This window comes from Bacillus ndiopicus (assembly GCF_000612805.1).
GTDB lineage: Bacteria > Bacillota > Bacilli > Bacillales_A > Planococcaceae > Metasolibacillus > Metasolibacillus ndiopicus.
The window spans coordinates 57,133-287,818 of record NZ_HG964406.1; the positions used below are offsets into that span (position 1 = coordinate 57,133).

Consider the following 230,686-nt stretch of genomic DNA (forward strand, 5'->3'; position numbering starts at 1 on the left):
CATAAATACCTATTGCAATTAAATTGTTTACCCTCAAATTTCAGCAGACGGCAAAAAGCTATATCAAAATAATTTTGATATAGCTTTTCTAGCATAATACTACTGCCATTCATCCAATGAACGTAAGCAATAAGTAGGCTGGTCTTTTTGCAATAGTACTTGCTCTGTAGAAGTAACTCCTGTATTTACATGAATCGTATCGCAACCAAAACGGATACCACATAAAATATCCGTTTGATAATTATCGCCAATCATCACCATATCATTTTTACAATAATGATGTGCCGAAGCAATAGCTTCTAAAATAATTGGAGAGGGCTTCCCAATAAATACAGGCTCTACGCCAGCAACACTTGCAACAAGCTTAACAAAGGAGCCATTCCCAGGTACAAAACCTTGCTCTGATGGAAATTTGATATCTTCATTGGTGCCAATTAAATGTGCACCCTTTTGTACCGCTAAGCAAGCATTCGCTAGCTTTGAATAATTTACTTCTCGGTCAATGCCCATCACAAAAACCTTGGCATCTGCTTCGTCTGTAATATGTATTCCTTGCGATTCTAATGCTTCTTGAATACCGTCAGAGCCAATTAGCTGCACCTTTTGCTGTGGAAATTTTTCACTAATATATGTTGCGGTAACAGATGCGCTCGAGTAAATATGGTCGGTAGGAGCGTCTATACCTAAAGTAGCTAACTTTTGTTGCAATTGTATAGGTGTTTTTGAAGAATTATTTGTTACGTAAAATGGTTCAATACCTTCTCGTTGCAATTTATGAATAAATGCTATTGCACTTTCAATTCCTTGATTTCCACGATAAACTGTCCCATCTAAATCAAAACAATAGGCTTTGTAACGTTTCATTATTTATCCTCTGGTAAAAAAGCTGATACTGGGCCAAGCTCATTTGTTAAATAATTTTGCACTTTGCCTGAAAACTGCTTTAAAGCTTCTTGTGAGCCCGAAAGAACTTTTACGACTTCTTCATCATCTACTTGAATAAACTCGCGTACAAGCATTTTACGTAAGCCTACAACAGCTTTTAAAGGAGCATCCATATCTGGAGTTATTACTTTCTCATCTACCAATATATCAATAATGTCTTCATAGCTACCCGGGTCGCGCATAATAAAGCCATCAATCATTAAATTTCCAACATCCATCATCGATTCCATCACATTATGACCAATACGCTCAAGTGCTAGCTTTGTTATATCATTTTCAAGCCAATTTTCTTGCCCTTCGAAAATAGCAAGCAATGTATCTAAATGTTGTAAGTTTAATGAAATTTTATTTCGATCTACGAAATACATTCAAAACGCCTCCTAGTTACTAAAAAGTTGATAGTGTTTTCTTATCTATAGTAACATATTCTAGAGATACGGAAGGAGATAGAATTTCAAATGGAAAGATTTTTCTTATATGATGATGTAGAAGATACAAAAACACGCTTCGTAAGCTTTGCAGGAAAAACACAGCGTTATGATTTAGCGATATTACAAAGCAGCCGATTTTTTGGCAAAGTGCTTGTATTAGATATTCAATTTGGTCGCTTTGCAATAATTGGCCCTGACGATGTCGAGGAGCCAGGCTATTTAGAGCATGTCTATAATCGTAGCGAGGAAGAAACGGTTGATTTACGCGCTTATTTGACAGAGCTGCTCAGCTAAAAGACTTGGGATTTTGCTATAACAATGATATCACCGCTGTAATTAGTAAAATAAAATAAGGTATAGGCAGTTGGACGCAAGTTTGCGCAACTGCCTATACCTTTTTATAGCTCTTCCGCTAATTCTTCTATTTGTTCATCATTAACCGTAATCTCTTGCTGTGGTACTCGCCCTATTTTTTGGACGATAAAGTAAGCACAGCCAAAATTGCAATACTCGAATAAATAATCTTCAAATGTGCTAATTTTTGTATCAAAGGTAGATTTGTGATTTTTATCATCAAAAAATCCTTTTAAACGAAGCTGACCATATCCCCAATCACCTGCGATGTAGTCATATTTCGTCAAAATATCCGAGAAGCGCTCCAAAAATACATCTTCATTAAAGCCATCTCTCACATTCTCGATTACCTCATACATGTAACCTTCCGCAACAATCATTGAAATACCACCTATCTATTGCACATTTCCTATGCCTTAGCCTGCTCTTGACGTTCTTTAGTTGCTGCATTTACTTGCTCATCTGCATGATAACTACTTCGCACTAATGGGCCTGCCTCACAATGGCTAAAGCCTTTTTCCATTGCAATTTTACGAAGCTTCCCAAATTCAATTGGAGAATAATATTTCTTAACAGTCAAATGCTTTTTAGTCGGCTGTAAATATTGACCAATTGTCATAATATCAACATTGTTTGCGCGTAAGTCGTCCATTACCTCTAAAATCTCATCCCATGTTTCGCCAAGACCAATCATTAATGAAGATTTTGTCGGAATGTCTGGTTGCATTTCCTTTGAGCGACGTAAAAATTCTAGAGAGCGATCGTATTTTGCACGCGCACGAACTCTTGGTGTTAAACGGCGTACTGTTTCGATATTATGGTTTAAAATATCTGGCTTTGCATCCATCACTATTTGTAAATTTTCTTCTAAACCACCTAAATCAGATGGCAATACTTCTACAGATGTCGCTGGACTTTTGCGACGGATTGCACGAATTGTTTCTGCCAATACTTCCGCGCCACCATCCTTTAAATCATCGCGTGCCACCATCGTAATAACAACATGCTTTAAATCCATAATTTTCACTGAATCTGCTACGCGCTCTGGCTCTGCTAAATCAAGCTCTGTTGGTAAGCCTGTTTTTACAGCACAGAAACGGCATGCACGCGTACATACTGAACCTAAAATCATCATCGTTGCAGTGCGGCGCTCTCCCCAACACTCATGAATATTTGGACAACGCGCTTCTTCACAAACTGTATGTAAATTATTGTCGCGCATTAACTTTTTTAAGCCTTTATATTGTTCATTTGTATTTAATTTAATTTTTAACCACTCTGGCTTACGTAAATGCTCTTCCTTTGCTGTAGGTTTACAAGATGTCATTAAATTTCGCCCCAATCATTAAATCAATTACGCCTTGGCTAACTCAAATCCAGTTTTTTTGAGCACGCATTAGAGATTCTCTCAAAATCCGCAATATTCGCCAAAGGCTTTATCTTGATTCAGCATTGCATTAAGTACAAAAAGCATCTACTGAATCAAGATAAAACTATAGTACTTTTAGTCAATGTACCATATTCCATGCGCCACAACAACTTTATTTACAGTTTTCATCATATATTAGTCATAAGGCACTGGTACTTCTAGTGATGGCTGTACCCCATCTCCACCATTCGTATAAATATGTGGAACGGAGCCTTGCACTAGACCAATTGCTACTGGAATATCCTGTTCTACTGTTGACGATTTACTTGCAAACGGGACAATAATTTGTACATTCACTTCCAAGTGAATACTTACCTCCACGTAAGCATTGTTAATGCCAAACTCTCGTATCGTTGATCGGACATCGCTAGAAACGCTACCAACAATATGAAAGCGAATCGGTATTTTCGGTCCTAAATTCCCAAGTAAAGGTAGGTTAGCAGCCTGCCCAAGTGGTACAAAAAAAACGATACCATCACCGGCTTCCATTTTCCCTACATTGTATTCGACATTTTCCAAGTTCGGTAAATGAGTTAAATCCCCATTTTCCGCTTGTTCTAAATATTCCTTCACCAAAGCCTGTGTTTCTGAACGAACTCGGTTAATAATCTCTGTGTTAAACTTTGTTGTAATCATATCGCCTGAGCCTGATGGCAAATTTTCAATTATATCATTAACATCTAACACGCCAGAGGTACGTGCATTAATCGCTTTATTCACAACAAAAGAGGCTACCTTCTTCGTTTGTACCTCCGCATATTGTAAATATGTTGGCATTAAGCGAGAATTCATCCAATATAAAAATAAAATAATAACAATGATTAGTGTCAAAATCACAAAAAAGGCTATATTTCCTCGTTTTTTAGATTGCCTAAAACGCATTTTTCTTCTTTGTAAAAACAGAAAAATCCCCCTTGCTCTATTCGTATGAGCAAGAAGGGGCAACTATTCAGAAGGAATAAATTCTGTCTCGATTTTTTCAATTCTAATATTTTGTACGCTTGCCAAATTAATTTCATATGTAGCTAAAAGCATTTCATCGTTTTCTTCAAAAACCCTTAAGTATGGTAGTGCTGGCTGTAGTTCATTTTGTCGTGAAACAATGCCACGACGCTTGTCGGATAAAGTGAGTACTGTTCCATTCGGGTAGTGAACAATACATTTTTTCAACGCATCGACAACTTTCGCATCATACAATTTTCCTGCATCTTTTTCAAGAATGGCAATACCTTCTGAAGGCAACGCCTTTTGTCGATAAACACGATTTGATGTGACTGCATCAAAGACATCTGCAACACCGATAATTTTAGCAAATGGATGAATTTCAAATTCAACTAAACCTCTAGGATAACCGCTACCGTCTAAGCGTTCATGATGTTGGAACGCACAGTGTGCTACCAAGAGTGAGATGGAATGTAGATTACGTAGCAAATCGAAGCCATAGCGAGCATGTAATTTCATTTCATTATATTCTTCCTCTGTAAGAGTGCCTGGTTTTTTTAAAATATCAGCTGGTACTAATAATTTACCAATATCGTGCAATATTGCACCGATTCCGATTAAACGCAGTTCCTCATAGGAATATCCTAATTCCTTTGCAATGGCAATTGAATATAATGTAACTTGGAAAGAGTGTTGATATAAATATTCGTCATATAAATATGCATCTGATAAAATAGTTAAAAACTCATGGCTACTTAAAATCGTGTCAAGTAACCCCTCTACAATACCGCTAATTGCTTTTGACTGTTGTTCTATCATATAGGATGCTTGTGCACCTTTAAGCGTTCTAACAGTTTCAAATGTTTTAGTAATTTCTTTAACTATTCTATGGCGAACAATTGGGTCGACTGTTTCTTCGATTTGAATTCCGTCTGATATTAAATCATCTATATAAATATATCGAATGTTTAGTTGTCGCAATCTTTCGATGATTCGGTGATTGATGACTACGCCTTGGTGCAAAAGTGGATGACCTGCTTCATTCCATATCGTCTTCCCTATGACCATGCCTTCTTTTACAACATTTAATGATATTAGTCGCATATTTATAATTTAACCCCAATTCTTCTATATACATTATTTTTTATTATATAAGCAATAAACAAAATAAGATAGATGTGCAAAAAAAAAATCACGCATATTGATTCAACTAATTACGCTTCGGCTAACCTCCAATTGGATTCATACAGGAAAGCCTCTACAATCCGCCAGAAACTGAACTTTTCCTAGCAGAGAGCTTGAATCCAAACTAAACAATACTCGCAAATTAGAAAGAAATCAACATACATGACAATTTAATTCATTATTTAAATTTATTTTGTCCATAAAGTTTTAATATATCTCGTAAAAATAAAGGGAGATCATAATGCTTTTTGGCATATTTAAAGCTAGGGAAAAAATAACCGAATGTAAATAGATCAAGTGTCACTAGTTTATAAGTACGTTGTAAGTCTGCAATTTCTCCATTAATTATAAGCTCGCGTTGAGCATTTAAATTAAAATGATACGTGAGCAGCTTGCCAAATACGATACCCCTGAAGCCCAACCCTTTAAATTGTAATTGTGGCCACTCTTCATTCATTGATTGCATATATATTTCCTTAAGCTCAGTACCAGTAAGTTCAATCGTACATAAATTGATTGGGTGTGGTAATATGCGATGAAGATCATATGCTGATACGTAGCCTCTTTGTAAATCCTCTAAAAAAATACCCGCATTAAACAAGGCGCAATCCGCATCTGTATAATTTATAATTGCCTCCGCAAATAAATGCGAAAGCTGCGAATAATGAAACCACTCTTTATGATATGTTTTCGGTACTGTAAAAGAAGGTTTATCTAGTTTTTGCTGGGCTTCGTTAACTAAGCTTTGCAAAAATGCTGGCTCTTCTTTTGGGCTAGGAAGCAATGCGCATTCAATCACTTTTTCTTGCTTCGCAATCTTTTTCGTTTGATGGTCAAATTCAATTGTTAAATGCCCTAAATATTGACCAAATTTTCCACAGCCAGTTAGTAGTACATCACCAATAAGTTTTCCTGTTTCAAATAAATGATGTGTATGCGATCCGAAAATCACATCGATTTCAGGGCATTCCTCAGCTAATAACTCGTCCTCCGTCTTACCTAAATGCGACAAGCATACGATAATATCGACCTGTTCCTTCAACTGCTCTACAACTTGTATAATCGCAATTCTCGGCTCTGTTACTTGCCAATTTAATACACGATAAAATGCTTCAAATTGTGCTGTTGCACCAACAACCCCAATTTTAGTACCGTATTTTGTCGTTAAAATAGTATACGGCCTAAGCCATGTAGGCTGTTTACCTTCCAATGTGTGCAAATTAGCGACAATAACTTCAAATTGCGCGTCATTATATAATGCCTTTAAGTCTTCATGAGCGAATGTAATTCCTTCATTATTACCTATCGTAACAACATCATATTTCGCTTCGTTTAGTAGCTGAACATTCCCTTTCCCTTTCATGGCCTCCGTATAAATATTTGAGCGATCTATATGATCACCGATATCTATTAAAAAGCTGGGCTCACCTTGTTCAGCTAATAGTGTACGTTGTGCATGAATATAATTTTGCGTACGCAACCAAAATTCAAAATGACTATGTAAATCGTTTGTATGGAAAAAATGAATTTTTTCTTGCACAATGCACACCAACTTTCTTTAAAATAATCCCTCAATAATTGAGCGAATACCTAACAGCAATAAAATAATTCGCAATGCTAACACAAGCGTTTCTGATTTTAATTTTTTATTTAATTGTGCTCCGAATTTTGCCCCTAAATAGGCCCCTGGAATGACTGGTAATGTATACAGCCATGGTACATTGCCTAAATAAATATGTGAGGCAGAATTGACGATGGATGTTAAAAACACCAAAAACATCGATGTAGCAATCGCCACGTGTGGCGGGAATAAAAATAAAATTAGCATTGCTGGTACAATCATCGAGCCGCCACCGATGCCAAAAAGACCGGACATACAACCAACAAAAAATGTTAATAAAAAAGCAAACCAAACGGGATAGCCATACACATATTCTTTTCCTTCGTTATCTATATATGTATGCTTCGTTCCATGCTCTACGAACCATCGAACAGGCTTTAATTTATCACGCACTAATAAAATAATTGATAAAATAATTAATAAAATACCAAAATACAAATTAAATGATGGCAAATCTAAGCCTTTATTAATCCATGCCCCTAGCAATGAGCCAGGCACACTACCAATGAAGAAAATGAAACCAGTTTTATAATCTACTGTTTTCGATTTCATCTGTGTTAATGTTGAGGCAAGCCCTGTAAAAATCATCATAACAACAGATAAACCAACAACCGTTTGTGGTGTAATATCTGGAATAAGACCTAAGTTTATACCTATAAATAGTGTAGCAGGTACTAATATAACGCCGCCACCTAATCCTACAAGTGCCCCTATAATACCTGAAGCGATTGCAATAATAAATAGCAATACAAATTCCATTAGAACTCTCCTTCAAAAATATTTAATTGTTTTGGTGATAAATTTTCAAAATGCAAGCCTAAAATTTCCTTTAAGCGCTGTGCATTTGGAGCTGCATGATAATCAGAGTTATTATTAAATAACACATAAACGTCCTGTGCCTGTTGCCGCAATTGTTTTACATAAGATGATAATGATTGTAGCTCTTCTTCATTATAATCGTATAGAAAACGAACTTTGCGCCAATTATGTGCATTACCACTGTTGCGCCAACCATGCACATTGCGACCATGAATACGAAATAGCACCTTATTTGCTGTAGCAACCGGTACTAGTGGCACAGAGCCTACCCCCGCTTGCGGTTCATCGCAAACCGTGTGAATAAAACTTTGCTCCTGTAAAAACTGCAATGTTTTCTCTCGCATTTGCGGAGCATACCAAGTTTGATTACGGAACTCAATAGCTAGTGGCAAATCTGGTAATTGCTCTTTAACATAACGAATATAGTTCACATTTTTAGCAGTACAATCAAACCATGGCGGAAATTGCACAAGCACCATAGCAAGCTTACCAAAGCGCTGAAATGTATTAGCACATTGTAAAAATGCTTGAAACATATCATTGCGCGTCTCATATGGTAAATCATCGCGCAAATGCCCTGTAATTCCTTGATAAGCCTTTACTATAAATTGAAAATTAGCAGGTGTATCATGACACCACTTCTCGATATTTTGATTATTCGGAATTGAATAAAAGGACGTATCTACTTCAACAATAGGAAAATGCCCACTATAATCAAATAATTTATCGCGAGCAGTCGTTACTGTTGAATATAGAGTAGGGTGATCTCCCCAGCCAGTTAGCCCAATCGAAATCACTTCCTCTCCCCCTTCACTTGCTGTATGTATTCTTTATAATAACATAAAGTGAAGATTTACTTCACCCTCGCCGATTATGACAAAGGCATACAAGCTATTTACCTAAGGAAACACCCCTGTGACCGAATCGTGTTGGCCTCAAGCGGGCTTTTACAGCCATTTAAGCTACATCTTCAATTTTAGCTTTTCATCTGTGCAAAAAAGCTATTACGTGAGTTCAAAACTTACATAATAGCCCTTTATATTACTTATTAACTTGCTGAGCTGTACGTAAACACACATCGGTTAAAATATCGATGCCATTTAAAATTGATTCGTGATTAAATTGCATGTATGGATCATGTAGCCCCGGTGTTACATCTGCTCCTAAGCCGAGCATCGTTGCCTTTAAGCCCGGTCGTTCAATCGTGTAAAAATGAAAATCATCCGCACCTGGCGTAATAATAATTGGCAGGGCAGGTCGTCCTAACACATGCTCAATTGATTGTGCCATAAATGCGGCTGCTTCCTCATTAACTGCTGCCGCTGGAACATAATCAAAAAACTCTATATGAATAGGTACATCATGCATAACACTTAATTGCTCACAAATTGTCTTTACTTTATGCTGCAATTCATCCATTATTGCATTTGTTTGTGCGCGTAAATCTAAGCCAAACGTCGCCTTCCCAGGAATAATATTAAAGTTGTCAGTACCAGCATGTAAATTCGTCATTTTCACTGTCGCAGCAATATGTGGATCTGTATATGTCAGCCCTAAATGATGAATGATAGAAGCGGCTATCTCAATTGCGTTAACCCCTTTATGTGGTCTCGCTCCATGGTGATCTAGCCCATCAATTATGCCTTTGACAAATATGCATGATCCATGCTGAATACCTGCAGCACAGTTTGGAAAAGCAATTTCATCTAACGGGCGCAAATGCACGCCGTAAAAATAATCTAAATCATCTATAACGCCTTCTTTGATTACACTTAAAGAACCGTTTCCAAGCTCTTCCGCTGGCTGAAAAATAGCTCGCACTGTCCCCTTGAAATCACCTATTTCCTTTAGTCGATGCATAACACCAGTTACGATTGTCATATGTGCATCATGTCCACATGAATGGTTTGCTTTCATTTCCCCATTCACTTCTTGCCATAAAGCATCCATATCCGCTCGCAAGCCTATTTTCGGTGAGCCAGAGCCAATTTCTACAGAAAAGCCTGGGATGTCTTTGAATCTTTTCGGCTGAAAACCCGCCTCCTCAAACAACGTAACGAGGTAATTTGTCGTTTCAACCTCTTTCCAGCTTACCTCACCATGTGTATGCAAATGCTCAAAAACTTTTAACATTTTTTCTTTCATTTTAAGAAACTCCTAACATAACAGCAGCAATTAATGCAATTGCCGCAATAATTAACCAAAATGCGATTAACTTCCAGATAAATTTCACCCAGCGCTCATATGGAATACCTGCAATTGCTAAATAGCCCATCAATGCTGCAGATGTTGGAATAATAGAGTTTGTAATCGCATCCCCGTATTGGAATGCTAAAACCGCAACTTGACGCTCCATACCAAGCAAATCTGCAATCGGCACCATAATTGGCATTGTCGTCGCAGCTTGTCCACTACCTGAAGGGATAAAGAAGTTAATAATAACTTGTACAGCGAACATACCAACAGCGTTTAATGTTTGTGGTAAATGCGAAATAAGTTGAACTAAACTATAAACAATTGTATCAATAATAACACCTGACTCAAGCACGACTAAAATAGCACGGGCAAAACCTACTATTAATGCCCCAAAAGCTACTATTTTCATACCATCTACTAAGGAATCAAATATTTTATTAATCTTTAAACCACCTAAAATACCTGCCACAAAGCCTACAATTATAAAGTTAGCTGCTAGTTCATCTAAAAACCATCCTTGCTTAAACACGCCGTACATATTCACGAAAATTCCTACAACAAGTGTTAGCAACACAAGAATATGACGAATTGTAAATTTATCAAATGTATCAATATCAGACACTTTTACTAACTTTATCTTCTGTTCAATATCATACATAATGCTTTTTGTTGGATCTGCTTGGATTTTCTTTGCGTAGCGCATAACATAGGTAATCGCTACAAGTAAAACAAATACGTAAACAACGGAACGGAATCCAATGCCAGAAAATAATTTTACCTCAGCAATCTCCTGAGCTACCCCCACTGTAAACGGATTTAACATTCCTCCAATAAAGCCGCTGGCAGCACCTGTTGATACCATCGCAGTTCCTACGAGTGCATCATAGCCTAATGCCCTTGCAATCGCTATACCAATCGGCACAAAAATGATTGTTTCCTCACTCATCCCTGTAGAGAAACCTAATATAGAAAAGACAGTCATCGAAATTGGGATAAGCAATATTCCTGAGCCTTGCATCTTTTGTACAAGTGCGTTGACTCCTGATTCAATTGCACCTGTTGCACGAATAATTCCAAATGCTCCCCCTACTAGAAATATGTAGAAAATAATACGTGCCCCTGCTTGCATACCAAGTGGAATTGCTGTAAACATTTCAAAAATAGATACTGGGTTTTGTTCTACTTGAGCGTAGCTATTTTCTACAACAACCGTTCGTCCCGCTTCTTCTATTCTTTCATATTGTCCAGCTGGTAAGAAATAAGTTGCTAACGTTGCAAGAATAACAATGGAAAAAATAATTGCATATGTATGCGGAATGGTAAACCTCTTTTTCTTCTCTGTTGTTTGCTCCATGTTGACACTCCTATAATTATTTAGTTTGTCCTTGACTTCATCGCTTTTGCTTTGTACGATACAATTAACGACTACTTAGCGACATGTTTATTGTAAAAAAGATTTGTGACAGATGCAAGAAATTTTCTGAAAATAAAGAACGTGTCTGAAAAAAATTTTTCAGACACGTTCTCCGAATGGGAAATGGTGGTATTTTATTGTGACTACTGTATTACTTATGTTAGCAATAACAGCTTTTTAGCAAGAAGCTTTTGTTATTGTATTAAAGTAGGCAGCTTTAAGCGATAAAGTGCAGAAGGGCGACCTTTTTGATAGATAGATTGCTCCCCGATAATACTTGCATAGTTAGCATCGTGCAGCTTTTTCAGCATTCGCTCGGCCGTCCTTCTCGTTACTTGTAAAAATTTTGCTAACTGTGCGGCTGTAAAGGGCTCATTATTTTGTAATGCAGCATACGCAAAAATACGTGACATATTTTGCGGGCTTAAATGGACCTCTTGTGATAGCTCTACTAATTGTGGGTGCTTTACTGAAAGTGTCGACTGCTTTTCTATAGTAGGATAAGGTCCATGTAATGTTTGTCTAGCATCCATAAAATAAAACTGCTTGGATTGTGTAAAGGAGCTTGCTACAAGCGCATTATTATAAGCAGCTTCTGTTGAATGCCCACTGCCAAAAGCAATTCGTACCCTTGAATCTAATGTGCTATGCCACTTTTTGAACATAGGGTGAGATATAACGGATTTAATTTTTCCAACAGTCGAATAAACAACAATGCCATGCTCTTTTTTATTTAATGTCGCTTCCATTAACTGAGCAAAGTTAGCTAGCTCCTCAGGTAAACAATGCTGCTCTTGAATGAGTCCTACAGCTACTTGAGCTGCTTCAGCCTTGGCTAATACCGCCTGCTCCTTAGCTTTAGCTAACGTATGTAGTATGTCGTTATCTGTATCAACAATGTGGGTAGCTGGGTATCCTTCCTCACGTAATTGATCGTATACAGCATGGATACTCGTAATCGCAAAATCTACTTGACCGCTTTCTAGTGCCCTACGATGAAATGCTAGTACTGGCTGTGATGGCTGAGCACTTTGCAAACATAATGTATGCGTAGTAGGCGGATAGTGTAAATCATTACATAAGCTTTGCCATTCTTCCTCATGGCGATAATCAAGGGAAATACGCGTTAAAGTATAGCCTAGTTGAACAACCTTTAATAAGGTAATCGCTAAAGCTTGTACATCTTGACGTAAACAAACAACAGGTATTTGTAATTGTTCTACTTGTTGCTTTGAAAATTCATATGGCAATGAGCCTGAAAACATTAATACATCGCAGTGTCCAATCAGTTTCATTAGCTGTGGTGCATCAGCAGGTTCTTTATATTCATAGCATTTGAGATGATAAGAAGAATCCAAATCAGCAAGTGCTCGTGCCTTCTGGCAAAAGCTTACTGAACCTATTAAAGCAATTGTAATCATTAAATGAAAACCTCCAAATATGAAAGGATGTACTATATGAAAATTGAAAAAATTGAACTATTTGCTATTGAACTTCCATTAAAGGAACCATTTATTATTAGCTATGCTACTTATTATACGATGCCTTCCTTAATCGTCAAAGTCACTTTAGATAACGGTGTTGTTGGCTATGGGGAAGGTATTGCAGATGAGCATGTAACAGGGGAAAGCATGTACGGGGCATTTGAAATTATTGAGAAAATTTTAGCGCCGCGCTTAATCGGTATGAATCCACTTAATATGGAGGCTATTCATGATGTGATGGACCGCTCGATTTTGGCAGCACCAACTGCTAAAGCAGCATTAGACATCGCCTGCTACGATGCCGCTGCAAAAACATTAAATGTCCCTGTTTATGATTTACTTGGTGGTCGTTTCCATGAGGAGTTTCCTATTACACATGTTTTAAGTATTCAAGACCCTGCTGTGATGGCACAGGAAGCACTTGATAAAGTTGAAGAAGGCTATCGCTCATTCAAGCTAAAAGTAGGCGCAAAAATGTTAGACGATGTGAAGCGTATTCGAGCTGTTCGTGAAGCAGTCGGTCCAGAAATCGCCATCCGTGTAGATGTAAATCAAGGCTGGAAAAATAGTGCGACAGCATTACAAGCTTTAGCATTGCTTGAAGATTGCCATCTTGACTGGATCGAACAGCCAATTGTTGCACATGATATCGATGGTATGGTGGAAATTAAGCAAAAAACTTCAATGCCTGTGATGATTGACGAAGGACTTGTCGGCATGACAGAAATGCGTACAATTATTCAAAAGCAAGCTGCACACAAAGTGAATATTAAACTAATGAAATGTGGCGGAATTTATAAAGCGAATAAACTTGCAATTATGGCTGAAATGGCGAATATCGAATGTCAAGTAGGCTCAATGGTTGAATCGTCAGTCGGCTCAGCAGCAGGCTACCATGTGGCTTTCTCCAAAAAATCGATGACAAGCGTTGAGCTAACTGGCCCATTAAAATACAGCGAAGACGTAGGCAATCTTCAATTCGAAATTCCTTTTATTCGCTTAAATGGTAAACCAGGTCTTGGTATCGATGTTGACGAAGCAACACTTGCAAAATTAACAGTTAAACAAACTGTTATCAGCTAATTCCTAATTTAAATAAAAGACGTAATTAAAAGGGGTATGGACCTATTTAATTACGTCTTTTTACGTATTACAAAATACCTGAAATTCCTTCTGACCGTCCTTCTCCTTAGCTAACCAAGTAATTTTTTATTATACTAGTTATAATTAATCTTTAGTTCAAAAACACAATTGATTTATAAGTAAAGATCAGTAATACAGATACATTTTTCTATCTAGGAGGAGATTTTACAATGAAAAAGTTTTTTAGTTTGTTTCTTTGTGTTAGTTTACTTGCCGCTTGTAGCAATACGGACGAAACAAAAATTGAACCACCTAGCAATAACGGGGGAGAAACAAATAATACTGCTAACCAAGCGAAAGCCCAACACGCTGATTTCCAATCGGCTATACCAGCAGATTGGCAAGTTCAATTGCCTACAGACTTTCCTATTAAAAAAGATACATTTTTAACAGCAAAAACAACTGTTACTGAAGATAAAATAACATATGATTTTTATCAATTTGATGACGAAGTTGAGTTGGATGCCGCTAATGTAACGGATGGCTACTATATCGGGCAATTAACGGTTACTCGCTATGAAGATGAATTAAAGGCAGATGATGAATTATTAGTACAGCTTACTTTACATGATGATTATATTGCTGATATAGGTCCTGAATTAATTTATCCGTTTACAGAAGGCGATGAAAGCATTGTTAATTGGAGCAGCAATGGGTGGAATATTTTTGCTTATTCAAGAGAAAAATCTGAACAAGAATTAGTTGATTGGATTAAAGAAAAAGATTTAGTCAACGAAATATCAAATGGCATTGAAAATGGCTATTACCCTAGACCACAAATCGTGGGGCAAATGCACTTTTATGCAGACGACGAAACAAGAAATTTTGCTACTTGGGCAAAAAAGGAAATCGTCTTTACATTAAAGGATTTTAACGAAAATACTTTAGATTGGCTTCATGTATTTAATAAATAGTTTAAAGGAGCGGCTCAAAAGAAGAGCCGCTCTTATTTTCATGTTATTCAGTTTGAGTAGCACTTATTTTTACAAATCGCTCAATATGCAGAATCGCTTCAATTAAAATGGCTGTTCTATCAAATAACGACTGGATATTTGCTTTTTCCTTTACAGTATGTAAATTCTCTCCCCACGGTCCAATCCCACAAATTGTTGGTATCCCCTCATTCGCATAAAGTGAAGAGTCTGCTCCACCGCCTACGTGTAAATAGTCCGTAAATGCCACATTATTCGCTTCAGCAATCTCTTTCATATAGTCGAATAGTGCGATATTGCTAGCAAGCATCTCCATTGGTGGATAGCCTTTTCGTAAATTTAAGGAAACCGTAGTAGCTGTAATTTTCGCTTGTATTGCTTCGCTCAATTCATGCCACCATTCGTTGAAATGCTCATTATTTTTATAGCGAATATCAAAAATAACTTTTGCATAATCTGGTACGATATTCGTGGCTCCTCCCCCTGTTACAAGTCCAGCGCTCACTTTTACAGTGGGATATCGCTCAGTAATCGCATACACTTCAGCAATGCTTAATGCGAGCTGCTTAATAGCATTACCTGTGTCAGAGGTTATATAGCCAGCATGACCTGACTGCCCACTTACTTGCATTTCTAATTCTGCGACACCATCACGCCCAACAATTAATGCTTGGTCACTTCTTCCTGATTCACAGCAAAAACAAACAATTGCATCATTTTTCGTTGCCTTCATGATTGTCGAAATATCGGAATATTTATGGCCTACTTCCTCATCTCCAAACAGCACGACACGAATTGTATAGCCTTTATACTGTATTTCATGAAGGTGTTTCAAGGCAAGTATAATTTGCACAATGCCGCCCTTCATATCATAAACACCAGGTCCTGAAACAAATGCTCCGTCTTTTGTAAACTTCCAATCATTCGTTTGGCTTTCGGTAAACACCGTATCCATATGACCAATTAATAAAATTGTTCCTTGTAAATCGCCTTTTCTCTCTAGTATTAATGTTTGTGTTTCATTTTGTATAATTTGATGACTTGTAATATATGGCTGTGTCGCCTTTAAAACTATATTTACCACTTGCTCAATACCCGCAAAATTATCAGAGCCACTGGCAGTGTTCACCAGCTCCTCCCATAATGAGATACTTTGCTGCTGCTCTTCCTGTAACTTAGCAATTAACAATAGAAGCCCTCCCCTTCTTTTAATATCGATATGATATCATTTAAACAAACCACCATATTTTCTGTCAATTCCAAAAAGTTTGATTCCTTGGCTGTTTAATAATTTTATCTTTCTCTGCATCATACTAAAAATCTCCTTCAACACATTAGAAAATTCAGCTTTACTTATTCATTTTAAACTTTGTTAAAAATTAGCCAAACATCAAAAAGCTGCTCGAAAAGCGGCGTGCTAGCCTGCTTTTCGGGCAACTCTACTGGTTATTTATATTCTTGAAGTGCTGGCGTGAATAGCTTCTCTTCGCCTAATTGCTGATAATCTCTTACAACATAGCTTTGCTTCAATTTATTATAATATTTTTGACCTTTTTCTTTTAATTCTTCAAGGTTAATACCTGGAATTTGGCGATCCTTCATCACAACTCGCCCATTAATAATTGACATTTTAATATCTGAGCCTGATGCTGTTAAGCACATTGTGCGAAACGGATCATCAATATTGCCGATATGGAATTGCGAAAGATCCACAACAATCATATCTGCCTTAGCGCCCGGCTTAATTCTTCCTAAATCCTCACGTCCTAGGAAGTTCGCTCCACCAATCGTTGCTGCTCTAAATAAATCAGCATATGTTGAGCCCTCTACTTTTTTAGATAAAAGGCGTGATAAAATTGTTGCTGTACGAATGTTTTGGAAGAAATCCGGTGGGAAAGTATCTGTTCCCATTGCCATATTAATTCCTTTTTCTCGGTAGCGTGCAAATGAATTAATCGCCTCGCCGTGTCTTCCTATAACTAACGGACAGTGAATAACTGTAGCTCCAGTTTCCTTAATAAGCTCTAAATCGCTCCCGTACTTCTCCAAGTCTCCCATTGACTCAGCAGTGCAGCATACGTGAGGGATAGCCGTTGTTTTATCTAAAAAGCCAATGTCGTATAAATAGCGAATCGGTGTTTTATTATAGAGACGCTTGATTTCATTGTATTCAAAAGCTCCTTGTGCTGCATGTAGTCGAATAAGACAGTTAAGTTCCTCACTATATTTTTTCGTTTGAATAAGGCTTTCTTCTGTCTGCGTCTCAATGCGCTCCGGTGCAAGCATTCCTTTGACAAGTCCATCATAGGCGTTATCGTATTTTTTCACGAAATCAACAGCTCGTTGTAAGCCGGCTTCACCTTGTTCAATTTTGAATGTAACTCTCGTATCGCCTTCTGGTGTAACCTCTCTTATGCCATATTGATAACTAGGGCCTAAATAGACACGCAAGCCTAGCTTCCCTGCATTATGTACGGCAGCCTCTAATTCTTCATACGTTTCTGCCCATTTTTTATAAAATACCGATGTAATCGGCATCGCAGTAGTAACACCATTTAAAATTAATTGAGAATATGCATATAACGATTTGAATGCCTCTTCTTCTTCTGTGAAAAACTCCTGCGGTCCAGCTTCAACATACTCCTGTGACCAAAGTAGATTTTTTGATTTTGTTGCAGGCTGTTCAACATGAATAGCATCATGGTCAATATCACCCAAAGCATCTAAATCAATAAAGCCCGGGCTAATAATAGATTCACCAACATCCATCACTTCATCTACTTGCCCATCATAGCCTTTACCAACGTAAATAATCGTATCGTTTTCATAAACGACTTCCCCATCTTCCAATAAACGATGATTGTCATTATCACAGTAAATAACGTATTTTCCTTTAAGTTTTACTTTCATCCAATTCCAACCTCCATTTTTTGCAAAGTAATTTTCCAGCTACCATAAATTATATATAGAATATTCTAATAATTTTTACACTTTCTTAGCCATTTTTTATAGTTTTATTACCAATTAATTTGTTTAGTTTTAGTGAAAATGTGGCTTAGCACTTGATTGCATCTATAATTTTTGATGGGAAGACCATCCAGAAGGTGGTGATTTCAATCCATTCTCTCTATGAAGAGAGAAACTTATTGTCTAATTTGATATTCCCAAGCGCTTGGATTTCAATCCATTCTCTCTATGAAGAGAGAAACGATTGCATTCGAGTCTATGAGTGGCAACACTATGATTTCAATCCATTCTCTCTATGAAGAGAGAAACCGGGATGATACAAGTTTTAAAACCGAAATATCCGATTTCAATCCATTCTCTCTATGAAGAGAGAAACGATAGTATCACCGAGCCACAAGCCGCTGCATTGCTAATTTCAATCCATTCTCTCTATGAAGAGAGAAACGGAGATAGTAGGACATTGTTAAATACATCTGCAATTTCAATCCATTCTCTCTATGAAGAGAGAAACGTAATGCGATACAGATTATAAAAGTATTTATTTTCATTTCAATCCATTCTCTCTATGAAGAGAGAAACTCTTTTTGCTTTTTTAACCATCTTTTCAAGCGGCATTTCAATCCATTCTCTCTATGAAGAGAGAAACAACTTCTAACATCTCAAGATTTAGAGAGGGTCATGATTTCAATCCATTCTCTCTATGAAGAGAGAAACATGGGCTATAAATTAGCAGGGTATGACGTAATCGATTTCAATCCATTCTCTCTATGAAGAGAGAAACTTGAAGCAAGGTTTCCTACCTGGAACGTTAGAAATTTCAATCCATTCTCTCTATGAAGAGAGAAACTGTGAAAAATCATATAAAAATAATATTTATCACTCTTTTTCACTAAAAAATAAATCTTCAGGGTTATATTTACCTAAAACCCTCCCCATTTTAATGGAAAATCACTTTCATTTCTGGTGCGAATCCCCCTAGTAAATCATGTTTGCTTCACATTCGCACTTGCCGTTAATTGTTCATATTTAGGTGATTGTTTTTTTAGTTAATCCCCCGCCCTTTTTTTACTTCACTAAAATTTAATTCATGGCTACTTTCGAATCCATACAAAAACAGCGTATTTTAATCTCCCTCTCTATACAGAGAGCAACGCAAAATCGCCCAATGCTTATAAGCCTCTGCACCATTTCAATCCACTCTCTCCATACAGAGAGAGACCTGATACAATGCAAGCATTTGGTATGGGGGCAGATATTTCAATCCACTCTCTCCATACAGAGAGAGACGGGATTTAGCAAAAGAAAAAGGTTGTAAATGTGATTTCAATCCACTCTCTCCATACAGAGAGAGACATTACATTTAGGTTCTTCTTTATAACCTGAACAGTAATTTCAATCCACTCTCTCCATACAGAGAGAGACGTTTTGAAAGAGTGTTGTCGGTATCTGGTTTAATTTCAATCCACTCTCTCCATACAGAGAGAGACTGTTTGGAGTATATCTTTCTTTATTTCTGGATTATTTCAATCCACTCTCTCCATACAGAGAGAGACGCAACTTTGTGCATCGATGCGATCCTTCCTTGAAATTTCAATCCACTCTCTCCATACAGAGAGAGACATTAAAGGTGATATTACCAACGAGGATTTAGAGGATTTCAATCCACTCTCTCCATACAGAGAGAGACCGCAATATATAGATTATCATCTATTATAATATCTATATATAGATATTAACAAATATCCCAATTCAAATAGAAGTAAAAACTTCCATAATAACGATAAAACATATTCTGTTTTTTACGCGAACCTCCTAGCAAATTTATGGACACTTGAGGTTCGCGCAGTTTGATACTCTTAATTATTATCTGGTATATGTCATCTTTCTTAAACATTTAAATTATGATATTCATGCAATAGATGTTTAATAAATTCCTTTTGCGCAAGGGAAAAGTGCTTATGCTCCGAGATTGCCCAGCCGAGTGTAATGTGCTTCGGCTCATGGTCGACTAATGGCACAATAGCAATATCACCATTTTGTACGAACGGATCATTTAGCATGCTGTATTCAATAAAAATACCAATCGCCATATCCTCCGCTATGGTCCGCTTTAATAGCTCGATATTATTTGATTTGAAAATCAATTGAACAGGACCATATTTATTTTTAAAATCCTCTAAATACCAATTAGAAAACTTTCCATCGATATTAACAAAACTATAAGATAGTAGTTCTTGTGGTGTCACACTTTTTTTAGAGGCTAAAGGTGTCCCCTTCCCAGTGCATACAACCATTCTCGAATCCATAATCTTATGTATAAGCAGCTCTTTCATTAACTCTTCGTTCTGCTCATACAAATAAATTAGCCCTAAATCAGCACGATCTTCATTTAAATCCTCTAGCACCTCCTCAGTGCTTTTACTCATAATCGTAAGATCCACATTCGGATGGGCCTGTTTAAAGGCAATAACGGATTTCGTCAAAACAGCCATAAAATTCGGTCCAATCGAAAAGCGCACCTCCCCATCAAGCATTTGCTTTTCAATTTGTGCCTCTTCCTTAATTTCTTCTATTGTCGATAAAATGCGATAAGCCTTTTCAATGACAATAGCGCCTCTTGGTGTTACCTCTGTTCCAGTTCGTGAGCGCTTAAAAAGCTTAAACCCTAGTTCATCCTCCAGTCGCGCTACTGATTTACTAATAGCAGCTTGACTAACGTGTAATTGTTCAGCCGCAGCTGAAATTGAGCCTGTTTTGGTAATAGCGTTAATATATTCAAATTGTTCAATGTTCATGCAAATCCCTCCATCCATAACCTACAGTTATATTAACATAAATCATAGTATCTTTACTAATTTACTATGAAATAATAAACTACCTAATATAGTTTCACATTCGCTTTACAATAAAGAAGAATTCGCTGACTGTTAAAAAGCAAATGCCAGCAACTAATTCCCTTCTTTATTGCAAAAATAAATTCATTAGAGGAGTTGGAGATTCGTATGAACAAAGTATTTAAAAAATTTAAGATTAGCTTCTTATTACTTACTGCTGTTGTTTTACTATTAGCAGCATGTGGCAAAGAGGAAAAAAGCGGTGGTAAGGAAGAAGAAGTAACTGTGAATATCGCCTTAAATGGTGGGCTTACTTTATTAGCTATTGCAAAAGAAAAAGGTTGGTTTGAGGAAGAGTTTGCGAAACACAACGCCAAGGTAGAATGGCATGATTTCCAAAGTAGTGTCCCGTTACTAGAAGGTCTTGTATCAAACCGTGTGGACTTTTCGTTTATCGGAGACGGAACAGTTGTAACAGGTAAATCAGCAAATATGCCATTTACAGTAATTTCAACAATTGGCTTACAAGGAAATCAAAATAGTATTATCGTCAAAAAAGATAGCCCGATTCAATCGATTGCTGATTTAAAAGGAAAAACAATTGCCATTGCTAAAGGCTCATCTGCACATATTTTCTTAATTAAAGCATTAGAAGCAAATAATTTAACATTAGAAGATGTCAAACTTGTCGAACTTCAGCCAGATGAAGCATACTCTGCTTTTACAACAGATAAAGTAGATGCTTGGGGCATTTGGGATCCATATGTGACGACAGAGGTACAGGCGGATCGTGCACGTATTGTAGAAAGTGTGGAAACAATGGGCATAACTGCACCAGCAGTTATGATTGGACGCGATAAATTCATTAAAGAGCACCCTGAGTTAACTGAAGCCTACTTACGTGTTTACCAAAAAACAGTGGACTGGGTAAATGCAAATAAAGAAGAGGCTGCCGCTACATTAGCAGAGCTAAAACAAATGGATGGCGATTTAGTTAAAACATTAGTGGACTACACACAGTACATTAATACACCAGTAACAGATGAAGTAGAAAAATCAATGCAAGCAACTGCTGATATTTTACTGGAAACAGGCACAATTAAAGATGCAGTCGACATTAGTAAAGCATATGACAACACATATATCGACAAGGCGCTAAAATAATAAAAAAAGAGGGACATGTGCCCTCTTTCTATTTATCTCAATAATGAATAGGAGTGGTTGAAAATGACTAACAATCGACAACAATCAATTGAAAATTATAAACAAACTGCATTAAAAATCCGTCAGGCTGCTGAATCTGTATCGGAGGAGCTATTGACATGGAAGCCGAATGAGCAAGCATGGAGCATCCAAGAAATTATTGGACACTTACTTGACTCTAATATTATTAATTCTTATCGCATCCGCAAAATTATTGCAGAGCCTGTTACTCAAATTGTGACATTTGCCCATGAAGATTGGGTGGCTGTTCAGCAATTTTCAGACAGCAATATAGCTGATATTTTAACGACGTATGATGTCCTTACAAATTATAATGCAACATTACTTGAAAAATTATCTGAGGAGCAATGGCTAAGATACGGCTTAAAGCAAGAGGAGCCTATTTCAGTAGCACATATTATTGATAACTTTATTTGCAAGCATGTAGAAAAACATTTAACACAAATTGAACGCAATCGATTGCAGTTTAACGACAAATAATTAAGGGGGGCTTTACATTATGCTAGTCGAACGTTTACTTACAGAGGCTACAGCGATTGAGCAGGAGGTTGTTGCATGGCGTCGCTATTTACATCAACATCCTGAACTTTCTTTTCATGAGCATAAAACAGCTGACTATATTGAAAAGGTGCTGCACTCCTTCCCCCATTTACAAATTAGTCGACCAACACCTACAAGTGTCATGGCACGTTTAGTTGGTGCACAATCTGGCAAAGTATTAGCGATTCGTGCTGATATTGATGCACTACCGATTGAAGAAGAGACGGATTTACAGTTTACTTCTCAAGCAACGGGTGCGATGCATGCTTGCGGGCATGATGGACATACGGCAACTGTACTTGGTGTTGCCAAGGTGTTATCGGCTCATCAGGCAGAGCTTGCGGGAGAAGTTCGCTTTATTTTCCAACATGCTGAGGAGCTACCGCCAGGTGGTGCGAGGGAAATGATTGCTGCTGGCGTTATGGAAAATGTCGATGCGATTATCGGTGCCCATTTACAATCCCCTATTGAAGTAGGTAAAGTAGGCGTTGTTGCTGGTCCGATGTTAGCTTCACCAGATATTTTCAATATTACGATTCATGGAAAAGGTGGACATGCTGCAGAGCCACATACTTTTATCGATAGCATTGCGATTGGTTCACAAGTCGTTACCAATTTACAGCATTTAGTATCACGCTATGTCAAGCCAACAGAGCCGCTCGTGCTCTCTGTTACACAATTTAATGCTGGTTTTACACATAATGTGATTCCTGAAAGTGCAACGCTTGGAGGCACAGTACGTTGTCTACAACCAGCGCTGCGCGAGGATATACGTAAACAAATGGAACAAGTTGTAAAAGGAATTACAGAGGCACACGGTGCAACATATGAATTTTCTTATCAATATGGCTATGCCCCACTCATTAATGATGCGTCCATTACTGCTGTTGTTGCTGAAGCCATTACAGACTTGTATGGGGCGGATGCCCTCTACACAATTAAGCCGAATATGGCAGCAGATGATTTTTCTGCTTTCCTAAATTGTGTACCAGGTACTTACTTCAACATTGGGGCTGGTAATAAGGAAAAAGGCATCGTTTACCCTCATCACCATCCAAAGTTTACGATTGATGAAGGAGCACTGCTTATTGGCATGAATGTATTCCTTGCTACTACAGTGAAGTTTTTACAAAATACAAACTAATGAAAGGAGAGGTTATTCATGACAGAAGCTGCATTAGAAATTCAACAGCTTAATAAAATTTTTCGTTCAAACAATCAAGAAAACCATGTCTTAAAAAATATTGATTTTACCTTAAAAAATCAAGAATTTGTATCTATTATCGGGCCGAGTGGCTGTGGAAAAAGTACGCTTTTAAAAATTGTCGCTGGTCTTGATACTGCCTATGAGGGTCATGTATCGCTCAACGGTCAAAAAGTAACAGGACCAAGCAAGGAAAAAGGCTTTATCTTTCAAGAACATCGCCTTTTCCCGTGGGCAACAGTGGAAGGAAATATTGCAGCAGACCTCTCCTTAAAGGATAAAGAAGTTCAACAGCGTGTGGCAGATATGATAAAGCTTGTGCGACTAACAGGCTTTGAAAAAGCTTATCCAAAACAAATCTCAGGTGGGATGTCACAGCGTGTTGCTATTGCTCGAGCATTACTGCGCAAGCCTGATATTTTACTATTAGATGAACCATTCGGAGCGCTCGATGCCTTTACACGTAATCATTTACAAGAATCTTTACTCGATATTTGGCGCGAAAATAAAACATCTATGTTGCTCGTTACACATGATATTGATGAGGCCATTTTTTTATCCAATCGCGTCATTGTAATGGATGCTAAGCCAGGACGTATTAAACAAATTATTTCAATCGATTTACCCTTCCCTAGAAATCGCATAAGCCCCTCCTTTCAGGAGCTGCGAACATTGGTCATTAATGCGTTGAATCATGATGATCAAATTGAGGATGATTGGTCAATTTAACATCGCAAGAAAGGATTGTATTCTTATGTTTTCAAGTAAATCTTTTATTCGCACTGCACAAGGGGCCATCATTCCTATTATCGTCCTAATTTTATGGCAAACCGCCTCGTCTCTTGAGTGGATTTCGGCACAGCTTTTTCCACCTCCCCTTACAATTCTTCAAAGCTTCTATGAAGTTGTTGTGTCAGGAGAGCTGTGGCACCATTTACAAATTAGCGTAATACGGGCTATGTCAGGCTTTGTTATCGGTGGTGGGCTTGGTTTGTTGTTCGGTCTAATCGTTGGATTATACAAACGCTCTGAGCAACTATTAGATCCTACAATTCAAATGCTGCGAACAGTACCGCTACTGGCAATCACACCTTTATTTATTTTATGGTTTGGCTTTGGTGAGCTATCTAAAATACTTTTAATTTCGATGGGTTCTTTTTTCCCTATGTATGTCAATGCCTTTTTAGGTGTGCGCAATGTTGACTCTAAACTATTTGATGTAGCACGTATTTTAGAGTTTAGCCGCTTTAAGCAAATTTCAAAGGTTATTTTACCAGGAGCAATGCCCAATGTGCTATCAGGTGTGCGCCTTTCATTAAGCGCCTCTTGGCTATGCTTAGTTGTCGCAGAATTAATGGGCGCTGATAAAGGAATTGGCTATTTAATTCAAGATGCACGTGCTTATATGCGAACAGATATCGTCTTTGTAGGCATCTGTGTATTTGCTATCGCTGGAAAGCTAACAGACTCCTTTGTGCGTCTACTTGAACGCAAGCTACTAGCATGGCAAGACAGCTATCGTGGCTAATCAAAAAAGAGAGGGCAATGCTGAAAAGACAAAAAATCACAATAAAAACGCAAATGGCTGTCAGGAAATTAGGTATAATCCTACTTTCTCGACAACCATTTTATTTTGTATTTATACTATCCATTCTCTCTATGAAGAGAGAAACGTCATTAGCAGCATCTCCTTTCCCTCCACAGAATGTATTTCAATCCATACTCTCTATGAAGAGAGAAACGTGATAAAATGCTGTACCGCATGATGCATGAGATATTTCAATCCATTCTCTCTATGAAGAGAGAAACGAACTGACCTTCATAAGTATCTGGGAGCTAAAGATTTCAATCCATTCTTTCTATGAAGAGAGAAACCGAAGTATGGCAGGGTAGTTACACCTTCAACAAATTTCAATCCATTCTTTCTATGAAGAGAGAAACGTTAATAAAAGTTCAACTTCAACTACGGCAAATAAATTTCAATCCATTCTTTCTATGAAGAGAGAAACTGTGAAAAATCATATAAAAATAATATTTATCACTCTTTTTCACTAAAAAATAAATCTTCAAGGTTATATTTACCTAAAATCATCCCCATTTTAATGAGAAATCACTTTAAATTCTGGTGCGAATCCCCTTAGTAAATCATGTTTGCTTCACATTCGCACTAACCATTAATCATACATGTAAATATGGTTTTACACTACCTGTCTTTTTTACTTTTCCAAAGCCCGATTCACTCTCCATACAGAAAGAGACACAATTTGTGTCTGAAATGGTTCAAATCATTGAATTTCAATCCACTCTCTCCATACAGAGAGAGACAAAAATCAACAATTGCTTTATCGCGAAAGTTAGATTTCAATCCACTCTCTCCATACAGAGAGAGACTATTATGGGGTTATACAACTAATGGTCGAATCCCCATTTCAATCCACTCTCTCCATGCAGAGAGAGACCTAATGTGTCTATCATATAACCTTTACCTAAAGATTTCAATCCACTCTCTCCATACAGAGAGAGACGTTTTCCGCATCATTATCTAGCTCACGCAACTGGTATTTCAATCCACTCTCTCCATGCAGAGAGAGACAACGAAGTGACTCGCGGCGCAAGTAACCTGATGATTTCAATCCACTCTCTCCATGCAGAGAGAGACGAATGGATGAATCAATTGTAAGGGGAGAAACTTATGCCATTTCAATCCACTCTCTCCATGCAGAGAGAGACGTCACGTGTATATTTTGCTGAGGCAGCCGGGCGTATTTCAATCCACTCTCTCCATGCAGAGAGAGACAAGTTCTAAATAATACAAACACTAGTGTAACATTGATTTCAATCCACTCTCTCCATGCAGAGAGAGACACAAGAAACCGTTAACCCATACCCTATTAACGGAATTTCAATCCACTCTCTCCATGCAGAGAGAGACAAATTCCATGCATGGCCAATAGATTGACCATTTTATTTCAATCCACTCTCTCCATGCAGAGAGAGACAGATTTTGTACAACTTCTGCGTATGTGTAGCATAATTTCAATCCACTCTCTCCATGCAGAGAGAGACACATGCATTTTTTTATGTTGGATTGCAGCGGAAAAATTTCAATCCACTCTCTCCATACAGAGAGAGACGCAACATATAGATTGTTTTTTATTTTACCGCCTATATATAGTTCAATATTTATAATACGAGCTAGCTACAAGTAAATTATTACATAAAAATGGATGGAATCCTATTGTTTTTTACGCGAACCTCCCTGCATATTTATGGGCACTAGAGGTTCGCGCAGCTACGATTGTGATTAGCATAAATTTTTTTAGCAAATCATTTATATGTGACATGAAAATTGTCTTTTTGGCTTGCTAAGTTTTTGTTAGTGATTATTTCTTCCTTCTTCTCCTAACATTTGTACACGTTCTTCAAAGCTGACTACTCTGTGCAGCTCATGTAGCATCCAAAGATAGCCGAATTGATCGCTAAACATGGCATTTGATATACCGAAGTCAGACATTTCTGTTACTGCTTGTACTTCTTTACAGCCAGCTTTCATTGCTTTTTCATAGGTTTCTGCGATGTTTGGTACTAAAATATTAAACCAAATTGGCTTTGGATCATCTGGTTTAGGCGCAATCATTTTATATTCAGGATTTTCATCTAACAGATGGAACCTTACGTCATATAACTTAAAAACTGCTTCATTCTTGCCAGGAGGAAAATCTGTCACTTCTACACGTTCAATATCAAAAATTTTCTCATATAATACTAATGCCTTTAAACTATCTGTTACGACCATATCAATTTCAACGCCAACCATCATCAACACTCCTTTAAATTTATTAGGATATAGTAGTTAGAGTACCACAATCAGTAGCTTATTATTACATAAAAAACCCCGCCACATACTGTGACGGGGTAAATTGTATATTAACCGATAGAACCTTCCATTTCATAATTGATAAGGCGGTTCATTTCTACTGCATATTCCATTGGTAATTCTTTCGTGAATGGCTCGATGAAGCCCATTACGATCATTTCTGTCGCTTCAAGCTCAGAAATACCACGGCTCATAAGGTAGAATAATTGCTCTTCTGATACTTTTGAAACTTTTGCTTCGTGCTCTAATGACACGTTATCGTTTAAAATTTCGTTGTATGGAATTGTATCTGAAGTAGATTCATTATCCATAATTAAAGTATCACACTCGATATTTGCACGTGCGCCAGTCGCTTTAGGACCGAAGCGAACGATACCACGGTATGAAACTTTACCGCCGTGGTGTGCAATTGATTTCGATACGATTGTTGAAGATGTGTTTGGTGCAAGGTGAATCATTTTTGCACCTGCGTCTTGGTGTTGACCTTTACCTGCTAATGCAATTGATAAAGTCATACCGCGCGCACCTTCACCACGTAAAATACATGCAGGGTATTTCATCGTTAATTTTGAACCGATGTTACCATCAATCCATTCCATTGTACCGTTTGCGTCAACTACTGTACGCTTCGTTACTAGGTTATAAACGTTATTTGCCCAGTTTTGAATTGTTGTATAGCGGCAGTAAGCGTCTTTTTTCACGATAATTTCTACGACTGCTGAGTGTAAAGAGTTTGTTGTGTAAACAGGTGCTGTACAGCCTTCTACGTAGTGTACGTGTGCGCCTTCGTCTACGATAATTAAAGTACGCTCGAATTGACCCATGTTTTCAGAGTTAATACGGAAGTACGCTTGTAATGGTGTTTCTACTTTTACACCTGGTGGCACGTAAATGAATGAGCCACCTGACCAAACCGCTGAGTTTAAAGCAGCGAATTTATTGTCTGCGTAAGGAATTACTGTACCCCAGTATTGCTTGAAAATATCTTCATTTTCTTTTAATGCTGAGTCCGTATCTTTGAAGACAATACCTAAGTCTTCTAAATCTTTTTTCATGTTGTGGTAAACTACTTCAGATTCGTACTGAGCAGATACACCAGCAAGGTATTTTTGCTCTGCTTCAGGAATACCTAATTTATCAAAAGTTGCTTTGATTTCTTCAGGTACTTCATCCCATGAGCGTTGTGTTGCTTCAGACGGCTTTACGTAATACGTAATTTCATCGAAGTTTAATGCTGAAAGGTCGCCACCCCATTGAGGCATTGGCATTTTATAAAATTGCTCAAGAGCTTTTAAGCGGTAGTCAAGCATCCACTGTGGCTCTTCTTTCATATTTGAGATTTCACGAACGATTTCTTCTGTTAAACCACGTTTTGAACGGAAAACTGATACGTCCTTATCGTGGAAGCCATATTTGTAATCGCCGATATCAGGCATCTTTTTAGCCATTATTTCTCCTCCGTTCAATTGTAATTATTGCGCTTCACTTTTCACGCCTTTTTCCATCGCTTTCCAAGCTAATGTCGCGCATTTAATACGAGCTGGGAATTGCGATACACCTTGTAACGCTTCTACATCACCTAAATCGTATTTATCTAGGTCGTATTCTTCACCAAGCATCATTTTTGAGAAAATATCTGCTAATTCTAGCGCTTCTTCAAGCTTTTTCCCTTTGACAATTTGCGTCATCATCGACGCAGAAGACATTGAAATTGAACAGCCTTCACCATCAAATTTCGCATCCTCCACAATACCGTCAGTCAATTTTAAAGTTAAATGAATGCGGTCGCCACAAGTAGGGTTGTTCATGTCGATTGTGACGTTATTTTCTTCTAAAATCCCTTTGTTACGAGGGTTTTTATAATGTTCCATAATAACGGAACGATATAGTTGATCTAAATTATTAAAAGACATCGCTGAAATACTCCTTCGCTGAGCGCAGTCCTGCAACTAAACGGTCGATATCCGCTTCATCATTGTACATATAGAAGCTTGCACGCGCTGTTGCAGTAACTTGAAGCCATTTCATTAACGGTTGAGCACAGTGGTGACCAGCTCGTACTGCGATTCCGTTCATATCTAACACTGTCGCAACATCATGTGGATGTACATCATCTAAGTTAAATGTCACAAGTCCACAGCGTTGCATTGGATCGCGAGGGCCGAAAATTTGTAAGCCTTCGATTTTCTCTAGCTCATCCATTGCGTATGCGGCTAATTTATGCTCATGTGCAGCGATATTGTCTAAGCCAATCTCGTTTAGAAAGTCGATTGCTGCGCCTAAACCAATTGCTCCCGCAATGATTGGTGTACCACCTTCAAATTTCCACGGTAACTCTTTCCATGTTGATTCTTGCAAACCTACGAAATCAATCATTTCTCCGCCAAATTCAATTGGCTCCATTTTGTCTAAAAGCGCCTCTTTTCCATATAGTACACCAATACCTGTTGGCGCACACATTTTATGCCCAGAAAACGCTAAAAAGTCACAATCCAAATCTTGGACATCTACTTTTACATGCGGTGCTGCTTGCGCTGCATCAACGACCATAATTGCTCCATTGTCATGTGCAATTTTAGCAATATCCTTAATTGGATTAATCGTACCTAAAACGTTTGACACATACATTATAGAAACGATTTTCGTTTTGTTTGTAATCGCTGCACGTACTGCGTCTAAAGAAAGAGTGCCGTCTTGTTGTAAATCAACATATTTCAGAACAGCACCTTTTTCCTTTGCAAGCTGTTGCCAAGGGATAATATTTGAGTGATGTTCCATATATGTGATGACAATTTCGTCACCTTCTTGCAGCGTTTGACGACCATAGCCTGCTGCCACTGTATTTAAAGCAGTTGTTGTACCACGAGTAAAAATAATTTCCTTAGTAGAACGGGCATTAATAAATTTACGTACTTTTTCACGAGCACCCTCGTAAGAATCCGTAGCGCGGTTTCCTAAAGTATGCACACCGCGATGCACGTTTGAATTATCAAATTCATAATATTTTTTTAATGCTTCAATCACCTGAATGGGTTTTTGCGACGTCGCTGCGCTATCAAGGTAAACGAGCGGGTGCCCGTTTACTTCTTGATTTAACACAGGAAAATAACTTTTAATGTCTTTTATATTCATTATCGAACTTTCCTTTCGATAACCTCCGTCAGTTGCTTTTTAACGCCTTCGATTGGCAAGTTTGTAACAACTGGCGCAAGGAATCCGTGAATTACAAGACGCTCTGCCTCTGCTTTTGAGATACCACGACTCATTAAGTAGTACAATTGAATCGGGTCAACACGACCTACAGATGCCGCGTGTCCTGCTGTTACATCGTCTTCATCAATTAAAAGAATTGGGTTAGCATCGCCACGTGCTTTATCAGAAAGCATTAAAACGCGAGATTCTTGCTCTGCATTTGCTTTCGTTGCACCGTGCTCAATTTTACCGATACCGTTGAAAATAGATTGTGCACCGTCTTTCATTACACCGTGCTTTAAAATTTGTCCATCAGAGTTTTTACCCCAATGACGTACTTCTGTCGTGAAGTTTTGCTTTTGCGTTCCGCGACCTACAACAACTGTTTTCGTATCAGCAACTGAGCCATCACCGATTAAGTGTGAAATGTTTTCAGAAATTGTATCTGAATCATTCATTAAGCCTAGCGCCCACTCGATTTTACCATCACGCGCAATATTTGCACGGCGGTTTACGTATGTTGTAAAGCCTTTTGCAAGTACATCTACTGCACCAAATACTACTTGGGCATTATCTTTAACAACAACTTCAGCGATAATATTCGCTAGCCCTTTTGATTCTTCAATCGTTGATACGTATGTTTCAACGTATGTTACACTTGAAGACTCTTCAGCTACAACTAGTACATGGTTGAATAATGAAGCTTCTGTATCATCGTTAACAAAAACAACTTGTAATGGCTCTTCTACAATAACATTGCGTGGCACGTAAACAAATACGCCACCATTTACAAGTGCTGCATGATAAGCTGCTAATTTATGCTCATCTACTTTAACGGCTGTTGTCATGAAATATTTTTGTACTAAATCGCTATGTTCACGAACCGCTGTTTGAATATCTGTGAAAATAACACCTTTTGCTTTTAGCTCTTCTGAAACTTTGCTAAATGCTGGTGTGTTATTGCGTTGGATGTAAAGGTTTTGTTGACCTTCTACATCGATTAAAGCTGCCACTTCTGCTGGTAGGCTATCTAATGATGCATACGCTGCGCTTTCTACTGTATGTTTAGGGAATTCAGTGAAATTCCACTTTGTAATATTTGTTTTATCAGGCGTTGGTAATGCTAGTTCAGCTGCTTTTGCAAGTGCATCTGCACGGAAATCAGCAAACCACGCTGGCTCATTGTTGCTTTGTGAGAACGAGCGTACTTCTTCTGCTGATAACGCCAATTTTGTCTCTACCGTCATCTTGTTCGTCCTCCTCTATTATGCTTCTGCTTCTACAGTTTCTTCTTCGATACCTAATTCTTGCTTAATCCAGTCGTAACCATCAGCCTCTAAACGTTGTGCAAGCTCTGCACCACCAGATTTTACAACTTTACCTTGCATCATTACGTGTACATGGTCTGGTGTGATGTAGTTTAATAGACGTTGGTAGTGCGTGATCATTAAGCAGCCGAAGCCTTCACCGCGCATTTCGTTAATACCTTTCGATACAACTTTTAATGCATCAATATCAAGACCTGAGTCGATTTCATCAAGAATAGCGAATGTTGGCTTAATCATCATTAATTGTAAAATTTCGTTACGCTTTTTCTCACCACCAGAGAAGCCTTCGTTTAAGTAACGTTGACCCATTTCCTCCGGCATTTCTAAAAATTCCATTGTTTTATCTAATTCACGAATGAATTTCATTAAAGAAATTTCATCGCCTTCTTCACGACGAGCGTTAATAGCTGAACGTAAGAAGTCTGCATTTGTAACACCAGCAATTTCTGATGGATATTGCATTGCAAGGAATAAACCAGCTTTTGCGCGCTCGTCTACTTCCATTTCTAATACGTTCTCACCATCTAGTAATACTTCACCTTGTGTTACTTCATATTTAGGATGACCCATAATTGCAGATGCTAACGTAGATTTACCAGTACCGTTAGGACCCATAATTGCGTGTACTTCGTTTGTGCTGATTGATAAGTTTACACCTTTTAAAATCTCTTTTCCGTCGATTTCAACGTGAAGATCTTTAATTTCTAAAGTTGCCATTAAATTACCTCCATAATGTTCATTGCATGGGTGTCCCATTGCATAATTATTATCATGTACAATCTTAACTGAAAAGGAGTATCGTTGCAAATAGTTTAGAATAATTTTAATTAAATACTACAAGAAAATTTATTAAGAGCTACTATACTACGCATAATTTCCTAAGAATGACTTGAAATACTTATCAATTAGGAGATTTTCAATAAGAACACCATGAATGAGAATGGATTTCAATTAATATTCTTGTTTACTTATGTGACTTGCATCCTAAATTTGATATAATTTAATTAAGAAACGAGGTGACAATATTGGAGTTACGTCAATTACGCTATTTTGTTGCAGTCGCTGAACGCGAGCATATTTCAGAGGCAGCAGAATTTTTACATGTCGCTCAGTCCGCTGTTAGTAGGCAAATAGCTAACTTGGAAGAAGAGCTAGGTACGCCGCTTTTTGAACGCGTCGGTCGTAACGTCAAGCTTACACCTGTCGGTAAAATCTTCCTAGAACATAGTTTAACTGCATTAAAAGCAATAGATTTCGCAACAAAGCAAGTGGAAGAATATTTAGATCCTAAAAAAGGCGTTATTAAAGTAGGTTTCCCAACGAGCTTAGCAAGCTATGTGCTACCAACTGTTATCTCCGCTTTTAAGCGAGAGTATCCAGATGTTGCTTTTCAATTGCGTCAAGGCTCTTATAAATATTTAATCGAAGCTGTCAAAAACCGTGAGCTGAATTTAGCATTGTTAGGTCCTATTCCACCGAAGGACGATTCAATCAATGTTAACGTGCTATTTAGCGAAAATATGTATGCCCTACTACCTATATCACATCCGCTACACAAAAAAGAAACAATTAATTTAACTGATTTGCGTAATGACGATTTTGTGATGTTCCCTGAAGGCTATATTTTACATAAGGTCGTTATGGATGCTTGCCGTTCATCTGGCTTTGCGCCAAAAATCACCTCTGTAGGAGAGGATATGGATGCATTAAAGGGACTTGTTGCAGCAGGTATTGGCGTTACTTTATTACCTGAAAGCTCACTCTATGATTCTACACCGCGCTTAACAGTAAAAATACCAATTGTCATGCCTGTTATTCGCCGCACAGTAGGCATTATTTATCCAACAACGAGAGAGCTAGCGCCATCTGAGCAAATTTTTCTCTCATTCGTTAGCGACTTTTTTTCAAGGCTTACACAGTTTCAATAATGCTGAATATTAACATCAAAATATTTCGTCAGTTTTATTAAAAATGCACAAAGGCTGTAAGGAAAAGCAGATAGACATCTGTTTTCCCTACAGCCTTTTATAAGAGAGACCTTCAGCAATTGTTGTAAGCGATTTAGAAGGTTTTCTATTATTTATTTCTCAACTGGTACGACAGCGCCGTCCCATTCTTTTAAAATAAAGTCTTGAATTTCTTGTGAATGTAATACATCAATTAATTTTTTAATTGCATCGCTATTTTCATCGCCTGCACGTGTAGCAATTACGTTTACATATGGAGATTCTGAACCTTCGATAGCAATTGAATCTTTAATTGGATCTAATTTGAAGTCGATTGCGAAGTTTGAGTTAATTACAACTGCATCGCCTTCGCCATTTTTATAATAAGTTGTTAGCATTTCTGGTGCTGAGCTTGCATCGATTACTAAGTTTTTCGGATTTTCTATAATATCATCGATTGTTGCAGCTGTTTTATCAATACCTTCTGCTAATTTAATAAGATTTAAGTTTTCGAGCAATGTTAAAATACGACCTTGGTCCGTAATTGAGTTTGAAATAATAATTGTTGCACCATTTGGTAGCTCATCGATTGATTTATATTTTTGAGAATAAATAGCGATTGGCTCGATATGAATACCACCCGCGTTAACAAAATCATAGCCTTTTTCTTTAATTTCATTTTCTAAATACGGAATGTGTTGGAAGTAGTTTGCATCTAAATCACCAGATTCTAAATCTTGGTTTGGCATTACATAATCTTGATACTGACGAACTTCTAATTCTACACCTTGCTCAGCTAAAATTGGCTTTGCTTGCTCTAAAATAATATCATGTAGGCCGTATGATGCACCTACTACTAATTTTGTTGGCTCCGTTGTTTCTGTTGTACCATTATCACTTTCTGTGTTACTGCCTGTATTTGCTTCTTCTTTATTATCTTCCTTTGTACCACAAGCTACTAATACTAGTGCAAGGACAGATAATAATAAGATGGATAACCATTTTTTCATGTTTCTTTCTTCCTCTCTTTTTTAACTTTCTATATGTGAACAGGTTGCCCTATAAACATCTAACGTTTATCTACTTTTGTAGTAATTACATCGCCAATCCATTGAATAATAAAGACGATAACTAAAATGATAATTGTTGCCACTTGTGTGACATCGCTACGATCACGTTGGAAGCCATCGATATATGCTAACTGACCTAAACCACCTGCGCCGATAATACCTGACATCGCTGTATAACCAACAAGCGCAATAGCCGTCACAGTAATACCAGAAATTAATGCTGGCAATGATTCAGGGATTAGCACTTTAAAAATAATTGTCGATGTTTTTGCACCCATCGAACGAGCCGCCTCGATTACACCTTTATCAATTTCACGTAGCGCAATAAGTACCATACGTGCATAAAATGGTGCCGCTCCTATAATAAGCGCAGGCAGTGCTGCATTCGTCCCGCGAATCGTCCCAACCAGCAAATTGGTAAGGGGAATTAATAAAATAATTAAAACGATAAATGGAATTGAACGAAAAATATTAACAAGTGACCCTGTAATAAAGTTGGCAATTTTATTTGCCCAAAGCTGATGTGGACTTGTTAAAAATAGTAAAATACCAATCACTAGTCCTAAAATAAATGTAATAACAGTAGAAACAGCTGTCATATAAATCGTTTCATATGCTGCCTGCCACATTCTATCCCAGTTAACGTTCGGAAATAATTGTTCAACCACGAGCAATCACCTCCGTTTGAATATTGTTTGTCGCTAGTAAATGAAGAGCTTCTTCTATATTTCCCTGTGCTCCGTCAATGTGCACGATTAATGTACCGTAAGGACCGTTTGCTGTATGCGAAATTGCCCCGTGTAAAATATTAATTTCTACATCAAATCGTTTAATTAACTGTGACATAATTGGCTCTTTCGTTGATTGCCCAACAAAGGTAACGCGGACAATTTTCCCAGTTGGATAATTTGCAATAATCTGCTCGATTGATTCCTTCGTTTCACTCGAATCAGATACTTGCGATACAAAGTTTTTCGTAATAGTTGCCTGTGGGTTTTGAAATACGTTAAGCACTTGTCCTTGTTCTACGACTTGTCCAGCCTCCATAACGGCCACTCGGTGACAAATTTTGCGAATAACGTTCATTTCATGTGTAATCAAGACGATTGTTAGACCAAGCTTTTTATTAATATCGAGTAAAAGCTCTAAAATAGCCTCTGTCGTTTCTGGATCAAGTGCTGACGTTGCCTCATCACAAAGCAATACTTCCGGATTGTTTGCTAATGCTCGTGCGATACCAACACGCTGCTTTTGCCCGCCAGATAATTGTGATGGATAGGCCTTCTCTCTTCCTTGTAAACCTACAAGCTCGATTAATTCCTGCACACGAGCAGCTCGCTCACCTTTACTTACACCTGCAATCTCTAAAGGAAATGCAATATTTTCCTCAACTGTGCGGGACCAAAGTAAATTAAAATGCTGGAAAATCATACTAATTTTTTGGCGCGCTTGGCGAAGCTTTCCACCAGAAATACGTGCAATATCCTCACCGCTGACGATCACTTCACCAGATGTTGGCTTTTCTAAACCGTTTAGTAAGCGTATCAAGGTACTTTTACCAGCACCACTATAGCCGATAATGCCAAATATTTCGCCCTGCTCTATTGATAAATTAACATCGCGGACAGCAGTCAAGTCTCCGTTTTTCGTTTTATAAATCTTGGTTATATTAGATAATTGAATCATCGTTCTACTCCCTTAAAAATCTGTGACATCCATCTTGCTTCAAAAAGCATTGGCTTAAGTAAGACAAAAAAGCCTTCCTACTTTGAACAAGCAGAAAGGCTTTACATAACAAAATATATGTTGAACCGTTCTCTCATCTTTCAAAGTGTATACTTTGTGTGACTTGGCACCTTTTCACAATTGTGATGGTTGCCGGGCTTCATAGGGCACTTCCCTCCACCGCTCTTTATAAGAGGACTTTATTTAATTGATAGTTTTAGTATGAATGTACTTTATCATGATATAAAAAGTGAGTCAACTACTTTTTAATATTTCATATAAATTTAGTACGGATTGAAATGCATAAATCTTTTCAAAAACGCCTTCACCCCTTGATATAACTAGACAAGGAACACTTTCTACTTGCAAATCAATCGCTAATTTTTCAGAATAATTTAAATTCATTTTCCCAATAGGCATAGTAGGCAATAGCTGTTCTACTACATCCATCATTTTTGATGCTACGGCACAAGTTCCACAAATTGGTGTATATAAATAAAGAGTGACTACATCGTCCTTATTTAGTTGCTGTTGCCACTGTTCAATTGTCCATTCTTCCATGATTGTTGTCCTACTTTGTTCGTATATTTACCTTTTTTAGTAGCGCAGTTAATACAGATGTTGGGGTTTTCGCCACTTCCTTATATTGTGCAGGTATTTCAAGCTGCACAGCCTCCGAATAAATTCGCCTCATCAGCTTGCGCATTTTTTGCCCTGATAAATCTGCGTCAAAAAGTGTATAAAGACTAAGATACTCATATGGTGCTAAAAGTTCAAGCAAATTGTCTTCACTCATCGTTCCGTTAGTACATAAAATAATCGCATCTTCAGCAAGCACTTGCTCAAGTTTTAATTTATCCGAACGCCCTTCCACAACCATACAAATCATTAGAATTCCCCTTTCATATGCTAAAACACCAAAATCCGACATGGATTTTGGTGTTTTTATGTTTTATTCTGCAGTCATTTCGTCATATTGCTCAGCAGTCATTAACTCATCTACTTCAGATGGGTTTGAAAGCTCAACAACTACCATCCATGCTTGCTCATATGGAGATTCGTTCACGAATTCTGGGCTATCACCTAGCTCTTCGTTTACTTCTACTACTTTACCAGATACTGGTGCATATAGTTCTGAAACCGTTTTAACTGATTCAACGCTACCAAATGGCTCGTTGATTGTTAGTTCATCGCCAACTTCTGGTAGTTCAACGAATACGATATCTCCTAGTTCGTTTTGTGCAAAATGCGTAATACCAATACGCGCCTTGCCGTCTTCAACTTTTACCCATTCGTGTTCTTTAGAATAACGTAATTCTGTTGGTGTGCTCATGAAAACCCCTCCAAATATGTAATACATTCATTTTCAGTTTGCCATATTTCTTACTTAAAAACAAGTTACTATTCACGTTATTTCCACGATTCTAAGAAGTCAGACTCCTTGAAGCCTAACGTTACTTTTTTGCCATCTGTTACGAGCGGTCTTTTTATAAGCATTCCATCAGATGCAAGTAGCTCTAATTGCTCTTCCTCCGTCATCTCCTGGAGCTTATCCTTCAAACCTAACTCTTTATATTTCATACCTGATGTGTTGAAAAATTTCTTTAAAGGAAACCCACTTGTTTCATAAATTGAGTGCAGTTGCTCCTTTGTTGGTGTTTGCTCCACAATATGTATCGATTCATATGCTATATTATGATCGTCTAGCCATTTTTGTGCTTTTTTACATGTTGAACAATTTGGATATTGGTAAATTTGAATTGTCATTTATAGTCGCTCCTTTTTAATCGCTTATTGAAAATAATATCATATATCAGGTGAAATTCTTTTAAAAGAGCTTGAAAAACATTTTATAGCATATTACCTTATCCATGAAAGGTGGATGAAAATATGAAAATAACCATTGAAGTATTACCTAAATCACGAATTGCCTATTTCCGAAATGTTGGGGAATATGGTGGAGAAATAAATCAAGCATTAATGGCATCTTGTAAAGAATGGGCAAAATTGAATAATGTTTTTGAGCATTCTACAATTTTAGGTATACCACAGGATAATCCAGCAGTTACTCCTAAAGAGGCATGTCGTTATGATGTTTGCGTTATTGTAAACGAAGACTTCCATGTGGCAGAACCCGCTCAGGTTGGGCAATTTTCAGGTGGGAAATACGCCGTTTTCTTGCTTGACCATACTAAAGAAGCCGTTAGTGAATTTTGGGGCAATATTTTTTCTGAGATAGAAAAGAATAACTTGTTAATAAGAGAAACGCCAATTATTGAGAGATATACTGCACAAATGATCAAGAATCATTTATGTGAAATACTAGTTCCTATTCAGTAAAGAGAGAGTTAAATAAATGTTGTCAGGAAAGACCTAATTGTTACTGGTCTTTCCTAACACACTCACTATTGCATAAAGCTTGCAACAATTTATCAAGCTGCTGTGCCTTATGATAAAAATAATCAATAGCTTGCTTCATTGCTTGCGCATCCTTTTGCACTAACATTAAAATCCCTTTCAAATACCACAGACCAATAGTTCGGCTAAACATAGGAAAATCTATTTCTCCCTCATAAAGCGTAAAAAATTCATCTACATAATTCTGTAATATTTCATCTTCTGGTAAATAAGACGTGAAAAGTGCCACTAAATCAAAATATTTTGTGCCTTGACGAGCTTCGCTAAAATCTATAAATAGTGCCTGCCCGTTTAATTGACATAAAACATTCCAGCGCCCTAAATCTCCATGAATCCAAGCATCCTTCTGTTCGTCTAATTGTATGAAACTGTCTATATTCGTGTTGAATGCTTGAAATATATGTGGATAATATTGCTTTAAAAGCTGCTTATTTTGATTCCATAATTTCGCTAATAAAAAGCGATTTTCATTGATATGGTCTGTCTGAAAATACTGCATACTTTTTTGTAAACCTTGATAAGCTGTTAGTAGTTTATACAATGGTATCGGTTGTTGATGACTTTCTATATATAGCTGTACTTGATAGATGCTTTCTTCAATTTGGATAAAGGGCTTATTTGATGTGGTACGTAAAATTTCTGCTACAATTGAGGGTTCTGTCCGTCTAATATGTGTAAGTAAATCATATTCAAACTGTGCCTTTGAAGCGGATTTTATCGTTTTCACGATATATTTGCGCTGGGTTTCTGTCTTTATTAAATATGTTGTTGCAGATTGTCCCTTTGTTAGTTTTTCGCTATGGATAATGGAAGCAATCCCGTATTCCTCCATTAACTTTGTTAAAAAATCCATCATTATCGCCTCCTTTAGATTGAAAAAGCACCTGATTCATTTATAATCAGGTGCTTTTATAGTAAATATTAAACGATATACTTCTCTGCTTCAATTAACTTGTCAGCAGCTTCACGTTTTTTCGTAATTAAGTTATATGGGTTGTTACGTGTTAATTTACGTAGTGCTGATAAAGTCATGCGGCCTGCGTCGCCTTCAACTGAAGCAAGTAGCGTGTCTTTTGCCTCTTTTTCGATTTCAGCAAATGCTTCTTGGCAGAAGATTTGCGTGTATAGCAGTTTTTGTGCAGCTTTTTCTGCACCGTCGCGCTCGATTGCTTTTTGTGTACGAATAACAGCCGATTCCATTGCATAAAGCTGGTTCGCAATGTTGGCAATGTTCACTAAAACTTCTTGCTCTGCTTCCAATTTTACACCAAAGCGTTGAGCTGCTGCGCCAGCTGCTAATACGGCAATTTTCTTCGCATTTTTCACTAAGTATAGCTCTTGTGCTAACGGCTCGTCGCCTACTTCTTCAGGCATCATCATTAATAGCTCTGATTGTAGGTTTTGCGCTACTTGTAATAGCGGTAATTCACCTTTTAATGCTTTCTTCATAAATGTACCTGGCACAATCATGCGATTAATTTCATTTGTCCCCTCAAAAATACGGTTAATACGAGAATCGCGGTAAATGCGTTCCACTTCATATTCAGCCATAAAGCCATAGCCACCGTGTAATTGAACCGCCTCATCTGCAACATAGTCTAATGTTTCAGAACCGAATACTTTAGCAATTGAGCACTCGATTGCATATTCTGCAACAGCACCAGCAATCGCTTTGCCATCCTTTTGCTCTTCAGCCGACAATTGGCTTAAACGATCCTCGAAATAGCCTACTGTACGGTAGTTTAATGATTCAGATGCGTAAATATGAGAAGCCATTGTTGCAAGCTTTTCCTTTGTTAAGTTAAAGCTTGAAATTGGCGTATTAAATTGCTTACGTTGATTTGCATATTGCACAGCTAGCTCAAACGCACGCTTCGAACCACCAACTGTACCTACACCTAATTTATAGCGACCGATATTTAAAATATTGAAGGCGATAATATGACCGCGTCCAACTTCACCTAATAAATTTTCTACAGGAACTTCTGCATCTTCTAAAATTAATGTACGTGTTGAAGAAGATTTAATCCCCATTTTCTTCTCCTCTGGACCTACAGAAACGCCTGGATATGAGCGTTCTACGATGAATGCAGAGAATTTATCGCCATCAATTTTTGCATACACTACAAATACATCTGCGAAACCAGCGTTTGTAATCCATTGCTTTTCACCATTTAATACATAGTGTGTACCAGCAGCATTTAATTTTGCTGTTGTTTTTGCACCTAATGCATCAGAACCTGAGCCTGGCTCTGTTAATGCATAAGCCGCAATTAATTCACCTGAAGCAAGCTTTGGTAAGTATTTTGATTTTTGCTCATGATTACCGAATAACACGATTGGTAATGAACCGATACCAACATGTGCACCGTGTGTGATTGAGAAGCCACCTGCTACTGACATTTTTTCTGCGATTAAGGCAGAAGAAATTTTATCCAACTCCAAACCTTCATATTCTTCTGGTACGTCAGCTGCTAAAAGCCCTAGCTCACCAGCAGTTTTAAGTAAACGAACAGAATGCTCAAACTCATGATTTTCTAAATTTTCTACAACTGGTAGTACTTCGTTCGCTACATACTCCTCTGTTGTTTTTGCAATCATTTTTTGCTCATCAGTGAAATCCTCTGGTGTAATTACACGATTAATATCTACTTCTTCTACTAAAAAGCTTCCGCCTTTAATAATATTTGTCATAACAAGTTCCCCCTTGAAATATATATGAACATTCATTCAGTAAAAAGTTATATAGTAGCTAGATGACTACTGCATTTCATCATCTAGCCTTAAAGTTTACAATACTTCAAACACACCAGCAGCACCCATACCGCCACCGATACACATTGTCACAACGCCGTATTTGCCACCACGACGCTTTAATTCATGAATTAATTTCAATGTTAAAATTGTTCCTGTTGCACCAAGTGGGTGACCTAATGCAATTGCACCACCGTTTACATTCACTTTATTTTCATCAATACCTAAGTGGCGTACTACTTGCAACGATTGTGATGCGAACGCTTCATTGATTTCCCATAAATCAATTTGCTCCTGTGTTAGCCCTGCAATTTCTAACGCTTTCGGTACGGCTACAATCGGTCCTATACCCATTACTTCTGGTGCCACCCCACCAACTGCAAAGCCTAAAAACTTTGCAAGTGGCTTTAAGCCTTGTGCCTCAGCTTGTTCTTTATCCATTACAAGAACAGCCGCTGCCCCGTCAGAAGTTTGTGACGCATTCCCCGCTGTTACAGACCCTTTGACGTTAAATGCTGGACGTAGCTTTGCTAAACCTTCTACTGAAGTGCCAGGACGTACACCTTCATCTGTATCAAAAATAAACTTCTTTTCCTGTAGCTTGTTATTTGCATCTACATAATGTTGAATAACTTCAACAGGTACGATTTCATCTTTAAATTTACCATCTTTAATTGCTTTCTCTGCCAATTCATGCGAACGAACTGCAAATTTATCTTGATCCTCACGGCTGACTTCATAACGCTGTGCTACTTCCTCTGCCGTATGCCCCATGCTCATATAGTATTGCGGCGCTTCCTCTGCAAGCTTCGGGTTCAAACGAATCGTATTTCCTGTCATCGGAATCATACTCATTGACTCTACGCCACCTGCAATGATTGCCTTCGAATGACCAAGCATAATGCGCTCGGCAGCATAGGCAATCGTTTGTAAGCCTGACGAGCAAAAACGATTAACTGTTAATGCTGGCGTCGTATCTGGTAAACCTGCTAACGCTCCAATATTACGGGCTACGTTCATGCCCTGCTCTGCTTCTGGCATCGCACAGCCTATAATTAAATCATCGATTGGCCCTTCGTAACCTGCTCGATTCAATGTTTCTTTTACTACAAGTGCACCGAAATCATCCGGTCGAACTGTTGCAAGTGACCCCTTTTTCGCTTTCCCAATCGGTGTACGAGCACCTGCTACAATGACAGCTTCACGCATCATTCATATCCCCCTTCTAAACTAGTTACGTAATGGCTTTCCTTTTACAAGCATGTGCTGCATACGCATTTGTGATTTTGGATCAGCAACCAATTGTAAAAATGCCTCTTTTTCTAAGTTTAATAAGTATTCCTCTGTCACTTCTGTTCCGTATGGTACTAAACCGCCTGCGATAACATAAGCTAGCTTTTTCGCAATTTTTAAATCATGCTCGCTAATATAGCCTGATTGGAACATGCCCTGTGCGCCAAGAAGTAATGTCGCATAACCAGGTGCGCCGACAACTTTTACTTTCTTTTTCAGTGGTGCTGTATAGCCTGCCTCGTATAACGCCAGTGCTGCTTGCTTTGCATCATATAATTGGTGATCTGCATTAACAGAAATACCATCTGCGAAGTTTAAGAAGTTGTTTTCGCGCGCTTCTTCACCAGAAGTAGATACTTTTGCAAGTGCGACTGTTTCAAATACTTTCGTTGCGATTGCTTGGTAATCGATTTCTACGCCATTTGGTAGCCCTTTTAATAGCTTTTCATAAAGACCGATATTACCGCCACCACCTGGAATTAAGCCAACGCCAACTTCTACAAGGCCCATATATGTTTCAGCTGATGCTTGAATATGTGCGGCTGGCAAGCAAACTTCTGAGCCACCACCTAATGTCATTTGGAAAGGTGCTGCGACTACTGGCTTGTTACAATATTTAATACGGCGCATTGCGCTTTGGAATGCACGAATCACATAATCTAGTTCGAAGATATTGTCATCTTGTGCTTCCATTAAAATCATGCCAAGATTTGCCCCTACACAGAAGTTTTTACCTTGGTTACCGATAACCAAGCCTTTATATTTTGCTTCCACTTCGTCGATTGCAAAGTTAAGCATTTGAATAATATCTAAGCCAATCGCATTTGATTGCGAGTGAAATTCTAATAATGCAATACCATCTCCTAAATCAATTAGGCTAGCACCCGTATTTGATTTAATGACACCATGTTTTTTCTTATAGCGTTTTAAATCAATTACTTTTGGGTTAGTTGGTATCTTCTCATACTCTGTACCATTATAAAATGCTAAGTCACCGTCGATTTCTGAATAGAATGTTTCAAAGCCCTTTTCTAATAAGCCTTTTACAAACTTAGGTACCTCACGACCTTCTGCCTCCATTTTTGCAACAGAGTCTTTAACGCCAATCGCATCCCATATTTCAAATGGCCCTTGTGTCCAGCCGAAGCCCCACTTCATTGCATTATCAATTGCTACGACATCGTCAGCAATTTCGCCATGTAGCTGCGCTGAATAAATTAATGTTGGTGCGAATACATTCCATAGCAATTCGCCTACGCGGTCATTTGCATAAACAAGTGTTTTTACTTTATTCGCTAAGCCCTTTACTTGCTTTGCCATTTCCATTGATGGCGTTTTAAGTTTTTTCACAGACTCATATTCGAATGTTTGTAGGTTTAACTCTAAGATTTCTTTACCTTGCTTTAAGAAGAAGCCTTGACCAGATTTCGCACCTAACCAGCCATTGTCTATCATCTTTTTCACAACTGCGGACTCAGCGAATACTTGCTGCTCCTCACCTGTTGTATTGTCGTAAACATTTTTGGCTACATGCGCAAATGTGTCTAAGCCTACAACATCGAGCGTACGGAATGTCGCAGATTTCGGACGACCGATTAAAGGACCTGTTACAGAATCTACTTCGCCGATTGAATAGCCACGTTCCTGCATTTCATGCATCGTCACAAGTAGACCATATGTACCGATGCGATTTGCGATAAAGTTCGGTGTATCCTTTGCAATGACAACCCCTTTACCGAGCACATCTTCGCCAAATTCACGCATAAATGCTACAACCTCTGGTGCAGTTGAGTTTGCTGGGATTACTTCTAAAAGCTTTAAGTAACGTGGTGGATTGAAGAAATGCGTTCCTAAGAAATGCTTTTTAAAATCCTCTGAGCGCCCCTCTGCCATTGCATTAATGCTAATACCAGATGTATTTGACGTAATAATTGTGCCTGGCTTTCTAACAGCATCAATTTTTTCATATAAGCTCTTTTTAATATCTAAATTTTCAACTACTACTTCAATAATCCAGTCCACATCTTTAAGCTTTTCTAAGTCATCCTCAAAATTTCCCGGTGTAATTAAAGCTAAGTTTTGCTTTGAAGAAAGCGGTGCTGGTTTTTGTTTTAATAATTTTTGCATTGCCCCTTGTGCAAAGCGATTTCGCACTGCTGGATGTTCAAGCGTTAACCCCTTCGCTTGTTCGTCCGTCGTTAATTCCTTCGGCGCAATATCCAATAATAATGTTGGAATACCGATATTCGCTAAATGCGCTGCAATGCCTGAACCCATAACCCCTGAGCCTAAAACGGCTGCTTTTTTAATGCTGTATGCCACGAGCAATTCCCCCTTGTGCAATCTTTTGAATGAACAGTCATTCATTTTGTAGCGAAAAAAAATAGCTCACTACTACATTATTATTTAAAAACATATTTTCTGTCTTTAGTGTAGTTTATTTCTTTTATTAAAGCAATATTTTTTTCACAGTATTTTCAAAAAATAATTTTCTTGGCTCTTTAGGTAAAGTCAAATTTCTTTCGTTACCTTCTGAAAATGTGTACACTACTTATAAAGGAGTGATATTCAAATGGAACAAGTAACAACATTAGAACAATTTAACGAGCTAATCTCTACAGATCAAGCAATCATTATGAAATTCTTCGCTGGTTGGTGCCCAGACTGCACACGTATGGATATGTTTATCGATCCGATTATTGAAGAATACAACCAATATAAATGGTACTCCATTAACCGTGATGATTTCCCAGAGCTAGCTGAAAAATATCAAGTAATGGGGATTCCATCATTATTAATTTTCAAAAATGGTGAAAAACTAGCTCACTTACATAGTGCAAACGCCAAATCACCAGCACAAGTAACTGAGTTTTTAGACGCACAAGCATAAAAAACAAGCTCCCATTCGATCGGGAGCTTGTTTTTTATTCGATGGACGAATCACCACTTTTAAACTAAAAAACCGCGCACAATGCCTTATTTTTTTATTTCTCGAAAATACTTATATGGCTCTTTATAGATAAATGTCGTATTAGGGATGATTTCAGCCTTTCGATTATATCCACTTAATTTATTTATGATTGAAGCTAACCTATTTTCAACATTGATATTTGTAATAAAGCGGATACCATAACCAAACACATCCCCCATTTTCTCTTCCCACCATCGTAGCTCTCCCGCAATCTCAAATTGCTCCCCCATAATATTAAATGTGACATTAAATTTCATATCCTGATTAACTGGTAGCTTTAAGTTAGATAATATTTTGATACCACCTAAGCTTATATTTTCAATTAAAATTGGTGTTTTTCCAACAGTTATAGCGTGTCCGTTAAACTCTGCAATTGTTAAAGATCCAATTATTGTATATGGAAAACGATAACGGTAATATTGTCGTCTTTCTACCGTTACAGCTTTTTTATATTTGTTTTTTGGTATAACATAGCCTGTTTTTAAAATTGCTTTGAATGTGGATTCTTTTGCAGGCTTTGAAAAAATATAGCCTTGTACATAATCGCATTCTATCTGCTTTAAAAATTCAAGTTGTTCTGCGGTTTCTACACCTTCTGCAATCACTTCCATACCGAGTGATTTCGCTAAATAGATGGTCGATTTAATAATTGCATCATCAATGCTATTTTCTTCAAATAAATTTTGAACAAATACTTTATTTATTTTCAAAATATTCGGTCTTATTTTTCGAATATAATCCAATGGGGAATAGCCTTTTCCAAAATCGTCAACAACAACTCGTATACCAAGCTGTTTAAAATCTTCAATAGACTTACTAATTCTTATTTCCTCGTGTAAAAACGTACTCTGGCTAATTTCAAAACGCAATAAGGCAGGATCAATTTGGTACTGCTCTATTAAATTAGCGACTATATTATAGAAGCCCTTTTTCAATAGACGGAGCGCGGGGATGCTGATTGTAATCGGCTTTAATGGAATTTGCTCATTTTGCCATGCTTGCATGGATTGAAGCACCTTTTCCATTAGCCAATCTGTAATTGGATTAATTAAATGATTCTCTTCAGCTAGAGGAATAAATTCATCTGGCATAACAAGTCCCCAGTCTGGATGATGCCAACGAATAAAGGCCCTTGCACCCGTTAATAAACCCTTTCTTGTATCGACTTGAGGCTGATAAAATACAGCAAATTGCTGCTCAATAATAGCTTTTCTCATATCCTGCTCTAAGATGTATTGTTTTAAAGTAGAAATATTTGCAACATGAGATGAAAGTTGATAATTATTTTTTCCTTTTTTCTTTGCTACTTGTAGGGCATTATGTGCTTTTTCAAGCAATATTCTTTCATCTGATGCCTCCTCAGGATAAAATGAAATGCCTATACTTGCTGTCATACTTAATTCAAATTCTTCAATCGTAAACGGTTGCTGAATATTCATTAAAATCTTTTCAGCTAACGCCAGTATATCGCTTTTATTAACATCATGACGTATGAGCATTAAAAAGTTATTATTACTCATGCGAGCAATTTCACCATGATTTGGTGTCATATTTTTTAGTCTTTGTGATAATATTTTTAAAGCCTTATTTCCAATTGTGTAGCCTAATGAATTATTTATAATATGGAAGCGGTCAATATCAATATTTAAAATAACAAAAGGTTCCTTACTTTTCGTATATTTCTCTAAGGATTTTCTCATTTTTGCTTGATTCGGCAGACCAGTTAATGCATCATATTGCGCTAAATATAACAGCTCCTGCTCCATTTCAATTTCTTTTGTAATATCAAGCACAATTCCAAAGACATTGGTTACGGCACCATTTTGATTAAAACGCGGTATGATTTGTTCAAGCAGCCACTTTTTAGCGCCATCGTAACAAGTGATTGCATATATTTCTTGTACCTTTTCCCCTGCAACAACACGTGCTTTCGCTTTATTCATAGCATCTTTATATTCTTCATTCACAAGATTAAACCAAGCATTATCATTTAAATAAAGCGTTTTTGTAGAAATGCCTAGTATTTCTTCTAATCCTTTTGAAGTATAAATAAAGGGGCCGTCCATCGACTCACGCATCCAAATACCTGAGGTCAAATGGTCAAAAATATACTGATATTCGTCTCGATTTTCTTTTAAGGCAAATTCAAGTTGTCGTTCAATTGTTTTATCCTTTACAACGCCCATTAGTTTATAAGGTATTCCATCTTTATGGATGATTTCTACTTGTGCCTGTATAAAACGCTCCTCGTCATTGCGTAAAATTCGAAATTCTGTTTTATAATTATCCATATACTCTAAAATTGGCAACGTCATTGCAATATCATCCAATTGCACGTTTTGGAACAAACCTTCCAACGAATAATCGTCATCCTCTTGTAAACCCAAAATGTGACTAAGATTATCGGAGCAAATAAGTAAGTTCTCTTTCATCAAGTATTCCCAGCTACCTACTTGGGTAAGGTGCTGTGCGTAATTCAAATGTTTGTCACTTAATATAAGTTGCTGTTCAAGCAAATGTTTTTCTAGATTGCTGCTTACTTTCACATAGACGCTCGTTATTTGCTCTCCTTCTGTAATAGGCACAAACGATAAGGTAAGAGGCAATTCTTCATGCTGCTTATTGCGAACGGTTACATCGACATGTTCTGTTTTTCCTTTTAATGCATTAATAAAGCTTATTTTTAATTTTTTCAGTGTCTCGGGGGAAGTAAATTTGCGAAAATCATCTGTTGATGTGATTTCTGTGCCGAAAAATGCTTCCATTTTCTCTCGGCTAGCCACATATAATTCTCCTTGGCGTGAGAAGACAAATACAATTTCTGGGTCATTTGTGACAAGTGAAGTATAAAACTGAAGTAAATCATCATGAGTGGTTTCCATTACATACGACAAGCTGTTATGATCACTTTTTCTTTTAGAAAATACATGGAAAAAACGGTTTTTATGGTTCGTTGTTTTCATACTATATCCCTCCCTATGAAAAAGTACACTCCATTCATCATCAATTATAGTATAAAAGAACTCTGACTTTAATGGGTATTTAGAATTAAAAAGAGTTATAGTTATTAAAAAGCATAAAAATTTACAAACATAGAAGTATTAAGATGCTATTTATTGAGTTATTTTTCACCTAGTGTTTTTAAGAGCAAAATAAAAGGGTACTAGGAAAACCATCTCTCCTAGCACCCTATTTTTAAACTTTCACTCTATTTCCTAACGTTAAAACAATAATCCCTGCAAAGATCATGACGATGCCTAGCCAAGATGTCCACGCTAAATACTCGTTTAGGAAAAATGCACCAAGTAGCGCAGCAGTCAATGGCTCTGCTAAGCTTAACGTTACTGCAGCGGAAGATGGAATCGCACGCAAGCCACTTAAAAATAATATATAAGCAACGCTCGTCGCCATAATCCCCATATAAACCATCGCTAAAGTATTTGATGTCGCACCCAACCAGCTTATTCCATCAGACCATGCAAGTGGAATTAAAAATATCGCACATAATGTAAATGTCATCGCTACTGCTGGCAATGTCGCTACGCGCTCTGTTAAACGCTTGCTGACATTCGTGTATAAAGCAAACATACAGCCACCTAGCAGTGCTAGCATTACACCAAAGCTATTCACTGTCGTGTCTCCACCAATTGCAAATAGTAAAATACAGCCTGCAATCGCAAAGCTCGTTGATAATGCCCATACTCTAGACGGCTTTACTTTCCAAAAAAGCCATTCAATAATCCCTGCGAAAATGGGTGCACTACCGATTGTTACAACTGTCCCTATCGCTACGCCTGTGTATCGAATTGATGAGAAAAACAAGCATTGAAAAAGTGCAATGGAAACTGCCGCTAGTATATTCCATTTCCACGGCCATGTTTTCCATTGAATTGCTCGTGCAAAAAGTACGAAAATTAGTAGCGTTCCTCCGCCAATTGCGGAACGTATACAAGCAACAGCGAATGGCGATACGCCCCCTTGTAAAAATGTTTGCGTTGTACCTGTTGTCCCCCATAAAACTGCTGCTAGCAACACTGCTATATATGGTAAAAGATTCATTGTCATATCCTCCGTTTAATTAAAATTTTAGTAACGAAGGTTTGCTGGTACGTCCTGCTCAAATAATGGTTTCCAAAACATTGCTTTTCCCCCCTTCACTGAATAACTGCCTTCTCTAAAGATTGGAGCCGATAAGTAAACGACTTCACTACATCCTCTTCTTGATATTGTAAATAAAAGCTTCTACTATCTATCATAGACACCGTTAAAAAATCTGCAAGCCATTCAGGACCAATTATTGCATCTGTTATATCAACATACATTAACTGCCCTTCTTGAAGATATGCCATATTCATCTAAACCCCGTCAAAAAGATGTAAAGCTTCCTCTGTAAATTCTGTTTGATGTGTAGTTGTTCCATTTAATTTACTAAGCGTCCCTTTTATATATTGGAAATTATTAGTTTGCTTATTATAGTAAATTATATCATAATACGCACCTTCTTCATTTTCTTCTGCAACATGAATTAATTGTCCTTCTTCTATAAGATGGTATGTCACTTCTAGTTAATCATTAAAAACATCAATCTCATAGTATTTTCCGTCTTTCTCTAAAAGAAGATAATTCTTTTAATAGTATGTCCTGTACGATATCCTCTGCTACTTCCTTGCTTTTCACATATGTAAAGGCGAGCCGCAACAATTTTTCACCATGCTCACGAATAAATTGTTTTAGCTGCGACAATAGCTATCCCTCCTTTTTTGTTTCACGTTAGACGGAGCATTTGTTCATTTGGTTTCAAATTTGAAACTAACTTTTATTTATAACGTATAATAAATGAGGAGGGGTGACAATGCGTGTGATATTAAATAATATAGAAGGAAAATCGCAATACGACATTAGCGTCCATCCAAACTTTCAAAACTCTGCATGTGGACCAACGACAATGCACGTTATTTTGCGTTATTTTAATATAGAAAAAAATATTAATGATTTATATAAGCAGCTTGGCACAACGAAAATTGGTTTATTTAAATGGCGTTTAATTAAAAGGCTACGCAACTTGGTAGGTTCACACTTTACAATAAGTAGCTGCTCGCTTGCCGAGGCATTAACACAGCTTGAGCGTGGCAACCCTGTTGCTTTGAAGTTTGACCAATATTTTAGCTTGCAATGGCACTCGAAAAAGAAGCCTCTCTTTAAATACCATTGGGTTCCACTAATTGGCTACGAACAAAAAAAGGGGAAGCTTTATTTAATTATTCATGACAACGGTGGTCGAGGACGTAGTAGTCAAATTCGTACATTTTGTTATGAGGATAATCAACATGTGCTAAGCTTTGTTAAGATTGAACGAAAATAAAAAAGTTATGTCTTGCCTCTTTTAAACAGGTACAAAGTAATGATTCGCCCGATTGATAGCGAATTTCGCCCAAAAACGACTTCAATTCGCCCGCAAATCAAAAATGCGCAAGAAATCAACCTTTTAAAGTAGATTTCTTGCGCTTTTTTAGATTTTAATCTGTTTTGTCGCTATATCGTTTGAAAATGCTTGGCAAATACCGTGTTGCGTAAACTTACAGCAATAATAACACCTAGCACTGCACCGATTGCACTTGATACTAAAAAGGCTGGCATGAAAGCTAATGCTGTAACAGATGTACCCATTAATATTTTGGCGTAAGGAACAGCTACTAATGATGCAATAATGCCTGTACCAACCACTTCACCAACACCAGCTAACCATGCTTTATGACTATATTTATAGGCAATTGCTGCTAAAAAAGCACCAATAACACTACCTGGAATCGCTAACAAGGAGCCTGTGCCTGTAAATATGCGTACTAATGCTGTAACAAAAGCAATAACGACCGCTGGTACAGGTCCTAGCAATATTGCGCTCACAACATTAACCGCATGCTGAATAGGGTAGGCACGCGCAATCCCTGTAGGAATGGCTACAAACATAGAGCCTGCTACTGCAATTGCTACAAATAGCGCCATAATTGTTAGTTTACGAACTGACATGAATAACACCTCTTTGTAATTATTAATTATTTTAGCTAACTCATGGACAATTTCTCTTAAGATAATTGTGACTTGTCATAACTTATCTGCGAATTTCTCGAGTTATCTGCGCTTTTTCGCGACTTATCTGCGAATTTCTCAAATTATCTGCATTTCCTTATAATTGATTCGTGGCTTTCTCAATCCTTCCTTAAAATTTTTTAATAAAAAAATGCCGCACCCACTAAAATAAAGGGGGACGGCATGAAATGAGCATACATCATTTAATGTCGCCACTTCCCTACGCTAGTGTGAGCTAGATCAGGTTCAAAGGGTCCGTATATTACATATACATCTCAGCCTTTTGAAAGGCTCCCCTAGTGGTGCAAGCAATTTTATTTTATTATTACGCTTATTTGCTTATTCGTCAATGCCTATAATCCTAAAGAACGTGCATGGCGGGTAATTAAGCGAAAGCCTCTATTCTCTAATTGCGAAACAACTTCATCAGTAAAAGCAGGTATAGCCAACTCATTTAGCTCTGCCTCAATTGCCGCGTCACAATTTATTGTCGCAAGCTGATGCGATAGCTTCAGCATTTCAACATTATCGTTAATTTTAGTACGTTGTGCTGGCTTTAATTGATCAATCGCTGATAATACGCCTTCAATTGAATGATATGTTTGAATTAACTGAAGCGCTGTTTTAGGACCAATTCCTTTGACACCTGGATAACCATCACTTGTATCGCCCATAAATGCCTTCACCTCAGCAAATTGCTTTGGTGTTATGCCATATTCTTCATGAAAACGCTGCTCTGTGTACGTATCGTATTCTGTATAGCCTTTTTTCGTAAAAGCGATTGTTGTCGTAGGATTCAATAATTGAAGTAAATCTTTATCACCACTAATTACGGTAATTTGTGCATCATCTTTCCACTTTTCAATCATTGAGCCGATTAAATCATCCGCTTCTAAACCACTAATGCCGAAGTTTTTCCAACCAATCATTTCTGATACGTCCTTCGCCATATCGAATTGCGGTAGCATTTCCTCTGGTGGTGCAGGACGGTTTGCTTTATAGCCATCAAATAAATCATTGCGAAATGTATGCATGCCCATATCCCAGCAAACAGCCAAATGCGTTGGCTTCATTAAATTTTGTGCTGTTAAAACGTGGCGTGCAAAGCCTTGTACACCGTTTGTTGGCGTACCATCATCTAAGCGTATATATTGGTTCATTGCAGCAGAGGCAAAAAATGAGCGAAATAATAGCGCCATACCATCTACTATCAATAAATGTGGTTTTTCCATATGTATTCCTCCATTCAATAATGCTATTATAGCAAAAAAGCTGCTTGCTTACTTATCACATTGGATTTTCAGCAAACAGCTTCTTCTATTTTAAGGCATTAAATATTGTGCGATTTTCTCTACATCTTTATTGAATACGCGGTCCTCTGTAATGCCTGCCGCGATTTGACGAATTTCCTGCCACTTTTCATGTAATTTTGGTGCCATTTTCTCTACATCGCGATATTCAACAGCTGTTGCTGCACAAAATGCTTCAATCGCTAAAACTCGGCGTGTGTTTGCAATGATATTGTAAGCGTGACGCGCGCCAGTCGTTCCCATACTTACATGGTCTTCTTGGTTTGCAGAAGATGGAATTGAATCAACAGACGCTGGATGTGCCAATGTTTTATTTTCTGATACTAAGCTCGCTGCTGCGTATTGTAAAATCATTGCGCCTGATTGTAAGCCTTGATGTGCACTTAAAAATGCTGGTAGCCCCTCGCTTAATGCTGGGTTAACTAAACGTTCGATACGACGCTCCGAAACGTTCGCTAATTCAGACACGCCAATTTTTAAGAAATCCATCGCGAAAGCAATTGGTTGACCGTGGAAGTTACCACCTGAAATAACGATATCTTCTTCATCGAAAATTAACGGATTATCTGTCGCAGCATTCATTTCGATTTCTAGCTTTTCTTTCACATAATTTAAAACTTGCCAGCTTGCACCATGAATTTGTGGAATACAGCGTAATGAATATGGATCTTGTACGCGCAATTCACCTTGTGCTGTCATTAGCTCACTACCTTCAAACCAATCGCGCATACGAGCTGCAACATCGCTTTGTTCTTTAAAGCCACGTACCTCATGCACAGCTGGGTGGAATGCATCTTTAATACCACGTAAGCTTTCTAACGTTAAACCGCTAATCCATTCACTTGCATATGCTAATTTTTCCGCCTCAATATAGTTAACAACGCCTTGTGCTGTCATTGCTTGTGTACCATTAATTAGCGCAAGTCCTTCTTTCGCTTGTAGTACGATTGGTTCAACATCATATTTGCCCCATACATCGCTTGCTGCAAGGACTTCACCATCGCGTAAAACTTCTCCTTCACCAATTAATGTTAATACTAAATGCGATAATGGTGCTAAATCACCTGATGCGCCAAGTGAGCCCTGTTGTGGAATAGCTGGATGGATTTTCTCATTGACCATCATTGTTAGGCGCTCTAATACTTCATAGCGAATGCCTGAAAAGCCTTTTAATAAAGCATTCAAACGTAATACTGTCATTGCACGTGTGACAACCTCTGGGAATAATTCACCGAAGCCACAAGCATGCGAACGAATTAAATTTATTTGAAGTGCGCCTACTTCAGCATCTTCAATTTTAACATCACAAAACTTACCAAAGCCTGTATTAATACCATAAACTGTTTTATCATCGCGTACGATGCGCTCTACATGCTCACGACTTTTTAATACACGTTGCTTCGCTGCCTCATCGATTGCAATTGCCTCACCTTTATATAAAATCGCTTTCATTTGTTCGATTGTTAAATCACTACCATTTAAAAATATCATCATGCCATCTCCTTTAGTTTGTTTTCTATCTCATATTATTAGCTAAAAAATAATATTTTTCTAGTTATTTTTTTCACAAATCCCTTTACTACAATAGAGCGAAAAAGTAAAATTATATATTAAAATAATTTATTACTAAATAATCAGTCATAATTTTCAGATAAAAAGCGAAATGAAGCGTGAATAAGCCTACAACCTTTGATTATCTACTAAAGCAAAGTGATATTTTTCTTATGACAATAAAATTTTTTTTAAATTAATTACTTCGTGGCTAATATTAGTTTGAATTTTTGTGAGTTTGCTAGGAAAAAAACAAAACATTAACCAAGAATACCCAACCAATATTCTCTCGCCTCTCATCGTCTGAATCCAGGTAAATGGGTCTTTATTCAAGAAAAGAAATTATCAAAAAATGAATCTTTTTCCCGAAAAAAAAAGTATACTATTCATAACAATTAGAGAGAGGGGTCATTTTATGGGCTTATTAAGAGCGGGTATTGGTGCAGCACAGGGAGTTTTAGCGGATCAGTGGAGAGAATACTTTTACTGCGAATCTATTCCAGCTGATGTCCTTATTACAAAAGGCATAAATAAACGTGGAAAACGCGGCTTTAACTTTAAAGGCAGCGATAATATTATTAGCAATGGCTCCATTATTGCGATTAATGAAGGACAAGCGATGATTATCGTCGATCAAGGACAAATCGTTGAGTTTTGTGCCGAGGCTGGTGAATTTGTTTACGATACATCAACGGAGCCTAGCATTTTTTATGGCGATTTAAAAGAAAGCATTATCGAATCCTTTAAATCATTTGGAAAACGTGTAGCATTTGGTGGTGCAGCGCCTAAGGATCAACGCGTTTACTTTTTCAATACAAAAGAAATTCCGGGCAATAAATATGGTACACCTACACCGGTTCCATTCCGTGTGGTTGACGCAAATATCGGATTAGATATTGATATTGCAATCCGCTGTAATGGCGAATATTCTTTCAAAATTATGGACCCTATCCTTTTCTATACGAACGTATCAGGCAATGTACAATCAGAATTCCGTCGTGAGGAAATCGACGGTCAATTGCGTTCAGAATTATTAACAGCGTTGCAACCCGCATTTGCTAAAATTTCAGATATGGGCATTCGTTATAGCTCTTTACCTGGACGTACAATGGAATTAGCGCAAGCTTTAAACGAAGTGTTAACTGAAAAGTGGAGTAAGCTGCGGGGGATTCAAATTATTTCATTTGGTGTGAATACTGTGAAAGCATCTGAAGAAGATGAAAAGATGATAAAGGATTTACAAAAAAATGCAGTATTGCGCAATCCGAATATGGCAGCCGCTACAATGATTGGTGCTCAAAGTGATGCGATGAAAATGGCGGCTCAAAACGAAGCTGGTGCTTTCGTCGGTTTTGCAGGTATGAATATGGCAGCGCAAGCCGGTGGCGTTAACGCACAAGATTTATTTAACATGGGGCAACAGCAAGCAAACACACAATCTACGCAAGGCTGGACTTGTTCATGTGGCGCTTCAAATAGCGGTAAATTCTGTGCAGAATGTGGTAAACCTCAGCCACAAGGTGGTTGGACTTGCTCATGTGGGACACAGAATGAAGGAAAGTTCTGTAAAGAATGCGGTTCAGCAAAGCCTACAAGCTTTAAATGTAATAAATGCGGCTGGCAGCCACAAGGCGCTGTACCTAAATTCTGTCCAGAATGCGGTGATGTCTTTGACGAAAATGACCGCGCCTAAGGAATAACAAGATGTAAATGGGTGTGCCGAGAAAGTAAAAACTTTCCTAGCACACCCTATTTTCACGTTCGCTTCATATCGCGAATTGCTTGGATTGATAAACGTACAAGTAAAATGGCACATAAAAATAAACCGACATAAGCAACTGTATTTAAATAAATTGCATAGGCTGTATGCATAAATTGAGAAATTGCTAGCAATGCTACCGATATTAATCCAAACGTAATGCCAACAAACAGTAACACAAAGCGTGAAAACAATTGCGTCACAAACATTGCATTATGTTTATCTGAAAATACATCGTGATGCAGAACAATTTTACCGCTCTCTACTTTTTTGAACATTTGATTCATGCGACGCGGTATTTTTCGAATCGCTGGTACAATTAATGCAAGCTCCTCTTCCAAGCGATTTTTCATCTCTAACGGCTCCTTAAACGGCCGCTTTATACTCGCTTGAATAAAGTGACTTGAAAATGCCCTTGCTTCCTGAAAAATATCAAACTGCGAATCAATTGTGTGAAGTGTACCATCCAATGTTACAAGTGCACGCAATGCGGTGCTGACTGATGGATAAAAATGTAGCCCAAACTCTCGAACAATCGAGAAAATGGAATATATAAGTTCATCGGTTTGCACATTTTCTGTATACGAAATTTTGAGCAGCACTTGTCCAATAGCCTGCTCCACTTCTTCTTGATCTACTTCTACTGAGTTATCAACTAAATCTGCTATTCCTTCATAAACGACACTCGCATCATTTAATGCAATGCCGATTATGAATTGCTTTAAACCATCCTGCTGCTTCACAGCAAGTCGACCAACAGCACCGAAATCTAGCATTGTCAATGAACCTGTACGACTTGCAATATAAATATTTCCTGGATGAGGATCAGCATGGAATATACCAGAAACTAATGCCTGCTCTAAAAAGCTATTAAATAAGTTCTGTGCTAATTTATGGCGATTAATTTGAAATTGCTCATACAATTCATTAGCAGAAGCTATAGACTTCCCTTCCACATATTCCATCACTAAAATATTAGAATTACTATACTGTGTATAAATTTTAGGAATATGAACTTTATAATCGCTACTGCGCAGTACATTCGCAACTTGTTGTGTGTTACGTGCTTCAATTTGAAAATCTATTTCCTCCATAAGTGAGGAAGCAAAGCCAATAGCTAAATCACGAAAGCCTAAATTTTCTGCCCATACAGACTTGCTTGATACCCACTGTGCAAACTCCACTAAAATGCTTAGGTCATCCCGCATAATTTCCTTCACATCAGGACGCAATAGCTTCACTGCTACTTGCTCGTTCGTTGCACGTAGCACCGCTTTATGAACTTGTCCAATAGATGCTGCAGCTATAGGCTCTTGGCTAAAATAAGAGAATACCTCCTCAGCAGGCTGTGCCAAATTTGCTTGCAATACGCCATTTACTTGCTCTGCTGTTAAAGGACGCACATTTTGCTGTAGTTTTTCAAGCTCATCAATGAAAACAGGTGAAAATAATTCCTTGCGCGTCGATAATACTTGTCCAAATTTAATAAAAATACCACCGCATTGCTCTAATGTGTCGCGCAAAGCAACTGCTAATTCACGGTCATTATCACGGTTGCGTGCATATTTCACTGTACGTGTAATGCCATTTGTTACAGCAATTTGCACAACTTGGCGCAGCCGCTTTTGCCTGCGCCATTGTTGAATAACGCGTATAATAAATGATTTTCGATCTGTTCTTCGTGTACCATTTTCATCAATCGCAATAGGATCAAATAATTCAAAAAGCAAATAAAACAACATCGAAAGTAATAGCATGCTGCCAACCCATAGCAATGTGGCGATATTCATTACATTTTCCATAACGTCGCCTATTAAATAATCTGTATCACGAACATAAGTGTACCAAAAGACAAATGTCGTTAAAGTAACACTCAAGACTACGGACAATATACGTCGAAATAAATTGACTTGTGAACCGATTAAACGACCGCTCAGAAAAAAGATGATGATGGAAAATAGCACAACCTGTACAATAAAATGTAGACCGCTCATCCTCTTCACCCCTTATAGTATAGTCAATTGCACCAACACTTCCACATTGCCTTTTAATGCTTTACTAATCATACAAGTAGTTTCTGCTTTTAACGCTAGCCGCTTAGCCATTACTTGGTTTTTCTCCGTTTTATCTGCCAGCTTTATCGTTAAATGATGAATAATTTGTTTATATGTAAAAACGCCGTTTGTCACATCAACAATGCCATCTGATTGCATTTCAAGTGTGGCTTTAATACTAGTTCTTTCAAGCATTGCTGCAAGTGAAATAATATAGCATGTAGCTGCTGCACCTAGTAGCATTTCATCAGGATTAGTTCCAATTCCTGGACCATCCATTTCTGGTGGAATCGATATTTGTGTGGATAAACGTTCAGCTTGCAAGCTACCTACCGCATTTCTTCCCCCATCCCACCTTGTTTGTAAAACAAATGTATGTTGCATAGCTTATCTCTCCTTCGGCCACATTCAGATTCAGCTTTAAAAGTTTGATATTGATGGCTACAACTAACAAGACGTTGTAGGCAGGGTTTTTGTTACCGTTATTATGCTTTCTTCTTTAACCGAACGAACAATGATTTCGTCACTTCCCTGTGTCAATACAATGCCATTTAATTGGCCACCTTCCATAAATATACCACCATCAAGTCCTAATTTTCTTCCACATGGAGAGATCCAAATTTCACCTGTTTTATTGCTATTCAAATATGGTGTTGGTGTATGCCCAAATACAACAGTTTCTCTCGCTTTATGTGGTGTATGATGGAATTTATCACGAATCCATATTAAATCTCGGGGCTCTGTTTGTGCTGCATCCTCTTTTTCTGGATCAATACCGCCATGCACGAAAAAATAATTATCCCAGCGATAAAATAACGGCAAAGCGTTAATCCATTCCAGCAACTCCTTATAATGTTCCGTAATACATTGTGCTGTCTCCTTAGGCGTATCGGCAGTCCATTCAGATTTTTGTAGGCTAGCCACTGTAGCTGCTCCCCCTATATTATTTCCTAGGTAATTTGGCCACTCTGGATCAGCTAACCATTTTAAAAATAATTGCTCATGGTTCCCCGTTAATGCGATAGCACCTTTTTCTGTCAGCGATTTGACCTTTTTTAAAACAGCTAAACTTTCTTTCCCTCTATCAATATAATCCCCTAAAAATATTAGCTGTTCCTCCTCTGGTCGCCAGAGCGTTAATAATTTCTCTAATTGACTATAGTGACCATGTATATCTGGTATTACAAATACTTTTTCCATTTTTCATCTCTCCAAAACTTTATTCCTAAATTACTTGCTGACTATATTGTTTGTATCTTGATTTCGGTAGCAAGTCCTTTAATTATTCTCGTATACAACGCCTATAAACAGTCTAAACTATGATAATCAAGAAGGAAAGGCGAATGGTATTTTGAAAATAATAATTCGAACTTTATCTGGTAAATGGCGTAAAAAAATTAATACCGACAAAAGCCCTAATCCAGAATATACATTACAGCTATTACAGCTACTCTCCGACAATTCTTACGACATTGTTTTCCAAAAAAAATTAACGAGCGAAGGTATTGTAACTATTATATTTTCAAGCTCTCTTATTGAAAAAATGACCTTGCAAGCGGTGGTGCTTGCTCCGTTATCTCATTCTCTTCATCAAATCCATCAAATCGCTGAGCGAATGCAATATAACCAAATTTCTGAAATTGAAAATAAAATTAATGCAGGCTATACAATATTATATTTTCATGAGACAAAGCAATATTTAGCGCTCGACACATATAGTGCACCAATTCGTGCTATTACAAATACAGAAATTGAGTCCACTGTAATTGGTCCACAAGATGCTTTTACTGAGTCATTGGAAACTAATATTTCATTGATACGACGCCGCATTCACAATCATTATTTAAAAAATGAAAGTATATATATTGGCAATAATAAGCAATATCAAGTTTCAATTATGTATGTGGATAATATCGTCAATAAAAAATTGCTCAAAAAATTAAAAAAACGCCTTCAGCATATCAATCCACCACCTTTATTAGATACTGCTGTGCTGAAACAGCTTATTGAAGATAATCCCTTTTCCCCCTTCCCGCAATATTATATGAGCGTACGACCTGATACCATTGCACACTATTTATTAGATGGTCGAATGGCTTTATTAATTAATAATAGCCAAACAGTCATCATATGCCCTACATCATTTTTTGAGATGTTTACTAGCATTGAGGATTATTACAATCGTTGGACAACTGCTACATTGTTACGTTCTTTACGATTTTTCGGCTTTTTTATAACCATTATGATTACACCGATGTATATATCAACATTGACCTTTCATCCAGAAATATTGCCATATGAGCTATTGTTAAATTTACAAGAGTCTAGAAGTAAGGTGCCTTTTCCACCATTAATTGAAGTACTATTTATCGAATTAATTATCGAGGTGTTACGAGAGGCTGGTTCGCGAATGCCCGCAAAAGTTGGTCAAACAATTGGTATTGTTGGTGGTATCGTTATTGGAACGGCAGCCGTCGAAGCAGGGCTAATTAGCAATATTTTAATTGTACTTGTAGCAACATCAGCACTGTTGTCCTTTTTACCCCCTATTTTCTTAATGAGCAATACAAGTAGATTAGTGCGTTATTTTTTTATTATTGCAGCAGGTTTATTTGGTTTGTTTGGACAAATGCTTGCATTCGCTTGGCTTATTACCCATTTACTACGTATTCGTTCTTTAGGAGAACCTTATATGGTTCCTCTTATCCCACGTAAATGGACTGATTTATTGAATAGTGTCGTTCGCTTTCCAATGGCTTATTTAAAAAATCGAATGGGCATCTCCAAAAGTCAAAAAAGCTAATGTACTTCCTAAAATGAGGATGAGTAAATATGAGGTTAACACAAAAGAAAGTATTAACTAAAGTACATGTACTATTTTTAGTACAAAGCTGCTTAATCGGAACAGGAATTTTACAGATTCCTCAAAAATTAAGTGCCATGGGCTATAGCCAAGCGTTTATGCCGCTTTTTTTCGCCCTGATTGCCACAATTAATTTATGGCCGATGCTATGGCTTAACTCAAAATTTCCAAACAATAATCTATTCCAAATAAATGAAATATTATTAGGTAAAACAATTGGTAAATTTATCAATTTTTTACTTATTATATTATTTACGATAGTTTGTATAGACGCTATTAGTAGCTATATGCTACTAATTCAAAGCACTGCATTACCTGAGCAAACGATTACTTTCCCTATTATTTGTTTTTTAGCACTGCTTATTTATTTAGTTAGAGGCGGTATTTTTACTATTGCTCGTTTTTCAATTATGGCTTTTTTCATAACGCTTCCAATGGTTCTACTAACAAAATGGGCAATACAAAAAGGAGAATTTAGCCATTTTTTTCCTTTGTTTAATTTTACACTTCAAGAATTTTATGAGGCTTCTAAAAATGGCTACTTATCTTTTTTAGGATACGAGCTCATTTTATTTTATTATCCATATATTATTCAGCAAAAAAGTGCCTTTAAATATGCAACAATAGGCATTTGGATATCTGGTGTTTTAATGTTGATTACAACAGGTGTTAGCGTTATGTATTTTTCTGAATGGCAATTGAGCAATATTGAATATGCGGTTCTTAATATTTTTAAAGCTGGTGAATATTCTTTTATTGAACGTATCGATATTATCGGAATGACGTTATGGATTTTCTTAGTTTATTCTACTGTAGCTTTATATTTATGGGCAGCAAACGAGGGCTTTAAAACACTGATTTTACCGAAATCTCAAATCCATTTATATATTTTAGTTATTAGCATCTTTATCATGCTTATCCTACCTATTTCCAAGTATTTAAAAATGAAAATTTTCACAATTAATAATTATATATTTTATTTATTACTCCTTTGGCCCATTTTTTTAATTTTGATTTATCTATTTCGGAAAAAGCAGGTGCATCAATGAATATTAGACTACTTCTTATTTTCCTTTTATTATTTGTAGCTGGGTGCTCTGAGCAAGGAAAGAAAATTCCGATAGAAGAAATTGATATGATTGGTATTATGGCGTTTGATTATGTTGATGAAAAGATAAAAAAGCTTACCGTAGCGATTCCTCAATATTCAAAGGAAGCTGAAAAGGATACCATGGTATATTCTGTAGAAACAGATTTAGTGTCTCAAGGCATTGTAAAAATTGAGGCTCAATCTGATCGAAAGGTCGTGCTGAATCAGCTACGTGTTATTTTGGTAAGTGAGGAATTTGCTCGCAAAGGGCATGTCAGATCTATTGTTGAACATATTTACCGCAATGCGGAAGTAGGAAATAAAGCCCTTATTGCTGTTGTAAAAGGTCGAGCAGATAGTATTCTTTATGCTGAGTACCCTGATAAACCAAATATTAATTTTTATTTAAATGATTTGCTGCGACCTAGCTTTAACACCGCCTTTAATCCAAACACCAATGTTCATGATTTTATATACGCGACGACAAATCTGACTAAAGATGCCTCCGTACCATATCTTGAACTACTTGATGACAAAGTTGAAATTACAAATATCGCACTGTTTAAGGAGGATGTCATGGTAGAAACCATTTCTCCAAATGAGTCGGTTTATATCCAGGCATTGCTAGGGAAAAAAAGTATTGCACCACTTGTTATTGAAATGCCTAAAGATACAAAAATATCACTTAATCTTGTTAAAAGTAAATTTAAAATAGAAAGTAATAAAGATAAACATCAACCTAAGCTTACTATTCATATACAAATGAAAGCGACCTTAAGTGAGTATAATATTGAACATCTCGACAAATTAAATACATGGAAAGAAATCAGTCACTTAGAAAAATCAATTAATCGACAAGTGGAAAAAGATATAAAAGCATTTATAGAGAGATTAAATAAACAGCAAATTGACCCAATTGGCTTAAGTGAGTATTTCCGTAAATATACATACGGAAAATGGACACGCGCAATGACTGACAAAGTACTCAGTAAATTAGAATTAGATGTAAATGTCAAAACAATTATTGTTAATGTGGGAACATTAAAGTAAAGCAAAAGGCTGTTGGAAAATGCAGGTACAAGCCCACTTTTCCGACAGCCTTTTTACTATATTTGCAGCAAAATTAATTTAAAACTTTAATTTTTACTTTCTTAACGCCCCATTCCATCGCATTCTCATATTCTGGAATAAAGACGTCAATTTTATTTCCTTTAATTGCCCCTCCTGTATCACCTGCAATTGCTTCTCCATAACCCTCTACCCATACTTTTGTACCGAGTGGAATTACTCTCGGATCTACCGCAATTACTTTCTGATTAGGATTTGCACGTAAGTCGATACCATAAGCAGTTGTACCCGAACAGCCTTTACAATAAGCTGTATATGCTGTCGCTGTCACAATCATTTCATCACCCTGCTCCTGATCATCATATGTCTCAATGCTTTGCGCCGGGTTGCTTGGTGGTGTGACAGGCACAATTGGTGTGGTTGGTGCAACAGCTATAACCTTTTCTTCCTCGCTAATAGAAGGCATGTCCTCCTCATCGTAAATCGTTAGCTCATCTCCAGGATAAATTAATGTATTTGTTATATCGTTCCAAGCCATTAATGAATTAACAGAAACTTCATGCTTTAATGCTATACGATATAAATTATCTCCCTCTGTAACTGTATAAATTACTGACTCACTCTCTTGCGGTTCTTCAATGCTTAGCGCGTCCCATGTATAGATGCTATAGTCATTCAATAATTCATCACTTATAGGTAATGGGATTGCTGCCATTGGAGATATCGCTGTTATATTAAACAAAAACGACAACACTAAACTAATGACTGCTAGTTTGTACTTCAAAATAATGCTCCTCCTTTATGGATGCTGTGAATTTTCCGTTAGTGTTGCCGCATATAAATAAAAATAAACATTTTTTCTCAAAATAATGGAATAACAGTGATTCAACACCAAAAACTGTAGTTAGTAAAACAAAATACATACCCAAAGAGATACATATCGCTCTTTCTATAAAAAGCTTAAAACTCAGTTGATTTTCGTTACGATTGGCTCGCTTTCCACGGGGAATAGCTTTCTTACCTTTTTATAAATAGATAGTTAAACGTCACGGAATTTGTTTAATCATAACAGTAGGATTTTTTACGTATTGTGACTAAAAATAATGAAAGGAGGGTTTTGTATTGATTACAATTAGCTTATGTATGATTGTAAAAAATGAGGAAACGGTGCTTGCTAGATGCCTTGAATCAATTAAAGATGTAGTAGACGAAATAAATATTATTGATACTGGCTCTACAGATACTACCAAAAGTATTGCCGCCAAATATACTTCAAGAATTTTTGATTTTAAATGGATTAATCACTTTGCAGCTGCGCGCAATTTTTCCTTTCAACAAGCAACAAAGGATTATATATTATGGTTGGATGCCGACGATGTCGTTACAGTAGAAGGGCGCGACAAATTGCAACATTTGAAATCAACATTATCCCCTACCGTTGATGCAGTTTCGATGAATTATCATATAAGCTTTGATGAACAAGGAAATGCCGTTCATACATTAAGGCGTAATCGGCTTGTGAAAAGGCATCGGCAATTTCAATGGATTGGGGCAGTGCATGAATTTTTAGCAGTGGATGGAACAATTATACATAGCGATATCGCCATTAACCATCAGCCATTAAGCCATGATGCACTGCGCAATCTTGCTATATATGAGTAATTGCTTGAGGGTGGTGAAGGATTTTCGGCCTTTAAATCCTAACTAGTAACAAGTGGCTCTACTGCTATTGCGAACTGGACAGTTACCGCACCTTATTACACCTCAACTGGTTTTAATGCGGCAACGGGTGTTTTTACTGTGCCGGTTACAGGGAAATATTCCTTTGCTGCTACGCTCAATTACTCTACATTAGCAGCTATTACTTTATCATTAGGTAGCGGTATTAACCCCGCATTTTATATACGTCAAAACAGTTCTAACAACGTAATCGGTGGTTTATTTCCATTATTAAATGTATCTCTCACTTTACTAACATTTCGTGCAATTTTAGGGAATGGTACAGTCACACTTGCTGGCGATTTATTGTTAAATGCTGGAGATACAATTGACCTGTATTACGAAGCAAATGGTTTAACTGTTGGTTTAAACTTAGGTGGTGTCAATTCTGCGGGTATGGTGTGGTCTTGTCATCGTATTTCTTAAGTAAGTAGGAAGTTGTCCAAAAGCCAAGCTAGCTTGCCGCTTTTCGGACAACTTTTATGGTTTCATTGAAATGTAAATATTTTTAAAAGGTTAAAAACTCTAGTTTCTACACAGTCTTTCACCTTCAAAATGATTATAGCTTTTCGGACAGCATCTTTAACTAATCCTGCTTTGGAAAAAGTATATCCCCTTTATTTTCCTGGGACATTAAAAACGGAACAAGCGCTTTCGAAATTTCCTCTGGTGGATAAGGCTTTGTTAAATATTTTTCCACTTTATACTTTGCTACTAATTCCTGTACTTCGTCTAATGCGGAAGAAATAACAATTGGTATTTTGCTCGTTTGCTCAGTTTCTTTTAGTTGCTGAATCAATTCCCATCCATTCATATCATCGCTTAACATTAAATCGACAACGATACCGATAAATGGTGTGTTTAAAGCTTCCTCATATGCCCTTTGTGGATCATTGTGATAAATAACAGTAAAGCCTTTACTCTTTAATTCCTCAGATAATAGTAAAGCTAAGCTCGAATCATCCTCAACAATCATAACATTTGCACTTTGTGATAATAAATGCGATTGTTCATCAATAATGCTCGTATGCTCATTTTCTAAAGGCAATGTAATATAAACGGTCGTGCCTTGCCCTTCCTCAGATTCAATCCAAATGTCACCGTTATGCATCGAAATAATTTCACGACAAATCGCTAAGCCAAGCCCAGTCCCTCCGATTTTACGTCTAGAGCTATTATCAATGCGTTTAAACTTTTGGAATAACTGTGAAATATCTGTTTTTGCAATGCCGATTCCTTCATCTTGCACACCAACTAGTAGCATCTGGCCCTTATTCTCCAATGTAATTGTTACATCGCCACCATTTGGTGAAAATTTAATTGCATTGCTAATAATATTAACAAACACTTGAATAAGCCGTTCTTCATCTGCTTTCACTATAACATCACGTGCCTTATCAATTAAATGAACATGGTGATTTTTCTCATGACGGAAACGATTAATAATCTCCATAACAATTTCGTTTATCTGTAATGATTTCATGGCATACTGCTGTCTTCCTGATTCCATCCTTTGTAAATCAAGGAAGTCATTAATTAAATTCGTAAGACGCTGTGCCTCTTTATGAATAGTTTCTACATATTTTTGTTGGCGCTCAGGCTTTAATGTTTTTGTTAAAAGCAGCTCTGTAAAGCCGAGTACACTTGACAGCGGTGTTCGTAATTCATGGCTTACTGTGCTAACAAGCTCAGACTTCATTTTATCGATTTCATATTCTCGCGTAATATCGCGATGCACAAAAATTGTTCCGGCTTTGTTAGTGCCTTCAAATAAACATGTCGCATATACCTCGATAAAAGTGTCTTGCTCTGTTGAGATAGAATAACGCAATGTTCGCGTATGCTCAAAGCTTTCCTCAATAGCATCTTCAAAAAACGACCTTAAATCATTTGGCTCTTTACTAATTGAGTCAAAATGGCTTAGCCATACTTCTTTTGTGATTAGGCGCTCATCTAACTTTGATTCCATGCTCGTCATATGTGCAAAAGCATGGTTAATTAATACTGTATCTCCTGTACTTGAAACAAGCTGCAAGCCTTCATTAATCGTTTCGATAATATTTTTATTTAACTGTCTTGAACGTTCCACTTCCTCGTACATTAATATGCGGTCAAATGCAATGGATACGCGTTTTAACAACCCGTTAAGTCCATTTTGTTCCTCCTTAGTGAAAGCATGTCCTTCACGTGTTGCCATTAATATTGCAACAAGCTTGCCTTGTGCATTTAAAATCGACGAATACAAATCATATACATAATAAGACTGTTGCGCTATCCCGCGCTCTGCCATCGTTACTTCCCGCTTAATAATGAAGGATTTTTCCTGCTCCAGACGCATTAGTTTGTTGCTATCCAAATGTTGCAATAAATTATTAGCAAATTCAACAGTAAGCCCCTTCATCGCATGAACATTACCTTCTAACCAAGTTAAAATACTCGTATCAAACTGATAAATATCGTTTAAATAATTGTGTAGGTTTTCAATAAGCTGTTGCTTATCTAACGTAAATGTTAGTGCATGATTAAGGTGATTATATTTTTCAAGCTGGTTTAATGAGCGCTGTAGCTGCATTTGATTCTCCTGCAACTCATCCTGCTGCATTAATAGCTCCTCATTTTGTGTCGTTAGTTCTTCTTCCTTATCTTGAATGGATAATGTCATATGGACAAAGGCATTTGCTAAGACGCCTAATTCATCATCCATTTTCTCCAAATTGCCCGTTTCAAAAGATTGCCCAGAGGCAAATGCATTTGTTGCGGTAGTTAGCTGCTCAATTGGGCGTATTAAATGATCGAGTACTCTTATCATAATAAAGCTAATGAATAGCACAATTAAAACGCTAACAAGGAGCGCAAAAACAGCTACACTTTGTCCAAAGCTAATATTTTCTTCAAACAGTTCATTTAATTCTTTATCTGTTTTTTCTTTATATTTTTTTGTGTTATCAATTATATTATTAACAACATTGCTCATTCTATCGTTGGACAATGTTCGTAAAGATTCGTAATCATCTTTTTTCACATAGGAAACAGCCTCTGGCAATATATCATTTTGATAAATAAGCAAATAGCTTGCTAACTCTTGATGGAGCGCTTGCTCTTCATCTGTTAACTGCATCTTTGAAAACTGTTGCAGTTGCTGATTAATCTTTGTTAAATCGGCGTGTGCTTGCTGCAAATAGTGCTCATTTCTATAAGCGAAAAAGCCCCGTGCTTGAAAGAACACATCCTTATAAGTTTCTGCTAAAGAGTTGACGATAATCGACTTCTCAATTAGCAGCTCCTGTTCTTTTTCCAATCTTTCGTTATGTGCATTCATAAAAAAGTAAAGGACAACGATAAGCAATAAAAAGATACTTGCTACAAGAAAAAGCTTGCGAAAAAATCGGCTACGTATATTTTGTTTAGTTAATAGGTTGTCATCAGCCATTTAAAATATCCTCAACAATTTCCATGAGCTTTACTGGACTAAAAGGCTTTGACATAAAGTAATCAACCCCATTTTCAAATACTTTTTGCCGATCTTCCTCTTGCGATTTAGCCGTTAACATCAATATTGGTAAATTTGCTTTTATTTGCTCAGGTAACTGTTCAATTACTTCAATACCTGTAACATGTGGCATCATATAATCTAAAATCATTAAATCATAGCTTTCTTGCGTCACTTTTTCTAACGCTTCCTGGCCATCCTCTGCTTCATCGATTTCATAGCCCATATCCTCTAGCGTATCTCGAATAAGCATACGCAAAATTTCTTCATCATCAACTACTAAAATTTTTGTCATTTATAGTGCCTCCCCCTAGTAGCTTTTTTAAGCTTTGCTGCCATTAAAAATGCGCTCTGCTAAATGTAATATACGCGACGATACATCAGCAATTTGGAATGGCTTGCGAATATAGTCATCCGCACCATTTTGGAATGCTTCTAATACATACTCTTCTCCAATTTGACTTGTTAGCATCGAAACGATAACTTCTTTTGAGGTATAATTTGCGCGAATTTTTTTCAATACTTCAATACCGCTCATATTTGGCAGCATCCAATCTAATAAAATGACGTATTTATAGTTAGGATCATACCAGCTTGATTGTAAAAACTGTATTCCATCGCCAAATGTAGCTACTTCAATGGCTACTTGGTCGCTTGTTGATAGCCCTTCAAAATGCCTTGCAATAATATCACGAATAATATATACATCATCAATAACAATCACTTTTAGTTTTTCTGATTTTTTCATATCTACAATCGAAGAATCGAATAGTACAACGCGATTTCTACCAGCTTCTTTTGCTGAATAAAGTGCTTGATCTGCCGCTTCTAATAATTTTTTAGGATGTGTGTAGCACTTATTTATTACCATCATGCCTGAAGAAAACGTTACATGAAAGTTAGCAGTATTCGTGGAGAAAACTTTCTGTCCCATCGCTAGGCGAATCTTTTCAACTAGCTTATAACCTTCCTCTGCTTCTGTATTAGGCATTAATAAAATAAATTCTTCTCCACCATAACGACAGAATATGTCTTGATCCCTCTTTAACTCTTTTACAAGTGCCGCAAATCCCCTTAGTACTTCATCACCTATTAAATGTCCGTAAGTATCATTAACCTTTTTAAAATAATCTATATCCAGAATTGCGATAGTAAACACTTCGCTAGTTTTCTCATATTTCTGGATTAACATTTTTAATTGGCTTTCAAAATATTTACGATTGTAGATCTGTGTTAACTCATCAATGACGATTGCATATTCTAGCTCTTTTCTATAAGCTAGGCGATTTATAACGTAAGCGAGCAAAACCTCTTCATCAACTGGCTTAGAAACAAAGTCCATTGCCCCTAGCTCAAAAGCGCGTACACGATTTTCCTTGCTATGATGGCTACTCATAACAGCAATAAATGTGCGATCTTTTTTGATTTTTTTTATATTGTTTAAAATGGAGAAGCCATCTATATCAGGCAACATAATATCTAAAAAGACGATGGCAGGCTGTAGTTCGTAAATTAGCTCAATGCCCCGTTTTCCATTATGTGCGATTATTACCGAAAAGCCTTTTTCCTCTAAAACATTTTTCAGATACGAAATAAAAACCATATCGTCATCAATAATTAGTATAAACTCTTTTGTTATATTATTAATGGTAGGAGCTGTCGTCTCCTCCATTGCTACTTGCGGGAAATTATTCGTTTCATAGAACGATAGCGCCTCAAGCAGCGAGCTCAAATATAATGTCCACTCACCCTTCAGCCATTCCTTCTCACTTGCATCATTTATAGTTAATAGCTTTTCACTAGCGATTATTGTCAATTCATTTAATCCAACTGAGCCTGCAGTTCCTTTTAACATATGTAAAAATGCATATAATTCTTTCTCTTTAATCGAATCGGATTCGGCCCATTTTCGAAATTTTTCCTGCATGCGTTGATACACCATTTGCTGGTATTTCTCTGCTCCCATTGTAAAACTCTCCAATCAACATTATCTTGAGTAAAGTATATCGCACTGCTATAAAAAAGATAGTTTAATTTAATGAATAAATTATATTTTTCATAGTAATTGTAACAACAAAGGGAATAAATAGAAAAATTAAAAAGCCGCCCATAACGGACGACTTTTTAATGATTTTGCACTGCTATAACTGCCAAGTGATTATCAGCCGGTCATGATTTAATATACAACCTGAACCTTGCATCTTGGATTTGCAACAAATTGTACATTATTATAGAAGTACAATCAATTATAGTGCATAATTGATATAGTGAATTTTATATAAGGAGATTTTAATAGTATGAACTTTTCAATTCGACAAGAACATCATTCAGACTATGAAACTACTGAAGATGTAATACGTCAAGCTTTTTTAGATGAGGATATGAGCGATCAAAAGGAGCATTTCCTTGTACAACGTATCCGTCAATCATCAGCTTTTATTCCAGAGCTTTCGTTAGTCGCAGTTGATAGCGATGATAAAATTATCGGCCATATTTTACTATCCAAAATTACGATTGAGCATGGTGAAACATCTATTGATTCTTTAGCACTTGCTCCTGTATCAGTTTTACCAGCGTATCAAAATAAGGGGATAGGTAGCCAATTAATTAAAGATGTATTACAAAAAGCAGCTGAAATTGGTCAGCAGTCTGTAATTGTGCTTGGCCATGCAGCGTATTATCCAAAATTTGGCTTCCGCCAAGCGAGAGAATGGAATATTTTCGCCCCATTTGAAGTACCTAGCGAAATTTTTATGGCGCTTGAATTGACTCCGAATGCACTACAAAACGTACAAGGAACTGTTCGTTATTCAGATGCTTTTGAAGGCTAGAAAAAAAGGGGGCATACTATGTTTACAGTTGGCGTAATAGGATCTGCGACATCTGTGCATAAAGTCATCTCACTTGCACAAAACTTAAAGCTAAAAGCGCGCTTTATTGCATTGCCGTATACAAACTTTCAGGAAACCAAATTAATCATTCAATCACATGATCATGAAGTAGATTTTTGGTTTCCAACAGGACAGCTTCCTTATGCTATCGCTAAAGAAGTTTTACAAACAGATGATTTTTTAATTCCTATTCAAAATAATGAGGCTAGCTTATATAAAGCTTTCTTGGAAGTTGCTTATCATTCCAATATTTTTTTACAGCGGTTAAGTATTGATGAAATGTCTAAACAAGTAGTTGATGATGCACTCATACAATTAAACATTGAATCATCAAACATCTATTTAAAAATTTATGACACAACAACTACCTCTGAAGAGCTAATCAACTTTCATAAAACGCTTTGGGCTGAAGATAAAACATATGGTGCCATTACAAGCTTTGAAGCAGTTTATAATGAGCTGCAGCAGCTTGGTATTCCTGTTTATTGGTACTCAATCAGCCATTCAGAGATTCTTCATGCTTGTAAAGTATTAGAAGAAAAAATAAAAACATCGTTTTTCAAGGATACACAGATTGGTGTATGCACGATTGCAATTGAAGAAATAAGCACTACAATTGTTACAGCTAATCCCTATGCACAGCAATACTTGGCATTACAAATTAAAGAAATATTAATCAATTTAAGCGAGCATATAGATGGCTTTTTAACAGAGCAAGGTGATAATCGATATATCATCTTTAGCACACGAGGTGCTATCGAAAAAAACTATCCAATTGTCCGCCAAAAAATTCAAGAGCTTAAACTTTTAGCAGACAAATATATCATTACAGGCATTGGCTATGGTGAAACTGCTTTAGCAGCAGAAGTAAATGCTACAATTGCAAATCAACATTCTCGTAATAATGAGCAGCATGAAATTTTCGTCATGCAAGAAGATGGAACCATTATAGAACATATTGGTCACGACAAAGAGCTTGTTTATACGAACAAGCTCTTTGATACACCTTCGATTGAAGCATTGAAAGAAGCAAATATTAGCATGAGAACATACAACCGTATTCAAGCACTCCTCTTAAAATTGGGTACGGAACATTTTACAACACTTGATTTAACAAATCATTTACAAATGGAAAACCGTAATGCCCGTCGTATCGTCACGAATTTAAGCAAAGCTGGATTAATTGAATATGTAGGAGAGTCTACCCATCATGTGAAAGGAAGGCCACGTAAAATATATCGTTTCCTTCAACAAAAATAGCGCTTAGCATTTGATATGCAAAGCGCTATTTTTACCTATCTTTACAATAATGAAAGCCATACTTTATCGTAAATGAATCTTAGTCCCCTTATTTAAAATGCTGTCATAATCAATATAATCATATATATCTGATTGAATCGTATTGCTAAATTGCTGAAGCTCCTGCAATGTTAAATCTTCAATACCTTTCTCGTGATCTTCGCAATAAATAACGACTTTTCCAACAATACTATGCGCATCTCTAAATGGTGTACCTGCTTTTACTAAATAATCCGCAAGCTCTGTCGCATTTAAGAAACCTTTTTTCACTGATGCTCGCATATTTCCTTCATTCACCTTTAATGTACGAATCATCTCTGTCATAATTTTTAATGAAGCAAGTGTTGTGTCAATCGCATAGAAAAACGATTCCTTTTCTTCTTGCATATCTTTATTATACGTTAATGGAATACCTTTCATAATCGTAAAAATTGAGAATAATGCACCATACACCTTACCTGTTTTACCGCGTATCAATTCAGCCGCATCAGGGTTTTTCTTTTGTGGCATAATGCTGCTACCTGTCGCATAGGCATCATCAATTTCTATAAATTTAAACTCTTGGCTGCACCATAAAATCAATTCTTCGCTCATACGACTCAAGTGCATCATAATAATTGAAAAATCAGAAGTTAACTCTAGAACATAGTCACGCTCGCTGACACCATCCATAAAATTATCTACAGGTTTATTAAAACCAAGCTCTTTTGTTGTAATTGTACGGTCGATACTATGCGTTGTCCCAGCAAGAGCACCACACCCAAGCGGGTTTTCATTCAATATTTCAAGTGCATTTTGTACTCGTTTTTGATCACGATTAAACATTTGATAGTAAGCCATTAAATGATGCTTAAATGTCACAACCTGTGCTCTTTGCAAATGGGTATAACCTGGCATCATATAAGGATTTTCTTCTGCCTTGTCCTTTAACACATTCTTAAATCTTTCAAGAGCATCAACGACTTCATGAGCTTTTTTGCGTGCATACATTCTTGTATCCACAGCTGTTTGGTCATTGCGACTACGGGCCGTATGTAGTTTTTTTCCAACATCACCGATACGCTTTATTAAGTTCATTTCAACAAAGCTATGAATATCCTCATAGTCACCTTCAATTGGTAACATACCACTTTCAATATCATTTAAAATACTTTTCAGCCCTGCCGTAATCTGCTCGCCCTCTTCTTCTGTGATAATCTCACATTGTACAAGCATTTTAACATGTGCTAAGCTACCCGTAATATCTTCAAAATAAAGTCTTGAATCTATCTCTAAAGAGCTATTAAACTCTTCCATTAAACTATTTTCCTTGTTTCGAAAACGTCCGCCCCACAGCTTCATTTTATTAAGCCCCCTCTAATTCTCTTTTTCTCTCTCTATTTCTTGAAATTCGACCTAAAATAATTGTGCCAATAACCATTAAAATTACTGCTAGTACTGCTGTATAAACACTCTCATACATACCTGCAACTAAAAATGCAATTAATGTAATACATGCATTAAATACTGCGATTGGTATTTGTGTTTGATTATGGTCAACATGGTCACAACCTGCACCAGTTGAAGATAATATCGTAGTATCTGAAATCGGAGAACAATGGTCTCCAAAAATACCGCCTGAGATAACTGCCCCAATCGCAATATATACAGAAATATCCATATGATAAGCTAATGGAATCGCCAGCGGCAACATAATGGCAAATGTTCCCCAAGAAGTTCCACATGCAAAGGACATTATGGCCCCTAGAATAAATATAATTGCAGGTATTAGCATCGCTGGTATTGCTCCATCCATTATACTTACTAGATAATTTGCTGTTCCTAGTTGCTCTAACACATTTCCTAATGACCACGCTAGCACTAAGATAATAACTATATCCATCATTCGGCGCATCCCTGATACATAAATATCAAATGCTTCCATAACTTTTTTTACTTTATAAACTACCATTAAAGCTATTAATACCATTGCTGCTGTTAAATATGAAATACTTAATGCGATTCTAAACTCCCCACCTGCAACTTGTTTAAATGGGAAACCTAACGGAATTAATTGACCAAATAGCATTACAAGTAACACAATAATCGGTACTAATACTAAGCTTGCCTTACTTTTTGTTTCTAAATACTCATTCATCGCCTCTGTTTTACGCAGTGGCTTTGAATGTGACCAATAAATATCGCCTGTTTTCTCAATGCGTCGATCTGCTGCACGCATTGGACCAAACTCGGATTTTGTTAATAGCATTACAGGTACAATTAATACCGCTAGCATCGGGTAAATATAAAATGGTAACGCATTCATAAATGCGTCCCAATCAGACTCTTTAATATTTAAACGCTCATACTCTTTGCTAATAAGTCCCATAATATAAACACCCCACCCAATGAATGGAATCATAACTGCTACTGGCGATGACGTAGAATCAATAATCCATGCAAGCTTTTCTCGAGATGCTTTCAATTTATCAAAAATCGGTTCAAAAACTGGTCCCACAATTAATGGTGTCCCTAGGTCAGAGAAGAAAATAATAATACCACCAACCCAAGCAGATAACTGTGCACTCACCTTTGTACGAATAAATGTAGCCACTTTTTCAGCAAATGCCCCTGCTCCTCCTGACTTCTCCATTAACGCAACGAAGCCTCCAATAAACACAAGTAATGCCAATACAGCTGCGTTATAACTATCTGTTGACTGCACAAAAATATAATCACCAACAATCGACTTCACAGCTTTGAAAACATTCCCATTCAATAAAATCAATATACCTGTGAAAGCCCCTAAAAATAAAGAGATAATAACATTTCTCGTAATAAACGCTAATGCAATTGCAATCACTGGTGGGATAATCGAAATCAGCCCAAATGTTTCTTCCATACTTTTGCTCCCCTTTGAATTATTATCTAAATTAAATTTCATTAAAGGGTATTTACCCTTTAATTATCCATTATTATAATCGGAATATTAGCACTTTACAATCTATTTTTTAGCTGACAAATTGAAAACAACCAATCTATCACATATCCCTGTGATAAATTGGTTGTTTCTTAGCTATATTTAATTACAGCCTCTCAATAATGGTTGCATTTGCCATTCCCATGCCTTCGCAAATTGCTAGTAAGCCATAGCGTTGCTGCTCACGCTGCATACGATATAGCATCGTTGTTAGTAGCTTTGTACCTGTAGCTCCAAGTGGATGCCCAAGTGCTATCGCACCACCATCAACATTTAATTTTTCGATATCCGCACCTGTATCTCTTGCCCAAGCGAGCGGTACTGGCGCAAATGCTTCATTTACCTCATACGTATCGATATCTGCCAAGGATAAACCTGCTTTTAACAATACCTTTTCTGTTGCAGCAATTGGGCCTGTTAACATTAACGTTGGGTCAGAGCCTACAACAGATCGGGCTACAATACGTGCTAAAGGCTTAACACCGAGAGCTTCTGCTCGTTCACGTGACATCAGTAAAACTGCTGAAGCGCCATCACTCATTTGGCTTGCATTGCCCGCAGTAATCACGCCATCCTCCTGAAAAACATGTTTTAAGCTACTTAAGCTTTCCATTGTTGTATCCTGCCTTGGCCCTTCATCCGTATCAAAAATAAATGTATCCCCTGCTTCATTTTGTACTTCCACAGCAACAATCTCATCTTTAAATTTGCCCTCTGCAATTGCCTTTAGTGCACGCTGATGACTCATATAGGAATATTCATTTAATTGCTTTGCACTAAGGCTCCACTGCGCAGCAATCCGCTCTGCTGACAAGCCTTGATGTATAATTTCATGCTGCTTTATCAGCTGCTCACTAGGAGCTATACCCATATAATTTGAACCCATCGCCATGCGCGTCATACTTTCTACGCCGCCAGCAATGACAATATCCATATCTCCAGCTAAAATAGCTTGTGCTGCAAAATGGACCGCTTGCTGACTGGAGCCGCATTGACGATCAATCGTCACACCTGGCACATGAATCGGAAAGTCTGCAATTAATAGTGCAGTACGTGCAATATTTCCCGCCTGCTCTGCGCTTTGCGTAACACAGCCTAAAATAACATCTTCCACATCGCCCTTATCAATACCAGCACGTTTCACAACCTCATCTAAAACAACGGCTGCTAAATCATCCGCGCGCATTTGGCTAAGCGCACCTTTACGTTTCCCAACCGCCGTTCGTGTTGCTGCTACAATGACTACTTCACGCATTTAAAACATCCCCCTTTGTTTAATTCATGCATGTCTTGAATAGCTATCTAAAAAACGAAACATTAACGAAGCATTTGTATGCTGTTTAAGTGAATTTATATTTTCCATAATAAATTCCCAGCTTTCTGTATGCATAGTGCTGTAATTGTCATTCTGTTCAACTGGCATATATTGCGCCAAAAAATGCTCAATAGGCATTTCTAGCTTTTCTAAAAAATTTTCTATTTTCTCTACTTTATCCTCTTTGCAAGGGTTCATTTCATTAAACACAACATGCTCTAAATGACGCGAAAAATAATATGCCTGATAATCATATTGTGCAATATGATTTGTAGAAACCATCGCATAAACATTACGCGATCTAATCGTATTGCGTTCCTCGATTCTGCCCTTTTGTTCCTCAGAATTTACAGTTATACAATCTACATTATATTGCGTTAAAACAGTCTGCTTAGCATTTACTTTAATATGTTCTGGTGCAATAAAGCAACCATCAGTATCGAGTATATGCAATACCGCTAATATATTGGAAGGCTTAAATTTTCGCTTCATTAATATTTCTTTTACTCTGTCTCCAATTACCTCTTTTATTGCCTGCTCTTTGTTTTCTCTTTGATAAAAAATATCACCGTGTTGTGGTTCAAAACGAATTTCTTTATCTTTAAATAACTGCCTTAAACGCTCAATAAGTAGTAGTTCATCAGTGTCGCCTTCTACCAATAAAATAACAACCTTCTTTTGTGCTTTAGTCAATTATTTTACCCGCTTTCCTAAATGACTTCTTAATATCATACATATTCGTCTCATTGTACATTGCCTCATCTTGTCCACCTAATTGAATAGCTCTTAAGTAGATATCACGGGCATTGCTTAATTTTTTAACACCCTTCAGCTGTAAATAACGTTGTTCCTCATTTAATGTTGTAAACCAAAGATTTTGAATAGGAAGTACCTCTAAAATTCTCAAATTATGTGATGTAAAAAATAATTGTCCCTTGCCATTTTCATTAATAACCTCTAGCATTTCTCCTAATAAATATTCAAAAATACCAGCATCAAGCTCATCAATCACCACGCAGGCATTCGGGTTATTGTAAACAGCTATCAATGTGCTTAAAATGGAAATAATTTTTAGTACCCCTTGTGATTCACTACGTAATGGAAGCTCAATATCCCCCTTTACTGATAAAAACTCAAAACGTACGCCATCCTCGCCACTACTCATTTTTTCAACATTTATTTCCCGAACTTTTATAAAAAGCCCTGGAATAATTGTTGTTAATACAATATTCGTTTGCTCAACGACTTTTTCAATCGTTGTAAACATTTCCCTGGGCAAAAGCATTGTATCCCTTAATTCATACGGTATATTGCCTCTTTTTCCTTCCACATGAACACTAAATGGCATAACGAGATTGGCTACTAGTAGACCATAGTGAATCGTATCGATCACATGAAAATCTTTATTAAAATCATGCTTAAGATTTTTTATAATTTCATTCTCTTCTTCATTACAAAATGATTCGAATACACTCGTTAACTCCTTTCTAAAAATAAAGGAGGTAGCATTTTCTTCTGCTAAATGATTTGCTACCATTAAATTTACTCTTTGATTTTCGCGAAACGCTTCCATTTTCTTATTGCGAATCGAAATTTTGTCACCTTGCTTTGAAACCAGTTCCCTGAAACGTTTTCCGCTTTTATTTTCTTTATAGAATAAAGTCTCTTTGACAACCTTTAATGTTTCTATCCCCTCTTGCAATTCCACAAAATATTTAACAAAATACTGCCCTAAAAGGTTCGTTATAAGAAATTCAATGTGTAATTCAATGCTTTTTTCTTTGAAATAAATAAGCTTTAACTCTTTATCCGGTAATTTTTTCGCCTGTAGCAATGCTTTTAAAAGACTAAAGGCTTCAACTACGGCTGTTTTACCAGAACCATTTTGCCCATAAAAACCAACTACATCCGCCTTGTTTTGTTGAAGGAAAGTTGAATTGGTTTTAAATGTGCCATACTTCACGTTTTTTAAGCATTGAATTGTGACATTACTAATTCTTATAATTGTATCCAAATTTGTACCTCCCACATTTAATATCTGTTTAGCTATGCCTCATTATGCTTTTTTTCAATAGCAAAATAGACATTGCCAGCATACTCTCCATCTGTAAAACTACGTTCTGCAATCGCCCAGCCATTTTCGGTGCTTTTCACTATGGTAGAAGCGCGCGTACCATAGCCATCAAAATGAATAAAAATAGGTGAAAGCTTTTGCTCCAGTTCAAATGGCACACCTGTAGCTGGTAAATCTTGATCGTTTGCCCTTATTGTGTCCTTTAAAATCATAAATAATGCTTCTTCCTCAGTAGTTGTTTGTATTGTTTTGTTAAAGCTATTTTTCAAGCGCATAACTTTTGGCCATGCTGTATTAAGTGTCGCATTCGATACACAATGGATGCCAGGTGGAACAATTGTTAACTCATCCATTACCGTATTGTAATGCACTAGATTTTCTTCATCATAGAGCAGAACATTAAATGCCCCATATAAATGTCGCTCTCTCTGTAACTGCTGTGCAAATTGTAGTGCACTTAGTGAGGTATTAATAAAATCAACTGGCACTTCCCCTCTAGATTTTTCCCCAACAAGTGGCAAGCTTGGATTACGGTAATTAGTCACAGCCGCAAAGCGTCCATTATTACTAACAGCAAGCCATGTGCCCATTTTCTCTAAATCTCGACCTGCCCAAATATGTGGTGCATCATCCCATTGATGCATTATCTGCGTTGGTCGCTTATAAAATTCGTCTCTATTTGCAGCTACAATTAGAGAATGCTCCTGATGTACTTTATAACCAATTACAATGATACACATATAAAATCATCCCTCTCTACTACTTGAAAAAAGTATAAGGTACATTTCTAAAAAAGACTATGCTTTTAAATTGCTTATCCAGCAATCCATAAATTAAAATGAAGTCAATCAAACGAAGGAGGAATTTACTTTATGATGAACTTAGATGGCAAAGTAGCAGTTGTAACAGGGGCTTCATCGGGAATTGGTTTAGCTACTGCGAAGGCATTTGTTGCAAAAGGAGTTAAAGTTGTTTTATCAGATATTAACGAAGAAGCAGGTATTACACACACAGATGCTTTAAAGGCAGATGGACATGCTGTCGCTTTTTTCAAAGCAAACGTTGCACATGAAGATGAAGTGAGGTCACTTGTTCAATTTGCAGTAGACACGTTTGGTCAGCTTGATATTATCGTTAACAATGCAGGAATTGGTGCACTTGGCTCTACACATGAATTGTCGTATGAAGATTATCATAAAGTAATCCAAGTCAACCAAGATAGCGTATTCTATGGAAGTAAATATGCCATTCAGCAATTCTTAAAGCAAGGCGGTGGCGTTATCATAAACATTGCCTCTATTTTAGGTACAGTAGGCGAAGCAGGTGCATTTGCTTATAATGCTTCTAAAGGGGCAGTCAATATTTTAACCAAATCACTTGCTGCTGAGTATTCCTCAAAAAATATTCGCACAAATGCAATTTGCCCTGGATATGTAGAATCAGGTATGGTCAATAAAGAGGCTCTTGGTGATTTTTATGATGGCTTAGTAGCACGTCATCCAATCGGTCGTCTAGGACAACCAGAGGAAATCGCACATGCTTGTGTCTTTGTTTGCGAGAATGAATTTATGACAGGTGCTACATTGTTAGTAGATGGCGGTTACACAGCTATATAATTTAGTGAGGTTGTCTGAAAAGCTGGCTGACGCCGCTTTTCGGACAACTTTTGTTGTATTATCGTTTTTTCACAAATTACATATTTATAAACAATTAACTTGAATTCCTTTTGTAGACAATAGCTCCTCATAATAGCGATCCCTCCCGATTAACAGGACTCGATCTGTAAATTGCTCAATTTCATTCATATCGTGAGAAGTATAAATAATTGTCGTTCCTTGTGTTGAAGCAAGTTGCTGTAAAAAGCGACCTATCTCCTGTTTAGAACGCATATCAATACCAACAGTGGGTTCATCTAATAAAAGCAACTCTGGTTGATGAATAAGGCTAATAGCCAAATTTAATTTGCGTTTCATCCCACCAGAAAGACTCGAAACAGGCTCCTTCCAATGTGTTAGCTGCATTGCCTCACATATTTTTTTACACGCTTCAATCCCCATTCTTTTCCAGCTCAATTGTTCAAAATAGCGCATATTGTCTTCAACAGAGAAATGCTCCCAAATCGCTAAATCTTGCGGAACAAAGCCAACCTTTTGCTTTATCATCTGATAATGTTGACGATAGGATAGCTCGTCCCAATAAATTTCCCCCGCATCTGGCTGCATCAGCGTTGCTAAAATTTGCAGCAATGTTGATTTTCCAGCACCATTTTCACCAACAAGTCCAACAATCTCACCTTTAGCAATAGATAATGATACATTTTTTAATACCATTTTCTTTTTATAGCTTTTATTTATTGCTTGTACCTCAAGCATTTCGTAACCTCCCATACAACAGGAAAAAGATGCTGCAAAGCAACATTCCAATAATCGGTATTTCTAGCTTCAATAATGCATAGAGAGGATGTACTGTACTAAGTATTTGATGTACAACGCCGCTATCTCGAATCGGTACAATGCCACCACTCGTTAATGCAAAAAGCAAAGTGAATAAAATTGATAAAATATAATAGGTTAATGTATTTTTACTTAAACTTGCGACAATAAATACATAAGCATTAAGTGTCAATCGGAATAAACACAGCATGGCAATTGTCCAAATTGATAGCTCATAAGCAAATAACATTAACGCTAGTAAATCGATTACAAAAAATAAAACGAAATAAATAGCGAATAGCCAAAGCGCGTAATATTTATATGAAATTATGCTTAACGACCAACGCAGTCTTGCAAATGCTTGGCGATCCTTCACTAGCCAGTCAAATAAAAAGAAGGTCGATAATACTGTGAAGCTGGCCCAAATAACCCATGCCGAAATAAAAGGCTGCTTTTCCATGCTCTCATGTTCCATCTCAAAAAAGGAAAAAGGAATTTGAATTAAATCTGCTTCCAGTTGACGTTCCTGCACCTTCGTTTCAATTGCTTGCTCATCAAATAATGCCTTTGATCCATAGTCTTGCAATAGTTGCTCTATATCGTGCACTGTTTTTGAGCGCAATGCCTGCTCCATAACAACTGAGCTAACAATTTCTCTTACTGCTTCATATGCATAGGAGCGATTAGATGCATAAGCTTCAACTATTTTTTTTCTACCTAATTTAATATTCTCTTCATATTTCCTACGGATTACAAACACACTATCTAGCTCATGCTGCTCTAAAAGCCTTAGCGCCTCCGATTTTTTCATAGGGCGCACATCTAAATATTCCACTTGCTCTAGACGCTCCATTACTTCTAACGCATAAGATGAATCATCCTCTAACACCACACCTATAGGTATTTTACTGTCGTCTACAAAAGAAAGTAGCGATTGATAAATAACTACCGTAGCTATAAAAGGAAACAACAGCCATAAAACAGTTGATTTCCATTCATATTTTAATTGCAATATACGCAAATAAATAGCCTTTTTCATCGTAGTCTCCTTTCCAGAAGCAGCGCCAGCAATCCATAGAGCATCGAACCAACTGCGATAAAAATAAGCAAATTACTATAGCTTGCATAATTGCGATTTTCCAATGCAATATCAATAACCCATGAAAAAGCTTGATATGGAAATGTATATGTAATGAGCTGCTGCAGTTCATATGGAAAATAAATAGTCGGTAACAATGACCCACTCATGACAATTACAAGTACAGCTAAAGCAACCTGTAGTACAAGCTTTGTTTTTGCGCTTTTGCAAATAAGCTCTACTAAACCAAGCAAACAAGTGAAACAAATACTATAAAATAACACGAACAAGAAAAGTCTTGCATAATCAAGTGTATAAAGCGAAAGCTCTAGCCAGTAATTTACTACGCTATATAACATAATTAAAAATAATAACGTGCCTACTATAGCAACAATGCCTTTCGCAATAAAGCCTTGTGCAATTGATACCCCAAGCATTCTTAATCGATTTTGAATACTGATTGACTCCTCTTTCATTAAAAGTATATGAAAGCCTATTAGCCAAATCGTTAGACAAATAAATAAAGCAGCCATTGTGTAATAATAAATAGGCATAGTTGTTGCAATATTATTGACTGTATTTTGAACAAGTAGATTATTTTTTCCTAGCGTGTAAATGGCATAATCAATAAATACTTCTTCCTGAAGTTGCTTGTATTTTTCCTCGCTCATCGATGTTTCTTTGGCATATTCGTACACCGTCAAAATGTTTGCCTGTGCTGATTCTATATAGGAGGACATACTATTAAGCAAATTTTTAATAATCGCATTTTCAACTGGTTTATTCGGATCACCAACAAGTGGTAAGGCAATTGGCTCTCCTGCATACAAATTATTTGTTAGGCCTTGTGGGAATTGCACGTAGCTTGTAAGCTGCTTATCTTTCATTGCTTGTCGTGCTTCCTTTTCCGACATCCGCTCTACTTCAATATAATCATTGCCCTTTAATGCCATCACGAGCAACTGCGTCAACACTTTCGTTTCCTCCGTGATGTCATTATCAACAACTGCAAGCTTTGATTTTTGCTGTTCATTAGGCATCATAAATTGCAGTACTAGTAACACAATTAAAGCAATCATACATATTGGCACGATAAAAAGAAGAAGAAGTGATTGCCACTTCTTCTTTAAATAGCGAAAATTTTGTGTTGTAAAGAAGAATATATTTCTTAGCGTCTTCATGTAATATACCCCTTACTCACATAATACAATTAATATCTCTCTTTAATAATCATCATAGCCTTCTTCAGATTCTTCATCATAGTATTCGCTGAAGTCCAAGTCCTCATCGTAGTACTCATCATAATCGAAATCTTCATCATAGTAGTAGTCGTCATAATAATCATCATAGAAGTATTCATTAAAGCCTGTTTCAGCCATAAAGTTTTCTGCCCAAACCATAATACCTTCGCCAACTGTTGCCATATATTCAGATAGCTCTTCTTCTGATAAATTACTAATATCCTTCACTTTTGTTGGTAGTTCGATAGCTTTAATTTTTTTGCTTTCTTGCTCGATTGTTAAAGATGCTTTTCCCATACCTTCCATTTCAATATAAACTGTATGCTCACCATTTACACTATCAGCCTTATATTGTGATGTACCATCCCAATTAAGTGTAACAGCCTCGCCTTCACTATCAAAAATGAATTTGCGTTCAAAGTTGCGCTTATCCTTCTCTTTACTTTCCTCTGATTCATATACTAGTTTCATATCTTCGACGGCAAATTGCACACGATCAGATGCTTTATCGCCTTTTTGGAATTTCCCATCGATGGAAACTTCATCTTGATTATCCCCCATTGAGTAATCGAATGTTAGCTCCTTACCAAATGTTTGTTTCCCTTTAATAACAAAATCGTTAGCTTCTTTAAATTTCAATTCACGTTCAACAATTTTACCCTTTTCAACCCAAATAGTTGAAACAACGCCAAATTCCATTTCACCTAATGCATCAGCTACTTGTTTTTTCATTTCAGTAATTGACGCATCATCACAAATACCTTGAGTAGCCATTACCTGCTTTAAAATGGTTTCAAGTTCTGGGTCTGTTTCAACTTTTTTAGCAAGAGCCTTAGCCACTTTTTTCACATCTTGCTTAGATAAGTCCATGATAATTTTATTTTTTTCTTTTGTAAATGCCTCCTCTGGAAGCTCTTTAAGAAGCGTAGTAGCTAAATTTTTCTTAATGTAATCCTGCTGTGCCTTTGTTAGAACCTCTGTTTCTAATAAAACATTTTGCCCACAGCTTAACTCCCCATCAGCTAATTCATTTAATTTTTCTGTTGAAACAGCTATTGCCTCAGATAAAAATGGTGCATTAAACACATATTCCTTCTGTGTTGCAAAAACCTCAAAATCATCAACTTTTACATCTGCAATTTCTCCACCTAAGCTAAATGCAAATTTTTTATTTTTCACATCTGTCGTTGCTGATAGATTAATTGCCGAAGAATTGATAATTTCAAATGTAGGGTCTTCCATATACTCGCTTTGAATTTCACCAGTAATTTTGAAGTCATTTTGAATAACTGCTGTTTTTGCTAGCTCAGACCATTTAAATTCCTCTTTATACTTATCCTCAAAAAAAGCAATCATTTCACTAGCAGTTTCAGCTTCTGCAGCAAAGTATGCAGCTTTTGGTGACTTCATAAATAGAGCCCCTGCGCCAATTCCTCCCGCTAAAACAAGCGCTGCCACACCTCCTCCTATAAACCACTTCTTTTTAGAGCCATTTGCCGCTTTTTGTTCCTGCGCTTCCATATTTCCTCACCTTTCTCTGTATTAAATACGCCTCGGTTAACATCAGTTTAAACTTTTGAGTCAACAATTCATTTATGTCCCTCTCAAAATGGATGCCATATACCAGAGGTATTATCTTGATTTAGAAAGAATCCCTACTTAATCAAGATAATGCATTCTGAATCAAACAAAATATGTTCTGTATTTTTTGTCGAAATATTTCTTTTTTGTATGTAAAAAGTTGTGTTCGATAAACAGAATAGTTTTAGTATACAAAAAACAATGTAATAATCATACGAAAATTTGTTCGTTTAACATAGGTTAGTACTTTTGTATATAAAAACCCAAAAACAGAACTGTTATGGAAGTTCTATTCCACGGCTTGTTTTTGGGTTTTATTGTATTTTTTTAAGGAATTAAGATATTAATATATTGAAATATTGACTAAATATTTTTCAAAAAAAATTTTTTTAATTACCATACAGGTATTAAGCAATGGTTTATTTTGTTAAATGGCAATATTTCTATTTCCCCTCGTTAACAGCTTTTGAATGATGTTGACTAAAGACATTGTTCCACAGTATCGCAGCCATACACTTGGATTGAACAGGAACATTGTATTTAAATCTTACATAAAATTAGGTGCCAAGAAACCACATTTACATATGGTTTCTTGGCACCCTTTGTGTATTTTTATTATAAAGACTATAACTCCGTACGTAACTGCCATAGCTCTGGGAAGAAATACTGGTCTAGTACTTTTTTCAAGTAGCTAACACCACCAGAGCCTCCTGTCCCCATTTTAAAGCCGATAATGCGCTCCACAGTTTTCATATGACGGAAGCGCCATTGCTGGAATAAGTCCTCAATATCAACAAGCTCCTCAGCTAGCTCATATAAATCAAAATATTTTTCAGGCTCACGATAAACAGCTTTCCAAGCCTCTTTTACACTGTCATTCGCTTCATATTTCGCTGTAACATCGCGCTTTAATACTTCCTCATCAATCGCAAAGCCGCGCTTCGCTAATGTGCGAATCGCCTCATCATATAGACTTGGCGCATTGTAGGCTTCCTGAAGCATCGCTAATATTTTTTCATCATGTGCATAAATTTGCAAAATATGTGGTGTTTTATAGCCGAAATAAAACTCTAGTAAACGATTTTGATAGGATTGGAAGCCTGATGAATTTCCTAGCTTATCACGGAATTGCAAATAATCAGCAGGCGTTAATGTTGCAAGTACATCCCATACATTTTTCAGTTGATTTTGTACCTGTGAAACACGCGCTAGCTTTTTAAATGATTCAGGTAAGCGCCCATTATGAATATCCAATGTTGCTGATTTTACCTCATGTAGAATTTGCTTCATCCAAAGCTCACTTACATGATGGACAACGATAAATAGCATCTCATCATGCTCATCTGATAATGGCTTTTGGCAATCTAACACCTCATTTAAATGCAAATAATCTGTGTATGTCATACGTTCTTTAAAATCCGTAACGATTTTTTTCTCATCCTCAAATGGCTTATAATTATTCGACATTATTGCTCCTCCTCTTTGATGACTGCTCTTACAGGACTACCATCCGCGCCTTCTATTAATAGAGGTAAAATAATCATGTCATAGCGCCCAGCATCTACATGCTCTAACAGTAGATTTTCTACGATATAAATGTCCTGCTGTGCTAATGCATGGTGGATTGGTAGCTCCTTTGATGCTACTTTGTCGACTGATGGAACATCGACACCAATCAAATTAATGCCACATTCTTTTAAATAAGCCACCGTTTCTAGCGTTAATGTCGGCACTTCCTGTGGAAAAATATGTGCATTAGCTATTGTCTTCGTTTTAAAAAATATAGCTTTGACACCAGCTATTTTCCCCTCTACCTGTGCTACTTCAATTAAATCATTATCTAAACATTCAATAACGACCACTTTTCCAATACAGCGCTCAAAATCAAGCTGCTCAAATGTGTGTCCATCGCTATCAAAATGAAACGGTGCATCCATATGCGTGCCTGAATGCAGGCTCATTTGTAGCATGCCAACATTGACTGAGCCCGTTTGCTCCTTTGTCGCAACTGTTTCATAAATGAATTTCGTATCGCCTGCCCATGTCGCAATATTTTTGTTTAATGGCTGTGTAATATCAATCCATCCCATTACGCTACAATCTCTCTTTCATTCGAAAACTTCTCGTATGCTTTCGTTTCCATAATGTCCTTTAAAATTTCAAAGCATGTATATACTTCTTCAAATGTGTTGTACATCGCTACTGCTGCTAAACGAATGCCTTGTGGTGCACGGAAATCAGGAATTACGCCACGCTCCTTCAATGCTTTACAAATACGCGCCGCATCACGATGCTCCAGATAAATATGCCCTCCACGCTCCGGGTGTTCGACTGGACTACACACCTTGAAATCATATTCACCAAGCATATCGCTGACGCATTGCAGCATGTAATCCGATAATGCTAATGAGCGCTTTCTGACATTTTCGATGCCCATTTCATTAAACAACTCAAGCGCTCCTAAAAGTGGTGCCATACTAAACACATTTGGTGTCCCTATCTGGAAGGCGCCAGCCTCTAATGCAGGCTCAAATGTATGGCTCATCGTAAATTGCTTTTCCTTATTTGAACCAAACCAGCCAGCTAAACCAGGTGCTGTACCAAAATGCTTTTCATGCACAAACAGTGCTCCTGTACTACCAGGTCCACCATTTAAATGCTTATATGTGCACCAAAAAGCAAAATCCACATCCCAATCATGTAAATGATGCACAACTGAGCCAACTGAATGACATAAATCAAAGCCAATCATAATGCCACGCTCATGTGCTGCCTTCGTCAATTTTTCCATATTTAAAATTTGCCCGCTACGATAAAGTACACCTGGTAATACAATCAGTGCCACCTCATCTGTCATCGCCGCTATAATATCTTCCTCATCTAGCATTTGCCCGTCACGAGATGCAACGCGAATTAAATGCGTGTCATCATAGCCCTTTAATGCTAGTTGTGATTTTAATGCATAAATATCAGAAGGGAAATTTAACTCATCCGCTAAAATTTTCGTTCTATTTCCTTCAGGCTTATAAAATGTTGCAACTAGCTGATGTAAATTGCTCGTTGTTGAGCCAGTTACAATGACCTCTTCCTTATTCGCTCCTACAATCGGTGCCATTTGTGCACCAAGCTTTTCAGCAAGGAAAAACCAAGCATGCTCACCTTGCGTCCAGCCATCAATGCCATATTCTTTCCATGAACTCATTAAGCTGTGTAGCGTCTTTTCTGCACGTTTTGACATTAGCCCTAACGAATTACCATCAAAATAAATTCGTCCTTCTTGCATATAAAATTCATCTCGCATTGTGGAAATCTCATATGTTTCATCTAATTTTTTTGCATACACCAATGTATTGTCTGTCATGCTTTAGCCACCCTTCTTTATCTTTTTATCTCTCAAATTGATAGTAACATTCATAGGGATGGGAGAAAACCCCCTTACAAATTTACAATTCACAAGTATATCTCTTTTTTTCTCAAACTATTTTGAAAATCAGAAATTTATGCTACACTTACCAATAAGTGAATAACAATTGCAGAGTAAAGGTGCTCAATAAATGAGCTTAATAGGGAATTCGGTACAAAGCCGAAGCTGTTTCCGCAACTGTAAGTGTAGATGACTACAGAGTATACCACTGTCGAATGAGGAAAAATGCCTCTAGTAGATGGGAAGGTTCTGAATAGGATACACGAGCCAGGAGACCTGCCTTTATTCCATCGTATTAACTCTCTTCGGAAGCTAGGAGAACTTACGGCAAATAGATGAACGGGCAAACTGTATTTTTACGCCTTTTTTCTGTTTCCTATTTAGATGCTTCCCCTTTTTGGAGAAGCATCTTTTTATTTTCGAGTTAATTGCAAAAACATTCACGAAATAAAAAATAGGAGGTTTTGTAAATGGTTCATTTAAAAAAATGGTGGCACTTAGCATTCGCCCTTCTTTTGGCAGTTTCGCTCGTATCACCAGCAGCAAGTGCAGCAGTTTTACAGCCTGTCAGCCAAGAAGTATTATCAGCAGACTTTGATGTTCAGCTTTCAGTAACTGGTTTATACGAGGAGATTTTAGAAGAAACAACTGTAAATGTCCAAGATGGAACAACGGCACTAGAACTTGTAGAGCAAACATTAGATAATGCAGGTATTCCTTATGTAGTAGTTGCCACTCAATATGGTCCATATCTCCAATCAATTGATGGGCGTGCTGGAGGCAGCTTAAATGGTTGGGATGGCTGGATATACACAGTAAATGGTAATAGTCCTGATTATGGGTTAGCTGAGTATCAATTAGAGCCTGATGATGTTGTTCATATTTATTACACTACATGGGCAAAATTAGGAACAACAAGTGCTATTACTGTAAACGATAACGCGCCATCTATTACGGTAGATTTAACTGGTGATTTATTTATAACACCTGATGCTACTAATCTAGCAAACTGGACAATTAATACTGGAACAACGGCATTAACTGCTCAGTCTGTTACTGTGAATACTGACCAACAGGTAGTTATTACATTTGCAGGTCAAGCGCAAGCAGGCACTATTACCATTACTGCCTCTGCCAATGCTTTATTTGGTAACTCAGCAAGTGAGTCACTTGAAGTTAAAGTGCAATAACTAGGTAAATTTATACTGACAAGGTGAATAAGCTCACTTTGTCAGTTTTTAACTATTTAATTCAATTGCCTTATGAATCGAGATAAATGCCCCAGTGGCTGTCACAAATTTTGAAGGGAGGTCTGCACAGCGCAGGCCAGTTAACTATTAGTCCGTATAGTGAAGGTTTTAGGTTAACTTCCACTTATTCAGCTCGAAATAAATCTGGACTAAAGTTAGCTAAGGCATAATTGATAGAGGAGGAATTTTCAAATGGCTTTATGGAAAAAGCAACTACATATAGCACTTGTCTTTATTTTAGTATTATCACTATTCTCTCCAGCTAGTGTAATCAATGCGCAGCATTTTGAAGGAGAAATAGTTGAACTTAATACTGAAGATTCTAATGACATTAACGATAGTAATCTTGATGATTCAACAGAACAAAATCAAACTACGGAAATGAAACTAGAAGATTCAGAAAAATGGGATAATGTATTAAAACCTGATAATGATGCTGACCTAGAGCATCTTACGCAACTAGATGATGTAACAGGAACAATGGTTACCCCATTTATGGCCCCTTTCGCAATTAGTGATATTCAATTTAATGCCGAGGAACCGTTACTAATATTAGAAGGTCAAGGATTTCAACTTACTGCAACAACAGATGATAGTGCCACAGTTATATGGACTTCAAGCAAGCCAGAATTTGCAACAGTTAGTGTTGATGGATTTGTAACAGCCCTCTCAATGGGTGAATTAGAAATTACCGCCAGAACAGATACATTATCTAAAAAAATTAAAGTTTGTGTTATTACACCTGAACAACAACATGTTATTCAATTAATTGAAGCCCTTTTACCTGTTGATATTACTTCTGCAGACGGTGTAACTGAAATACTGTTAACAGAAGCTCGCCAAGCATTCTTAGATTTACCTGCAAAGCCTAATCAGAAAACTATAATTAATAACCTTGGATATAATAATAAACTAGCCGACAAAGAAGCACAGTGGACTAGATTCTTTATTGAATCCCTACCACCAGTTACTACAATAGATGATGCAGTTGCCCAGCACCTCATAAAAGCTCGTGCTAAGTACGCCTCTTTAATACAAGATAGCAAAAATAAACTAAAAGCTGATGGAACTGAAGCTTATTTAACAACAATAGAACAGGTCTATTTTGAGCTGTTAATTTCAATTATCGAACCATTAAATATTCGTAAAAATACAGACGAGTTGCTGCCCCTTTTATCAACGGCACGTACAATAGCTAATGGAGAAGTAACCGTAAACAACAGACCAACAAAGTTCGGTAAAGAAAATTATGAAACGCTTGTTAGTAAAGAAGTCGACTATGTCATTTATTTAATCGACCTTCTTCCTGAAATCATCCAAGTTAATGATGAAGCAACAAAAGCACAAATAGCAGCTGCTCGCGCAGCCTATAACAAGCTTGATAAAAACGTAAGAGACGGAAAAACTGACATAGTAGTAACTAATTATCAAGATCTTGTTGATAAAGAGAATATTCTTTCTGCAGGTCCGCGTATTCAAGCTGTTATTGATAAAATCAATGCGTTCCCTTCTATAGAATTAATTACTTGGTGGGAACATTATGCAAAAGTTATTGAAGTACAACAAGCCTACGATAAATTATCAGTTACAGAACAGAAGCAAGTATCCAACTATAGTAAACTAGAAGCTTTACAAAAACGATTAATGGAAATACAACCAACAACAGTTCAAGCCTATGAATCCGTTGTTAAGTATTATACATCTAGCTCATACGAACCAACTTATGGATCAGAATGGACTATTCTAACATTAGCCCGTGGTGATCATTCTGCTAAACATGCAAGTTTTTATGAAAAGTATTATCGCAATCTCGCAAATCACGTAAAAACAACAAATGGAAACATAGATACCCAAGCAACGGACTGGGCTCGAGTAATTATCGCTCTTACAGCGATTGGTAAAGACCCTACAGATGTTGCTGGCTACAATTTAGTAGAGAAATTAGAGGATATTAGTTTTGCTACAAGTCCAGGTATAAACTCTACAATCTATTCATTAATTGCTCTTGATACTTGGAAGTTTGAATTATCTGAAGCAGCAACAACGACACGTGAGAAACTCATTGATGCTATTGTAAAAGCAGAAAAAAGTGACGGTGGATTTGCATTTAGTGGAAGTGTTGCAGATGCTGATATGACGGGAATGGCTCTCCAAGCACTAGCACCATATCAAAGTAACACAAAAGTAAAAGCAGTAACTGAGCGAGCAATCGCTAAATTAGTAGATATTCAATTAGCTAATGGGGGTTACAAATCTGGTGATAGCCCTATTTCTAAAGGTTCTGAAAACCCGGAAAGTGCTGCTCAAGTTATAACAGCTCTTGCCAGCTTAGGTATTGATGCGAATCAAGATAATCGATTTGACAAAGTCATTGCCAATATTATGACTTATAGCTCTAGTGACGGTGGATTTAAGCATGTTCTTAGTCAAACAAAAGCAGATGGCATGGCAACAGTTCAGGTTGGCTATACATTAGCAGCCTATAATCGTTTACTAAGTGGACAAACAGCGCTCTATGATATGTCAGATACGAAAGATAATCCATCGAAGCCTGGCGATAAGGATGGAAGTGAAAAGGAGGAACCTTCCCCTCCTGATAACGGCGGAAGTCAGCCCTCTAATCCTCCTGAAAAAGAAGAGATTGGTTATACAACAGTATCGATTCGAATTTCTTCATCTGAAGTACCATTAAGACCAACAGCAACTAAATTATTTGCTGGCGAAACAGCTTTTGATGTTTTAAAACGAGCAACAGATGAAAATGGCATTGCCCTAAGCTATCGCCAAACAGAGTATGGGATATACGTTGATGGTATTGCTGGACTTTATGAATTCGACCGAGGACCTTTAAGTGGATGGATGTATCGTGTAAATGGCATATATCCTTCCTACTCAGCTGCAAATTACGTCCTATCTCCAAAAGATTCTGTGGAATGGCTATTTACAACTGATTTAGGTAAAGATATTGGTGGTCATATTGATGAAGTTGATAGTGAAGATGCTGAGGAGCAAAATGAATGCACTAAGGATTGCATAAAAGTTGAAAAGAAATGTACAGATGAAATTGAACAATGTAATGAAGAAATAAATAAAGATAGTTCAATAACTGAAATTATGGTTGATGAAAATGGTAATAAAGCAGTAATTACATTTGAAAATATTCAAGAATATCTTAAAAAGAATATTCAAACGATTATAGTTCAAAATAAAAATAACATCAAATTAGAAATTCCTATATCTGCGTTAGCAGGAATTCAGCTTGCGAATGATGAGCATGTCGTAGTTTCTATCACTAAACAGCTAGAAAATAATCAATTCACGGTTAACTTTGCCATTGAGTCTTATAACGGTAGATTAAAGCACCTTTCTACAAGGCAGAATTACTTAAAAGTCACTTTACCTGCTCATGATGTAAAACGAAATGCTATTGTTTTACAGCTTGTAGATGGTGAGTACAAATCAGTTCCACATAAAATTATCAATGGGGAAATTATTATATACACAAAAACAAGTGGTATATTTGTTGTTACTGAAAATACAGTAACATTTAAGGATATTGCTCATTTAGCTAATAAGGAGGAAATTGAGTTTTTAGCTAGTCGCCTCATAATTCATGGTACGACACCAGAAACGTTCGAGCCAAACAAACCAATAACACGCGCACAATTTGCGGCTTTAATTAGTCGCTCACTTGGTTTACAAGCGACTGGTGAAAACCCATTTAGCGATACTACAGACAAATGGTATGAGTCAGATATTCAAGCACTATTTGAGGCAGGTATTACAAAAGGAACGACTACTACAACATTTAATCCAGAAGAACCTATTACACGTCAACAAGCAGCCGCCTTTATGGCTCGCATTTTAGAATACTTAAACGTCGATGGGAAATCGAATGGAAAAATTAATTTCAATGATACCAAAAATATTAGCACTGAATACCTACCTTATATCGAGCTATTAAATAGCCTTGATATTATGACTGGAAAACCAGATGGTTCATTCGATCCAGGTGCTCCATTAACACGCGGACAAACAGCGAAAATTTTAAAACGAACTCTACAATTTGCAAACATCCTTTAATAGTTAAATCTTAGAGATATGCTTCTATTTAATTTAGAAGTGTATCTCTTTTTTATTGAACTGTTTTGAAAACAAAGAATTTATGCTAAACTTAACATCAAGTGAATAGCAATTGCAGAATAAAGATGCTCATTAAGAGCTTAATAGGGAATTCGGTTTAAAACCGAAGCTGTTTCCGCAACTGTAAGTGTAGAAGACTACAGAGTATACCACTGTCGAACGAGGAAAAATGCCTCTAGTAGATGGGAAGGTTCTGAATAGGCTACACAAGCCAGGAGACCTGTCTTTATTTCATCGTATTAACTCTCTTCGGAAGCTAGGAGAACTTACGGCAAATAGACGGATGAGCAAGTCATGTTCCTGCGCTCTTTTTTCTGTTTTCCTATGGTGCTTCTCTTTTAGAGAGGCACCATTTTTGATTTTAAGGGTTACAAGCAAGAGGCTTCACAAAAATTTATTGGAGGTAAAGAAGTTGGAAAGTTATAAAAAATGGTTACATATAGCGATTGTCTTTATTTTATCATTTTCGCTATTATCACCTGCTGCTATGGCAGAAACACAACAATACGAAGCTAATGAATTAGAAACTAGCTCTATTCTTAATAATCCATCTAATGATGAAGTTTTAGAGAAAGGTATAACCAAGCAACTATCCACTATCACCACTAATGATAGTGCAACGATATTTAGTTCCGAGCCTAAGGGCTATGTAACAATTTCCGTTGAGAAATTTACCCTTGGGCAAGGTTATGCTGTTGAACCTATTCAAGTTCCTTTTTATGAAGGCGAAAAAGTAGGCCAAGTTGTAGCAAGATTACTTGGAACAGGGAATTTTAATGATGGCAATGGCTCAGAAGATGAAAATATCACATACTTATCTAATATTAAAGATAATGATTCTTCTGCTTTAAACGTTCCACAATATATACAGGATAAAATGGCAGAAGAGCATGAAATAATCAGTGGGAAATTCGACGAAGATTGGCTCGGAGAATTTGATTACACAGGACAATCTGGCTGGATATATATCGTAAATAACAAGATGCCGAATTTTGGTATGAGTGAATACCTTGCTACAGGGAACGATGTAATCCGACTACAATTCACAGTATGGGGCTATGGCCTCGATCTTGGATTTGGCTTTAGTGATTCTGAATCTCCTGTTGAACCTTATATCAAGGTAGCAAATAAAGATGCATTAACAACAAAAATTGCAGAAATTAATAGTGCTCCAAATAAAAGCGAAATTTTAGAAAATGTAAACATACAGTCTGCCTATGATACCGCATATGCGCAACTAACAAATATGGAAAGTAGCCAAACAGATGTTGATGCGGCACTTACTCAACTAAATACTGCTTTAAATGGCGATACTGAAGAAGTTGTTAAAGTTGATAAAACAGTATTACAAGATGCGATTGAACATGCTGAGCAAAATAAAGCTTCTGTGAAAGTAAGCATAGACGGACAAGATATAGCTTCCACCGACTTTTGGGTAACTCAAGATGACCTAGATACGTATACAGGTATAATCTTATCTGCACAACAACTAATTGCAGATGAAAATGCAATTCAAGAAGATGTTGATGCCAAAGTATTAGCACTAAATGATGCTACAACTACATTTGATAAAGCGAAAGAACCTGGCTTACAAGCTACTATTAGCACAGTTAAATTCACTGTCGCACCTAAAACTACGAAATTAAAACTTTACGATAAAAATGACAAAGAAGTAGATATTGGGGCTGGTGTTGAAGGAACATATAATGTTTATACAGCAACTATAGCAGCAGGAAAGTATCGCTATGAAGGCTTTAATAGCACTAATAATAGCGTTGGCGGTGGCCAACTAACAGTGACAACTGCACCGAATCAAGAATTTCAATTCCGCCAGCTTAATTTTAAAGCAAGTAATGCGGGCTGGGTCGTAAATAATGATTACACTGTAAAAGTTGGACAGGGTAAGCTTGATGATACATCCCTAAAATTAGGTGATGTCACTGCACAAGGAGAAATTCCTGTATTAGCTCTTGTAGGAAATATATTTGCTTATTCATTCATACCAGATGCTAAGCACAACCAACATTCTCCATACAGTGGCAATACGATAAAAATCACAATGGCAACATCTGCTTACCCTATTAGCGCAACAATGCAATTTTCTGGCAACAGAACCTTTACAATCCCACAAGAGGCGCAGTTATTTGTTGGGAAGAAAAGCAAGCATTTTGTCGCATTTGAAGAAATATTACCTGTAGGAGAACCAACGATTAATTCGGATGGTACAAAAACATATTCCTTTGCCTTAACTAATGGCGGAGAATACAATTATCGCGTTAGCCAAACAGGCAAACTAACAAATGTAGGGACATTTAAAACAGACCCAAATACGATAGCATTAAAAATTACAAAAGAACAGCTTGATATTCAATCACAACAAGCCATTTTAAATAAAGGCACATACCTTGAAGGAAACATATATTTAAATATTAATGAGCAAAATCATTTGAAATTAAATCAAGGTGAGCAATTTAAACTACTGACATTGCGAAGCTGGCAAGCATTAATTGAAGGAATTAATAACTATTACTTTGAGCCTGATTTCCATTTTGAAATCGTTACTGGCGAGGATGTAATCGACATTGAACAAGGCAAACCAGGTAGCTACTCTACAATCAATGCCAGAAAAAATGGGACAGCGATTGTTAAAGTTACATATGACGCATTGAAGGTCAATGGTTCGTCATACATCGCTGATGCAAACAATGCATTTAGTGCCATTTGGCCTGAAAACGTTGGTCTATTCGTTGTAACAGTTGGTCAAGGTGACACTGGTATTTCTACGGGTATTGAAAGCAATAAGGAACGTAACCAACAAGCCAATAAAGGAAAAGTGGGTAACCTTCAAAACGGCGTTTTTGATGCCGACATTGATAGTGTTTACTATGCTCAAGGTGAGCCAGGGGCTTATTATACGTTTACCCCAACTACAGGGAGCTCCGTAAGCATTTTACGCCCTGAAATAAATCATGGACTAGGCACTGCTTCTTATGAGGATGGTACATTTTCAACTGAAGGTGTTCAATCTAGCGACAACGGCTCCTTCACAGCTTTATTAACTGAAGGACGTAATATCATTAAAGTTGAAAAGGATGGCAAAGCTGAATATCACGTGATGACAGCCCGCCCTTTAGATATCTCTATTGAGAACCTTACAAAGCCTAATGAAAAAGTAACTCCAGGAGATAAAGTCAAGGTTACATTTAAAGGTTTGTCATTCCCAGCAAATAAAATTGCTGGAATCTACAACTTCAATGCTCAATTAAATTTTATTGGTGGTCCTGAACAGCAATTAATTGCTGGACTTAAGAAACAATATAACATTACGACCCAAGCAAATGATGTGACATTTACAATTCCCACGAATCATCAGGGTACTTATACCTTAAAAGAAGGTCATATTAAGCTAGGTTTCTTCGGTAGCCCAATGGGAGAACATCGAAAGATTAACCCTGAAACAGGAGCAAGCCCTAACCTAAACGCATTAGAGAGAGAAGGCTACTACAGCATCTTCCCTGAAATCACAATTATTGAAGGTTCTAATGAAGTAGTTGATACATTATTATTACAAGAAGAAATTGAGAAGGCAGAACAAAATAAAGCTACTATCAAAGTAAGCGTTGATGGAAAAGATGTAAACATTACAGATTCTTGGGTTACTCAAGCAGAGTTAGATATATATACAAATGTAATTGTATCTGCTCAGCAACTAATTGCAGATGAAAATGCAGCTCAAACTGAAATTGATTCAAAGGTTCTGGCACTAAATCAGGCCACAGCAGCATTTGATCAAGCTAAAAAAGCTGGAACAAAATCTAATGCTAATACAACAACTTTGAATGCTTATAACACTGTCAGTAAATATATGCTGGACAAGCTAAAAAACCCTAAATTCGATAATGAATGGTGGATACTTACATTAGCACGTGGTGGTTTTGAAGTTCCAGCTGATTATTATGACACTTATTATAATAATGTTGTTGATTATGTTAAATCTAAAAACGGCGTACTCGACCAACGAAAATATACCGAATACTCACGATTAATTATCGCCCTTACGGCTATTGGTACGGATCCAACAAATGTTGGTGGCTACAACATAGTCGAAAAGCTAGCTGATTTTAATAAAGTTACATGGCAAGGTGTAAATGGTGCTTATTATGGGTTAATTGCTCTTGACACTTGGGGCTTTGAGCTACCTGCTACCGCTACTACAACACGAGAAAAGCTGATTAATCATATTCTAGAAAAGCAATTAGCTGATGGCGGTTGGGCACTATCAGGAACGTCATCTGATCCTGATATGACAGCAATGGCGATACAGTCGCTTGCACCATACTACAAAACAAACTCAAAGGTAAAAACAGCGGTTGATACAGCGCTTACAACTTTAACAAATATTCAATTACCAAATGGTGGTTACAAATCATGGGGAATAGAAAACGTTGAAAGTGCTGCACAAGTTGTCACTGCACTTGCAAGCTTGGGTATTGATGCTAACAAAGACCCTCGCTTTAATAAAGTTATAGCAAACATTATGACTTATTACAGCCCAATAGATGGTGGCTTTAAGCATATTTTAAGTCAAACGAAAGCCGATGGGATGGCTACCGAGCAAGTTGGTTATACATTAGCTGCTTATCATCGTCTATTAAACGGTCAAACGACGCTCTATAATACGTCAGATGCAAAATCAAACAATCCTTCAAATCCGGATGGTGAAAATGGAAGTAATCCTTCTACTCCAGAGGAAGGTGAAAATAATAATCCAGGAAATGGCGAAAATAACAATAATCCTGGAGGAAGTCAGCCATTTGGAAGTACGAAATTCTTAATCAAAATTTCCTCTTCGGAAATTCCGTTAAGAGCAACTTCGGTAGAATTCTATGCTGGGGAAACAGTGTTTGACGTATTAAAACGAGTTACAGCAGAAAACGGTATCGATTTAAGCTATCGTGAAACACAATACGGCACTTATATTGAAGGTATTGATGGTCTTTATGAATTTGACCGTGGCCCTTTAAGTGGCTGGATGTATCGTGTAAATGGTCACTTCCCTTCTTATTCTGCAGCACTTTACACATTATCACCTGGTGATTTTGTAGAATGGCTCTATACACTTGACTTAGGTAAAGATATCGGTGGCTATGTTGATGGAATTGAAAATGATGGCACTCCTGGTGAAGACAACAAAGAAATTTGTAAAGAAAAAGCAATAGAAGATTGTAAAGATACAGAAGTTCCAAAAGAAGCAGAAGGAAAATGCGGAAATAAAGCTGAACAATGTACTGAAGAAACAAATAAAGGTAATAAAGATGGCTCAGTAGCAGAGATTACTGTTGAAAACGGCAGTAGCAAAGCTGTTATTACATCTGACAATATTCAGGAATATCTTGAAAAGAAAATCCCAAATTTCGTTATTCAAAGCGAAAATAATTTCAAGATAGAAGTTCCTACATCTATATTTAAAGAAATTAAACTTGCTAAGGATGAAAAAGTTACTGCTTCTGTAACTACACAACCTGAAAGCAAACAATTCACAGTTAACTTCGGCATAGAAACAGTACAAGGTGAAATAAAGCCTATTTATTTAGGCAAAAACTATTTAAAAGTAACACTGCCAGCTGATGATGTAAAATCAAACACAATCGTTTTACAGCTCATTGGTGGTGAATACAAGCCTGTTCCACATAAAGTTATTAATAATGAAATTGTTCTATACACTAAAACAAGTGGCACATTCGTTATAGTGGAAAGTTCAGTCTCATTTAACGATATTGCTCATTTAGCAAACAAAGAAGAAATTGAATTTTTAGCAAGTCGTCTCATCATCCAAGGTACAACGCCTAAAACGTTTGAACCGAACAAGCCGATTACACGTGCCCAGTTTGCGGCCTTAATTAGTCGTTCACTTGGCTTACAGGCATCAAACACAAATCCATTTAATGATACAAAAGGCAAATGGTATGAAAGCGATATTCAAGCATTATACGAAGCTGGTATTACGAAAGGTACAACCTCTTCAACATTTAACCCAGAGGCACCAATTACACGTCAACAAGCAGCTGCGTTTATGGCTCGCATTTTAGAATACTTAAACGCCGATGTGAAATCGAATGGAAAAATTAATTTCAATGATATAAACAATATCAGTACGGAATACCTACCTTATATTGAGCTATTAAATAGCCTTGATATTATGACTGGTAAACAGGATGGCTCATTTGATCCAGGTGCTTCATTAACGCGCGGACAAACAGCTAAAATTTTAAAACGTACGTTAACAATCGCAGATATGATGTAATTTTTACGCTAACCCAATTGTGAGAAGCTTTTGGGTTAGCACTCTTTTAAAATGGAGGTTATATAAATGAAACAAAAGCTATCTACTATGCTTGTCTTGCTATTTGCATTGTTGCTCATTGTAGCACCAGTCTCGGCCCAAAATATCTCCACTGTGGATGCCTATAAAACTACTGGAAAATATATGGTGACGAAAGCGCCAAATCCTTCCTTTGGTGATGAGTGGTTTATTATTGCACTTGCACGCGGTGAATACAATATTCCGAATGGCTATTACGATAAATATTATGAAAATGTCGTAAAGCATGTACAAGCAGTGAAAGGTGAATTACACAATCGCAAATATACGGAGTATTCCCGATTAATTATTGCACTTACTGCAATTGGCAAAGATCCTACGAATGTTGGAGGATATAATTTAGTCGAAAAATTAAGTGACTTTGACAAAGTCGTATGGCAAGGTCCAAATGGTGCTTATTTTGCCTTAATCGCTTTAGATACATGGGGGTTTGAGCTTCCTAAAACAGCAACTACGACGCGTGAAAAACTTATTCAGCATATTCTAGCAAAGCAATTACCTGATGGTGGTTGGGATTTATCGGGAACTAAGGCCGACCCAGATATGACAGCAATGGCAATCCAAGCTCTTTCATCTTATAAAGATAGAGCCGATGTTAAAGCATCTATTAATAAAGCACTTGATACACTAAAAAATTTGCAAGGTGCTAATGGTAACTACCAAAGTTGGGGAACAGCTAACTTAGAAAGTGTAGCGCAAGTTATTACAGCACTTTCCAGCTTAAATATCGATGCTAATAAAGATCAACGTTTTAATAAATTATTTACGAGCTTTTTCACTTTCTATAATGCAAAAGATGGTGGCTTTAAGCATGTGCTAACTGAATCGGTAGCTAATGGAATGGCGACAGAGCAGGCTTCATATACATTAGCAGCGTATAACCGACTGCTTGCAGGCAAGACAAAGCTATACGATATGTCTGATAAAAAGCCTAATAAACCATCAATACCAGCTCAACCAAATCAGCCTACTGCGCCACCTACTATAGTGGGCTTTAAAGATGTTCAATCACATTGGGCAAAGTCTGATATCGAAGCTGCTGTAGCTAAAGGATTATTAAAAGGCTATGAGGATAATACATTTAAGCCCAATAATAATTTAACACGTGTACAGGCTGTATCTATTTTAGTTCGTGCTCTTAATTTAAAAAGTACCGAAAGTGCACCTTTCACAGATATTAGCTCATATAAAGATGAAACAAAACTGGAAATCGCTGCGGCTTATGAGGCAAATTTATTAATGACAAAGTCGAATAAGTTTTCACCTTCCTCCCCTATCTCGCGTGAAGAATTAGCAGTAATGCTAACGAATGCTTATAAGCTGAAAACAGGTAACTCTTATATATCCAAAAATATCGCACCATTAAACGATATTGCAAAATTGCCGGAGGATTCACAGCAAGCTATTACCTTCCTATACGATTTTGAAATTGCACAAGGCGCAAATGGCTCATTTAATCCTACTAACTCTATTACTCGTGCACATGCAGCTAAAATGTATATCAATTTCTTAAAGGTAGTTGATAAATAAAATGAAAAAAACCTTACACTTTTTATTCGTATCATTGCTAGCTATCTTTTTAGTAGCATGTAATATTCAAACCGTTGAGCAATTCGAGCAAATGCAAGAGCAGGAGCGGAGTGTTGACGCCCCTTCTACTATTAAGCAGCCTGAAATTGACAAACAAACTTCCTCTGAGAAACAAGAGCCCACTGAACAAAAACAGGAAGTGAAGAAGCCTGAGGAAGATAAAAAAGCTGAAATTGAGGTGCAAGCAGAACCGCAACAGCAAGCAAAACAAGAAACAAAACAACCACAGCAAAAGCAAGAAACTGAGAAAAAGCAAGAAGTCGCAAAATCACCAAGCACAAAAACTGAGCAGCCAAAAGCTAATGATAAACAAAAAACAAATAGCGCTACACCACCAGTAGAAAAACCAAAAGAGCAAATAACAGAAAAGCAGCAACAGCCAGCACCTCAAAAGCGCACTGTAACAATTGCGATTCGTGTTGATACGTTGCTAAAGCATTGGGATAAATTAGACCCTGCCCTACAAAGCGAGAAATATGTACCTCAGAATGGCATCATCTTAAAGCCAACAACATACGAGCTGTTATCAGAGAAAGATACCGTTTGGGATGTGCTACAGCGTGCAACGAAGGAACATAAAATTCAAATGGAGTATCAAGGAGCCAACGAAAATATTTATAATAGCGTGTATGTAGAAGGTATAAATCATTTATATGAATTTAGCGCAGGGGAGTTAAGTGGCTGGATGTATAAAGTGAACGGTGTCTATCCGAATTATGGTTGTAGTCAGTATGTATTAAAAGATGGCGATATTATTGAATGGAACTATACAGTCGATTTAGGGCGTGATTTAGGACATTATTGGGATGGTAACTAATGAAGGCATTTGAAACATTTCACCCTATCGTATTATTTTCTTTTTTTGTCGCTGCTATCAGCTTATCTATGTTTTTTATGCATCCTATCTATTTAGCCATTACAATTTTCTCAGCTATAAGCTTAAATATTGCCCTACGTAGACAGCTTTTTTTTAAAGACTGGAAGCTATATGTACCCTTGTTTTTCTTAATGGCGATTATTAACCCATTAATTAGTCATAATGGACAGCTCGTATTACTTTATATAAATGGCAATGCACTTACTGTAGAAGCAATTATGTATGGTATCGCTATCGCCACAATGATTGTCGCTGTTATGCTTTGGTTTAGCTGTTACAACGTTGTAATGACCTCCGATAAGTTTATTTATTTGTTCGGAAAAGTGTCACCAGCCTTATCATTAACTTTGTCGATTTCATTACGCTTAGTCCCCCGCTTTAGACACCAGTTAACGCAAATTGTACAAGCACAGAAAGTCATCGGCATGGATTATACGACTGGCTCACTATGGCACAGAATCAAATGTACTATGCGTATTTTATCTATTTTGATTACTTGGGCATTAGATAATGCGATTGATACGGCCGATTCTATGAAAGCTCGGGGCTATGGCATTAAAAAGCGAACTGCCTTCTCTCTTTTCTTTTTTGAGCGTCGTGACGGCTTTGTATTAGCTATTATCATATTACTGTTTGTTAGCAATTTTGCTGCGAGCTTTATTGGTACAACAACATTTTATTTTTATCCAACATTTGGAGCCGTTAAATGGGATATCGGAAGCATTTTATTTTATAGTAGCTATTTTGCTCTACTTTCCATTCCATTAGCAATCGAAATTAAGGGGGCGTTAAAATGGCGTTCGTTAAAATCAACAATGTAAGCTTTACTTATCCTAATGAGGCAAATCCTATATTAAAAAATATTAATCTAACAATTCAGCAAGGCGAGTTTATCGTGCTAATCGGACAATCAGGCTGCGGGAAAAGCACTTTGCTACGCCATTTCAAACGAGAGTTACACCCTCATGGGGAAATGACTGGTGATATTTTCTACAAGGATTGTGACTTAGAGCAACTAGATTCTGAAGTGGCTGCAACAGACATTGGCTATGTATTCCAAAATCCTGAAAATCAAATTGTTACAGATAAAGTATGGCATGAGCTTGCCTTTGGATTAGAAAGCCTTGGGGTAGATTCACAAACGATTCGACGAAGAGTAGCTGAAATGGCCAATTTCTTCGGCATTCAAAAATGGTTCCATCATAAAACAACAGAGCTTTCTGGTGGGCAAAAGCAGCTATTAAACCTTGCCTCTATTATGGTGATGCAGCCAAAATTACTGCTGCTAGATGAGCCTACATCACAATTAGATCCAATAGCCGCACTGGAGTTCATTCAAACATTGCACCGCCTAAATAAAGAATTAGGTATTACTATTATTTTAATTGAGCATCGTCTTGAAGAGATACTACCGCTAGCAGATCGAGTATTGATTATGGATGAAGGCTCAATACTATTTGATGGTCCGCCAAAGGAAATTTTAAAAGAGCTGCCAGCTAATCATGCGATGATTACAGCATTGCCCGCAGCAACAAAGATTTTTCATCAACTAAGTGGTGTGGGACCTGTCCCCCTAACTATTCGTGAGGGACAACGCTTTCTTAGTACTCAGCAAGTAATTCCATCGCATCTGCCACCTTCAAAATCGCAAAATGAAAAAAATATTGTATTAGAGGCGAAGGACATTGCTTTTCGTTATGAAAAAAATGGCCTGGATGTTGTCCATCATTTTAATTTGCAAGTAAAGGAGCAGGAGTTTTTAACGATAATAGGTGGAAATGGCACTGGAAAATCTACTGTTCTCTCTATTTTATCTGGGCTACAAAAGCCTTATCGTGGCAAAGTTTTCTTATTTAATAAAATCTTAAAAAGCTACAGTAATAAGCAATTATACCAACAATATTTAACCTTATTACCACAAAACCCAAAAACATTATTTGTGCAAAAAACAGTGCATCAAGAGCTGGAAGATATGGCTCGTTTACATAAAGTATCAGAAAAAAAAATTCAAGAAACTATCCATTTATTCCATTTAACTCATTTATTAAATCGCCATCCTTATGATTTAAGTGGTGGTGAACAGCAAAAGCTAGCGCTTGCAAAGCTTTTATTGATGGAACCTCGAATTCTGTTGCTTGATGAACCAACAAAGGGGCTTGATGCACATGCAAAGGAAGAGCTAGCGCAAATATTAAAAGATTTGCAAGCAAAAGGTATGACCATCATTATGGTGACACATGATATTGAATTTTCTGCCCAATACAGCAATCGATGTGCTCTATTTTTCGATGGTAATATCGTATCAGAGGAAGAGCCTCGAGCATTTTATAGTGGAAATAATTTTTATACAACTGCTGCACATCGAATATCCAGAGAGCTATTGAGCAATGCTATTACATGTGAGGATGTAGTTACTTTATGCAAAAAAACATGCGTTTAATTATTTCGCTTATTGTTATTCTAGTTTTAATTCCACTTACTTTATATGCTGGCATTACAATATTTGCTGATAGAAAATATTACTTTATTTCGATTGTCATTATATTTTTAGCATGTGTTCCCTTCTTCCTATCATTTGAACGTAGAAAACCACAGCCACGTGAAATTGTAGTTATAGCAGTGATGTCTGCTATTTCAGTGGCAGGCCGTGCTTTATTTATTGTGACACCTGGCTTTAAGCCTGTTGCGGCTATTACAGCAATCACTGGTTTTTCACTTGGCGCAGAGGCAGGCTTTTTAACAGGAGCCATTTCTGCTTTAGTATCCAATATGTTTTTTGGACAAGGTCCTTGGACGCCGTTCCAAATGTTTATGTGGGGAATGATTGGCTTTATAGCAGGCTTATTAGGTAAAACAGGCATCATGCATAAAAAAATTCCACTTATCTTATTTGGTCTTTTTGCAGGTGTATTCTTTTCCTTTGGGATGGATATTTGGGGGACGGTATCTATGTATGGCGTTTTCAATTGGAAGGCTTACACACTAGCATTAACTTCTGCAGTACCATTTATGATTATTTATGCTGTTTCTAATGTCATCTTTTTATTATTATTAGAAAGGCCAATAAGAGAAAAGCTGGAGCGTATAAAAAATAAATATGGTATCTTACAATAATCCATGTGGGCTTTCTTAGCCTTCATGGATTTTTATCCCGTATTAACAAGCTGTACTTTTGCGACGAGTAATCGCAGGAGAACAGCCCCTACTACAAAACATATAATGAAACGAAGATATGTAAGTGGGGGATGAGGAAAACCCCCCACTTATTGAAAGTTCACTTTATTTGCTGTTAGAATCATAAAAATAGTTGAAATCTTTATAAAATATGTTATCGTAAAAACATAATCGAATATGATGGTTAAATAAGTGCTTAGCAATGCTGAGGTAAAAGGGAAATTAGTGAAAAACTAATGCAGCCCCCGCTACTGTAAGTGCAGATGAAATCACAACAATCACTGTTCAACTGAATGGGAAGACGTGAAAGTAAAATGAAGCACAAGCCAGGAAACCTGCTTATTTAATTAGTCACTAACTTTTCGGAGGGAGAAGTATAGGCGAGACATCGAATGTAAGGAATGTGTATATACGAAATATACGCACTTTTTAAACATGGAATCTCATAGCCTGTATCTCTTTACTTTTAGAGATACGGCTTTTTTTATTTTTAAGCATGTTAGACGACAAGGAGGGCTCCTATGATTTTATTTATAGAAGGAATAAACGAAACGCGCGAATTAGCTGTCACTTTACAACAACAAGGGCACACACTAATTACAAAAGGTACTTGCCTAGCTGGAACTTTTTTAATTGGCTCTTTATCAGTAAATGAAATAGTCGATATGATTACACAGCACGAGGTTACTTGTGTTGTCGATGCTAGCCATCCATTCGCTGAAGAAGCGTCAAAAACAGCAATGGAAGCTGCCATCAATTGTGGAGTATCCTATGTGCGTTATGAACAACCTCAATTACTTATGTAATCAATTCCAACATCGTGTAACTATTCACAATAAACTATAAGTGATATTCTTCATTGCCATCTTCTAATGTTTTAAGTAAGATAAAAACAAGCTTTCGTATTACATCATGAAGGAGGATGGATCAGAATGACAGAACAACAATTATTAAATGCTGGTTATCGTAAGTATAGTGGAGAAAAAATTGACGTTTTTTACTCAAAGGATTTATGTGAGCATGTTGGGAACTGCGTAAAAGGTAGCATCGATGTGTTCAATCCAAAAAGAAAACCATGGGTACTAGCTGATGCTAAATCTGCTGATGAAGTAGCCCGAATTATTGACACATGCCCAACAAAGGCATTGCAATATGTATTAAAGGAGGAAACACCAGTGGAAATTACTATTGAAGAAAAACGAGTTGTCGCTACAAAAGATGGCGAAGAGCTTGGTGAGATGACGTTCGTCAATTCCAATGACAAGTTTTATATTATCGACCATACTGGCGTTTATGATGCTGCACGTGGACTAGGTGTCGGCAAAAAAATGGTACAAGCATTTGTTGAACATGCGCGTACAAATAATATGAAAGTACTTCCTTTATGCCCATTCGCTAAAGCTGAATTTGAAAAAAATCATGAAAGCTATGCTGATGTATTGCATTCATAATTCAATAGCTTTAAGCTATTGCAACAAAATATCGCTTTCTTGACGAACAGAGGTTATTTTAAGCACCCTCTTCCTGTATATAAATACAACCACCTATTACATAATGGTAGTAGGTGGTTGCCTTAGTAATAATACAATTCTAAATGCTCTATTGTAACGAATGCAAATGACAAGCTACAGCCCTAGATTCATTTGTAAAGTGCAACTCTGGTCGTTCAATTTTACATTTATCCATCACAAATGGACAACGTGTATGAAAATGGCAACCAGTCGGCGGAGAGGTTGGGCTTGGCAAGTCCCCCTTAATTATGATGCGTTCTTTACTTTTTTCCTCTGTTACTTGTGGTACTGCTGAAATAAGTGCCTCTGTATAAGGGTGTAGCGGCTTGGAAAATATCGTTTCTGTACTACCAATCTCCACGATTCTCCCTAAATACATCACCATTATACGATCTGCTATATATTGAACAACAGAAAGGTCATGTGTGATAAACATATATGTTAAATCGTATTCTTCTTGTAAATCCTTTAATAAATTCAATATTTGGGCTTGGACAGAAATATCCAATGCTGATACTGGTTCGTCCGCAATAATTAGCTTTGGATTTAAAACAAGTGCTCTAGCGATTCCAATACGTTGGCGTTGACCACCGCTAAATTCGTGCGGATATCGTGATAAATATGATTCATCTAAACCTACATCTCGCATAATATTTTTAATAATTTTTTTTCGTTCATCCTTTGTTCCAATTTTATGGACAATCAATGGCTCTAAAAGCGTTCGCTCAACAGTCCATCTCGGATTTAAACTTGCATAGGGATCTTGGAAAATCATTTGCATACTACGACGTATTTCCTTTAATTTAGTACCTTTACAATCAGTTAATGGTATTCCCTCTAATAAAATATCGCCTTCTGTAGCCTCTAATAATTGAATAATTACTTTAGCTAAAGTGGATTTTCCACAGCCACTTTCGCCAACTATTCCTAATGTTTCTCCTTTTTTAATATGGAAATTAACATTATCTACGGCTTTTACAACTGTTGAACCAGCTTTATTTTTCTTCATTGGATAATATTTTTTTAAATCATTTACTTTCAATATTACTTCATGATCCTCGATTTTCATCAATATCCACCACCTCGTTTTCATATAACCAACAAGCAACCCTCGTCTGATTTTCTTGCGTTAGTAACTCAGGTGGCACTTCATGACATTTTTTCATCGCTTGTGGACAGCGGTCAGCAAATCTGCACCCTTTAGACCAATTACCTGGTCGTGGCACATTCCCTTTAATATACGATAATCGTGCTTTACCATTTGCAGTAGTTGGTAAAGACGCCAATAATCCTTGTGTATAAGGATGTAAAGGATTATGCAGTACATCCTTTACCTTCCCTATTTCTACAATACGTCCTGCATACATGACAGCTACTCGATCACAGGATTCATGCACAACACCTAAATCGTGTGTGATTAACATTAATGCCATATTATTGTTTGCCTGAATCTCCTTAATTAAATCAATAATTTGTGCTTGTATCGTAACATCTAATGCAGTGGTTGGTTCATCTGCTATAAGTAATTTAGGCTTACATATAATTGCCATAGCAATCATAATTCTTTGACGCATACCACCTGAAAGCTGGTGAGGATAATTTTTCACTATTTCTTCTGGTCTAGATATACCCACTTGTTGAATTAATCGAATAACTTCTTCTTTTCTTTCAGATTTATTCAGTTTCGTGTGTATTTTTAATACTTCTTCAATTTGTTTACCAATTTTCATTACCGGATTTAAAGCAGTCATAGGTTCTTGGAAGATCATCGACAACTCAACAGCTCGTATTTTTTTATACTCTTTTCGTGTTAACTGGTTTAAATCATATTGCCCTGCAAAGCGTAATGTATCTGCCTGTATTGTGAGAGGGCTTTTTATTAGCCCCATAATAGAAAGTGCTGTTAATGATTTTCCACACCCACTCTCACCAACGATACCTATAGATTCTCTTTCATAGATTTCAAATGAAATACCATCAACAATATTCAATTTGTCCTTCTCTTTATGAAATGAAGTTGACAAATTACTTACCTCTAATACTTTTTGTGTCAATTAAATCCCTCCTCACCCCCATATTACTTTTTACATTTGAGCAACTCGCTTTAATGCCTTCTCCATCGCTACTTCAAGTAAAGTTAATTCCTTGTCCCCATGAGCTAACGAAATAGCATGATGAGATAAAGGCTTTGCTAAACAATACAGTCGATCGCTTTGCATTGATTGAATAAAAGTGACGTATTGCTCAGCATTACCATGTGCAGCTTCACGATAATTTGTTGGTTTATCCTTTGTGAAGTACCAATGAATATGCCCCCCTTTTCCAACCATGTGTGCATCAATATGAAGCTCGCTTGCTTTAGCATTAAAGAATTTAATTAACCTTTCTGTACGCTCATCCAGCTTTTGCAATACATTTTCCTCTTCGTATACTTCGAAAAATGCTAAAGCTGCTGCTAAGGAAGATTGATGGCCATTGTATGTTCCAACAAATGAATAGCCACCTGGCTTAGCTTCTGCAATTTGCATAATTTCCTTTTTACCAGCTACTGCTGATAACGGGAAACCGTTGGCAATTGCCTTACCAAAAGTCGATAAATCAGGTGTCACACCAATTCGTTTTTGATAACCACCTTCTGATTCTCTAAAGCCTGTTAATAGCTCATCAAAAATTAGAACAATATTATATTTTGTACAAACCTTTCTTATAGCTTGTAAAAATTCAACATTTCCAGATATATAACCAATGTCAATTAATGTGGGCTCTAACACAAGCGCTGCTAAACGCTCATGATTTTCCTCGATAATTTTTTCGGTTGCCTCAATATTATTAAATGGAATAACAACTGTACTTTCTACAATCTTTTTATTTAATCCTGTAGAACCTGGGAGTGGATTTGGGTTTTCAGCATCTCCTGCCTTTGACAAGTCTGCCCAAGTACTTACATTGACTACATCACTCCAACCGTTATATGCCCCTTCAACAACTGCTACGTCTTGCTTATTTGTATAAGTACGAGCTATCATAATCGCATGTAGCACCGCTTCTGTACCTGTATTTGAGAATCTTACTTGCTCAGCAGTAGGTACAAACTCTAAGAATTTTTTAGCTGCCTTGACTGACAAAGGTGTTTCAACACCCGTAATAATACCGGATTCTAAGTTAGCATTATACTTCTCCATAAACTTTTCGTGATTATGCCCTAAAATAATTGCTCCATTACCTAACACTATATCTAAATACTCATTGCTATCTAAATCTGTTAAGTATGCACCGCTTCCTTTTTTATAATATGTAGGGTGTGGTGCAACAAAACGGCTATTTGAATTCACGCCACTTGGTGAATAGTTCTTCATTTCTTCATACATTTTACGTGATAATTCTAAACTCATAAAAATCTCTCCCATCAAAATATTTTTAGCTCATCAGCAGTTAGCATGTTTTCATATAATAAGTGATAAAAATCTTGTTTATCTTCTAGTGGAGTACTTAGTACGATAGGAAGTAAGCTTTCTAGCCCTCGATGATATGAATAAATGAAAGGGCCTCTTAAAAAATCCTCAATAAATCCTATTCTTGACTTAATCCAGTTTTCTTGTCCAAAGGCTTCTGTCGATAAATAATTTGCAACTTCGGATTTTTCTCGCTGCAATTCATTTAATAAATAACTAGCATTTAATGTCGTACACATCTTTAATTGCTGGGCTGTTTTTGCGATTTCATCGTGCTCATTTTCGTACCATCCTAAAAAGATTTGACCGCAATCGGCAATTCCTTCAAAGATTGGGCTAGATGCTGAATTTGTTATGACTAAACTTGCATCTAATGGTATTTTTCCAGCAATTACAGCTTGCTCTCTTTTATACATATGTGTAAAATGCCCTGGAAACACTTCATGTGTAACTAAATGCTTTAAATCCTCATATGTGTAGTGATAATCAACATTAATAAGCATTTCACGTGCTTGATAATCTGCATATGCTGAAAACGGTACGTCTTTTACAAGCTTTGGTGTCGCTTCGATAGAATGAATATCCTCGAACATTTTACGACTTACATCATCTTTAGCCGTTTGAATTAAACTTGTTAAAACAGACATCATATCAGCTGTTTCAACCTTTCTATCTTCAAACCACCTTTTATACATTTGCTGCACTGTACCACTATAGCCAGCTGCTCTTAATTGCACTTCAAGCTTTTGCTGAATTCTTGTTATTTTCCACTCAGCTACAGGATTAGCATCTACAAATAGTAAATTTCTTACTACATTTCGAAATGAACGCTCCTTACCTTCCAAATAGTTAACGTAATATATCATCCCGTTCACTTGCTTTGCCATATACTCACGTCTTAATTCGTTCCCAATCTTATTTAATTTGCTATAAAGAGTCTTATAATCATCTAAAATATGAGCAAAACTGTTGTATTGATATGATTGTGCCTCAACTAGCTGCACAGGAACTAAGCCCTCTGATGTTAAAAAGCCATTTTCGCTACTATTTTGTGCTTTTTTATAAAAACTATCTAAGCCTAACGTTATTTTCACAAACTCTTCTGACAATTGGAAATCCTTATCGCAATAAGATATAGTCATTTTAGTCATTCTCTTTCGACTCCATATTACCTAGCATCCACCCATAATCACCTGAATTAACCGTACCCACATAGCCGCGCATTAAGATCATCACATTTTTTTCGAATGGTGCTTTAATCGTTTCTAATAGCTCAAAAGTTTTTGGATTATAAATTTCTGCTATTGTCTGCGGACCTTCAATAACTTTATTTACATAGCTAAAATCAAAGGCCGGCACTAGCATCCCTCCCTGAGTTGGTCGGATACTAGCGATTTCAGTTAATACAACTTGATTTTCTACTGTTTTTACTTCCCCTTCTATTACCTTTAAATAGACTAATTGATTGATAATCCCTTCTACACCACGCTTGATATCTTTTTCGTAGTTAGGTCCCCCACCAATTTCAATCGTTACAGACGGGATGTTTAATTGCGTTGTTACAGTTGCAGTAGTGCCTTCATAGCTTATTGCTGGTCTATATAAATATGGTGATAAAAATGCTTTTGATAGACCCTCGTCATTATGAATGTATACATAATCTACAATTGGGATTTTTCCACCTGCATGAATATCAATGAATGCATCTATTTTTTCTAATATTTCCTTAGTAAACTTAAATGCTAGCTGATCAGTAATCCAACCTTTTTCATCCCCTGGGAAAACACGGTTTAAATTATTCATATCTAGCGGTGTATTTCGTGTAACATTTTCAAATGCTAGCTGATTCACAATTGGAATTAGCCATACTTGTCCCTTTAACTCGTAATTTTCCAGCTCTTTTGCAACTCGACGAATAATTTCTGCTCCAATTAGCTCATCACCATGCACAGCACCCGAAATCCCAACAATTGGTCCTTCCGCAGCCCCTTTATATTTATGAACGCCAAATGTTACCTTTTCTCCATTTGATAAATGAGTAACTTCAACTTCCTCGTATGTTTTTTTCATAACTATTCTCCTCTTTAATTTATTTTTTTTCTAATTTATTATCTGTTAAATCGCGAATACCATCACCTAATAGATTGAAGCCTAGCACCGTAATAATGATTGCTAAACCTGGATACAATGACAAATGAGCCGTTTCCCGAATGTATTTCATACCAAATGCCAAAGTCCATCCCCAGCTCGCTTCAGGTGGCTCAATGCCTAAGCCTAAAAAGCTGAGAGTAGCTTCTGAAACTATTGCAACACCTAAACCTAAAGTAGCTATTACAATAATTGATGACATTGTATTGGGTAAAATATTGTAAAAAATGATTCTAAAATTTGATGAACCAATTGTTTTAGCAGCCTGTACAAAATCTTCTTCTTTTATAGAGAGCACATTTCCCCTAACGACTCGGGCATAGTTTGTCCAATAAACTAGCCCAATTGCAATGATAACGTTTTCAATACCTGGTCCCAATGCAGCTACTAATGCAATTGCTAAAAGTACCACAGGAAACGATAAAAAAATATCAACTATTCTCATAAAGAAAGCGTCAATTAGACCACCATAATAACCTGCTATCAAGCCGATCGTTACACCTATAATCATTGAAATTGCTACAGAGCTTATTCCAACGATTAATGACACTCTCGCGCCATAAATAATTCTCGTTAATAGATCTCTACCATATTGATCTGTTCCAAGAAGATGACCTTGTTCTCCTGGCTTTAATAATGTTTCATTCATATTCATTTCATATGGGTCATGTGTAGATATTATAGGAGCAAAAATTGCACATAATATTAACAACAAAACAATCGTGCCACCTATTACAATGGATTTATTTTTTAATATTCTCTTTATTTCAATGCCCTTCAAAATTGTCCCCTCCTTTATGAACGGATCCGAGGATTGATTAGGGTGTAAAGTAAATCTACGATTAAATTAATGACAGCAAATAAAAATGCAATGACTAAAACGCCACCTTGTACAACTGTAAAATCTCGTTGGCTTATTGCTGTAATAATAAGTCGTCCTACCCCTGGCCATGCAAAAATAGTTTCTGTTACAATAGCGCCACCTAGCAAATTACCAAACTGTAGACCAATAATCGTTACAATCGGTATTAAAGCATTTCTAAATGCATGTTTTATAATAATCATGCTGTCTGAAACACCTTTTGCATCTGCGGTACGAACATAGTCCATTTGTAATACTTCCAACATTGCAGCCCGTACCATTCGAGTAATAAAAGCAGCGCTCATTAAACCGAGTGTAAGAGCAGGTAAAATTAAATATTTCAGGCTTTCAAAAATATAATATAAATTTCCTGTTGTTATTGTTTTTATCAACGCTTCAAAAACTGAGCCACCTCTGCCGAACGAAGGCAGGATATTCAAATGAATAGAAAATCCTAATATTAATAATAAACCTAGCCAAAAAACTGGCATTGATACACCAATTTGTGCAAAAATCATACCTAAATAGTCAATCCAAGTAGCTCTTTTCACTGCTGATAAAATCCCTATAGGTATCGCGATTAGTAATGCAATAATTAGCGCTACAATCGCAAGTTCTAATGTTGCAGGAAGAGTTGATAATACAATATCTACTACTGATTCATTTTGAATATATGATTTTCCTAAATCACCTTGAATAACCCCACCTATATATCTTGTAAGCTGGTCTATATAGCTATCATTAAGCCCCATCTGCTCTTTAAAACGATTAATTTCTTCCTGTGTCGCATCCTGTCCTAATAAAGTCACAGCTGGATCACCTGGGATTAAATAAAGCAGAGAAAAAACCAAGATTGTTATGCCTAATAATACTAAGATAAGCTGCAGAAGCTTGTTCATTATTTTTTTCATATCTACTTTCTCTCCTCTGCAGTAAAATTAATTTTCAACTTGAACATTTACCATATTAAAGAAACTTCCATTTGGAGAAGATTCAAAGCCTACTAATTTCTTCGAATGAATAACAACATAGCCTTGGTATAGTAAAACGTTATAAGCTACTTCCTCATTGACAATTGTTGCTATTTCTTTATAAATTTCTTGTCGTTTAGCTTGATCATTTGTTTTTCGCCCTTCTTCCAACAGTGCATCCACCTTTGGATTATTATATTTACCATAGTTGTTACCACTTGAAGAATGGAACTGGTTGTAGGTAGCACGGTCTGGATCAAATAGATTTAACCACCCTAATAAAGCAACCTGATATTTACCTTCCATCATATTGTTGCTAAATGTTGACCATTCAGTAGTCGTTACGGATGTTTTAATTCCATTTTTTGAAAGTTCATTTTGTAAATACTCTACCACTTGGATGCGATTGGGATCCTCAGTATGGGTAGAAAGCTCAATTTCTAAATCAACACCATTCTTTTCAACAATGCCGTCACCATTTGTATCTTCATAGCCTGCTTCTTTTAACAATTCTTTCGCTTTTTCAGGGCTATATTCAAAATCAGGTACATCGTCGCTATATGCCCAAGAGGCTGGAATTAAAGGAGATTTTGCTGGTTTGTCCATGCCACGATAAATTGCTTTTGAAATCGTTTCTTTATCAATAAGATGTGATATCGCTTGTCTTACTTTTAAGTCAGCAGTTTTGTCATTTTTCATATTAAAGTTTAAATACGTGTAACCTACACCTTCTTTTTCCTCAGTAACAAAATCTTTATTCCCTCTCATACGTTCAACATCTGATGCTGATAGCGGCGAATGAATAAAATCAATATCACCCGATTCTAAAGAAGCTACGCGTGTAGAGTTATCAGGGATAATAAAGTACACTAATTTATCTGTTTTAGGAGCGCCATTCCAATATTCTTTATTTGCTGTTAAAACAATTTTATTGTTTTTATCCCAGCTCTCGAATTTGTAAGGACCTGTACCAACAGGCTTTGTAGTTAATGATTCGCTATCTGCTTCAGCTAGATGCTTTGGCACGATACCGATTTCCAAATAGCTTAGCAAAGGTGCATACGGCTGAGATAAATTAAATTGCACCTTATAGTCATCAATTACTTCAACAGACGTAATTGGTGAAAACAGCGCCAAAGAGTTGGATTGGAATGCTGGGTCAAGAATTGTATCAAAGGTATATTTAACATCCTCGGCTGTTAATTCCTCTCCGTCATGGAATTTCACATCTTTTCTTAAATTAAAAATCCACGTTAACTCATCAGGATTTTCCCAACTTTCTGCTAAATCCGGCATTGCCTCTAAATTGGCATTCAAACGAATTAAACCATTGTAGACAACTTCTGTAACTCGCTTGCTCGATGAATCACTTGCCAACCTCGGGTCTAATTTTGTTGCATCGACATCTAAACCAACTTTTATTTCATTTTTATAAGATGCACCTTCGTCTCCTGAAGAAATGCTCTCTTCTGGATTGCTAAAACTACAAGCTGCTAATACCGCAACTACACAGATTACAAACAATAATTTAATTCGATCCTTCATATCTTTTCCCCCTTAACAATTAATGTTGAGCCATTCATTCGAAAGATTGCTCAATTTTTTAGCCTTTGTATGCTGAACATGCACTACGTCTTCTATACGAAGTCCATAGTGTCCATCAATATAAATTCCTGGACCAATTGTGACTACCATTCCCTCTTGAAATACATCATTTGAAGAACTATTGATATACGGATATTCATAAGCTGAGAGACCTATCCCATGGCCCAAATTATGCGTGTAATAATCTAGCAAGCTCCTTTTTTTCAGCTCACGCCTAACAAATAAATCTACTGCTTTTAGTTCGACGCCAGGTCTTATCATGTCAATTGCTTCAGCTTGTATATTTTTCAAAACATCGAAATATTCCTTTATTTTAAAATCTAATAATTCCCCACACCTCATCATCCTTGTCATATCCGAACGATAGCCATTATATTTGCAGCCAATATCAATTAAAATAGATTCCCCCTCTTTAATGCCCACCTCCTTTGATAGATGGTGCGGATTTACCGTATTAAATCCTGTCGCTACAATTGGATTGAAATTTAAATGATGTACATTGGATTGAGCGAATAAAGTAATAATTTGATGCTTAATTGATAGTTCTGTTGCTGGTAAATAAATAAGCTCTTGCAGTTGACTAAAGACAGCATCTGTTATTAAAGTTGCTTGACTTAAACAGTCAATTTCTTTTTCATCCTTAATTACTCTCATATCCTCGATGTAACTAGTAACAGAAAACCGTAAATCTGAGCGATTGGCTCGCAAGTATAAATAATCGTTTAAAGTTAACCCATAATCGAAAAATACTTGTTGATTTGTAGATAAATGTTTACTTAATTGCTCTACCCCCTTTTCGCTATCTAAATAATAAATAATGTTTAATTTGCTATTTTCAATCGGGTATTGTTTGTATAACTCATTAATAAATAAATCAAATGTGTAATCAGGCTTTAACAACAAATAAAAAGGTCTTGAAGAAAAGGATAAATCCTCTCCAGTCAGATATTGAATATTTTCGGCTGTGCAAATAATAATGCTAGTTTTATAAAAGATAAGCTTGTCATAAATTTGTTGCATTCTACATTCGTGTCTCATAATATCCTCCTTTTTGAAAATAAAAAAAACAGAACTAATACACGCACCATTAAAACATCATAACGATACGAATATTATTTCTGTTTGGGTTTGAAAAATGAATTCATAGAAGGGTTACTTCTAGAAGGTTTTCCAAGCAAATCGAAATAGCTATATTTAATTTTATAACATCAGAATAGTCTGAATTTAATTAACTGTCAACTTTTATTTTATTTTTATAAATTAAAAATTGATTATGTGCATCACGAATTGCTACTGAAACTGCTTTTTTTCCTAATGCAAAATAGCGGTTTTCAAATTGTTCAATTTGCTCTTCTAAGCCTAATTTCATATCATGTCCAACAAATATAGATTGAAGAAAATCGGAACACATAGAGGTGACAAATGTTGAAGAAACATTTATTATACGGTCAGTTTCTGAATCAATCTCAAAGCCAATTCCCATTACTCCGTATAAATTCTTAGCAGCCATTCCCTCTGGTAAACGAGCATAGCCTGTACAAATAATTGTTGTTGACCGCATACTCTCCCCCTTCCTAGCTATTTCAATAATATATTCTAATACAATATTCTGAAAAGTCAATCAACCGGAAAATGCCAAATACACTTCTATATCCTATGAATGGTTTCATTATAATGAATAGGTATTAATCAAAATACTAGATGGAGTCTCCATGATAGAATATAGCTATTTGGAATAAATGGATTTAGGATGTTCATTACCCCTTATAAAATCTACAATATCATTATATATCCTGTTCTGTCCAAAAAGTTAAATACAAGGATTTTAATATAAATTCATTATTTATTTTACATGTATTCCCATCAAATATATCTACGTTGCTGCCGATGCAGCCGCAGCATTATCAGCCTTCACACAATCAATCGCTACAACAAGTGCAATAATTAACTTCTCCAAGTCTATATCTAAAACCTCTACCTTATAACTATCGCCCCATGTAAACCACTCTTTACTCACTCTTCCAACAACTTCGCCATGCCTAAATATAGAAAAATTCATATCAAACCAATTGCCGCGAACTTCAATTCCCTCTGCTTCAATGGAGTAACGCGCCTTAAAAAAGCTGAATTCCTTTTTAATTCTCACCATTTCTCGTCCATCTATTTCAACAAAAAACATTGGTAAAAAGCTAAAAACCTTTTTCGTAATAACCGCTACTTCAGCTCGTGATGGATTAAATAATGTAAACGTCTTCGGGATTTGTAGAAAGCTCCCTTCAACAAAATAAACATCCTCACCCTTTGCATTTTTCACTGTAAACTTTCCACTTAAGCTAAATACTTTTTGTTTGATATAGAGCTGATTCATATATGTTTCCCCCTATCCCTTATTAACTAACATATACGTTTCTCATCCACTTATAGATTCATTTATTGAACCTAACTTAATACTTGATGATAGGCAACTATTTTTCAAATTAGCTATGCTTTATGTGATTTCACAAAACATCAATCCTAAAATGTGAATGCTTGTTTTATTTCAGCATACAAAGATGTGCTTTGACAAATTCAAACTGACAACACCGTTGAAAATAGCTGACAAAAAATACAGGTATAGCCCTGAATTTTTTGTCAGCCTTATGTGTCATTATAAACTGCGTGTAGCCATTCTCTCATGCACTGGTAATGTTGATAAATCAATTCCCTTCATTGGTGTGCCCAAGCCTTTGGATAAGTGGGCAATCAATTCATAATCTTGATAATTTGCTGTTGCTTGAACAATTACCTTTGCAAATTGCTCTGGATTTTCTGATTTGAAAATTCCCGACCCTACGAATACACCATCTGCCCCTAACTCCATCATTAGCGCTGCATCAGCTGGTGTTGCTACCCCACCAGCTGCGTAGTTCACTACTGGTAAGCGCTTTGCTTCCTTAATTGCTAGTAATACCTCATAAGGAGCACCTAGCTGACGTGCCTCTGTCATTAATTCTGCGGGGTCCATATGAATTATCTTTTGTACCTGTGCGTTTATTTCACGTAAATGTCGAACTGCTTCAACGATATTGCCTGTACCAGGCTCACCCTTTGTGCGCAGCATTTTTGCTCCTTCACCGATACGTCTCGCTGCCTCACCAAGATTGCGCGCACCACATACAAATGGTACTTTAAAATCGCTCTTTAATAAGTGAAATTCCTCGTCCGCTGGTGATAAAACTTCACTTTCATCAATAAAATCAATCTTCATTGCCTCTAATAGACGCGCCTCAGTAATATGACCAATACGTGCCTTTGCCATTACTGGAATCGAAACAGCAGCCTGCACTTCCTCAACAATACGTGGATCTGCCATACGAGCAACACCACCAGTTGCTCGAATATCTGATGGCACACGCTCTAATGCCATAACAGCTACTGCCCCTGCAGCCTCTGCAATTTTTGCTTGCTCCGCGTTAATAACATCCATAATTACACCACTATATCTCATCACTTCCATCATCCTCCTTTTCTTGAATTTAGCATAACATATATTGACCACTTCAAAATATCCAGTTTCTATTTATTTTATAATGTCAGTAATTCTATTTGAAAGAAATTTCAGAAAATTAATTGCACCTTTATGCTATTTATGATAAATTGAAGTTTATACTTCAGTTTATTAAAAATGAAGGAGTGACTTCCTTTTGATACCAATTAAAAAGAAAATCGAGCAGCATTTTAATACACTATCAAAGTCACAGCAAAAAGTGGCAAATTTTGTGTTAAATAACCCAACTTTTATTAGTATGCACTCTGCTGCAGAAGTCGGCAAAAAATCTGGCGCAAGTGAAACAACCGTTATACGCTTTTGCTATTCGATTGGCTTAGATGGCTACGCACAGCTACAAAAAGAATGGACGAAATATTTACTTGAGCATAGTACAAACAGCACTTTAGGCAATTATGTTTCATCTAAAGAAGCATTAGCGAGTGAACAGCAGCTTTGTGAAAAAGTAATGAAACAAATGGGTAAACAAATTGCAAACGCAGCATCTCAAATTGACCCTCAGCAATTCTACAAGGCAACAAAAAAAATCCACGAAGCTAAAACAATTTATTTAATCGGAGCTGGTGGTTCTAGTTTTGCCGCACAATGGTTACAGTTCACACTTAATATGCTGCGCCCAAATGTTAAGCTCGTACAAACCGATACGAGCACGCTTATTCGAACATTGCAGGAAATCGATGAAACGGCGGTTGCTATCATTATTTCTTTACACCGTTATTACAAAGAGCCAATTCAAATTGCCGAGCAGTTTCATAAGCGGGGTGCTTATACAATTGGGATTACCGATACGAACGTTGCACCGATTCATCAATACGTTCATGAAGCATTTGTCTTGCAACAGATGGAACTCTCAACAATTGATTTAATGCCTGTACTAATGGCATTTCTCAATACATTAGTTGCTGGCATGATGTCTCATGATATCCCATACTATAATCAGCAACGGGTTAATTACGATGATTTTCAAAATAGCTTTCTAGCAAACAGGTGGAGTTGAATAATATGACAGTACAAACAATTACAGAGCAAATGGAAAAAGTTTTTGCTCATTTACATGCAAATCCAGAAATTAGTTGGCAGGAAGTTGGAACAACTGCCTACATAGCACAACTTTTAAAGGAGGAAGGCTTAGAACCACATACTTTCAAAAATATGACAGGACTTTATGTTGATATCGGAAAAGGCATCCCAAAGATTGGCTTCCGCACTGATATGGATGCACTTTGGCAAGAGGTTGATGGTGAGTTTAAGGCAAATCATTCTTGTGGACATGATGGTCATATGACGGTGGCTATTGGCGTAGCATTATTATTAAACAAGCAAAAAGACACTTTACCTAGCGCAGTTCGAATCATTTTCCAGCCTGCTGAAGAAAAAGGCCAAGGTGCAAAGGCGATAATGGAGCAAGGTGTTACCGAGTCTCTTGAATATTTATTTGGTACACATGTACGACCGCTAGTAGAAATTCCAGATGGTGTTCATACGCCTGCCCTTTATCATGGGGCTGCCAAAATGTTTACAGGAACAATTACAGGTATCGAGTCACATGGTGCTCGTCCTGAGTTAGGAATCAACGCTATTGAAGTGGCGGCTGCTCTTGTCGATGCGATTAAGCGTCATTGGATTAGCCCTACACAATCAGCATCAATAAAAATGACACAGCTTCAAGCTGGCGGCTCATCCGCAAATATTATTCCTGGTAATGCAACATTTAGCATTGATGCACGTGCACAAACAAATGAAACCATGGAGGCATTGACAGATGGATTTAATAAAGCTGTTGCAGCAGTCAGTACGCTGTATGGCGCAAAAATTGAAACTACTTGTGTAGCTCATATTGTTGCAGCACAAGTTAACGATGAGGCAAAAGCCATTATGAAACAAGCGATTATCGAAACTGTTGGTGAAGAAAATTGTGCTGGAGATGTTGTTACACCAGGTGGAGAGGATTTCCACTTTTATTCCTACAAGCAGCCACATTTGAAAACAACAATGCTTGGATTAGGCTGTGGTGTTACACCTGGCTTGCATCATCCACTTATGACCTTTAATAAAGAGCGTCTATATGTTGGTGCTAAAATTATTACGAAGGCATTATTACTAGCATTACAGCAAGTAGAAAGAAGCGAGCACTCATGATTTTGATTAAAGAGTTAACAACCATTGAAGAAATGGAGTTAGTGCAGCAGTTAGAGTATAAAGTATGGGGCATCTCCCCCATTCCAACGCATCAAACATTCACTGCTGTGAAAAATGGTGGTATCATCGTTGGTGCTTTCGATGCGGAGCAGTTAGTTGGCTTTAGCTATGGCTTCGCAGGCATGAAAAATGGGAAAAGCTATTTATGCTCTCATATGCTTGGAATTGATGATGCCTATCGCTCACAGCAAATTGGCGAGCGCCTAAAGCTTGTGCAACGCGATATTGCAATTCAAAAAGGCTACGATTTAATGACTTGGACATACGATCCATTAGAAACACGTAACGGCTTTTTAAATTTATCGAAGCTCAATGGCATTTGCGATACGTATATTGAAAACTGCTATGGTGAAATGCAGGATGGCTTTAATAAAGGGTTGCCTACTGATCGTTTTGAGGTACATTGGCATTTAACAAGCAATTATGTAGTGAACAAGCATCAACCTTTAGCGCAAGAGCCTATTTCTCTTGGTGATATAATAACAGATGAACAAGGTCTACCAGCTATACAGTTAATAGCACTTGGACATTACGATGCCCAAAGCTATTCCTTACCTGTTCCACAGGATTTTCAAAAATTAAAAGGGCAAAATAATACGCTTGCCATGCATTGGCGCCTTACTACGCGTAAAATTTTTCAAAAGCTATTTGCGGCAGGCTATGTAGCCGTTCGTATAGAAAAGCTATCACAATGGAATCAATATATTTTTGTACAAAAAGCTACTTTGGCACTGGAGGAAGCATAAATGAAAATTACTGAAATGACGATACGCCATTTACAAATGGAGCTAAAATCCCCTTTTACAACGAGCTTCGGCACTTTTACTACTAAAAACTTTTTGCTTTTAGAGGCGAAGGATGAATCAGGCAAAATTGGCTGGGGCGAATCTGTTGCCTTTGATTCTCCTTGGTATAACGAGGAAACATTAAAAACGAACTGGCATATGCTTGAAGATTTTTTAATCCCTCTTATTTTAAATAAAGAAATCTCACACCCAGATGAAGTAAGTGAGATTTTCGCAGCAATCCGTAAAAATAATATGGCAAAATCGACGATTGAGGGCGCTGTCTGGGATATTTATGCACAGCAAACAAAACAATCATTAGCACAGGCACTTGGTGGGACGAAGGATAAAATCGAAGTGGGCATTAGTATCGGCATTCAAAATTCTATTGAAGAGCTTGTCCAATTAGTTGATGGCTATGTAAAAGAGGGCTACAAGCGGATAAAAGTAAAAGTAAAACCAGGCTGGGATGTTGAAGTAATGCGGACATTACGCAATACGTTCCCTAATGTGGCGATTATGGCGGATGCCAACTCGGCATATAGCCTAGAGGATATAGAATTATTAAAGCAGTTAGATGAATTTAATTTAACAATGATTGAGCAACCTTTAGCTTCAGATGATATTATTGACCATGCTAAATTACAGCAGCAGGTCTCAACACCAATTTGTCTAGATGAAAGTATTCATTCGCTTGAAGACGCTCGCAAAGCAATTGAGCTTGGTGCTACAAAAATTATTAATATTAAAATTGGTCGTGTTGGCGGCTTAACAGAGGCGAAGAAAATTCATGATTATTGTGCAGCAGCAGGTATTCCTGTTTGGTGTGGTGGTATGCTGGAATCTGGCGTAGGTCGCGCGCACAATGTTGCGCTAACAACACTTTCAAACTTCATCCTACCTGGTGACACAGCAAGCTCTAACCGCTACTGGGAAAAGGATATTATCGAACCAGAAGTTGTGGCTGAAGACGGCTATATTCAAGTCCCACAAGAAATAGGTATCGGCTATGAGGTAAATCGAGAAACGGTTGAAGCTTACACTGTTGCGAAAAAGGTGTACCGCTAGTTTTTAAAATTTGATTTACTATTATATCAATTACGCCTTGGCGAAATTGCGTCCAGATTTTTTTCGAGCGAGCTCGAAAAAAATCTGTGACATCCGCCGGAGGCTTTGGGGCAACACGATGTTGGTCACTCAGTCTTTGCCATAGAATGTGGTGTTCTTAGACTGACTTCCTCTTTCTCAGTGAGTGTTTGGACACCCATTGAATCAAAGACTAGATAAGCATTCATCTCGCCACCTGTGGAGGTGGAAGTTTTCTACTGAATCAAGATAAAGGGACGTAGCTCCGTCTCTTTATCTAACCTATCTTAAAATTTCAGAATTTTCAAAATAAAATTGAGGGTGAAAATATGAAGAAAAGTTTACAAATTGGTGGCGCATTTGTTGGATTAATTGTCGGGGCAGGCTTTGCATCAGGACAAGAAATCATGCAATTTTTTACGAGCTTTGGCTTAATCGGCATTGTCGGGGCACTATTCGCAACATTTGCCTTTTCATTTTTAGGAATGACACTAGCCCAGCTTGGCTCAAAGCTTCAAACTACATCACATAAAGGTGTTATTTACTACATGGGCGGGCGCTATCTTGGGCTTGTGCTAGACTTTTTAATTACCTTTTTCTTATTTGGTGTGGCGGTGGTTATGTTCGCTGGCTCTGGTGCAACATTTCATCAAATGTTTGGCATCCCAACAGTGGTTGGGAGTATTATTATGGTCTGTTTAACAATTGGTACATTGCTATTGAATGTAAAAAACATTATTAATGTAATTGCCATTCTTACACCTTATTTAATGGCTGTCATTTTTATAATTTTAATCTATTCATTATTTACAATGGACCTTTCCCTTTCAGAAGCGAATAGCATTGCAAAAGCACAACAATCAGCAAGCACCAATTGGTTAGTAAGTGCATTGTTATATGTTTCATACAATATTGCAGCAGGTGCTGCGATGCTTATCGTTATGGGAGGCACTGTCAAAGACCGTAAAGTAGCAGGGATGGGTGGTATCTTCGGTGGAATTATGCTTGGGGCATTGATTATTTTAATCAATGTAACAATGTTTGTAAAAATAGATGTTGTCGCAGGTGTTGATATGCCTACACTCGCATTGGCAAAACAAATTCATCCATTCGTCGGTGTTTTAATGGCAATCGCATTGCTTGGTATGATGTATAACACGGCTGTCGGTATGTTCTACGCATTCACAGTACGCTTTATCGAACCCAATCACCAAATGTTTAAGCCAGCAGTGGTTATCGTTGGTACCGCAGGCTTCCTGGCAAGTTTTATAGGCTTTACAAATTTAGTAGGTAAAGTGTATGCCACAATGGGCTATTTAGGCTTTGTTCTTATTCTTGTAATTGTTGTTGCATGGTTGCGAAAGGATAGTAAAAAACTAGTTTCATAATCAAAATAACCGCCCTTCAACATGATGGGCGGTTATTTAAATATTGCTATCTAAAATTTTATAGTTTCTTTATAATGATAATATGAACTATTTGGAAAACAAGGAGACAAACATTATGAGCTACAGCATAATACAGGAATTAGATAACAAAAAAAAAGCTGCTGTTAACAAAAAGCTTTACGAATACAATCTAGAGCACTTCTCTGATGATTTAAGTGGTAGATATAAAGAAATCAATTTATTTATTATGGATGAAAATAATGAAGTATGTGGCGGAATTTTAGGGGAAATTTGCTGGAATTGGCTTGAAATACATGTCTTAATACTCGATGAACAATTGCGTAGTCTAGGCTTCGGTTCAAAACTACTAACAAAGATTGAACAAATTGCTATAGATAATGATTGTGATTTTGTAAAAGTAGATACTTTAAGCTTCCAAGCATTAGATTTTTATAAAAAGCATGGCTATCAAGTTTATGGTACTTTAAATAATGTAGGTCGAGAGCATCAGCATTATTATTTGCAGAAAAATCTTAAATAAAACGTTCTCATTTCTACTATTTTTATATTTTTGCTAATTAGTTATTTAGTATTATGTATTGTTATGTTAAAGTAAAATTAATTATTACCATTGTATTAACGAAACTTGGAGGAATTAAGCATGAATATTATCGAAGCACTTGCAATGTCAGCACCTTATATTCACCTTGCCTTAAAAGAAGAAGCGATAGTAGCTGTCTGTCGAAAAGAAGATAATAAAATGATTAAATATTTAGCTGGTAAACGAGTAGATACTGGTTATAAAGATGGAGATCAAATTAACACAAGCGATGAAAATGTGTTTCTTGCATTTAACGGAAAAAATGCAGATGTTATTATTCCAGAAGATGTATATGGCGTTGCAGTAAATGCTTTCTCATTCCCAATCAAAGAAAATGGTAAAGTTGTAGGCGCACTTGCTTTCGGTTTACCAATCGATAGTGCTGTAAAGCTTGAAAAGTATATGGACCAAATGAATACGATTGTCACAAGCCTACAAGATAAAGTACATACAATCGCTTCTCACTCTGAAGAGTTGGCCGCGACAAGTGAGGAGATTAATCGTCAAGCTCAGCATGCATTAGAGGATGCCGAAAAGACAAATGCCATTACAGATTTAATTAAAAGTATTTCTCGTCAAACAAACTTACTTGGCTTAAATGCTTCAATCGAAGCAGCTCGCGCTGGTCAACATGGTGCAGGCTTCAACATCGTAGCACAGGAAGTTCGTAAAATGTCTCAAGAAACATCGAGTGCAACTGAAAATATTGAAGGCTCGTTAAAAAATATTAACCGCAACCTAGAAAATTTAAAACAAAATATGGGACAAATAAACGAGGCTACAAATGAGCAAGCTCAGCTAGTTCAAGATTTTAGCGAAATTATTGAAGAATTAACGGTTCTAAGCCATGAGATGAAAGCATTCATGCAAAGTACATTAAAATAAAGAAAAGCGGCTTTATCCTTTTTTGAAGGAGATGAGCCGCTTTTTTAAGCTTAGCTAATTAGCCACCCAGCCTCAATTACAAAAAGGAAATAATTTAATCCGAAAAGATACGATATTAGAAAATTCAAATGAGGTCTTATACATATGCAGTTAAATAAATACTTAAGAGGATAACTTATACTTCAAAAAGAAAATATTTTTTTCATTTTCAGTAATTTTGTGCGCGTGGAATTGTAATACATCATGAATTTTATCCGATGCCTCTTGCTGAAGTTTTATTGTATATTCAAACATCTCACCTAGACTACCATTTGTTTTTTCCAATGCTTCCACGCGAGACTCTACATTTCCTAGTCGTTCCTTTACATCGGCAAGATCTGTTTCTACATTTTCCAGACGCACTTCCACATCGGCAAGTCTTGTCTCTACTTTTTCGAGGCGTACCTCCACATCTGCGAGTCTTGTCTCTACTTTATCGAGGCGTACCTCCACATCTGCAAGTCTTGTCTCTACTTTTTCGAGGCGCACTTCCACATCTGCGAGTCTTGTCTCTACTTTTTCTAAACCCTCCTCCACTCGATTAAAGCGTTTATTCATATTTTGTTTCATGCCATCAACACTCACTACAAGCTGTTGTAACACGTCCATTATTATGTTTTCAGTGTTCATTTTCTTCACCTCCCCCTCTTCTAAATTATAGCATAGAAATATTGATGGCTTAATAGAGAAAAACAACTGAAGAGAAAGAAGATGTTCACATACTTTCCCTTCAGCCTACTGTTATTCTATTAAAATCTCGCGTGTGCTTTCCCGTTTTGCAATTATTTTATTTGTCTAACTAACCAATCCATCCGATATTTTGAAGCTTTTCTTCAACTAGGCATTCTTATAAGCTATCCTTCTTTCCTCTCCACTCCTCTAATAAAGCTTTGTGGAATAGAAGAATTATGTTCGATAATAAATGCTTTTGAGAAATAATTATAGTAGGAGCTATCATGACCTTTTGGTGATAAAATAATTAGCTTACGCTTTAGCTCCTTCGCATATAAATCAAATACTTTATCCTTACGCTCGTCGTCTAATGCACTATCGAATTCATCAAGCACAATATAGCTTGGTGAAATGGATAAGTTTTGTAGTAAAGCTAATGCAAAAAGCAAGGAACTTAGTGATTCCTCACCACCAGAAACACCTTTTCCTACTTTACCATGTCGAGCTTTTAAGCTAACATCTTCCATGTCACCACCATGACCAATTTTACGTGCCTTTACAAAAAGTAAGTATTTAATGCGACCTGTCTTTTTTTCTTCTACTCTCTCTTTTTCAATTTTCCCTTCAAAATAGAACTGATCCATATATTTTTGGAAAAGTAAATTGATTTTAGTTAAATGCATATTAATAGTCGTTTCGAGCTTGTCCTCATTTTCTGCTGCTCGATTAGCATTTTCCTCAAGAAGTATTTCAGCGGTTGCAAGCTCATTTTTCTTACGGTCAAAATCATTTTTCATAACTTCATAGTTTTTCTCTGCATTCACATTTACCTTTTCAGTTCGCGCGTTTTCAAAGGCAGCTGCATACTGCTCTTGACCATTTCGTAACGTTTCCTTACTCAACGTTATTGATACCGCCTCATCAATAACATATGCTTCTTGTGGCAAAATTTGCTCTAGCTCATGCAGTTTAATTGTTAAAGATTCTTTCTCAACATCTAATATATCTATTCTTTCATTAGTATGACTTATCTTCAAATTATTTTTTGTTAAATTTTCTTCAACGAACTCCACATCCGCCTGACATTTTCTGGTTTCGATACTTTGAAGCTGTACTTCACTTGTTTTGTTCTCTAATTTCGATACAAAATGTCCTCGCTGCTGATTAAGTAGCTTTACATTTTGCTGGGCTGTATTTAATTGTTCTTCTAGCTGCTGTAACTGCCTTTGCTGCGCTGCTGCCGCTCCGAGCTCCTCATAAATTTGACATTCCTTTATTAATAATTTAAATTCATGTTCTATGCTTACTAGCTGCTTCTGTGTTTCGTGCTGCTCTTTCTCCGTATCATTTTGTGTATCGTAAATCGAAGATAGTTGCTCGTCCAACTGTTCTAACTGCTTTTTATAGCGACCCAGCTCTCCTTCACGCAACAAAATGCTTTCCGCCTCTTGGATTTCACGCTTTGCTCCGTATAATTGCTGAATAATTGTTTGGTTATTATCATATTGTTGATCTAGCTTAGCTTTCGCTTGCTTCAAGCTAACTAATATATTTTCTTGCTCTTGTAGCATTTGCTGAATAGCGACATCACTTAAAATATATTGCAGTTGCTCCTGTGCTCCTCGGCTACCACGTTCATCAATTAAAATGCCGTTTTTGATTTGCGGTGCTTTAATAAAAAATTGCTCAACCCACCATAATGCCTTATTCGCATAGTTTTGCAGTTGCTCTGATAAATCGCTCCGCATTTGTAAGCCAAGCTGAGGGAGATTTACGATAATACGGTCTGGTACAACTTGCTTTAACGGCACATAATATAAGTCATTAATAGGTCTATAGCTAGAACCATTATAAAAAATCGTATATTTAATCGCTTCAATTTTCTCCTCTAATTTTAAGGAAGCGTTTGGCGCAAGCTCAAGTAATTCCCGTAATGTATAAGCTTCCATACCTTTTTTACGTAAATCCTGAAGCCCTTGCTGCTGGCGTGTAGATCTTACTTGCTTTTTTTGCAATTGCTGAATCATCTGCTCGCTCTTATTTATTCTAGGCACGATGGATTGCTGCTCTTTAAAGATTTCTTCCAGTTTTATATTTGCTTGTTTAATCTGTGATTCAATATGGCTACTGCTCGTATACAAGTCTACATCCTTATACGCTTTTTCAAGCTGCTGTTGGAAACTGTGATAATTTGCCTCTATTTTGGCACTTTCCTTCATTATCTTTTGTTCTTGCTCCTTTAAGCTTTGCGCAAGCTGCTGCAATTGCTCCTCCTGTTCCTCTAGTTGCTTTTTCGTCGCTACGACATCATCGTATTTAGCAAAGGTTGTTTCTTCATCAAAACGCAGGAGCTTTGCTTTTTCAGAAATCGCTTCAAGCTGCTGCAATAATTGATTGCACTCTTTTTGCAGCTCTGATTCCTTGCCTTGCCATTCTTTTAGTTCTGCTTTTTTCTCTGTTAACTGCTTTACAATTTCCGCGTTTTCATCTTCTAAATTTTTTAAACGCTGTATAGCAACCTCTTTCTGGTGCTTACATACCTCTTGCTGTTGTAGTAGCCCCTTTTTCTCTTCTTTGAGCTGTAACAAAACCGCACGTTCCTTCTCCAGCTCATTCGTAAATTTTCGCAGTAGCACTGTCGTAAATGTATAGTATTTGCTACCATTCTCGATTAAACGTCGACGATTATTTTTAAAATTATTAAAATCGTTTTCAGCAACTCTTAAATTAGACTCTGCTGCTCTTACAATGGAGGATAGCTGCTCAATTTCACGTTCCACTTCTCTCACACTTTCTAGCGCAGCCTCCCACTGCTTTTGCATATCTGTAATATGAAACATATTGCTAAATTGACGAAAGCGTTCCTCTGGATTCATCGCAGCAAATTGATTTACTTCCTGCTGGTACCAAATTAAATAATATAAATCTGGATCAATTTTATATTTATTTTGTAAATCTTCTTTATAAGCGCTAAAATTACGCCCCATCGTATTACCAGATGTATAGGAAATGACATTTGTTAGATGCTCCTCCGTCTCACCTGTTAAAACACGATATTCCTTTTGAATTACGCCGTTTTTTACAGGTTGATGGACAATTAACTCAAAGGCAATAAAAGGTGGGCCATCAATGCGTGTCGACCCTTCATTTTTAAATATAAGTGCCATTCTTGCATTCCATGGCTTATCCGCCGCTAGATTATTCGAACGCAAGCCTTCAATATCAACCTTAGCTGAATAAAAAATTGCTCCAATACAAAAAGTTAATGTTGATTTTCCAACACCATTCGGTCCTGTAATAAGTATGTGTTCATGAGCCTCCCCAAGGGCAATACTACGCGATGCATAGTCGCGGACGCCATGTATTTTCAATACATATGGAATCATTGCTCATCCTCCTCCACATACAAATTATAGCGTTTGAAAAATTTCATTACTTCTTCTTTATTCAACTTCGTCTCTTGTGCAAATTCTACAGTACGATGTAAAAATGAGTCCGAAAATAAATGTACACCAATTGTTGTAAGCTGATACGCTTCTTCAGAGGATTCTGTATAATCCTCAACAGCACCAACTTTTTTCAATTGGTCAATATTCATCTTCATTTTTCGATTCGCATTTAATGATTCATGCCCAAAATCAAGTAAGAGCTGGTGCAATAATGTAAACGCATGCCCCAGAACTTCTTGCTGATAAAACATATATAACAAAATGGCTAATGCTTCGTGGCTTAATGTTGATTTCGCATTATTGGCTGTAACACGCATCATCGCTACAATGCGATCACGTCGCTCATCATACACAATTTTAAAATAACGCTGCACCGCTCCATTCACACGTTGAATAAAAGAATGCAATGCTTCATCATCATTTTTAATGTTTAAAATTTTCTCTAGTTCAACACGACGTAACCCATAATTTGCTCCTTTTATTGAAGCTGATGAAGAAAACAATAGCTGCATAAAAGCAAGCTCCTCCTCTGTTGTTAAATAACCCTTTAGTTGATTAATCATCGCTAGTGAGCTTGCGTATGGTATATCGTTTATCGTCATCATCTATCCACTCCCATTCCTTGTCAAAGTCCTGCGTTTCAGCCTTTGCTTGTGTCTCTATTTTGTTATTGCTTGTTAAAGCAGATAGTGCTAGCATGGATAAAATCGCATCATGCCACTTGTTTGAGCTGGATTCTACAATTAACTGCTCAATTTCTGTTTTACCTTGTTCTTCTAAATAGTCTTCGATTTTTGAAGTATCGATTTGTGCCTTTGTCATTTGCCAATTCACCGACTCAAACACTTCCCCTATTGAGCTATTCACTACCTCAACATCTTCATATATAGGTTCCTCAATCTCTTCTATATCTCCCTCAAGCTTTGGCTCATAGGTTTCTAAATATTGTACTGCATAATGAACATCCTCCTTGCCAATTTGTGCAGCAAATTTTACTGGTAACCACAAGCCATCAAATGTTTCATCCTTATATTGATTTTGCTCCATAAAACTAAAAATATCGTGTGTTGTTGGAATATTCGAGTGCAGTGGTGGCTCATATATCGATAAAATAAAATTACGCACCTTCTCCGGCGAAATCGTTTCCTCTATTGGTGTCAGTTGCATATTAACAAAGCGAATATATTTTGTTAACACACTTAAGCTTAAGGCTGTTCCTTTGGTCATTGTAGCTGTTCCACGATGGATTAAATTGCTCATGACAAGGCTTTCCTCTAATGTTTGAAACTGTGCTAAACGCTCAGTCATTTTCTCCTCAAGTTCCTGCATTAATTGATTAATTTGCTTAAGCTGAGGCAAAGCATTACGATCTGCTAAAAATTCTAATTGACGACTTTCAAGCTGTTCAATTGCTTGCTCGACATTATAAATCATCGAAGCAATTTTATTGCCTCCTGATATCCCTTTATCATCATAGGCTGCACTAATCTCTGCATCACGCCTCGCTTGAAATAGTGAGCGACCAATATCGTCCTGCAAATAATAAGCAAGTGCATCATTTCCCATCCGAATTAAGCCATCCATTAGGCGTTTTCCACGGTCCATCAGCTTAATGTGTCGCGTTTGTTTCATTACCCAGTTATTGCGCTCTAAAATATGCAATACTCGCTGAATCGTTTGCATAGTTGGTGGCTCATCATCATTTGTATATATGCTCCGATAGCGGTAATAAAGCGTATCTTCATTATCTATTGGATCACGAATCCCTAATGATGCCTCGTTCAGCAATTGAATAATATTTAAAAAACGAATAATTTCAGGAGGTGAATCGTACATTTTTTCTGTACTTAAATCCTTCAAAACAGCGGACAAAGAAGCTAAATCTCGCATTGATTTCATAAACTCTGCTGAAAAATAATCGCTTTGGAAAATTGAAATTGGCGTATTTACACCCATGCCTTCCATTGCTCTACACCTCCTAATTGCTGTTCCTGTTCATGCTGTCCCTCATGTAGAAGCCATTTCTCATATTGCTCAATATTTGTAAATAGCTGCCCATCACGCCCAATAATTTTATATGGACAGTGTAGAAGATTAATAGCTTTCTTAGCAATCGTTAATCCCGCTTCATCATAATCTGTCCATATTATTACTAAATTATCCTTATGCTGCATGACAAATCACTCCTTTTAATCATGCTGAAGCTATTATTTTTAATTATACTATTTTTCCATATACTTGTTAAAATACTTAATTTAAGAAAAAACATCCTTCCTCAGATAACTAGAGAAAAGATGCAAAGTTTCGATTCGCCTGAAAAGTACTGAAATGATTATTAGGAAAAGCAGAGTACCTAGAAAGGTCTTACTCTACTAACTCTATCAAACCATGCTCAATACAAATTGCGATTTGTAGCTTTTTAATATTTTGCGAAAATTGAATTTCGATTGTTTCAGTATCGCAGGAAATAATTTTACCATTACCGAAAACATGGTGCTTTATTATAGTGCCGTTTTTTAACAAATTTTTATCCTTCAGCGCATTGGGGTTATTTCGCTTATGCTCTTTCGGTTTAGATACTTTATATTGTGTGCTTGGAATTCGATATTGCTCGGTATGCTTTATGGATTGGTTCACAATCCTTTTTACATGTTTCCAAAACTGTGAAGCATCTACATTTTTCTCGAACTTCCTTGAATACGTAACGAGCTGCAAATTGTGAATCGCTCTTGTCATACCTACGTAAAAAAGCCTCACCTCTTCTTCTCTTTCTTCTTTCCAATCTTCCGATTTGTCATCGTCTTTTGGGAATACTGATGGAATAACACCATCGATTAAATCAATCATATAGACGTTTTCAAACTCTAAGCCTTTTGAGCTATGAAATGTAGAAAAGGTTACAGCATTTTTACCTCGATATTTTTTTGATTCCTTCATTACTGCATCTAAATATTTTAATCTTTCAGCAAACTCCTTCATTGTACTAGTACTTTCAGCAATCATTGCTAACGTATTTAAAATATCAAATAAGCTGTCAGCGTTATAACCGAACCTTTTGCTTCCATTTTCGATAACCGAATCAAGTCCTAATTCTTTACGAATAATTCGAATTACCTCTTTAATCGTGCAAGTTTTTATTTTTTCATAGGATTTTTTATACCCTTCAATATATGGCTTTTGGTAATTTTGCAAATTCGGCAGCTGTAATAATTTATCGAAAACTGATTCGTCTCCAGGTATTCTTCTTAATTTCTCAAGCTGCTCCCTTGAAAAATAACCACCAAATTTCGTATATATTTTTTCAAAAATATCGATTCGCCGTAAATCAAAGGACAATCGCATAAAATTCAAAACATCTTCCACCAGCCAATGATTGAAAAACAGATTATCTGAATCTTTCATATAAAAAGGAATGCCCTCTCGTTCAAAATAGTCGATTAATACAATGGATGAAATATTGTTTCGATATAGAATAGCCGTATTTTTAAAGTCATTTAAATGTTTCACTTCTAGCGCTAAATGTTTTGGCTGTAAGCTGCTATTCATTAGCTGCTTAAACACAATTGGCCTGCTCTCAGGATTTTCTGTAAACATATTTTTATGATAGCGTTTATTGTTTTGTTTAATAAATTCATTTGCAGTAGCAACAATATTTTTAGATGATCTATAGTTTTGTTCCATAAAAATTATTTTCGCTGTTGGATACACATTTTTAAAATCAAGAAGATATTGAGGCTCTGCACCGCGCCAGCCGTAAATAGATTGGTCATCATCAGCTACTACGCATAAATTTTTATGTCGTTGTACAAGCTGCTCAATTATTTTATGCTGCACTAATGACGTATCTTGGCTTTCATCAGTAAGCACAAAGTCAAAGCTTCCTTGATATTTTGCGAGCAAACTTGGATTTTGCTGCAACGCATTATTAGCAATTATTAGCATATCGTCATAATCCAACAGTAGCTGCATACGATTACTCTCTTTAATGTGCTTATAGCGATCGACAATTAAGCTAAACTTAGGAATTATACTTTGAAACTCTAACCACTGCTCCTTAGGTAATAGCTTATTTTTTATATAACTGATGCTAGTAATGAGCTCCTCTAATTTGTCTTCGGTAATTCGCTCATTATTCACTTGTTTATAAATATTTCTTAAAATCGTTCTTTTATTTAAATACCTATCACTATCGCTTCCTTCAATCAATTGATAGCTAATATTTAGATTCCTAAAATGCTCTTGTACTATTTTATATGCTAGACTATGAATTGTTGAAAAATCAACTTGCGGTAGCTTCGGGAAAAATTTTTTAAATCGTTCCTTCATATCATTTGCTGAGGCTCTGCTAAAGGTCACTGCTTTGATGCGTGCAGGGTTTACTCCTTTTATTTCAATTAAATAGCCAATTTTCATAATGATTGTCGTCGTTTTCCCAGACCCAGGAGAAGCGAGTATTAGCAGAGGTCCTTCATTGCTTAATACAGCTGCCTTCTGCTTGTCATTTAATGCCACACCAAGCTCCTTTTTCTTTCGTTCAAAAAAGCCCTCATTCATCAATATAAACTCCTCCTAAAAACTCATTGTTAAAATGAGTTAATAGCCACTATTTCTTTACGCTTTTGATATGTTCATTATATAACAAGGATTAAGGGAATAACGTATTACCTGTCTTTTTCTTTTAGCTTTTAATTTTGCTAATAATATTGGAAGTATCGCTCTCACACACAAAAAAGACATTAAGAAATTCTCAATGTCTCTTTGATTCTATTTAAAATGCTAAAATCATCTCATACTGATCAACAAAACGCGTAAAACCTCTTGCTACTAAAAACCTTTTCAATGATTCACACTGACTATCTACATTTAGCAGACTCACCTTTTCCGATTCCGTATGTTTTATTAACTCTGATATAATACTTGTCGCAATGCCTTGACCACGGTACTTTTGATGAACAGCAATTTGTGGAATATCACCAGTTTTTTTATCGATAATGCCATAACCAACAATAACGTCGTTCATACGAACACCTACATAAGAAAATGACTCAGATACTGCTCGAATTGAGTCATTGGAATTTTGCCATGACGGTGTAAAATCCATAAAATCGCTAAATTGCTGCGGCTCTATTTGCTCTACTATACACGTTGTAGCGGGCACAAAATCGCTTGCACTTATTTGATAGCACTCTAATTCACGTACTACTTTGAACCCTTGCTTCTTATAAAGCTCCGTTGCCGATACATTTGCCTGAAGCACCTCTAGTAAATATTGCTGCGCCTGCTTTTCCTTCACCATCTTCGTAATACGCTTCAGCATTTCATTTGTAATTCCTTGTCTACGATATTCTGGCACAACACCTGTCCCAAGATCATAAACTGTCAGCTTCCCATCCCATTCTCTAAAGCCATTGAAGACAAAACCAACTAGCTTCTCGCCATCAAACGCCCCTAGCGAAAGCTCTGGCGTAAATCCTCGCCTTTGGAGCATTTGTTGAAAGCGTTCGAGCGGCAAATCCATTTTTACTGCATAATCTGAAAAGGCCTCAACAAAAGCCTGATGCAATATTTCCATTGCGATATTTTCTAAAATTTTATAGTTGAACATTTCGAAATCCCCCAGTAAACGTCTACACTTCTAATATATCATTTTCTTTCAATGTATTATAAAAGATGTTAGTAAACAAAAAGTACCCTTACTCAATTATATTTAACAACATGAAAGATAGTTTAAACTTCTGTTTATCTATTCATCACAATAGTTTACGAACATAAAGTTGATTCACTTTATCTAAACAATAGTTTTTATCCTTCATATAAATTTTCGCTCTTTCTAAGATGCTCTCTTGGATGCCCATTTTCTTAGAAATCCATAGAGCGTTGCTATTTCCAGAGGTGCCTATCATTAATTGATATAACGGTTCTAAAGTTTCTTGATTAAATTTCATGGCCGCATTTATAAAGTCCGGATGTAGCTCAGAGAAATTTTTTATTTCTCCATAATGAGTTGTTGCTACTGTGATACAACCTCGTTTGTAAAATTCCTCTAATATAGAGATAGCAAGTGCAGCTCCTTCATTAGGCTCTGTACCACTGCCAATTTCATCAAATAACAATAACGTATGATTATTTGCGACTTGTAAAATATCAGATAAATTTTTCACATGAGATGAAAAGGTGCTTAATGCATTTTCAATGCTTTGATTATCACCTATATCAACAAGTACATGTTGGAATAATGATATTTCTGTGCCCTCTTGTGCTGTAATGTGCAAGCCAGCCATTGTAGCTAATGTCAGTAAGCCTATCGTTTTTAATACAATTGTTTTTCCACCTGCATTTGGCCCTGTAATAATAAGTCCTCTATACTCATGGCCTAATTCAAATTGAAGTGGCACCGCAGTTTTAAATAGTAGCGGATGTTGTGCATTTACTAATTTAATATAGCCAACTTCATTTAATTTAGGTTCTATGCCATTAGTTGCTTTACTAAACTTCGCTTTTGCAAAAATCATATCATACTGACTAATAAGCTCTATATTAGTAGTGATCGCTGCAATTTTCTCGTTAAGTAAGCCAGATAAAGTAGCCAAAATTTGATATTCTTCTATCGCCTCATCAGACTTTAACATAGCTAACTCCACGTTTAATTTCGCTACTGCATTAGGCTCTATAAAAGCCGTTGAACCTTTTGATGATAGTTCAACAATTGTTCCCGAAACCTGATTTTTAAATGAAGCCTTAATCGGAATTGTAAAACGATCATTTTTTTTCGTAATAAAAAATTCTTGAATATAATCTTTATTCGCTTTATTATTTAAAAACTTATCAAGACGCTCTTTAATTTTTCCTTCTGTCATTTCGATATGCTGACGAATTTTTCTTAATTCTCGACTAGCCGCGGAATCTACACGATTACCTTTGATTGCAAAATTAATTTCTTCCTCTATTGCATTGAACTCAGTCATTGAATTTGCGTAATTTGCAAGTGTAGGAGCGAAAAATTCATTTGCTTGCATAAAGTGCTTGATTTTTCGACAGCCACGTAAAAAGTCGGAAATACTAAGTAATTCTCTGGGCTCAAGTATAATTCCTTTATCTATTTTTTGTATTAGATTTTCTATATTTGAAATACCATGTAACGGAATATGCCCATTCGCATCTAGTAGAACGCATGCCTCCGTTGTTTCATTTAAGCGTAATTTTACGACATTTATATTTGTTGAAGGGCCTAATTGATCAAGTAATTGCTTCCCTAAACTACTGACACAATACCCTTTTACTAGCTCTTTTAATTCTATAAATTGCAATTTCTCAAATGTTGTATGATTCATTGATAGTCTCCTCTTTGTAAATGATAATCAATGAAGATACCTGCATATTAGATTTCAATTAAATTTTTATACAAAAAGGCTACGGAAAAATACACCGCAGCCTTAATATCGTCAAAAGGTATATATTACAAATAGAATCTCTACTCGTTGAATAGAAAAATCAATTTGTAATATGTGCTTTTTCGAGTACTGTAGGTATCTTCATAGGTTCAAAATAACTCCATAACAAATAAAGGGCAAAAAAATCCCTTTTCAATGTTATAGCAGTTATTTCATATAATTTGTCCTATTGAATACCTGCATCACTCATGCACTTCACCTCTCAAAATTTTAAATTGAAACCTATTATTTATTAATATACACGAGTTAAGTGAAATTGTAAAATCATGAAAAGTATTTATATTGTATACAACCAAACGACAATTGGATTTTTACAGCGAACCTCGCTTGCACAAGCTTTATCATTTCATAGATACCTTACTATCTAAGGTTACTCCAAATAAAAAGCATTAGGCGCAACAAATACTATCTCCTTACTTCGCTCTTTATGACGAGACGATGGAACTTCGCATTTATTCGGAATGAAATAGGAGATTTCATCTTCTGTGAATCGCAAGTCTCCTTTAATCGAACAATCGAAATTGTAATGCTTTTTCATTTATTTAGTATTCTTATGTGATAAATCAGATAAAAAACCAAATTTATTGATACGACCATCCTGTGTTTCCCTGCCAAGGTTCTTTGTAACTACCTAAATTAAATCAAGACTGGGTGTATTATTCAGAAAAAACAACAAAATAATAAACACTATGAAAATTGGACATTATATGAGCTATTATCAGTAGCCCATATAATCCCTAATTTATCTGAGTTAAATCAAGGAGATAATAAACTTGCTAGCTGGGTCATCAGACTTGAGGAAATTATTGAGCGTTTAAAATGTAGTTACTGTAAAGAAGCATTCATAGTAAATTTACGCTATTTGTGCTTATCAGCAAGTTATAATGTGACAATCTATAGCTGTATGCATGCTAATGGAACAAGCAAACACGATTACAACGTTTATATTAATCATTGCCGTTGTTGCGCCCTGACAATTGATAGCAGAGAAAGTTGTTACAAAGTAAAGCCGAGTGGAACATATTACATCTGCATTCATTGTGGCGGCAGAGAGGAACGCCCAGACTATCGACCAGGTGATATGTACCCAGCATGCGGTAAACAAGAGAAACTCAAGAAAAAATTTGAAAATAGCAACTGGTACGAATGTAATTACTGTCACCATACTATTAAAGCAAGTAGCTAGAAAAGGGCTGTCGGAAAAGTGAATATTTCCTACAGCCCCTTCATATTTTTATTTTTTTCGCTCTTTTGCATACTCTGCTGCTGCTGTAAATACAACGTCCGATGAAGAGTTTAAGGCCGTTTCACAAGAATCCTGTACAACGCCGATAATAAAGCCGATTGCTACAACTTGCATCGCAACATCATCTGAAATACCTAACAAGCTACATGCAAGAGGTATTAATAATAATGAACCACCTGCAACACCTGATGCACCAGCTGCCGAAACTGCGGATAGTACCATTAAAATAACTGCTGTGAAAATATCTACTTCAATGCCTAGCGTATGTGCCGCTGCCATCGTTAAGACAGAAATCGTTACAGCTGCCCCCGCCATATTTATTGTTGCTCCTAAAGGAATCGATACCGCATATGTATCCTTGTTTAGCTTTAGTTTTTCAGCTAATGCCATATTTACTGGAATATTAGCCGCAGAGCTACGTGTAAAGAATGCTGTAAGCCCACTATCCTTTAAACAAGTTAAAATAAGTGGATATGGATTACGACGTGCCACAATAAAGACAATTAATGGGTTTACTACTAATGCGACAAAGAACATTGTCATTACTAAAATAACAATTAATTGCAAATACTCACGAAGTGCTTCTATACCCGTTGTCGCAATTGACTCAAAGACAATCCCCATAATTCCAAACGGTGCTAAGCTAATAATCCACTGCACAATTTTTGTCACAGCATCCGATAAATTTGCCAGCATTGTTTTAGTTGAATCATTCGATGCCTTTAATGCGATACCAAGCAACACAGCCCATGCCAAAATTCCAAGATAATTAGCATTCATAATCGCACTCACTGGATTGGAAACGATATTAAATAATAGCGATTGTAGTACTTCCATAACTCCACTTGGCGGAGCAATCTCTTGTGCACCTGTTTTTAATGTTAGCTCCGTTGGGAAAATAAAGCTTACGATTACCGCAACAAAACCAGCTAAAAATGTGCTAACTGCATAAAGCAAAATTACTGTTTTCATATTTGTAGCCTTGCCACTAACATGTGAAGCAAGCGCATTAATAACTAAGACGAATACAAGCACAGGCGCTACAGCCTTTAGTGCCCCAACAAATAATGTACCTAAAATTGTAATACCACTTACTGCATCTGGAACAGTTAATGCTAGAACAACCCCGATAATAATACCGACAAGAATTCTAGTTACAAGGTTAATACTGTTCCACTTTTCAATGACTGCCTTCATTTCTTTCCTCCATAAATCCGGGTTATTGTTTATTTATTTTAAATAATCATACATTTTATATTAGAATAATACAACTGTGTTTTTTAAGAGAACAATTAAGTATTTTTTACGAACTATGTTAAATATTATCAATCGCCCCGAGGCTTGCTAAATGAATTCTAGTTATTTTTGAAACTATTTCCATCGTTCATCCGTCTATTGCGTGAGGAAAGGAGGTTCAGCTTTGAATACAGATGAAATGAAAGAATTAATGCATTTGTATGGCGATTATCTAACGCGCCTGTCTTATGTATATGTGAAAAATTGGACAGTTGCAGAGGATATCGTACAGGATGTTTTCATTAAATATTTCCAAGCCCAGCAATATAAAGGACAGGCAAATATCAAAACATATTTAGCTAAGATGACAATACATAAAAGCTGTGATTATTTGCGCAGCATAAAAAATAGACTGCGTATTTTAGAAGGCTTTTGGAAAAATAAACAACAAACAATGCCTTCAAGTGAGCAGCAAACATTAAAAAAATTAGAGCAACACGCAATTGCCAAAGCTGTACTTGAGCTCCCTATTAAATATCGAGAAGTGATAGTACTGTTTTATTATGAGGACATGACAAGCTTAGAAATTGCGACACTATTAAATACCTCTGAAAATACCATTAAAACAAGATTAAGGCGAGGCCGAGATTTATTAAAAACATCACTAGGTGAGCTTCAATTGGGAGGTGACTTTTATGAATAATATTAAGCGGGAGCTAAAGGAAGTGCTTGAAGGCAAAACACGTTTCACGCAAAAAAATGAAAATTACGTAATTCAGCAAGTCAAGCAACCTAAAAAGAAAAGCTGGACTATTTTATTTACTGTAGCAAGCTTTGTCACATTATTAGCATTATTTATTGGCACAAGCTTATTGCAAACAGATGATAAACAGGCACAGTTTACTCGCTATTTTGAAGAAAAAATGCATGGTGTAAATTATGAAGTTATTTTTCAGCAATTTAATTATTTAAAGGATAACGATGCTCTTGTTGCCTTTATTGAATATGGAGAAGAGGAGAAAATCTTTTTAGCCTATTTTGACTATCAAAATGGATGGCAGTGGAAGCAATCAACGGGTGTACAAAGTAAGCCTTATTTAGGTAAGGAATTTTGGAGTTCAACTGTCCAAGAGCCTTTTATGTATGCTGGAATCATTGATACAACAATGATTCAACAAATTATCGTTGGCGAACAGCAAGCAACACAAATTCCTCTTCAAGATGGATTTGCCTATTGGTTTGCAATTAGTGACAAAGCTGCGCGCATTGTTGCCAAAAATAGTGATAATACATGGGAACGATTGGTAGGTGATTTATATAGTAACCTTGACCAAAAAGAACATATTCCGCTAATCGACTCATTGTCAGGACAGCAATATACAATCGAATTAACAACCGATGCAATGGAACAGGGCAATAACGAATACACACACTATCCAATTGTTGTTGACCCACAATTGGATAAATTAGAGCGTTTAGACATCATTACTTACACAGCAAGTGATGGACAGCAAAAAATCAGCCGTGTACTTGGTTTACCAGATGAAACGATTGAAATTATAAATGGCTCTGTGGTGATTAATGCAGTTGTAATACCTTATAAATATATGTTTGCAAAGATTATGGGAGATGCTGCGTATGAAAGTTATATTGGGAAATTCGGCGATTCGAAGGCTGCTAAGGAAATCTTCTTTTTTAACTATCCTACAACGCAACTTTCCGAAAAAGAAATTTTCGTAATTCCTGACAATTGGTCAGCCGATAAAATAGAGATTATCTCGCTTGAGCAAATTGATGGAAAAGTATTAGGCTATGACAGCAAAGCTATCGAAAAAACACTCTGGACAGAGCAGGAACGAAACTTATATACCGCTTTTAAAAATTCTAATGATATTGAAGTATTTCGCAATGTTGACCCACTAACCTATGTACGCGTCCAATTATATGCGCAATTTTTAGTAGATAAGCGGACCTTCTATCGCATGTATACAACAGAGCATATACAATGGACAGAGGAAGAGCATATACACCAAAACAGCTCATTTTCTCAGCTAGAGAAAGATCGCTTTACTGCAACTCAATATGCTGAATATATACAAACTGGTGATTTTCAAGTTAAAGGAAATGAAGGTGCCATCGTGTTCACCCTACCTAATGGAGATCAAAGTATGTGGCGCATGATTCAAAATAAAAATGGCATATGGCAATCAAGCTTTTTACCATTGCAATAACTTAAAGGCTGTAGGAACGATAAAACCCCTACAGTCTTTTTCACCTCACATAATCAAGCATCTTCACATCCTCAAGATAGCGCTTCAAAATAAGCATTTGTTGAGATTCTGTATCGAGTGACCAATATAGTAAATATTTAATTGGCTGATAAATAACTACTAACATCAATACAAGTGAAAAAACTTGCAATATATAGTTAATCGTTTGCTCATAATTACCGATTAATGTTGAGATAAAAGTAGTACTTGGAATAAGAATGGCTGAAATAATTCCGTACAACCATTTTCTTAGCTTTTCACTCAAGCGCAAGCCTGATAACTCGGCTTCTGCTAAGTTAATCAGCATATTTAACTGCTCAAATCTTATAATATTATTTTCTATTAATACGCTCCTCATTAATTGGATATTATTCTGAAACGTCTCCTTTTCATCTCCTAATTGATTATGAGTATTTTTATTTTTCTCATGCTTAAAATAAACTATTGATGCAGCACCGCACACAATGCCACCAACAATACATCTGAATTTCTGCGTATTTGGATATGCATAAAGTATGAAAAACATCATCATCGCAATCAAGCTAAGTGAGCATAGCCACACGTACCACTTCATGCCCTTTATAAAAAATTCTCGGTCAATATAGTGCTTAAAAAATGCTTCACTTACTACTTTCAGCAAGCGTTTACTCCTTTCCTTACAAAGCTTTTTATCATCATATGCTGCTAAAAATTATTTTTGTGTAGAATAATCAATAGATATAAAAATAAGGAATGCCCTATTCATTTGGCATTCCCTCCTACATATATCCTTGCCCCGCAGTCGCAGGGTATTTCGATGTGTCCCAAATATGATCCTTTGAAATTTGTTCATCAGAGATTAAAAAATAATTGTAAAACACTTTGTTGCCTTGATCTGGAACAGGATCATTCCATGTCGTGTCTAAGTGGTACCATTCCCCATCCAGCTTCACTAAATTCCAGGCATGCAGCTCGCCTGAAATAACTTCACCTGAAATATATTTCGTCTCTATATTAAGTTCATCTAATAAAAGCAGCGCCGTTAATGCATAGCCCTCACAGACACCTTCACCATTCGCCAAAATGGAATATGGCGTGTATGGACTTACCTTGCTGTCCAAGTTGTATTGCGTATTCGTCACAATATAATCATTAACATATTTAACCTTATCTACATCTGATAAATTGCTTGGCATTGCACTTACAATTTGCTTAACCATTCCCTTTACAAGTGCATTTTGCTCCGCTGTCATATCATATGTAGCTTCGATTTGAAACTCGATATGCCCATTGCGATAATCTTTAGCTCGCCAAGTAAGCTCCCTACGTAAGCGTGACAAATAGGGCTCATGCCCCTCTAGCCATAGCATTGCATCATCCACAACTTGCTGCAAGTCAGGTGCTGTGCCATAATATTGAATCGTAAAATTATTTTCAAACTGCCCCATATAATGGGCAATTGCCTGTCCTAGCTGCTCTGCATTTGTTACATCATTTGGGTAATCCTTTTCCTTATAGACAGGTGTAATATCTGCAGTTGCAACCTTCTCAACATTAAAATTTGAGCGACTCGGCCCACCGACCGTGAGCATATTGAAAAGCTGCTTAAGTCCATTGTCGAAATCAAAGTTAAAATCATTATCTAGCTTTAGTGCTATTTGTGGATTTACTGTTGGCAGTGTTAAAGACGATGCCTTAAACTCATCTACAGCAATTGTGCCAAATACTAGACTACAAAGTAATAAAAAGATTGTAGCTAAACCAAATACGACTGATTTCAACCAAGAAAAAAGCGCTGTAACTGGGTTTCTAAACATCAAATTTAGCTCAGCATTCATACGCTGCTCATACTTTCTTTGCCGTCTTGCTCCCCTAAAGCGCCGTCCACTATAAATCGCGTTATTATACACGCGCTTATATACCTCAAAGCGCTGTGCCTTATTGCCCTTCGCCTGCCGAATTTCCGCGCGATTCCGTTGCAGTACCTTCTTCAAATGACGCCGCATATTTATTTGAGTAAAAAATAACTTTGTTGAAAAAAGAAAAAGCAAAGTAGCAATTATACAAATTACTGCAAATATTATTAAATTGCTTAACTCATCAAGCATATGACCACCCTCTTATTTCTTATTATAAATGATTACTTGAAAAATTCTCATAAAAGGCTCTAAAAAAGCACTGAAACAAAGCTTCAGTACTTCTTTATCATCCAATTCCCTCAAAAGCTACTCTTTGCTGTAGCTCCTATGTCCCTTTATTTATCTTTCATTCAATAATTATGTACTTTTAAACAAGAGGTGATACATTTATTAACTATTAAGTCCCTATAATCTATTTTTTCTTTTACAATAACAGTTATGGTGTATAGTATTTAGTAAATTTAAAGTATCTTAATTTTTTGTAACAGCAATCATAATATTTTTGACCTGAGTTACACATACAACTAGAATCTAATCTTTGACCTTTAAATTTATTAAAACGTTTTTTCACATTAGCATTAATCGTGTTAATTAGATTCCAATCGCTTTCTATTCTAGGTATATTCAACATACCCCCTCTTTCACTTAATTTAATAATTTGTTTAACATGCTTTAAAGCCTCTTCCTCATCTGAAGCGTCTTCTATAATTCTCTTTAATGATATGACACTTAAATCTGCTGTTATTTTTGAGTTTTTTAATTTAAATTCTCGATTTTCTTTGAATAAGTTAATTATTTTATATCGCAGTTCCTCTGAACAATAGCTTAAACCACTGATTCCTAAAGCTATTGTCCAATCAATAATATCTGTAGGTTGATATTCAGCAACAAAATTTACAGAAATTTCTTCCTCGCTAATCGGATAGGCAATATCCAAAAAATCATACAAAATATTTTTGCTTGAAAATGGATTTTTACAATAAACACCTGCTGTAATAGAATACTCGCTCAAATCAAATACATTTCGACTTGGACCATCCCCAAGCCTATAGCTTAGAAGCTCACCAAAATAAAATAAATGCTGCAAATGATGCGAATGTCTAAAGACCATTACTGCATCAACATTTTGAAAATTACTCTCTATATAAAAACTCTCTTTAGTTAATAGACCTGAATGTGGGTTCACTAAAGTACTTACACATTCATTTATAAAATCGTCCCAAACAATAATTAAAATTGTTTTATCGTCCTTATACATTGCATTTTGTTTATACGCTACAAACTTCTCATTAGCATTCTCTAAATAATACTGTATTTTCAAATCCTTACTAAATACGATTTCTCTCTTTTCTTTTAAAATTTCAATTTCACTTTGTTTCAACCGTGAAGTGATTTGAATTCCATTATGTCTTATTTCCTTAAATGGTGTTAAATCAGGTGTTTTTACTTCAATCGCAAACCATTCATCATTTAACTTCATCCTGAACTCTGGATTTTTGGCTCCTTTATATGACTTAGGCTCTAATTCAATTGTAGATTTATCTGCTCCAGGCATGTTCATTAAATTATATAGAGCCAACACTTCACCTAATATTTGAAATATTTGCTCCGGATTATTTTTTCCAATAGTTTCTATTTTATCGATTGTAATTTTTGAATAATCTTTAACATATTCATCAATATAGGCTAAGATTTCAATTAAATGCGTTAAAAACCAATGCGTTTTCCCTTGATATATATAGGGATATACATACATGATATATTGAAAAAGATGCTTATTTTGGTTTTCTCTTTTAGAGTAATCATTAATTTTATCGTATAAATAGGATTGGATTTCAGCTTTATCCACTTAATTCACTCCTCTTATATCATCATAAGAATAGCTAGTATTCTTATACTTAACTTACTTAAGTATTTCAGTTTTAATAGGTTTTACACAAATATAATGTCAAGAAATAATCAAATTTAAAAAGCCACCTCTCCTACCTCATTAATGAATTACTTATTTAATAGCTTCTTTAAAGCCTGTACCTCATCCTCCGATAATGTTATACCCTTGCCCATCTTCTCATGCTCTGGTGCCCATTCGCGAATATCGTATTTTGGTGCGTTGCCGTTCCAGCTAATGCGGTTTAATTCTTTTTTCCAGCCCTTTGCTGATTCTGAAAGAACACCGATATGCTCAATAATTTCATATTTAATGTCTGCCATAATTGCCTCCGCTAGTTGTTTTAGTTTATTATACCTATTCTTATAATACATTAGGTTACCTATTTAAGAAAAACTTCAAAATACTATAAGAAAAGCAACCAATTTCAGAATTGGTCGCTTCCTTCATGATTACTTATTTTTAACTTTTACATACTTGCTATAAACATAGCCTGTTTTGCCTTTATAAGAAATTTTATACCAGCCGTTTTCTTTGCCTAAAATCGTAATTTCAGTGTTTTTTGAAATCGTCCCATATACTTTCGCTGCGCTTGACGGTTTTGAACGAACGTTTAAGTGATAAGCTGTAACGACACCTTTTGTTGATTTTGGCTGAGTCACAGTAGGTTTTGATTTTTCTGGCTGTGGCTTTTCTGGTGTTGGTTTACTTGGATTCGCTGGTTTTTCTACAGGCTTTTCTACTGGCTTCTCTGCTTCTTCCTCTGTTCCTTGCCCAGCTTCAGGAGCATTCAGCACATTTACTAGCTGCTGATAAAATTCCCCTGTTGTTTTTACACCAACAAATTGGCTTGCATCTACACTTGCCTTTGCTGCTAATTGCTCAATTTCCTGCTGTGTAATAGAATCCTTCACATTAATTGATGCGATATTTGTGTATTTTCCATCTTCTGATGTAGGAATTGATAAAATACCTTTATTAACTAACTCAACAACTGCTGCACGAGCTGGCGCTTTTGTATCAACCCCAACAATTTTCCAGTTGTTTTGGATAACTGGCTCATAAACGCCTTTCTTTTCTTCTTTCAAATAGCGGATTGCTAGATTGCGAATTGTCCCACCTGTTTCTCCATAAGTACTTTCTTCTTTAGAAGACCAAATCATATTAAATTTACGTCCTTCAAGTGCTTGACCTTTTGATACAAGGAAGTCCATTCTATAAGCATTCATACCAAGCTTTAAATGATCTTTCATCTTAATTGGCGTTCCATCTAATTTAGAAAGATTTTTTATTCTGTTGCCTGGTTGCTCCGTTAAATCAATATCGTATTTTACATTACCAAAATAGTCATTCGTACTATATTTAGATGAACGTCTAGTTTTATCAAAGCTAACCGTCACATCTCCATCGCGAGTACTATTAAAATAACCAACTGCCCATTCCATATAATCCTTTAAGTCTTGTCCAGTTACTTCATAAACAGATACTTCTCCACCAGCAAATTGATAATTATAGGCAATGTCCTTTTTCTTAATAGGTCCCACATCTAATGCTGCTTTATCATTATCAATCTGATGCGCTACTACATCTGCCTTACTATAATGTAGCATTACCTCATGGAAGAAATCTGATAGAGGCGTTTCTTGAATGTGTACAGTAGGAATGCCATTAATTTCGTTTTTCGGAACAAGGTTTGTTCCTTTTAATTGTGCTATTTCGATATTAGCATCTGCGCGTGCAAAGTCATGATATGGCTTTAATATTTCTTCAAGTCCTTTGTCTGATTCAACAAATGTGCCATCTTCATTCTTTACAGGAATCGTTGATGCATCTTTTTCTTTTAATGTTAATTGCTCACCTTGGCGCGTAAACGTTAAATCGATGCGTGAAATATGCGTTCCGTATCGATTAGGCTCTGTGATAATAATTCCGTTAACTTCTTCTTTGTTAATAAGCACATGATTATGACCTGCAAAAATAGCAGCTAGCTCTGGAACAGCAATAGCCATTTCTTTCACACCTGTTCCTGCCACACCGTTTTCATTTTCTAAGCCCATATGCATAAGGCCAATCATAACATCTACTTTACCTTCTAATTCTTTAACTGCCTTTTTCGTTTCCTCTACTGGATTTTTGACAACTAATCCATCAAGATGATTTGTGCCCTTTTCATATTCTGTAATTAGCGGCGTTACCATCCCGATAACCCCAATTTTAACACCTTCACGTTCAATAATTGTATATGCTGGTAAATAGCGTTCACCATTTTCTTTATAAACATTGCCGGCAAGTCTTGCTCCGTTGAATTGACTAGAAACCTTATCTAGTACATCTAAGCCGAAATTGAATTCATGGTTACCATATGTCCAAGCTTCGTAGCCCATTTCATTTACAGCGACCATCATTGGAGATTGTGGTTGATCATTGAACAATTCAGCAGAATTATCCTGAATTAAATCACCGTTCTCCAACAAAATTGTGTTGGGATTCTCTTTACGAATATCTTTGATAATTGTATATAATTGTGTTAAGCTACCAGTTAAATTTGGTCCATCCGTCGCGTAATCCCAAGGCATAGAACGACCATGAATATCTGATGTAGCAAGAAGCGTAATATGTATATCCTTTTCTTCTTGTGCCTTTACTGATGCTTGCGTAAAGAAAATACTTGTCGCAAAAATCAATACCGCAATACTAAGCGTTGCTATACTTTTCTTCATTTTAGCCATTTCTTAAATCGCTCCTTTTATTCTGAATTTTAAAATTCGTTTAATAAGTTTATCACTTCAAATTACTTTCCACAAGATAATATCTCGAATTCAAAATATGGGTTTAATAGTGCAAATTATTATATTTGGAAACTTTAAGAAAGACTTCCCCATATTATAAAAGTCACCTCTTTTCTGAGAGGTGACTTTATTACTTATTATTTACCCAATAACTCCTTGAGCTCGTCAATATACTTAACAGTTTTGTATTTGCGGCTTTATTTCCTCTATTACTTCAATGTAAACGCTTTTACATGCTCATTTAAAGTATGGGCCATTTCGTTTGTTTCGTTTGAACTACGCGCAACTTCGTCAATGCTATCTGTTGTTTGCTGGGTAGCATTTGTTAAACTGTTCATTGTATGCTCAATTTCCCCTATAGAGGCTGTTAAATGTTGAATCATTTGTACGACATGCTCTGATTTTTCTGCTTCTGCTGTCATCATCGAAGACATATGAATAATTTCCTCAACCGTTTTCTCCACAGCCTGCGAAATCGCATGTAAAGACTCTGTTGTAAGCTTTACAGTTTCAGTTCCTTTTTCAATATATTTCGTATTGTCCTTTGATGATGCAATAACATGCTCGATATTTACCATAATATCCTGTACTAATTTTTCAACTTGCGACACTTCACGATTTGATTGCTCAGCTAGCTTTCTTACTTCCTCTGCGACAATTGCAAAGCCTTTGCCATGCTCGCCTGCCCGTGCCGACTCAATTGATGCGTTGAGCGCTAATAAATTGGTTTGGGCAGCAATTTCATTAATCGTTGTTGTAATTGCTTGGATTTTTGTTGCAGAGGCAACTAAATTTTCGACTGTTTGACTTACTTCATCAGAGCCTTTTTGAATAAGTGCGATATCATTGTTAATTTCTAATGCTCGCTGCTCGCCATCTCGTGCAATTTGCAATGTAGTGTGCGAATTTTCTACAGTATAATCCGCCTTTACTTTCATCGTTTGTAGTTCTTTCGCTAAATCAACAAGTGCATCACTTGCCTTTTCCGCATGGTGCATACCACCAGTAATTGAGCCTGTGACCTCGCTAATATCATCAGCTACATCTTGCATCGTATTTGTCATGCTGTCCAATGTAGTTGCAGATTTCTCGGCATTATTAGATAGCGTATGTGATGTCTGACGCATTGTTAAAATCATGCTTTGTAAGTTGTCCGTCATTTGATTCAAAGTTAGGGCTAAATCGCCTACTTCATCGTGGTTTTTAATAGACGTTTTTTCAACAGCTAAATTGCCGTTTGCAATTTCCTTTGCCTGATGAATTAAAACGCTAATTGGTCTTACTTTGCGGCGAATTAAGAAACCTGTAATAATCGACGCTAAAAGCATTGGGAAAATACTAATTAAAATACCGCTACGCACTACATCCCATGTACGTTCCTTAACAATATTTGCGTCAAAATCAATTACGCTAATTGCGATAATTTCTTTCGTAGAATCATGATCCTTGAAAATTGGGGCATAGCCTGATAAACGCTCCATGCCACCTGAAGTGTAAATTTCGGAATATGTTGGATGCTTTTCCTGCAATAAAGTATTTATAGCCTTTTTATCTATATAAAATGAATCACCAATTTTAAATCCGTCCTGTGCAAGATGCTGATCAAGTGCTAGCAAAGTCCCTTCAAGCGTTAAAATATACTGTGTTTGAAAAATACTTTTATGTGCTGTTGTCCAGTTCAACGCCTCGCTCATTTCTTGCTTTTTCGCATCATTACCATTTAAAGCCTGCTCTACATCTTCAGCAGCAATCAAGCCTGTAGTTATATTAGCGCAACCATAAGCTTCTATCCCCGCTGCCTCATATATTTTATTATAAGCAGTGATATATGTGGCAAATGAACTAATACATAACATTACTACTAAAATACCAGCAATAATTGTCCCTAGTTGGAAAGTTAGTGAATTACGTAGATTCATAGCAATTTCTCCTTTTCTATATCCCTTCGAGACAATCATACTATAAAAAAGATGTATTTTAAAAGCATCTTTTTTATAGGTATTTAGTAATAACAATAATCGTTCATAGGTTTTTCAATTTAATTAACTGAATACGCTCCATCCCACACAACCTTTTTGAAATGCTCCGCGTCCGTATCACCTTCTGTGCTAAAGAATAATATCTTTGAATTAGAATCTATTTTTAACTGCTGCTTTAAATTTGCGTACTCACTTCTTCTTAACATTTCACTAACAGCTCCTATGCCAACAGCTCCTGATTCTCCTGAAATCACTTGTACATCATCCTTAATCGGTGCTGCTAAAACTCTCATCCCTTGTGCAGCAATGCTATCAGGGCATGAAAGGAATGCATCTGCATAGTCATTTAAAATTTTCCATCCTAATGTGCTTGGTTCTCCACATGCTAGCCCTGCCATAATTGTATCCATATCACCTTTTACATAATGAAGCTTGCCGTCGTTTGCTTCAGCTGTTTTAAATATGCAGTCAGCCTTGTCTGGTTCTACCACAACAGTAATTGGGCGCTCCTCACCATAAACATCTGCAAAGAAGCCTTGAACTGCTGCTGCCATTGAGCCAACACCAGCTTGGATAAAAATATGTGTAGGCTTTTCATCCAATTCCTTTAGCTGTTCATATGCCTCTACTACCATTGTGATATAGCCCTGCATAATATTTTTTGGAATTTCCTCGTAGTTTTCCCATGCTGTATCTTGTACGAGTACCCAATTGTTCTGTTCAGCATGTTCAGCAGCTAGACGAACAGTATCATCATAGTTAACATCTGTAATAGATGCATTTGATCCCAAGTTTTTAATGTGATTCAATCTTTCCTCTGAAGACCCTTTAGGCATATAGACTACTGAGTTTTGCTTCAATTGTTTCGCTGTCCAAGCAACCCCTCTACCATGATTGCCATCTGTTGCAGTAATAAATGTTAGCTCACCTAATTGCTCCTTCACTTCTGGTGAAACAAGCTTTTCGTAAGTTAACTCATCTGGATTAATATTTAATTTCTTAGCTAAATATTGTCCAATCGCATAGGAACCACCTAAAGCTTTAAATGCATTTAAACCAAATCGATAAGATTCATCCTTCACAAATAGCTTACTTACATTTAGCTCTTTCGCTAAATTATCCAAAACAGCTAAAGGAGTTAGTTCATATTGTGGAAAGCTTTGATGAAATGCTTGTACCTTTTGAGCTTCCTTTAGCCCTAAAAAGTCAATGCTTGTGCTAGGGTTTTTCTTACGATCATATTTTATTAATTTCATCTTAATTCCCTCCCAGACGAAGCTTAACAACTTCCGCAAAAAACTCGGCACCTGTTTCTAATATACTGTCATTATAATCATAGAGTGCATTGTGCAATGGTATGATTTCCTCATTCTCAACCTTACCACCAAGAAATACGAAGCAGCCTGGTACTTTTTCTAAAAACTTGGCAAAATCCTCGGATGCCATAAATGGCTCACAGTTACCATTTGTCTTGTCATTTCCTACAATGTTTTTAGCTGCTTCAATTGCAGCCTCTGTACAACTAGCCTCATTGATAGTTGGCGAAAATTCATGTGTGTACTCAAATTCACATTCAGCACCGTGCATCGCACAAATTCCTTCACAGATGCTTCTCATTCTTTCTTCAAGCAGCTTTTGTACTTCCGGCGTAAAGCTTCTCGTATCACCTTTAATTTCTACATTAGAAGGAATCGCATTGCGAATTCCATCTGTATGTATTTCGGTACAAGAAACAACTGCTGTATCATTTGGATTCACATTGCGAGCGACAATTGTTTGCAATGCAAGAATAATTTCAGCCGCAATTACTAAAGGATCAATTCCCATATGTGGGCTAGATGCATGACAGCCCTTTCCTTTAATGCGAATAACAAAGTTATCTTCACTAGCCATAATAGGCCCTGGTCGAGTCTGTATTGTCCCGACTGGTAACCCTGGCATATTATGCAGACCATAAATCTCATCTACTGGGAAGCGTTCAAATAGCTGATCCTCCATCATCGCTATAGCGCCTTTGCCGATTTCTTCAGCAGGCTGGAAAATAAAACGGACAGTTCCATTAAAGTTTTTTGTAGCAGAAAGCAATTTAGCCGCACCTAGTAATGTTGTCATATGACCATCATGCCCACATGCATGCATTTTTCCTTGGTGCAAAGAGCGATATGAAAGCTCCTTCACCTCAGTTAAATTTAATGCATCCATATCAGCTCGTAATCCAATGACACCTTTTCCGTCCCCAACAACTAGGTTTGCCACAACACCCGTACCACCAATATTTTCGTGAACGTCTAAGCCCATATTTTTAAGTTCCTGTGCTATATAGGCTGATGTTTTCACTTCCTCGAATGCTGTTTCAGGGTATTTATGCAAATGATGTCGCCATTCTACTAATTGTTGTTTTAAATCAAAATTGTTCATTATTTTCTCCTCTCCACCAATTATAATCTCAATTTTCTAATTATTTAGTTGCTTCGTCAATATTCGAAAGATTAATTTTTGTAACATCTAGCTCTTTATTCCATTCGGGTTCTTCTACCCCGCTATTTAATTGATGCATATAGTTTTTATATGCATAGCGTACATATTTGAATAAACCAAACAATGCAAAGACATTAATAAATACAATAATCGCTAACATAAAGTCTACTGTAGCCCAAATTGTCGTAAGTGGAATGACAGAGCTAAGGATTAGGACAATCGCTGCGACGATTCGGTAAAACCAAATTACAGGCATCGCATTTTTTTTGAATACATATCTAATATTTGTTTCCCCGTAAAATATATCTGCTAGCAGTGTAGTAAATCCGAATAAGAACATTGCAGCGAAGACAACCCATTTACCAGCAGAGCCTAATGCAACAAAAAATGCTTCTTGTAAAAGATTAATTCCTGTTAAGCCTGTGCCAAGAACATCTGTCATAAGTAATGCAAATGCTGTACATGAACAAATAATACAAGTTGTAATAAATGTACCTAGCATTGCTAAAAATGATTGTTCAACAGGATGTTTAACATCTGCAGCGGCGTGCATTGTACCAGCTACCCCGTTCCCTGCATCGTTAGAGAATAAACCGCGTGCAATCCCATGACGGAATGCTTCCATTACCGTATGTCCAATTGCCCCACCAATCACTGCATGACCAGTAAATGCACTTTTGAAAATTAATGCTAAAACCGCTGGAAGCTGCGTGATATTCGTTACAACAATAAATAATGTAATAGCAATAAATGCGATCGCCATAAAAGGAACGATTAATGTAGAGAAATCAACAAGTCGCTTTACGCCACCTATAATCACAATTGCAGTAAGTACAACAACGCCAATCCCAGGGATAATCGGATGAATATCGACTACGCCAGTGAATGATGTGGCTATAGAGTTCGTTTGAATCGATGCGATAAATAAACCAATTGCAAATATATAACAAATAGCCATAATCATAGCTAATACTTTATTTTTAAGGCCTTTTTCGATATAGTGAGCAGGTCCTCCACGATAAGTACCATCCTCAATTTTTTCACGAAATAGTTGTCCTAGCACTGTTTCCGCAAATGTAATAACCATTCCTAGCAATGCTGTCATCCACATCCAAAAAATTGCCCCTGGCCCTCCAGCAGCTAAGGCACTTGCAACACCTACTAAACTACCTGTACCAACTTGTCCCCCTATTGCAGCACATAAAGTAGCAAAACCGGAAATATTGCCATCCTTACCTTTTAAATTTTTCTTCATGCACTTCAATGCATGTCCGAAATGCCTTAATTGTGGAACACCTAAACGGATAGTGTAGAACACCCCAACCCCAAGTAGTAGATAAGCTATAAAAGATCCCCATAAAAAATCATTTATTTTATTTAATAATTCCATTCTTCCATCCCCTTTTAATCAATTAAATTGCATTATGTTGTTTGTTCCTCCTTGTCGATATTCTAATATTTCGGCAATTCAGAATATATCAGGTTATTATTCAATTTTATAAATATATTGAGGTTATTTTTTTGAAGGAAAAAGTAACCTCAATATCTAAAGGATTTCGGGATGGAAAGAATAAATAAAAATATAACGATTTTACAACTTGGCAATCATACTATTTTAAGTTAATACCGAATAAACCAGGGCATAATTGACCTTACTCTAATTAACAGCTTTCTACTTTATATTTTTTATATACTAGCGGTGTCATGCTCATCGATTTTCTAAATTTCTCAATAAAATAACTTGTGCTATTAAAGCCAACTTGAAAGGCTATCTCTGTAATATTACATTCTGCTTGGTGCAAAAGTGTTATACTTTTTTGAATACGATAATCCACCACATAATTTAATGGTGTTGTATTTAAAATTCGCTTGAAGTATCTACAGCATTCAGAGCGACTTAAATGCCCTACTTTCGCAATATCCTCCAACGAAATTTTCTCGGCATAATGTAAATGTATCCAGCTTAACATTTGCTTCATTCGTTGATTCTTGACCATTTCTGTCTGAACGTATTCTGGTTGAAAGCCGTTAATAATTAAGTTTTTCCAAATATTTGTAAGCTGAATAGTGATTTCAAATTCAAAATGCTGGGGCTTTAATTCAGTTAGCTGCTTTATTTGTAAAATAGCATCTAAAATATTTGCCCCCCATAGCTCATTCGCCTTTAGAAATACATAAGATAGATTCGTTGCTTGCATATAAGGAACTACATAAATTGTGTAGAGCTCCTGTGATAAAATAAAATGCGGAGAGACATTCAAACAAACATAAACACAATTTGATTGTTTCTTCTCTTTCGCCATATGCAAGCAACCACTATTGATAAATAGCCCTTCTCCTTGTCGTATCACAAGCTGCTCTTCATTAACTTGAAAAATTGCTTCCCCTTTCACAACTAAAATAAATTGAAATTCCTCATGCCAATGAAGTGGGATATAGCCATGTATATTTTTCTTAATCATTGTTTCATAGCACGCAATCGGTAAGCCAACAGTACGATGGTGGGTTAGCTCTTGTAAGCTTTGATTAATCATAAAATCCTTAATTTGCATAAAACCACCTCAAGATTGTTGTATTTTTATTTGGTGCAACAGGTCTTAATTTAAAATGCACAATCCATTACATGATGAACCAATCTTAAAAACGCTCGAATGCCAACTTGCAATTTAGGCTCAGGTGTGTGCTCTTCCTTTGTATGCGATAAACCGCCCTCTGACATTGTAAACATCATCACAGTTGGCACAACCTTAGCCATCTCAACTGCATCATGTAGGGGACCAGAGTACATTTTCGTTGCTTCACCTGTTTCCTCTTCTACTGCCTGCTCACATAAACGAATCAACTGATTATCGAATAATTGCGGTGCAACAGAATAAATTTTTCGCCAGCCAACCGAAACGCCATTAGCACTTGCTATTTTTTCTGTAACGGCTTGCGCTTCCTCGTACATTTTTTGCAAATCAGCCGCATCAATTGTTCGCATATCTAAGGAAATTGTACATTTCCCTGGTACAATTGTGACAACATCTGGCTGCACCTGTACTTGGCCAACTGTACAAACCGCATTATATTTTAATGCAATTTCTCTAAATTCTAATGCAGCCTCAGCAGCAGCTAAAAATGCATCCTGACGCATAGGCACTGGGAACGAGCCAGCATGAGCAGCCTGTCCTAAAAAGTCAATATAATGACGCTCTACTCCTGCTGCTCCAAATACACAGGCTGCGTCCTTTTGTTCCTTTTCTAAAATAGGCCCTTGCTCAATATGCAGCTCTAAATACCCTTTAATATTTCTTTTTAAAAATTCCTGATGTGCATGCAGCATTTTTTCTGGTCTTACTTGAAATTCTGTTAGTGCCTCTTCAAATGCAACACCGTTTAAATCAACACGCCCTATTAGCTCATCTACATTTAAAGAGCCACTAACCGCCGAAGAACCTAAACAGCTATAGCCGTAGCGAGCCCCCTCCTCATCTGCCCAATCTACAACATAAAGTGTTTTCTTTGGTTTCTTGCCATCGATTGTATAACGCCTCAATGCCTCAAGTCCGGCCAATACGCCGAGTGCCCCATCAAGCCAGCCACCGTTTGGCACGCTGTCTAAATGGCTACCTATTACAATGGCCTCTGTACTTTCCCCTTCAACCTTTGTCCAAACATTTCCCGCGCTATCTTTCGAAACCTCCGCCCCAAGTGCCTCAGCTTTTTGCTTATACCAATCGCGTGCCGTTTGCCAAAATGCAGTCCATGCTACGCGCTGTGCTCCCCCTCCATCCGATGTTAACAATGCAAGCTCCTTTAAATCTTGAATTACGCGAGTTGCTCCGTCATTTAAATTGTATGTCATTGTGCTTCCCCCTTTTTTATCTCGTATTAATAGGCTGTAAAACCCCCACTGATTGAAGGTTCACTTTATCATGTTTCACCCAAATACAAAATGCTTAACACCTATTCTTGAATGCGCTACAATATTGCTATTACAGCTACTATACATGTATTCAAAATATTCTTTCTATAAATTTCGCGATTATTTTTATCAGATTTGAACGAAAAGGAGCTGAAAGTGGATGGGAAACTCAAAGCCCGTTGCGCAAAATATTTTAGATGGTACAACCTTTGAAATTAAATTGACGGAGGATTTAGAGGAGCAAATTAAATACGATTTTGATGATTATGAAATTGCTATATTCACGCAAGCCTATCATCATTTGCGCTCGGATTATATCCCCATTCATTGGCATAATGCGCTGCAAATTATTTGGGTGTATCAAGGCTCACTCGAATATCAAATTAATAATAAAATCATCACGATTACAGAAAACTCACTTTTACTTATAAACAATAGACAGCTTCATAGCTCTAAAACAATCAATCAAAATGCGAATGTGCTATGCATGAACTTCAATTTAGACTTTTTACACCCAAAGCTGTTATCAGCCCATGTGCAGCCGTTTTTCAATAAAAATCCTTTTGCCTACTATTTACTGCCACTGTCGCTAGAGCAAAAAACGAAGATGTCTGAATGGATAAACGATAAAAAGCCCAATTTCTTTTCAGTCGTAGCTTTTTTAACGACGCTTATTGAGCATTTACTCACACACTACGATGTGGCGATGAAAAATAATGAAGAAAATGAAATTGCACTTTTCAATCAAATGCTGCAATTTGTGCAGGAAAATTATCAAAACAGCATTACTGTAAATGACTTAGCAAGCTGTGCATTAATTAATAAAAATGCATGTAATCAGCTATTTCAAAAATATACGCGTCTGTCGCCAATTAAATTTGTTAACAAACACCGATTGTATATAGCTCAAGGCTTAATTCTCCATACAAACAAATCAATTTCTGAAATTAGCGAGGAGGCTGGCTTTAACCAAGTGAGTTATTTTGTGGAGCTATTTCGCAAAAATTATCACCTTGCACCATTACAATATCGGAATAAATATCGGGTGCAAGGTGAATAAGTGAACAAAAAAAGGGTTGTTCAAAAGGCAGGCTAACGTGCCGCTTTTTGGACAATCCCTATTTACTAAATGGCCGAATACCTCACTTTATTACCTTTAGACATACAGGTTTTTCTATGGCATATTCTGTGTTTTGTAATTCCAACAAACCGCTATCATTCATTTTCACAAGTGTAATTTTATTGGAATTTTGGTTACCAATCATAATCAATTCTTCTGAGATAACTGAGAAGTTCCGGGGTGTTTCTCCTCCTGTTTGTATATAGTGACTCCACGTTAATTGTCCTCGCTCAGAAATAGTAAATACGGCGATACTATCATGCCCTCTATTTGATGTGAATAAGTATTTACCTGAAGGTGATACATGGATATCTGCACCTGTGCTTTCAGCTGAAAAATCTTTAGGTAATGTGGAAATCGATTGAATAAGCTTGAATGTTTGCTCACTTTCATCGAATTGTAATACATCTACTGTTGAGCTTAATTCACTTAAGACGTAAACGAGCTTATGTTCTTTATGAAAAGCGACATGGCGCGGGCCGCTTCCTAATGGCATTTGAAAAGTATTAATGTGCGTTAGCATACCGTCTTTTGTAGTCAAATATAAGGTAATCGTATCGCAGCCTAAATCTTGTACGATTTTAAAATCTGACGCAAAGGGCAAAATTTCAATTGAATGTGCGTGCGCAGCCTCTTGTCGTTCCTTATTGATGCTACTTCCCGTATGCTGAAGCACTTGCTTGCAAGGCTCAATTTCGAACTGTTCATTTACTGCAAAAACCGCGATTGAACCAGATACATAATTGGTTACATATAACGCCCTTTTATCAGCATCATATAGTACATAGCACGGTGCAGCACCATGAGTAGATTGGCGGCTTAACTCTATTAATTGTTGCTGCTTGCTGTCATAGCGATAACTACACACATAACCATCATCTTCTTCACTTACAGCAAAAATATATGATTGGTAGACAGCGATAAAAGAAGGCGAATTAATGCCTTTGATTGCTGTTTTGTGCTGTATTTCCACTGACTGTGTATCTAAAGTGATTATTTCTAGCGCTTTAGTATCCGCTTTTTGATATGTGCCGATTATTAAATCTATCGTATTTTTCATTGTGCCCACCAGCCCTTTTATGTTTATTATTAATGATAAACCATTCATCGTAAAATTTCTTATGCTTTCTCTCTCTTGATATGATTAAATTCGAAAGGAAGTGAATTCAGGTTGAAAAATATTTCGAGCATAGAATTTCATATCGGAAGTAAGGAGGAACGACTACCAAATTACGCACCCGATTTTCCATATATTGCATCACGTGTTGAATTGGATCAATTTATAGGACGTTCTGTTCCTTGGCATTGGCATAAGCCTGTAGAATTATTTTATGTAGAAAGCGGTGTACTGGAGTATTATACGCCAAAAGGCAAGACCATATTTCCAGCTGGCTCAGGTGGAATGATTAATTCCAATGTACTCCATAGAACAAGCGCGCAAAGCGAATTAGACAAAAACGTTCAGCTATTGCATATTTTTGATACTTCTTTTATAGGAGGCCAACAAGGAAGTCGGATAGAGCAAAAATATATAACACCCATTATCGCGGCTCCACAAATAGAAGTCATCGCTCTATCTCCAGACGATTTAGCACAATCACAGTTGTTAAATACAATCCGAGAATCCTTTCATCTATCTGTAAACGAGCTTGGCTATGAAATAAAACTGAATTCCGTACTATCGGATATATGGTTTCAAATTTTTAATATTGCTCTTCCACTGTTAGATAAAATGGGTAGCTACGATAAATCGAATGACAAGATAAAGCTAATGATGATCTATATACATGAGCATTACGCTGAAAAGATTTCCGTTACAAATATTGCCGCTGCTGCTTTTTGTAGTGAACGTGAATGCTTTCGAATATTCCATGCTTGTCTGAATATGACCCCTATCGAATATGTTCGAAGCTACCGTTTGCAAATGGCTTGTTATATGCTAGCTAAAGGCAACGAATCAATTACCTTTATTAGTCAAGCTTGCGGCCTTGGAAGTAGCAGCTACTTTGGTAAAACCTTCCGTGAATATATAGGCTGTACACCATTAGAATATCGCCGAAAATGGCAGGATAATGATATAAATCGGCAGTAATAAAATATTTCATATTGAAAAAACACACTATAATGATACTACAAAGGTGATAGCTGTCACCTACATTATAGAGTGGAGGGTATGCAATGTTGAAATTGGATATCTTTAAAAATATCAATGGCTTTTTACGAGCGGTAAATGAATGTGAAGGACCTGTTCATTTGCTACGTGCGGATGGAGGCAAAGAAAATATCAACAAGCAATACGGAATTCAAAATGAATTAGTGAAAAAATATATGGAAAATAAAAATTGTCTACGTGTTTCGCTGGATATTCCAAAGCCAAAAGATTATCTAAGTATTGTTTCCTATTATATTGGTGAATAGCCTGCTTGAGCCCTAAATTTAATAGGGCTCTTTTGAATACGGTTTTTTCCCCTCAGCAATAAGTCCGTTAATTTTTTCAATTAATGGCGGAAGCTCACTCATTGAGCGTATCGTGAAATCTGCACCGTTCTGAAAATATGTCTGCTTTATTTTAGTAATTCGTTGTTCTTTTTCGTGTTCGGATAAGGCATGAAACTCAGTTAAGCTTAGGCTCATTTCCGAGCTGCCAATAACAACACCGACTGCCCACACGCCAGCATTCACTGCTTCCTTTATATCTGAGATTGTATCGCCTACTTTAACGACCTTCCATGTGGCAGTTAACTTTAATTTTTCGATATTTCGATAAATCATATATGGATATGGTCGCTCAAACGAATTCGTATTATCAGGTGTTACGTAATAATCTGGTGCATAACCCTTTGCCTTAGCATTTGGCACCACAACATCCATCATCGATTGTGTATAGCCTGTTGTAGAGCCAATTTTTAAACCTTGCTCTCTTAATTTTTCAACCGTTTCAATTACTTCTGAGATTGGCTCTGTGTATTCAGATAAGGTAGTTATTAAAGATGGCTCAAATTCTGTATAAAACTTTTCAACAGCAGCCTCATTCCATTGACGCTGAAATTTTTGTTCCCATAGCGCAGCAGATGTTTGAAAACGAAAAACGCATGATATCAAAATTTCCAACTTGATGTCATGCGCCTCACTCTGCTCAATCTTGCGAGCGAAAATTATATTTTAATGAGCGAACTTACGATTCTTGCGAGCGAATCATTGCTTTTTAACTTATTAAGGCAAAATTGCAAATGAACGCACTGGGAATCCCGATGCTTTTTCAGGCTTTGGTACGATATTAAAAATAACCGCACCCTTTGCTGGAAGCTGATCTAAATTTGTTAATAGCTCAATTTGATACGTATCTTGCTCAAGCACGAAATATTCACCTTCTAGCTTACCGTTTTTACGGAAATCCGCAGCGGAGTCCGTATCGAATGTTTCATGTCCTACCGCGCTAACTTTGCGCTCTTTAAATAAAAACTGTAGCGCCTCAAAGCCCCAGCCAGGAATATGATTATTTCCTTCCTCATCCTTGTTATTAAACGCCTCCTTATCAGGCCAACGCTTACTCCAATCCGTGCGCAGCGCAACAAATGTACCCGCCTCAATCTCACCATGCTCAGCCTCAAATGCTAAAATATCCTGTACACTTAAAGCGAAATCATTATTATCCTCCGCCTCCTTGGATTTATCAATAACAACAAGCGGTAATACAAGCTCCTTTAAATCCAATTCATCTAAATAGCGCGTATCACGCACAAAATGAATCGGCGGATCGATATGCGTCCCGTATTGACCTGGGAATGAAAATTGCTGAGCGAAAAAGCCATCCTCATGTGAAAACAGCGTTTCAAACTTTGCATCCTCAAACATGAAAAAATGCGGAGAATCCGGCCCAAAGGTATGCGTTAAATCCACCCATTTCTTCTTTTTTAACAATTCAATCGCCTGCAATAAATCATCTGTCATTGTGCATCCCTGCTTTCTGTAAAATGTAAAAAAAGCCCTCTTTTTATAAAGAGAGCTTCGATTCCTACTAATCGTTTACGCTCATCTTTAAGGCTGTCGCCTATTGGATTTAGCACCATACTGCAAGCAGCTGGTTGCTGAGATGTCATCGGGCCAAATCCCTCAATCTCTCTTGATAAGCTATGAAATTATTTTCATTTTAGCATATACCTTCTTATCCTACAAGTTTTATATGGTTTAAATTTTCTTCTTATCCTTTACAAAAAGAACGACTCCATAAATAATAAGAGCAAGTGATAAAACCCACCCTATTGGTAAGGTCAACATCAGCATAGCGACACCTGCAAAGCCATCCCCTTCATACGATGCAACTGTCATTGCGATAACCCAACTCACTAATGGGGTAATAATAAATAAAGAGCTAATGCCAAATGTCATTACTTTTATTTTTTTACTTTTACGTCTTACAATGTAGTAAAGTGCTGCTATAAAAATTAACACAAATGTACTTACAGCAATTAGTTTAGCTTGCAGCGAAGAGCCCCATTTTTTTTCATACTTCTTCATAAAATCAAGCTGTTGGATTGTATTATGGAGGATAAAATCCTTAACAAACGCAATCATTTCCTCTTCGTTCACAGCACCTGAATAGCCGATATGATAGATGATTCCGTTATAATACGTGTAAAACTCATCCGCTGCTGTTGCAATAAGATGAATGCGATTTCTTTCCTTATCATAGCCGTAGTACCTATACACTAATGCACTGTCCGTTGTTCTTGTTAATAAAAAAAGTGGTATTTCGTCTGCTAATTCAAGCATGGTTATTTTATTACCAACCGTATCGCTTTCTACATTTTGTAATTCCTCATGAAATAATGGATTCATAAAATCCTTTGCCATGGAAATATTTAAAAATGTCTCGCCACTTTTAAAGTGAAGTTGTAACTCTGTGTGCATTGCATCTTGTACTGCAATCACTTCGCCATCATTAGCATGAAATGGCTTTGGTAGCTGCGACAGCGATAAACCATTCGCCCTTAAAAATTCACTCAGTGACACAGGCTTATAGTAGGTTAATTGCCGTAAATCTTGCTGATCAAATGGCTTAAAAAACTCGCTATATGCAACTCCTTCACCGCGCGTCTTTTCAAAAACATTATACAATAGCTGCTCGGAGGAAGAACGATTCACTATCTTAGAGGGACTCGCTATATTCACAATAAAAAATAAAACGGCTACACTGACGAGTATAGTTAAAATAGGAATAAGGCGATTTTTCTTTTGGCTCTTATACATATTCGCCTTCACATAGCGTCGAATATTGTCCTCATGCTTTTTCGTATCTTTTAGCTCCTTTAATCTAAAACTCGCCATCCTTTAACACCTCCCATTCCGTCTCGTGTAAGTTCTTTTTCAATTGCTCTCGCCCTTTGACAAGACGCGATTTTACTGTGCTTTCTGCTAATTGTAATAGCTCCGCAGTTTCTCTCACTGTAAAGCCCTCTAAATAATAATGCGCAATTACTTCACGCTGCTTGATAGGCAAGCCTAAAATCGCCTCGCTAATCATTTGCTCCTCATCCCGTACAACTAACTTATCAATCGGCGTTACATTCTTTTTGGAGAACCATTTTTCTTGAAGCAACAGCTTTTGATAATGCCAGCTCTTTAAATAATCCTTCGCTCGATTGACTGTCATTTTTATTAAATAACGCTGTGCCGCCTCCCCTTCTAGCGCTACTCCCTTGTGAAAATATTTAATAAAAACATCTTGAACAATATCCTCTGCTGTATGTAAATTTTTTGTATAATAATAAGCAAGTCGAAATAATAGCGCACTATGCTCCTTCATTAAGGTATCGATTTTCTCCTCATTCATCTCTTCACTCCTCTCTATTTAGATAACGATGCAAATGAGCAGTTGGTCGAAAATATCAAAATAATATTTTTATTCGAGGTGAAACTATGACAAAAATTGCAATCGTTGAAGATGATATAATGCTAAAAAAGTATATAAAGGAATATTTAGAAGCAGACCATTACACCGTTTACCTAATTGATGAGCTTGGTGATGTGCTGACACAAATTGAAGAACTTCAGCCTGACTTAATTTTATTGGACATTAACTTGCCGCAATATGATGGCTTTTTCTATACAAAAATCCTACGTAAGCGTATGGCAACACCTTTGATTATTTTATCGGCAAGAAGCGATGAATCTGAGCAAATTCGTGGTATTACGCAAGGGGCGGATGATTATATAACGAAGCCCTTTAGCATGGGGATTTTGCTTGCTAAAATTGAGGCGGTACTACGCAGAGCAACACCTCAAACGGCACAATTTACAATTGATAACCTCATTTTAAACTGTGACAAAATGGTGCTCTCCTACAATGCAAAAGAGGTAGAGCTAAGTAAAAATGAATTTAAATTAATGAAAGTATTTATGCAAAAGCCTAACACCGTTATAACGAGAGAGGATTTACTATCAGAGCTTTGGGATGATGGGCATTTTGTTGATGATAATACACTTTCAGTTAATATGACTCGCTTAAAGCAGCGGTTAAAGGACTTACATATTATTGATGCATTTGTAACGAAAAGAGGGATAGGCTATGTTTTTACACCGCCTATGGCAGGATAGTAAATGGTTTATTTTGCTTTATTTCGCGAATACAGCATTACTTACACTTTATTTTTATCTATATGGGACATTTCATGAAGCTTGGTATCCCTTTGTTTTAAGTAGCTTTTTGTTAGTCATTGCGCTTGTTATACGGGCGATTAAACTCCTACAATTCGAACAGGACGTAGCAAGCGCTAAAGCAGGCATGATAGTAGAAAATCCTCAACTGGCGATTCAAGCTTTGCAGGAGGTTCACCATAAATATCGTAATGATTTGAATCAGCAAAGTTTACAAACCGAAGAGCAGCTCGCCATCCTTTCACAATGGATTCATAATTTAAAGGTTTCGGTAAATGTAATTCAGTTAGCTAGTGATAGTCAAAACCCACAAGCGAAAGAGGATATTATTAGAGAAAATGGGCAAATGGCACATAATTTAGAGCAATGCTTACAAATGCTGCGCCTTGCTGACTTTGCACAGGATTATGTCGCAAAGCAAACAAGCCTACAAACGGTGCTTGATGCTGTGCTAAAGGAAAATAAAACGCTCTTTATTTATGAAGGAGTTTTCCCAAAAGTTTCTCTAACAGAGGAAGTCATTTATACAGATGAAAAGTGGTGTAAATTTTTGATTACACAGCTTCTGACGAATGCGGTCAAATATAGTGAAAAGGGACAGACTATTACGATTTACAATGAGGGCAAACGCCTTTATATCAAGGATAAAGGAATCGGTATTTCGAAAGAGGATTTACCACGCATCTTTGAACCCTTTTTTACAGGACACAACGGGCGACGTCATCATAACTCCTCTGGTATCGGATTATTTTTGGCAAAGCAGATTGCTGATAAATTGCATCATCAGCTCCACATTACATCAGAAAATGGCACGATTGCTATGTTATCTTTCGAAATTGAAAGATAAGGTCACGAAATTCAATAGGTGTAAGTGAGACTTTGCGATAAGCTAAATGCGAAAGGAGTTAATAATTATGATTTCAGTCAAACAACTAACTAAGCATTACCAAGCCTTTCGTGGCGCAGCAATCGTCAAAGCGGTGGATGGTATTTCATTAACTATCGAAGCAGGAGAATTTATTGGCATTATGGGACCTTCAGGCTCGGGAAAAACGACCCTTTTAAATATGCTTGCAGGAATTGAGCCTGTTACAGCAGGAGAAATTACGATTGCGAACACCGACATTACAAAGCTATCAAAAGATCGAATGGCCCAATTCCGCAGAGGACATGTCGGCTATATTTTTCAGGATTTTAATTTACTAGACAGCATCTCCGTCAAAGAAAATATTGGGCTACCACTTATTTTAGATCGAAGAAACCCTAAAATAGTCGAGCAAAAAACACAGGAACTAATGGAATACTTAAATATTGCAGAAATAGCCGGAAATGCACCTGCGCAAATTTCGGGTGGCCAAAAGCAGCGCGTGGCAGCGGCACGAGCCTTGATTACAGAGCCTGCTGTTATTTTTGCAGACGAGCCAACAGGAAACTTAGACTCCAAGTCAGCAAATGATTTAATGTTGATGCTTCAGCGCTTAAATGATGAACGACAAAATACAATTGTTATGGTAACACATGACGCCTTTACTGCTTCATTCTGTAAAAAAATCATTTTTATTAAAGATGGCAAGGTGGAAATGACCATTGTATCAAACGGCGACCGCCTGCAATTTTTTGATCGAATTTTAGAGGCTCAAAGTGCTATTGGTGGTGCGGTACGATGAACTTTCAAAGCATAATGAAGAAAAACATGCTATTTCATGCACGCAAATATGTCTCAATTTACTTTGTCTACGCGCTAATTGTTATGCTGCTCTTTTTATTTGCTAGCTTACTGTATAACCAAGCAGTCATTACAGCACTAGAACCAACGCCTTTTTATCAAAACTTACAGCTTGCGCTCGTTATGATTGCCGCATTTTCAGCAATTTTTATTACCTATGCCACGATATCCTTTCTTAAATATCGAGGTCAGGAATTTGGCACCTATATTACATTAGGTATGACATCAAAACAGCTCCTGCGCCTACTTAGCTTTGAGCAAGCCATTATTACAGGCATCTCATTAATAACAGGCCTATTATCAGGCATTGTACTTGGCAAGCTATTTTATTTAGGCTTCCAGCAATTTGTGCGTATTCCCAAATTAACATTTCAATTGAATGTACAATCTTTTGGCATCACAATCGCTATATTTTTAACTATTATCATCGTAACCTTTTTCCTTAGCGCCATTTATATAAAGCGTGTATCACTCGTCCAATTAATTCGCGCTAAAATGCTAAAGGACACAACAAAGGGCAGCTATTTATTAGGGCTGACGAGCATCATTTTATTTATCGCAAGCTTATGGGCAATTCCATATGCAATGGAAAATAGACAAGAAATATTACTAAAGATAGCTATCGCCTTCACTTTAATCACGCCATATTTCATTATCGGTGCGGGTATTTTAGTTGTAAAACGGTTATTGGAGAAATTCCCTTCTGTTTACCAACGCCATGTCCTGACACTTTCTAATGTCACACATCGCCTACGCGCCTTCCAAACAACGCTATATCTTGTCATGATTATGCTAGGAGGCTCCATTGTCTTTATAGGTCTTGCCTATACACTGTACGCAACAACAGAAGAAATAAACGATTTAAGCAATCCATACTCCTATATGTACATCACATCAGACGAATGGCAGGGACTCGATGAACAAAGTGAAACCTTTGACTTTGTAATGCAATCACTTACACGACAATTCAACGGTGAATGGCGCAGCCCTGAACAAATCGCTGTTGTCTCAAAAGAACAATACGAAAAATATATGCAAGAAAGCATATCAACACCCGCACTTATTACAAACGAGGCAAATCGCGAGCCATTTATCACACCAATAATGTGGGGCGACAAAGAATTAAAAGATGTCCAGTATATCTCACGGTCTGTCACAAACCTAACGCTCTTTGGCTTTAACTTAACACAAATTCTAGTAGTAGATGACCCAAGCCTCTACCAAGGTGAAGTATTCACTGCACACAAGCTAAAGCAAAATGTAAGCAAAGCCGAAGCACAAGCCTTTGAAGAAAACTTAAAAGAAAAAAATAAAGTCGACGAAATTCCATGGCAATACGCCCCTATTTCCAAGGAAATGGAACTCGAAACAGACTTCCAACGCACAGGCTTAACCCTATTCATCTCAAGCTTCGTCGGCATCCTATTCGTCCTAGCAAGCGGCATCATTCTCTTTTACAAGGTGCTCACTGACCTACCTGCACAAAAAGAGTACATGCAATCTTTGGAACGCATTGGTCTACGTACAAAAGAGAAAAAGAAGCTAATCCGAAATGAATTGAGGATTTTATTCTTTACTCCGTTCTTTTTAAGTGTTGCTATTGGTTCTTATTATTTTTATTTGTTATTTTCTAGCTTTCCCAATATATGGGATTATATGGAGAGGCTTGGAGTTGTGTTGGTTGTGTTTTTTGTAGTTCAGTTTGGGTTTTATTGTTGGAGTCGGGGGAGGTGTGAGGGGGAGGTTTAGGTAGTTAGGAAGTCGGTTCGATGCTCACTGAGTATTATATAATGCAATTCATTTTTCGTAATGTAACCTACTATAGCTAAATATCGAAACTAGTAGATCTGCGTTGATTTGTCCTTACCTTTCTTTTTTCGCAAAGAAGATGTGATACTTACAATTTCATGTTGTGTATTAAACTTTTACTATCCATTTTGATCCCCTTTCGTACGAAGTAGGTTGACTGAACCTAAATTCCATGTACGGCTGGGGTTTTTTCTTATTCATAGCTAGAAGCTCTTTTGAATCCCTTACATAATAAGGTATTTTCAAAAAATACAATAAAAGATCCCTCCTAAAAAATTGGAAGGATCGATTTAATTTCATATTAAATTATAGATAAGTTTCTATTGACGCTGCTTTTCTCAATTCAAGAATAAAGTTTTTATATTGCTCTTCTCGCTTTTCATATTCAAGGATAACACGAATGTATTCCTTTTGCATTTCTCCTTTTTCAGGTGAAATTTGGTATTCACGTTCAATCTCTTCCTTGGATACACTGTTGTCTCCTAACTGATTATCAATAAACCGTTGCATACGCAATTCCTGTAATACTATATCAATAGATTGTTAATAAAAGTCTCTTATGGTACTTCCCACGTTCTAAACATTTTATTCTCACCTTTATTTAGTGTTTTTTTGATAGTTTCCATACAACTGCCCGCAAGCAGCATCTATATCAATTCCAAATTGACTTCTAATGGTAACGTTAATTCCTGCTGACTTTAATTCTTTATAGAAGTTTACAACTTGATTCTCATTTACGTCTTCAAACCTCATTGGTGAACTAACAGTTGGGTTATACCTGATAATGTTCACGTGAAATAAATTACCTTTTTTATATCTACCTCTTAAAAGGTTTACTACTTCTTTTGCATGTTTAATAGAATCATTCACTCCTGGCAATATAATATAAGCAATGTAAACTTTTCTTGAGGTCATTCGTATATGCTCATCCAATGTATCCATTACATCCGATAGTGGGTAGCGTTCATTAATCGGCATTAGCTTGCTTCGCTGCTCATTAAAAGGAGAATGTAATGAAAATGTTAGATTGACCTGTGGATAGTTTTGGGTCATTTTTTTAATGCCTGGAATAATGCCAATTGTTGAAATTGATAATCTACGAGGACTCAAGGCAAACAACTCAGGATTTGTCAGTACTTTTAAAGCATCAAAAACTTGGACATTAGCTAATGCTTCTCCCATTCCCATAAATGAAATACTATCAATTGAATGTCCTTTTAAGTAAAAATACAAAATTTGGTCAGTAATTTCATCTGACGTTAAGTTGCGTTTTAAACCTATATCTCCAGTTGCACAAAATTTACAACCAAAATTACAACCGCACTGCGAGGATATACAAAATGACTCCCAACCAGCTTTATATTTCATATTTACCGTTTCTATTTTTTCGTCTCCTGCAATTCCAAATAAGACTTTTGAAACTTGCTCAGAATGTTGTTCCATTAAAGGAGTCACATCTAAAATAGACTCTCCAAATTCTCTAACTAAATTCTCTCTCAACGATTTAGGAAGTACATTCATTTCATTGAACTTATCTATTTTTTCTTTAAAAATGGCATTCAATATTTGCTTCATTCTAAAATTAGGGTAATTATGTTCCATTAAAAAATCGTTTATTCTTATATACTTATTGTTTTGTTTTAATTGCATCTTTCTCATCCTTCCATATGACTCTCTAGTTTTATAGGAGTAAATAGAAGGGAGTTGTCTATCCCTTTAATTAAAAATAAGCACAAAAAAGGCACCAATAAAATTATCGGTGCCAAACTCAATATAAAAAATATGCTCAAATAAATAGGGACACTAAGTCATTATTTTGTATTTTACTTGGCATAGAGGCGAAGCTCCGATAACTGTTTTTATATGGTTGTATAGCTTAAAAAAGGACAGACTACTCCCTTTGTCCGCTAAACCATTTCCAAGTTTTACATTTTTACCAAAAAGAATTCTAAAAACAGTTAACATTGCTTGCACCTCCCTTCGTCCAATTTATTATCGAGTAATTTAACATAAAATTTAGTATATGTAAAGTGCTTCTTATAAAAGTATATGTAAGGAAATATTCTATTTTTGATATGATAAAGTCCCTAAATGGTTCTTTTAGGGACTTTATTAATATAATTATGGTTTTACCCTCATCTGAATTGAACCCTATTTTGTAGACCGTTTAATAAAAAGCGATGTAGTTGTTCTTACGCTACGATTAGATGACCCTGGTATCTTGCTGGAGTCATCTTTTTTAATGTCCATTTTTTTCTTGTGTTGTTGTAATGGTCCATATATTCCATCATGAGCGCCATGCAACTCAGCTAAACTTTCTGCTTCCTTGTAATCTACTTGATCTTTAAAATGACCAAAGAACGATTACACTGGCGCATTATCGAGGCAGTTTCCTCAACGTGACATTGACCCATTTCTTTCACAAACTGCTGAAACTCTGGCTGTATATAATGAACGCCTTGATAGGAGTGAATCATGGCTTCCGGATGAAGATTGTCGTCTAAATGAGGGTTCAACTTTGCAAGTATCTTATAAACAAGCGACATTTTAAGCATTTACGACAACCCATACGCAACGATTTCTCGAGTTGCGACATCTTTTACGCAGGATAAATAAGCAATTTGGCCACCTTGATAGTAAAGATGCGTAATATCTGTTAAGAATATTTTTCCTAGCTCATCCTGTTTAAATTCACGTTTTAAATGATTCGGAATACCGTGATGCGTTTCCGTTGCTTTCTTTAACTGACGATAGGGATTCTTTTGGCGTATAAATTGAATTTATGCATGAGGCGAAAAATCTCTTTATGGTTCATCGGCGTATCCAGCACATCTACAAGTGCCATATAAAATCCATAATAGCTGATTTTTCTTTTCCTTGATCGTAAATGGCTTTTAATAATATATAATCTGATAGTCCGATTCTTTAAGTAATGCGTGTTTTTCCAAATTTTGAAGCCATTTAAAGTAACCACTTGCTTAGAATCCCTACAAAATTTACATGTTCATTAATGATCTTTAGTTTTATTAAGTGCATATAAATAGATTCTAACTGCATTAGTCGATGATAATTGCCTTTTTATTTGTCTTTTTATTGATTGTATAATAAACAAAATCCCACGTTGGTAAAATAGCAAACCGTAGCCTCGAAAATAATTATCATCCAAAATATTCACATTTTTAGAACAACAGATTCATAGTTATTGCTCTTACATGGGGGAAGGAAATGAATTAGCACAATATAATGATTTGATTAATTTACCGGGTATTCTCCAACGTTGTATCAATCTTGGAATGAACTTCGATGGGAATTATATAATCAGTAAATATTATGAACAATCATTTACTATTCGTCATTACATTTTCGGAGAATCATTAGGTGATATATTCCCTGTAGAATACAGTCATTACATGAAAGATTCAAAAAAACTCTCCACTATTGCTATTGAAGAAATTGTATTAGATGAACTAATTTTTCTTTATGAATATAAGCGTTATGTAGATATCGACTTTTTAATTGATTCTATTTCTGATTCATTACAAGAATGGGGTATAAGGTATACAAAGAGACTGGATAAGCAAATTTACGAATTATGTGGACGTTCTCACATGACTAGAAATATCCACTCTAACTCTTCTAGCTTACAACAAGATTACATTTATGATGAAAATGAAGATCAAGACGAAATAGAATTAGAAAAAATCAAGCAAAATACCTCATCATGGCTATTTGGACCATCAGAAATTTCTTTAGAGGAGCAAGAAATTAATAGACTAATTTCAAATAGCAAATTAAATACAAAAATTAAAGAAGAATTAATTAGCGCTATAGATAATTCACAATATCTATATCTCTCTTTGTTAAATACAAAGGAATCTGTTCTACAACTTCTTAAGGCACTCGAATATACAAATATTTACAAATTACCACAACAAGAGTGTCATGTAAGTATACTTTTCATAAGAGCAATATGTAAAGACGACAAAGATTTAATCACAAAATTAGTTGAGTTTTGTTCGCTATGTGTAAATTTATTTATGTACCAATCTGATGAACCTATTATTAGGAAAAAGGAGTTTTTATCAAGTGAAATATATAAGGAGTTTCTAACAGAGGATAAAGTATTTAAAGAGTTAATTTTTCAAAATCTAATTATTGAAGATAGGAAATGGATACATTTATTACACATTCATGTATACTTGTTTTGTCATGCTTACTTAGCATCTATGGATATTTTAGATGATGAAATTAAAGGTTTGTGGGGAGATAATTTACATCAAATTCAATATAATAAATTCAAAAAAGATGATGCGAAGAGTACTTTCCCCTATTTTGAATATAGATCACATTATTTTAGAGATTTTAATTGGGAGGGTACTATGTATAGAATGCTTAATGAATTAACCCCTAGTACCCTTAATCAAGACTATACTGTACCCATGCTGAAAAAATTTCTAGATTCTTTAGGTAAAGGTAATTATGATGAAAAAATTTTAAACTATTTAAAGGTTATTCAAATGCAGATTGCATACTACAATCAAGATAAAATATATTATACCTCAACTTGTAGCAATGAATTATCTTTAATTGAACATCTTGACCTTGCTGAAACCCCTTATTTTGAGGAGGAGAACCTTTCTATAGAACTAGTAGAGAAGTTAAGCTTAAATGAAGCTGTTTGTAAAAGAGAGTATGAACATTGGGAAATCAATCTTTATAATCTAGAAAATTCGGATTTACTAAAGGAATTAGATTTTTATGATAGTATTTTAAATTTTATTTTACAAGTAGAGTCAACTTATTTGTCATTAACTCGTTGAAATTTTCTTCACAATATTAATTCTGTTAGGTACCATGTTTAAATTTCATAGAACATGGTACCTATGTTAATTTAATTACTAATAATCTCCTCTATCAGTATCTTATATTAAGGACCACTGGGCAGCTTTTAGTTGAGGTCGAAGTCATTGCAGTTAAATGGACATTTTATGAGCCAACACAATGGCATTTACAGCTAATACAATATCCTTGGCTACCAATTGTTCATTCAGCTTCAAATGAAGTTGCAAGGTAGAAACTGGTAAATTTTTAGTAGAAACAGTGAGCTCTATCTCTTGAGATGAAAGCTCCTTTGCTTGCATAATTTGCAGCCAGGGAATAAAGTCTGGTAATGATTTATCCTCTGAAGGATCTATTTCCATACCATCCTTCCCAATAGGTGAATGTCCATCAAAATATTCAATCATAAGCACAGCAGAAGAGGAGGTACTATCCCTCTTCAATGTCGTGACCTCCTCCAGTTGATGGCGTGAGGTTTTTTTAGAACCGATAACCACATTCCACAAGATCATTAGCAGTGAAGGAATGAGAAAGCCGAGCACCGCCAACCAACCACTGGAGGTTTTTACATAGACGGTAAAAAAGAGGGCTGCAGACAGAATGGCAAGCAACCAGATGTAGAGCTCCTGCCTCCATTTGGACTGACGCTTACTAGATGCTGGAGGAATAGACTGTGCTGGTTGAATTTCCGGAGCGCGCTCAGTTTGAGTTACCATACGTTCTCTCCATCGCAAATGCTCCCCATTCAACATATAAAAGTTTTCAGCTACTTCCTGCCAAACCTTCTCCTGTGAGGGATGAGGCGACTGCCAGAGAGTAACGTACTCTTGAATGTCTTTCAAATAAAGAGTGGGATCCCCCGTGAACGAGAAATATTGCGAAAGTTCCAGATAAATAACAGGAGCAGAATACCGCTGGACATGGGTCGATAAGGTTTCAAGCCACTCATGTACTGGAGCAGCAAGCGAAGGGAAACGAGCCAGCGTACCAGGTAAATTCAGGCGCAACTGTTCTGCAGCATCCTTCCACGTAATCTGCCATTGGAATGCCTCAGAAAAGGATTCCCACTCAGGCAGTTCCTCCATATCCGGTTGATCCATATGGGGCTGAATTTTGCTCCATGCCTGCATAAGCTGCTCGCTATAGCCCTGGAACTGCTCTTGGCTGACCAGACAAAACCATACTGGAGCAAGAAAATTATTCGTCTCGAAAGCTATATTCTCATAATCGACTGAATCTGCATCGGTATTTGTAACGCTCAGAAATGTTCGGTTTCCCATATAAAATCCCCTTCTTCTATCTTCTTTCATTTAAGGTTGAAGTTATTATGTATTTTGTTCTTTTATTCATTTTGAGTCGTTGATATTAGAATTTTATCAACATATGCTTCGTTTATTTTATCTCAATTCAACTTCTTAATTTTAGAAAATAACAAGTTTCCATAGACTAATAAGTAACTATAGTTTCTGGCCTTTTTTAAATATGTAGAAAGTTTTTTTAAATTAGGATATTTCCAATTATTTTTTGAAATTTATTGTTTATTATATTCACTAAGTCCATATCCGTCTCATTTGCAAATAATTTTGCATTAATCCGAACATCTGCTAGCTTATCCTTCATCTTATCTAAATCCTTTTCAACTGCTTCCTCACTCTTTTTCCGTTGAAATAGCTCTAATAATGCACTTGCTTCTAGTGATAAAGAGAGCGTTAGATTCTTAGGATTATGGATTTGCCGCTAGTTACGTTGCTCTTTGGATTTAAAAATATTACCAGTTAATCACTCTAACTCACTCATGCTATTCACCTACTTCTTGATATTCTAAAAGTTTATTACGTAATGCTTCATCACTTGAATAAATGTACAGCCCCTTAATTCCACGCTTCATTAAGATGTTGATCGAATTTAGGACGATTTTTTCCTTTGCTTCATTTACATTTTTAATTCCGTCCATACCTGTATACGCACCTTTATCCATATACTTACTCGTATCAATGATGATTTCATCTTTGGCAGCATCATATTGAACAGATGGCCCAAGCACTACCCCAACATAATTTAAATCAAAGCCTTGTATTGTATAAATTGAGCCGGCCTCATGAACCGTTTCAGCTTTTTCAGCCCACGTATATTTCGTACTTGTTGTATTCCATGGTAGTTGGTATTCACCATTTGATTCCTTCACGTAGTATGTCCCACCGTCTTTTTTATGTATGTAATCAAACGTTGATACAACACGACTTAAACCGTGCTTTGTATTTTTTGCTTTAATTTCATCATGCATGTCTTTCATCGATTCAAACACTTTAAATTCATAGTTTTTATCTTTAGGAAGCGGCATTAATTTTTTACGCTTGAATTCGTTAATCCAATTAATTACGTCATCATTAGCCTGCATGCGGAATTGATTGGTTAACTGATATTCTTCGTGAAGTGTGCTTAATTTTTTGAGCTCTTCTAATATTGCTGCTCCCCATAGACTCTTCAGTTTCAACACTTGATCTTGGTCATAAATGATGACAACTACTTTCGCTAGCTTCAACAGCTCCTCTAAATGATTATTTCCATGGAAGTTATTATAAGTATCTGGCTTTGTTAACAGTAAATGCGCTTCATCAACGAAAATGATATCAGCCTTTTTGTTCTCTTTTTGCAACGTATTAATCAATGATGTAGGCTTTGCAAAGTTTTTCCCTTTTAAATGCTTTACCTGTTTAGCTATATTTTTATACGTTTTAAACATTTCCTCCTGGTTCACAGTTAAATAATTTTCTGTACGATATAAGTTTGAAGATGCTTCTTCAGTTCAATCACATGTAGCTCATTGTCGACTAGCTTTTGTTCATGTAGTTTTTGCCAAAGTTCTTTAAATAATTGTTGATCGTAGTAAGGCTTGTTGTAATAGTTGTGCGTAAAATCACTAGCTGTTTTACTTTTATTTTGAAGTGTGTATTTTTCATCACCTAGAAAGTAGTTAATCAGCTTTGTCTCTAGATGAAAGGTTGCCGAACGATTAAAGTGTTCATGCTTAATCAAATTTACTTGGTTAATATTTTTCCGCGCTTTTAAATGAGCTTTCATACGATTTTTAAAATAAACAGTTTCACCAATATAAGCTTCTTTATTGCCATTTAAAACATAAATAACTGGATAATTTAAATACTGCTCTTTGTTGTTGATTTGATTAATACTTTCTTGTATAAAAGGCCATGTTAGTATTTCGATAGCTTCCATTTCTTTACTCCTTATCATAATACTCTGGTTAAAATCTAAATATAACGTTAACTAATTGCAATTTTGTTTTCATTTTATCATAATTAATCCTTTTTTCACTTGTGATAGATTGCTGATTAAGAGGAACTTACAAAGTTGATATTGAAAGGTTATACAGTGAATAGCAGTATAAAGATGATTGCTTATTGTTATTTGAAGTAGGTGCAAGCTTGAAGGAAATGCAAGATTGTTTAGACCATAGTCACGTACAAACACCAATGAAGATCTATGCATATGTTACTCAAAAAACAAAAGAAGAAGGCACCAATAAATTCTACAGCTTTGTGAGCATATAAATAGAAAATTCTATTCGATAGTAACATCGGGTTGTTGTAATTAACTGCAGTTTAATGCAATAGGCAAAATAAAAACCCTTGGTATGAAGTGTCCACTATTCGGGGTTCAGTTCACAATGTAGGTGCATTTTTTTCTATGTTTAAATATACTGCAGAAGATAAATTAAAAGCAGTTGAGCGTTATTTAAATGGAAGAGAAAGTGCTAATGAAATCGCTAAATTTTTGGAGGCGGATCATAAAGCAATCCTTAAATGGATTAAACAATATGAATACCATGGTGTGGAAGCTTTTTCTCAACCATATACAAATTACACACTAACATTTAAATTGGGTGTACTAAATTTTATGATTGAAAACGGTACGTCCTTAAACGAAACGACAGCGATTTTTAAGATACCTGTCCCTTCAACAATTAGTGTTTGGAGAAAGCAAAATGAAACAAAAGGATTAAATGCCCTTCAATCAAAGAAAAAGGGGCGTCCATCCAAGAAAAAAGAATTCAATAAACAATCGAAACAAGCACCAGTTGAGGGCTCTACCGAAGCACTTGAAGCACGTATTAAACAACTAGAAATGGAAAATAAGTATTTAAAAAAAGTTGAATGCCATAGTTCAACACAAGGAAAAATCACCAAACAAGACACAGAAAAAGTAGTCTATGAGTTAAGGCATAAATATTTGGTGAAAGCTCTTGTAAAACTCGCTGGCATTCCACGAAGTGCGCACTATATTTTAGTAAAATGTATGAATCGACCGGATCCAAATGCCGATTTAAAAGTGGAAATAAAGGCGATTTATGAAGAACATGAAGGGCGTTATGGCTATCGTCGTATTCGTGACGAACTAGCGAATCGTGGACAAAAAGTGAATCATAAAGAAGTGTAACGTATCATGAAAGAGCTTGGTTTAAAATGCTTAGTACGTATGAAAAAATATAAATCCTTTAAAGGAAACGTTGGCAAAATTGCGCCAAATATTTTAGACCGCAATTTTAAAGCAGATGCCCCCAAATAAAAAAAGTAACAGACATTGCGGAATTTAAATTATTTGGTGAGAAACTTTATTTGTCGCCAGTTTTAGATTTATTTAACCGGAAAATTATCACGTATACAATTGGCTCTAGACCAACCTACTCACTTGTTTCAGACATGTTGGACAAAGCGTTCGAACGTTTACCTAAGCACCACCACCTACTTATGCATTCCGATCAAGGCTGGCACTATCAAATGAAGAAGTATCGTCGCTCCTTAGAATCAAAAAGGATTTTTCAAAGTATGTCTCGTAAAGGACACTGTTATGACAACTCTGTCATGGAAAACTTCTTTGGAATTATGAAATCAGAATTCCTTTACATGAGAGAATTTAAAAGTATAAAGCATTTTAAAATAGAATTAGAAAAATATATCAATTACTATAATACGAAACGGATTAAGGCAAAATTAAAAACGAGTTCAGTGCAATACGAGGACACTGAAAAAGTCCACAAGATGACAAAAGCGATTGTGAGAACGGATTTACGTTTTCACAATCGCTTTTTCTTTCATTATAGTATAATAAGAAAAACTTACTAGAGGTGGTGGGACCATGATTTCCAAACAAGAAACATTAAATTTAAGTCCTTATATGGCATTGTATGAGTTAATCATTCCGAAAGATAATATGCTTCGCCAAATCAATGAACTCGTTGATTTTTCATTTATTTTAGACGAACTAAAATCAAAGTATTGTTTGGATAATGGTAGAAATGCTATTCCACCTATTCGTATGTTCAAATATTTACTGTTAAAAGCGATACATGATCTGTCGGATGCCAATCTAATTGAACGTTCAAAATACGATATGTCCTTCAAATATTTTTTAGATATGGCACCTGAAGAAGATGTCATAGATTCAAGTTCCCTGACAAAATTCCGTCGTCTTCGCCTTCAAGACATGAATTTATTAGATTTATTGATTGGTAAGACAGTTGAAATTGCGTTAGAGAGAGGTCTTATCACGAGTAAAACGATTATTGTTGATGCGACACATACAAAAGCCCGTTACAATCAAAAATCACCGAAAGAATTTTTACAAGAAAAATCTAAAAATGTAAAACATAAACAATTCACAAAGGGTTCTATAAAGAAGGATCAAAAAGTAAAACATACTCTATCAGAGTTAAATCTATGGAACATAAGGAGCAAATTCGTCTTCAAGAAACAGATGAATTCAAAACCCTTTCGAAAAAACGTTATAAAATTGAAGCAAAAAATAGTAAAATTAAAAACCCACATGGTTATAAAACAGCAAAATCAGTGGGTCTATTTGGTATGGAAATTCAAGGTGCAACAACGATATTTGCGGTGAATCTCAAACGGATATTAAAACTTCTAAACGAGTAAAAGTAGGAAAGGAAAGAAGGCACATTCTGTTCAAATCGAACGGAATGTGCCTTCTTTTTGTCTAAAAAACCAAGAGTTATAAAAAACGTAAGTTTTTCAGTGTCCTCGTGCAATACCGAACTCGTTTTACCCAAGCTACCTAATGAAATAACCGTGTCTAACTTATAGGGGTCACTTCAATAACACAAGGGTTTTGACATTCATTGAGTCTCATTGAAATCGTATTATGGAGACGGCGGGAGTCGAACCAATCGTCTCTAAGTATTGATATATCAATAGCTGCGGGGGCAATTGATTTTTTTGACTACGTTTTTGACTACGTTTATTAGTATAAATTTTAATTAAGACTTAAAATAACGTTCCCTGATCATACAATGTTGTTTCAAATACTCTAGGTATTTTTTTACTTTTCAATTTCTCTGTATAATTTAAAAATTGTTCCTTTATTTCTCCCATTTTTAAAATAATTATCTTATAGTCTTCTGGTTGATTAAGTACAATTACTCCATCTTCTTTAATTAATTCTAAATTTCCTTGACTTGCAACTTGTTCCTTATCAACTTCTAATACTACTGGTGTAAATAAAATCCTTTTTTGTTCCCTAGTAAATTGAATAGTATGCTGTGTCCCGCTTTTTATTGGTGTTTGAACCGGGCATACCCCTAAAGATAAGCCACTTTGAATCCTGTCTCGTTTAACAAAACTTCCTTTTCCTACAGGCTGTCCTATCCCAGTTTCTGATAGTAATAATCCTCTATTTTTGATGATTTTTTCAGCTAGGTTTTTATTTTTTGCTGGATAGATTTTAGATAAATCCCCAGCCAAAACAGCTATAGTACGTCCTTCTTTTACCCTTAAAGCGCCTTCGTGACCTGCTGTATCAATTCCTAATGCTAATCCACTAACAATTGTATATCCCATTTCTGCAAAAGTTGCAGCTATTTTTCTACTAGAATTTTCTCCTGTAGGTGTAGGTTCACGTGTTCCTACAACTGCAACCATATCAAGATCTTTCAATAATTCAATGTTACCTTTTGCATATAGAATAGCTGGAGGATCTTTTATAAAGCGTAAAGAAATAGGATAATACTCGCTATCAATAGTGATAACTTCTATTTCATTTATCCTTTGTAATTCCAAAATATTCAATGCTTTTTCACGAGCTTGCTGAATACTCTCTTCATCTAATAAATATTTTTTTATAGATGGCTTTAACGTTTGAAGAAAAGATCGATTGTTTATTAAATTAAAATCTGTGTATGGATGCTGAAAGTACAATTCTTTTACGGCAATATTCCCAACACCTTTTATACAGCTAAAGGTTAACCAAAAAAGGTTATTCATACAAACACTCTCCATTTAATTAAGAACTAGTTATAAGCCCCTCTAAAGTATCAATTATCTCATCAAGATTATTATTCTTAATTATATAAGCCGCCATTTTCGCAGCATGGCTAGCATCTAAATCAACTTGCTCATTGCCAATAGTTAAAACATCTGTTGGGTCAACTCCCAATTTATATGCACAACTAATAAACGGATCTGGGAAAGGTTTAGTTCTAAAACAACTATATCTTGTAATTAAAACATCATAATCATAATTGTATAAACTTAAAATTTTCTCAGCATATGCTTTTTTAGCACGAGTAACAATTCCTATTTTAATTCCATTGTTTTTTAATTTTGCTAGAATCTCTGAGGAAATTAATTCTCTAGAATTTCCAATTATAAAACGTTCATCACTACTAGTAAAAAAACTTTTAAATCTTATTGTTTCCAGACTATCAGTTTGAATTAATGTGTTATCCAAATCAAAAATAACTGCTTTTGCTCGGCTAAAATCCTGTGAAAAATATCCATATGAATCTGTATGATTCCAATAATTATTTTGTTCTATATATTCGTTAAATATCTCTTTATAATTCCGAGATCTTCCACCAGTTATTTTTTTAATCCAAAAATTTATCCCACTAGCATTATTAAATCTAGGGACATATTCATCTCCATTTTCAGAAATAAAGCCCTTCAGAAGATATTGTTCTGCTGGACAAGCTTGTGTATGAGCAATCGGTACTACTGTTACTTTAGTTGCTCCAGCCTCTAACAACTTTCTTACACACTCACTTGTAGTAACTCCCGTGGTGTAAATATCATCTAATAAAATTATATGCCCTTCAACTTCTGCTGTACAATCAAAAGCACCTTTTACACAATTATATTTTTCTTCATATGTTCTGTATTGTTTTGGGGTTTCATAATCATCTATTGTTTCTAGAATATTAAAATCTAAAGGAATATCTCCTGTGTAGAAATCTTCAAAACCAAAAAAACGGTGTTGCTGGTTAGGTCTAGGTGGTATGGCTGTAATTAATGTTATATCCTCAATATTAGATAATACTTCTAAAAGCAGTTTATTAAAAAGAACAAAGATAGCTTTTCTAGCCCCCCGTACCTCTCCATTTACTTCAAATTTAAATTCTTTTAAGCTCCTACTTAATAAGTGGATATATTGCCTATTATCAGCTACTTTAAACGATCTTCCTGCAAATACTACTTCATATTGTGTATTTGTAATACGGTTATTATCTTCGAATGTGTAGTACGTATACGGTAAAGACTGTGCATTAGGCAAACCAATTCGTTCCATAAAATATGAACTACCATTGAAATCTTTATAAACAAAATCTATAAAATCTTCTATTCCCCATATTTCATCAGGCATATGTTCATGCTGTAGAAGATTATTATCCCCTTCAGTTTCTATATAAATAGTAGAAAAATTTAGTTCAGTCCAGGATTTGATTCTATCTGTATTCGTAGTAATTACGATGGCTTCAAACTCCCCTGATTCCATTTCTTCATGAATAAATCTTGAAGAAAATATTTCTATAGAATCAAAGCTATTACAAATATAGGCAAACTGTACATTGGATACTTCAATATCAATGTCACAAAAAAGTAAATATGGCTTTTTTTCTAGCAAATCAGCTATAGCTTGTTTGTTAATTGGACTATTTATCCAATCCGTTGAACCTGTAAAGTCTGCTATAATATAAGAATTTCTAATGTCTTTATTTAGCAATAACATTTAAACCCACCCCTTTTAAAATGTAGTTATATATAGTTTAACTATTATATTTAAAATGGTATAGGTGGATAATTTTGATTTTTATTGCAATTAAATCTGAATATTATTAAATAATTATTATATTAGGAACCTCTCTTAAATCTCAACCTTTTCTTTCATTGTTATCACATCTATATATATTTTCCCCATAGTTTGCGCAGCTTTAATTTTATTATCTAATAGTTCATTTAATGTATACAATCCTTCCATAACATACATTAAATCCGCTCCATCTATTAATATAGTATTAAGTGTTTTTCCTCGCACAAGCGCTTTTATCGATTCAACTGAAAATCCATTCACAGATATAAATATGCCTCTTCCGTAGAGTTTCCCCTCTACTTTATAAGCAAAATGATAAAGTGCATTAGATGCAATTGATGTATCTTGCCATTTTGCTTCTATAATATAATTTTCACCATCATACTTTATCGTTCCATCAATTTGTTCGCCAATTAACTTTATAGAATCAGAAATTTGAATAGACTCTTTTATTAATAATTTCCTAATTAATTCCTCAAACAAATAGCCCCTCTTCTGTAATGATATAGGTTTATTAAATTCATCTTTACCTTGATACAAACTGAGATATTGCTTTTTTAGAATTTCTAAAGTATTTTTACTTTTTAATGCTTCTTTGTATTTACTTTCACGACTTTCAATTTGTTGTTTTATCTTGGCATCTCTTATCTCTTGTAATTGTCTTAGATGATTTATATTTCTTAACGCTTGAGCCTTATCCAATTTTTTAAGTGTTTCAAAATAGTAAGGATCATAATGATTCCATTGCAATAAAGCTTGTAAAATAGCTCGAAATTGCCCAAGCCCTCCATCATTTCTATTATTAAGATTTTCAAAAATACAATCAATTATTTTTGATCTGCTCAAATTTAGCTCTTCGTACTTCAGAGCATGCTTCAAATCTTGTTTCGTACAACCATTATTCACAAAAAATGAGATAATATCTTTTTTCGGCCAAAAAATAGATAATATACATGTTCTCATAGAATCGGTAATATCTTTAGGAAACGAATCCGCCACTTGAAATAGCCTCCTCTTATTTAAGTATTAAATATTTCAATGAAATTAGAGAACTAGCCATAATGCCAATTATGTGTAGCACTCATAACTAAGTCCACTTCAAAGTTCTATACCGATATATAAAAACTATTATTTTACACTTATTTATAATATAACACAACAACTATAATAGTTTTTATATTACTGGAATGGCAACATAATTAGGAAAATTTTATGATGGAAAAATGGCTCTTTTCAAGTATAACAAACATACAAGGAACCACTACCGACTCTTTCCAAATTATTATGTCCAATTATTTCATGGGAAATTAAACTATTTTAAATATATATTATTATGGTGAAGTTACAAGTAAAAAGGAATTTCTAACACAAAGCTCCTAGTATATTTTCAAATAAATTTGATTTACTTTAACTTTTTCTTTATACAAAAAAGGAGGTATACAATTATTAGAATCTTTCATCTTTTTAAATAAAAGTTAGTCTGTAAAAGTAAATTAATCAAATATCATTGACTTTCTACATTCAGATGATAAATGGTATACTAACAAAATGAATTTTATAAATTAGTTCTAATTTCCCTTTTTATCTTCTAATAGTACAAAAGCCTGGTTTTTATCATTAAAATATGTTAATTTATTATTGAGGTGGATTATATGTACGCAATAGATTTATTCTGTGGTGCAGGTGGCTTTAGTGAAGGTATTCTGCAAGCAGGTTTCCATATAGTTTTTTCGAGTGATAAAAGTCCATATGTTCAAAGCACATATATGAACAGACATGAGCAACTCGGATTAATTCAGGATAACAATACACATTTCGAACGTTCTGATATTAATGATTTACAAGGTGAATTTATTTTGGAAAGTGTAAATAGATTACCTTATTTTACTGAAAGAAATATTAATTTTCAACAGGGAGATATCGATGCTATTTTTGGTGGACCACCATGTCAGGGATTCAGCATTGCAGGTCGAAGAGATGTGAATGATCCAAGAAATATGTTATTTAGAGAGTATCTTCGGATTATTGAATATATTCAACCTAAATATATTGTAATGGAGAACGTTACAGGGTTTATGAGTATGCAAATAAATCCTAATTTTGAAAGCTTTCACGGAATTAATTATGCAGATAATGAACTAATTTCAAATGTAGTTAGAAGTGAAATAGAGAGATTTGGCTATAATGTATTGGAACCGTGCATTTTAGATTCTTCAGAGTATGGTGTACCACAAAAAAGGCAACGGGTAATTTTCCTAGCATATAGAGAAGATATGCCACCTATCAATTATCCAATCCCTACTACTCCTAACCCAGATGAAAAAATTACAATTGCTGAAGCTCTTGCAGGTATAAGTATGCAAACTACTGAAGTTGATTATATGAATAATTCTATGAATGGGAGAACTCCTCATTTTGAAACAAACATTCCAATTGCTCATCATGTCCGTCAACACAACATAGAGGAAGCTACTCATAGTGAAATAATAAGAGAAAGATTTTCTTTATTTAACCAAGGTGAATCTGTAAGCACTCTGAAGACAAGACTCAGGAACTTAAAAATTTCAAAGCAATTAGTGTTAAATTTCAATAATTATCCTAATTTGTTACGCGAAACTACTTTTAATATTAATAAAAACGAAAATATGAATATATTAAGAAACTTTTTATCTGAACGTAACATAACTTTGGAGAACAAACATCACGTAAGTATTTACAAAAAAATAATAAAATTTTGGGGTTTTGATATTAATTCATCTAGATATATGACTGAATTGAAAAAAGCAATTGATACTACAATTTTAGATACAGCCACTTTCACTGAACTCTTATTAACAGCTAGAAATAATTTTAACACTGGGATTACGGAAAACCACTTAATACATTGGTTTGAAAATAATGAACCAATTGAATTCACAGACATTATTCAGGAAAGATTTATTTTAGGAAATAGAAATGATATGACGTGGGATGAACTTTGGAATGCCTTACTAACAAATAAAAATACAAGAAGTAGATTAGATGCTAATCGACCAGGTCCAACAATGGTTACATTACCAGATGATTTTATTCACCCTACGCTTAATAAAATATTAAATGTCCGAGAAATGGCAAGAATTCAATCATTTGACGATAGCTTTGAATTTTTGGGCAAACGTACCACTGGAGGAACAAAGAGAACTGAGGAAGTCCCTCAATTTACTCAAGTCGGAAATGCAGTGCCCCCTCTAATGGCTGCTGCAATTGCCAATGAAGTTGCAAAAGCTTTAAATCCAATAGGTAATTAAAAATGTATCAATTTAACTTAATTTTAGTAAATAGGAAAAGACAGAAATGTTATTACATATAACACTTCTGTCTTTTCTTTATATTATAGGTCTACAAACTCCGTTGAGCTAAATAGCAAATTCCGATATTTTGGCTTAATTCTGAAACAGTGACCTTTATCTTTATACCCTGTTCCATCTTCTCTTACTCTCCCTCGCCAGTCATAAGTAATATATCCTTGCGAAATCAATAATAAAAATGATGAGAAAATTGGTTTTTGTGTGTAAACAGCTTCATTGTAATGATAATAAATTTTACCATCAATAAGCTGCTCCTCTGCTAGTACCCATAAAGTAGAAGGGTGTTTTGCTTTTAAACGTTGTTCTAACTCATCTAAATGCCATATACAAGTTTCTACGTGGTATCCCTTACCATCAATATAGTATTGAGATAATTTATTTTGCTCTTCATCCACTTTTAAATATAATTTTTGATTATTTGGTTTATTGGATACTGTAACATATAGATCTATAAACCCTTCATATTTACTTGAAGTATATCCAAAATTTTTAATCATCATAGGAGAAGAGCTGACTAGACTAGAAGACCAATCTGGAATCATGGAAAATAATGTATCACTTGTTTTCATGTTTTTCCGTTTTGCTTTTAATTCAATACTCTCCTTAAAATCAGCAGTTTTAATTGAATTCGGTAATATACCAAGCTCACGCTCCAATGTATCACCAACATCTTTGGGATTAGACTTTTCTGGCGATACACTTAAAACAGGTCCATTATGTTTCAAAGTTTTAATTAACTCGAAAAGCTCATCTTTAATTTCATTTTGGTCATTCTTGAAGAATTGCTTAATAAGTCCTATATTAAAAGTATCACCAGTTAACGGTATAATAACCAATTGATTATTATACGTTGTAAGATAAATTAAATCTTCAGCATTTGTTAACTTTTTCAAACCATAGACCCAAAACCGTGGGTCTCCATTCTTCGTTTCAGGTCGATAAAAACTACAATTAAATGTATAAACTTCATCTGAAATTAATACTACTTCTTGCATAATTTTATTTGCAGTACCTTTATCAATTGTGCCATAATCAATAACAGAACCATTTTTTAAAACTTTACGAATAGGCTGTCCTGCATCAATAATTGATTTGTGTAGCATAGTGGGGGTTAGACGAACCAATGCATACTCTTGAACATGGCATTTTGTAATTAGTTCAAGAAGCTTTAGTTCTTCTTTGTCTGGTGTAAAATCCATTTTAATTCCTTCTTCCATTTATTATTCCGTCAATTTTTGTGGGTTCACAAAAAATATTCATAGGGGTTTTTCCGCCAAAAAACCCTTCAATAACGGTTAATCACATGTTATCACATTACATTTCGAGTTGTAAAACATAAAATCATAAAGTTGAATAAATGGTTCTTTATACCCTAATCAATAGCGCTCAAATATTTTCATTTCAATAAACATTTGGCAATACACATTTACTAGGAAAAATTAAAAATATATATTTCCATACAAGGTGTTCCCATTTCGAAAATGATAAACTATTATAACTAGTTTAGTTAATAATATAGATACTAATAAAACTAAATGAATTGAAAGGATGAGTATAAATGAAAAAATATGTACAACAAATGTGGATGATACATGATACATTGTTTATAAATAAAGAAGATGCATTAAATATTGAAGATGGAAAAGAAACGGTAAAGAAAGTATACGTGGGAGTGGACGCAGGGATTGATTTAGATTTACAGCAAGAAAGTTCTGATTTCTTTGGAAGATGGATTTTTCAAACAGAATCTGAGGCACAACAAGAAGTTAACGAATTTAATCAATAAAATCCCAATGAAAGCCTAAGGCATAAGTAAAAATACAATGAATTATGAAAATAGAAACGCATGTAAATTAAGTTCAAGAGGCTTAATTTACATGCGTTTATTTTTTGATAAACTGTATTTCTATGACTATTACATTTCAATTTCAATTTCAATCGTAATAGAATCAGGATTATCGAATGTTGTTGGTGTCCATATCAACTCATATTTATCGCTTACAGGTACATCAAAGAAAATTTTTCCCTCACCCCGTTTTCCTGCATCCATATATGCTTCCAATGAATTTTCATCATATGCGTGATAATAGCTAGTTGCAGTACCCGACTCATCATATACTTTAAATTGTATATCTTCTACATAATGACGTTTATCTGTATTATTTTTTGTATCTACATGAATTGTTAGCACTTTCCCTCGATCTGGTGCAATATACTGGTTTGGTTCTGTAAATTCAGCTTTTGTCACAGTCATTTCTAAACCTCTATAATTGACGACCTCACCTACTTTAAATTTTCTATTTATAAAGTCTTCTGCTTGCTCTTCCTGCAAGTCTGTATTTTGATTATCATCTACAGATTCCTCTGGGGAAGGTACTAATATTAATAATGCTATAATTCCTAAAATAAAAACACCAAATAGCACTCCTAATATTTTCAATATTTTTTTCATACATCTCTCTCCATTTCTCTGTTTTATTGGGAAATAATTAATACAGTAAACGTAAACTGGATTAAATTCCCATAACCCCAATTTAATCTAGTTTTGTATTATATGAACCTAATTAATATTTATAGTATATATAAATATTAATTTAATATCAATAGTATAAAATAACTTCTATATAAATGACCCCTTGTAAGGAGAATATTCTCCTTACAAGGGGTCTATAATATCTTAAAATAATTAAATAACTGCCTATAAATATAATTTATTCATCTAATGTCTTTAACCAATTTTGTATAGTTGTATTTTCCTGTACAAAATCTGATTCCATAATAGAAGGTACTTTCTCATATAACAAGTTCATATAAGAATAATCGTAGTTACTTACCTCTTGCTCAATTACGTATTGGAAAAAAAAGCTTAAATCCATACATAACATTATTACTAAAATAGGTATAACATAATATTTTTTTAACTCTACTCCCATCTTTTTAACTACTACAAGAAAAATAACCATCACTATAGTTGAAAAGAGTGCCCCAATTGAAAATGTTATTACAAAAATTAAAAATTTAAAAAGTGCATTACTATTTTTGAATATAACTAACGTAATAATTAAAGCCAGTATTAATCCAATTGACGTTTTTATTAATCCAAATATCTCCATCAAAGTCATGTAACATCCTCCATATAAAATGTAATACTGCTAACTTTACACTATCCCCCTTTCTTTTATCATAATTATCTATATGTGTAGGCTAATTATATCACCCAAAATATTTATAGTATATATTACATACAAATAAATATTATTAGTATATAGAAATCATTAAGTCTTCCTAATAGGGTTATCTTAGAAGGAGGAGTGAACTGAAATGGATGATTTAATCAAGTCAGTTGGAATACACATTCGCATGTTAAGAAAAAGTAAGAATCTTAGTCAAGAAGAACTTGCTTTTAAAGCCAGTGTTCATCCCACCTATATTGGGCAAGTTGAACGTGGAGAAAAAAACCTAACAATCTCTAGCCTTCATCAAATCACAAACGCATTAGAAATTGATCTTGGGGAATTTTTTTCAGTAATTGAATCAAACTATACTTCTACTGAAAATTTACCATATAGATTAATTATTGAATTACTATCTGATGTAAATATAAATGAGCAACAACAGTTGTACACAATTTTTAAACAAATTATTGAATGGAGAAAAAATTAAGAAGCCCCCTATCATGGAGGGCTTCTTTAAGTAAATAAAACGTTTTATATGAAATTTCGATTATATATTATTCTCGTGTGCTTTTATTTTATTGATAGGAGGAAAATATATGAATCAATCAGCCAAACGAGTAAACATTGTTCAGGTTAAATTAGTGCGTGAAAAATCATTACTGTATAAAGAAAGGCACATTAGAAGTCCTGATGATGCTTATAATTTAATTAGCGAATTTCTAGGCGATGTTGACCGAGAACACTTTATAGTTATGTGTCTAGATACCAAAAATCAACCCACATGCATTCAAATTGTTCATATAGGTAGCCTAAATGCCAGTATAGTTCATCCGCGCGAGGTGCTGAAAATTGCAATTCTGAGTAATGCTGCATCTATTTTAGTTGTTCATAATCACCCCAGCAATATCTGTGATCCTAGTCCTGAAGATCTAGAAGTAACTGAAAGGTTAAAAAAAGCATGTAATATTTTAGGGATTGATTTGATGGATCACCTAATCATCTGTACTAACAATTTCAAATCTCTAAAAGAAATTGGTGTTATATAAGGAGGTGAAATCAATTGTTTAAAAAAGTATTTATTCCATTAATTACTACAGTTGCAATAGAAGTAATAGAAAGTACCATTAAGAAAAAATAACACTCGTAAAGAACTAGGATACCACTCTACATCCTAGTTCTTTCGAACAAATGCATCGTATACCGCTAAATAGTTATAAAAATAAAATTCTTTCCACATTAAATCCTTTGTACTCTGGGCTTTTTCGTTTATTTTTTTTATTTTTTGTTCAAATTTCTTCAAATGGCTTTCATAAGGGTCCTCTTTGATTAATTCATCATAGATAAAATGTTCTCTCGATTTTTCTTCCTGTGAGCTTGATACATTACTTATTACATTTCCTAAATCTTCTAAGCATTTGTTATATATGTTACTATGAGCTTTATATAACATTTCCCCATCCATTATTTTGTTATCAAAGGAAACTTTAATTAATAATTCTTTAGTTAAAATACCATTATAATTGACTAAATCAATGCTATCTCTACACAAATTTTTAATAATATTATAGAAAACATTAGATTTTTTTGTGTATTCTTTTAGAGGATATATGCTAAAGTTTTTAGCTATTCTTGATTTTTTAGCAAGCACATTTGTTATAATATTCAAATCATACAATTTTGTACTATTATTGAAAAAATAAAAATTCAATGATTTATTATATTTGAACTTTTTTTCATTAAGCTTTGAAATATAATAATTCATTAATTGTTGACTATCCACTATTAATTGGTTATCTATTTTATAATTAACCAATTTTGGGTAACCATCTGATATATTATACAATACTTCTTTTACAGATACTTCAAGTGGTCTTTCAAATAAAATTGAATAATATATTTTGCTATTAGCTAAAATAGCAGAATGAAAATAAATTAAATCTTTCGTATATTTGTGGTTGATATTTTTAGGATAATCATGCAACTTATCAATTATTGTGTATTCCTGAGACTCGTCGGCGAAATCCTTTATTGTGATGCCTAATTCTGCCTTCCAGTTCTCATAACTATAAAATAATTCACTAGCATTTTTTTTAGCATCTTTATTCATTTTATTTGTCAAATCTTCCACTGTTTTGGCTAACAACGAAACCTTCACATCAGCTTCTAGGTATCTTACAAACTTATTATAAAGCTTCTTTTTTCCTCCTAGAATTATATTAATTATATCTTTTAAATCATCATCTATATCTTTTAAAATCCACCCTTTTTCTTCACAAAAACCCCAAATAAAGTATGCACTTTCACTATTTCCTATTTTTGACAAAAAATCAAAAACTAACGTTTCGCATTCTTCTTCCCAACTCCAAGATTGAATAGGATTCCACTTAATTTCATATTCTGTTTCTAATATATGTACTACTTTTTCGACAATTAAATTTGCCACCTCATCAGTAAATACCTCTATGTTTTTATTTTCATTCATTCAAATTCCCCCTTGTGTTCAAATTGTTCACGATGTTCCAATAACATTTTTTAAGTAACCATAATAAAATAACTATATTCAATATAAGTTATTATTTTTGTTAGTTAATTCTACTATGAACACTTTGAACATGCCACATCCACATGAATACTTATTTGTCAAGGGTTCTCATTTTTTAAAAAATAAAAATTTTTTTCAAAAGCAAAACATTCAAAACAACTAAAAAGTCCTTTAAATTTTATAACGTAAGCTAATAACAATTTAAGGAGTGTTTACAATGGGTAAAAAAAATGATAATCAGCTAGAGAAAAAGTTCGAAAAGGTATTACAGATGTGTCGAGAAAATATAACTAATACGTATGCGATTGCAATATCATCTAAAGATGCAGTAGCTTACGGTTTAGGTCATTCAAAATTTAAACCTTACACAGCTCTATATTTTTCAAATTTAAGTGGCAAGGACGAATTAAAAGGATTCATTAATCATGCTCCTATATCTTCATTCACAAATGTAGATACAACTTATATCACCATAGACAATAGGCTTTTAAAGAAATCTGTATTTTACATTAAAAGCGGTAATAAAATACTTCGGTTTAACCACAAAGCAAAATTACTACCAAAACAAAAAATAATGTTGTATTGGGAGTACGGTCCATACTCTTGCCTTGTATTCATTATGCCAGATTTATTTTCAGATAATTTGATTATGGAATGCGTTTTTAGTGAAAATGAAGATACACAGAGAGCAAATCGTTTATTATTTTTGAATTTACTTCCTAATAAAGAAAAAGAGGGTGTGATACATTTATTCAAGCAGCATTTAGAAAACTCAAATACACAAGATAAAGGTGATATAAATGAAGTATAAACAGTTAACTCGCATCAAAACTAACTTCGACTCTCTTAATAGTATTTCATTAGAAACAGTCTATCCTAAATTAAATATAAAGGATACATGGAGAGAAGCTCCATGTATCCAAATTGATAATATAGAAAGCTTAAACGAACTAAAATTACCAGTAGCAACAGCAGCAACAACAGAAAAACAAAATAAATATAACGGAATATCAAATGCAGAGCTAGCTACATTTTTTATTAATAACTTTACATTTTTGGTCGTAGAAGGCTCTTTATACCATTGGAATTCTGACAAAGGAATATACGTTTTAGTTAATATTGAATATGCTGATAAGTTCATTAGACAAAATATTCCTTCTATTTATAAAGGCAAAATAAATAGCAGCTCAATAAAAGAAATAATTCAATGGATTAAATCTGACGAGAATATTGAAATAAAGCAAGATTACCTGAGAAATAAAATTAATTTAATATCCTTTTCAAATGGCATTTTTGATATAGAAAAAATTAGCTTTGCTCCACATAATCCTAAATATTTTTTCACTTCCACTATCAATGCTAAGTATATAAGTAACAGTAATACCAATGGGGAATATTTCAATAACTTCATTTGCGATATTACAGGAGGAAATAGATATTTATACTTGCGTATTCAGGAATTATTTGGTTATGTTATTTCAGAAATGCGGAATGTTAAATATATACCATATTTACTAGGACCTAAAGATACTGGAAAATCCATAATTTTAAAACTTTTTGAGCATCTAGTTGGTCCAAACTCATATACCAATCTAAGCTTTGAGCAATTGAATAAGCCTGAGTATTTATCTCAATTATTAGGTAAGAAATTAAATACTTGTGGTGAAGCTTCTGAATTTCGCTTAAATAAATTAGATGTATTTAAAAAACTTTCTGGTGGAGATTATGTAACAGCTAGACCTATATATGAACAACCAATAAATTTTATTAACAGTGCTGTTTTACTTTTTGCTGGAAATCATTTACCTACTATAAATGGTCTTGATAAATCAAATGCCTTTAGCCAGCGAATTATTATTTTCCCATTTAATAATCCAATACCTAAATCACAGCAGGATCTTTTACTTTTTGAAAAGCTCTTAAAAGAAAAAGAATTCATTGTGAATTGGGCAATAGAAGGTTTAATACGCTGGAAGAATAATAACTATGAGTTTACAAATTATACAGAGATAGAGGAGATGTCAAAAGCTTATTATGAACAAAATAATTCAATTGATAGTTTTATTAGACTTCATTGCGAAATTGATGTAAGTTATCAAATTTATAAATTTGAAATTGAAGATGAGTATATAAAATACTGCAAGCAAAACGACATTTCTCCCGAAAATAAACAAGTCTTGAATAATTATATAAAGTCATTACCAAATATCTCTTACAGTCGATTCAGAGATGGCAAAGGAAATAACAAATATGGCTATAAGGGTATCACAATAAAAGTCTAATTTTTTATTAGGAGGAAATAAAGATGCTATCATCACTTGATATCTCAAAAGATTTTGAAGAACATTTAACAAACCTTATTCTTTCATGCACCAACGAAATGTTAAAAACTAACATTCCATTTCTGAAAGAATGGTTTAGCTTAGCTGAAGCAGCAACATATATTGGGGTGTCTCATAATACTCTCAATAAATTTCGGACAATGGGGCTAAAAGTTTGCGAAATTGACGGCATCAAACGTGTTTCAAAAAAAGAAATAGATTCATTCTTAGAAAATCGAAGTTTCTAAAATAGGAAATGAGGATTCTCTCTTAAGTCAATTATATATTATTGTTAAGAGGAGCAATCCTCTATCCTCTAATTATTTGCCCCCGCAACAATTTAGGAGGAGCTGGTATGACAAAGAAAAAAGTATCGCCTATTAAAAACTATGAACTGAAAAACGGCGAAACAAGATATGAATTCCCTGTTTATTTAGGAATCGACCCACTAACAGGTAAGCAAAAAAGGACAATGAAGCGCGGCTTTAAAACACGTAAGGAAGCTGAATTAGCATTAGCTCGTATTAAACTAGACATTGCTAATGGCACATATAAGCAAGAACGCGCTGAAACGTATCAAGAACTTTATGACCTATGGGTAGTTCATTATGAAAAAACTGTTGAGGAAAGCACCTTTATTAAAACAGTAGGTATTTTTAAAAATCATATTTTACCTGCTATGTGTGAATATAAAATTGAAAAAATCAATGTGGATATATGTCAAAAGCATGTAGATGAATGGGCAGATAAATTGAAGAAATTTCGTGTGGTTAAAGCATATGCAGCTAAAGTATTGAATTTTGCTATTAAGCGCGGCTATATACAGACAAATCCCTTCACACATGTAGATATGCCAGCCACCGCTTCTAAAAAAGCTACCATCATTGAAGAAGAGGAAGCAGAGAATTTTTACACTCGTGAACAGCTTATTCAATTTCTAACTTGTTTAGAGCAGGAAGATAATTATAAAGCCTATGCTCTATTCCGCTTATTAGCATTTAGTGGTATGCGTAAAGGTGAAGCATTAGCTCTTACATGGAATGATTTAAATTTCACTACAAATGAATTACGTATTAACAAAGCACTTTCACGAGGGAAAAATAATAAGCTGTATGTTAAATCCACAAAAACAGGTGTTGCTCGTACTATTAAAATGGATGATAAAACAATGGCTATCTTAAAAGCTTGGAAGAAAAAACAGAAGCAAGATTATTTAGTGTTAGGCTTTAATACAATGCAGCCAAAGCAGCTTGTATTTAGCAATGAACGTAATGAATATTTACAGCCAACAAAAACACGTAAATGGATTTTACATGTGCAAAAGAAATATCAGCTTGGCACAATTACTACTCATGGCTTACGACATACACACTGCTCATTGTTATTTGAAGCAGGTGCTAGTTTAAAGGAAGTACAAGACCGTTTAGGGCATAGCGACATACAAACAACAATGAACATCTATGCACATGTTACGAAAAAGGCGAAAGAAGAAGCAATTTCAAAGTTCGCTGACTACATTAATATGTAGCATAAATGACTACGTTTTTGACTACGTTCGTTTGATATTCAATGAAATTATATGACATAGACAAAATAAAAAACCCTTGATATACAAGGGTTTTGACGTTCATTGAAATCCAATGAAATCGTATTATGGAGACGGCGGGAGTCGAACCCGCGTCCAGAAGCTCCAATACGCCGGCTTCTACGCGTGTAGTTTGTCTATTTGCAGTTCGCGTGGCATTATGCCGACAGACAGGCGTCCTGCACGCTAGCTTGGAAATCTCTTGCCGGTGACTCAAGCGGCACCACCGACCGTATCCCACTTAAAGTTGAGCCCTACGTAGTCCACATGGGCGATGGACAGGCAGAGCGCCTACGAGCTTACGCTGCGAAAGCTAAGTTTTGTTGTTTGCCAGTTATTATATAACTTCCGTTGATGACGGAGCCGAGCCTCCGACGCGCGACCAGAGCTTGAACCACCCCTGTCGAATCCGTAACGTCCCCGGATGATTATCCGGTTTGTAAACCGTATACGGTCAGCTCTGCTGGATGCAGGCTGTAAAATGAGCAACGTATGAGTAGATGCTCACTGGCATTGTAGTCACTATTATAAGACAAAGATAGTCAAACATCAAGCGATTACGCTGATTTTTCATTGTTAACTTTTGCATTGCGTTGTAATTTTTGCTTAACCTACAGTAAAACAGCACGCTTCTATGGGCGTGCTGTTTTGGCTTAGCGTTGGCGGTCCTTGAAGACACGTTCCATTTCACGCTTTGCTTCTTTTTTACGTAAATCATCGCGTTTATCGTGATCTTTCTTCCCTTTACCTAGACCGATTAATAGCTTTGCGTAGCCGTCTTTAATATACATTTTTAACGGGACGATTGTGTAGCCGTCACGTTTTACTGCGCCTACTAGCTGATTAATTTGTTTTTTGTGCAGCAAGAGCTTGCGATTGCGTAGTGGGTCGTGGTTGAAGCGGTTGCCTTGGTCGAATGGGCTGACATGCATGTTGTATACCCATGCTTCGCCACCTCTTACACGAATATGTGAGTCCTTTAGCTGCACTTTGCCTGAGCGAATTGATTTGATTTCTGTGCCTGTTAGGACAAGGCCAGCTTCGTATGTTTCTTCAATAAAATAATCGTGTCCTGCTTTTTTGTTTTGGGCTAGTACTTTGCCCGTTCCTTTTGCCATTTATTACACCTCACAGCGAGCTGCTCAGATGTTGTTTGAGCAGCCCATTCTCATATAAGGTCACACTAGCCTTCTCCAAGAGCATGGCTAGTAGCATTTCCCCTTAATTATCTTTTCTTTTTCTTCTTGCCTTTTTTAGCGATGCCTTCGTAGAATTTTGGTTTGTCCTTTGCTTTGCCGTCTTTGCGGCGGCCGCGCGGGTCGCGTTCGTCTGCACTGCGTTTTCTACGGCTTGGGCGCTCGTCTTTGCTGTCGCCGCGCTTTTTCGGGTCGCGGCGCTCTGAGCGTTCGCCGCGTTTTTTTTCACTGCGCCCTGCATGGATGACTTTTGGTGTCTCTTTGCGTGGGCGTCTGCCATGTGAAGTGACCATGCCGACAACTTCAAAGTCGATTGATGATTCCTCGATGATGACGTTTGTAACACGTACTGTTACTTCATCACCGATATGGAATTGGCGTCCTGTGCGTTCGCCGATTAATACCATATGACGGTCGTCAAAGCGGTAATAATCATCTGTCATATTGCTAATATGCACAAGACCCTCTACCGTGTTTGGTAGCTCCACAAACATACCGAAGTTTGTAAGTGATGATACCATGCCGACAAATTCTTCGCCAATTTTATCAGACATAAATTGTGCTTTTTTCAGCGCATCTGTGTCGCGCTCTGCTTCAACAGCACGGCGTTCACGGTCTGAAGTGTGATCAGCAATTTCATCCATTGCTTGCTGCCATTTAAATACCGTGTCCTTTGACGTATCACCATTAATTAAATATGTGCGGATTAAACGGTGCACGATTAAGTCTGGGTAACGGCGAATCGGCGATGTGAAATGCGTATAATAATCTGTCGATAGGCCAAAGTGTCCTAGCGATTCTGGATAATACTTGGCCTGCTGTAAAGAGCGTAGGAGCATCGTTGAAATAACTGGCTCCTCAGGCATTCCTTCAATCGAACGAATAATTTCCTGTAGCGCTTTTGGATGCACCGAATTGCCTGATCCTTTTACTACTAAGCCGAAATTTGTCACGAACTCGAAGAAGCGCTGTAATTTTTCAGGCTTTGGATCTTCGTGTATACGGTAAAGGAAAGGTAGGTCCATCCAGTGGAAATGCTCGGCAATTGTTTCGTTTGCCGCAAGCATAAACTCCTCAATTAAACGCTCTGCCACTGTGCGCTCACGTAGCACAATATCAGTTGGCCAGCCCTCTTCATTTACTAGCACTTTTGATTCTTTAAAATCAAAATCAATCGCTCCGCGTCCCATACGCTTTTGACGCAAGATTGCTGCAAGCTCTGCCATTTTCGTAAACATTGGCACAAGCTCCTCATAGCGCTCAATTAACTCTGGATGCTCGTCAGGCTCCTCCAAAATTTTATAAACATCTGAATAGGTCATGCGCTCCGTTGTCTTAATAACACTTTGGAAAATTTCATGGTGCACAACTTGTCCGCTGCCATCAATCGTCATTTCACAAGATAGCGTTAAGCGGTCTACCTGTGGATTTAATGAGCAAATGCCGTTTGATAAGCGGTGCGGAATCATTGGGATTACACGGTCTGTTAAATAAACAGATGTCGCACGGTCATATGCTTCTTGGTCTAAAAGTGAGCCCTCTGTTACATAATGGCTTACATCCGCAATGTGTACACCTAATTTGTACGTGCCATCGCTGTTTTTAGTTACAGTTACAGCATCATCTAAATCCTTCGCATCTGCACCGTCAATCGTCACAATCGTTTCATTGCGAAGATCGCGACGTCCGATTAAATCCTTCTCTGATACTTCATCAGGTACTTGTCCTGCCGCATCGACAACCTCTTGTGGGAATTCAGGTGGAATATCGTATTTATAAAGAATCGATAAAATATCGACACCTGGGTCATTTTTATGACCTAGTATTTTCGTCACCATGCCTGATGCTGATTTGATTTCATCTGGCCATGATATAACTTCCACAACGACTTTATGTCCATCTACTGCGCCAAGTGTATCCTCTTTCGCAACATAGATGTCCATGTTTAACTTTTTATCGTCTGGTATTACGAAGCCAAAACCACGGTTTGCTTGGTATGTACCAACGAAAGTCGTTTTGCTGCGCTCTACAATTTTTGTTACCGTTCCTTCACGGCGGTCACCTGATGTTTCCTTTAGTACACGAATTAAAACTGTATCGCCATTTAACGCGCCATTAATTTCATATGGTGGGATAAAAATATCATCCATCCCGTCTTCCTCAGGCGTTACAAAGCCGAAGCCTTTTGCATGCCCAATAAAGCGCCCGCGTAATAAATTCATGCGCTCTGGCAGACCATAGCGATTGGAGCGTGAGCGTACTAAGTGGCCCTGCGCCTCCATTTTTACTAAAGTTTTTACAAGCTCTTTAAATTCCTCTGCTTCAATCATTTCGAAAGCATCTTCAATTTCTGAAACAGTCATCGGCTTGTACTCTGGCTCTTTCATCAGCTCAAGCAAGCGCTGTTGTAAATCATTATTTTGCGTCATCATTGTCCCTCCTCACTAACAAACATCTCTATTTCAATTATTCAACATGCCAATCAAGAGATTGTAAAAAGGCGTACACATCTTCATGTAGCTGTTCCTTTTCTTTATCTAGCGTAATTACATGTCCTGAATTGTCATACCATTTAATCGATTTCTTTAAGGATTCCACACCTTCGTAAATCATATTCGCGGAATCTGGATTAATTACGTCATCTTTTGTTGCTTGCACGACGAAAATCGGTGCATAAATCATATCAATTTCGCGGTATACATCATCAACAAGCTTTTGTAAATCCTTTAAGGACGGCATACCTTGTTGACGAATCGCTTGCAATTCTGTTTCGATTTGCTCGTCAGTTTTTCCTTCATATTTTTTATATTGTTTTGCATAGTCTAGCACACCATCAAACATAATATCTAATGTGCGCATCGTCATCGGTGAACACATTGTCACGATGCCCTTTAGTGGAAAGTTCATCGCCAGCTTTAATGAAAAAACACCTCCAAGGGATAATCCCGCAACCGCAATTTCCTCATAGCCCTGTTCCTTTAAAAATTGGTAGCCATCCTGCACATCCTGCCACCACTGCTCTGGATTCGTAACGAGTAGCTCCTCTGGTGGCACACCATGCCCTTTATAATGTGGTGCGTGGGAAGTGTAACCCTTCTTCTCTAAAAAGCGCCCAAGCATGCGTACATCGGCAGAAGTACCAGTGAAGCCATGTAACAGCAATACGGCTCGCTTCCCTGCTTGAAAGAAAAATGGTTTTGGCTGTGTTAATTTCATTTGTCTGTCCTCCATACTTTTCATCAATTACCCGTCTATCTACATTATAAGGTAAAACATCCAATGATGGCGAAAAATCGAAACCTTTCTTTTATTATTTGCGATTTTTCCGTTTTTTATCGAAGCTTTCTTGATTCTATTGGCGCTATTTCACATTCTGTTGGCGCTTTTCTTTGTTCTATTGGCAAATTTCACAATTCAATTGGCGTTTCTCTTCCCTTAGTTAAACAAAAAAGCTACCACATAAGTTTTCACTTAATGGCAGCTCACTTCACTTGAATTAAATTTTTGCAATCGCTAATGCTAAAACAAAGAATAACACAGCTAGTACAATTGTTGTGCGGTGTAAGATTAAATCCATTCCACGCGCTTTTTGTTTACCGAAAAGTTGCTCTGCTCCACCAGAGATGGCCCCTGATAAACCTGCACTTTTACCTGATTGTAATAATACAGTAGCAATTAAAGCAATCGAAACGATAATAAGTAAAGTCATAACTAACGTATGCATACGTCCACCTCCTGCATCCCAAACATTGCAACAAATTACATTATACCAAATGCCTTTCTGTATGACAATGCGAAATATTTCAACTAACTTGCATCTATGTTTCTTATCATCTAGGATAAATATAGGATTGGAGGTCATAATCGTGCAAAAAATTTTAATTATAGAGGATGAGCCACAAATTGCAAGAGTTCTACAATTAGAGCTTGAATTTGAAGGCTACACAACGAAAGTGGCTTATACAGGAACTGAAGGATTAATTACATATCGCGAAGAGTCATGGGATTTAGTATTGCTTGATGTTATGCTGCCAGAAATGAATGGCTTTGAGGTATTGCAGCGTATTCGTAAAAAGGATGCGACACCTGTCATTCTATTAACAGCAAAAGGTCTTGTACAGGATAAAGTAATGGGCCTTGATTTAGGTGCTAATGACTATGTAACAAAGCCCTTTGATTTTGAGGAGCTACTTGCTCGTATTCGCGCTGCATTAAGGGTCACAGCTGTAGCACCAGTACAGCAGGATGAACAGCTTAGCTTTGCGGATTTATCGCTAAATGAACAAACGCGTGAAGTGATACGCGCAGGGCAAGCTATTCATTTAACGCCGCGCGAATACGATTTATTAGTGCATTTTTTAAAGCATCCACAGCATGTGCAAAGTCGTGAGCAAATTTTAAATGCAGTATGGGGCTATGATTATTATGGCGATACAAATGTGGTCGATGTCTATGTTCGCTATTTGCGTCAAAAAATCGATGCCGTTGGTGTTCCACTGATCCATACGCTACGTGGTGTCGGCTATGTAATGAAGGTAGCAAATGATGAAGCTTAAAACAAAGATTAATTTGTTTTCGACATTGCTAACGCTTATTATTATGGCAACTAGCTTCACAGGAATCTTTATTATTTATAAGCAGCTCGCCTTTCAAACCGAATATACACAACTGCAAAATCGCGCAGACGAATTAATGAGTGCCATTAGTAAAGTAGATACAGATATAAATGTCAATGCTTTTTTACGAGCCTTCATTCCAACAAACGGTGCCTTGCGCGTTGTCGATGAAAATGGTGAGCAGCTTATTTACATGCAGGCAACAACTGCCGAACGCATTCCCTTTGTATTAAAAGAGTATGAAAATTACACCATTTCGTATTGGAAAGACACGCCTATTCTCGCAATGGGCTATCCTCTTCTATGGCCAACTGGCGAAATTACTACACTTGAGTTAATTGAGCCATTGCATGGTATCGCGCAAAATATCGCCTTGTTAAAATGGATTTTAATTGCGCTGGCGCTTGTTGCGGTTGTGCCAATTTATTTGGCAAGCTCCGTACTAGCTGGGGTCATTGCAAAGCCTATTCAGCAACTTACAACAACAATGCAGCAAAATATCACGACAAATCGCTATGAGCAACTACCTTTACAGAAAAATGAAAAAGATGAAATTGCTGAAATGACGACGACTTATAACTCTTTAATGCATCGTTTAGAGGATAACTATATGAAGCAGCAGCAATTTGTTGGCAATGCCTCGCATGAGCTAAAAACCCCGCTCACTGTTATCGAAAGCTATGCTAAGCTTTTGCAGCGCCGCGGCTTTCAAAATGAGCAGGTCGCTTACGAAGCATTGGCAGCAATTACGAAGGAAACAGCTAATATGCAAGATATGATTACACAAATGCTACAGCTTGCCTCGGTTAATGAAAATGTTGAAATCGATTTAGCTACGACACATATTGAGCCACTATTACAGGAAATTGCAGCTACAATGCAGCAAGCTTATGCTCGCGAAATTCGCATACAAGGGCATGACTTTACACTGCTAACAGATGCTGCGAAGTTGAAGCAGCTGCTCTTTATTTTTATTGATAATGCGCGTAAATATAGTGAACAACCAATTACAGTGACAATGACAACAGACAAGCAAATTATTATCGAGGACGCTGGTATCGGTGTGCCTGAAAAGGATTTGCCGCATTTATTTGAACGCTTTTACCGCGTTGATAAAGCGCGTAGTCGTAAAACGGGTGGTACTGGGCTTGGTTTGCCAATTGCCAAGGAGTTAGCTGATTTACTACATTTAACTATAGAAATTAGCAGTACTGTAGGTGTTGGTACAGTTGTGACAATTTTGAGTAAGGATGTGATGATACGTGAATAAAAAAATAATTTTACTGCTAATCGCAACATGTATCATTAGCTATTTCTTGTTTTCTGGACTGAATAATATCGTTCAAAAGCAGCCATTGAGTAAGGCAGATATAAAAGCGCATATCGAAAAGCTTTATGGAGGAGAAATTAAAACAATTGTGATGAAGGATGATATCGCGGTTGTCTCCTTTACAACAAAAGAAGGTATTTACCAAATCAATATCGATTTAGAAAATAGCCACCCCTCCAACTTAGCGCTTGTGCACCGATTTGTAGCACAGGTGGATGAAAAAGATGAAACCAAAAACGATGTGGCACAGGTCGATGCAAAAAATAAAATCACACAAGTAAATGGAAAAGATGACACAAAGAGTGAAGTCACACAAGTTGATGGAAAAGATGGCACAAAGAGTGATGCTACACAGGTAGATGCAAAAAGCGGCGCAAAGAACGATGTCATACCAGTAGATTCTAAAAAAGAGGCAAATACAAAAAACGAAGTAGTACAAAAACCAACTATAACAGAAAATAAACCGACGCAGCAGCAAAAAAATGAAACAAAGCCTAAAACGAATGAGCAAGCAGCAAAGCCTCCAAAAAATAATAAGGAAACAAAGCAGTCTACTCAAAGCTATAAAATCTCTGAGCAGCAGGCAATCCAAATTGCTTTAAAGGAACAGCCTGGCATTGTTGATAAGGCTAAATACAAAAAGACAGATGATGGCGGCATTTATGAAATTAAAATAGAGCACGGTGATTACGAAACGGAATTTATTATCCATGCTATTACAGGAAAAATTCTTTCTGTTGAGTTCGATGATTAAATTCTCATCAAATTCTAATGTTTCTCTAACAGTCATCTCATTTTCATTTTTTATAATCAAATTGTAAACGACATAAGGAGTGAATTTAAGATGAAAAAAATATTAATTATCCTCACTGTATTTATCGGTATGATTGGGGGCTACATTTTTGCACAAAAGGATTTATCGGGGTCAGCTGAAAAGGCCACTACAATTACTGCACAAGAAGCGAAAAACAGCGTATTAAAGCAGTTTAAAGGAAACATCATAGATTTTGATTTTGAGGATGACGATAAGATCCCTCATTATGAAATCGAAATGAAAACAGATTCTGAGAAATTAAAGCTTCAAGTAAATGCTAAAACAGGTTCAGTAACAGTGGTAGAGCGTACAGCGCTACAACAGGCTAAAGAAACGACTAACCAACAACCGTCTTCGAAATTAATTACAAAGCAACAAGCTATGGATATCGCTTTAAAGCAAGCGTCTGGTAATGTGACAAAAGCTAAGCTTACTTATAAAAACGACAAAAACATTTATGAAATTATCGTGCGCGACCGCAGTATCGTTAATGAATTTGATATTGACGCTACAACTGGTGCTATTTTAAACAAAAATCAATGGGATAATAAAAACAATAACAAACCTACTACAAGCGGATTAATCACAAAGCAACAAGCTATGGATATCGCTCTAAAGCAAGTAACAGGTAATGTAACAAAGGCAAAACCAACTGTAAAAAATGGTAAAGATATTTATGAAATTATCGTGCGCGATCGTAGCGTTGTCAATGAATTTGATATTGATGCTAAAACTGGCGCTATTTTAAACCATAACAAATGGGACAATAAAGATAAAAACTCTCATAAAGGAAACAACAACCATAATAACAATGGTAACCATAGCAACAATAAAAACAATGGTAACAAGCATTCGTCTAACGCACCAAGCAACATTATTTCAGCTCAGCAAGCAATTGCTATTGCGCAAAAACAAGCTTCAGGTCAAGTAAAAAAGGCTGAGCTTGATGAAGATAATGGTAAATATATATACGAAGTTGAAATTAAAGACGGCAAAATCGAGCACGAATTCGAAATCGATGCTGTAACAGGAAAAGTTTTAGAATATAGCATTGATGATTAATTATCATATTAAGAAAATATAGTGGCTATATCATTATAGCCACCTGTTTTTGAAATATTTAATATAGATGTAAGGAGCTGTGGGAGGATTGAAAACCTTCCTCACAGCTCCTTTTGCTGTTTAAAATTCTCCTCGCAAAAAGGGCAGTTGGGAAATGCAGGTGTTACCTGCTTTCTCGACTGCCCTTGTCATATTATTTTAAGTTATAGAATGCACCTAAGCCTAAATATTGTGCAGTTACATCTAATTGATCTTCAATGCGTAATAATTGGTTGTATTTCGCTACGCGGTCTGTACGAGATGGAGCACCCGTTTTAATTTGACCAGCGTTTGTTGCAACAGCGATATCTGCAATTGTTGCATCCTCTGATTCACCAGAACGGTGAGAGATAACTGCTGTGTAGCCAGCGCGTTTTGCCATTTCGATTGCGTCGAATGTTTCTGTTAAAGTACCGATTTGGTTTACTTTAATTAAGATTGAATTACCTACGCCTTCCTCGATACCGCGAGAAAGCTTTTCAGTATTTGTTACGAATAAATCGTCACCTACTAATTGTACGCGGTTACCAATGCGCTCAGTTAATAATTTGTGGCCAGCCCAGTCGTTTTCATCTAAGCCGTCTTCGATTGAGATAATTGGGTATTTAGATGTTAACTCTTCGTACCAATCAACCATTTCTTCAGATGTTTTCACAACGCCTTCACCAGCTAAGTGGTATTTGCCGTCTTCTTTATTGAATAGCTCTGAAGATGCTACGTCCATTGCTAAACGTACTTCTTCGCCTGGCTTGTAGCCTGCTTTTTCAATTGCTTCTAAAATAACTGTGATCGCTTCTTCGTTAGAGCCTAGGTTTGGAGCGAAACCGCCTTCGTCACCTACAGCAGTGTTATAGCCTTTTTCTTTTAAGACAGCTTTTAAGCTATGGAAGATTTCAGCGCCAATGCGTAATGCATGTGTGAAGCTTTCAGCGCCTACAGGCATAATCATGAACTCTTGGATATCTACGTTGTTATCCGCGTGTGCACCACCGTTGATAATGTTCATCATTGGTACTGGTAATTGCTTCGCATTGAAGCCACCTAAGTATTGGTATAATGGCATATCTAAGTAGTTTGCTGCTGCATGTGCTACCGCCATTGAAACACCTAAAATTGCGTTTGCACCTAATTTACCTTTGTTTGCTGTACCGTCAAGCTCGATTAAAGCCTTATCAATTACTACTTGGTCTAATACAGAGAAATTGTCTTCTAATGCTTCAGCAATAGTTGTGTTAACATTTTCAACCGCTTTTAATACGCCTTTACCTAAATAGCGAGCTTTGTCGCCGTCACGTAATTCTACTGCCTCGTATTCACCAGTTGATGCACCTGATGGCACGATTGCGCGACCAAATGCACCTGACTCTGTAAATACTTCTACCTCAACTGTTGGGTTACCACGTGAATCTAATACTTCGCGAGCATAAACTTGTGTAATAAATGGCATGTTACATTCTCCTTTTTGGTTAAACTTATTTTGTTGTCATAATTAATGACTTACCTGTCATATCAGCCGGTTGTTCCACTTCAAGCAGTGCAAGTATTGTTGGTGCAAGGTCTGCTAAAATGCCGTCTTGCTCAAGCACTACATCGCGTTGTGTCACAATGACTGGAACAGGATTTGTTGTATGAGCTGTCATTGGTAAATCATCGAGTGTAATAACCTCGTCTGAATTGCCATGGTCAGCGGTAATAATTGCTGCGCCGCCTTTGGCAAGTATCGCATCAACTATTTTCCCTAAGCATTCATCAACTGTTTCAATTGCCTTAATCGTTGGCTCTAGCATACCGCTATGTCCAACCATATCAGGATTTGCAAAGTTTAATAGTATCGCATCAAAGCGCTCAGCTTCAATTGCGTCAAGTAGTGCATCTGTTACTTCATATGCGCTCATTTCTGGCTTTAGGTCATATGTTGCTACTTTTGGAGAAGGAATTAAAATGCGCTCCTCTCCAGGGAATTTATCCTCACGTCCACCACTCATGAAAAATGTTACATGGGGATATTTTTCAGTTTCAGCGATGCGTAGCTGTGTTAAACCGTTTGCTGAAATTACTTCCCCTACAGTATTTACTAAATTATCGTTTTCATAAGCAACGATTGCATTCACTTCATCACTATAATGTGTAAATGAAACGAACTTTAAGTTTTGTGGATGCTTTTCTGATAGCTTAAAGCCGTTAAATGCTGAATTCGTAAATACTGTTGAAAGCTGAATCGCGCGGTCTGGTCGGAAGTTGAAAAAGATAACTGCATCATCTGTATCAACTGTCGCAACTGGTTGCCCTTCCTTTGTTACAACGAATGGTACAACAAACTCATCCACTACCTCACGCGTATAGGAAGACGCTACACCTGCATTAGCAGTTGCTGCCGTTTGACCAACGCCATCAACTAATGCTTTGTAGGACAGCTCCACACGATCCCAACGTTTATCGCGATCCATTGCATAGTAACGACCGTGAATCGATGCAAATGCACCAACGCCAATTTCAGCCATTTGCTTTTCTGTTTCTTCGATATATTCTAGCGCTGTTGTTGGTCCAACATCACGCCCGTCTAAAAAGCCGTGTACATAGACATCCTCCACACCATTGGCCTTTGCTAGCTTTAATAGTGCAAAAAGATGCTCATAATGGCTGTGTACACCACCATCAGATAAAAGCCCCATTAAGTGTAGCTTCGAACCATGCTTTTTCACATGCTCCACTGCTTGTAAAAACGCTTCATTGCGGAAAAAATCGCCTTCACGAATCGATTTATTAATACGAGTTAAGCTTTGATAGACAATGCGACCTGCACCGATATTTAAATGCCCAACCTCTGAATTTCCCATCTGTCCATCTGGCAGCCCTACCGCCTCGCCACTAGCTGTTAATGTAGTGTGAGGGTAGGCATTCCAATAACGATCAAAATTCGGTTTATTTGCTTGCGCAACAGCATTTCCTTTTACTTCATCGCGCAAGGCAAAGCCGTCTAAAATAATTAATGCTACTGGCTTTTTAGGCATTTGCCCCCGCCTCCAATAATTTTATATATGATTCTGGCTGTAAGCTTGCGCCACCAACTAATGCACCGTCAATATGCTCCTTGGAAAGCAGCTCTACAATATTGTCTGGTTTTACAGAGCCACCATATTGAATACGAATCGCTTCTGCAACCTCGCTACCAAATAGCTCCTCTACAACTGCACGGATTGCGCCACATGTTTCGTTGGCATCATCAGCAGTTGCTGTTTTACCTGTGCCGATTGCCCAAATTGGCTCATAGGCAATGACCATATGTGTCACTTCTTCCCCAGTGAAGCCTTGTAATGCTGCACGAATTTGCGTTGACACTTTCGCTGTCGTTTGGCCAGCTTCACGTTCCTCTAGCGTTTCGCCACAGCAAATAATTGGTACAATACTGTGATTTAAAGCTGCGCGTACTTTTTTATTTACTGCATCGTCTGTTTCATTAAACATTTCACGGCGCTCTGAGTGACCTAAAATAACATAGTCTACACCTACGCTTGCTAACTGTGCAGGGCTTACTTCACCAGTAAATGCTCCTTCATTTTCAAAGTGCATATTTTGTGCACCAATTGCTAGCTCTGAGTCGCTCTGAATTTGTACAAGTATTGGTAAATAAAGTGCTGGTGCACAAACAACTGCATCAACTTTATCATTTGATGGAATTTTATCTTGTAATGCTTCTACAAATTCCACTGCCTCATCAAATGTTTTATACATTTTCCAGTTTCCTGCAATAATTGGTTTACGCATTTTTTTGCCTCCAATAATTATTTGTCGTTTAATGCTACGATGCCTGGAAGCTCTTTGCCTTCCATTAACTCTAAGCTTGCACCGCCACCTGTTGAAATATGATTCATTTGGCTTGCTACTTCGAATTTTTCAACTGCTGCTGCTGAATCGCCACCACCGATTACTGTGTAGCCTTCTGTTGCAGCCATTGCATCCGCAACAGTTTTTGTACCATTTGCGAATTTCTCCATTTCAAACACGCCCATTGGACCATTCCAAATAATTAGTTTTGATTTTGCAATAACTTCTGCATAGCTTGCTGCTGTTTTTGGTCCGATATCAAGACCCATCCAGCCTGCTGGAATTGCATCAATATCTACTACTTGAGTAGCTGCATCCTTTGAAAACTCATTTGCTACAACAGCGTCGATTGGCATATGTAATTGCACGCCTTTTTCCTTCGCCTTGTCGATAAAGCTTTTTGCTAGTTCGATTTTATCTTCCTCTAATAAAGAGTTACCGATATCATGGCCTAAAGCTTTAATAAATGTAAATGATAAGCCCCCACCGATAATTAAGTGGTCTACTTTTTCTAATAAATTTTCGATTACGCCAATTTTATCCTTAACCTTCGCCCCACCAATAATTGCTGTAAATGGACGCTCTGGATTTGATAATGCTTTGCCTAAAACATCTAATTCTTTTTCCATTAAGAAGCCCGATACAGCAGGAATGAATTTGGCAATTCCTTCTGTTGTTGCGTGTGCACGATGCGCCGCTCCAAATGCATCATTCACATATACGTCAGCTAATTTAGCAAAGGCTTGCGCTAGCTCAGAATCATTTTTCTCTTCACCCTTATGGAAGCGAACATTTTCTAATAAAATAATGTCTCCCTCTTGCATCTCAGCAATCGCTGCTTCTACCGCTTCACCAATCGACTCGTCTAATTTCGTTACAGGACGCTCGATTAATTCTGCTAAGCGCGTTCCTACTGCTGTTAGGCGCATTTCTTCGTTCACTTCACCTTTAGGACGACCTAAATGAGAGGCTAAAATTACTTTTGCACCAGCCTCAACTAAATATTGAATTGTTGGTAATGCCGCGCGAATACGTGTGTCATCTGTAACACGACCATCTTCCATAGGCACATTGAAGTCAACACGTACAAATACGCGTTTCCCTTTTACTTCTACGTCTTTCATTGCTTTCTTTGCAATCATGAAAAATCCTCCTCTAACGTCTAGGCAGCAATATTATTTCTACCTTTATAGTATCAAAAGCCATTATGTATGTCTTGCGAGGGCTGTATGTTTTAATATTTTTTACAATCCAACACGCTTTGTAAAAAAAGAGCGATTCGGTAAACCGCTCGCTCTCGTTTCCCTCTATACATTATAAAGGCTATATAATATAAAGGCTATACTTTTTCAAAGGTTAGCTGATTAATATGACATACTTTTAACAAAAGTATGTCATATTAATTATAAACTATTATAGACCTTGCTCAGCTACGTAAAGAGCTAAGTCCATTAAACGTGTTGAGTAGCCAATTTCATTGTCATACCAAGAAATAATTTTTACCATTTGGCCTTCCATTACCATCGTTGATAAACCATCAACAGTTGAAGAAGCATGGTTACCGTTATAGTCGATTGAAACTAATGGTAATTCGTTATAATCTAAAATACCTTTTAATTCGCCTTCAGAAGCTTCTTTTAATGCAGCGTTTACTGATTCAACAGTTACTTCACTATTTAATTCTGCAACTAAATCTACGCAAGATACGTTTGGTGTTGGTACACGCATTGAGAAGCCATCAAGCTTGCCTTTTAACTGTGGTAAAACTTTAGAAACTGCTACTGCTGCACCTGTCGTAGTTGGAATCATTGACACTGCTCCAGCACGTGCGCGACGTGGGTCAGAGTGCGGGAAGTCAAGAATGCGTTGGTCATTTGTGTATGAGTGAATAGTCGTCATCATACCACGTTTAATACCAAACTTTTCATCTAAAATTTTTGCAACTGGTGCTAAACAGTTTGTTGTACATGAAGCATTTGAAATAACATGTTGTGTTTTTGGATCATACTCTGTATGGTTTACACCCATTACGAAAGTTGGCATTGCACCTTTAGCTGGCGCTGAAAGAATCGCTTTTTTAGCACCTGCTTCTACGTGCTTCGATACTTCTTCCATTGAACGGAAGTGACCTGTACATTCTAAAACTACATCAACTCCTAGCTCGCCCCATGGTAAATTAAGCGGATCTTTCTCTGCATATACGCGAACTTTTTGGCCATTTACGATAAATGCATCTTCCTCAGCTTGTACGTCTGCTTCATAGACACCGTGTACTGAATCGTATTTTAGTAAATGTGCTAATTGACCAGCATCTGTTAAGTCGTTTACTGCGACAACTTCAAACTCATCATGTTTCATCGCCTCACGAAATACTAAACGACCAATACGTCCAAATCCGTTAATTGCTAATTTTAATGCCATGTGAAATTCCTCCAAAAATTTATTTATAAGAGCTCTGTGGCTCATTATAGATTTTCTAAAATTGCATTTGCTGCACTTTCATCAGTAATAAAAACAGTATTTTTTATTGGATTTTTAAAATATGCTTGTATTGATTTTGCCTTACTTGCACCTGCTGCAATAGCGAGAATTAAATCGCTTTGCTGCACCTGCTCTAGCTGAATACCAATTGTACGAATATGGTGAACAATTTGCCCTTGTTCATCGAAATAATAGCCAAATGCCTCACCAATAGCACCTTTTTCAAGCAATAATTGCTTGTCTCCCTCACTGCTTTGCCTACGATCAGCCATCTCCATCGCCTCTCCAATGCCATGAATAACAATATTGATATTGTCATAGAGTTCAATCATTTCCTTAACGATTGGCTCATCCTTCATTGCACTGTAAGCTTGCTCACTTAAATGTTCTGGTAAAAATAGCGTGCGATATGTTGCATGACATCGCTCAGCAAATTGTGCAACGAGCGTATTAGCCTGCATTGTCATTTCATCACCAATCCCACCGCGAGCAGCGATAAACTGTGCGTTCTGTAAAGCTTTATGCGGCTGTAGATACGGTCCAATTGAACCAACTGAGCTACCACCTGTAACTGCTATTTTGCAGTTTGGCTGTGCCCTTTGCATCACAATCGCTGCAGCTTCTTTTCCTATTAAGGAATAGGTGCTTACGTCCTGTTCAATATCGCCAGGAACGATAATGACTTGACTAATTTGAAGCGCTACCTTTAGCTGTTGCTCTTTTTTGGAAATACCCATCAATTCATGGAACAATGTTTTTAATTGCTCTAAAACGGTATACCCCAGTTCTGTGCAAACCATGCCTTTTACTTGAATTTGAATTAATTGCTGCTCACTTAAAATTTGCGTTTCTTTACGAACATCGCGTTCTGTAAGCTGCAAAATATCAGCTAAAGCCCTTCTTCCAATTGGGCTTTGTAATGCGATTGCTTGCAATAGCCTGAAACGCTTTTTGAGCAATTCATCCATTTCGGGTAGCAGTTTACGCTGCACTTCATATAAAGAATTACCGTTCAAAAACATCACCTTCCATTAAGTGAAACTTCAATCAGCAAGGATTTTAGACATCCATTAATGATTGTTAGTTTTCCACTAATCGGGCATTTATAGACAAGTGATTTGTATTTATTTTGTACAATTTTATTCTTGTCCATTAGTACGAAATAAACAGTTGGTCAAATTTCGTCCCGCCATTCAAAAAATGTCCCACACGAAGTAAAAAAAATTACTTCTTGTATACATTATATATGGAGATATAAATTTTGGCAATTATTTTGTCTAAAGATTTCGAATGAGTAAGAATAATGACTTCTTGAAGCACTGTCACTCTTGCAGCGCTTCAAGCAATGTTACGTAATCAAGTATGCCATATTGAACAATCTGATTATTATAAGTAACGACTGGAATCATCAGCATGTATTTTTCATGTAACGTATCGTTTTCTTCTATATTTATAATATTGAGTTCAAAAGCACAATCCTCTTGTACGAGCTTCAATGTAAGCAAGCCTTCCTCACATAAATGACAATTTGGCCTTGAATAAAAATTGATGGTTTTCATTGGTATCCCTCTTTCAATTCTCTATGTATAAAATAGCACAAGTTAGCCAACCTATAAACTGTACGACATTTCGATAGGAGGAAAAATTATGACAGGCGATTTTCAACAACAACAACAGCAACAACAAGCAATGGGTCCACTTTCTACAAATCATGGCGGACATGAACTTTTTGATGTACATGAAGTTTTAGGCGCAATGATTGGTGGGTTAAACCAATGTATTTTGCTACGTGACCACGTACAGGACCCTGAGCTATTGTCTATTATGGACAAGCAATATGCATTTATGCTTGATGAGTACAATATTACAGTTGAAGCATATAAAACAGGGCATGACCCACAACACCCTACACGCTCTTACAATATGCAAACAGGTAATGATTTCAAATATGGCATCTCACCGGGTGAGCCAAAAAAACCAATGCAGGCTGCTAACGAGCTAGATGATGCAACTATCGCTGGATTTTTATTAAGCATTCACAAAGCTGGCGCAAAAGGCAAGACAGCAGCAGCACTTGAAACGTGTAACCCTGTATTACGCCGTGTGTTACAGGACTCTGTACCAAACTGTATTGAAATGGCTTATGAAATATCTATTTATCAAAACAAGAAGGGCGACTACCAAGTGGCACAATTAGCAGGTCCTGATATGCAAGCAATGCTTAATATGTATGGTCAAGGCCAGATGGCAAAAAACATGCCAAACTAAACTAATTGACCTGTCGGAAAAGCAGAACCCCCATTATAATCCCCCAAACTTCTGAAGCAGATCAATGACAAAAATTAGCATCTTCTCCCCCCAGGAAGATGCTAATTTTTTTATTGTGAGTTATTTGCGATTTCTCATGATTTATCTGCGCTTTTCTCAAGTTATCTGCGGATTTCTATGACTTATCTGCGCTTTCCTCAAGTTATCTGCGGATTTCTATGATTTATCTGCGCTTTCCTCAAGTTATTTACGACTTGCTCAAGTTAGCTACACTTTTCCAAATTCAAATAAATACTTTATAATCAGTAGCTTGCACACTTTTTCTTTAATAAAAAAGCAAAAGGCGTTTTCTTGCTCGAATGCCTCTTGCTTCTATTTTTATAATTATTTCACTTGATTACGTTCGATAATTTCATCGATTAAGCCGTAAGCTTTTGCTTGTTCAGCAGTCATGAAGTTATCACGATCTGTATCGCGAGAAATTGTTGCATAATCTTGACCTGTTTTTTCAGCCATAATTGTGTTTAATTTTTCGCGTAAGTGTAAAATGCGCTTAGCAGCGATTTCAATTTCAGTCGCTTGTCCTTGTGCACCACCAAGTGGTTGGTGAATCATTACTTCTGCATTTGGTAATGCAAAGCGCTTACCTGGTTCACCAGCCGTTAATAAAAATGCTCCCATTGATGCAGCCATACCGATACAAATCGTTTGTACTTTTGGTTTAATAAAGTTCATTGTATCGTAAATCGCCATACCTGCTGTAATTGAGCCACCTGGAGAGTTAATGTATAAAGAGATGTCTTTATCTGGATCTTCAGCCTCTAAAAATAACAGCTGCGCTACAATTGAGTTTGCTACATTGTCATCAATTGCGCTACCTAATAAAATAATACGATCTTTTAGTAAACGTGAATAAATATCGTAAGCACGCTCACCACGGTTTGTTTGTTCAATTACTGTAGGAATTAAATTCATAAAAAAATCCTCCTTTATAAAAGGTAAATTCGTGTACTAATTTGTTAAAAAAGCTAAGCTCCTTCAACTGTATTCTTATCATACACGTATTAGTCAAGAAAGGTCAAATATAAACTCTGCAAATTTATCTTGAAATATTCTGCTAGGGTTTGTATAATGGGAAAGTCGTTAATTTTTGCGTATACGATGATTTTATCACCATTCAGAGCTTTGCACAATTTTGCATTTGTCCTCGTGGTGTAATGGATAACACTGAAGATTCCGGTTCTTCCACTGGGGGTTCGATTCCCTCCGAGGGCGCCATTTTACTGTTTCAATATTATTTTTTTATAGCAAGACCTGATTTATGAGTGGTTAGTTTAGCAGCCTAATTTACTCATAAAAAGAGGCCAATGGATAAGGATGCCATCACACTGTACCGATTTATCCTTATCCAGCTCTCTTTAAACTACTTATGATTGACTTTTTTAATTCATGACAACTATCATTTGAATATAAATTAGCGAGCAATAAAAGTTTATCGGTTTTTTAGATAGAAGGGTGTGTCTAAACGTTATTTTTAGGCACGCCCTTTACATCTATTTTCAAGTTAAAAAAGCGGTCAAAGGACAGGCGCCGTTTGACCGCAACAATATATCATTTACTTTTTCAAAAAAATTTCATGAAGATCTGCATTTGGATAGTATAAAGAACCGAACTCCTCATACCCATTCTTCTTATAAAACTCAGGCCCTTGGTAATCAAAAGTTTCAAGACGTATAACTTCACAGCCGAAGCCATGTAGGTCTGCTTCGATTACGTTTAAAAGCTCTGTGCCAATTCCTTTATGGCGATAATTTTCATCTACCCATAGTGTATCAATATAGCCTATTTTATAGTATGAAGCATAACCGAACACACCACCGATTATTTTTCCATCGTCCTCAACTACATGTTTAAAAGCAACGAACTCTTTTTCTTGTAAGAGTGGTTTTTTTCGCAAATTATACTTAATCAATTCGTCCTCAACAAATTGAATTTCTTCACTTGAGGCTTCCCTACATTTATACATCATTTTCTCTCTTAATCTTCCTGTTCAATAAATTCTGTTAATGCAGCAACTGCTTTTTCTGCATCATCACCAGCAGCTATTAAAGTTACTTGTGTACCTCTTGCAATTGCTAAACTCATAATACCCATGATAGATTTAGCATTTACTTTTTTATTATCCTTTTCTAAAAAAACATCAGATTTATAGCGATTTGCTTGCTGTACAAAAAGCGCTGCCTGTCTCGCCTGCAATCCTGATTTCAATTTGACTTCTACCTGATTTTCAACCATTCCCTTTTCTCCCTTTCCTGTACTGTTCATCTATATCAATTACACTGAGGCTAACTCTAGTCCAACACGATGTTAGTTACCCAGCCGCTACCACAAGGGTGTGGTGTCTTTAGACTGAGTTTCCTTCTATCGGTGAATGCTTGAATCTTTACCGCTTCACAGAAAGCGTTCACTGAATCAAGATAACCTTATCTTATCGAATTGATAGAAAAAGGACAATGCCTATACACCATATTTTGTATTCGTTTTCAAAATTTTTTTACTGCTACTTTATATTTTTTCTCCACGTCGAAGTGCTTCAGCAATTTCATCGATTTTGCGTAAACGATGGTTAACGCCTGATTTACTTACAACGCCTGTCGATACCATTTCGCCTAATTCTTTTAATGTGACATCCTGGTATTCTACGCGTAGACGTGCGATTTCGCGTAGCTTTTCAGGCAATTGATCTAGCCCAATTGCATTATCGATATAACGTATATTTTCAACTTGGCGCAATGCAGCACCAATCGTTTTATTCAAATTCGCTGTTTCGCAATTTACAATACGGTTTACGCTATTGCGCATATCCCTTACGATGCGTACATCTTCAAATTTCAACATCGCTTGATGTGCACCAACTAAGCTTAAAAAATCTGAAATTTTTTCTGCCTCTTTTAAATACGTAACAAATCCTTTTTTTCGTTCAATTGTTTTGGCATTTAGCTGAAAAGTATTCATTAGCTCTGCCAACGCCTCGCCGTGCTCTTTATACAACGAATAAATTTCTAAATGATAGGATGATGTTTCGGGATTATTAACAGACCCTCCTGCTAAAAAAGCGCCTCGTAAATATGCCCTTTTATGACTGTTTTTCTGAACAAGTGACTCAGCGATTGCATGGTTAAATTGAAATTCATCTGAAATAATTTGTAAATCTGTTAACAATGCACGAGCATCTTCTCGCACCCGACAAATATACACATTATTTTTCTTTAAACGCATCTTTTTACGAACAAGTAGCTCTACATTATACGGATAAAGCTTTTTGACAATTGTATAAAGTCGTCTCGCAATGGCAGCATTTTCTGTTTGAACATCTAAGCTAAGTTGGCGATTTGTAAATGATAAAGAGCCATTCATTCGAATTAATGCGGAAACTTCCGCCTTTAAGCTCGCATCATCTACGTCTACCTGTGTCAGCTCTTTTTTAGTTTCTGATGCAAACGACATTAATGCCTCCCCCTTTCTTAATAAAGAATAAAGTAGCAATATTAATTTTTCTTTTTCTTCTGCTTTTGTTCGCTATATTCTTCTAACCACTGCGCTACATTTGTTGCATGGTGACGCACAGTATTATTTTTAATAAGTGCGATTTCCTTTTGAACCACTTCAATTCCCATTTGCTCGATGCGTTCAATATCAACAACAACTGGCCCCGCATTTTCTGTTTGATAGCTTTCAATAACAGATTGCGGCATCATAAAGTCATTTACTAATACCTTTTGAATAAATGGTGCCTTTACATGCGCATGAATTGCTTCAATATGATCTGCCGCGCTATATTTCAGCGTTTCCCCTTTTTGTGTCATTAAATTACAAATATATATTTTCTCAGCTTTCGAACGGATTAGAGCAGTACCTAATTCCTCAACTAATAAATTCGGAATAATACTTGTATATAAGCTACCAGGACCAATTAAAATATAATCCGCGCTATGAATCGCGCGAATAGCAGCTGGTAAAGGAGCTACGTCTGTTGGCGATAAAAATACACGCTTAACTGCTGATTCTGCTTGTGGAATGCGCGATTCCCCTTCTATGTAAGTCCCATCTACTAGTTCCGCATGCAATGTCACTTTTTTATTAGAAGCAGGTAATACTTTCCCATGTACATTAAGTACCTTGCTCATCTCAGCAATAGCATAACTAAAATCACCAGTAATATCCGTCAGTGCTGTAAGCATTAAATTTCCTAATGAATGTCCACCTAAGTCTTCCGAGTTAGAGAATCGATATTGAAACATTTGTTCAACTAACGGTTCCACATCAGACAGTGCAGCAATTACATTGCGTATATCGCCCGGCGGTGGAATATCGTAGTCATCGCGAAGGCGCCCTGAAGACCCCCCATCATCCGCTACAGTAACGATGGCAGTAATATCAAAGGGCTTCTTTTTTAGCCCCCGTATTACAGTGGAGAGCCCTGTCCCTCCACCAATGACTACGACTTTTTTATTGCGTTTTTCCATCCCATCAAGCCTTTCTGCGATTAATATCTCGATGCGTCACCACCGTATGCTCAATTTGACTAAGCAGCTTACCAAAATATTCAGCTAATGTCACAGAGCGGTGCTGGCCACCCGTACAGCCAAATGCAATAACTAGCTGAGATTTACCTTCTTTTTTATAAAGTGGAACCATAAATTGGAACAAATCTGTTAGCTTTGCGATTAACTGCTGCGTCTCCTCTGTCGCTAAAACATAAGAGGAAACCTCCGTTTGCAAACCTGTTTTTTGACGTAGTTCTTCAACATAATATGGATTTTTCAAAAATCGCACATCGAATACCAAGTCCGCATCAATCGGCATCCCATGCTTAAAACCAAAAGACATAACATTCACTGAAAAAATGGGTTTACTCGAAAGCGCAAATTTACTAGTAATAATTTCACGCAGCTCTCTTGGCTTTAGTGTCGATGTGTTAATAACTGTTTTAGCCTGGCTTTTAATTTCTGCAAGTAATTGGCGCTCTAATTTAATACCGTCTAAAAGCAGACCTGCTGGTGCTAAAGGGTGTGAGCGTCGAGTTTCTTTATAACGTCTTACAAGTGCCTCATCGTCAGCATCTAAAAATAAAATATTCCCTTGAATATCTTCTTGGTTTGCTAATTCATTAAGAACATCTGATACAGACTCAAAAAACTGATGTCCCCGTAAATCCATGACCACTGCTATACGTGAAATTTTTCTCTCCGAATCACGCATTAACGCCAAAAATGTCGTTAACAGTTCTGGTGGGATATTATCGACGCAATAAAAACCTAGATCTTCAAAACTTTGCACTGCTACTGTCTTTCCAGCACCAGACATTCCTGAAATAATTACTAGCTCCTGTGCGTTTGTTTGACTACTCATATCGACAGTTCTCCCCTCATTTATTTATTCTTGTGAATTTTGTATCGTTTCACTTAAAAGCTCAAATTGCTCGGTATATTCAAAGGTACCGTATTGCATCCCTTCATTTGATGCAACAAACAATAAATTCGTTCGATCGCCTTCTGCCATTGGTAGATGGTGCAATTGATCAATATCAAACCAGCTGAGTATACCTTCCTTCGTTTCCTCATAGGGTACCCCGTCAATACCATGCGCGACAAAAGTATAAAGCATCCATTCATTTACAATTTCTTGCTCTCGTTTAATTACCATCGTATAAACACCTTTTAAATGAACATTTTTTGGCGTTGTATTCGTTTCCTCCTGAAATTCGCGGATTGCTGCCTCATAAATCGATTCACCGCTCTCCATTTTACCACCTGGCGCAACATACCAGCCACGTCTTGGCTTTTGCAATAATAATACTTTACCCTCATGTATTGCTAATAAATTGGCGATTCTTTGCATAAATTTCACCTCAAATCAATTGCTATTTATGTTAATTATACATTGCTTCTGGGTTCATCACCAAAAAATGTGGTCAATAAAATACATACGCTGTTCATTTAATTGAAAGATACACCAAAACACAAAAAGAGGTTGCTTCTGCAAATAAGCAGAAACAACCTAAAAGAAAATTTCAAAAAGGGAGATTCACTAATACGTTTAGTATACCTTTTTATTGTTGCAAGAAAGTTACAGCAATATTAAAGTTCAATTAAAGATTATGTTTTTCCTTTAATTCTTCAATAAAATGCTGCGCTGATTGTGCAGCGATACTACCGTCACCTGTCGCTGTTACGATTTGACGTAGCATTTTATCACGCACATCTCCAGCTGCAAAGATCCCTGGTACAGCTGTTTCCATTTTTTCATTCGTTACAACATAGCCTGCTTCATTTAAAATATTTAAGTGTGCGAATGGTGCAGTTAACGGTACCATACCAATATAAACGAATACACCATCTGTTTTTACGTTTGTTTCAGTACCATCCACTGTAGATACTAGTGTCACGCTACCTACTTTACCATTATCCTCATTAATTTCTTTTACTGTTGCATTCCAAATGAAATCTACTTTTTCATTTGCAAATGCGCGGTCTTGCAGAATTTTTTGAGCGCGTAGCTTATCACGACGGTGTACAATTGTTACTTTTTCTGCAAAGCGTGTTAAATAAACACCTTCTTCAACAGCTGAGTCTCCTCCACCAACAACAATCAAATTCTTTTGCTTAAAGAATGCCCCATCACATACTGCACAGTAACTTACACCACGTCCACCAAGCTCTTGTTCACCTGGTATACCCATTTTTTTGTATTCTGCACCTGTTGTAATAATAATAGAACGAGTTTTATATTCCTTCTTACCAGAAATAATCGTTTTATATTGCTCACCATCAATGATTTCTGTTACATCACCGTAAGCATATTCAGCACCGAATTTTTTCGCGTGCTCAAACATTTTTGTTGATAATTCTGGGCCTAAAATATGATCAAAACCTGGATAGTTTTCAACTTCTTCTGTATTAGCCATTTGACCACCTGGAATACCGCGCTCAATCATTAACGTAGATAAGTTAGCGCGAGATGCGTAAACCGCAGCTGTCATACCTGCTGGACCAGCTCCAATAATGACTACATCATAAATTCTTTCCTCTGTCATAAAAAAATCCTCCTCAGAACTCGACTACTAGACTGCATTCATCGTATACAATTCAAAAGCTATATTCAAATAAAATGCCTATTCGAACTCTGTTGGTACAAATGCTAGCAATTCAGTCATATATTTTGTTAATGTCGCTACACTAACTTCATAGTTTTCTGCACATTTCTTTTTTGTAACATTGTCCCCCATTGCAGATTGCAGCATATAATCTATTGCTGCAGCAATCGCGATAGGGTTTTTAAAGGCGTAATTTGAACGTAGCGCTAGTTCTCCAATCGAAAACCATAACTGCAATGCAGAAGCCGCTGTATAATTCAGTTGACCATGTACCTCTAATAATTTTTCAGCTACTTCTAAAAAACGAACAAAGCTTTTTTCATATTCTGTTTGCCTTTCAAACTGATGCCCAAGTGAATAAGCTAAACAGAGCTTTTCTACTTCATTATATTCCTCAATTTCAATCCATTTAGGGTGAGCAATAATTTCTTGTTTGTGTGGCGAATGCTTTAAAATAAAAAGTCCGAATAAGCGATCAGATGTATATTTACTATTAATTTTCTCAATAATTAACTCACGATTTTTTTCTAGTGATTGCTCCTCAGAACTTAATGCATTCATATGCCACGGCTCTAATCCTTCCTTTGAAGGATCTAAAGCAAGCAACGATTGCCAAGCAACCTTTGCAATCTCCTCCTGCTGTGAGAAGTAAGCCGACTGCGCTAACCAATAATAAAAGCCTGGATCGCCTTCATAGCCTCGTTTATGCATAGAGCGCAGCCATTTATAAGCAGTTTCATATTCGCCTATTAAAGCTAAAGTAGCACCAAGCTTATAACGGTTTTCCCAATCATAAGGCTGAATTTTTTTCAGCAACGCCATTAGCTCTTTAAGCTCTTCCTCCGCTTTCTCGTAATAGGCAAAAACCGCCAAATTACAAAGGGCATGTAGGTTGCCGTGATTTTCACGTAAAACATGCTTTAATAACGCATGTGCCTGCTCTGCTTCTCCTATATAAAAATATGCGAGCGATAGATTATTATAGGCTGGCCATGCATCTGGGAATTTTTCAATAAGCTCTTCAAGTACTTCAATCGCTTTTGGAAAGGTCCCTTTCTCCATAAGACGGCGGGCCTTTTCCTGAGCAATTAGCTTTTCGGCCTCTTGCTCATCAACATCTTCTGATATATTTTGCTCATATTCTACGAAATCTAAAATTTCATACGCATCAAGTGCATACATACCATCTGGCTCTTGCGCTAAATATTGCTCCGCGTATTTTTTAGCATCGCTCATTAAGCCTAGGCATCCCGAGACATCTGCTAATAAAAAGATAATTTCTGCATCGCTTGGTTCCAAGCTATGCGCTGTATGAATCAATTCATAAGCATGCTCATAATTTTGGGCCTCTATTTCTAATAGACCATACTGTGTTAAAACACGTACATCAGCTGGATTTAATTCCTCAGCACGCTTTAAATATTTATATGCTTTATCAATTTGCTCCTTTTCAAGTGCCTTTATTGCTTTTTCATAATAATAATCACCGGTTGGCACAAAGGAGACGATGTTTTCTTTTTTTTGTTCTTTATTTTCCAACAATATTTCCTCCGAAACAAGAAAAATAAGGAACGTAATTTACGCTCCTCATATAAACATATTTTATTATAGCACAAACAATTTAATAATCATTGATTTATACATTTCTACACATAATTTTTGTTTTAGGAGAAAAATTTGCTACGCTTATACTTCTTGCTTCTTTTGATGTCTTTCCTCTAACACCTTTAATACTTCATAAATGTCTACTTTTTGCTCCTGTAATAACACAAGCAGATGATAAATTAAATCAGCAGCTTCCCACTTCACTTCTACCGCATCACGGTTTTTTGCAGCGATAACAACTTCCATCGCTTCCTCGCCAATTTTTTTACCAATTTTATCGATGCCCTTTTCAAATAAATATGTCGTGTAGGCACCTTCTGGCAAGTCATTTTCTCGCTCTTTAATAAGCTCGCTCAACCTAGATAACATACTAACTGAGCCAACCTCCTCATTTTTCACAAGCGCTTCAGTAAAGCAAGAGTTTGTGCCTGTGTGGCATGCTGGCCCTGCTGGTAACACTTCTACCACTAATGCATCACGGTCACAATCTGTCATAATAGAAACAACTTTTTGCGTGTTACCACTCGTTGCCCCTTTATGCCATAACTCGTTGCGTGAGCGTGAAAAGAGCCATGTTTCATTTGTGGCAATCGTTTTCGCTAAAGATTCCTCGTTCATGTAGGCAACTGTCAGTACTTCTTTCGTTTTAGCGTGCTGAATCACAGCCGTTATTAAACCTTGTTCATTAAATTTAACATCAATCATCGCACACAAACTCCTTTATTGTGTAAATAAGCTTTAATGGCTGCTACACTCGTCTCTTTATAATGAAAAATGGATGCTGCTAATGCTGCATCGGCATCAGCCTGCTGTAAAACTTCCATAAAGTGCTCTGCATTGCCTGCACCACCACTTGCAATAACAGGTACTGTAACGGCATCACGGATTGCTTTTGTCAACGCTAAATCAAAGCCTGTCTTTTCACCATCGCGGTCCATGCTCGTTAATAAAATTTCTCCTGCTCCTAAGCGCACCGCTTCCTGCGCCCACTCAATCGCTCGCCACGTTGTTTTATTTCGTCCACCATGCGTATAAACCATCCATGTGCTATCTTCTTCACAAAAGCGTGCATCAATCGCTACCACGATACATTGTGAGCCAAAATAATCTGCGCCTTCTTGAATAAGTGTAGGTTGTTCCAATGCCGAAGTGTTAATCGACACTTTATCCGCCCCAGCACGCAATATGCGCTTCATATCTTCTAATGTACGAATACCTCCACCAACCGTGAATGGAATCGCAAGCTTAGCTGCTGTTTGGCGCACAACATCCTCCATCGTAGCACGCCCCTCATAGGAAGCTGAAATATCTAAAAAAACAAGTTCATCCGCTCCTTGCTCATCATAAAATGTCGCAAGCTCTACAGGATCACCTGCATCACGTAATGATTCGAACTGAATGCCCTTTACAACACGACCATCCTTTACATCTAAGCATGGAATAATACGTTTCGTTAACATTTTTTTACCCCTTCCAACCATTGCTGCAATAAAAACAATCCAAATTGGCCTGATTTTTCAGGATGGAATTGCATCCCTGTAAAATTATTTTTCGCTACAATGCCTGGCACCTGTACATCATAATAATCAGCAAATGCCATAAGCTCCTCTGGCTTTATATCTTTTGCGTAAAAGGAATGCACAAAATAAACGAAACGCTCCTCTTGTAATGTCGTCAACCAGTTTGGCATATGTGCAAACTGTAAATCATTCCAGCCCATATGTGGAATGCGTGGTGCATTCGTAAATTTGGTAATGCGTCCTGAAAAAATGCCAAGCCCCTCTGTCGTTGTTACTTCATCACTTTCCTCAAATAACAATTGCATGCCAAGACATATGCCAAGTAACGGCTTTTTTGTCGACTGAATAAAGGAAGCTAGCCCTGTCTCCTGTAGGCGTTTCATCGCATCTGGAAATGCCCCAACACCTGGTAAAATAAGCGCATCCATCGAATTTAATTGTTCTTTATTAGCAGTAATAACTGCATTAATACCTAGTCGCTTTAGCGCCTGCTCAACGCTAAATAAATTGCCCATTCCATAATCGATTATGCCAATTTTCACGCTAACAGCCCCTTCGTTGACGGCACACCTTTCACGCGCGGATCAATTTGAATGGCGTCATCAAGTGCTCTTGCTAATGCCTTGAAGATTGCTTCAATAATGTGATGCGTATTATGTCCGTACGGCACGATAACATGAATATTCATACGAGCCTCTAATGCAAGCTTCCATAAAAATTCGTGCACTAGCTCTGTGTCAAATGTCCCTACTTTCTCTGTTAAAGTCGGCACTACTCGATATTCTAAGTGCGGACGATTTGAGCAATCGATAATCACTTGGGCAAGTGCATCATCCATTGGTACGAAAGCATTGCCATAGCGCTTAATTCCTTTTTTATCCCTTAATGCCTCACGAACTACCTGCCCTAAAACGATACCAATATCCTCTGTTGTATGATGTGCATCAATATGTGTATCGCCGTCCGCTACAATTTTGCCATCAAATAAACCATGCTTTATAAATAAGTCGAGCATATGATCCATAAAAGGTACGCCTGTCGCGATGTGTGCCTGCCCTTCTCCATCCAAATTTAGCTCTACTGCAATTTTCGTTTCATTTGTGTTGCGTTCGATTTTTGCGTACCTCATGTCATATCTCTCCTTTTTCCCAGCCGCGCGCTTCAACCGCTCTGGCGTGACCCTCTAATCCTTCTAATCTCGCAAGACGTGCAATTTTGGGTGCATTTTGTTCCCATGTTTTCTCGCTATAATAAATGACGCTCGTTCGCTTAATAAAATCATCTACATTTAAACCACTTGCAAAGCGTGCTGTGCTATTTGTCGGCAATACATGGTTGGTCCCTGCGAAATAATCACCAACAGGCTCCGAACTGTAACGACCGATAAAAATTGCCCCAGCATGCGTAACCTTTTGTGCATCTGCCTCTGCATTCATCGTAATAATTTCTAAATGCTCTGGGGCTAATGAATTGATTGCTGCAATCGCCATTTCCATAGTTTCCGCTATATAAATATGACCAAAACGCCCAATTGCTTGACGCGCAATACTTTCTCTCGGTAGTGTAGCTAATTGCTTTTCTACTTCCTTCTCTACTCTTTCTGCGAGCGATGGACATGTTGTAATTAAAATCGCACACGCTAATGTATCATGCTCTGCCTGCGATAATAAATCAGCAGCTACCTCGTCAGCATAGGCTGTTTCATCAGCTAATATGGCAATTTCACTTGGTCCTGCAATCATATCAATTGCTACCTCCCCAAAAACCTCACGTTTAGCTAAGGCCACATAAATATTGCCAGGGCCTGTAATTTTATCTACTGGCGCAATCGTTTCAGTACCATAAGCCAATGCCGCAATCGCTTGCGCTCCACCAATTTTATAAATTTCCGTCACCCCTAAAATGTGTGCTGCAACAAGCACTGCATCTGGTAGCTTTCCATTCTTACTAGCTGGTGAGGTAATCACAATACGCTTTACACCTGCTACCTGTGCAGGAATAACATTCATTAGTACCGATGAAGGATAAGCTGCTGAACCACCTGGTACGTACAGTCCTACCGCATCTAACGGAATAATGCGCTGCGCTAAATAAGAGCCGTCCTTTAAAGGAAGCTTATAACCTGTACGACGCTGCTGCTCATGGTAAAGGCGAATATTTCTTGCCGCCTCTGTTAAATCTGCCAAAAGCTCTGTATCAAAATTATTCACTGCCTCATTTATTTCCTGTTGTGAAACACGAAAGTCAATTAGCGCAACACCATCCCATTTTTCACTATACGCTCGAATAGCAGCATCACCTTGCTCCTTAACATTCGCAAGTACCTCACGCACTACTGCTAGCTGCTCTTGATTGCCTCCCTCTAATGGGCGCTTTAATGAAATACTATTTGTTAACATTGTAATTTGCATTGCTTAGCCCTTCTTCCTACTCAACACATTTTCTTAAGCGACTTACTAAATCTCGAATACGCATACTTTTTAGGCGATAGCTTACAGGATTCGCAATTAAGCGAGATGAAACATCTGCGATACGCTCATATTCAACAAGTCCATTTTCTTTTAGTGTGCGACCTGTCGAGACAATATCGACAATTCGATCTGCTAGTCCTATCATTGGCGCAAGCTCAATGGAGCCATTTAGCTCGATAATTTCAACCTGCTCACCGATTTCTTTATAGTACTTTGTCGCAATATGTGGATATTTTGTTGCGATACGTGGTGCCACTTCATTCATTATTGTATTAGGTAAACCAGCTGACGCAATATAGCACGCACTAATTTTTAAATCCAACAACTCAAGGATTGTGCGTTGCTGCTCAAGTAAAACATCCTTTCCTGCGATACCAATATCAGCTACGCCATGCTCTACATAAACAGGTACATCCATTGGCTTCGCTAAAATAAAACGAATATTTTCTTCTGGAATTTCAATCATTAGCTTTCTTGTATCTTCCATATCTTCAGGCAATTGAAAGCCGGCATTTTCTAGTATTTTACAAGCTTCAGTAAAAATGCGCCCTTTTGGCATCGCAATCGTTAACTCTGTCATTGCTGCCCCTCCTCTTGTATACCGTAATCTGCAGGATTCAAATAGATAACCTCGCTAAATTGCGCTTTATATGCTGCTACATTTGTTAAACTGCTAATCGCCTGCATTGTCACGCGACGACCATCTATTCGCAAATTGTTCGCACACTTTAATGCTTCGTTATATAAAGCCGGCTCGAATAAAAGCAAGGCTGTTGCTAATATGGATTCACGCACTTGGACTACTTCTAATAATCGATCTACACGTAATCCAAAGCCAGTCGCCCCAACTTCTGACCCAAAATGTGCGAGCAATCCATCATAGCGCCCACCATTACCGAGAGGAAAGCCACTGCCTGCTGCAAACACTTCAAACAGCATACCCGTGTAATAATTCATATGGCTTGCTAATGTAAAATCAAAGGTAATATAGTCAATTAAATTCGCTTGCTTTAAGAGTTGCTCTAGCTCATACATATATGTCAATTCATTTTGATTTACTACATATTTCTCTATATTAAGGACTGACTTAACGTTCACTGCTTCTTCAATAAACTGCAATAAAATCACGCTATTTTCCTTTGGTAGGCCAAACGATTTTACCGCTTCTTCAAATCCTACATAGTTGCGTTCAACTAATAATTGGCGCAAGACATTCATTTGCTTATCATTCGCTGTATATTGCTGCAATATTGCCTGTAATACACGAGCATGTCCAATCGTCAGTGTGAAAGCTTCAACACCTAATTGTTGAAGTAATTGAATAGCCGTCATTATAACTTCTGCATCTGCAAAAACAGAAGAATCGCCAATCAATTCAATGCCCATTTGCTCAAATTCAGCTGGACGGCCCCCCTCTGTTTGCTGTGCACGAAACACACTCGCAAAATAAGCAAGGCGCTGCGGAATTTTTTCTTTTAATAATTTCGCTGTTGCAATACGTGCAATCGGTGTCGTCATATCAGGACGCAAGACTAGCATATTGCCTTGATTATCTACTAGCTTGAAAAGAGAAGCATCATCAATAGCTGAGGCTTTCCCTACTGTATCGTAATATTCCACAGATGGCGTTTTTATAAAATCATAGCCATGGGCATATAAAAAATGTCGTCCTTTCTCTCGAATTGCTTCTAGTTTTTCATAAGTTTGTGGAAATGTATCACGCATTCCAAGCGGTTTTTCAAATAATTTAATCGTAGACATAGTCACACACCTCAATACACTTTAGTTCACTAGTGTGATAGTATAATAAAGCGAAAATATTGTCAAGCTTCACCTTACTCATTTTCCCAAAATTATGTCTTAACAAGGTGCTACTTTTAAAACCTCCAGTAATCCTCAAATTAACAAATTTGAAATTTTGCAATATAAAAGGCTTTTATCTTTTAAAGACAAAGCTTTTTATTTGTCGCTGCAATTTTTCGGAGTATCTGCGTCTTTTTATGACTTATTTGCGGGTTTCTTGAGTTATTTGCGCTTTTCTCGATTTATTTGTGACTTCTCTTGAGTTATTTGAGTTTTCTCTTAACTTATCTGCGCTTTTCTTGAGTTATCTGCTTTTTCTCAAGTTATCTGCGTTTTCCCTTTGCTTGAGAAAATAAGAAGGATAACCTCAAACATCTTTGTTAGAAAGAGGTTACCCAGAAAATTGACATCAAATTTGGCACCTAGCTATTTTTGAATTGAAAGAAACTAGTTTCTTCAATCGTTTAAAGAACTACTTACTTTTTCTAAATGATCAACATATTAATAAAAAAGAAAAAGTTGTCCAAAAGAGGCGTGCTAGCCTGCTTTTCGGACAACTCCCATTTCCATTATTTTTTTCTTGCTGCCATTTCTTCTGCGGTGAAAATAATGCGCATTGGATTGCCACCGACCATGCTTCCTGCTGGTACATCTTTATGTACTAGCGTTGCAGCAGATACAATTGCGCCATCGCCAATTTCTACTCCTGGTAAAATCGTTGAATTTGCTCCAACCATTACATTGCTACCAATTTTCACATCACCTAAACGATACTCATCTATTAAATATTCGTGTGCTAAAATTGTTGTATTAAAGCCTATTATTGAATTTGCTCCGATTGAGATGCGCTCTGGAAACATTGTATCAGGCATGACCATTAATGCTAATGATGCTTTCTCACCTATATCCATGCGTAGAAAGGTGCGATAAAGCCAATTTTTCATCGCCATAAATGGTGTGAAGCGTCCTATTTGAAT

198 protein-coding genes, 1 tRNA gene, 1 other RNA gene, 6 pseudogenes, 4 CRISPR repeat arrays and 6 riboswitches (1 of these 216 cut by a window edge) are annotated in these 230,686 nt (G+C 36.5%); of the genes and pseudogenes, 66 read left to right on the forward strand and 140 right to left on the reverse strand.

Annotation, left to right across the window (positions count from 1 at the left end):
• Window positions 1–99 precede the first annotated feature (99 nt).
• Together TY13_RS11780 and TY13_RS11785 are read right to left on the reverse strand one after the other, a co-directional pair.
• Entirely contained in the window at window positions 100–864 is a 765-nt protein-coding gene (locus TY13_RS11780; RefSeq protein WP_042476111.1) for a TIGR01457 family HAD-type hydrolase, read from the reverse strand.
• A complete protein-coding gene (locus TY13_RS11785; RefSeq protein ID WP_042476114.1) occupies window positions 864–1,313 on the reverse strand; it encodes a DUF86 domain-containing protein in 450 nt (149 codons plus the stop codon). The genes TY13_RS11780 and TY13_RS11785 overlap by 1 nt, the downstream gene beginning before the upstream one ends.
• Before the next feature lie 90 nt (window positions 1,314–1,403).
• Between TY13_RS11785 and TY13_RS11790 the strand changes: the two genes are divergently transcribed.
• Entirely contained in the window at window positions 1,404–1,670 is a 267-nt protein-coding gene (locus TY13_RS11790) for a DUF3055 domain-containing protein (protein WP_042476117.1), read from the forward strand.
• Window positions 1,671–1,774: 104 nt separating this feature from the next.
• On the opposite strand, the gene TY13_RS11795 is transcribed toward TY13_RS11790, so the two are convergent.
• From TY13_RS11795 to TY13_RS11840, 10 genes are all read right to left on the reverse strand, one after another.
• On the reverse strand, window positions 1,775–2,110 hold the full coding sequence (locus TY13_RS11795; RefSeq protein ID WP_042476119.1) for a YutD family protein: 336 nt from the start codon (window positions 2,108–2,110) through the stop codon (window positions 1,775–1,777).
• A 29-nt stretch (window positions 2,111–2,139) separates the two neighbouring features.
• Window positions 2,140–3,057: a lipoyl synthase gene (gene lipA / locus TY13_RS11800; RefSeq protein WP_042476122.1), complete on the reverse strand. Its 918-nt coding sequence runs from the start codon at window positions 3,055–3,057 to the stop codon at window positions 2,140–2,142.
• A 237-nt stretch (window positions 3,058–3,294) separates the two neighbouring features.
• On the reverse strand, window positions 3,295–4,041 hold the full coding sequence (yunB, locus tag TY13_RS11805; protein WP_042476124.1) for a sporulation protein YunB: 747 nt from the start codon (window positions 4,039–4,041) through the stop codon (window positions 3,295–3,297).
• Between the two features lie 63 nt (window positions 4,042–4,104).
• Window positions 4,105–5,205, reverse strand: a complete 1,101-nt coding sequence (locus TY13_RS11810) for an HD-GYP domain-containing protein (protein WP_042476125.1) — start codon at window positions 5,203–5,205, stop codon at window positions 4,105–4,107.
• Between the two features lie 259 nt (window positions 5,206–5,464).
• Window positions 5,465–6,826 carry a bifunctional metallophosphatase/5'-nucleotidase gene (locus tag TY13_RS11815; protein ID WP_042476127.1) on the reverse strand — a complete coding sequence of 454 codons (1,362 nt, stop codon included), beginning with the start codon at window positions 6,824–6,826 and terminating at the stop codon, window positions 5,465–5,467.
• An 18-nt stretch (window positions 6,827–6,844) separates the two neighbouring features.
• Window positions 6,845–7,666 carry a sulfite exporter TauE/SafE family protein gene (locus TY13_RS11820; protein WP_042476130.1) on the reverse strand — a complete coding sequence of 274 codons (822 nt, stop codon included), beginning with the start codon at window positions 7,664–7,666 and terminating at the stop codon, window positions 6,845–6,847.
• Window positions 7,666–8,523: a DUF72 domain-containing protein gene (locus TY13_RS11825; protein WP_042476133.1), complete on the reverse strand. Its 858-nt coding sequence runs from the start codon at window positions 8,521–8,523 to the stop codon at window positions 7,666–7,668. Before TY13_RS11825 ends, TY13_RS11820 begins: the two co-directional genes overlap by 1 nt.
• 244 nt (window positions 8,524–8,767) lie before the next feature.
• Complete coding sequence (locus TY13_RS11830; protein ID WP_042476136.1) at window positions 8,768–9,871, reverse strand: amidohydrolase; 1,104 nt, start codon at window positions 9,869–9,871, stop codon at window positions 8,768–8,770.
• Window position 9,872: 1 nt separating this feature from the next.
• Window positions 9,873–11,276: a YfcC family protein gene (locus tag TY13_RS11835; RefSeq protein WP_042476137.1), complete on the reverse strand. Its 1,404-nt coding sequence runs from the start codon at window positions 11,274–11,276 to the stop codon at window positions 9,873–9,875.
• 254 nt (window positions 11,277–11,530) lie between these two features.
• Window positions 11,531–12,757, reverse strand: coding sequence for an HTH domain-containing protein (locus tag TY13_RS11840; protein WP_042476139.1), 1,227 nt, complete (start codon window positions 12,755–12,757; stop codon window positions 11,531–11,533).
• A 36-nt stretch (window positions 12,758–12,793) separates the two neighbouring features.
• On the opposite strand from TY13_RS11840, the gene TY13_RS11845 reads away from it, so the two are divergent.
• Both TY13_RS11845 and TY13_RS11850 read left to right on the forward strand, forming a co-directional pair.
• A complete protein-coding gene (locus tag TY13_RS11845) occupies window positions 12,794–13,903 on the forward strand; it encodes a mandelate racemase/muconate lactonizing enzyme family protein (RefSeq protein WP_042476140.1) in 1,110 nt (369 codons plus the stop codon).
• Between the two features lie 230 nt (window positions 13,904–14,133).
• Window positions 14,134–14,877: a hypothetical protein gene (locus TY13_RS11850; protein ID WP_042476142.1), complete on the forward strand. Its 744-nt coding sequence runs from the start codon at window positions 14,134–14,136 to the stop codon at window positions 14,875–14,877.
• 43 nt (window positions 14,878–14,920) lie between these two features.
• On the opposite strand, the gene TY13_RS11855 is transcribed toward TY13_RS11850, so the two are convergent.
• The 3 genes from TY13_RS11855 to TY13_RS11865 form a co-directional block, all read right to left on the reverse strand.
• Complete coding sequence (locus tag TY13_RS11855; protein ID WP_042476144.1) at window positions 14,921–16,084, reverse strand: M20/M25/M40 family metallo-hydrolase; 1,164 nt, start codon at window positions 16,082–16,084, stop codon at window positions 14,921–14,923.
• Between the two features lie 257 nt (window positions 16,085–16,341).
• Window positions 16,342–17,805 carry a chlorohydrolase family protein gene (locus tag TY13_RS11860; protein WP_042476146.1) on the reverse strand — a complete coding sequence of 488 codons (1,464 nt, stop codon included), beginning with the start codon at window positions 17,803–17,805 and terminating at the stop codon, window positions 16,342–16,344.
• A 200-nt stretch (window positions 17,806–18,005) separates the two neighbouring features.
• Window positions 18,006–18,710: a CRISPR direct-repeat array (repeat unit 33 nt).
• A 338-nt stretch (window positions 18,711–19,048) separates the two neighbouring features.
• A CRISPR array of direct repeats spans window positions 19,049–19,549; the repeat unit is 33 nt; unit sequence ATTTCAATCCACTCTCTCCATACAGAGAGAGAC.
• 199 nt (window positions 19,550–19,748) lie between these two features.
• Window positions 19,749–20,657 carry a LysR family transcriptional regulator gene (locus TY13_RS11865; protein WP_042476148.1) on the reverse strand — a complete coding sequence of 303 codons (909 nt, stop codon included), beginning with the start codon at window positions 20,655–20,657 and terminating at the stop codon, window positions 19,749–19,751.
• Between the two features lie 207 nt (window positions 20,658–20,864).
• On the opposite strand from TY13_RS11865, the gene TY13_RS11870 reads away from it, so the two are divergent.
• The 5 genes from TY13_RS11870 (at window position 20,865) to TY13_RS11890 (ending at window position 25,192) form a co-directional block, all read left to right on the forward strand.
• Complete coding sequence (locus tag TY13_RS11870) at window positions 20,865–21,860, forward strand: aliphatic sulfonate ABC transporter substrate-binding protein (protein ID WP_042476150.1); 996 nt, start codon at window positions 20,865–20,867, stop codon at window positions 21,858–21,860.
• Window positions 21,861–21,923: 63 nt separating this feature from the next.
• A complete protein-coding gene (locus TY13_RS11875) occupies window positions 21,924–22,400 on the forward strand; it encodes a DinB family protein (RefSeq protein ID WP_042476153.1) in 477 nt (158 codons plus the stop codon).
• A 19-nt stretch (window positions 22,401–22,419) separates the two neighbouring features.
• Window positions 22,420–23,604, forward strand: a complete 1,185-nt coding sequence (locus TY13_RS11880) for an amidohydrolase (protein ID WP_042476156.1) — start codon at window positions 22,420–22,422, stop codon at window positions 23,602–23,604.
• Window positions 23,605–23,622: 18 nt separating this feature from the next.
• Window positions 23,623–24,393, forward strand: coding sequence for an ABC transporter ATP-binding protein (locus tag TY13_RS11885; protein ID WP_042476159.1), 771 nt, complete (start codon window positions 23,623–23,625; stop codon window positions 24,391–24,393).
• 25 nt (window positions 24,394–24,418) lie between these two features.
• Window positions 24,419–25,192 carry an ABC transporter permease gene (locus tag TY13_RS11890; RefSeq protein WP_042476162.1) on the forward strand — a complete coding sequence of 258 codons (774 nt, stop codon included), beginning with the start codon at window positions 24,419–24,421 and terminating at the stop codon, window positions 25,190–25,192.
• A gap of 181 nt (window positions 25,193–25,373) precedes the next feature.
• Window positions 25,374–25,674: a CRISPR direct-repeat array (repeat unit 33 nt).
• A gap of 282 nt (window positions 25,675–25,956) precedes the next feature.
• A CRISPR array of direct repeats spans window positions 25,957–26,798; the repeat unit is 33 nt; unit sequence ATTTCAATCCACTCTCTCCATACAGAGAGAGAC.
• 242 nt (window positions 26,799–27,040) lie between these two features.
• Here the strand turns inward: TY13_RS11890 and TY13_RS11895 are convergent.
• The 6 genes from TY13_RS11895 to sufC form a co-directional block, all read right to left on the reverse strand.
• On the reverse strand, window positions 27,041–27,481 hold the full coding sequence (locus TY13_RS11895) for a VOC family protein (protein WP_042476164.1): 441 nt from the start codon (window positions 27,479–27,481) through the stop codon (window positions 27,041–27,043).
• A gap of 110 nt (window positions 27,482–27,591) precedes the next feature.
• Entirely contained in the window at window positions 27,592–28,989 is a 1,398-nt protein-coding gene (gene sufB, locus TY13_RS11900; protein ID WP_042476168.1) for a Fe-S cluster assembly protein SufB, read from the reverse strand.
• A gap of 24 nt (window positions 28,990–29,013) precedes the next feature.
• On the reverse strand, window positions 29,014–29,454 hold the full coding sequence (gene sufU / locus TY13_RS11905) for a Fe-S cluster assembly sulfur transfer protein SufU (RefSeq protein ID WP_042476171.1): 441 nt from the start codon (window positions 29,452–29,454) through the stop codon (window positions 29,014–29,016).
• The gene (locus TY13_RS11910; protein WP_042476174.1) at window positions 29,444–30,673 is read right to left on the reverse strand and encodes a cysteine desulfurase; all 1,230 of its coding nucleotides are present in this window, start codon (window positions 30,671–30,673) and stop codon (window positions 29,444–29,446) included. The genes sufU and TY13_RS11910 overlap by 11 nt, the downstream gene beginning before the upstream one ends.
• A complete protein-coding gene (gene sufD, locus TY13_RS11915) occupies window positions 30,673–31,980 on the reverse strand; it encodes a Fe-S cluster assembly protein SufD (protein ID WP_042476176.1) in 1,308 nt (435 codons plus the stop codon). The genes TY13_RS11910 and sufD overlap by 1 nt, the downstream gene beginning before the upstream one ends.
• Window positions 31,981–31,998: 18 nt before the next feature.
• The gene (sufC, locus tag TY13_RS11920; RefSeq protein ID WP_042476180.1) at window positions 31,999–32,778 is read right to left on the reverse strand and encodes a Fe-S cluster assembly ATPase SufC; all 780 of its coding nucleotides are present in this window, start codon (window positions 32,776–32,778) and stop codon (window positions 31,999–32,001) included.
• 308 nt (window positions 32,779–33,086) lie between these two features.
• On the opposite strand from sufC, the gene TY13_RS11925 reads away from it, so the two are divergent.
• Window positions 33,087–33,989 (forward strand): LysR family transcriptional regulator, encoded by a 903-nt coding sequence (locus TY13_RS11925; protein ID WP_042476183.1) that lies wholly within the window; start codon window positions 33,087–33,089, stop codon window positions 33,987–33,989.
• 152 nt (window positions 33,990–34,141) lie between these two features.
• Here the strand turns inward: TY13_RS11925 and TY13_RS11930 are convergent, their stop codons facing one another.
• The 7 genes from TY13_RS11930 to TY13_RS11960 all read right to left on the reverse strand — a co-directional run bounded on the left by TY13_RS11930 (window position 34,142) and on the right by TY13_RS11960 (window position 38,569).
• On the reverse strand, window positions 34,142–35,017 hold the full coding sequence (locus tag TY13_RS11930; protein WP_042476186.1) for a MetQ/NlpA family ABC transporter substrate-binding protein: 876 nt from the start codon (window positions 35,015–35,017) through the stop codon (window positions 34,142–34,144).
• A gap of 59 nt (window positions 35,018–35,076) precedes the next feature.
• Complete coding sequence (locus TY13_RS11935; protein ID WP_042476188.1) at window positions 35,077–35,745, reverse strand: methionine ABC transporter permease; 669 nt, start codon at window positions 35,743–35,745, stop codon at window positions 35,077–35,079.
• Window positions 35,738–36,763 (reverse strand): methionine ABC transporter ATP-binding protein, encoded by a 1,026-nt coding sequence (locus tag TY13_RS11940; protein WP_042476191.1) that lies wholly within the window; start codon window positions 36,761–36,763, stop codon window positions 35,738–35,740. Before TY13_RS11940 ends, TY13_RS11935 begins: the two co-directional genes overlap by 8 nt.
• A gap of 130 nt (window positions 36,764–36,893) precedes the next feature.
• A riboswitch (SAM riboswitch) is annotated at window positions 36,894–36,998 on the reverse strand.
• Window positions 36,999–37,057: 59 nt separating this feature from the next.
• Window positions 37,058–37,363 (reverse strand): thioredoxin family protein, encoded by a 306-nt coding sequence (locus TY13_RS11945; protein WP_042476194.1) that lies wholly within the window; start codon window positions 37,361–37,363, stop codon window positions 37,058–37,060.
• A gap of 10 nt (window positions 37,364–37,373) precedes the next feature.
• Entirely contained in the window at window positions 37,374–37,691 is a 318-nt protein-coding gene (locus TY13_RS11950) for a toprim domain-containing protein (protein WP_042476196.1), read from the reverse strand.
• A gap of 63 nt (window positions 37,692–37,754) precedes the next feature.
• Window positions 37,755–38,135, reverse strand: coding sequence for a glycine cleavage system protein GcvH (gene gcvH, locus TY13_RS11955; RefSeq protein ID WP_042476198.1), 381 nt, complete (start codon window positions 38,133–38,135; stop codon window positions 37,755–37,757).
• Between the two features lie 77 nt (window positions 38,136–38,212).
• On the reverse strand, window positions 38,213–38,569 hold the full coding sequence (locus TY13_RS11960; protein WP_042476201.1) for an arsenate reductase family protein: 357 nt from the start codon (window positions 38,567–38,569) through the stop codon (window positions 38,213–38,215).
• A 123-nt stretch (window positions 38,570–38,692) separates the two neighbouring features.
• On the opposite strand from TY13_RS11960, the gene TY13_RS11965 reads away from it, so the two are divergent.
• Entirely contained in the window at window positions 38,693–39,142 is a 450-nt protein-coding gene (locus TY13_RS11965) for an AraC family transcriptional regulator (RefSeq protein WP_042476202.1), read from the forward strand.
• 40 nt (window positions 39,143–39,182) lie between these two features.
• Here the strand turns inward: TY13_RS11965 and TY13_RS11970 are convergent, their stop codons facing one another.
• The 4 genes from TY13_RS11970 to TY13_RS11985 form a co-directional block, all read right to left on the reverse strand.
• A complete protein-coding gene (locus TY13_RS11970; protein ID WP_081796979.1) occupies window positions 39,183–40,076 on the reverse strand; it encodes a phosphotransferase in 894 nt (297 codons plus the stop codon).
• Window positions 40,077–40,141: 65 nt separating this feature from the next.
• On the reverse strand, window positions 40,142–41,914 hold the full coding sequence (locus TY13_RS11975) for an acyl-CoA dehydrogenase family protein (protein WP_042476207.1): 1,773 nt from the start codon (window positions 41,912–41,914) through the stop codon (window positions 40,142–40,144).
• Between the two features lie 96 nt (window positions 41,915–42,010).
• Window positions 42,011–43,183, reverse strand: coding sequence for an acetyl-CoA C-acetyltransferase (locus TY13_RS11980; RefSeq protein WP_042476842.1), 1,173 nt, complete (start codon window positions 43,181–43,183; stop codon window positions 42,011–42,013).
• A gap of 21 nt (window positions 43,184–43,204) precedes the next feature.
• A complete protein-coding gene (locus tag TY13_RS11985) occupies window positions 43,205–45,589 on the reverse strand; it encodes a 3-hydroxyacyl-CoA dehydrogenase/enoyl-CoA hydratase family protein (RefSeq protein WP_042476211.1) in 2,385 nt (794 codons plus the stop codon).
• 250 nt (window positions 45,590–45,839) lie between these two features.
• On the opposite strand from TY13_RS11985, the gene TY13_RS11990 reads away from it, so the two are divergent.
• Window positions 45,840–46,157, forward strand: coding sequence for a thioredoxin family protein (locus tag TY13_RS11990; RefSeq protein WP_042476213.1), 318 nt, complete (start codon window positions 45,840–45,842; stop codon window positions 46,155–46,157).
• Window positions 46,158–46,243: 86 nt separating this feature from the next.
• On the opposite strand, the gene TY13_RS11995 is transcribed toward TY13_RS11990, so the two are convergent.
• From TY13_RS11995 to TY13_RS20190, 5 genes are all read right to left on the reverse strand, one after another.
• A complete protein-coding gene (locus TY13_RS11995; RefSeq protein WP_042476215.1) occupies window positions 46,244–49,201 on the reverse strand; it encodes an EAL domain-containing protein in 2,958 nt (985 codons plus the stop codon).
• 232 nt (window positions 49,202–49,433) lie between these two features.
• Complete coding sequence (locus TY13_RS12000; protein WP_042476217.1) at window positions 49,434–50,297, reverse strand: EamA family transporter; 864 nt, start codon at window positions 50,295–50,297, stop codon at window positions 49,434–49,436.
• A 95-nt stretch (window positions 50,298–50,392) separates the two neighbouring features.
• Window positions 50,393–50,593: a hypothetical protein gene (locus TY13_RS12005; protein WP_042476221.1), complete on the reverse strand. Its 201-nt coding sequence runs from the start codon at window positions 50,591–50,593 to the stop codon at window positions 50,393–50,395.
• On the reverse strand, window positions 50,594–50,797 hold the full coding sequence (locus tag TY13_RS12010; RefSeq protein WP_042476224.1) for a hypothetical protein: 204 nt from the start codon (window positions 50,795–50,797) through the stop codon (window positions 50,594–50,596). It abuts the gene before it with no gap.
• A 28-nt stretch (window positions 50,798–50,825) separates the two neighbouring features.
• Window positions 50,826–50,981 (reverse strand): sigma factor, encoded by a 156-nt coding sequence (locus tag TY13_RS20190; protein WP_081796980.1) that lies wholly within the window; start codon window positions 50,979–50,981, stop codon window positions 50,826–50,828.
• A 109-nt stretch (window positions 50,982–51,090) separates the two neighbouring features.
• On the opposite strand from TY13_RS20190, the gene TY13_RS12015 reads away from it, so the two are divergent.
• Window positions 51,091–51,600 (forward strand): C39 family peptidase, encoded by a 510-nt coding sequence (locus tag TY13_RS12015; RefSeq protein WP_042476227.1) that lies wholly within the window; start codon window positions 51,091–51,093, stop codon window positions 51,598–51,600.
• 170 nt (window positions 51,601–51,770) lie between these two features.
• Here TY13_RS12015 and thiW read toward each other — a convergent pair whose 3' ends face one another.
• From thiW to hutH, 3 genes are all read right to left on the reverse strand, one after another.
• Window positions 51,771–52,265, reverse strand: coding sequence for an energy coupling factor transporter S component ThiW (gene thiW / locus TY13_RS12020; RefSeq protein ID WP_042476229.1), 495 nt, complete (start codon window positions 52,263–52,265; stop codon window positions 51,771–51,773).
• 260 nt (window positions 52,266–52,525) lie between these two features.
• Window positions 52,526–52,633: riboswitch (TPP riboswitch) on the reverse strand.
• A gap of 45 nt (window positions 52,634–52,678) precedes the next feature.
• Window positions 52,679–53,557, reverse strand: coding sequence for a 5'-3' exonuclease (locus TY13_RS12025; protein WP_042476231.1), 879 nt, complete (start codon window positions 53,555–53,557; stop codon window positions 52,679–52,681).
• Between the two features lie 90 nt (window positions 53,558–53,647).
• The gene (hutH, locus tag TY13_RS12030; protein WP_042476233.1) at window positions 53,648–55,126 is read right to left on the reverse strand and encodes a histidine ammonia-lyase; all 1,479 of its coding nucleotides are present in this window, start codon (window positions 55,124–55,126) and stop codon (window positions 53,648–53,650) included.
• Between the two features lie 475 nt (window positions 55,127–55,601).
• On the opposite strand from hutH, the gene TY13_RS12035 reads away from it, so the two are divergent.
• The gene (locus TY13_RS12035) at window positions 55,602–56,879 is read left to right on the forward strand and encodes an SPFH domain-containing protein (RefSeq protein ID WP_042476235.1); all 1,278 of its coding nucleotides are present in this window, start codon (window positions 55,602–55,604) and stop codon (window positions 56,877–56,879) included.
• Window positions 56,880–56,941: 62 nt separating this feature from the next.
• Here TY13_RS12035 and TY13_RS12040 read toward each other — a convergent pair whose 3' ends face one another.
• The 3 genes from TY13_RS12040 to TY13_RS12050 form a co-directional block, all read right to left on the reverse strand.
• On the reverse strand, window positions 56,942–58,939 hold the full coding sequence (locus TY13_RS12040) for an ABC1 kinase family protein (RefSeq protein WP_042476237.1): 1,998 nt from the start codon (window positions 58,937–58,939) through the stop codon (window positions 56,942–56,944).
• Window positions 58,940–58,951: 12 nt separating this feature from the next.
• Window positions 58,952–59,383, reverse strand: a complete 432-nt coding sequence (locus TY13_RS12045) for an SACOL1771 family peroxiredoxin (RefSeq protein ID WP_042476240.1) — start codon at window positions 59,381–59,383, stop codon at window positions 58,952–58,954.
• A 63-nt stretch (window positions 59,384–59,446) separates the two neighbouring features.
• Entirely contained in the window at window positions 59,447–60,199 is a 753-nt protein-coding gene (locus TY13_RS12050; RefSeq protein ID WP_042476243.1) for a metallophosphoesterase family protein, read from the reverse strand.
• A 160-nt stretch (window positions 60,200–60,359) separates the two neighbouring features.
• Between TY13_RS12050 and TY13_RS12055 the strand changes: the two genes are divergently transcribed.
• Genes TY13_RS12055 through TY13_RS12065 form a run of 3 tightly spaced genes read left to right on the forward strand, consistent with a single transcriptional unit; the run spans window position 60,360 to window position 64,002 of the window.
• The gene (locus TY13_RS12055; RefSeq protein WP_407637729.1) at window positions 60,360–61,802 is read left to right on the forward strand and encodes a spore germination protein; all 1,443 of its coding nucleotides are present in this window, start codon (window positions 60,360–60,362) and stop codon (window positions 61,800–61,802) included.
• A gap of 29 nt (window positions 61,803–61,831) precedes the next feature.
• The gene (locus tag TY13_RS12060) at window positions 61,832–62,911 is read left to right on the forward strand and encodes a GerAB/ArcD/ProY family transporter (protein ID WP_042476246.1); all 1,080 of its coding nucleotides are present in this window, start codon (window positions 61,832–61,834) and stop codon (window positions 62,909–62,911) included.
• The gene (locus TY13_RS12065) at window positions 62,908–64,002 is read left to right on the forward strand and encodes a Ger(x)C family spore germination protein (RefSeq protein ID WP_042476248.1); all 1,095 of its coding nucleotides are present in this window, start codon (window positions 62,908–62,910) and stop codon (window positions 64,000–64,002) included. The genes TY13_RS12060 and TY13_RS12065 overlap by 4 nt, the downstream gene beginning before the upstream one ends.
• 73 nt (window positions 64,003–64,075) lie before the next feature.
• Here the strand turns inward: TY13_RS12065 and TY13_RS21185 are convergent, their stop codons facing one another.
• On the reverse strand, window positions 64,076–64,804 hold the full coding sequence (locus tag TY13_RS21185) for a 3D domain-containing protein (RefSeq protein ID WP_052344317.1): 729 nt from the start codon (window positions 64,802–64,804) through the stop codon (window positions 64,076–64,078).
• A 338-nt stretch (window positions 64,805–65,142) separates the two neighbouring features.
• Here TY13_RS21185 and TY13_RS12075 point away from each other — a divergent pair.
• Together TY13_RS12075 and TY13_RS12080 are read left to right on the forward strand one after the other, a co-directional pair.
• Window positions 65,143–65,679 (forward strand): annotated as a pseudogene (locus TY13_RS12075) (glycosyltransferase family 2 protein); the annotation flags it as partial.
• Window positions 65,680–65,820: 141 nt separating this feature from the next.
• The gene (locus TY13_RS12080; RefSeq protein WP_052344318.1) at window positions 65,821–66,165 is read left to right on the forward strand and encodes a hypothetical protein; all 345 of its coding nucleotides are present in this window, start codon (window positions 65,821–65,823) and stop codon (window positions 66,163–66,165) included.
• Between the two features lie 160 nt (window positions 66,166–66,325).
• On the opposite strand, the gene TY13_RS12085 is transcribed toward TY13_RS12080, so the two are convergent.
• From TY13_RS12085 to TY13_RS12095, 3 genes are read right to left on the reverse strand one after another with little or no spacing between them, the layout of a single operon-like run.
• Entirely contained in the window at window positions 66,326–69,169 is a 2,844-nt protein-coding gene (locus TY13_RS12085) for an ATP-binding protein (RefSeq protein ID WP_042476249.1), read from the reverse strand.
• Entirely contained in the window at window positions 69,162–69,524 is a 363-nt protein-coding gene (locus TY13_RS12090; protein WP_042476252.1) for a response regulator transcription factor, read from the reverse strand. The genes TY13_RS12085 and TY13_RS12090 overlap by 8 nt, the downstream gene beginning before the upstream one ends.
• 27 nt (window positions 69,525–69,551) lie before the next feature.
• Window positions 69,552–71,195: a diguanylate cyclase gene (locus TY13_RS12095; RefSeq protein ID WP_042476255.1), complete on the reverse strand. Its 1,644-nt coding sequence runs from the start codon at window positions 71,193–71,195 to the stop codon at window positions 69,552–69,554.
• Window positions 71,196–71,526: 331 nt separating this feature from the next.
• On the opposite strand from TY13_RS12095, the gene TY13_RS12100 reads away from it, so the two are divergent.
• Complete coding sequence (locus tag TY13_RS12100; protein WP_042476259.1) at window positions 71,527–72,060, forward strand: GNAT family N-acetyltransferase; 534 nt, start codon at window positions 71,527–71,529, stop codon at window positions 72,058–72,060.
• Between the two features lie 18 nt (window positions 72,061–72,078).
• Window positions 72,079–73,380, forward strand: coding sequence for a hypothetical protein (locus TY13_RS12105; RefSeq protein WP_042476262.1), 1,302 nt, complete (start codon window positions 72,079–72,081; stop codon window positions 73,378–73,380).
• Window positions 73,381–73,443: 63 nt separating this feature from the next.
• On the opposite strand, the gene argH is transcribed toward TY13_RS12105, so the two are convergent.
• From argH to TY13_RS12135, 6 genes are all read right to left on the reverse strand, one after another.
• Complete coding sequence (argH, locus tag TY13_RS12110) at window positions 73,444–74,760, reverse strand: argininosuccinate lyase (protein WP_042476265.1); 1,317 nt, start codon at window positions 74,758–74,760, stop codon at window positions 73,444–73,446.
• A gap of 4 nt (window positions 74,761–74,764) precedes the next feature.
• Entirely contained in the window at window positions 74,765–76,300 is a 1,536-nt protein-coding gene (locus TY13_RS12115) for a Na+/H+ antiporter NhaC family protein (protein WP_042476267.1), read from the reverse strand.
• 184 nt (window positions 76,301–76,484) lie between these two features.
• The gene (locus tag TY13_RS12120) at window positions 76,485–77,633 is read right to left on the reverse strand and encodes a thiolase family protein (RefSeq protein WP_042476270.1); all 1,149 of its coding nucleotides are present in this window, start codon (window positions 77,631–77,633) and stop codon (window positions 76,485–76,487) included.
• 24 nt (window positions 77,634–77,657) lie between these two features.
• The gene (locus TY13_RS12125) at window positions 77,658–78,386 is read right to left on the reverse strand and encodes a hypothetical protein (protein WP_042476271.1); all 729 of its coding nucleotides are present in this window, start codon (window positions 78,384–78,386) and stop codon (window positions 77,658–77,660) included.
• A complete protein-coding gene (locus TY13_RS12130) occupies window positions 78,379–79,707 on the reverse strand; it encodes an AAA family ATPase (protein ID WP_230199434.1) in 1,329 nt (442 codons plus the stop codon). The genes TY13_RS12125 and TY13_RS12130 overlap by 8 nt, the downstream gene beginning before the upstream one ends.
• A gap of 32 nt (window positions 79,708–79,739) precedes the next feature.
• A complete protein-coding gene (locus tag TY13_RS12135; protein ID WP_042476275.1) occupies window positions 79,740–80,507 on the reverse strand; it encodes an NRDE family protein in 768 nt (255 codons plus the stop codon).
• 135 nt (window positions 80,508–80,642) lie between these two features.
• Between TY13_RS12135 and TY13_RS12140 the strand changes: the two genes are divergently transcribed.
• Complete coding sequence (locus TY13_RS12140) at window positions 80,643–81,383, forward strand: SDR family NAD(P)-dependent oxidoreductase (RefSeq protein WP_042476850.1); 741 nt, start codon at window positions 80,643–80,645, stop codon at window positions 81,381–81,383.
• Window positions 81,384–81,467: 84 nt separating this feature from the next.
• Here TY13_RS12140 and TY13_RS12145 read toward each other — a convergent pair whose 3' ends face one another.
• The 7 genes from TY13_RS12145 to kynU all read right to left on the reverse strand — a co-directional run bounded on the left by TY13_RS12145 (window position 81,468) and on the right by kynU (window position 89,460).
• Window positions 81,468–82,139, reverse strand: coding sequence for an ABC transporter ATP-binding protein (locus TY13_RS12145; protein WP_042476278.1), 672 nt, complete (start codon window positions 82,137–82,139; stop codon window positions 81,468–81,470).
• Entirely contained in the window at window positions 82,132–83,238 is a 1,107-nt protein-coding gene (locus TY13_RS12150; protein WP_042476281.1) for an ABC transporter permease, read from the reverse strand. Before TY13_RS12150 ends, TY13_RS12145 begins: the two co-directional genes overlap by 8 nt.
• Window positions 83,235–84,458, reverse strand: a complete 1,224-nt coding sequence (locus tag TY13_RS12155) for an ABC transporter permease (protein ID WP_042476284.1) — start codon at window positions 84,456–84,458, stop codon at window positions 83,235–83,237. Before TY13_RS12155 ends, TY13_RS12150 begins: the two co-directional genes overlap by 4 nt.
• A gap of 42 nt (window positions 84,459–84,500) precedes the next feature.
• On the reverse strand, window positions 84,501–86,039 hold the full coding sequence (locus TY13_RS12160) for a flagellar basal body-associated FliL family protein (protein ID WP_042476286.1): 1,539 nt from the start codon (window positions 86,037–86,039) through the stop codon (window positions 84,501–84,503).
• Between the two features lie 684 nt (window positions 86,040–86,723).
• Complete coding sequence (gene kynA / locus TY13_RS12165; RefSeq protein ID WP_042476289.1) at window positions 86,724–87,566, reverse strand: tryptophan 2,3-dioxygenase; 843 nt, start codon at window positions 87,564–87,566, stop codon at window positions 86,724–86,726.
• A complete protein-coding gene (locus tag TY13_RS12170) occupies window positions 87,566–88,189 on the reverse strand; it encodes a cyclase family protein (protein WP_042476293.1) in 624 nt (207 codons plus the stop codon). Before TY13_RS12170 ends, kynA begins: the two co-directional genes overlap by 1 nt.
• Window positions 88,189–89,460, reverse strand: a complete 1,272-nt coding sequence (gene kynU, locus TY13_RS12175; protein ID WP_042476296.1) for a kynureninase — start codon at window positions 89,458–89,460, stop codon at window positions 88,189–88,191. The genes TY13_RS12170 and kynU overlap by 1 nt, the downstream gene beginning before the upstream one ends.
• A 163-nt stretch (window positions 89,461–89,623) precedes the next feature.
• A riboswitch (cobalamin riboswitch) is annotated at window positions 89,624–89,821 on the forward strand.
• A 172-nt stretch (window positions 89,822–89,993) separates the two neighbouring features.
• Here kynU and TY13_RS12180 point away from each other — a divergent pair.
• The 11 genes and pseudogenes from TY13_RS12180 (at window position 89,994) to TY13_RS20885 (ending at window position 108,390) form a co-directional block, all read left to right on the forward strand.
• Window positions 89,994–90,713, forward strand: coding sequence for a DUF4430 domain-containing protein (locus TY13_RS12180; RefSeq protein WP_042476298.1), 720 nt, complete (start codon window positions 89,994–89,996; stop codon window positions 90,711–90,713).
• 252 nt (window positions 90,714–90,965) lie between these two features.
• Window positions 90,966–94,856: an S-layer homology domain-containing protein gene (locus tag TY13_RS12185; RefSeq protein WP_042476300.1), complete on the forward strand. Its 3,891-nt coding sequence runs from the start codon at window positions 90,966–90,968 to the stop codon at window positions 94,854–94,856.
• Between the two features lie 106 nt (window positions 94,857–94,962).
• A riboswitch (cobalamin riboswitch) is annotated at window positions 94,963–95,158 on the forward strand.
• 170 nt (window positions 95,159–95,328) lie between these two features.
• Window positions 95,329–101,220 (forward strand): S-layer homology domain-containing protein, encoded by a 5,892-nt coding sequence (locus tag TY13_RS19850; RefSeq protein WP_052344319.1) that lies wholly within the window; start codon window positions 95,329–95,331, stop codon window positions 101,218–101,220.
• 66 nt (window positions 101,221–101,286) lie between these two features.
• The gene (locus tag TY13_RS19855) at window positions 101,287–102,828 is read left to right on the forward strand and encodes an S-layer homology domain-containing protein (protein WP_052344320.1); all 1,542 of its coding nucleotides are present in this window, start codon (window positions 101,287–101,289) and stop codon (window positions 102,826–102,828) included.
• Window position 102,829: 1 nt separating this feature from the next.
• A complete protein-coding gene (locus TY13_RS19860) occupies window positions 102,830–103,705 on the forward strand; it encodes a DUF4430 domain-containing protein (protein WP_052344321.1) in 876 nt (291 codons plus the stop codon).
• On the forward strand, window positions 103,705–104,586 hold the full coding sequence (locus TY13_RS12205; RefSeq protein ID WP_042476302.1) for an energy-coupling factor transporter transmembrane component T: 882 nt from the start codon (window positions 103,705–103,707) through the stop codon (window positions 104,584–104,586). The genes TY13_RS19860 and TY13_RS12205 overlap by 1 nt, the downstream gene beginning before the upstream one ends.
• Window positions 104,559–106,205 carry an ABC transporter ATP-binding protein gene (locus tag TY13_RS12210; RefSeq protein WP_042476306.1) on the forward strand — a complete coding sequence of 549 codons (1,647 nt, stop codon included), beginning with the start codon at window positions 104,559–104,561 and terminating at the stop codon, window positions 106,203–106,205. The genes TY13_RS12205 and TY13_RS12210 overlap by 28 nt, the downstream gene beginning before the upstream one ends.
• The gene (locus TY13_RS12215) at window positions 106,184–106,879 is read left to right on the forward strand and encodes an ECF transporter S component (RefSeq protein WP_042476309.1); all 696 of its coding nucleotides are present in this window, start codon (window positions 106,184–106,186) and stop codon (window positions 106,877–106,879) included. The genes TY13_RS12210 and TY13_RS12215 overlap by 22 nt, the downstream gene beginning before the upstream one ends.
• 233 nt (window positions 106,880–107,112) lie before the next feature.
• Window positions 107,113–107,296: riboswitch (cobalamin riboswitch) on the forward strand.
• Between the two features lie 164 nt (window positions 107,297–107,460).
• Window positions 107,461–107,745 carry a precorrin-6A/cobalt-precorrin-6A reductase gene (locus TY13_RS12220; protein WP_052344322.1) on the forward strand — a complete coding sequence of 95 codons (285 nt, stop codon included), beginning with the start codon at window positions 107,461–107,463 and terminating at the stop codon, window positions 107,743–107,745.
• Between the two features lie 126 nt (window positions 107,746–107,871).
• Window positions 107,872–108,087, forward strand: a pseudogene (locus TY13_RS20880) ((4Fe-4S)-binding protein); the annotation flags it as partial.
• A 27-nt stretch (window positions 108,088–108,114) separates the two neighbouring features.
• Window positions 108,115–108,390: a GNAT family N-acetyltransferase gene (locus tag TY13_RS20885; protein WP_407637730.1), complete on the forward strand. Its 276-nt coding sequence runs from the start codon at window positions 108,115–108,117 to the stop codon at window positions 108,388–108,390.
• Window positions 108,391–108,538: 148 nt separating this feature from the next.
• Here TY13_RS20885 and TY13_RS12230 read toward each other — a convergent pair whose 3' ends face one another.
• From TY13_RS12230 to pdxS, 12 genes are all read right to left on the reverse strand, one after another.
• Window positions 108,539–109,519, reverse strand: coding sequence for an ABC transporter ATP-binding protein (locus TY13_RS12230; protein ID WP_042476316.1), 981 nt, complete (start codon window positions 109,517–109,519; stop codon window positions 108,539–108,541).
• Window positions 109,500–110,504 carry an ABC transporter ATP-binding protein gene (locus tag TY13_RS12235; RefSeq protein ID WP_042476318.1) on the reverse strand — a complete coding sequence of 335 codons (1,005 nt, stop codon included), beginning with the start codon at window positions 110,502–110,504 and terminating at the stop codon, window positions 109,500–109,502. Before TY13_RS12235 ends, TY13_RS12230 begins: the two co-directional genes overlap by 20 nt.
• A 30-nt stretch (window positions 110,505–110,534) precedes the next feature.
• Entirely contained in the window at window positions 110,535–111,842 is a 1,308-nt protein-coding gene (locus tag TY13_RS12240; protein ID WP_052344323.1) for an aspartate aminotransferase family protein, read from the reverse strand.
• 14 nt (window positions 111,843–111,856) lie between these two features.
• Window positions 111,857–113,053 (reverse strand): hypothetical protein, encoded by a 1,197-nt coding sequence (locus TY13_RS12245; RefSeq protein WP_042476321.1) that lies wholly within the window; start codon window positions 113,051–113,053, stop codon window positions 111,857–111,859.
• Complete coding sequence (locus TY13_RS12250; protein WP_042476323.1) at window positions 113,046–113,972, reverse strand: succinylglutamate desuccinylase/aspartoacylase family protein; 927 nt, start codon at window positions 113,970–113,972, stop codon at window positions 113,046–113,048. Before TY13_RS12250 ends, TY13_RS12245 begins: the two co-directional genes overlap by 8 nt.
• 19 nt (window positions 113,973–113,991) lie before the next feature.
• A complete protein-coding gene (nikC, locus tag TY13_RS12255) occupies window positions 113,992–114,831 on the reverse strand; it encodes a nickel transporter permease (protein ID WP_230199435.1) in 840 nt (279 codons plus the stop codon).
• 14 nt (window positions 114,832–114,845) lie between these two features.
• Window positions 114,846–115,823 (reverse strand): ABC transporter permease, encoded by a 978-nt coding sequence (locus tag TY13_RS12260; protein ID WP_042476329.1) that lies wholly within the window; start codon window positions 115,821–115,823, stop codon window positions 114,846–114,848.
• 27 nt (window positions 115,824–115,850) lie between these two features.
• On the reverse strand, window positions 115,851–117,428 hold the full coding sequence (locus tag TY13_RS12265; RefSeq protein ID WP_052344324.1) for an ABC transporter substrate-binding protein: 1,578 nt from the start codon (window positions 117,426–117,428) through the stop codon (window positions 115,851–115,853).
• A gap of 12 nt (window positions 117,429–117,440) precedes the next feature.
• Window positions 117,441–118,526: a M24 family metallopeptidase gene (locus TY13_RS12270; RefSeq protein WP_081796984.1), complete on the reverse strand. Its 1,086-nt coding sequence runs from the start codon at window positions 118,524–118,526 to the stop codon at window positions 117,441–117,443.
• A gap of 190 nt (window positions 118,527–118,716) precedes the next feature.
• Window positions 118,717–119,049 carry a DUF3870 domain-containing protein gene (locus TY13_RS12275; protein ID WP_042476334.1) on the reverse strand — a complete coding sequence of 111 codons (333 nt, stop codon included), beginning with the start codon at window positions 119,047–119,049 and terminating at the stop codon, window positions 118,717–118,719.
• A gap of 312 nt (window positions 119,050–119,361) precedes the next feature.
• Window positions 119,362–119,856, reverse strand: coding sequence for an LURP-one-related/scramblase family protein (locus tag TY13_RS12280; protein WP_042476336.1), 495 nt, complete (start codon window positions 119,854–119,856; stop codon window positions 119,362–119,364).
• A gap of 279 nt (window positions 119,857–120,135) precedes the next feature.
• Entirely contained in the window at window positions 120,136–120,987 is an 852-nt protein-coding gene (pdxS, locus tag TY13_RS12285) for a pyridoxal 5'-phosphate synthase lyase subunit PdxS (RefSeq protein ID WP_042476338.1), read from the reverse strand.
• A 184-nt stretch (window positions 120,988–121,171) separates the two neighbouring features.
• On the opposite strand from pdxS, the gene TY13_RS12290 reads away from it, so the two are divergent.
• The 7 genes from TY13_RS12290 (at window position 121,172) to TY13_RS12320 (ending at window position 127,979) form a co-directional block, all read left to right on the forward strand.
• Window positions 121,172–122,032, forward strand: a complete 861-nt coding sequence (locus tag TY13_RS12290) for a MurR/RpiR family transcriptional regulator (protein WP_052344325.1) — start codon at window positions 121,172–121,174, stop codon at window positions 122,030–122,032.
• A 5-nt stretch (window positions 122,033–122,037) separates the two neighbouring features.
• Window positions 122,038–123,174: an amidohydrolase gene (locus tag TY13_RS12295; RefSeq protein WP_042476341.1), complete on the forward strand. Its 1,137-nt coding sequence runs from the start codon at window positions 122,038–122,040 to the stop codon at window positions 123,172–123,174.
• A complete protein-coding gene (locus TY13_RS12300) occupies window positions 123,171–123,980 on the forward strand; it encodes a GCN5 family acetyltransferase (RefSeq protein ID WP_042476345.1) in 810 nt (269 codons plus the stop codon). Before TY13_RS12295 ends, TY13_RS12300 begins: the two co-directional genes overlap by 4 nt.
• Window positions 123,981–125,087 (forward strand): o-succinylbenzoate synthase, encoded by a 1,107-nt coding sequence (menC, locus tag TY13_RS12305; RefSeq protein WP_042476349.1) that lies wholly within the window; start codon window positions 123,981–123,983, stop codon window positions 125,085–125,087.
• A 347-nt stretch (window positions 125,088–125,434) separates the two neighbouring features.
• A complete protein-coding gene (locus TY13_RS12310; RefSeq protein ID WP_042476352.1) occupies window positions 125,435–126,493 on the forward strand; it encodes a YkvI family membrane protein in 1,059 nt (352 codons plus the stop codon).
• Between the two features lie 115 nt (window positions 126,494–126,608).
• A complete protein-coding gene (locus TY13_RS12315; RefSeq protein WP_042476354.1) occupies window positions 126,609–127,034 on the forward strand; it encodes a GNAT family N-acetyltransferase in 426 nt (141 codons plus the stop codon).
• 120 nt (window positions 127,035–127,154) lie between these two features.
• Window positions 127,155–127,979, forward strand: coding sequence for a methyl-accepting chemotaxis protein (locus tag TY13_RS12320; RefSeq protein ID WP_042476357.1), 825 nt, complete (start codon window positions 127,155–127,157; stop codon window positions 127,977–127,979).
• Window positions 127,980–128,141: 162 nt separating this feature from the next.
• Here the strand turns inward: TY13_RS12320 and TY13_RS12325 are convergent, their stop codons facing one another.
• The 9 genes and pseudogenes from TY13_RS12325 to sstT form a co-directional block, all read right to left on the reverse strand.
• A complete protein-coding gene (locus TY13_RS12325) occupies window positions 128,142–128,648 on the reverse strand; it encodes a hypothetical protein (protein ID WP_052344326.1) in 507 nt (168 codons plus the stop codon).
• A gap of 224 nt (window positions 128,649–128,872) precedes the next feature.
• On the reverse strand, window positions 128,873–132,076 hold the full coding sequence (locus tag TY13_RS12330; RefSeq protein WP_042476360.1) for an AAA family ATPase: 3,204 nt from the start codon (window positions 132,074–132,076) through the stop codon (window positions 128,873–128,875).
• Window positions 132,073–132,741 (reverse strand): hypothetical protein, encoded by a 669-nt coding sequence (locus TY13_RS12335; RefSeq protein ID WP_042476363.1) that lies wholly within the window; start codon window positions 132,739–132,741, stop codon window positions 132,073–132,075. Before TY13_RS12335 ends, TY13_RS12330 begins: the two co-directional genes overlap by 4 nt.
• Window positions 132,695–134,104: a hypothetical protein gene (locus TY13_RS12340; RefSeq protein ID WP_042476365.1), complete on the reverse strand. Its 1,410-nt coding sequence runs from the start codon at window positions 134,102–134,104 to the stop codon at window positions 132,695–132,697. Before TY13_RS12340 ends, TY13_RS12335 begins: the two co-directional genes overlap by 47 nt.
• A complete protein-coding gene (locus TY13_RS12345; RefSeq protein WP_042476369.1) occupies window positions 134,086–134,313 on the reverse strand; it encodes a toprim domain-containing protein in 228 nt (75 codons plus the stop codon). Before TY13_RS12345 ends, TY13_RS12340 begins: the two co-directional genes overlap by 19 nt.
• A gap of 190 nt (window positions 134,314–134,503) precedes the next feature.
• A complete protein-coding gene (locus TY13_RS12350) occupies window positions 134,504–136,693 on the reverse strand; it encodes an ATP-dependent helicase (protein WP_042476372.1) in 2,190 nt (729 codons plus the stop codon).
• Between the two features lie 214 nt (window positions 136,694–136,907).
• Window positions 136,908–137,744, reverse strand: coding sequence for a GNAT family N-acetyltransferase (locus TY13_RS12355; protein ID WP_042476373.1), 837 nt, complete (start codon window positions 137,742–137,744; stop codon window positions 136,908–136,910).
• 154 nt (window positions 137,745–137,898) lie between these two features.
• Window positions 137,899–139,470, reverse strand: a pseudogene (locus TY13_RS12360) (endonuclease MutS2); the annotation flags it as partial.
• A 1,354-nt stretch (window positions 139,471–140,824) separates the two neighbouring features.
• Window positions 140,825–142,033 (reverse strand): serine/threonine transporter SstT, encoded by a 1,209-nt coding sequence (gene sstT, locus TY13_RS12365; RefSeq protein WP_042476376.1) that lies wholly within the window; start codon window positions 142,031–142,033, stop codon window positions 140,825–140,827.
• 223 nt (window positions 142,034–142,256) lie between these two features.
• Between sstT and TY13_RS12370 the strand changes: the two genes are divergently transcribed.
• Both TY13_RS12370 and TY13_RS12375 read left to right on the forward strand, forming a co-directional pair.
• The gene (locus TY13_RS12370) at window positions 142,257–142,775 is read left to right on the forward strand and encodes a sigma-70 family RNA polymerase sigma factor (RefSeq protein WP_081796986.1); all 519 of its coding nucleotides are present in this window, start codon (window positions 142,257–142,259) and stop codon (window positions 142,773–142,775) included.
• Window positions 142,768–144,303, forward strand: a complete 1,536-nt coding sequence (locus TY13_RS12375; protein WP_042476379.1) for a S26 family signal peptidase — start codon at window positions 142,768–142,770, stop codon at window positions 144,301–144,303. The genes TY13_RS12370 and TY13_RS12375 overlap by 8 nt, the downstream gene beginning before the upstream one ends.
• 40 nt (window positions 144,304–144,343) lie before the next feature.
• Here TY13_RS12375 and TY13_RS12380 read toward each other — a convergent pair whose 3' ends face one another.
• The 11 genes from TY13_RS12380 to TY13_RS12430 all read right to left on the reverse strand — a co-directional run bounded on the left by TY13_RS12380 (window position 144,344) and on the right by TY13_RS12430 (window position 159,221).
• Window positions 144,344–144,982: a hypothetical protein gene (locus TY13_RS12380; protein WP_042476382.1), complete on the reverse strand. Its 639-nt coding sequence runs from the start codon at window positions 144,980–144,982 to the stop codon at window positions 144,344–144,346.
• 118 nt (window positions 144,983–145,100) lie between these two features.
• Window positions 145,101–146,429, reverse strand: coding sequence for a transglutaminase domain-containing protein (locus TY13_RS12385; RefSeq protein WP_042476384.1), 1,329 nt, complete (start codon window positions 146,427–146,429; stop codon window positions 145,101–145,103).
• Between the two features lie 247 nt (window positions 146,430–146,676).
• Window positions 146,677–148,089 (reverse strand): hypothetical protein, encoded by a 1,413-nt coding sequence (locus TY13_RS12390; protein WP_042476386.1) that lies wholly within the window; start codon window positions 148,087–148,089, stop codon window positions 146,677–146,679.
• Window positions 148,090–148,238: 149 nt separating this feature from the next.
• On the reverse strand, window positions 148,239–148,451 hold the full coding sequence (locus TY13_RS12395; protein WP_042476389.1) for a YdbC family protein: 213 nt from the start codon (window positions 148,449–148,451) through the stop codon (window positions 148,239–148,241).
• Between the two features lie 129 nt (window positions 148,452–148,580).
• The gene (locus TY13_RS12400; protein WP_042476392.1) at window positions 148,581–150,857 is read right to left on the reverse strand and encodes a 5'-nucleotidase C-terminal domain-containing protein; all 2,277 of its coding nucleotides are present in this window, start codon (window positions 150,855–150,857) and stop codon (window positions 148,581–148,583) included.
• A gap of 269 nt (window positions 150,858–151,126) precedes the next feature.
• Entirely contained in the window at window positions 151,127–152,836 is a 1,710-nt protein-coding gene (locus TY13_RS12405) for a methyl-accepting chemotaxis protein (RefSeq protein ID WP_042476394.1), read from the reverse strand.
• Window positions 152,837–152,955: 119 nt separating this feature from the next.
• A complete protein-coding gene (gene dpaL, locus TY13_RS12410) occupies window positions 152,956–154,152 on the reverse strand; it encodes a diaminopropionate ammonia-lyase (protein WP_042476397.1) in 1,197 nt (398 codons plus the stop codon).
• Between the two features lies 1 nt (window position 154,153).
• A complete protein-coding gene (locus tag TY13_RS12415) occupies window positions 154,154–155,314 on the reverse strand; it encodes a M20 aminoacylase family protein (protein ID WP_042476408.1) in 1,161 nt (386 codons plus the stop codon).
• 40 nt (window positions 155,315–155,354) lie between these two features.
• Window positions 155,355–156,764 carry an alanine/glycine:cation symporter family protein gene (locus TY13_RS12420; RefSeq protein WP_042476411.1) on the reverse strand — a complete coding sequence of 470 codons (1,410 nt, stop codon included), beginning with the start codon at window positions 156,762–156,764 and terminating at the stop codon, window positions 155,355–155,357.
• A 271-nt stretch (window positions 156,765–157,035) separates the two neighbouring features.
• Window positions 157,036–157,926, reverse strand: coding sequence for an AraC family transcriptional regulator (locus TY13_RS12425; protein WP_042476415.1), 891 nt, complete (start codon window positions 157,924–157,926; stop codon window positions 157,036–157,038).
• A 50-nt stretch (window positions 157,927–157,976) separates the two neighbouring features.
• Window positions 157,977–159,221 carry a hydantoinase/carbamoylase family amidase gene (locus TY13_RS12430; RefSeq protein WP_042476416.1) on the reverse strand — a complete coding sequence of 415 codons (1,245 nt, stop codon included), beginning with the start codon at window positions 159,219–159,221 and terminating at the stop codon, window positions 157,977–157,979.
• A gap of 220 nt (window positions 159,222–159,441) precedes the next feature.
• Between TY13_RS12430 and TY13_RS19870 the strand changes: the two genes are divergently transcribed.
• Window positions 159,442–160,341 carry a helix-turn-helix domain-containing protein gene (locus TY13_RS19870; RefSeq protein ID WP_052344327.1) on the forward strand — a complete coding sequence of 300 codons (900 nt, stop codon included), beginning with the start codon at window positions 159,442–159,444 and terminating at the stop codon, window positions 160,339–160,341.
• Between the two features lie 82 nt (window positions 160,342–160,423).
• Here the strand turns inward: TY13_RS19870 and TY13_RS12440 are convergent, their stop codons facing one another.
• Window positions 160,424–161,461, reverse strand: coding sequence for a lactonase family protein (locus tag TY13_RS12440; protein WP_042476419.1), 1,038 nt, complete (start codon window positions 161,459–161,461; stop codon window positions 160,424–160,426).
• Window positions 161,462–161,572: 111 nt separating this feature from the next.
• Between TY13_RS12440 and TY13_RS12445 the strand changes: the two genes are divergently transcribed.
• Both TY13_RS12445 and TY13_RS12450 read left to right on the forward strand, forming a co-directional pair.
• Entirely contained in the window at window positions 161,573–162,493 is a 921-nt protein-coding gene (locus TY13_RS12445; RefSeq protein ID WP_042476422.1) for an AraC family transcriptional regulator, read from the forward strand.
• 86 nt (window positions 162,494–162,579) lie between these two features.
• On the forward strand, window positions 162,580–162,819 hold the full coding sequence (locus TY13_RS12450; RefSeq protein ID WP_042476426.1) for a hypothetical protein: 240 nt from the start codon (window positions 162,580–162,582) through the stop codon (window positions 162,817–162,819).
• Window positions 162,820–162,837: 18 nt separating this feature from the next.
• Here the strand turns inward: TY13_RS12450 and phnX are convergent, their stop codons facing one another.
• The 4 genes from phnX to TY13_RS12470 all read right to left on the reverse strand — a co-directional run bounded on the left by phnX (window position 162,838) and on the right by TY13_RS12470 (window position 166,234).
• Window positions 162,838–163,512: a phosphonoacetaldehyde hydrolase gene (phnX, locus tag TY13_RS12455; RefSeq protein ID WP_052344328.1), complete on the reverse strand. Its 675-nt coding sequence runs from the start codon at window positions 163,510–163,512 to the stop codon at window positions 162,838–162,840.
• Between the two features lie 102 nt (window positions 163,513–163,614).
• Window positions 163,615–164,352, reverse strand: a complete 738-nt coding sequence (locus TY13_RS12460) for a cyclase family protein (RefSeq protein ID WP_042476430.1) — start codon at window positions 164,350–164,352, stop codon at window positions 163,615–163,617.
• A 78-nt stretch (window positions 164,353–164,430) separates the two neighbouring features.
• Window positions 164,431–164,534, reverse strand: a riboswitch (SAM riboswitch).
• Between the two features lie 55 nt (window positions 164,535–164,589).
• Window positions 164,590–165,729: a hypothetical protein gene (locus TY13_RS12465; RefSeq protein WP_042476432.1), complete on the reverse strand. Its 1,140-nt coding sequence runs from the start codon at window positions 165,727–165,729 to the stop codon at window positions 164,590–164,592.
• The gene (locus tag TY13_RS12470; protein ID WP_042476435.1) at window positions 165,716–166,234 is read right to left on the reverse strand and encodes an RNA polymerase sigma factor; all 519 of its coding nucleotides are present in this window, start codon (window positions 166,232–166,234) and stop codon (window positions 165,716–165,718) included. The genes TY13_RS12465 and TY13_RS12470 overlap by 14 nt, the downstream gene beginning before the upstream one ends.
• Window positions 166,235–166,320: 86 nt before the next feature.
• Here TY13_RS12470 and TY13_RS12475 point away from each other — a divergent pair, with 86 nt between their 5' ends.
• From TY13_RS12475 to TY13_RS12490, 4 genes are all read left to right on the forward strand, one after another.
• The gene (locus TY13_RS12475) at window positions 166,321–166,998 is read left to right on the forward strand and encodes a response regulator transcription factor (protein ID WP_042476437.1); all 678 of its coding nucleotides are present in this window, start codon (window positions 166,321–166,323) and stop codon (window positions 166,996–166,998) included.
• On the forward strand, window positions 166,970–167,905 hold the full coding sequence (locus tag TY13_RS12480) for a sensor histidine kinase (RefSeq protein WP_042476440.1): 936 nt from the start codon (window positions 166,970–166,972) through the stop codon (window positions 167,903–167,905). The genes TY13_RS12475 and TY13_RS12480 overlap by 29 nt, the downstream gene beginning before the upstream one ends.
• A 67-nt stretch (window positions 167,906–167,972) precedes the next feature.
• Window positions 167,973–168,725: an ABC transporter ATP-binding protein gene (locus TY13_RS12485; protein ID WP_230199436.1), complete on the forward strand. Its 753-nt coding sequence runs from the start codon at window positions 167,973–167,975 to the stop codon at window positions 168,723–168,725.
• A complete protein-coding gene (locus TY13_RS12490; RefSeq protein WP_042476443.1) occupies window positions 168,722–170,533 on the forward strand; it encodes an FtsX-like permease family protein in 1,812 nt (603 codons plus the stop codon). The genes TY13_RS12485 and TY13_RS12490 overlap by 4 nt, the downstream gene beginning before the upstream one ends.
• A gap of 366 nt (window positions 170,534–170,899) precedes the next feature.
• Here the strand turns inward: TY13_RS12490 and TY13_RS12495 are convergent, their stop codons facing one another.
• The 4 genes and pseudogenes from TY13_RS12495 to TY13_RS21055 all read right to left on the reverse strand — a co-directional run.
• On the reverse strand, window positions 170,900–171,103 hold the full coding sequence (locus TY13_RS12495) for a hypothetical protein (protein ID WP_042476447.1): 204 nt from the start codon (window positions 171,101–171,103) through the stop codon (window positions 170,900–170,902).
• Window positions 171,104–171,190: 87 nt separating this feature from the next.
• Window positions 171,191–172,243 carry a Cfr family 23S rRNA (adenine(2503)-C(8))-methyltransferase gene (locus TY13_RS12500; protein WP_042476450.1) on the reverse strand — a complete coding sequence of 351 codons (1,053 nt, stop codon included), beginning with the start codon at window positions 172,241–172,243 and terminating at the stop codon, window positions 171,191–171,193.
• Window positions 172,244–172,396: 153 nt separating this feature from the next.
• Entirely contained in the window at window positions 172,397–172,558 is a 162-nt protein-coding gene (locus TY13_RS20890) for a hypothetical protein (RefSeq protein ID WP_195891694.1), read from the reverse strand.
• Between the two features lie 227 nt (window positions 172,559–172,785).
• Window positions 172,786–173,568 (reverse strand): annotated as a pseudogene (locus TY13_RS21055) (IS3 family transposase); the annotation flags it as partial.
• A gap of 237 nt (window positions 173,569–173,805) precedes the next feature.
• On the opposite strand from TY13_RS21055, the gene TY13_RS12510 reads away from it, so the two are divergent.
• Window positions 173,806–175,413: a hypothetical protein gene (locus TY13_RS12510; RefSeq protein WP_154661602.1), complete on the forward strand. Its 1,608-nt coding sequence runs from the start codon at window positions 173,806–173,808 to the stop codon at window positions 175,411–175,413.
• A 153-nt stretch (window positions 175,414–175,566) separates the two neighbouring features.
• Here the strand turns inward: TY13_RS12510 and TY13_RS12515 are convergent, their stop codons facing one another.
• The 3 genes from TY13_RS12515 to TY13_RS21190 all read right to left on the reverse strand — a co-directional run bounded on the left by TY13_RS12515 (window position 175,567) and on the right by TY13_RS21190 (window position 178,666).
• Window positions 175,567–176,712, reverse strand: coding sequence for a hypothetical protein (locus TY13_RS12515; RefSeq protein WP_042476458.1), 1,146 nt, complete (start codon window positions 176,710–176,712; stop codon window positions 175,567–175,569).
• Window positions 176,713–177,230: 518 nt separating this feature from the next.
• A complete protein-coding gene (locus tag TY13_RS12520; RefSeq protein WP_052344329.1) occupies window positions 177,231–178,175 on the reverse strand; it encodes a DUF2075 domain-containing protein in 945 nt (314 codons plus the stop codon).
• A 17-nt stretch (window positions 178,176–178,192) separates the two neighbouring features.
• Window positions 178,193–178,666: a GIY-YIG nuclease family protein gene (locus tag TY13_RS21190; protein WP_052344330.1), complete on the reverse strand. Its 474-nt coding sequence runs from the start codon at window positions 178,664–178,666 to the stop codon at window positions 178,193–178,195.
• A 471-nt stretch (window positions 178,667–179,137) separates the two neighbouring features.
• Between TY13_RS21190 and TY13_RS20440 the strand changes: the two are divergent.
• From TY13_RS20440 to TY13_RS21325, 3 genes and pseudogenes are all read left to right on the forward strand, one after another.
• Window positions 179,138–180,465: pseudogene (locus TY13_RS20440) on the forward strand (IS3 family transposase); the annotation flags it as partial.
• Between the two features lie 121 nt (window positions 180,466–180,586).
• Window positions 180,587–181,096 (forward strand): annotated as a pseudogene (locus TY13_RS20205) (transposase); the annotation flags it as partial.
• Window positions 181,097–181,167: 71 nt separating this feature from the next.
• Window positions 181,168–181,383 (forward strand): transposase, encoded by a 216-nt coding sequence (locus TY13_RS21325; RefSeq protein ID WP_407637728.1) that lies wholly within the window; start codon window positions 181,168–181,170, stop codon window positions 181,381–181,383.
• A gap of 348 nt (window positions 181,384–181,731) precedes the next feature.
• On the opposite strand, the gene TY13_RS19880 is transcribed toward TY13_RS21325, so the two are convergent.
• The 3 genes from TY13_RS19880 to TY13_RS12560 all read right to left on the reverse strand — a co-directional run bounded on the left by TY13_RS19880 (window position 181,732) and on the right by TY13_RS12560 (window position 185,551).
• Window positions 181,732–182,727, reverse strand: coding sequence for a DNA-processing protein DprA (locus TY13_RS19880; RefSeq protein ID WP_052344331.1), 996 nt, complete (start codon window positions 182,725–182,727; stop codon window positions 181,732–181,734).
• A gap of 19 nt (window positions 182,728–182,746) precedes the next feature.
• Window positions 182,747–184,471 carry an HAD hydrolase-like protein gene (locus tag TY13_RS19885; RefSeq protein WP_052344332.1) on the reverse strand — a complete coding sequence of 575 codons (1,725 nt, stop codon included), beginning with the start codon at window positions 184,469–184,471 and terminating at the stop codon, window positions 182,747–182,749.
• 135 nt (window positions 184,472–184,606) lie between these two features.
• The gene (locus TY13_RS12560) at window positions 184,607–185,551 is read right to left on the reverse strand and encodes a restriction endonuclease (RefSeq protein ID WP_154661603.1); all 945 of its coding nucleotides are present in this window, start codon (window positions 185,549–185,551) and stop codon (window positions 184,607–184,609) included.
• Between the two features lie 653 nt (window positions 185,552–186,204).
• Here TY13_RS12560 and dcm point away from each other — a divergent pair.
• Window positions 186,205–187,839 (forward strand): DNA (cytosine-5-)-methyltransferase, encoded by a 1,635-nt coding sequence (dcm, locus tag TY13_RS12565; protein WP_042476469.1) that lies wholly within the window; start codon window positions 186,205–186,207, stop codon window positions 187,837–187,839.
• An 83-nt stretch (window positions 187,840–187,922) separates the two neighbouring features.
• On the opposite strand, the gene TY13_RS12570 is transcribed toward dcm, so the two are convergent.
• The gene (locus tag TY13_RS12570) at window positions 187,923–189,098 is read right to left on the reverse strand and encodes an MvaI/BcnI family restriction endonuclease (protein WP_042476470.1); all 1,176 of its coding nucleotides are present in this window, start codon (window positions 189,096–189,098) and stop codon (window positions 187,923–187,925) included.
• A 359-nt stretch (window positions 189,099–189,457) separates the two neighbouring features.
• On the opposite strand from TY13_RS12570, the gene TY13_RS12575 reads away from it, so the two are divergent.
• Window positions 189,458–189,685: a hypothetical protein gene (locus tag TY13_RS12575; RefSeq protein ID WP_042476473.1), complete on the forward strand. Its 228-nt coding sequence runs from the start codon at window positions 189,458–189,460 to the stop codon at window positions 189,683–189,685.
• A 129-nt stretch (window positions 189,686–189,814) separates the two neighbouring features.
• On the opposite strand, the gene TY13_RS19890 is transcribed toward TY13_RS12575, so the two are convergent.
• Window positions 189,815–190,351 (reverse strand): DUF4352 domain-containing protein, encoded by a 537-nt coding sequence (locus TY13_RS19890; protein WP_052344333.1) that lies wholly within the window; start codon window positions 190,349–190,351, stop codon window positions 189,815–189,817.
• 259 nt (window positions 190,352–190,610) lie between these two features.
• Window positions 190,611–191,021, reverse strand: coding sequence for a hypothetical protein (locus TY13_RS12585; RefSeq protein WP_042476474.1), 411 nt, complete (start codon window positions 191,019–191,021; stop codon window positions 190,611–190,613).
• A gap of 199 nt (window positions 191,022–191,220) precedes the next feature.
• Here TY13_RS12585 and TY13_RS12590 point away from each other — a divergent pair, with 199 nt between their 5' ends.
• Window positions 191,221–191,562 (forward strand): helix-turn-helix domain-containing protein, encoded by a 342-nt coding sequence (locus TY13_RS12590; RefSeq protein ID WP_042476476.1) that lies wholly within the window; start codon window positions 191,221–191,223, stop codon window positions 191,560–191,562.
• Window positions 191,563–191,671: 109 nt separating this feature from the next.
• Entirely contained in the window at window positions 191,672–192,121 is a 450-nt protein-coding gene (locus tag TY13_RS12595; RefSeq protein ID WP_042476479.1) for a JAB domain-containing protein, read from the forward strand.
• A 125-nt stretch (window positions 192,122–192,246) separates the two neighbouring features.
• Here TY13_RS12595 and TY13_RS12600 read toward each other — a convergent pair whose 3' ends face one another.
• Window positions 192,247–193,557 carry a hypothetical protein gene (locus TY13_RS12600; protein ID WP_042476482.1) on the reverse strand — a complete coding sequence of 437 codons (1,311 nt, stop codon included), beginning with the start codon at window positions 193,555–193,557 and terminating at the stop codon, window positions 192,247–192,249.
• A gap of 277 nt (window positions 193,558–193,834) precedes the next feature.
• On the opposite strand from TY13_RS12600, the gene TY13_RS12605 reads away from it, so the two are divergent.
• From TY13_RS12605 to TY13_RS12620, 4 genes are all read left to right on the forward strand, one after another.
• Window positions 193,835–194,428, forward strand: coding sequence for a hypothetical protein (locus TY13_RS12605; RefSeq protein ID WP_042476487.1), 594 nt, complete (start codon window positions 193,835–193,837; stop codon window positions 194,426–194,428).
• On the forward strand, window positions 194,418–195,899 hold the full coding sequence (locus TY13_RS12610) for a DNA primase family protein (RefSeq protein WP_042476490.1): 1,482 nt from the start codon (window positions 194,418–194,420) through the stop codon (window positions 195,897–195,899). The genes TY13_RS12605 and TY13_RS12610 overlap by 11 nt, the downstream gene beginning before the upstream one ends.
• A 23-nt stretch (window positions 195,900–195,922) precedes the next feature.
• Window positions 195,923–196,186 carry a helix-turn-helix domain-containing protein gene (locus TY13_RS12615; protein WP_042476493.1) on the forward strand — a complete coding sequence of 88 codons (264 nt, stop codon included), beginning with the start codon at window positions 195,923–195,925 and terminating at the stop codon, window positions 196,184–196,186.
• Between the two features lie 107 nt (window positions 196,187–196,293).
• Window positions 196,294–197,466, forward strand: a complete 1,173-nt coding sequence (locus TY13_RS12620; protein ID WP_042476495.1) for a site-specific integrase — start codon at window positions 196,294–196,296, stop codon at window positions 197,464–197,466.
• A gap of 123 nt (window positions 197,467–197,589) precedes the next feature.
• Here TY13_RS12620 and ssrA read toward each other — a convergent pair.
• The 5 genes from ssrA to secG all read right to left on the reverse strand — a co-directional run bounded on the left by ssrA (window position 197,590) and on the right by secG (window position 202,443).
• Window positions 197,590–197,945: a transfer-messenger RNA gene (gene ssrA, locus TY13_RS20210) on the reverse strand.
• 231 nt (window positions 197,946–198,176) lie between these two features.
• Window positions 198,177–198,641: an SsrA-binding protein SmpB gene (gene smpB, locus TY13_RS12625; protein ID WP_042476499.1), complete on the reverse strand. Its 465-nt coding sequence runs from the start codon at window positions 198,639–198,641 to the stop codon at window positions 198,177–198,179.
• Between the two features lie 107 nt (window positions 198,642–198,748).
• Entirely contained in the window at window positions 198,749–201,148 is a 2,400-nt protein-coding gene (rnr, locus tag TY13_RS12630; RefSeq protein WP_042476502.1) for a ribonuclease R, read from the reverse strand.
• 37 nt (window positions 201,149–201,185) lie between these two features.
• A complete protein-coding gene (locus TY13_RS12635) occupies window positions 201,186–201,935 on the reverse strand; it encodes an alpha/beta hydrolase (RefSeq protein ID WP_042476505.1) in 750 nt (249 codons plus the stop codon).
• A gap of 280 nt (window positions 201,936–202,215) precedes the next feature.
• Window positions 202,216–202,443 (reverse strand): preprotein translocase subunit SecG, encoded by a 228-nt coding sequence (gene secG / locus TY13_RS12640; protein ID WP_042476509.1) that lies wholly within the window; start codon window positions 202,441–202,443, stop codon window positions 202,216–202,218.
• A 139-nt stretch (window positions 202,444–202,582) separates the two neighbouring features.
• On the opposite strand from secG, the gene TY13_RS12645 reads away from it, so the two are divergent.
• From TY13_RS12645 to TY13_RS19895, 4 genes are all read left to right on the forward strand, one after another.
• Window positions 202,583–203,275 carry a response regulator transcription factor gene (locus TY13_RS12645; protein WP_407637731.1) on the forward strand — a complete coding sequence of 231 codons (693 nt, stop codon included), beginning with the start codon at window positions 202,583–202,585 and terminating at the stop codon, window positions 203,273–203,275.
• Window positions 203,262–204,605 (forward strand): sensor histidine kinase, encoded by a 1,344-nt coding sequence (locus TY13_RS12650; RefSeq protein ID WP_230199437.1) that lies wholly within the window; start codon window positions 203,262–203,264, stop codon window positions 204,603–204,605. The genes TY13_RS12645 and TY13_RS12650 overlap by 14 nt, the downstream gene beginning before the upstream one ends.
• Complete coding sequence (locus TY13_RS12655) at window positions 204,598–205,419, forward strand: PepSY domain-containing protein (RefSeq protein ID WP_042476514.1); 822 nt, start codon at window positions 204,598–204,600, stop codon at window positions 205,417–205,419. The genes TY13_RS12650 and TY13_RS12655 overlap by 8 nt, the downstream gene beginning before the upstream one ends.
• A 90-nt stretch (window positions 205,420–205,509) precedes the next feature.
• Window positions 205,510–206,541 (forward strand): PepSY domain-containing protein, encoded by a 1,032-nt coding sequence (locus tag TY13_RS19895; protein WP_052344334.1) that lies wholly within the window; start codon window positions 205,510–205,512, stop codon window positions 206,539–206,541.
• A 193-nt stretch (window positions 206,542–206,734) separates the two neighbouring features.
• On the opposite strand, the gene eno is transcribed toward TY13_RS19895, so the two are convergent.
• The 7 genes from eno to TY13_RS12695 form a co-directional block, all read right to left on the reverse strand.
• Window positions 206,735–208,027, reverse strand: coding sequence for a phosphopyruvate hydratase (gene eno, locus TY13_RS12665; protein WP_042476517.1), 1,293 nt, complete (start codon window positions 208,025–208,027; stop codon window positions 206,735–206,737).
• Between the two features lie 25 nt (window positions 208,028–208,052).
• Window positions 208,053–209,591 carry a 2,3-bisphosphoglycerate-independent phosphoglycerate mutase gene (gene gpmI / locus TY13_RS12670; RefSeq protein ID WP_042476519.1) on the reverse strand — a complete coding sequence of 513 codons (1,539 nt, stop codon included), beginning with the start codon at window positions 209,589–209,591 and terminating at the stop codon, window positions 208,053–208,055.
• Window positions 209,584–210,345 (reverse strand): triose-phosphate isomerase, encoded by a 762-nt coding sequence (gene tpiA, locus TY13_RS12675; protein ID WP_042476522.1) that lies wholly within the window; start codon window positions 210,343–210,345, stop codon window positions 209,584–209,586. The genes gpmI and tpiA overlap by 8 nt, the downstream gene beginning before the upstream one ends.
• 17 nt (window positions 210,346–210,362) lie before the next feature.
• A complete protein-coding gene (locus TY13_RS12680; RefSeq protein WP_042476524.1) occupies window positions 210,363–211,547 on the reverse strand; it encodes a phosphoglycerate kinase in 1,185 nt (394 codons plus the stop codon).
• A 271-nt stretch (window positions 211,548–211,818) separates the two neighbouring features.
• Window positions 211,819–212,826, reverse strand: coding sequence for a type I glyceraldehyde-3-phosphate dehydrogenase (gene gap, locus TY13_RS12685; RefSeq protein WP_042476527.1), 1,008 nt, complete (start codon window positions 212,824–212,826; stop codon window positions 211,819–211,821).
• Window positions 212,827–212,870: 44 nt separating this feature from the next.
• Window positions 212,871–213,908, reverse strand: a complete 1,038-nt coding sequence (locus TY13_RS12690; protein WP_042476531.1) for a sugar-binding transcriptional regulator — start codon at window positions 213,906–213,908, stop codon at window positions 212,871–212,873.
• Between the two features lie 300 nt (window positions 213,909–214,208).
• Window positions 214,209–214,445: a glutaredoxin family protein gene (locus TY13_RS12695; RefSeq protein ID WP_042476533.1), complete on the reverse strand. Its 237-nt coding sequence runs from the start codon at window positions 214,443–214,445 to the stop codon at window positions 214,209–214,211.
• Between the two features lie 88 nt (window positions 214,446–214,533).
• Between TY13_RS12695 and TY13_RS12700 the strand changes: the two genes are divergently transcribed.
• Window positions 214,534–215,154 (forward strand): spore coat protein, encoded by a 621-nt coding sequence (locus TY13_RS12700; RefSeq protein ID WP_042476537.1) that lies wholly within the window; start codon window positions 214,534–214,536, stop codon window positions 215,152–215,154.
• A gap of 384 nt (window positions 215,155–215,538) precedes the next feature.
• Here the strand turns inward: TY13_RS12700 and clpP are convergent, their stop codons facing one another.
• The gene (gene clpP, locus TY13_RS12705) at window positions 215,539–216,129 is read right to left on the reverse strand and encodes an ATP-dependent Clp endopeptidase proteolytic subunit ClpP (protein WP_042476540.1); all 591 of its coding nucleotides are present in this window, start codon (window positions 216,127–216,129) and stop codon (window positions 215,539–215,541) included.
• A gap of 228 nt (window positions 216,130–216,357) precedes the next feature.
• On the opposite strand from clpP, the gene TY13_RS12710 reads away from it, so the two are divergent.
• Window positions 216,358–216,432, forward strand: a tRNA-Arg gene (locus tag TY13_RS12710).
• 337 nt (window positions 216,433–216,769) lie between these two features.
• On the opposite strand, the gene TY13_RS12715 is transcribed toward TY13_RS12710, so the two are convergent.
• The 16 genes from TY13_RS12715 to TY13_RS12790 form a co-directional block, all read right to left on the reverse strand.
• Complete coding sequence (locus TY13_RS12715; protein ID WP_081796992.1) at window positions 216,770–217,183, reverse strand: GNAT family N-acetyltransferase; 414 nt, start codon at window positions 217,181–217,183, stop codon at window positions 216,770–216,772.
• An 8-nt stretch (window positions 217,184–217,191) separates the two neighbouring features.
• A complete protein-coding gene (locus tag TY13_RS12720; RefSeq protein ID WP_042476544.1) occupies window positions 217,192–217,449 on the reverse strand; it encodes an HPr family phosphocarrier protein in 258 nt (85 codons plus the stop codon).
• Window positions 217,450–217,719: 270 nt separating this feature from the next.
• Complete coding sequence (gene whiA / locus TY13_RS12725) at window positions 217,720–218,661, reverse strand: DNA-binding protein WhiA (protein WP_042476546.1); 942 nt, start codon at window positions 218,659–218,661, stop codon at window positions 217,720–217,722.
• Window positions 218,662–218,702: 41 nt separating this feature from the next.
• Entirely contained in the window at window positions 218,703–219,680 is a 978-nt protein-coding gene (locus TY13_RS12730; RefSeq protein ID WP_042476548.1) for a gluconeogenesis factor YvcK family protein, read from the reverse strand.
• Window positions 219,681–219,684: 4 nt separating this feature from the next.
• Window positions 219,685–220,566, reverse strand: coding sequence for an RNase adapter RapZ (rapZ, locus tag TY13_RS12735; RefSeq protein ID WP_042476550.1), 882 nt, complete (start codon window positions 220,564–220,566; stop codon window positions 219,685–219,687).
• A gap of 24 nt (window positions 220,567–220,590) precedes the next feature.
• Window positions 220,591–221,055: an NUDIX hydrolase gene (locus TY13_RS12740; protein ID WP_042476553.1), complete on the reverse strand. Its 465-nt coding sequence runs from the start codon at window positions 221,053–221,055 to the stop codon at window positions 220,591–220,593.
• Window positions 221,056–221,305: 250 nt separating this feature from the next.
• Window positions 221,306–222,250 (reverse strand): thioredoxin-disulfide reductase, encoded by a 945-nt coding sequence (trxB, locus tag TY13_RS12745; protein ID WP_042476555.1) that lies wholly within the window; start codon window positions 222,248–222,250, stop codon window positions 221,306–221,308.
• A gap of 78 nt (window positions 222,251–222,328) precedes the next feature.
• Window positions 222,329–223,849 (reverse strand): tetratricopeptide repeat protein, encoded by a 1,521-nt coding sequence (locus tag TY13_RS12750; protein ID WP_042476557.1) that lies wholly within the window; start codon window positions 223,847–223,849, stop codon window positions 222,329–222,331.
• 147 nt (window positions 223,850–223,996) lie between these two features.
• A complete protein-coding gene (gene hisIE / locus TY13_RS12755) occupies window positions 223,997–224,620 on the reverse strand; it encodes a bifunctional phosphoribosyl-AMP cyclohydrolase/phosphoribosyl-ATP diphosphatase HisIE (RefSeq protein ID WP_042476561.1) in 624 nt (207 codons plus the stop codon).
• Window positions 224,617–225,375 (reverse strand): imidazole glycerol phosphate synthase subunit HisF, encoded by a 759-nt coding sequence (gene hisF, locus TY13_RS12760; RefSeq protein ID WP_042476565.1) that lies wholly within the window; start codon window positions 225,373–225,375, stop codon window positions 224,617–224,619. Before hisF ends, hisIE begins: the two co-directional genes overlap by 4 nt.
• Entirely contained in the window at window positions 225,369–225,977 is a 609-nt protein-coding gene (gene hisH / locus TY13_RS12765; protein WP_042476568.1) for an imidazole glycerol phosphate synthase subunit HisH, read from the reverse strand. The genes hisF and hisH overlap by 7 nt, the downstream gene beginning before the upstream one ends.
• Window positions 225,974–226,564 (reverse strand): imidazoleglycerol-phosphate dehydratase HisB, encoded by a 591-nt coding sequence (gene hisB, locus TY13_RS12770; protein ID WP_042476570.1) that lies wholly within the window; start codon window positions 226,562–226,564, stop codon window positions 225,974–225,976. The genes hisH and hisB overlap by 4 nt, the downstream gene beginning before the upstream one ends.
• A 1-nt stretch (window position 226,565) precedes the next feature.
• Window positions 226,566–227,846 carry a histidinol dehydrogenase gene (hisD, locus tag TY13_RS12775; protein WP_042476573.1) on the reverse strand — a complete coding sequence of 427 codons (1,281 nt, stop codon included), beginning with the start codon at window positions 227,844–227,846 and terminating at the stop codon, window positions 226,566–226,568.
• A gap of 16 nt (window positions 227,847–227,862) precedes the next feature.
• A complete protein-coding gene (gene hisG, locus TY13_RS12780) occupies window positions 227,863–228,486 on the reverse strand; it encodes an ATP phosphoribosyltransferase (protein ID WP_042476574.1) in 624 nt (207 codons plus the stop codon).
• Complete coding sequence (locus TY13_RS12785) at window positions 228,483–229,667, reverse strand: ATP phosphoribosyltransferase regulatory subunit (RefSeq protein WP_042476577.1); 1,185 nt, start codon at window positions 229,665–229,667, stop codon at window positions 228,483–228,485. Before TY13_RS12785 ends, hisG begins: the two co-directional genes overlap by 4 nt.
• Before the next feature lie 611 nt (window positions 229,668–230,278).
• Window positions 230,279–230,686 carry the 3' portion of an acyltransferase gene (locus tag TY13_RS12790; protein WP_042476579.1) on the reverse strand. The gene runs 99 nt beyond the window's last position, so only the last 408 of its 507 coding nucleotides appear in the window; its start codon lies beyond the right edge, outside the window — the gene reads right to left on this strand; the stop codon is at window positions 230,279–230,281.

Coding starts and splice junctions, on each gene's coding strand:
- TY13_RS11780 (WP_042476111.1), bottom strand. CDS start 864: ATGAAACGTTACAAAGCCTATTGTTTTGATTTAGATGGGACAGTTTAT.
- TY13_RS11785 (WP_042476114.1), bottom strand. CDS start 1,313: ATGTATTTCGTAGATCGAAATAAAATTTCATTAAACTTACAACATTTA.
- TY13_RS11790 (WP_042476117.1), top strand. CDS start 1,404: ATGGAAAGATTTTTCTTATATGATGATGTAGAAGATACAAAAACACGC.
- TY13_RS11795 (WP_042476119.1), bottom strand. CDS start 2,110: ATGATTGTTGCGGAAGGTTACATGTATGAGGTAATCGAGAATGTGAGA.
- lipA (WP_042476122.1), bottom strand. CDS start 3,057: ATGACATCTTGTAAACCTACAGCAAAGGAAGAGCATTTACGTAAGCCA.
- yunB (WP_042476124.1), bottom strand. CDS start 4,041: ATGCGTTTTAGGCAATCTAAAAAACGAGGAAATATAGCCTTTTTTGTG.
- TY13_RS11810 (WP_042476125.1), bottom strand. CDS start 5,205: ATGCGACTAATATCATTAAATGTTGTAAAAGAAGGCATGGTCATAGGG.
- TY13_RS11820 (WP_042476130.1), bottom strand. CDS start 7,666: ATGGAATTTGTATTGCTATTTATTATTGCAATCGCTTCAGGTATTATA.
- TY13_RS11830 (WP_042476136.1), bottom strand. CDS start 9,871: ATGAAAGAAAAAATGTTAAAAGTTTTTGAGCATTTGCATACACATGGT.
- TY13_RS11835 (WP_042476137.1), bottom strand. CDS start 11,276: ATGGAGCAAACAACAGAGAAGAAAAAGAGGTTTACCATTCCGCATACA.
- TY13_RS11840 (WP_042476139.1), bottom strand. CDS start 12,757: ATGATTACAATTGCTTTAATAGGTTCAGTAAGCTTTTGCCAGAAGGCA.
- TY13_RS11845 (WP_042476140.1), top strand. CDS start 12,794: ATGAAAATTGAAAAAATTGAACTATTTGCTATTGAACTTCCATTAAAG.
- TY13_RS11850 (WP_042476142.1), top strand. CDS start 14,134: ATGAAAAAGTTTTTTAGTTTGTTTCTTTGTGTTAGTTTACTTGCCGCT.
- TY13_RS11860 (WP_042476146.1), bottom strand. CDS start 17,805: ATGAAAGTAAAACTTAAAGGAAAATACGTTATTTACTGTGATAATGAC.
- TY13_RS11865 (WP_042476148.1), bottom strand. CDS start 20,657: ATGAACATTGAACAATTTGAATATATTAACGCTATTACCAAAACAGGC.
- TY13_RS11870 (WP_042476150.1), top strand. CDS start 20,865: ATGAACAAAGTATTTAAAAAATTTAAGATTAGCTTCTTATTACTTACT.
- TY13_RS11875 (WP_042476153.1), top strand. CDS start 21,924: ATGACTAACAATCGACAACAATCAATTGAAAATTATAAACAAACTGCA.
- TY13_RS11880 (WP_042476156.1), top strand. CDS start 22,420: ATGCTAGTCGAACGTTTACTTACAGAGGCTACAGCGATTGAGCAGGAG.
- TY13_RS11885 (WP_042476159.1), top strand. CDS start 23,623: ATGACAGAAGCTGCATTAGAAATTCAACAGCTTAATAAAATTTTTCGT.
- TY13_RS11890 (WP_042476162.1), top strand. CDS start 24,419: ATGTTTTCAAGTAAATCTTTTATTCGCACTGCACAAGGGGCCATCATT.
- TY13_RS11895 (WP_042476164.1), bottom strand. CDS start 27,481: ATGGTTGGCGTTGAAATTGATATGGTCGTAACAGATAGTTTAAAGGCA.
- sufB (WP_042476168.1), bottom strand. CDS start 28,989: ATGGCTAAAAAGATGCCTGATATCGGCGATTACAAATATGGCTTCCAC.
- sufU (WP_042476171.1), bottom strand. CDS start 29,454: ATGTCTTTTAATAATTTAGATCAACTATATCGTTCCGTTATTATGGAA.
- TY13_RS11910 (WP_042476174.1), bottom strand. CDS start 30,673: ATGAATATAAAAGACATTAAAAGTTATTTTCCTGTGTTAAATCAAGAA.
- sufD (WP_042476176.1), bottom strand. CDS start 31,980: ATGACGGTAGAGACAAAATTGGCGTTATCAGCAGAAGAAGTACGCTCG.
- sufC (WP_042476180.1), bottom strand. CDS start 32,778: ATGGCAACTTTAGAAATTAAAGATCTTCACGTTGAAATCGACGGAAAA.
- TY13_RS11930 (WP_042476186.1), bottom strand. CDS start 35,017: ATGAAAAAATGGTTATCCATCTTATTATTATCTGTCCTTGCACTAGTA.
- TY13_RS11940 (WP_042476191.1), bottom strand. CDS start 36,763: ATGATTCAATTATCTAATATAACCAAGATTTATAAAACGAAAAACGGA.
- TY13_RS11945 (WP_042476194.1), bottom strand. CDS start 37,363: ATGGAAGAATGGACAATTGAACAGTGGCAACAGCAACTAAATAAGGAC.
- TY13_RS11950 (WP_042476196.1), bottom strand. CDS start 37,691: ATGATTTGTATGGTTGTGGAAGGGCGTTCGGATAAATTAAAACTTGAG.
- gcvH (WP_042476198.1), bottom strand. CDS start 38,135: ATGAGCACACCAACAGAATTACGTTATTCTAAAGAACACGAATGGGTA.
- TY13_RS11960 (WP_042476201.1), bottom strand. CDS start 38,569: ATGACAATTCAAATTTACCAATATCCAAATTGTTCAACATGTAAAAAA.
- TY13_RS11965 (WP_042476202.1), top strand. CDS start 38,693: ATGAAAATAACCATTGAAGTATTACCTAAATCACGAATTGCCTATTTC.
- TY13_RS11970 (WP_081796979.1), bottom strand. CDS start 40,076: ATGATGGATTTTTTAACAAAGTTAATGGAGGAATACGGGATTGCTTCC.
- TY13_RS11975 (WP_042476207.1), bottom strand. CDS start 41,914: ATGACAAATATTATTAAAGGCGGAAGCTTTTTAGTAGAAGAAGTAGAT.
- TY13_RS11980 (WP_042476842.1), bottom strand. CDS start 43,183: ATGCGTGAAGCTGTCATTGTAGCAGGTGCTCGTACACCGATTGGGAAA.
- TY13_RS11990 (WP_042476213.1), top strand. CDS start 45,840: ATGGAACAAGTAACAACATTAGAACAATTTAACGAGCTAATCTCTACA.
- TY13_RS11995 (WP_042476215.1), bottom strand. CDS start 49,201: ATGAAAACAACGAACCATAAAAACCGTTTTTTCCATGTATTTTCTAAA.
- TY13_RS12000 (WP_042476217.1), bottom strand. CDS start 50,297: ATGAATCTTTTACCATATATAGCAGTGTTGCTAGCAGCAGTTTTATGG.
- TY13_RS12005 (WP_042476221.1), bottom strand. CDS start 50,593: ATGAATATGGCATATCTTCAAGAAGGGCAGTTAATGTATGTTGATATA.
- TY13_RS12015 (WP_042476227.1), top strand. CDS start 51,091: ATGCGTGTGATATTAAATAATATAGAAGGAAAATCGCAATACGACATT.
- thiW (WP_042476229.1), bottom strand. CDS start 52,265: ATGTCAGTTCGTAAACTAACAATTATGGCGCTATTTGTAGCAATTGCA.
- TY13_RS12025 (WP_042476231.1), bottom strand. CDS start 53,557: ATGGAAAAACCACATTTATTGATAGTAGATGGTATGGCGCTATTATTT.
- hutH (WP_042476233.1), bottom strand. CDS start 55,126: ATGATATTTTTAAATGGTAGTGATTTAACAATCGAACAAATGAAAGCG.
- TY13_RS12035 (WP_042476235.1), top strand. CDS start 55,602: ATGGGCTTATTAAGAGCGGGTATTGGTGCAGCACAGGGAGTTTTAGCG.
- TY13_RS12040 (WP_042476237.1), bottom strand. CDS start 58,939: ATGAGCGGTCTACATTTTATTGTACAGGTTGTGCTATTTTCCATCATC.
- TY13_RS12045 (WP_042476240.1), bottom strand. CDS start 59,383: ATGCAACATACATTTGTTTTACAAACAAGGTGGGATGGGGGAAGAAAT.
- TY13_RS12050 (WP_042476243.1), bottom strand. CDS start 60,199: ATGGAAAAAGTATTTGTAATACCAGATATACATGGTCACTATAGTCAA.
- TY13_RS12060 (WP_042476246.1), top strand. CDS start 61,832: ATGAGGTTAACACAAAAGAAAGTATTAACTAAAGTACATGTACTATTT.
- TY13_RS12065 (WP_042476248.1), top strand. CDS start 62,908: ATGAATATTAGACTACTTCTTATTTTCCTTTTATTATTTGTAGCTGGG.
- TY13_RS12085 (WP_042476249.1), bottom strand. CDS start 69,169: ATGGCTGATGACAACCTATTAACTAAACAAAATATACGTAGCCGATTT.
- TY13_RS12090 (WP_042476252.1), bottom strand. CDS start 69,524: ATGACAAAAATTTTAGTAGTTGATGATGAAGAAATTTTGCGTATGCTT.
- TY13_RS12095 (WP_042476255.1), bottom strand. CDS start 71,195: ATGGGAGCAGAGAAATACCAGCAAATGGTGTATCAACGCATGCAGGAA.
- TY13_RS12100 (WP_042476259.1), top strand. CDS start 71,527: ATGAACTTTTCAATTCGACAAGAACATCATTCAGACTATGAAACTACT.
- TY13_RS12105 (WP_042476262.1), top strand. CDS start 72,079: ATGTTTACAGTTGGCGTAATAGGATCTGCGACATCTGTGCATAAAGTC.
- argH (WP_042476265.1), bottom strand. CDS start 74,760: ATGAAGCTGTGGGGCGGACGTTTTCGAAACAAGGAAAATAGTTTAATG.
- TY13_RS12115 (WP_042476267.1), bottom strand. CDS start 76,300: ATGGAAGAAACATTTGGGCTGATTTCGATTATCCCACCAGTGATTGCA.
- TY13_RS12120 (WP_042476270.1), bottom strand. CDS start 77,633: ATGCGTGAAGTAGTCATTGTAGCAGCAACACGAACGGCGGTTGGGAAA.
- TY13_RS12135 (WP_042476275.1), bottom strand. CDS start 80,507: ATGTGTATCATTGTAATTGGTTATAAAGTACATCAGGAGCATTCTCTA.
- TY13_RS12140 (WP_042476850.1), top strand. CDS start 80,643: ATGAACTTAGATGGCAAAGTAGCAGTTGTAACAGGGGCTTCATCGGGA.
- TY13_RS12145 (WP_042476278.1), bottom strand. CDS start 82,139: ATGCTTGAGGTACAAGCAATAAATAAAAGCTATAAAAAGAAAATGGTA.
- TY13_RS12150 (WP_042476281.1), bottom strand. CDS start 83,238: ATGAAAAAGGCTATTTATTTGCGTATATTGCAATTAAAATATGAATGG.
- TY13_RS12155 (WP_042476284.1), bottom strand. CDS start 84,458: ATGAAGACGCTAAGAAATATATTCTTCTTTACAACACAAAATTTTCGC.
- TY13_RS12160 (WP_042476286.1), bottom strand. CDS start 86,039: ATGGAAGCGCAGGAACAAAAAGCGGCAAATGGCTCTAAAAAGAAGTGG.
- kynA (WP_042476289.1), bottom strand. CDS start 87,566: ATGTCGAATAATTATAAGCCATTTGAGGATGAGAAAAAAATCGTTACG.
- TY13_RS12170 (WP_042476293.1), bottom strand. CDS start 88,189: ATGGGATGGATTGATATTACACAGCCATTAAACAAAAATATTGCGACA.
- kynU (WP_042476296.1), bottom strand. CDS start 89,460: ATGACAGACAATACATTGGTGTATGCAAAAAAATTAGATGAAACATAT.
- TY13_RS12180 (WP_042476298.1), top strand. CDS start 89,994: ATGGTTCATTTAAAAAAATGGTGGCACTTAGCATTCGCCCTTCTTTTG.
- TY13_RS12185 (WP_042476300.1), top strand. CDS start 90,966: ATGGCTTTATGGAAAAAGCAACTACATATAGCACTTGTCTTTATTTTA.
- TY13_RS19855 (WP_052344320.1), top strand. CDS start 101,287: ATGAAACAAAAGCTATCTACTATGCTTGTCTTGCTATTTGCATTGTTG.
- TY13_RS19860 (WP_052344321.1), top strand. CDS start 102,830: ATGAAAAAAACCTTACACTTTTTATTCGTATCATTGCTAGCTATCTTT.
- TY13_RS12205 (WP_042476302.1), top strand. CDS start 103,705: ATGAAGGCATTTGAAACATTTCACCCTATCGTATTATTTTCTTTTTTT.
- TY13_RS12210 (WP_042476306.1), top strand. CDS start 104,559: ATGGCGTTCGTTAAAATCAACAATGTAAGCTTTACTTATCCTAATGAG.
- TY13_RS12215 (WP_042476309.1), top strand. CDS start 106,184: ATGCAAAAAAACATGCGTTTAATTATTTCGCTTATTGTTATTCTAGTT.
- TY13_RS12220 (WP_052344322.1), top strand. CDS start 107,461: ATGATTTTATTTATAGAAGGAATAAACGAAACGCGCGAATTAGCTGTC.
- TY13_RS12230 (WP_042476316.1), bottom strand. CDS start 109,519: ATGAAAATCGAGGATCATGAAGTAATATTGAAAGTAAATGATTTAAAA.
- TY13_RS12240 (WP_052344323.1), bottom strand. CDS start 111,842: ATGAGTTTAGAATTATCACGTAAAATGTATGAAGAAATGAAGAACTAT.
- TY13_RS12245 (WP_042476321.1), bottom strand. CDS start 113,053: ATGACTAAAATGACTATATCTTATTGCGATAAGGATTTCCAATTGTCA.
- TY13_RS12250 (WP_042476323.1), bottom strand. CDS start 113,972: ATGAAAAAAACATACGAGGAAGTTGAAGTTACTCATTTATCAAATGGA.
- TY13_RS12260 (WP_042476329.1), bottom strand. CDS start 115,823: ATGAAAAAAATAATGAACAAGCTTCTGCAGCTTATCTTAGTATTATTA.
- TY13_RS12265 (WP_052344324.1), bottom strand. CDS start 117,428: ATGAAGGATCGAATTAAATTATTGTTTGTAATCTGTGTAGTTGCGGTA.
- TY13_RS12270 (WP_081796984.1), bottom strand. CDS start 118,526: ATGAGACACGAATGTAGAATGCAACAAATTTATGACAAGCTTATCTTT.
- TY13_RS12275 (WP_042476334.1), bottom strand. CDS start 119,049: ATGCGGTCAACAACAATTATTTGTACAGGCTATGCTCGTTTACCAGAG.
- TY13_RS12280 (WP_042476336.1), bottom strand. CDS start 119,856: ATGAATCAGCTCTATATCAAACAAAAAGTATTTAGCTTAAGTGGAAAG.
- pdxS (WP_042476338.1), bottom strand. CDS start 120,987: ATGATGGAAGTGATGAGATATAGTGGTGTAATTATGGATGTTATTAAC.
- TY13_RS12295 (WP_042476341.1), top strand. CDS start 122,038: ATGACAGTACAAACAATTACAGAGCAAATGGAAAAAGTTTTTGCTCAT.
- TY13_RS12300 (WP_042476345.1), top strand. CDS start 123,171: ATGATTTTGATTAAAGAGTTAACAACCATTGAAGAAATGGAGTTAGTG.
- menC (WP_042476349.1), top strand. CDS start 123,981: ATGAAAATTACTGAAATGACGATACGCCATTTACAAATGGAGCTAAAA.
- TY13_RS12310 (WP_042476352.1), top strand. CDS start 125,435: ATGAAGAAAAGTTTACAAATTGGTGGCGCATTTGTTGGATTAATTGTC.
- TY13_RS12315 (WP_042476354.1), top strand. CDS start 126,609: ATGAGCTACAGCATAATACAGGAATTAGATAACAAAAAAAAAGCTGCT.
- TY13_RS12320 (WP_042476357.1), top strand. CDS start 127,155: ATGAATATTATCGAAGCACTTGCAATGTCAGCACCTTATATTCACCTT.
- TY13_RS12325 (WP_052344326.1), bottom strand. CDS start 128,648: ATGAACACTGAAAACATAATAATGGACGTGTTACAACAGCTTGTAGTG.
- TY13_RS12330 (WP_042476360.1), bottom strand. CDS start 132,076: ATGATTCCATATGTATTGAAAATACATGGCGTCCGCGACTATGCATCG.
- TY13_RS12335 (WP_042476363.1), bottom strand. CDS start 132,741: ATGACGATAAACGATATACCATACGCAAGCTCACTAGCGATGATTAAT.
- TY13_RS12340 (WP_042476365.1), bottom strand. CDS start 134,104: ATGGAAGGCATGGGTGTAAATACGCCAATTTCAATTTTCCAAAGCGAT.
- TY13_RS12345 (WP_042476369.1), bottom strand. CDS start 134,313: ATGCAGCATAAGGATAATTTAGTAATAATATGGACAGATTATGATGAA.
- TY13_RS12350 (WP_042476372.1), bottom strand. CDS start 136,693: ATGAATGAGGGCTTTTTTGAACGAAAGAAAAAGGAGCTTGGTGTGGCA.
- TY13_RS12355 (WP_042476373.1), bottom strand. CDS start 137,744: ATGTTCAACTATAAAATTTTAGAAAATATCGCAATGGAAATATTGCAT.
- sstT (WP_042476376.1), bottom strand. CDS start 142,033: ATGAAGGCAGTCATTGAAAAGTGGAACAGTATTAACCTTGTAACTAGA.
- TY13_RS12375 (WP_042476379.1), top strand. CDS start 142,768: ATGAATAATATTAAGCGGGAGCTAAAGGAAGTGCTTGAAGGCAAAACA.
- TY13_RS12385 (WP_042476384.1), bottom strand. CDS start 146,429: ATGCTTGATGAGTTAAGCAATTTAATAATATTTGCAGTAATTTGTATA.
- TY13_RS12395 (WP_042476389.1), bottom strand. CDS start 148,451: ATGGCAGACATTAAATATGAAATTATTGAGCATATCGGTGTTCTTTCA.
- TY13_RS12400 (WP_042476392.1), bottom strand. CDS start 150,857: ATGGCTAAAATGAAGAAAAGTATAGCAACGCTTAGTATTGCGGTATTG.
- TY13_RS12405 (WP_042476394.1), bottom strand. CDS start 152,836: ATGAATCTACGTAATTCACTAACTTTCCAACTAGGGACAATTATTGCT.
- dpaL (WP_042476397.1), bottom strand. CDS start 154,152: ATGAAATTAATAAAATATGATCGTAAGAAAAACCCTAGCACAAGCATT.
- TY13_RS12415 (WP_042476408.1), bottom strand. CDS start 155,314: ATGAACAATTTTGATTTAAAACAACAATTAGTAGAATGGCGACATCAT.
- TY13_RS12420 (WP_042476411.1), bottom strand. CDS start 156,764: ATGGAATTATTAAATAAAATAAATGATTTTTTATGGGGATCTTTTATA.
- TY13_RS12425 (WP_042476415.1), bottom strand. CDS start 157,926: ATGCAAATTAAGGATTTTATGATTAATCAAAGCTTACAAGAGCTAACC.
- TY13_RS12430 (WP_042476416.1), bottom strand. CDS start 159,221: ATGACATACAATTTAAATGACGGAGCAACTCGCGTAATTCAAGATTTA.
- TY13_RS19870 (WP_052344327.1), top strand. CDS start 159,442: ATGGGAAACTCAAAGCCCGTTGCGCAAAATATTTTAGATGGTACAACC.
- TY13_RS12440 (WP_042476419.1), bottom strand. CDS start 161,461: ATGAAAAATACGATAGATTTAATAATCGGCACATATCAAAAAGCGGAT.
- TY13_RS12450 (WP_042476426.1), top strand. CDS start 162,580: ATGTTGAAATTGGATATCTTTAAAAATATCAATGGCTTTTTACGAGCG.
- TY13_RS12460 (WP_042476430.1), bottom strand. CDS start 164,352: ATGACAGATGATTTATTGCAGGCGATTGAATTGTTAAAAAAGAAGAAA.
- TY13_RS12465 (WP_042476432.1), bottom strand. CDS start 165,729: ATGGCGAGTTTTAGATTAAAGGAGCTAAAAGATACGAAAAAGCATGAG.
- TY13_RS12470 (WP_042476435.1), bottom strand. CDS start 166,234: ATGAATGAGGAGAAAATCGATACCTTAATGAAGGAGCATAGTGCGCTA.
- TY13_RS12475 (WP_042476437.1), top strand. CDS start 166,321: ATGACAAAAATTGCAATCGTTGAAGATGATATAATGCTAAAAAAGTAT.
- TY13_RS12480 (WP_042476440.1), top strand. CDS start 166,970: ATGTTTTTACACCGCCTATGGCAGGATAGTAAATGGTTTATTTTGCTT.
- TY13_RS12485 (WP_230199436.1), top strand. CDS start 167,973: ATGATTTCAGTCAAACAACTAACTAAGCATTACCAAGCCTTTCGTGGC.
- TY13_RS12490 (WP_042476443.1), top strand. CDS start 168,722: ATGAACTTTCAAAGCATAATGAAGAAAAACATGCTATTTCATGCACGC.
- TY13_RS12495 (WP_042476447.1), bottom strand. CDS start 171,103: ATGCAACGGTTTATTGATAATCAGTTAGGAGACAACAGTGTATCCAAG.
- TY13_RS12500 (WP_042476450.1), bottom strand. CDS start 172,243: ATGCAATTAAAACAAAACAATAAGTATATAAGAATAAACGATTTTTTA.
- TY13_RS20890 (WP_195891694.1), bottom strand. CDS start 172,558: ATGTTAACTGTTTTTAGAATTCTTTTTGGTAAAAATGTAAAACTTGGA.
- TY13_RS12510 (WP_154661602.1), top strand. CDS start 173,806: ATGGGGGAAGGAAATGAATTAGCACAATATAATGATTTGATTAATTTA.
- TY13_RS12515 (WP_042476458.1), bottom strand. CDS start 176,712: ATGGGAAACCGAACATTTCTGAGCGTTACAAATACCGATGCAGATTCA.
- TY13_RS12520 (WP_052344329.1), bottom strand. CDS start 178,175: ATGTTTAAAACGTATAAAAATATAGCTAAACAGGTAAAGCATTTAAAA.
- TY13_RS21190 (WP_052344330.1), bottom strand. CDS start 178,666: ATGGAAGCTATCGAAATACTAACATGGCCTTTTATACAAGAAAGTATT.
- TY13_RS21325 (WP_407637728.1), top strand. CDS start 181,168: ATGGAACATAAGGAGCAAATTCGTCTTCAAGAAACAGATGAATTCAAA.
- TY13_RS19880 (WP_052344331.1), bottom strand. CDS start 182,727: ATGAATAACCTTTTTTGGTTAACCTTTAGCTGTATAAAAGGTGTTGGG.
- TY13_RS19885 (WP_052344332.1), bottom strand. CDS start 184,471: ATGTTATTGCTAAATAAAGACATTAGAAATTCTTATATTATAGCAGAC.
- dcm (WP_042476469.1), top strand. CDS start 186,205: ATGTACGCAATAGATTTATTCTGTGGTGCAGGTGGCTTTAGTGAAGGT.
- TY13_RS12570 (WP_042476470.1), bottom strand. CDS start 189,098: ATGGATTTTACACCAGACAAAGAAGAACTAAAGCTTCTTGAACTAATT.
- TY13_RS12575 (WP_042476473.1), top strand. CDS start 189,458: ATGAAAAAATATGTACAACAAATGTGGATGATACATGATACATTGTTT.
- TY13_RS19890 (WP_052344333.1), bottom strand. CDS start 190,351: ATGAAAAAAATATTGAAAATATTAGGAGTGCTATTTGGTGTTTTTATT.
- TY13_RS12585 (WP_042476474.1), bottom strand. CDS start 191,021: ATGACTTTGATGGAGATATTTGGATTAATAAAAACGTCAATTGGATTA.
- TY13_RS12590 (WP_042476476.1), top strand. CDS start 191,221: ATGGATGATTTAATCAAGTCAGTTGGAATACACATTCGCATGTTAAGA.
- TY13_RS12595 (WP_042476479.1), top strand. CDS start 191,672: ATGAATCAATCAGCCAAACGAGTAAACATTGTTCAGGTTAAATTAGTG.
- TY13_RS12600 (WP_042476482.1), bottom strand. CDS start 193,557: ATGAATGAAAATAAAAACATAGAGGTATTTACTGATGAGGTGGCAAAT.
- TY13_RS12605 (WP_042476487.1), top strand. CDS start 193,835: ATGGGTAAAAAAAATGATAATCAGCTAGAGAAAAAGTTCGAAAAGGTA.
- TY13_RS12610 (WP_042476490.1), top strand. CDS start 194,418: ATGAAGTATAAACAGTTAACTCGCATCAAAACTAACTTCGACTCTCTT.
- TY13_RS12615 (WP_042476493.1), top strand. CDS start 195,923: ATGCTATCATCACTTGATATCTCAAAAGATTTTGAAGAACATTTAACA.
- TY13_RS12620 (WP_042476495.1), top strand. CDS start 196,294: ATGACAAAGAAAAAAGTATCGCCTATTAAAAACTATGAACTGAAAAAC.
- smpB (WP_042476499.1), bottom strand. CDS start 198,641: ATGGCAAAAGGAACGGGCAAAGTACTAGCCCAAAACAAAAAAGCAGGA.
- rnr (WP_042476502.1), bottom strand. CDS start 201,148: ATGACGCAAAATAATGATTTACAACAGCGCTTGCTTGAGCTGATGAAA.
- TY13_RS12635 (WP_042476505.1), bottom strand. CDS start 201,935: ATGAAATTAACACAGCCAAAACCATTTTTCTTTCAAGCAGGGAAGCGA.
- secG (WP_042476509.1), bottom strand. CDS start 202,443: ATGCATACGTTAGTTATGACTTTACTTATTATCGTTTCGATTGCTTTA.
- TY13_RS12650 (WP_230199437.1), top strand. CDS start 203,262: ATGATGAAGCTTAAAACAAAGATTAATTTGTTTTCGACATTGCTAACG.
- TY13_RS19895 (WP_052344334.1), top strand. CDS start 205,510: ATGAAAAAAATATTAATTATCCTCACTGTATTTATCGGTATGATTGGG.
- eno (WP_042476517.1), bottom strand. CDS start 208,027: ATGCCATTTATTACACAAGTTTATGCTCGCGAAGTATTAGATTCACGT.
- gpmI (WP_042476519.1), bottom strand. CDS start 209,591: ATGCCTAAAAAGCCAGTAGCATTAATTATTTTAGACGGCTTTGCCTTG.
- tpiA (WP_042476522.1), bottom strand. CDS start 210,345: ATGCGTAAACCAATTATTGCAGGAAACTGGAAAATGTATAAAACATTT.
- TY13_RS12680 (WP_042476524.1), bottom strand. CDS start 211,547: ATGATTGCAAAGAAAGCAATGAAAGACGTAGAAGTAAAAGGGAAACGC.
- gap (WP_042476527.1), bottom strand. CDS start 212,826: ATGGCATTAAAATTAGCAATTAACGGATTTGGACGTATTGGTCGTTTA.
- TY13_RS12690 (WP_042476531.1), bottom strand. CDS start 213,908: ATGTTTTTGAACGGTAATTCTTTATATGAAGTGCAGCGTAAACTGCTA.
- TY13_RS12695 (WP_042476533.1), bottom strand. CDS start 214,445: ATGAAAACCATCAATTTTTATTCAAGGCCAAATTGTCATTTATGTGAG.
- TY13_RS12700 (WP_042476537.1), top strand. CDS start 214,534: ATGACAGGCGATTTTCAACAACAACAACAGCAACAACAAGCAATGGGT.
- clpP (WP_042476540.1), bottom strand. CDS start 216,129: ATGAATTTAATTCCTACAGTAATTGAACAAACAAACCGTGGTGAGCGT.
- TY13_RS12715 (WP_081796992.1), bottom strand. CDS start 217,183: ATGATGTATAAATGTAGGGAAGCCTCAAGTGAAGAAATTCAATTTGTT.
- TY13_RS12720 (WP_042476544.1), bottom strand. CDS start 217,449: ATGGTTGAAAATCAGGTAGAAGTCAAATTGAAATCAGGATTGCAGGCG.
- whiA (WP_042476546.1), bottom strand. CDS start 218,661: ATGTCGTTTGCATCAGAAACTAAAAAAGAGCTGACACAGGTAGACGTA.
- TY13_RS12730 (WP_042476548.1), bottom strand. CDS start 219,680: ATGGAAAAACGCAATAAAAAAGTCGTAGTCATTGGTGGAGGGACAGGG.
- rapZ (WP_042476550.1), bottom strand. CDS start 220,566: ATGAGTAGTCAAACAAACGCACAGGAGCTAGTAATTATTTCAGGAATG.
- TY13_RS12740 (WP_042476553.1), bottom strand. CDS start 221,055: ATGCAAAGAATCGCCAATTTATTAGCAATACATGAGGGTAAAGTATTA.
- trxB (WP_042476555.1), bottom strand. CDS start 222,250: ATGACAGAGGAAAGAATTTATGATGTAGTCATTATTGGAGCTGGTCCA.
- hisIE (WP_042476561.1), bottom strand. CDS start 224,620: ATGATTGATGTTAAATTTAATGAACAAGGTTTAATAACGGCTGTGATT.
- hisF (WP_042476565.1), bottom strand. CDS start 225,375: ATGTTAACGAAACGTATTATTCCATGCTTAGATGTAAAGGATGGTCGT.
- hisB (WP_042476570.1), bottom strand. CDS start 226,564: ATGAGGTACGCAAAAATCGAACGCAACACAAATGAAACGAAAATTGCA.
- hisD (WP_042476573.1), bottom strand. CDS start 227,846: ATGCAAATTACAATGTTAACAAATAGTATTTCATTAAAGCGCCCATTA.
- hisG (WP_042476574.1), bottom strand. CDS start 228,486: ATGACAGAGTTAACGATTGCGATGCCAAAAGGGCGCATTTTTACTGAA.
- TY13_RS12785 (WP_042476577.1), bottom strand. CDS start 229,667: ATGTCTACGATTAAATTATTTGAAAAACCGCTTGGAATGCGTGATACA.